Here is a 179232-nt window from a genome sequence, read left to right on the forward strand (position 1 = left end):
CAGAAAATGAATACCATTTTACGCAGCAGTGTGGCCGAAGCACAGATCAGTTCACTGGGGGCAGAGCTCGTCAGCTTCAAGAGAACCGACACAGGTCTGGAATATATGTGGAGCGGGGACGCTGCCTACTGGACAGGCCGTTCACCGGTGCTGTTCCCGATTATCGGCGCAGCCCGCGGGGGCGAGATTAGAGTGGAGGGGCAGACGTATAAGATCGGCAACCACGGCTTTGCCCGGCGCCGCGAATTCACGCTGGTCGACAGTGACGGGAGCCGCGCCGTCTTCCTGCTCACCTCTGATGAGAACACACTTGCCAGCTATCCTTATAAATTCAACCTGTTCCTTACCTATGTCCTCAGCGGCAGCCGGATTGAGATCAGCTACCGTGTGGAGAATGCCGACGAGGGGGATATCTTCTTCCAGATCGGCACCCACCCTGCCTTCAACTGTCCAATCGGCGGTGCAGGGGAGTTCAGTGACTATTATCTGGAGTTTGAGCAGCAGGAGAACCTGGAGCGCTTATTCCTTAACAAGACAGGCCAGCTCATCCGCGGCCAGGCTGATCCTCTTCTGCAGGGAGAGAACATCCTGCCGCTGAATCATGAGATGTTCACAGGTGACGCACTGGTCTTCCGCAATGTCGCCTCCCGGCAGATCGCACTGCGCAGCAAGCTGACTTCCCGCAGCGTGGTGGTCACTTCCGAAGGGCTTCCGGATCTCGGAGTCTGGCAGCCGCTGAACGCACCGTTCCTGTGCATCGAGCCTTGGCAGGGCGTAGCGGATTATGATGACTTTACCGGCTCCCTGAAGGATAAAGAAGGCGCGGTCCGCCTCGCTCCGGGAGAATATCATCTCAGCTCCCTCGCTATTGAGATTAACTAACATTGGTTCAATAAGTACACTATATAAGTACACTATAGTAGTATATACAACCTTTCTCTGCCAATAGTAAGCTTTACTTATCTTATAATCCCAACTTAATTTATATAAGCGGAAACGGCTGCGCCGTCCCTTAGGACGGGGTGTTTCAGCGAGAAATATAAGGATAAGTTATGTGTGAAACATATACATTCTTATATTTAAAATAAACGGGGGAGTTTAGATAAGGGAGTGGAATCCATGCAAGGATTGTCAGTGGCGATTTGTACGAGGAACCGGACACAAGACCTGACACGGTGCATTCATTCTATAGCTGCACAAGATATTGGCAGAGCGTACCCGGTTGAGGTCATTATTGTTGACGACGGCGAGACTCCAGTGCCGGTGCTTAGCGAATTTGAGCACTTACTGGCCGGATGCGGTTATCCAATGACCTATTACAGCAAGACAGACCGGGGGTTATGGCTGTCCCGGATCAAGGCGCTGGAGCTGTCCTCCATGGACAAGATTCTGTTCCTTGATGACGACGTCGAAATCCCCGGCCATTACCTGTCCACGTTAATTCAAACCTACGAAGATTATCCGAACTGTGCAGGAGTCGGCGGCATCGCCATCGGGATGAGCAACAGCTTTCTCGGGACGGTCCGCTGCCTGCTGTCCTTCCAGCAATCCCTGTCGAGCGGCAAGCTCTCCTTAAGCGGCCAGGCCGGATCTATGTACAACTGGCATAAGGCCCAGAAGATTTTCAAAACCGAATTCCAGCATGGTTGCAATATGTCCTTCAGAACGGCGGCCATCCGCAGCCTGAAGCCCGTTCCCTGGCTGACCAGCTACAGCGTCGGTGAAGATATTCTTATGTCCCGCATTGCGTTAAGCTCCGGCCCGCTATACATCAATCCCGCGCTGAAACTGCTGCATCACGAATCTCCGGCTTCCAGGGATAATCTCGAACATGTCGCCTATACCCGGGTACTTAATCATGTTCATCTGCTGAGGGACAAGCGTTCCGGACCGGTAGGCTACCTCGCGCTGGCCTGGACTACGCTCTATTTGATTCTCCGGGAGCAGCCCAAGAAGAATTTTGCCGCCATCAGAGGGTATAAGAAGGGGCTTAAAGAGATTTTTGGCCGGCAGACTGCACGGTAATCGTGAACCATCCGGTTATCTCCGGGAAAGGAGCAGGGTTATGAGCATTAGCATAGTGGTCCCCATGTACAACCTGGAACGTTACATCACTCCGTTGCTTGATTCTCTTCTGGGCCAGAGCGGGACCGATTTCGAAGTAATCCTGGTCGATGACGGCTCAAAGGACAACACCTACAAGACAGCTGAGGCCATACTGGCACGGAATCCCGGCCTGAGATCCCAGCTCATCCGCACGGATAATTCCGGCGTGAGCGCAGCCAGGAATACCGGGCTTGCCGCTGCCGGCGGTGATTATGTGCTGTTCCTCGACGGGGATGATTATGCCGCCAGCGGGCTGGTAGAGCATATTGAGCTTCATACGCGCAGCGGGGCTCCGGATATTATCTGCTGGGGCTACAGCCTGGTCCGGGAGGATCAGTCCACCATTGTCAGCTTTACTTCAGCTGCAGGCGACACTTCGGGGAGCGAGGCTTTGAAACGGGTGTTTGTGCAGCGGAGCCTCCGGATCTGGACTGGCAGCATCGCCTTCAGACGCAGCTTCCTGCTGGAGCATGGCCTCCGCTATACCGAACGCTGCGTGAACGGGGAGGACCAGGAATTCATCTACAAAGCCCTCGCGCGGGCCAAGCGGGTCGTCTCCCGCCCCGAGGTGCTGTCCTTCTATGTGCAGAGAGCGTCTTCCATCTCCGGCACCTATAATGTGAATAAATTCGATATGGTTGCCGCCTTCAAGCGGACCGAGGCCTATTTCCGGGCTCATCCGTTTGAAGGGACACCTGAGGTCTCCGAGCTGCTGCTCGGCCGGGAGCTGACGGAGAACTTCTTTTATAACCTTAAGACCTGCCTGAACGGCACTGCCGGAACACATATCAGCCGCCTGCTCCAGGACATCGAGGCCCGTTATCCCGGACTCCTGCAGGAGCTGCGGCCGGTGATGCGCGGGTACCAGGGCGGTGACCGCCAGCTCACCCTGCAGATCAAAGCCTTTTTATTCTCGCCGTCCGTGTACGGCTTCCTGATTGCCGTGGACCGCGGCTATATCCAGCTCAAGCAGAAGCTCAGAGCACTCCTGGGCAGAAAGGAAATCAAGCTATGACCAAGACCCTAATGATCGCTGCATATACGGAATTCAATCTGGGCGACGACTTGTTTATTAAAGTGTTATGTGAGAGATATCCGGATACCCGCTTCAGGCTGATTGCGCCGCAAGCTTACAAGCTTGTCTTCAAGGAGCAGCGGAATCTTAAGGTATACGCCTCGGACTCTGTACTGCTGCGGGGAATCAATTACCTGTTCCGCAAAACGAAACTGCATCCGAATTTCGTGCAGAAGCTGCTGACAGAGAGAAGTGACGGGACGGTGCATATCGGCGGGTCCATCTTCATGCAGGGCGAGGGCTGGGAAGAATATGTGGCCAATGCCGAGAACCTCCGTAATAAAAGCAAACCGTATTTCCTGATGGGCGCCAACTTCGGTCCTTATCAGGATGAGGCTTACTACCGGAAGTACAGGGAAATTTTCCGTGAATATGCCGATGTCTCCTTCAGGGAGCAATATTCCTATGATCTGTTCAAGGATCTGGGGAATGTGCGGCTTGCGCCGGATATTATTTTCCAGCTGAAGTATAGTGCCGCTCCGGTTCAGGCTGCTGAAGGCAAGATCCTGGCCATCTCGGTAATCAAGCCCTCAGCCAAGGCTCTGCACGGCTATGACAAGCTCTACTATGACAAAATGAAAGACATCGCCGTCCATTTCATCCGGCAGGGTTATGCCGTTCACTTCCTGTCCTTCTGCCAGCACGAAGGGGATCAGGAGGCGATCGGACAAATTCTGAACCTGATTCCGGCGGAGCTTCAGGCCCATACCCATGCCCACTTTTACAGTACAGATATCAACGCGATTCTTGCAGTGCTGGCCGGGGCAAGCTGCATTATCGCCTCCCGGTTCCATGCCATGATTCTCGGCTGGGTCTTCGGCAAACCGGTATTCCCGGTCGCGTACAGCAGCAAAATGGTCAATGTGATGCAGGATGCCCGTTTCGGCGGCGGATATACCGATTTCAAACATCTGGCTGAGCTGACGGCAGAGCAGGTGTATGCGGGCATGGCAGCCGGTACCCTGGATGTGATGCTGCAGGCCAATCAGGCGGAGAAGCATTTCGAGCAGCTCGATGCTTATCTGGAGCCGCAGCCGCTGCTGGAAGGGAGAAGAAGCTATGAAAGCTAAACGGAGTATGCTGAACCTGGGCTTCGGCCTTACCAGCCAGATCATTACCATCGTCCTCGGCTTCTTCATTCCCCGGCTGATTATGGTGAATTACGGCTCTGAGGCCAACGGCCTTATTGCCTCCATTGTGCAGATTATCAGTTATTTCGCCCTGCTGGAGGCCGGCGTAGGGGCAGCCTCGCTGCAGGCGCTATACAAACCGGTGGCGGGCAACAACCGCAGGGAGATCAACTCCATCCTGGCCGCCACCGCCAGCTACTACAAAAAAACCGGCATCTACTACTTCATCTCAGTCGTGCTGCTGGCGGTCATCTATCCGCTGGTCATTCACTCGGAGATTAGCAACATCAGTATTATGGCGATCATTCTCTTCTCCGGCCTCGGCGGAGCAATCAATTATTATTTCCAGGGCAAATTCCGGGTGCTCTTAATCGCTGAGGGCAAAAGCTATATCGAGACCTCGATCGTCACGGTGGCTAACATCCTGAACAATGTGGTACGGATTGTCCTGCTGCTGCAGGGGGTCAACATCATTGCTGTCCAGGCCTCATTCTTCGTGCTGACCCTGCTGCAGATCGTTGCCTTTTATATTTATGCGAAACGACATTATCAATGGATGGATCTCAGCCTGACCCCGGATTTCAAGGCCATCGGCCAAAAAAACTCGGTCATGGTGCATGAAATTTCCTATCTCGTCTTCCGTAACACGGATGTGCTGATCCTGACGATTTTTACGAATCTGAAAATTGTCAGCATCTATGTTATGTATAACATGATCTTTACGATCGTCGATAATATCGTCCAGACCGTTAACGGCAGTATCAAAGCAGCGCTCGGGCAGAGCTACCATGAGGGCAAGGAAGCCTTCGTTAAATTCTATGATGCCTATGAGGTCTATTTCATGGCGCTGATCTTCTCGATCCTGACCGTTGTCTACATTCTCATTCTGCCGTTCATGCGGCTGTACACTGCGGGGGTCAATGATGTCAACTATATCAACTTCTGGCTGCCGGTTCTGTTCGTAGTGATCAAGCTGCTGACCAATGCCCGTACTTCGTCAAATAATCTCATTACGATTGCCGGACATTTCCGCAATACCCAGTTCCGTTCCATTCTGGAATCTGCCATCAACCTCGGCGCTTCCATTGTATTCGTTATTTTCTTCGGCATCTATGGTGTGCTGATGGGGACTATCGTCGCCCTGCTCTACCGCTCCATTGATATTGTAGTGTATGCCAGCCGCGTGCTGCTGGAGCGCAGCCCCTGGGTTACCTTCCGCCGCTGGCTGACGAATGCTGCTGTCTTCGCAGCGATTGTATTTGTTACGACCAAGCTCGACTTGAGCATCACCTCCTATACAGGCGTGATCCTCTGGGGAGCACTGCTAGGCATAATTATTCTGCCTGTCTATTTCCTCATCGGCTCCCTGGCTGAACGGGAGGTCTTCCTCTACACCTGGAGCTATGTCAAAACCTTCCGGACCAAGCTTAAGCGTAAGGTGGCGGCGGGGCAGACGTTATGAGTCTCACCAAACTAAGCCCACGCTTCCGAAGCCAGTTTTGTTACGAAGTATGTTCAGGAAGCTCAGCTCACAAAACTAAGCCCATGCTTCCGAAGCCAGTTTTGTTACGAAGAAGAGTCAAGATGTTCAGCTCACAAAACTTTAAGGAGGACTGAATATGGATCACAGCAGAGATTTGCAAGAGGCGGGGCGGCAGCTGCTGCATCAGCTGAGTGATGATATTCATCATCCGCCTGCCGGGGGGCTGACCCGTGAAGAACTTATACGCAGGAGCAGGCAGATCAGCAGCACCACCGGTGCGGCCATCAAGGAGCAGCTGGATACGTTAACCGGAGTGCTCGATGCCTTTCTGGCAGGCAGGGCATCCGAAGATGCACTGCGGTTCTATACCAGTACGCAATATAAGATCAATGTGAATGAGCTTGCAGGGTTCATGCCTGGGCTGCGTGCGCTCAGCGGGGGAGCGGCCGCGGATGATTTTGCTGATGCCGGGAAAATCCTTTCAACCGCTGACCCTTCCCCCTGCCCGAAGATCAGCGTAATTATCACTACCTACAACCGTCAGGCCTTCCTCAAGCAGGCGGTGGACAGCATTTTGCAGCAGGATTACCCCCGTGTTGAAGTTACTGTAATCGACGACTGTTCCAGCGACGGTACAGAGGAGATGATGGCATCAGCCTTCGGCGGGGAGCCGCGTGTGATTTTCATGCGGAATAGGGTGAACAGCGGACCCGGCAATAACCGCCGTAAAGCGCTCGCTGCCCACGGGGACGGACAGTTCATCCTCTTCCTTGATGATGATGACTATCTCATTGACCGCAGCTATCTGTCCAAGGCAGTACTGGCTCACCAGACCCATCCGGGGCTGTCCTTTGTGGCGGCTAATGTGTTCCTGGAGTATTCCAGGTCGCAGAAGCTCACCCTCTCCAGTCTGGGGCTAAACCCCGTCACGGATAAACACGATTACTTCATGAACTTCGAGCAGCAGGGTTATCCCAAGCCCGCCTCGACCTTAACCGCACTGTTCAGCCGTGAGGCCCTGATGAGCATCGATATTCTAAATATGAAAATGGTCAACGATGCCTCCATCTACCTGCGCGCACTTTTGACCGGGGATGCCGGATTTATCGATACGCTTGCCGGTGTATACCGGATTCACGGAAATAATATCACCTTCAATCTCAGCCAGTCGTTCCTGATTGAGAACCTGGAAGAGAAGCGTAATATCCGTAATATGGCAACCCAGCGCTATGGCTACAGCAAGCCGGAAATGTCGGAATGGTTCAACCATAATGTATACGATACAATCTCTTATTACCTGATGAACTCTGCCCAGAGCCACACCGATTTCAAGTTCATGTACAGCTGGGCAAGCATGCACGCTCCTGAAGCGTACACAAGGCTGAAGCGTCAGTTCCGCACTAAGCTGATGAAAAAGCAGCTGCTCCGCGTATCCTTTGTGCGCGCATTGTTGAACCGGTAACGTCAGATTTCCCTCAGCCGGGCATCAAGCAGACGGAAGGTCTCCTCCAGCACAGGCCTGGAAACCCCGCTGTAGAGATCCCCGATACTCAGCTCATATGAGCACGAAGCTTCGCCGGTTTCTTTGAGCCGCCCCGTCAGCCCGATACCCGTCTCTTCATAAACCCGGATCAGCACCGGCGCAAGCTGCTCCCTGGAGAAGGCGAAATGTACATGGAACATATTGGAGACCGGCACCTCCGGCAGAGTAGATACCTTATGACAGCCGTTGAATAAGGCAGCAAGCTCCTTGGCCTGCTCATAATACCCGGCCATCCGGCCGATTCTCTGCCGGTAATAATATTTAGCCGGAAGAATATACGGATAGAGGCTGATCAGATCCCCGCCGTGGCGGCGTTTCCAGATCTTCGATTCCTCCGTGAATTGCCGGCTTCCAGCCAGAATGGCTCCCGCAATGCCGCCGATACCTTTATAGAAGGAGATATACACGCTGTCGAACAATTCACACACCTCTGCTGCTGTCTTACCGTAATAGGGCAGCACCTCGAACAATCTTGCTCCGTCAAGGTGGAGCATAATTCCCTGCTCACGGCAATAGGCCGAAATCGCCTCCAGCTCAGCATACTCCGGCAGCTGGCCGCCGATCTCCCGCTGCGGCAGCTCCAGCAGCAGGCAGGCGGTCCCCGCTCCCATCTGTTTCACATCTTCCAGCGTAATGAGCCGGTTAGGGTCCGCCAGCAGCAGCGGCTCAAGATGATGCAGCTCCTTAAGTCCGTCCTGCTCATGAATCTCCAGGTGGCAGAGCGGGTGATACGCCACCTGTCTGCTGCCCTTGCGGTCACACCAGATCCGCAGGGCAATCTGCTGCGCCATCGTCCCGCTGGGGAAGAATACGGCACTTTCCTTGCCGAGCACTGCGGCCATCTCGGCCTCGAACTCCCCGATGACCCGGCCCGCTCCATACATATCACTTGCCAGGCTGCCCTCCACTTCAGACAACGCTTCTGTGAGTACCGCTATGTCTCTGTTTCCGTGTCCTGCCAGCTTCACCGGCGCCTTATTAAAGGCTTCCAGTAAGACATTCTGTTCATTCATTCTGCTGATCTTCTCCCTTCCTTGTTGAATCTCGATTTAGACGAATATTTAAAATTATAGCATTTTCCACAGAAATATTTGATTTATCAAAAAGTTCACGTTATATCCCCTGAAGCAAGGTGAAATAAGTCGGGCGCTGTGCTACAATATTGGAATTGCAAAGGCAATTGCTTAGGGAGGTTTATAATTACACCATGCTTATTATTGGTATCGCCGGCGGGACCGGTTCCGGCAAAACAACAGTAGCCCGCTCCGTCATTGAGCGTCTTGGTTCAGACAAAGTAACGTTCATATCTCAGGATAACTACTATAAAGACCATTCTTACCTCAGCATGGCTGAACGCGGCGCAATCAACTACGATCATCCGCTGGCCTTTGACACGGAACTGCTGATAGAGCATCTGGATTGTCTGAAAGCCGGACAAGCCGCCTATGCTCCAGTGTATGATTTCACCGTTCACGCACGTTCAACCGATAGGACTGTTGAGCTTGCGCCGAACAATATTGTTATTCTTGAAGGACTTCACGTCTTGTCCGATGAGAAGCTGCGTGAGCAGCTTAACATCAAGGTATTCGTGGATACCGACCCGGATGTACGCATTCTCCGCCGGGTGCTGCGGGATATTGAGGAGCGCGGCCGGACGATCCGTTCCATCCACACCCAATACCTGACCACCGTCAAGCCGATGCATGAGGCCTTCATCGAGCCATCCAAGAAATACGCTGACCTGATCATTCCGGAAGGCGGACAGAATGAAGTCGGCATCCAGCTGCTGTCCGTATTGACCGAGAAATATTTGTCAGGTGACCAGCAGTGGGACTAAGCAGGGCATTCTGCTGATACCATAGTTGTACACATTCCCACCCCGAAACATATACATTTTTAGCTTTGAACAAAAGCCGCCCGGCTAGCCGGGCGGACAGGCTGCCGAGAACGTATCGGCAGCCTTCTTTATGTGCCTCCAAGGCGGACCAGTCGGGCCGTTTTCGCCCTATTTAGGGGCACTTGTGCCCCTCTTTCAGCCAGTCGGGGGCAGCCCGCTCTACTCACTTGGTCCTTAACGAAGACACTAACACTCACAAATATCATCATAAGTCATATTATATGACGCAAAATTTTAATTTTAGTGAAAAATGCTTGTGTTCAGCAGCTTTTTTATTCAATTTGTCATATTTCTTTACTGGTAGCGCTTTATAAATAAAATAATTGTTGATTATTCCTCTTTCATCTACTATGCTTAATGAAGAAATGCGATTATAAAGTTAAAGCGATTAAACTTTGTCTTTTATAATTGTACGTTTTTCAGCATTTTGTGACTTTTATTTGCATTAAAAGTTAAAGCGTTTATACTTTTAAAAAGGAAGGTGGACTGGTATTTCGTGATTAAGAGCGAGACCCGGCGGCAGACGTTCTACATGTATCTGTTTATTTCCCCTTGGCTAATCGGCTTCCTTATTTTCGCTCTCTACCCCATCCTGTCGTCGCTATACTACAGCTTCACCGATTATGACATTATCCATCCGCCGAGGTTCATCGGTCTGGCCAACTACAACGAGATGTTCCACAATGAGCTGTTCTGGCGGTCAGTCAAAGTCACCCTGAAATATACCTTCATCAGCGTGCCGGTGCAGCTGCTGCTCGGCCTCGGCTTCGCCCTGCTGCTGCATCAGGCCATTCCCTGGCGCGGATTCTTCCGGACGGCGATGTATTTCCCCAGTATGGTCTCCGGCGTGGCCATGTCACTGCTCTGGTACTGGATTTTCAACCCGCAGATCGGCCTCTTCAACTATATGCTTTCCTGGTTCGGCATTCCCGGTCCGGCCTGGCTGATGAGTCCCGACACCGCGCTGTACGCCCTGATCATCATGTCCTTCTGGACAGCGGGCTCCGGCATGATCCTCTTTCTGGCAGGCCTGCAAGGCGTCCCGGCCAGCCTGCTCGAGGCCGCGAAGCTTGACGGGGCAGGACGGCTGCGCATCTTCTGGAACATTACGCTGCCGATGATCTCCCCGGTGCTGCTGTTCCAGCTGATTATGGGGTTGATTGATTCCTTCCAGGTCTTCACCCAAGCCTTCGTCATGACCCAGGGCGGACCCAATTACTCCACCTGGTTCTACGTCTACAATCTGTACACAAGCGCCTTCAAGGAATACCGCGCCGGCTATTCTTCCGCACTAGCCTGGATCCTGCTGCTTGTGGTCATGCTGTTCACGGCGGTCATTATGAAGCTGTCTAACCGTTACGTTCACTATGAAGGAGGCAGCCGCCGATGAGTACCGTGAAGGCCACCAGCCCGCTCTCTCCAGCTTCCCGCCCGCACCGGAGAGTGAAGCCCGTCACCATAGCCAGCTTCATTGCACTGGTCATTACCACCTTCCTTATGCTGCTGCCGCTGTTCTTCATGGTCTCGACTTCGCTGAAATCTAAGCGGGAGATGCTGAAGTTCCCGCCGACCTTTCTGCCGGAGAGCTGGGCCTGGAGCAACTATACGGAGATTTTTGATACGCTGCAATTCGGCACGCTGTACAAGAACAGCCTGATTATCGCTGTACTCTCCGTATTCGGCACCCTGCTCTCTTCGGCATTCGTCGCTTACGGCTTCGCCCGGTACCGCGGGCGCGGCAACAGCTTCTGGTTCATCCTGCTGCTGAGCACCATGATGCTGCCTTATCCGGCAATCATGATTCCGCAGTTTGTACTGTTCTCCAAGATGCAGTGGATCGACACCTTCCTGCCGCTGATTGTACCCGCCTTCTTCGGCTCGGCGTATAACATCTTCCTGCTGCGGCAGTTCTTCTCCACGCTGCCCGAGGAGCTGTTCGATGCCGGAAGGATCGACGGCTGCGGCGAGCTGCGGATGTGGCGGACCATTGCGCTTCCGCTGTCCGCACCGGCGCTGGCGACGGTCGCAATCTTCGCTTTTATCTACAGCTGGAATGATCTGCTGACGCCGGTGCTCTACCTGAGCTCATCCGAGAAATTCACCCTGCCGGTCGGCATGGCCTCGCTCACTTCATCACGGTTCCGTATTCCGCCGTGGCATCTGCTGATGGTTGCCTCTGTGCTGGCTATGGTCCCGATTGTCACCCTGTTCGCCATTGCCCAGAAGCAGTTCGTGGAAGGCATTGTACTGACCGGCATCAAGTAACCAAGTACGTTCAAATTACAATACTTGAGATTATGGAGGGATTGAACAATGAACAAGAGTATGAAGAGCAAGCGGCCGGCAGTGGCGCTTATTACTGCACTGACCGTAATGGCAGCATTATCGGGCTGCAGCGGCGGCAAATCAGCGGGCAATGTGGCAGCGGGGAACAGCGGAGCAGGGGGCAACGGCGGCTCCGGGGAGCAGGTGACGATCTCCCACTATACGATTGATTCGGAGGACCGGGCTTTCATCGAGAAGCTGATACCTGATTTCGAGAAGCAGCATCCGGGCATCAAGGTTAAGGTGGAGAAAGCTCCGTATGAGCAGTTCGACAGCAAGCTGCAGACGCTGATTGCCGGCGGTAATTCTCCGGATGTCACGAGCCACTACGGTTACGGCGGTTTCGCCGAATATTATAACAAAGGCATGCTGCTTGATCTGACTGACCTGATTAAGGAAGACGGGTTCAAGGCGGAGGACTACCATATCCCCGGCAACCTGATGAATATCTATACCGTAAACGGCCATACCTACGGCATTCCGGTCAATATGTATGTCACACTGATGCTCTACAATAAGGATATGTTCGATGCCGCCGGTGTCGCCTATCCGCCAAGTGATTATGAGGATAAGAGCTGGACCTTCGACCAGATGGTGGAGGATGCCAAGAAACTGACCAACGTCTCGGACGATATTGCCAAAACCCAGTACGGCGTTGACTTTACCTGGGCTGAGCGTGATATGCGGCCGCTGTATTTCGGAGCTGAGCCCTACTCTGCGGATACCTGGACTAACGGCGGCGTGCCTTCGGAGACCTATTTCGATTCCCCCGAGGTTATTGCCGCTTACCAGAAGCTGTTCGACCTTGTATTCAAGGATAAGGTATCCCCGACCAGCGAGTGGAGTAAAAGCGTGGCCGGACAAAACGGCGATCCGTTCGTCGCAGGCAAAATCGGCATGTCCATCGGCGGTTCTTGGAACCTGGCCGGAGCCAATGACTTTCCGTTCAAAATCGGCGTAGCCGCAGTACCTTGGGGCGGTAATGAGCAGGTGCGCAGCACGCTGTTCGTCGATCCGCTGCTGATTCTGAAAGATTCGAAGCATCCGAAGGAAGCATTTGAGTGGATCAAATATTTGCTGACCACCGAGATTCAGGAGAAATCGATCGAGCTGAGCGGCGGGAATCCGCCGGTGAATACGGAAGCGGCTGAGGCCTATTACAAGCATTTTGACGGAATCGATCCGGCGGATGTGAAAAAGGTCTATGAGGGTGCGGTGAAATACGGCTATGAATCCTATAACCATCTGATCACCAACTACTCGCAGATTAACGATATGTTCATCAATGAGCTGCAGCCTGTGGAGACCGGGCATAAGACGCTTGAAGAGGTTATGCCGGTTATTCAGAAGAAGGTTACCGAGATTATCGCAAGATAAACAGATTAGACCATTATACGTTTAGCGCAACTCCGGCGCTCCCTGTATACTGAAGATAGTGAACGCAACGGAAAATCTGCAGCGAGGAGCGCCCCTAATGAAAGTGAGTATTTTGGATGTAGCCAAAAAATCCGGGTTATCCGTAGTTACCGTATCCCGGGTAATCAATAATGCCGGGTCTGTACGGGAGAACAACCGCCAGAAGGTGCTCGCCGCGATCAAAGAGCTCGATTACCGCCCGAATGCCGCCGCCCGCAGCCTGGCCAGCGGCAAGACCGGCATTATCGGCCTGATTGTAACCACCCTCCAGGATTCCTTCTTCGATGCAGTAGTCAAAGAACTGAATGAGATTCTGGCGCTGCACGGCTATTTCCTGGCCATCTCCATCTCCACAGGCATCGGTTCTGATGAGCATCATTACCTGATCCAGGAGGACCGGGTAGACGGATTGATTCTGCTCTCGCCGATGGAAGAGGATAATTATATTATGGAGCTCAAGCGCCGGGGCATTCCTTATGTGCTGATTGACAATCAGCAGCCCGAGAATGACAGCTACTCAATTACCGTTAACAACTTCAAGGGCGGGTATACCGCCGCCAGCCATCTGCTGGAGCTGGGGCACACCTCCATTGCCCATCTGAGCGGAAGCGAGATGTTCCGCAGTACCCGGGAGCGCCGGACAGGCTTCCTGCAGGCACTGCAGGAGCAAGGGATCACCCCGTTCCAAGTCGTGCCCGGCGATTTCGAGATCAATGCCGGCTATACCACTGCGAAGCGCTGGCTGCAGGAGGGCAAGCTGCCGACAGCTGTATTCGCCGGAGATGACAATATCGCTCTCGGGGTAATTAATGCCCTGATGGAAGCAGGGGTCCGGGTACCGGAAGAAGTAGCCGTAGTCGGTTACGACGACCACTACATCGCTTCCCAGCTCCGCCCGCATCTGACTACCTTAAGCCAGCCGGCGGACAAGATCGGGCTCGCCGCTGCCGATATGCTGCTGCGCAGGTTAAGCGGCGAGATGAAACGCGGTGCAGGCATCCGGATTGACCCGGAGCTGATTGTCCGCGAATCTACGAAGACATCTTAAACTAAGCGTATGCTTTCCAAGCAGTTTTGTTCAAGATGAGATTTCAATGAGGCTCTGCTCACCAAACTTTAGGAGTGACAAACATTGGCTTATTACTTAGGCATCGATGCGGGCGGCAGCAAGACCTACGCCCTGCTAAGCGATGAACACGGCCATATTCTCGGTAAAGGCCGGAGCGGCAACGGCAATCATCAGACTGGAGCAGAGCAGGCGGCCTTCAGCATCCGCGAAGCTGCATCTGCTGCACTGGCTGAATCCGGACTCCGGCTGGACCAGGTCCGGCATACCTATCTGGGTCTTGCCGGGGCTGACCGCAAGACCGATTATGACATCCTTCATCCGATGATACAGGGCATCGGGTTCACAAGGTATACGATCAACGGCGATACAATGATTGGCCTGCGGGCGGGAACGGACCGCCCTTACGGGGTTGCCCTGATCTGCGGCACCGGCACGAACGCCGCCGGGCGCAACCGTCAGGGCCGGCACTACCAGTGCGGCGGCTTTGATTATATGTACGGCGATTTCGGCGGCGGCGGTGCGCTGAATGTCGAGGTATTCCGTACCGTCATCCGCGCCTGGGACGGCCGGGAAGCAGCCACACTGCTTACTGCACCGCTGCTGGAGCTGCTCGGCTATGAACAGGTGGAGGACATGTACAATGACTTCCTTGACCACGGCAAGGGGGTCCCGCTGGATGCCGCCCGGCTGCTGTTCCCGGCAGCAGCGGAAGGCGATGCCGCCGCTCTCGCCATCCTGCACCGCCAGGGGATGGAGCTCGGCAAGTCAGCCTCAGCTGTAATCCACAGGCTGGATATGGAGCAGGAGGTATTTGACGTAGTTCTCGCCGGAAGCCTGCTGACCCGGGGAGACCAGGGCTGGATCACCAGCCCTATCAGGCAGGCTGTAATCGAAGCAGCACCAGGTGCTGCCATTGTTACTTTGTCCACCGAGCCTGTAGTCGGTGCACTCTGGTCCGCGCTTGAGAGTGACGGCATCACGATAAGCAATGACATTTATGGGCAGATGCGCACCTATCAGGAATTCGAACACATCCCGACCACCACAAGACAGGAGTGAGTTATCTTGACAGCTAAGCAAGGTCTCAAAATCGCTGTAATCGGCGGAGGTTCTTCCTATACACCGGAACTCGTGGAAGGTTTCATCCTGCATTACAAGGAGCTTCCGGTCCGCGAGCTGTGGCTTGCAGATATCGAGCCCGGCCTGCGCAAGCTGAATATCGTCGGCGCCCTGGCCAAACGGATGGTGGAGAAATCCGGCCTGCCTATCGAAGTGCATCTTACCACTGACCGCCGCGCAGCCATTGCCGGCGCGGACTTCGTCAGCACCCAGATCCGTGTCGGCATGCTGGATGCGCGCGCCCGGGACGAGTCGATTCCGGTGAAGTACGGCGTAATCGGCCAGGAGACAACCGGCCCCGGCGGCATGCTGAAGGCACTGCGCACCATCCCCGTCATCCTGGGCATCTGCCGGGATATCGAGGAGCTGGCTCCGGACGCCTGGCTGCTTAACTTCACCAACCCCGCGGGCATGGTTACTGAAGCAGTGCTGCGGTATTCCAAGGTGAAGAGCATCGGCCTCTGCAACGCCCCTATTGGACTAATCAAACAGGTATCGGCCAAATATAATGCCGCACCGGACCGGATCTATGCCGAGTTCGTCGGCCTTAACCATCTGCACTGGATCACCCGGATTGATGTGGAGGGTGAGGACAAGCTGGATGAGATGCTCGCGGACACCGCCGGCTACAGCGCAAAGAATGTTCCGGCCCGGGAATGGAACCCCGAATTCCTGCAATCCCTCCGTGCCCTGCCTTCTTATTATCTTAAGTATTTCTACATGACCGATGCGATGCTGGAAGAGCAGCTGGAGGCAGTCCGGAGGGGCGAGAACCGCGCGGAGGTGGTCAAGCGTGTGGAAGAAGAGCTGTTTGACATCTACGGCAACCTGGAGCTGAGTGAGAAGCCGAAGCAGCTCGAGCAGCGCGGAGGCGCCTTCTATTCCGAAGCTGCGGTTAACCTGATGCGCTCATTGTACAATGGCACAAATGACATCCAGACCGTCAATGTAGCGAACCGCGGCATTCTGGAGTTCCTGCCGGAGGATGCCAGCATCGAGGTCAACTGTGTGATCACCAGAACCGGCCCGCTGCCGCTGCCGCTGACCAAGATTCCGCCGATGGCCAAAGGGCTGATTCACGCGGTTAAAACCTATGAGCAGCTTGCCATTGATGCTGCTGTCACCGGGGACCGGAGCCTTGCGCTTCAGGCGCTTGCCCATCATCCGCTGGTTCCATCCGTTGAGGTGGCCATCGCCATGCTGGACGAGATGCTGGAGGCGAATAAGGAGTATCTGCCGGCCTTTTTCAGCTAGGAGGCGACCTCTGCTTCCTTAATTAAGCAACCAAACGCAAATTCATATCTTTCACTTATTTCTCTTTCCCTTAGGCACGTATGAAGACTGTCCGATCCGTAGAACACCGCTATGGATTAGTGCAGTCTTTCTGCGTTTAAATGTCACAAGTTATTCTGCCTTTTCCCCAAAACTTCAAGAATTCGATAACCATCAGATGGACGACCAGAATAAGGACCAACTGAATAAACTGTTGGAATTAATGTTATGCAGAAGTTAATAATGTTGAATACACCAACAGCAAAAACTAAATTTTCAAAGAATGAGCCTAACAAATACAACCTTTTTGGTTAAACATAAAGCAGCGAAGGCATGGCCCATTTCATGAAGAAACACAGATATAGGCACTACAATTATATAGAAAATAAGCATATTTAAAATAGATAGCACTAATCACCACATCTCCATTAAAACAAATTAAGTTGAACTCCACAGATCGTTACGCGAACCTTGTTCATTGAAAGCAGCAGTTGTATTGTATACACTAGATTCTTTGCTAAACGGCCGAATAATCTATTCTGTTGTATTTCGGAGTCAATTTCATAATTCAAAACCCTTGCTATATCTGGTTTTGTTGAGCATAGAAAAAGGAGTACCTCCCCACATTCTCGAATTTATAGGCGACGAAACCCACCCGAGAACGAAAAGAGGTAATCCCTATCTATTCAATTCGACAAGAAGAACTGTTTTCCTTTAAGGAATTGTTCCAGATGAACCCCGAAGATAAATACAACCATATTTTTGAGCACTTAGATCTCTCCAAGGTGCTGCACACCCTCCGGAAAAAGAGTAACCGTGGCCGACCCGAAAAACTGAATGTACCTGCGATGATCTATTCATTGCTCATCGCCAAAATGGAGAACATCGAGTTTATTTCTTCTCTGGTCTGGCGTCTTTTGCACAGTGAAGAGTTTCGGGCGCAGTGCCGATTTACCGGCTCCGACAATATCCCGAGTGAAGCCTCGTATTCCCGTTTGATTCATGCGCTAGAGCAAACCGGAATGCTCGAGAACCTGCAGGATTCGTTGGTCCTGTCTGCCCTAGAGGAAGGGTTTGTTAGCGGTACACATCTCGCCGTGGATTCCTCTATTGTGGAGGCTTGGGATTGCCAATTCAGCGAAGCTGCGGCGAAACGCCGCGCCGCTCGCCGTCCACCAAAGCCAAGTGAGGCTTCGGTGGCAGAGCCGCAGCTCCAGTTTGAACTCCCGGAGCCGAAGCCCACCGTAGTGAACGGGCCACCGAAGAAACCTGCCTACGCCAAGCGTGGACGTCCATCGCATGCAGAACGAGAATGCCGACGGGAGGAACAAGAAGCTTATGAACAAAGCCTCGGACCGTTTCAGAAAACCATTGAAGCAATGTTGCCTTACACCTATGACGAACTGTTGGCCGCGCTGCCCCGGCATGCCGCACGTTGTGACAAGAAAAATACGAAGGGGCGACTCACCAGTTATTACGGGTTCAAGGCAAATCTGCTGGTTGATACGGACAGTCAATATATTGTTAGTGGCTTATGGAGTTCAGCGAATCCCAATGACCAGCGTATGGCGGTTGTTCTCCTCAAAGGCCTGCTTCTGAAGTTCCCTTCGCTAAACGTAAAGCATATCTTGGGCGACAAAGGGTATGACAGTTCAGCCATTTACCAGTTGATTCATTCCTTAGGCGCTTTTCCTATTATTAAAATGATTCACCACAAAAAACCGCCCGAGGGGATGAACCAGGATTACACCCCTGTGTGCTCGCAGGGACACGCCTACCGTTACGACAGTTTCGATGCCAAATACGAAACGCTGCGTTACACCAGGCCGAACCAGTGTAAAGACTGTCCATTTTCCGAATCCGGCTGCCAAAAAGTGTTTAAGATCCGAATTCAAACCGATTTGCGAAAGCACGCTTACCCAGCAAGAGGGAGCGAGAGCTTTACGCAACTGTATAACAAACGAACGGCTGTAGAACGTGTTTTTGCCTACCTCAAAGAGTATTTTGGGATGAAACGCACACGTCACCGCGGCGTCCGGGCAAGTGTCGATTTCCAGCTCAGCACATTGGCCTACAATTTGAGTAAGTTTGCGCTAGACAAGTTGAACAAGCAGTTGAGTAACTCCCAGCAAGTGGCCTAACTTTTTTTAAAAAACAAACTCAGCTTTTGGCCCAGTCTTGCTATTCAGCAAACTGAATTATGAAATTGACTCTTTCGTACAATACTTTTCGGGGAAATGAGCTTAAAATGCCAAAACTCCAGAAAACGAGTGTACAAAATACAATAGATTCTATTTTCAGGCTGATTTTACTGTGATCTACTGTACAGAGTACAATAGAATGAATTTTGGTTACTCCCTCATTATTCTGAAGCTCAAGATCATAGGTCCAAATTTATCAAAACCTTCTATAATTCCGCTTACTTCCCTGATAAATCCTCTGTACAATATCTGAAACCAGCTCCTCCTGTCCTATTGTTTCTAAGGATAAACATGTGTGAATACAACGCCTTATTTTTAAAAAAAGAGACTGCCCCTCATCCGCAGCAGCCTGCTTCTGCGGATGGTCCAGTCTCTTGTGCGTTATATTAGCGAATGTTATAACGGTAGGTTTCGCCTTCAATTTTGACACTGGCATAGAGCGGCTTGCCGCCGGTCTCTACTTCATCAGGAACCTCAGCCAGGAAGACCAGCGTTCCGTTCTTAAGCGGCTCGATCTCCGAAATGCTCGTATAGGTAAAGTCCTCACCGCCGTTCTCTTCCAGTGCGGAGAAGGTGCTGTACTCGTATTTGTTGTCATACTTCACTTCGACATCTGCTATAGCGTCAGCATCTACAGCTTCACCGCCCAGATTCTTCACTTTCAAAGTAATGGCCAGATAGGTTGTCCCCGGTTCTTTAGCTTCATAGTATGTATAGAACGAGCCCGGATTGGACGGCATGATCTTCTTGCCGAAAGAGGTGCTGGTAATGGTGTACTCGCCAATGCCTTCGACTACAAGCGGCGTGCCTTTGACAATAGCCGGTTCTCCGTCCCCGGAAGCTGCGGCATTCCCGCTGCCCGCTTCACCTGCGAGCTTCACCCCGCCCGCTTCCTCTGCAGTCACAGGTACAGTTGCAGCCAATGTCCGCAGCCTCTCATTCTCCGCCTTCAGAAATGCATTCTCCTGCTGCAGCTTGCTGATCTCCGTCTTCAGCTTCTCAGTGTCTTCTCCAGGAGCAGCTGAATTCCCGGATGAACATCCGGCGATCATGACCGCCAGCAGAACAGCAGCGGCCAGCAGGCCACCAGTTTTCCTTTTCATAAAGCACCCCAGTAATTGTATTTTCGACTCTTCCATTATAAGACAGCGCCATAGCCGTGGATAGAAAAAATGTAATTTTATCCTAAGTTTTTGGTGTATTCTGCCACAAAATGTTTGATTATAGAAGATACAATAACGGGGTACAGCTTAGTTGAAAGCTACTGCAGCTGCGCTTTAATCTTCCCAATCAGCTCCTGATATTCGCCGTCCGTCAAATAAGTCTGGCCCGGGTTCATCTGGAAGGTGGAGCCAAAGTCCGCCTGCCCGTCATACTTCGGAACAATATGCATATGCAGATGATGCAGCTTGTCTCCGTAAGCCCCGTAGTTCAGCTTGTCAGGACCGAACACGGTATTCATCGCTGCCGCTACTTGCGCAACATCCTTCATGAATGCGGATAAATCGTCCGCACTAAGCTCGAACAATTCTTTTACGTGACCGCGGTAGACCACATTGCATCTTCCTTTATACGTCTGCTCTTTAAACAGAAAGACCGTCGAAACCCCCAATTCGCATATTTCCAGCATCAGGTTGTCCCGCCGCTCGTCCTCCATACAATACATGCACTCCTGATTCTTCTCCATACCAACACAATCCTTTCCTCTGTGGTTTACAGCACATTCGCTTGATACAAGCTTTATACTGCTCCATAAATCCGCCGCCAACTATTAAAACGGTTACACCCGGCCTGATAAAAAAATTTAGCACGCGCTGCTCACATCCTTACACGCGCCCCGCTCATTCCTGGTGCTGCTTGCGGTACTGCAGCGGGGCGCGGCCCGTAATTCCTTTGAACACCCTCCCGAAGTGCGCAATGCTGTCAAAGCCCGTCTGCGCCGCAATCCGGGTCATCGGCCAGTCTGTTTCCTGCAGCAGCACCTTAGTCTCCCGGACACGGACGTAATTCAGATACTCAATAATCGTAAAGCCCGTCGTTTGCTTAAATATCCGGCACAGATAAGTGGAACTAATGAAGAAATGCTCCGCGATCCCGCTGAGGCTCAGCTTCTCCCCGTAATGCATATCCAGATATTCAATAATTCCGTACACCCGGCGCTGCCCCTCGCTCTGCTCGGGAGCCAGGGCCGCAGGCTTCGCCTTACGCATCCGCTCCAACCGGATGAGCAGCTGCGTGAGCAGTGTCTGCAAATACGGCTTGCTCCACAGCCCCTCCTCCCGCTGCTCACGCAGCATCGCCTGGAGCAGGTCGGCAATCTCACCCTGCTCGTGAGCGGTGGGGCGGAGCAGGAAGCTCTCGCCCTGAAACAGATCAGCCCAGCCCAGTGCCAGCCCATCCGCCGCAGGCTTCAGAAAGAGATCATCGAAGCTCACGAGAATCCGCTCATGGCGCGAACGGTTTCGGCTGGAGGTGCGGTGCAGCTGATTTTTGTTAATGAAGACCAGATCCCCCGCCTGCAGCGCATAGATCCGGTTGCGGATATAATAGTGCCGCTCTCCCGAAAGCAAATAATAGATTTCATAGAAATCATGGAAATGGTCTGTATCCATATTGAAATTGCCGCTCCGCCGGAGCTGCTCGATCTGAAAGAATGGTTCCATCCTGCACGCCTCCAAGGATAAGATATGCATAGTTTTCTGCTCATTGGACTAAATTTCGTTCACTTCCTGCATTTCCTATACTATAAAATAGAATCAAATCCAAGTAAATGGAGTGATCCTCTTGTCCAAAAAGAAATACGCCCTCATCGGCACCGGCGGCCGGGCTGAATTTTTCTACGGCGCACTTGTTACCGATTACAACGAAACCTCCGAGCTGGTGGCCTTCTGCGACGTCAATCAGACACGGATGAATTTCGCCAATCATATGCTGGTCGAGAAATTCGGCTATCACGAGATTCCTACCTACAAAGCAGAAGAGTTCGACCGGATGATCACCGAAACGAAGCCTGACTTTGTACTCGTGACCACCATCGACCGCACCCACCACAAGTACATTATCCGTGCGATGGAGCTGGGCTGTGATGTCATTTCCGAGAAGCCGATGACGATCGACGAAGAGAAATGCCGGGAGATCTTCGATGCCATTGAACGTACCGGCAAAAACCTGCGTGTCACCTTCAATTACCGCTATGCCCCGCACAACACGAAGATCCGTGAAGTGATCATGGACGGCGTGCTCGGCGAGATCATCTCCGTTAATTTCGAATGGCTGCTGAACACCCAGCACGGGGCGGATTACTTCCGCAGATGGCACCGCGACAAGCGCAACAGCGGCGGTCTGCTGGTGCACAAGTCGACGCATCACTTCGACCTGATGAACTTCTGGCTCGCTTCCCAGCCGGATACCGTATTCGCGATGGGCGACCTGCGCTTCTACGGCAAGGAGAATGCCGAGAAACGCGGCATCACCGAATTCTACCAGCGTGCTTACGGCAGCAAGGCTGCCGAGAACGATCCCTTCGCGCTGCATCTCGACCGCAATGAGCATCTGAAGAGCATGTATCTGGATGCAGAGCATGAAGACGGCTACCAGCGTGACCAGAGTGTGTTCGGCGACAATATCAGCATCGAGGATACGATGAATGTAATGGTCAAATATAAGAATAAGGCCGTGATGAACTACTCCCTGAACGCTTATATGCCGTGGGAAGGCTTCATTATTGTCTTCAACGGTACCGAGGGCCGGATGGAGGTGCGTATTACAGAGCAGTCTTACGTCAATTCCGGCGGCAAAAAAGAGAACGAAGGCGCGCTGGAAGGCGTCAGCATTATGATCTATCCGCACTTTAAGGAGCCTTACCGCGTAGAGTTCGAGAGCGGCACCGGCGGCCACGGCGGCGGCGATCCGGTACTGCTCAGCGATATTTTCGATAAAAAGCAGGAGGACCGCTTCAACCGTGCCGCCTCACACAAGGATGGCGCCATGTCCATTATGACCGGCATCGCGGCCAACCGTTCCATCCGCACCGGCCTGCCGGTGAAGGTCGACGATATCTGGCAGGGCTAACCAGCCCCTGCAGTCCATACAGCATATTAAAGAACCCGCCTTCCGCATAAACGCCGGATGACGGGTTCTTTATTTATTTTAGATAGATAATTCTATTATAATTCCGTTATATTACCTTATGCTGCACCCATTTGTCCCCGAGGAACCGCCGGAAGAAGATAAATCCGCGCACACCCCATTCACAGTTCATTGCCAGCCATACCCCGATGATGCCCATATGCAGTACAATACCGAGGACATATCCGAGCACCACACGGAACAGCCACATCGACAGCATCGATACCATGGAGGTGTATTTGGAATCACCCGCCGCTCTAAGCGCCGAAGGGGTAATAAAGCTGATTGACCATAACGGGATCTGTGCCAGCGAGTTAATCAGAAAGACAATGAAGATATCCCGGAGAATCTCCTGCGGCGGATGGAACAGGGCAACCAAGGGATTATATATCGGGAAAATAAGCAGCGCCATCAGCACAAAGGAAGCCGAGGACAGCCACAGGAATGATTTGACGAATTTACGCGCATCTTTAATATTCCGGCTGCCCATGCATTGTCCGACTACCGTAATCAGGGTCAGAGACAGCGCATTCGCAGGAATCTGCATCACACCGGCCAGTGAGGAGGTGATCGCGTTGGTGGCAATAGCATAAGTCCCCAGGCTGACGATGAAGATTTGGGTCAGGATTTTCCCGCCGTTGAAAAACATCTGCTCCGCTGCAAATGGCAGGCCGATAGACATAATCCGCTTCAGCATCGTCCAGTTCAGCACCAGCAAATCACGCAATTTCACATGCAGGCTGCTGTCCATCCGGAACAGATATACCAGGGAACAGGCTGCTGCAAGATATCTGGATATATTAATTGCTATTGTCATGCCGAAGACACCCATGTGCAACCCGTTAATGAAGAGGAAATTCAGCAGCACATAAGAGAAATTCATAATCAATGACAGCATCAGCGATACCCTCGTCCGGCCGATCCCGCGCAGCGCACCACATACCGCCTCCATCACAGCAATCCCGAGATACGATAAGCTGCTGCCGATCAGATACGTCCGTGCATACCCCATAACCTCCGGTGAAGCCGCACCGAACAGCAGATGCAGCAGCGGACCATGAAACACGATTCCGAACAGCCCGATTACAAAGGCCATCAAGGAAACAGAGGACACTGCTCCCGCAGTCGCCTTGGACACCATAAGCTCATTGCCGCTGCCCTTATACTGGGCGACGACAACCGTTCCTCCTGTAGACACCGCGATGAACACACTGATCAGAAAGATATTCAGCGAATCTATCATATTCACCGCACTGATGGCGGCTACCCCGGAGGAGCTGATCATCGCGGTATTGACGAGATTCAGCCCGACCACAAAGGCCTGATCCACTAGCAGCGGGAGGAATAATGCTATCATCTGACGATAATCAATCGACTCTCCGGAAAAATGCTTTGCGAGAAAGCGCTGGCCGGGTTTCATAGTACTGCTGGGCTCCATTACAAATTCACTTCTCTTATGTTTGACTTTTAAGTTCACAAAACAAAAAAGGCTCTTCAGGGAGAAGAGCTTTCGCTGTGCACTGCATATAAAGATAAGTATGCGGTCGAGAGGACTCGAACCTCCACGGTATTGCTACCACACGGACCTGAACCGTGCGCGTCTGCCAATTCCGCCACGACCGCAAGATGATTCATTGCAACGCAAGAATTAATATATCATGATTTCACGCGAAGGGCAATAGTTTTTTTATTTTTTCTTGGGCAAGATATTTATCATAGGAAGATCGTATATACAGCTTTATATTGATGAAGTAACCTTATCATTTCCATCAAGAAGGGCGGACTGCCGTTTCGGTTAGATGGATACCCGGTCATTCAAGGGGTCATCTAACGCGGAGAGTTAGAATAAAATCATTAGTTTGTGCAAGCTGGCAAACCTGTCATAACGGCAGGTGATTTTGCGTTGCCGCTTTGCAGAAATGTGATTTTATTGTACTCTTCCGGCTGTCTTCTCTATCTTCCTACGGGGCCGCAGAGTATATCTGCGGTTTTTTGTGTTGCTCCGCTGCGGAAACGACAGGGTTACACATTCTATTAATGAGGTGATTCGAATGGCAAGACCCTATGTTAACCTGACAAGCAGGAACCGGATTGACGCGTTTCAGCATGAAATCAGCAGCAGGCTGGACAGCTTCGCGGCACTGGAAGGCGTCTGCGGCATTACGCTGAACGGCGGATTATCCCGGGGCTACGGGGATGATCTGTCCGAGATTGATCTTGTATTCTACCTGAATCCCTCCAGCTATCTGCTGTGGTCGGGCGGGCAATCCTCCCTCCCCCTCGGCATTACAAGGATTGGCGATTATCTGTATGACATCAAGGCAGTAAGTCTGGACGAGGAGGAGCAGAAGCACTGGGAAGGCGTGGCGCTCTGGGATTTATCTTATGCCGCAATTCTGCATGACCCGAGCGGAAGAATTGCCGCGCTGATTGATGCAAAGCTAGCCGCCCCGCCCCGGCGGCTTCAGGCTGAAGGGCCTTTATTCCAGTGCTGGTGGCATTTCCGGCTTGCCGGTGATATCTGGATTCACAGGGGGGATTACGTGCAGGGCCATGCCATGCTGAATCTGGCCGCAGCCCGGTTAATCGAAGCTCTATTCCTCGCTAACCGTGAGTATGTCCCGCATGAGAAATGGCTTATTCATCTCAGCAGAACCCTGGCCTGGACTCCGCCGGACTGGGAGGCCTGTCTTCTTGGGATCATGGATACAGGTGACTTCTCCCGGCAGAGCCTGATTACAAGACAAGCTGCTATTGAACGTATCTGGGAGGAGGTAGACGCCTACATCATCAGCATGGAACGCCCGGAGTATAACCTGAACGTGATGCATGTAACCTTCTATGATCTGCTGAAGCTGCTGGTGGAAGAAGAGAGGCCGCTCCCTGTCCATGAATGGACGAAGCGCATGAGCCTCTCCGTTCTGTCGGGTGAACCGTTCATCCGCTTCACTTCCGTACAGCAGGATTACATCATAACAGATAAAGAAAAGCTGCTTGGTCTTAATCCGGAGGATCTGTATTCCTGGCACGCGGCTATCGTGAAGCAGCTTTCAATTGAGATCAGGCAGCATAGAGCACTTTAACCGCTTCCGCTTCCGGCCTACGGAACAAAGCGCTCAACCTCCGGTTGATTTTTATTCTCCCGATTCATACTCCAGTAAATGGTTATTCACGGCATACGGATTATAATAGACTTACGACGTCGAAATCCATTATAGGAGTTGTACTTTATATGGTCAGTAGCGAAACAACCGGCAAACGGATCGCCACCCTCCGCAAAGCGAAAGGCTTGTCACAGGAGCAGTTAGCAGAAAAGCTTGAGGTCAGCGCCCAGGCGGTCTCCAAATGGGAGAACGGCAAATCGCTGCCGGAGACCGCCACACTTCCCCGGCTCTCCGCTGCCCTGGGCCACTCGATCGACAGCATTCTGCTGCCGCAGGAGCTTGTGGTACTGTCCGCAGTGTATACAGACGGCCAGTCAGAGCTGGATGTTACCCAATTCGTGAATCAGTTTGTTACAGGCAACCGGCTGAGCTTAAGCGTCGGAGATCAGACCTTCCCTCAACCTTTGACCAGCGACCGCATGAAGCTGCTGCTGGTCACCTATGAGACGCCTTCCGGGGTCTATTCGGCTTACGTGGAGAAGGATCAGCAGCTTACGCTGGATATTCATTCAGCCGGGTATACCGCAGAAGACAAGGCGCTGCGCATTCTCTATGCAACGTACGGCAATGAACGGGCGGGCCGCAGCGTTCTGAACAAGCTGAAGCATTATGAGCATTTTCAGTGGAAGTTTCTAACCGCCAGCCACGAGCTGTTCCCCAGCCTGATCGGCAATGACGGCAACGATTACCTGCTGCTCGTCTATCTGAATGCCGAAGGCATCCATGCGGTCAGCTGTGCAGAAGGGGAGCGGCTCCACTACAGCCCGGACCGCAGCCGATTGTACCAGCGTAATGCCGCCGACCAGCAGCACATCATAGAGGGGATCAGCCGTCTGGGGTTTGGCCGGGGCATGGACTGCTCCTGGGCAGGCGCTATGATGCTGGCACTCACGGCCAGCGGTATAGACACTACCTACAACAGGGTTATGGGGAATTCAGGCGCATGCTGGAGAGTAGCTTTCGAACCGGTGTGGGATTACAGCTCGGCTGATGCCCTGGTTGCCTATGACTACTCCGTACCGGCCTGCAGGGCTTACGGAATACACGCCAGCCGGGCGGAGCGGCTGGAACCGCAGCAGCGGGCAGCGGAGAAGCTGGAGATTCTGGAGGACCTCCGCGCAGGCAGGCTGCCTGTAGCCATTAATCTCAGGGTTGCTCCTGAATGGGGAGTAATCACAGGCTACCTGGAAGATGGCCGGACGCTGCTCTGCCGGAGCTATTTTGACGATGAGACCTTCAAGGAGCTTAAGGATGACCCGGAATTTCAAGCAGATATGGCAGTCTCCATGGGGTATCTGTTTGTAGACCATTGGCCTTATAAGCTCATCCGGCTTGGCGAACTGGCAGAAGCTCCGTCTGCGCTGGATAATCTCTACGCCTCCCTCCGGCTCAAGCTGGATTCGATGCGGACGGCAGACAGCGGCTCTTACAAGGTCGGCTACAGCGCCCTCGAGTCCTGGAGGGAAGGACTGCTCGATCACAAATGGTATGCAGCAGCAGACGATGCGGCCTATAGCCGCAGGCTTGAGGTCAACCGCTTTTGCATGATGGCGCTGGCGGATGCCCGGCGGTCTGCGGCTGCCTACCTGACAGAGTCCCTGCCCCTGCTGCAGGCTTCCCCCGGAGCAGGCGCTATAGCGGAGATGGCTGGGCTGTACGGGAAGATGGCTGCACTGCTGGAAGAGTTCTACGCTGGCTTGGCCATTGACGCAAGCGGTTCACCAAGGCAGAGCTGGACAGCCGCACACCGTGAGAAACAGGCGGAGCTGCTGACGCTGGTGGCCTCGCTGGAGGAATTGGGTGATACCCTGGCCCGGTCCGTGCTAGACTTGGGGCCCGGGCAGAATTGAACTGAAACGATCCAAGGAGAAGCGCCCCGCGCTTCTCCTTGTTTAGGCTCAAGCCTGAACTAATCTATTTTGCGTACTGGCCGCAGGACGGCATACCCGTAACCCTCGGGGAAGTGGCGCTGGTAATCCTGTTTCACTTCTTCATCCCAGGCATATCCCATAGCGGCCGGATCAAAGCTCCAGGCTACCTGCTCCACGGTGCTCATCACCTGCCCGTTGTCCTGCAAGTAGTTAAATGGCGGATGAAAAAAGACCAGGTACTCCGACTCCGGCACATCGCGGCATTCCATCCCTTCCGGAACCGATCCTTCATAATCTGCCGCAACAGGGATGCCGTACAGATAACCCTTGCGCCCATCCTGATAGAACCAGCCTGCCGTCTGACCCAGCTGTCCGGGAAGGGTATGGTGCGACATACTCTCCAGCGTTCCGGAGACTTCGTCACAGTCATGCCCGTTCTCCCAGAACTGGCCGTAGTTATCCGAATTAATGTCCCGGATGCCGATAAATTTATGCGCCGGTATATACTCCAGCTTGATCTCCGCTTCCTGCAAATGCACCTGTCTCATTGTATCCCGCTCCCTGATCAGATAGTGATAAGGAGAGAACACTTCAGCACGAATGGCCAGCGGAATGGGCCTGGGTGCTTTGCGGTAGGCATGCGGAGTCAGCTTGAAGGCTCTGTGAAAAGCCCGCGAGAACGCCTCCTGCGAGGAGAAGCCGTACTTCACGGCTATATCCAGAATCCGTGTATCGGTGTCCCTGAGCTCCAGAGCCGCCCGCCCGATTCTGCGCTGGCAGGTATAATCACGCAGCGTCATCCCGGTCAAAGCATGAAACTGCCTGGTGCAGTAATACGGCGAGTAGCCAAGCTGCTCCGACATCTTCAGCAGCGTAGGTGACGCCCCGGGATCAGCTTCAATCCAGTCAATCATAAGCTGAACCATCTCGTTCCATTCGTACATTGAAGTTTGCCCTCCTTTCAATAAGAATCATAGCAAAGAGCATTGCGGCATATTTGATCCGGCTTGCACTGACGCTACCGGTCCAGCTCCATCCCGCCGCTGATGATCACATGCTTCATTACACTGTCCCGGCGGAAACCGTTAGTGTCATAGAAGCGGATGGCCTCTGTATTGCCGCCGCTGACTACCAGCTCAAGCCTCGTATACCCCAGCGGCCGGTACTTAGCGGCCAGATCATGAATCAGCTGCCTGCCGAATCCCCGGCTTCTCGCTTCAGGGGCAAGGCAGATGTATTCCAAATGAAGAACGCCGGTCAGTGCATTTCTTCTGATAATCATATACCCGGTGAAAATGTTCTCCTGCAGCACAGCAAAAATCTCATATTCGCCAGTCCCGCTGCCGCCGAGCTCATCTTCAATATCCTCCGGAGTGAACACGGCTCCCGGAAATCCCTGGTTATGTAATTCGGTCAGCGGCTGCAGCCACTCTGTCCCGGAACCGTTCAGCGGTAAGACTTCAAGCTCAATACGTTCCTGGCAGTGAAGCTGCTCTGCCGTATCCGCAGAATAGTGATAATGGGTGTTTACTTTCTCCGTCCGGTAACGGGCAGCATATTCAAGAAGCAAAGTATTGTCAGCGCTAATGAATAAATGAAAATACCGGATATCTTCCGCTTCGGCCTTCCCGGCCAGATGCAGGAACATGGGCTCAAGATTAGCCTTCGGATGATCCGAATAATACGGGCCCCATACCTCTACATCCTGCTGACCTCCCCCTACCTCATATTGATCCAGGATCACCGCACCGGCAATCTGCTCTCCTTCATAGAGTACAAAGCTTGATTCTTCCAGCCCCTCACTCAGATCATGGATAATATCCTCCAGCGTACTGCCCGTATAACCGCATTTCTGTCCGCTTGTATTGCACGTATGAATAAATGCGGCCAGATGCTCTCTTGTCCCTGCTGTCATCCTTAACTCTCCTCTCTATCAGATGCTTAGCAACATCCATAATATTAATATTAAGATAGAATCCTGGAAACTTCATTCTAAGATTTGGGTGAGTCCAGTCCATATTCGCACAAGCCGCCTGGAATGTTCTGAGTAATATAGAGTAAAAAGAACTGTGAGGTGATTAACGAATGGCAAACAGAGCAAAGCTGCGCAAGCGGGCAGAGCAACTGAAGGGCCGGCCGGTATGCATCACTTTGCATGACGGGCGTTCTTATGTGGGCTGGATTACCAGCCTGGACAAGGAAGCTATTATCCTCTCCAGAGCCGGTTCGACACGGCGGAGATCCGCTGCAAAGGGACGAAAGGCAGAGGTTTCCGCATTCATGCCTTTACTCGGATCGTTTATGGGCGGAGCAGGCGGGGCTATGGGATTCGGCAGAATTATGGGCATGTTCGGAATGGTGCAGAAGGCCATGCCTGTCATGAAGATGGGTTACAATATGATCAAATCGATCCGGCCTTTCATGAGCGGGCTCAAAGGTCTGATGGGCTAGAAGAATGCTGCTCATACTGCTCTTTCAAAAAGAAAACGGCTATGCCGCCCTCCCGGGGCTGCATAGCCGTCTTTAATTGCATTTACACATGTTTGAACTCAATCCACTCAATCTGCAAGCCCGGTTTGACGAAGTCCAGCTTCATTTCATACAGGCCGGCTTCAAGCTCCACCTTCACCAGCTTCTGTCTGATCCATCTGCCTTCTGTTCCGTTCGTCTGAATGGTGGTTACCGGTTGTCCGTTCAGAATCATGTTGCACGCGCTTTGCGCCAGCTCAGGCTCAGGCGACATAATGCTGACGATGATCCGGTACTGCCCGGCCTGATCAGCCTGGATATACGTAGCGCCGGATAGGGCAGGCACAACCTGTGCATTCTGGCTCAGTACCTGCGCGTCCGCTGCTGCAAGCGACGGATCTGCCTTGAATGAGTCGACAGCCTCCACAATCTCATGCTTTCTGGAGAATACCGGTGCATTCATAATGAACCGGCAGATATTGATGGCAGAGCGTTGCAGCTCTCCTCTGGTCAGCGTACCGTTCTCCAGCGACTCCAGCGTATTGTCATCATAGGCGTTGACTTCTGCGCCGTAGTTACTGACTACCATGTACAGATCATTCTGAGCGCGGACCATCCAGTTTGTATTCTTGCGGTCCGCCGGGCCTCCCTCCACCGAATTGTTCATAATTGCCCACCAGTCAGTCATCACAATGCCTGTGAAGCCCCACTCGCCGCGCAGAAGTGTAGTATTCAGGTCATAGTTGGATGCTGCCCAGTGGCCGTTAACCGGGTTGTAGGAAGTCATGATCGAGTTCGCACCGCCTTGCTTCACGGCAATCTCGAAGCCCTTCAGATAGATCTCGCGAAGCGCCCGCTCAGAGACAACCGCGTCCACCTTGCTGCGGTGCTTCTCCTGATTATTGCAGGCGAAATGCTTCAATGTGGCATTAGAGCCGCCCTTCATAATTCCGCGTGTGCATGCGGCAGCGAAGATTCCGGAAACCAGCGGATCCTCGGAGAAATATTCGAAATTACGCCCGTTCAGCGGGCTGCGCCGGATATTCAGCCCCGGCCCGAGCAGCGTATCCACCTGGTTCCGCAACAGCTCCTGCCCCTCCATGACGTACAGCTCTTCAACCAGCTCTGCATTCCAGGTAGCGGCAAGCAGGGTTCCAATCGATACCTGGGTTGCCTTCTGTCCGCTGTCCATACGGATTCCGGAAGGGCCATCTGCTGTAGCTGCAACAGGAATACCGTAATTGAACAGGCTGTCGCTGACTCCCCCGAACGCGGAAGCTGTTCCCGGAGTAACCAGCGGACTGCTCATGCCTTCGCCTCTGACAATCGCCGCCAGATCCTGGTCACTGAGCTGGGCGATGAATGAGCTCATGCTGACCTTGCCCTCATGAACATCTCTCAGGGTATGCCCCAGATTGCCGGTCTGCACCAGCGTCTCCGGAAGATTGCGCGCGATCCGCTCAGCCAGGTCAACCTTGCGTGTCGGCACTGCTTCAGTGATCAGCTCATAAGAACCGTCTTCCTTCCGCACACCCGGCTTCATTCTCATGAAGCTTTCAGTCGGCGCCATCGCTTCCTCCAGCTGCTCTACAACAACCAGCTCGTCCAGCACATAACCCGCTTGTCCATCGACCTGTACTTCCGTCACCGCTTTAACACTTGTTCCTGCATAGAAGCGGTAAGTCCCGGCTTCCAGCACGTAGGCAGAGGGATGTCCGGTTACTCCGGCATCATCATAAGAAGCCAGCGCATGGAGCGGGAAGCTCACTGTAAGCTGCTGCGCTTCACCCGGCTGAAGCAGGCCTGTCTTCACGAATGCGGCAAGCGCCTTGGCCGGCTGGCCCAGCTGGCCTTGCGGCGCTTCATAATAGACCTGCACCACTTCTTTACCGGCGTAAGTGCTGCCTGTATTTGTTACGTTTACGTTTATTTGAATATGGGTTTCGCCCGCCTGGTTAACCAGCTTCGCTTCCTCTGCCTCCAGCTTGAACGTGGTGTAGGACAAGCCATAACCGAATTCATAATGAACCTTATCCGGACAGAAGGTCTCGAAATAACGGTAACCCACATAAATATCTTCTTCATACAGGTTCTTAAATTCATTCCCGTAGTTGCTTGTCGACGGATAATCCTGAATGGAATAGGCAATCGTATCGGTCAGCTTGCCGCTTGGTGTCACTTCTCCGGCCAGCACATCGGCAATCGCATTACCGCCCTCCATACCGCCATGCCAGGAATAGATTACAGCCGAGATGGGATTCACATAACCCGCATCGTCCAGCCAGCTCATATCTATAATGTTTGAGACGTTAAGCACTACAACAGTCTGCTCGAAATGTGCCGTCACCTGCTTCAGCATAGCCTTCTCGTCTTCTGTCAGCTGATAGCTTCCCGGTGCATCGGCATTATCCTGATCCTCACCGGCAGTACGCCCGATCACCACAACTGCCTTGGCTGACTGTCTTCTTGCACTTGCCACCAGTTCATCCGCAAGCGGCATTTCCTTCTGGTTCCATGGCTCCGCCGCCCATACTTTTCCTCCGTCATCAAACGGATTAAGGGTAATCCACTGCTCATATGCTGCTGCCAGCTCTTCATTGACGCTAATATTCTTTTTGCTGCGCAGACCGTCCAGCAGATTGGTTGTATATGCCACATGAACGCTGCCACCTGAGCCTGTGCCGCTGCGGTAGTAGTTCACTTGAATTCTGCCGAAAATGGCAACGCTCTCGCCGTTCCCCAGCGGAAGCACCTGGCCTTCATTTTTAAGCAATACCGCACCTTCTGCTGCAACTGTCCGGCTAAACTCTGCAAAACCCTCTAAAGGTACTCCAATATTCTGTGCACTCACTTGGTTTCCTCCTGTTTGTCATTTCCCATTGTATTTGCCGGTTCTATAAACAACATATCCGGTACCCGGTTCATGTTATCTTGAACCTGTAATTTAATCTGTACAGCATATCCTTCTAAGAATAAAAGCATTAGCCCTAATATACAAGTACCGCATCCTAAAATAACCACGCAGGCACTGCAAATAACAAAAAGACACCTGACCGGGTGTCTCCAATCGTCTTGACATATCCAGTTATTCTCCCGGCATACACCAGGGATTGTTATTTATTTGCGGCGCCGGCCCTTCATCATACGGTTGTACATTATAAGCGCAGCAATAACCATACCGAGCATGGCAACGCTGCTTGCTGACTCCTGCGACATCCCGAACATAAGACAAATGCTTGAGACCAGTGTTCTCGTAAGCAATGCAACCGCAATCAGCATAATTGGCCGCCAAATGTTATATCCTCGCATTCCAGTATTCACTCCTAATTCAATATTCTAAGAATCACTGGTTTCTATTATAGCATAAGAAGGAATGCGCATACATTTCAGGCGGCAATAAAAACCCGCAGAGCAGCAAACTATCTGCCGCCCTGCGGGTTGGATCCGTCCATTCCTGTAAAAGTGAGCTTATTTACTGTGTCTTACCGATGCTGCCATGATGTCCCCGTATGCCCAGTAGGAGGCCGGAACATCACTCCACACCGGCGCGGTGTTGTAGGCAGGACGGGCGATCAGCTTGTTGATCAGCGTTACTGCTTCAGCCCGTGTAATTGGCTGATTCGGTCGGAAGGTCCCGTCTGAATAGCCGCTCAGCACTCCCTGCGCTTCAGCGCTCTGAATCGCTTCCTGTGCCCAGTGGCCGTTCACGTCACTGAAAGCGGATGACCCGCTGCCGCTCTTGCTCCAGCCGTAGACGTTGGAGAGAAGCTGCGCCATCTCGGCGCGGGTAATGGCCTGCTGCGGCTGGAAGCGGTTATTTCCTGTACCCTCGAACCATCCCTGCTGCACTGCAGTAGCAATATCAGCACTTGCCCAGAACCCTGACGGAATATCGGAAAAGGCGGTGCTGCCGCCTGCAGGGTTGCTAGAAAGTGGCATGGTGCGGCTGAGAATAGCCGCCATTTCCGCACGGCTTACCCCTTTACCCGGCTGGAAGCTGCCATCAGGATAACCCTTCATATAAGGCTCATATTGACCGGACAACAAAGGTGTAACCTTGAAGCTGTACTCGACGATAGTCTGGCCGACATGGATATTGCCGCCGCGGATATAACTGTCAGTGCCGAAGGTAGCCTCTGCTGTATCCTTGCGGCTGTCGAAGGCGAGATACCCGTCTTTGTCACCCAGAATGTAGTAGTCCCCATCCGGATAGACCATCCATCCATACTGGCCGTCAGCATTGCTGCTCTGCGGATCATGATTCTTATTCGGGGCAAAATCCGGCAGTTCCGGCAGAGTTACCAGTGCTCCCGGCACCCGGCCCTTGGAGCGGTTGAGCTCGGTATCCGACCAGTGCAGGCTGACATTCACACCTTCCACCGGCTTGCCTGTAACGGAATCTGTAATCACACCATAAGGGTCGATCAATTCTGCATCAATAGAGATTGCACCATTTGCTCCTACGGTCAGTACAGCCTGCTGTCCTGCCAGCCGTTCACCGTTAGGTGCAATTACGTTAAGGGCCAGCCGGTAAGTGCCCTGCGGCACGTTCGGTGCGGTAAAGCTGCCATCTGCATTAATAGTGAACTCAGGCACGTTGACGGCTTGGCCGCTGCTGCTGTACAGCTTACCTGTCAGCTTCAGACCGGTACCGATTTGCTGTGTAATCGGGGCGTTTACTGTTCCGCCTTTGGACGTGTTGGTGATCAAAACTTTAACAGTACCCGGCATGGTTACCGTACCCGATGGAATTTCCGGAGCCGGCGTTGGTGCTGGTGTTGGCGCCGGTGTTGGTGTTGGTGTTGGTGTTGGTGTTGGCACCGGATTCTCCTCATTGTCCTCAGGAGTAACGAGCGTGGTAAAGGAAGAAGGCTCGCCGTATACAATCCCCTTAGGTGTAACCGCATAAGCACGTACATAATATACCGTGCCCGGCTTAAGAGCATTTAGGGCCACCGTGAACCGGCCATCCATCTGCGGAGCTTCAACATTGAAGGTCTCTCCGGATAAATCTGCTGTAGTGCCGTATACAATTCCTGTAACCGTAGATGTACCTGTTACTGTGCCCCCGACCGTTGCTGAGGTTGTCGTTATATGGGTTGCCGAAGCTGTCAGGACCGCAGCCGGTGCAAAGGAACGGAAGTTTAAAACCGTTACTTTGCCCTGCTGATTATCGTCCACAATGGCTACATGCGGCTGTCCCTTAATAATTTGCAGCTTCAGCTCCGAGGCCCCGCCTGCAGTGAACGAGGCTGTGCCGACTGTCTTCCAGCTGCCGGCCATGGATTTCTTAACGGTTACCTTGGAAGTATCCGAGCTGTCTGTGTAAGCAATATATGCATTGTTATTCGTGTCAAAAGCCAAATCCAGCAATTCTGCCGGGCTGCTGGTAATCGTGCTGGCTGCAGGTTCATAATTGAACCATTCACCGTACATGAACTCTTTCATCTGAATGCCTGCAGCATCCTGATATATAACAATGCTGCTGCCATACTTATTGGTTGCCTGGGAGAGCAATTCAACAGGCGTACCCGCTTGCTTGTATTGCCTCCATTCCTCCGCATATACATCCAGGTATGCCGTATTCAGCTCCCCGTTCTGCATATAGCTGATTGTATAAGCACTATAATAGCTAGGCGATAAAGATACGGATTGAACAGCCCCCTGGGAGAAGCCAGCCGGCCCCCATGTTTCCCAATTGTCTTTATAGTAGACTTTCAATGTCAAAGAGCCCGATTCTGCCTGATCTGCAAAAGCTATTGTCGGCCGCCCGTCCACGATATTAAACGAGAACAGGTCCGCCGAGGAAGCAACTGCATCCGTGACTCCTACTTCTGCCCATTCTGTTCCATTAAATACAGATACAATAATCCGGTTGGTACCGGCCTCCGTATAAGCGGCATAGAGTACGCCATCCTCATCTGTATTGAATTTCAGCGAGGTGTTGCCGGCAGCATTACCCGAGAAGCCGGGAGCGCCTACATATTCCCATGAAGTTCCGTTAAATTTCATTACTGAAATTGCATGATTATACTCCGCATCGGCAAACGCTACATAAGCAGCACCATCGGCGTCATAGGCGAAGGAAAGCCCCTTAGCCGCCCCGGTAAACCCGGCAGGTCCTACAAGCTGCCATGCATATTCAGTAATGGTTACCTGCGCTGTAGCCGTCAGCGGCTTGATGCCGTTACCGGGATCACCATTATTGTAGTACCCGCAGTCGCCGCCCCCGCCCATAATTCCGATGCCGCCCTGTCTTGCGAAGCTTTGATACAGGCAGCCCGGTGTGCCTGTGAACGTATAAGTTCCCGGCTCGCCAGTAAAGGCAGGTGTACCTTCATCCCAGGTAACCGGAACTTCCGTCTGCTTGCCGTTGTCGAAGGACATCTGGAGTCTGTTCTCCAGCAGGCCTTGTACTTCAGCCAGGCTGGTTCCTTCCGGTGCCGTGATGTTCTTGGCAGCTGGAACGACAGTAAGATTAGGATAGTCTACGAATACTTCCAGACGCGGTTCATCATAGTAATTCGGGCCGTAACCTACATCCTCAGGCAGCGTCCAGGTCCCCGGGAATGAGCGGTAGCCGCCTGATTCTTTAAACACCCAGCCGTCGATCCAGCTGTCCGTGTCATAATCACTCATATCCCAGGACACCGGAACCGTTCTGGTCGTATTGTCATCCAGTGTAATCTCAACTGTCTGAGGAAGCACCAGATCTTCTTTGTTTGTCATATTGGGAACATGGAGTTCCGGCTGCTTGATTTCAGCAATCGTTCTCTTTGCTTCCAGTGTTGTGAAGCTCTCAATGCTGCCGTATAGGGTTGAATCGTAGCTTTCTGAATCCGTAACCCGGACAGCAGCCTGATAATCGTATTGTGTAAGCGGGTCGAGACCGCTGATCTTACCGCCGAAATATCCTACTGCAGGGGAGTCAATTTCAGTCAGAGAGACTGACAGTGCATCAAACGGGCGTTCTGTCACACCATCTGCATGCTTCCAATAATAGATCTGATGATTGCTGGAGCTGTACACATTACTATTAATAATTATGTTCCCGTCCAGCCGGGCTGTTGAACCCGTAATATCAGATGCCAGCAGGGTTGTAACCGCGCCGATAGAGGCTGCACTGGCCTGACCTGCTCCAAGATTTAAACCGTAAGACAAGACTAGAAGGATTGTCATCGTAAGACTTAATGCCTTTTTACTAAGCTTCCTCATGCTGTACCAACCTCCAAGATAGTGGTGTTAGCTCACTTAAGACTAGAGACAATTAAAGCGCTTCACAAAATATCTGTTGAAGTCTTGTAATATCCTTCATGTGCAGTGAAACTACTATTGCCATCATGTGGCAACCTATTGCTAGTCTACTTTATTTCAATAAAGGATTCAATGAATATTTCACATAATTTTCATATATTTATACGCTTATTGATAAATAGATAATTGCATATTTGAAGAGAATATATAATTGCTTTAAACTGAGCCTTTCTTATAGATACAGCATAATTTCATTCTTTTGACAAGAACGTATGTTCGGTATATAATTTCATCATACTAAGGGGGATTATGACCGTGGATGTTATGGAGAAACTTGAGATTCTGACCGCCTCAGCCAAATATGATGTAGCCTGCACTTCAAGCGGCTCAGACCGTAAAGGCCAAGCCGGAAGCCTCGGCAATACAACCGCTATGGGCATCTGCCACAGCTTCGCCGCGGACGGACGCTGTATTTCGCTGCTGAAGGTGCTCATGACTAACGCCTGTGTATATGACTGTGCCTATTGCATCAACCGCAAGTCTAACCCTGCCCGCCGGGCGGCTTTTACCCCGGAAGAGATCGCTGACCTCACCATGCAGTTCTACCGCCGTAATTATATAGAAGGACTATTCCTCAGCTCCGGGATTATGCGCAATCCGGATTATACAACCGAGCAATTAATAGCAGCGCTGGAGCTGCTGCGGAATGTGTATCATTTCAACGGCTATATTCATGTAAAAGCGATTCCCGGTGCCGACGATGCCCTGCTGTCCAGACTGGGCCTGTTGGCTGACCGCATGAGCGTCAATATCGAGCTGCCTTCACAGGCCAGTCTGGGCGTGCTCGCTCCCGATAAGAGTAAGGTCTCCATTCTAAAGCCGATGGGGCTGATTAAGAACCGGATTACCGAGAACCGCTCGGATATCGTTAAATATAATCACGCCCCCCGCTTCGCCCCCGCCGGCCAGAGCACACAGATGATTGTGGGGGCTTCGCCGGATACGGATTATCAGATTCTCAATCTGACGGAGGGCTTGTACAAGAAATACAGCCTCAAGCGGGTATTCTTCTCCGCCTATACACCTGTAATTGAGGATTCACTGCTGCCTTCCCTCGATACCAAGCCGCCGCTGCTCCGGGAGCACCGGCTCTATCAGGCCGATTGGCTGCTGCGGTTCTACGGCTTTCAGGCCAGCGAGCTGTTAGATGAAGCGGTGCCTAACTTCAATCCCCTGCTCGACCCGAAATGCAGCTGGGCCATTAACCACCGGGAACAGTTCCCGGTAGAGATTAACCGCGCACCGTACGAAATGCTGCTGCGCGTGCCGGGGATCGGCGTGCGCAGCGCACAGCGGATCATTAAGGCCCGCCGGGCGGGGGCACTGGATTTCCATGCACTCAAGAAGCTCGGTGTCGTGCTCAAGCGCGCACAGTTCTTCATTATCTGCAAGGGCAAGCCCCTGGAAGGGCTGAGGGTCAGCGAGCATACCCTGCTTCGTTCACTGATGTCCGGCCAGCAGCTGGCCCCATTCCTGCCGCAGCAATATGAGCAGATGACTCTGTTCGACGACCAGTACTTAGCAGCTCTGCCCTCAGCACCCGCAACAACTGCCACAGCTGCAACCGGTGTTGCGGGAACAGGGGGCCTCTCCGGGTTTGAGCTCAAGGAAGGGGCGGAGGCCTGATGTTCAAGCCGTCGGCACTGGCCTATACCTATGACGGCAGCTTCGAGGGGCTGCTGTGCTGTGTGTTTGAGAGTTATTTATGGAAGGAGACTCCTTTAGCTGTCCATTCAGAGGGTGAAGGCCAGGGACTGCTGCTGGAGGCAAAGTGGATTGATACCGATCAAGACAAAGCGGACAGAGTCCTTAAGTCCATTCCGCTCCGCATCAGCCCTGAGGCAGAAGAGCTGGTACGTCTTGGATTCTGGAGCAATACTCCTGATAAGGAGATGCTGCTGCTTCATTTCCTGTATCTCGGTTTCACGCATGGCCCTAAGGTGATGAATATGCTGGCTGATGACACGGTACATGCGTTAACGAAGGCTGTTCAGCAGCTCCGGCGGGAAGGCCATCTGTATCTGGGGTTCGTCCGTTTCTCCGTATACGGGCCAGTTATGGCTGCAGTCATTGAGCCGCAGGGCTACGTGCTGCCGGTCATTCAGGACCATTTCTGCGACCGGTTCCAGGGGGAGAGCTTCATGATCTATGACCGTACTCATGGGATGGCACTGATTCATGAACCCGGACGGGAAGCCATTATTCCTCTAAGCGGCTGGACAGCACCCGCGCCGGACGAAGCGGAAGAAGCCTACCGCAGGCTCTGGACCGGCTTCTATCATGCAATCGGAATCAAGGAGCGCCGCAACGACCGGCTGCGTTCCTCAATGATGCCGAAGCGCTACTGGAAACATATGACGGAGATGAGCGGAGGAGGCCTGGCCGCGCTCCCGGCCTCCACCGCACAGCGGAAGCCTGCGCTGCAGCAGGAAGCTCCGGGCTTTATTCCTTCGCTGCCAGCCTCCCTGCCTGTAACAGGGAAGGATGAGATGTCACAGCACAAAGGGAGCACCCCATAGTCATATTAATGACATCCGGGGTGCTCCCTTTACACAAGCTTTTAAATATAAATTAGTTCAAAGCCTTCCATACCCAGTTCTCAACCTCTGGAAGATCAATACCCTCCTCACGGATGAACCGGTGATGCTTCTGCACGATGGCATCCATTTCATCGGCGATAGCCTGGTGCTTCCCGGCATCCGGCAAGCTCAGAACAGCCTCCTTCGCAAGGTCGAAGCGGTCCATCTGGTTCAGTACACGCATATCAAATGGTGTAGTGATATCGCCATTCTCACGGTAGCCGTGTACATGCAGGTTATGGTTGTGGCGGTCGAAGAACAGATCCTTGATCAGGCCTTCATAGCCGTGGAAGGCAAAGATAACCGGTTTGTCTTTTGTGAAAAATTGATCAAACTCTTCGTCAGACAAGCCGCGCGGATCGAGCTTCTGGCTTCTCAGCTTCAGCAGATCTACCACGTTGATGTAGCGGATTTTCAGCTCAGGCAGCTTCTCATGCAGGATCGAGATTGCTGCAAGGCTCTCCATCGTTGGTTCTGTACCCGAGGAAGCAATAACTACATCCGGCTCCCCGCCTTTATCGGTGCTTGCCCAGTCAATGATCTTAAGTCCTTTGTCTACCAGCTCCTGGGCTTCATCTGCCGAGAACCACTGCGGACGCGGGTGTTTGGACGATACAATCAGGTTGATCTTCTGACGGTCATTCAGAATAGTGTCGAAGACAGCCAGTAAGGAGTTGGCATCCGATGGCAGATACTCACGGATGAATTCCGGTTTCTTATCCGCCAGGTGACCGAGCAGACCCGGATCCTGGTGAGTATAACCGTTATGGTCCTGCTGGAACACGGTCGATGTAGCAATAACATTTAATGAAGGAATATCTGCACGCCAAGTCTGATCCGTAGCCTTGCGCAGCCATTTGAAGTGCTGGGTAATCATGGAATCCACAACACGCAGGAAAGCTTCATAGCTGGCAAAGAACCCATGGCGGCCGGTCAATACATAACCTTCCAGAATCCCTTCCGCCTGATGCTCGGACAGCTGGGAATCAATTACGCGGCCATAAGGAGCGAGGAATTCATCCTGCGGCTCCTGGATGGAGTCCATCCATTGACGTTTGGTCACTTCAAACACAGGTCCCAGACGGTTCGACATCGTTTCATCCGGTCCGAAGATGCGGAAGTTACGGTTCTCTTCGTTAAGGGTAACAACCTCTTTCAGGTATTTGCCGAGAACAGCCATATCCTGCGCAATTACTTGACCCGGTACGGAATTATCCAGCGCGTAGTTACGGAAGTTCGGCTTATGGAGATCCTTAATCAGGTTACCGGCGTTCGTTACAGGATTCATCCCCATACGTCTGTCACCTGTAGGCAGGATTTCAGCAAGGTCAGCGTTCAGCCGGCCATTCTCATCGAACAGCTCTTCAGGTCTGTAGCTGTTCAGCCACTCCAGCAGAGCTGGTGCGTGCTTCATGTTCTTCTGGTCTACCGGAATCGGCACCTGATGGGCACGGAAGGAGCCTTCATTCGGAACGCCGTCCCATGCCTTCGGACCGGTCCAGCCTTTAGGAGTACGGAAGACGAGCATCGGCCAGGCAGGACGTGTAGTATCATTATTGTCACGGGCATTCTTCTGGATCGCTGCAATTCTCTCAACAATTGTGTCCAGAACCTTCGCCATTTCCGGGTGCATCAGATCAGGGTTCTCACCTTCCACGAAGAACGCTTCCCAGCCGTTTCCTGCAAAATAAGCCGTCAGCTCTTCCCGCGACATCCGGGACAGAATGGTTGGGTTGCTGATTTTGAAGCCGTTCAGATGCAGAATCGGCAGCACCGCGCCATCTGTAATCGGGTTAATGAACCGGTTCGAGAACCAGGAAGCTGCCAGCGGGCCTGTTTCGGCTTCACCGTCACCTACAACAACTGCCGAGATCAGGTTCGGGTTATCCAGAACTGCTCCCACACTGTGCGACAGAGAGTAGCCCAGCTCGCCGCCTTCATGAATCGATCCCGGAGTTTCAGGAGCAGCATGGGAGGCTACACCGCCTGGGAAGGAGAACTGCTTGAATAATTTTTTGAGGCCGGGGATGTCTTGGGTGATTTCCGGATAGATTTCGGTATAGCTTCCGTCCAGGTAAGAGTTCGACACCATAACCTGACCGCCATGGCCCGGTCCTTCGATATAGAACATATCCAAGTCATATTTAGTAATTACGCGGTTGAGATGCGCATAGATAAAGTTCTGCCCTGGAATCGTGCCCCAGTGTCCGATCGGCTTCACTTTTACATCTGCATCCTTCAAAGGTTCTCTTAACAACGGGTTACCCTTCAAATACAGCTGACCCACGGAGATATAGTTGGTTGCACGCCAGTAAGCGTCAAGCTTTGCCAAATAAGTTTTAGAAGAATAATCCACCTGCGCGATTGATAATCCCATTTCTTCCACTCCTAATCTTTGTCTATGTTTTTTGAATGTATCATTTCTACAATTACATCATACATCTGCTTTTCAGAAATTCAATCATTTTAACAATTGATACGGTCCAATATTGTGAATTTTTGAACAAAGTATGAAATACAGCGGAAATGCATTGTCAAAACCCAATAAATTTGATAAACCTGTACATGTACGACAAAAAGACCGGAGCAGATCCCCCGGCTTTTCGTTATTCTGCTATTTATTTCGATGACCGGTTAATGAACCGATACGAAGGTATTGAACTTCATGTATTTGTAGTGGAACCGCATATGCGAGAATTCAAACGGCGTGCCGTTATCCAGGAAGAAGATCCCTTCCATAATGCCGACAGGCTCATTCTCCTGCAAATGCAGCAGCTCGTGATCACCGCTTTGCGAAGGCTCCGCAAATACAGACAAAAATGACTTGGTTACCGCCAGATTGCGCGACTCCTCCAGGTAATGAAAGATCGAGCCTTCGATAATCGCCGTGTCGAGATTCTGTACGATTTTAATTGGAATGTAACCGGTTTCAATCATGAAGGGTTCATCATCGAACAAACGCAGGCGGACGATCTTATACACAAAATCATGCGGCTGCAGGAATAAATCCCGCTGAAGCTCTTCCGTAGGCCGGATCACCTCGAACTCGAGCACCTTAATAGCAGGCTTCTTGCCGTGCATCTGAAAGTTGTCGGAGACCCCCAGATTAGAGCCTTCGTAACTGAAGATCGAATCATTTTTTATATACAGCGGATTGATAAATGTTCCGGAACCGCGCTTCTTGAACACAATTCCATGACTCTCCATCTTAGTCAGCGCCCGCTTAATGGTACTGCGGCTAACCTGATAGGCCTCACTGAGGCTGCGCTCATCCGGCAATCTCATGTCAGCAAACTTCCCCGCAAAGATTTTCATCTTAAGGTCATCAATGATTTGCTTGTATACGAACTGTGTCATGTGGTACTCCTTCGCCCAGAGAACAATAAACTTCAATCTTTAATATATCATAATAAAATGATTAAAAGAACCTTCAGCGCCGCGATCCTTGCGGGTTTGTAGGTTCTTTTGGAACTTCAAGACATTTCCCTCGCGGGAATATACATACTCTGTACCTCCTGCACGCCAGGCATAAATCCCAAATTATAATACACAGCTTCCGCATCATTACCTTCCATGACATACAATCTGAGCAGCGGATATTGGCCATGTAAAATCGTCAGTGCCCGCTGCAGCATACGCGTAGCCAGCCCTCTGCCCCGGTAGTCCGGAAGCACACCGATACTATACACTGCGGCTGCCTCATCCTGCAGACACAGCCGGCAGTTGGCAATCAGTTTGCCTGTCTCTTGATCGAACACCAGCGTAGAAGCCCGGGTCAAACTTTCATTTGAATAATTGGGATCTTCACCCGGGATAAAATCCTCTAATGCAGACTTTTTCCGCCTGACTGCTTCGAATCCGCCGCTAAAGCTGCCGAAATCACATTCCGCAATCTGTGCTTCTCTTACAAACCGTTTGCCTCCTGACTCATCCATCTGCACCCGTGGGCTCTCAATCCGCAGATCATCTTCCCAGTTCACGGTGAAAACTTCGGTCGGCCGCTGCATCCAGCGGCATCTGAACTCATCCGGCCAGAAGCCTGCCCGCGAGTATATGGATACCTGATCGGGAAGTACTTCATAGGTTCGGATCAGCTCCTTCCGGTCGGTCCAATGGATCAGCAGCTTCTTCAGCTGCTGCAATATCCCGAAGGAGTCGCTGAATGGAGGAATCGCAAATAGATGATAGATCACTCCCGGCGCCATCCGTACTCCGCCGATCTTACGCTCCCCGCTGTAAATCCAGAACGCATTCCTGCGCGGGTCTGCGAATCCGGCTTCCCTGAAAAATCCGGAATACGGCATATTATAATAAACCGAACAGTACACTCCCCATGTCTCCGGCTCCGCTCTGCGAATCGACCAATCCCCAGATAAACTGTAACTCATCGTATCTTCTGACCAATCGCTCAATAGCATTGTTCATTCCTCCTTCTGCATTTCACTTCCAAATCATCGGTCTCCTTAATCATAACAATGCGGTTTACCCGTTCATATATAACAAACAACTATAAAAAGTATTATATTGTTTGATTTTCACACTAAAAATTAGGGTTTCTAGGTGGGCTAGAGCTGTCTTATAATAGAATGGGGCGGGAATCTTTAGCCGTTTGTGAACGCGCGTTTATAACCCTGCCTATCATCCACTTTACAGGAGGAATGGTTATGCAGTACGGTCATTTTGACGAAAAGAACAAAGAGTACCTAATTATGAAACCGAATACACCCGCCCCCTGGGCCAACTACCTGGGCTCACCGGAATATGGTGCGATTATCTCAGGAAATGCCGGAGGCTACAGCTTTGTGAAGTCCGGGGCCAACGGACGGCATCTCCGCTACCACTTCAATTCCAACGACGAGCCGGGACGCTACATCTATGTGAGGGACTTAGAGAACGGAGATTACTGGTCCGGCTCCTGGCAGCCTGTAGGCAAAGATCTGGAGAAGTACCAATCGGTATGCCATCATGGAACCGGATACACGAACATTGTTGCGGACTACGATAACATTCATACAGAGTCTTTATATTATGTACCGCTGAACAAAACCTACGAGGTATGGCGGATGAAGGTCCGCAACGACGGTACTCAGCCGCGGAAGCTGGCGCTCTTCGGGTTTGCCGAATTGACCAACGATAATAACTATGAGCAGGATACCGTCAACCTTCAGTACACCCTGTTCATCTCGCGGACTTACTACAAGAATAATAAGATTCTTCAAGTCATCAATGAAAATATTACCGAAGAGCAAAGCTGGAGATTCTTCGGCGCGGCCGGCGCAGAGGTTGCCGGTTATGACGGTGACCGGGATACGTTCCTTGGTGACTACCGCAGCTACGGAAATCCGGCCTCAGTAGAGAACGGCCAGTGTTCGAATTCGCTGAACTATAATACTAACGCCTGCGGCGCCCTGCAGATCAATGTAGAGCTGCAGCCGGGTGAAGAGAAGGAAGTCGCCTTCCTATTGGGTCAATATGATGAACAGGGTGCATCCGAAATTCTTAAACACTACAAGGATCTGTCCGTTGTTGAACAGGAGCTCGCTGAATTGAAGGAGTTCTGGCACAGCAAGCTTAACCGCTTCCAGGTCCAGACCCCAAGCAACAATCTCAACAATATGATCAACACCTGGAATGCATATCAGTGCTTCATTACCTTCATCTGGTCCCGTGCCGCCTCCTTCCAGTACTCCGGTCTGCGCAACGGCCTCGGTTACCGGGATACAGTGCAGGATATTCAAGGCATTATCCACCTGGATCATGAGATGGCCCTTGAACGTCTGAGATTAATGATATCAGCACAGGTCTCTAATGGGGGCGGTCTGCCACTCGTGAAATTCGACCACAATCCGGGGCATGAAGGTACACCTGACGATCCTGAATATGTACGGGAAACCGGTCATCCGCATTACCGTGCCGATGACGCCCTTTGGCTGTTCCCGACGGTTATTAAATACTTAAATGAAAGCGGTAACTGGGATTTCACAGATGAAATGGTGCCATATTCCGATAAAGGTGAAGACACAGTATACGGCCATCTGCGCCAGGCTCTGCAGTTCAGCCTGGACCGCATGGGTGCACACGGTATGCCGGTCGGGCTGCATGCCGACTGGAACGACTGTCTGCGCCTTGGCGCCAAAGGCGAATCGCTGTTTGTCGCCTTCCAGCTGTACATGGGCTTCAAGGTATTTATGGAGATTGCCCGGAATAAGAACAAGCCAGCGGATGTAGAATGGGCACAGGGCCTGCTCGATGAGCTGGACGGCAATATTCAGAAGTATGCCTGGGAGAAGGATCAGTTCGTCCGCGGATTCACTGAAGACAACTACACGATCGGCTCCTGGGAGAACGATGAAGGCAAGATTTGGCTGAATCCGCAGAGCTGGGCTGTGTTAAGCGGCGCTGCCTCACCGGAGCAGGCGAAGCTCTCGATGGATAAGGTATACGAGAATCTGCGGACCGATTACGGCACGATGATTTTCTATCCGCCGTTCCGCAAATACGGATTGCCTGTAGCGCTTATGGCCCTGTTCAACGCCTCAACCAAGGAGAACGGCGGAATCTTCAGCCAGCCGCAGGGATGGCTCATTCTGGCCGAGACGATGATCGGCAACGGCGGACGCGCCTTCGAGTATTTCCTGAACTGCAGTCCGGCCAGCATGAACGACAAGGCTGAGGTCCGTAAGCTGGAGCCTTACGTGCACGGGCAGTTCGTTGAGTCTAAGGACAGCCCGTATCAGGGCCGGGCCCATGTGCACTGGCTCACCGGTACCGCCTCAACCGTGATGGTCTCCCTGGTAGAGGGCATCATGGGGGTTCAGCCGCAGAAGGATGGCCTCCGCCTGAATCCATGCGTTCCTTCGGACTGGACAGACTTCTCCATGGTGCGGGAATTCCGCGGGAAGAAGCTGAACATCCGGGTGGAGAACAAGAACGGTGTGGAGAAAGGCGTGTCCCGTATCGTTATTAACGGTGAAGAAATCCAGGGCGACCTGATTCCGGTGTCCGCAATGACGGAGGAGAACGAAGTGCTCGTCGTTATGGGCTAGGCTTGTAATATTAAATAGGGCGGACCCTGGCGGTCCGCCCTATTTATATGAAACTGCACGTGAAGCGGACTGAGAATCCGTTATTCTGCGAAAAATCCTCTTACTTGAGCTGAAACGGACTGATAATCCCTTATTCACTTGATTTAATCCTGAAATGAGGTAAAACGAGTCGATTAACGGCTTCTGAGCCCACTTATTCGGATAATCAGGCCGATCGGCTCAAATAACGGAATTACAGTCCTTATCAGCCTACTTCAATATCTTATTCAGCTCCTCCGCCTGCCTCCTGCTATTCACTCTGGCATAGAAATAGAAAGCGATCGTATGCAGCACAACCGATAACAGCAGCATCCCCGGCAGCCAGGACTTAATCTGATCGAACATCTCTACAGAGAAGAGCCATACCATCCCCATTCCGCCTGACAGGCTGAGGATTGAAGAAATGAGAATATTCCAGAGCGGTCTCAGCGTGAAATGGTTCCACAAGGCATTATACATAACCCCGAACATCCCCGCAGCAATCACTGCAATCCCGGCAAGCCGCCACAAGTACAGCATATCCACCGATTGCTCCCGGAAAAATACCGTTAACAGCAGCGTCACCCATAGTGAGGTTAAAGTGAATACCTGAAAGAATGATTGTTTGAGCTGATTAGCCATGATAATTCCTCCTAAAATTCTTGATATAGTGGCGGCTGACAAAATAAGCATCACCGTTCGTCAGCATTACTTGGATTCGTGCCTGATCTGTAGCCGAGAACTCTTTAATGTGCCTGGTGTTGATAATAGTCTGGTTATTGATCTTCATAAACTGGGGGGAGTCCAGAACGTCCAGGGCGAACTTCAGCCGCGTATGAAGCAGATACATCTCCCCGCTAATCAGACGGACGCTGCACATCCGGCCTTCCGGTTCTATCACCGCAATGGTGCTGGCCACAACCGGAAGCTCCCGGTTATTCCTGGCGTTAATCACCACAATCCGCTGCTCTGCCGTCTGAATACCCGCTTCAATATCTCCCCAGTTTGCCTGCTCTGCCGGGTGCGTAACGACCTTCGCGGTTCCCCGGTTCATTCCTGCGTTTGCTTCAAATATAACTTCCAAGCTGTATTTCCTCCTCTCAGGTCTCATCTTATTATCAAAAAAGAGCCGTGAACACTATTATGCGTTTTGTTGCATGAATCCGCCGGTTTGTTACACTTCTCCAATCCTGAAACTCCGCCCGTTCACTCACGTACATACAAATGGAAATAATTACACTACCAGGGGGAAATACAAAATGAAGAAAAAATTTGTTATCAGTATCATCATTACTCTTATAGCACTTACAGGATGCAGCCCGGATAAAAACACGGCAGAACCTGCAGCGGATCAGACCGCTGATTCAACAGAAGCACCAGGATCAGCAACTCCAGCTGAAGCACCTGCACTTGAATCTACACCAGCACCCACGAAGGCCCCTAAACCTACGCCTGCACCTAAAAAAATGTCGGGAACCGAAGCCGTGGCGCTTGAATATGTGCATACTTTTGTGAACGGGACGGATGATGAAGCGAAAACCGCCTTTATTACTGAACATGTCTACCCCGATGCCCAGATGTTATTTCAAGTCATACAATCTTTAGAAGTTCCCGACGATCAGAAACTTAACCACCCGCAGGTTATAGAATCCGCTCATTATTCCGATGAAGGCGGTATGCAAGTTGAAGCCGTGCTCATCCATGGAGAAAAAGGCGCTGATGCCAAAAGCGAATTCATTGTCCTGCTCACAGACCAAAAAATCATCTGGGCAGCCGCCTCATCGGATCAGGATACATTTGGTGAGGTAAGGAATGTTTTTAAGGAGCCTCTTCCGCAGCTATAATCATAAATCACACGAAAAATGCAGCACGACCTGTTGTGGAGGACGCGCTGCATTTTTAAGTTGTACCGCTCTTTTTGCATACACATTATTATTACAACCGCGGATCTATCTCCTTCTCCTTCGTCACCTCAAATAGCAGGTTCGCGGCGATCTGCTTATAAGCCTCGTTCTCAGCCGAAATCTCATCCAGCCTGATCTCCAGCATCTGCCGGCCCAGCCGGTGCTCAGCCAAGGACGTGCGCAGCTTGGGAGCAATATTCTTCTGCTTCAGCAGCTTGGCATATTTATGCGGGAACTTGTAGTCATACCCGTAGATGATCGACAGGTAGCCGGGATTGCGGACCTTCAGGTACGGAACCACACCTTGCTGCTCCTGCTCCGGTTTGATCACAATCCCTTCCATACCTTTTTCCACCGTTATTGCGGCAAAATACGCTTCTGCCCTGATGTAGGCATCCGGTTCATTCAAGTCGAGCACCAGAATCTCGTCGTCATTCAGGAAACGGTATTGCTCCGAGGTAATGCCCTCAGGGATCCGCTCCCCGCCGTTCTCCAGCACTTCCTTCAATATGGCAAAAGGTTTATACGCAAGCTCCCCATCACCCGCATACAGCTCCAGCTGCTGCTTGTATATATGGTAAGCCTCATCACGCTGATCAAGGTCTACATATGAGTCCCGAATCTCCCGCACATGCTTATAGGTCTGATATACATGCGCCCCGTAGTTTTTGTTAAGCGCTTCTTTGGTCAGGTGATGCTGGTCCTGCTCAAACCCGCTCTCCGCAAAATCCTGAAAGAGCTTGCCCAGCGACTCTTCAAACCCGTGTTGTCTCAGGAAATCCAGCTCGGTCTCCAGCGCCTTGCCGATCGGGCGGAACTGGCGTTCAATCAGCCCGTCGCCAAGCGCCTTCCAGGGCAGCAGCTCCCCGTCCAGCAGAAGCACAGCAATACCCTGCTCCGCCATATACGTTCCGAATTTATGCAGCAGAGCTTCATAGACAGGCGTCAGATCTACAGCTTTGACCTTGTAGCCGTTACGGCTGACTGCATAGCACTGCTCAAGCTCCCGGTAGAGATATATACTGCAGCGCGAACCCATATATTTGGGCTGCAGCACGACTTCTGACACACGGCGCTCGGCAAAATAATCCAGGCCCTTACGCAGCGACTCCAGCTCTCCTGCAGGCACATCTTTGTCCGCAGGCGACATCGTCCCGGAGATGAAGTTGACCTTGTTCCGCGAGGAATACTGCAGTCTGCGCATGGACTCATAATCCAGCTCCTGGAGGGATACCATCTGCTCTTCCCGGAACAGAACCGGCAATTCCTCCGTCAGCGCGGTGATCTGCGACTTATAGCTTTTATAGAACGGCTTAAATGACATGCGGACGGAAGTCAGCATATTCCCCTGCACGGCTCCCGTGTCGAGATGAAGCTTATTCTTGATCTGGAACGTCTGCTTCGCGGCAATATGCCCGAAGAGATGATAGGGATGATTGCTCACTGCCTCCTGCTTCAGGAAATCCAGCTGCTGCTCATACGCCGATTCCCGGTCCAGCCGGAAATTGCGCTGATGACGCAGCGAGTTCGTATCCAGCTTCCCGATATACTTATTGCAGCATGGCGCATGCGTTACATAGAAGGACGGACCCTGCACGCCAATATAGCGGTAAAAGGGCTTGGAACGCTCCACCAGCAGCGCAAATTTACCGGACAGCTCCTGGTCCTCTTGTAACACCTGGACCGAATCGAAATATGTTCTAAGCAGCTCCGGCTCCGTCCCTTGAATCTCACCCTTCAGGTGCTTATATACAAAGTTCTCATGGTTACCGAGTACGAACAGGAAATGTTCACGGTTCTCATACAGGAATTCTATGATCTCCCGGGTCTGCTTGCCCTTATCAATCCAGTCTCCCACAAGAATGATCTTGGTGTTACTGAGCTTGTCGGCGGCACTTAACCGGCCATCTTCAATTTTGTAGCCGTAGCTGCGCAACAATCCCTGAAGCTCTCCTGCACACTCGTGGACATCCCCAACTACAATGTATTCCTGATTCTGCGGAAGTACCGTTGCTGCATAAGCATCCCAATCCTGGATGATTACCCGGTAGTCAGGGTTAGGCAGAGCATCATCTCCGAGCAGGAAGTCTTTCGCGCGCACTTTATGAATTTTGCTGTAGCCTTCGCGGGACAGGACGGGCAGAACTTCTTTTCGCAGCCGGTTCAAGTGATTCGAGATTACCTTCTTCGAGCGCTCCGAGGCATAATAATCCTCACGTTTGCGGTAATCAAACAGGATCACCTCGAGGTTGTAGTTATTCTCCTGGGCAATCGCACGGACCTTACTGCGGTAATCCTCTGCCAGCCCAATCGTATCCACAATTACAAACTCCGCATTGACCGGGAAGGAGGTCACCAGCTTCAGCCGCTCGAACAGGAGCTGGAAGGTATGCGAGCTCGCCTCCAGCATCACCTGATCATATTTATCGTAGTCATGGCCCAAGATCTCCTGCCGGATACGGTCCGAGGACAGGTACTGTACGTTCATACGCAGTCCGCTTAAGTGTTCTTCCAGCTTCAGCTGAGGAATCAGAATCTCCTTGGCAAAAGTCGACTTCCCGCATTCCGTGGCTCCCACCAGCATGAATATCGTGTGTACACGGGTTTGAATATCCATATTCTATTCCTCCTTTCTGCGCACAATCGCACTCTGCGTCGTCCGGATCTCGTCAACCCGGTCACCGATCAGCGAATACTCTACCTCAACCGCTAGGCCTTGAACCGTATCCGCAAACCACTCACGGAATGCCTCATGGCCCATTTCCCACTTGTGATCCTCATGCCGGAACTCCTCCAGCTCGTAATAGCGGTTGAAATCGGCATTCGGTGTCGTCACAATCAGCTGCTCAAAATTCACCTGGCCAATGATTTGCCGCACAAGTTCAGCCGCTTCAGCCTCGCTCATATGCTCCACAACCTCCGTTAGAATCACATCGACCTGCTCGCCGTTATACGACTCCAGGAAATGATCCAGTAAGCCGTAGGTGACAATATTATCGATCTCCTTCGCCTTGGCTTTCCGGTTGACAGCTTCAAGCGATTCCTCGGCGATATCGATGGCATAATAGGCACTTTCAATCTTGGCGGCAAACGGTATGGCATAGAAACCCTCCCCGCAGCCAATATCCAGAATCGCTTTGTTGAACGGCAGCCTGCTTGAAATGAAGGTACGCCGCTGCATCGCCGTCCCGCCATACTTCAGCCCGATCGAGTACTGCTCCGTCTGTTCAATAGCTGCTTTATACCGCTTGAACCGGTCTCTGGAGGTCAGGAAATTACGGGCAAACAGACTCCGGATATAGAACGGGGCATCGATGACGTTCAGGCTGCGGATATATTTATCCAGCACCTTATCCGAGATATCGATATATTCATCACCGAATATAGATAAGAACAGGGACAGCACGCCCGCCATATGCAGGAGGTGATACAAGCTTTTCTGCGTGGTAATGGTCAGGGAGTAGCTCTTATGCGCCTGGTGCTGCAGGGAGAAGGTATACTCCTTCAGATGTTTATTGAAAAACTCCATATAATGCAGCCGTTCCACCTGAACCATGTTGATATAGAAGGTATGCTCATATCCCTCGATATCCCGCTCATCCTGTGCCTTGAAAGGGGTAGAGAAGAACTCATTGACCGCATTCAGCGGAAACAGCGGCGTGTTATACCGGGATACATTGAGATACTCGAAGCTCTCGCTGCTGCTCTGCTTGTAGGAGATTTCATTCTCTGCATCCTTGAAAAAAATATTATACGCCGCATCGTCCGAGTACCAGCCGTAAGCCATTCCCTGACGGACCGGGCGCAGCTGCATGCCGCTCTGCGGGTTTTTTTTGATTAAAAAGCTGAAGTTCGGATTGGTCGATTTCAGTTGTACAATAGCCATTTTGTTCTTCCTCCTGTCAGGTTTACTCTAGAACCGCATTCCCCATACTTCCTGCAGGGCTTCCCGGAACACAGCATCCAGCTGCTGGTCTCTTGAGTCTTCTTGAAGACTTAGGGCTGCGACCGCTGCGGCCTCCAGCGCTTCGATTTGCTTTTCCAAATATTCGTTGATGACATTCAGGCGAGGCTCATAGTCCAGCTCCTCACCGGATTTCTTCCGTGCCAACAATTGCTGCACTACCTGCCACAGCTCTTGGTCCTGCGGAATCAGCCGCTCTACCAGCACATCGAACTCCATCGGCGGCATCGCTTCGTAACGGTGAATCCATTCACAGGCCAGCACCGGGCGCAGCACGTAAAAGTATTTCTTGATCTTGACCTGCTCACCCTGCAGGTAATCGCGGTAATTGCCTTTCGCCATATTGAGATAATGGTACATACAGGATTTCGGCGAAAAGGTATACGGGGAGATCCCCCTGAGCTGCTCCGCCACGCTGAATTTCTCTGTATATTGGATCGGCGACTGCAGCCATTCCAGCAGCGGCGGATTGGACTTGCGGAAAAGACGCAGCGCCTTGCGTAAATCCCAGCCGTTAATGTCCAGCATATTGCTAATAGGCCGCTCTATGACATCGCGTTTATCGTAGATGGACAAATACCATTCCGGCTTGTGCAAATAGATGAATCTTACATCATAATCGCTGTCCTGCGAGGGGAACCCCCACGCCCGGCTGCCTGATTCACAGGCATACAGGATCGTTACTTGCTCTTCCTGTTCAATCTGCTCAAGTTGCTCGCGGATGAGCTTATTTATAGGGTTCATTGTCATTCCTCCAGCTCTGGCAGCTTCATTAGCGTTAAGCTTGCTTGGTATACCCATCTTCCCTCATATTCCCATTCACGAACAGGGCAAAAGTATGGCGGCGGCTAAAAAACCTTCCATTTTCTGTAGCTCTGGTGCTTAATAGAAGGAGAGTAAGATTACAATTCTACGCTTACTGGTTGGAGGGAATTACATGGCCCGTGAAAGCTTTGATAAAGAAATCCAGTTTCTGCGCACGCTGGCTCTGGCCGGCGGGGCGTACAGCCGACAACAATTTGCCGAGCGCCTCGGTATTTCTGTCCATACTTATGACAAGACGCTGCGCAATCTGAAGGGCATGGTTGCTGCCTTGCAGCAGGAATTGCCTGCAGAGCAGGGAAGCGAATTATCCGAGTGGCTCCGTTACGACTATTATGAAACCGCAGACCCGCTGCTCTTGTTCCTGTTCCGGGCGAAGTCGCTCAAGGAGACCGAGAGTATCCGGCTTACTATATTATTAACTGCACTCCAGACTGAAGAGCTTACAGCTAAGGCCCTGCAGGACATCTGCAGTGAGCAAATGCCGCCGGACAGCCCGCTGCCCGATGAGAAAACCGTGCGGGGTGATCTGAAATATCTGGAGGAGGTAGGCGTAATTCTCCGGGTCAACGAGGGACGGCCTTACCGCTACAGAGCTGCCAATGACCTGATTGACCAGTTACCGGATGATGAGCTGCTCGATCTGTACGACTATGTGGATGTTATCGCCAACACGCAGACTCCGTCTGTACAGGGGTATCTGCTGCGTGACACCCTGAAGAAGGTTCTGCGCAAGCGGGGCTACCGCCCGGAAACTACCGAGACCCACCGGTACAAATATAATTATCATTCACGTATCCTGGATGAAGCCCATCTCTATACGATATTCGGGGCGATTCAGCAGCGGAGGAAGATCCAATTCCTTTACCTTTCCCCCAAAAAAGGCCAGAATTACACCTCCAAAAACACTAACCCCCTCTTTGAGCGGGAATCGGCGGGTGTCAGCAAGACCGTGCTTCCGCTGCGTGTCGTCTACGATCATCAGTATGGACGCTGGTATTTAATCGGTCATGATTCGCGGATCGGCATTATGAAATTCCGGATGGAAGGCCTCACGCAGATTGAAGAAGGCCCCGTCGTAGGAGAAGAAGAATATGACCTCAAGCTCAGCAAGCTGAAAGATCAGCTTCAGAACAGCTGGGTCATCGACACCACGCCTGCAGTCAAGGTGGTCGCCAGATTCTATAACCCTAACCGGGCAGGTGTTAACTTCATCCGCGAGCGGGTAGAGGCACAGGGACAGTGGGGCGTGATTACTGAGGAGTCGGATACCTCATTCCTGTACGAGATTACAGTGAACGGAATTACGGAAATTAAACCTTGGCTGCGGAGCTTCGGTTCAAGCTGCGAGGTATTAGCCCCGCGTCACCTCCGCCAGCAATTCATTGCCGAATGGAAGGAGCTGCACGCCTACTATGAATCCCTTTGAGAAAATTTTTAACTTCCAGATCATTTCACGCCTCGATGAAGCCGGTTCCCTGGCACTGACTGCTCAGGAGCGTTCCTGGCTGAAGAGGATGCTGCTGCATCCGGCTGCAGGCGAAGCTTTTACACCCGGTACCTTAGGTACACTGAACTCTCTGCTGGAGGCGGAAGCAGCCACAGAGATACAGGATATTATTATCGAGAAGGCGGCGAACCGGGAGCGGCAGGTCTACCACCCGCACCTGCGCACCCTACGGCGGATGATAATGCAGGATCAGGCCATCCTCATCACGCATCAGATCAAGCACGGCGGAGAGAAGGCAGACCAGAACGGCTTCCCGCATAAGCTGGAGTACAACATGTATAAGCGGGAGTGGTATCTGCAGTGGTACTGCCTCCGGCAGCGCTCACTCATGTCGACCAAGCTCAGGAACATTATCTCTATTGAGGAAGGCAACCTGCCGGACCACCGGGTTCAAGATGTCAAAGCGCGAATCTCACGCCTGCTGGAAGGGCTGAAGGAACACGCCTGGATTCAAGTGATGCCCGTCTATAACCGGGAGCTGTCCCGGATTCTGACCGCCTTCTCCTGCTTCGATAAATCGGTGACCTTCGATGAAGCCTCCGGCATTTACCGCATTAAGGTTACCTACATGAGAGATGACAGCGAGTTCCTGTTATCCAGAATCCGCTTCCTCGGCCTGCGGGTGAAGATCGTGGAGGGCGGACAGCTGAAGCGGCGTATGCGGCAAACGGCTGAGATGGCGCTGGAGCGGTATGGGGAGAGTTGAGGAGTGGGCGCGTGCTGAACAATAAGCTGTGTAAATGTAAATGTTGTATGTTTTGCAACTTAAGTCCATAGATTAGCAGGTGTTGAGGAGATTGTTGTATTAAATACAACAATCTCCCTGAAAAATAACTTATACGAGGTGAAATCCTGCATTCTGTACAACAATCTCGGGTTTGGGCCGATTCCATGGGAGAAAAATTGTATTTTGTGCAGGATTTTATGAAAAGCACCTTATTACTGCTCTGCAAAGCGGATAGATCGCGGACTTGCCGTAGCAACAGGGGCAGGTTTATTGTATATTCTTATATGTGTTGAATTAAATGAACACTCCGGTTTAGCAGCATACTCACTTTTACCATTAGGCTTTTTGAATACAACTTTGCCCTTCTCATTAACTTTTATGAAATAATCCGTACAAAGCTCGTGAACTGCATTAAGCATCAGCTGCATAAAGGGTAACTTAATAATTTCGTTTAGGTGCTTTTTAATCCGAATATCAAAATTCCTGCTGTGAAACGGAAAAAGCTCCATACTATGTATAAACCGAATATCCGTGCATCCCAGATCATTTCTTAGTTCTCTGTACCTCTTCCTTCTCCAAGTATTACCCCCCCCCCCCACTACCTATCCTTCAGATAACATTGGCAAGCGGGAAAACCCTGAGAAATCACATTCGTGCGATCTCTTACACCGCATTCTTCAAGGTATTTATCAGCATGAAATTAATCGAAATTAGGTACGCATATAAGTACCTATTACAGAATTATTACACGGTACGCTTATGCGTATAGCCAAGAACAACATTCAGAATAAGTGAGGATTCCCAATGGGGAAGAGAGTAGTAGAAAAAATAGCTGAAGCTTTAAATATCAGGGATATACGGGAGATCATAATTTGGTTGATCATCAAAAGGATTGAATCTTTGCCAGAGCAAAAGACACCCCTAAAGGTGTCTCAGGCTGTCGAGAAAGTCTCGACAGCCTTCTTTATGTGACTTTGATTTCATACGACACCGCGTTAATGTTGTATAATATAGGTAACTATTTATAGAACGGATGGTGTCAGTATGCTTCGCTCCAATCGAGAAAAACAACAAGCTTATGAATTTGTTTCTATTGAAGATTTGGTTCCTCAAGACCACTTGCTTCGCAAGGTAGATAAATATATTGATTTTTCGTTTATCGATGAGAAGGTTAGACCCTTGTACTGCTCGGATAACGGACGCCCTGCGATTGATCCTGTCGTGTTATTTAAAATGCTTTTCATAGGGTATTTCTACGGCGTTCGTTCCGAACGTCAGCTAGAACGTGAAGTTCAAACGAATTTAGCTTACCGCTGGTTTCTTGGACTCGGATTAACCGACAAGGTTCCAGACCACTCCACCTTGAGTTGGAACCGGCGTACCCGATTTAAAGACACAAACATTTTTCAGGATATTTTCGACGAAATTGTTCTTCAGGCGATTTCGCACCGGATGGTGGGCGGACGAGTTCTTGTCTCGGACTCCACCCACGTCAAGGCCAATGCAAATAAACACCAATACACCAAACAACAGGTGCTGCAAAATACTAAGGATTATGTAGATGAACTCAATGCTGCGGTAGAGGCAGACCGGGAAAACCATGGAAAAAAGCCCTAAAACCTAGAGAGGAAGTGAACGAAGAAAAAGAAATTAAAGTGAGCAAGACCGATCCTGATAGCGGGTACATGATCCGCGATGGTAAACCGGAAGGCTTTTTTTATCTGGACCACCGGACTGTAGATATGAAATACAATCTCATTACGGATGTCCATGTTACGCCCGGAAATGTCCATGATTCCGTGCCGTATTTGTCGCGTCTAGACCGGCAGCAAGAACGTTTTGGATTTCAAGTGGAAGCCATTGCTCTAGATTCAGGATATTTAACAACACCGATTTGCCGCGGTCTGCAAAGCCGAAAGATTTTTGCCGTTATTGCTCACCGGAGATTCCATTCCAAGCAAGGACTATTCCCAAAATGGAAGTTTTCGTTTAACGCAGAGCAAGAGATGTATGTCTGTCCGGCTGGTCAAGAACTGAAGTACCGCACAACGGACCGCAAAGGATACCAGCAGTATGCATCTGATCCAGAGCAATGCAAAAGTTGCCCGTTTTTAAACCAGTGTACGCAGTCCAAAAACCACCGCAAAGTGGTAACTCGGCATGTCTGGGAGGACAGTAAGGATTGGGTCCGAGACAACCGGCTCAGCAAGTCGGGAAAGCAGTTGTACCGCAAACGAAAAGAAACGATTGAGCGAAGCTTCGCGGATGCTAAAGAGCTCCATGGGTTTCGCTATTGCCGGTTGCGCGGACTGCCAAATGTCAGGGAACAAGCACTGATGACGGCAGCCGTGCAGAACATGAAGAAGATGGCGATCCACCTGGATCGCCGGGAAAAACGGGGATAACCCCCTCGTCTTCCCATTGGCTGCTCGACTTTGAAATACAAAAGAAACCCAGGGTCTTTAAATGACCTGGGTTTCTCGACAATCTGAGACACCCCTAAAGGTGTCTTTTAATCTAACTGATCCAAGCGTGTTTCGAGCTCACTTATTTCAACTCCATATAATACAAATTAGCCGTACTATCCTTAGTGATCGTATGTGCACCTGCTGCAAGAGAGACCGTAGCAATGCCGTTCGTTATCGGATAGCTGGTGCCATCCACCTTGATTTTGGTCCCTTCGGAGTTGAACACTAGCGTTAGAGTTGAAGCTTTGGCTGCGGTAAACTGGATGCTGGTCGCACTCTCGATTTTGAGGCATTGGGTTAAGGTCAAGCCGTCATAGGCCACCGTTCCTTTGCTGGTGGAGAGATTCCCTGAAATAGTAAAGAAGCTGCTGGCCGTTCCGCTTGTTGTGAAATTATGAACCGTGGCCCCAGTGACCGGAGTGGCTGTCGGCACTGGAGTCGCTGTTGGAGTTACTGTAGCTGTTGGTCCGGGCGTGGCCGTCGCCACAGGTGTTGCAGACGGTGAGGCCGTTGGCGCCGGAGTAGGCGTCGGGCCTGCCGGGCTGGAATTGCCCCCTACAGATACTAACCCCGAAGTGTAGCTGCGGATTGCGGACATCAGCGCTGCGTTCAGCGCGTACGAGGCATCGTCCACCGAATTATTGAATGTCCAGGTGAAATCTCCGCCGGTCAGGCGGCCGGATTTTGCCTTAACGATCCCCTCAACCGTACTTACACTATCTATAGCTGAGGCGCTCACCCCAGTATCTACAGTAGTATCAAAGTTGTTATACGCCGTTCCGCCAACTAGAGCCTTGTATGATCCCGGAACGGATTCATTTCTCGACGAAGCAAGGTAGGCATCGAATGAAGCTGCATTAGCCGGAGCTGTTCCGCTGCCGGAGTTGGCATAGATCAGACTTGCCGCACCCGAAATGCTATTGTTGTAGGCTTTAATCACACCTCCGTTCTCGCCTGAGAACGTTCCCTCTCCTAGAGCATCGGTCCCCTGCAGGGAGCTCAGCATCGGATCTTTAGTATTTCTGAATACATTGGATTCTACAAAAGCTGAAGCGCCGGTGGTGACGCCGACCCCATATTTTGAAACTCCGTCGTAGAAGTTATTATAGACATGAACAGAAGCTACACGGATGCGCGGATGACGGGAATCCGAATGATCGAACCAGTTATGGTGGAAGGTCACGAAAAATTCCGCCGACTCACTCAGCCCGACCAGGGCCGCTTTTCCGGAATCCCAATAGTGATTATAAGAGATGGTGATATACGTTGAGCCTTTCTTGAGGTCAGTAGAGCCGTCGCCTTTGGCCTGGTCCGCATCACTTCCCGCAGAGCCGTAGAAAATATCATTATTATGCACCCAGACATTCGCATTGCCAGTATCCATTGAAATACCGTCGTCAGGGAATAACATCACGCCCAGATTCCGCACTTCCACATTGCCGGTATATCTGAGCAGCATCCCCCAGCCGTAGGCATACGCATCCTTGCCGATCCCCTCGATGGTAATATTCATTTCGGTATAATTATTTTTGCCTTTGACTTCAAGGTATCCGCTGCTGTTCAGCTGTCCGCTGAGGTCTGACGCTGTAACCTTTCCGATTATCCGGATGGCCAGTGGTGTAGTGTCATAACCTTTTTGCCGCAGTGTCAGAATCCCGCCAAGACCAACTCCCGTTTGCAGTGTCCCCGAGCTGTTGATTTTTACAGGGAGGGTTACCGTTTGGGCAGTCTGAGAGGTGATATATAGCACCTGTGCACCGCTCTTGAGCGTTCCGTTATCATTATAAGCGCCTGAGCCCGTACCGAATGGTGAATTAGCGGAAAAAGCAAACCCCGACCGGTCATAAGCCGTTACAGCCAGCGTACCTGAGACAGCACTTGCCGTTCCTCCTCCGGATAATACGGCTTCCACCTTCATAACATAGCTTCCGGCTGCCAGCCCTACGGCATCAGCTCTCCAATAAGAAGCATACTTGCGGATCAGTTCGTTGTTAATCTGCTCGTATTGGGTATCGGCTGCATTTGCTGTTTTAACATATACGTTATAGCCTGTTGCATTACTGACCGGGGACCATTCCACATAGGCTGCCTCATTCCAGCCCCCGCTGCCGGTGATTGTAAGACCTGCAGCATGTACAACCGGAGCCCCCCAGCCGCCGGCTATTAGAGCCAGGACAAGCGAGAACAACAAAACAATACTGGTTACCTTTGCAACTGTTTTTTTCATTTTTTAAATTTGCCTCCCGAATTTAGTTTGTTGCAGTTAAATCTGTAACCGTTTGCATAAAGCTCTTACGCTCTCCTCTCACCTCCTGATCCTTCCTCATGCACTACTTATCCGGACGTTCACCTGAATTTTCGAGCTCCCCCGGACACGCCGAGCATATCAGACAGAGGGGTATTCTTAAACAATCATTTACTCATATCCGGTCTTGTTATGCGGTATTATGAGTTAATGATTGTTTTGCAGCATAATGATACTCATTAAATTTTATATAATCCTTCAAAATGGAAAGTATAATAAGGAGGAGACTGGAAGTCATACCATAGGAGGAAATTATGGGCCGGTTAGTTCATTTTGAGATTCACGCAGATGACATGGAACGTGCTAAGAAATTTTATAGTGAAGTATTCGGGTGGAAGTTTGAGGATTGGACCGACTATGCCGGAATGCCTTATTTCGGGGCTACTACAGGGGATTCAAGCCAGCTCGGGATTAACGGCGCGTTGGTTAAACGCCAGGGTGCTGCTCCAGAGCCTGGACAAGCTGTTAACGGGTATGCCTGTACTATGGGCGTGGAGAATTACGACGCTACTGAAGCTTTAATTCTGCAAAGCGGCGGCAAGCCGGCACTGCCGAAGTATGCACTCCCCGGAATGGCCTGGCAAGGCTATTATATGGACACCGAAGGTAATATTTTTGGAATACACCAGCCGGATGAGCATGCGAAATAAGATAGATAGACGTAAGGCCCGGCCGCATGGCCGGGCCTTACTTTATGCTTTTCGCCGCCAGCAGCTAAAAGTCCATCCAGAAAAATTGCGAAACCGCCAAAACCAGCCCCAAGCCGTTGCCGACAATAAAAAACCACTTCTTGGCTTTACGGCTGGTCTGCTCATGCTCCACAAATAACGTCCACACCAGAATACCGTTTATGACAACCATAATAATTAGTGCCAGCCACCAATTAGGATTCATTGCGCTACCTCCTCTCCCGGCATATGAATCTTTATCACTGCATGGGCTGCAGTCATTGAATTCCGGTATCCAGCCCGGCTCGCAGTAACAATATTAGCTCCTTAGCAGAATCCATAGCTTGTTCCAAGGAATGAACTAACCGGTCAGCCACTGAAATCATATCTTCATGCTCTTCGGGTGTATCGAGTACTTGTCTGATATTGAGCTCAGGACCGCTCCTGCCCTCTGCCTGATGTATTAACCGGAGTATGGCACTTATTGAATAATGTGCCGTCCTTAAGGTGCGGATTATTTTCAGCCGCCTGATTGTATGATCCGAATAGGACCGGAAACCGCCGGCCTGCTTCTCGGCAGTGATTAATCCATTACGCTCCCAGTTCCGGACCGTTTCCGTGGAGAGCTCGAGAAGGCGCGCGGCCTCTTGGCGGGAATACGTTTGAGCAGATACAGCGACTGATCCATAGATCCACTGCTTAGACAGCTCAATCGCTTCTAATGCCCGGTTATACTCTTTCTCCAAATGGGACAGATAGGCTACTGCACATTCCAGTGCTTGAGCGAAATCGGCTTGGCCGCTGGCTTCAACAATGACTCTGGCTTTGGCCCGGATAGACCCTTGAACAATTTCACACCGGAAGGCCGTCCTGGCAACTTTCAGCTGGAATAAGTGAAGCTCAGAATATATGCGGTAGCCATTCTCACCTCTGGGAACAGCAGAGATGTATCTCCATTCTTCATATATACGTACGGTATTGGGATGTATCCCAACCCTTGCAGCAATTTCTTTCGTCCGGTACATCCCTCAGCCCTACTTCCATTTGAAAAATTTCACGGCCCCCGTCAAGCTGATTACAGTAACAATGCTTAACACTAGTAATGGCACGGTTATCCTGCCCGCTTCCCGGCCGGTGCTTGCCAGCTTGAGCAGATGAATTCCGTGAGCCAGCGGGAATATATTCATCATCCACCGAATCAGGCGCGGCATCACTTCATATGGAATGGTCGCCCCTGAGAACAGCAGCATCGTAAAGTACGCAATAGAACTCCACATGTTCGCTGCCTTCTGATCCGGTACGACACTGCCGATGAGAATACCGATACTATACATAGAGACAATAACCAAGGCATATGCGATTAGAAATAAGGGCCAGGAGCCGGCAATATGATAACCGAACAGTAAATAATATACGAGTGTTACGCCAATAAATGAAACGAGCGCAGAGGAAAGCTGAATTATACCTTGGGCGAATAAAATTTGCAGCGGGGATACCGGCGTTACTTGAAAACGTTTAAGTATACCACGGTGCCGGTAATCAGCGATAGTTAAGGGCAGGCCCATTACACCCGTTGCAAGCACACCAATCGTTATAACCGCTGCGTAGGATAGTTCGAAATTGGAGGAGCCCGCCGATGCATCTTTGCTAAGCAAGTAACCAAACAGAGCCGCTAAGATAACCGGAAAGCAGATGCCGAATATCAGAATATCTATTCCTTTCCATACCAGCTTACCTTCTACCTTCAGCAGTGCAATCATTGTACTCATCCTCAGTATTCCTCCTCACCGGCAAAATGTAAATAAGCATCTTCAAGTGTAGCCTTCCCGCTCACAGCAAGCGCTTCCTGAAGGTTTCCGTGAAAAACAGTCCGGCTCTCACGCAGGATCAGGATCTCATCACATAGTGCCTCAACTTCATCCATGTAATGGGATGTCAACACAATCGCCAATCCGTTCTCCTTCATGCTTACAAGCTGCTTCCACAGCATGCGGCGCGCCTTGGTATCCAGTCCTGTTGTCAGTTCATCTAAGAATACAAGCTTCGGATCAGGAATTAGAGCAAGGAGAACAGCCAGCCGCTGCCGTTCCCCGCCGGATAGTGATTTCACAAGCTGCTGCTGCTTATCCTCCAGCCCGAAGGTATGCAGTAAGGCATCTGTGTCTGCAGTTGTTCTGTAGAGCGACCGCCACTGTTCGCAGGCTTCAGCAACCGTTAATTTATCCTGAAAATTAGTTTCTTGAAACTGTACTCCCACTTCTTCAAATATTTCCTTACGCTGATTGATGGGCGACTTACCGGCGATGATAAGCTCATCGTAAGTACTTTTCTGAATACCAAGCACTGCGGCAATCGTTGAAGATTTCCCTGCCCCATTTGCGCCCAGCAGTCCTAATACCTGCCCGGCTCTAACTTCAAAGCTAATGTGATCGACAGCCTTCTTCTGACCGTATGTAACAGATAACCCTCTAACCTTCAGTACCATAGCCGAACCTCCCCTGAATATCGCTTAGGATGTAACTGTAACAGAGGAACCTTAGGGTGGTGTCTTATTGGAGGGTTTGCGCAATTGTGATGAAAAGGGAGGCACCGATGACCCCTGATCGATGCAGATTTATTGCAACAAAAAAAGCGATGAGGATTAAATCCTGCATCGCTTGTAGCCCTAATCAAATTCATAATATTCCGTTACTGGCCAGTCTATGGCATAGTGAGGGCTAGGTACTTACTCGCCTTTATACGCTCTGTGCAATTCGGCAAGATCAAATTTCTTCATCTTCAGAAAAGCCTGCGTAACACGGGCCATCTGCTCCGGTGTGCCCTTCTCCATCATCTCATCCAGCTCAGTTGGCACAATCTGCCAGGATACGCCAAACTTATCGGTCAGCCAGCCGCACTGCTCCGCTTCAGGAACTGCAGAGAGTTGCTCCCAGTAGTGGTCAATCTCCTCTTGAGAGTCGCATTTCACCATAAAGGAGATCGCTTCGTTGAAGCTGAATTTATGCTCATGTGCGCTATCCATGGCCGTAAACCACTGGCTTTCAATCATGAAATCAGCGAACATAATCGTTCCTTCCTGGTCCGGTGCCATCCCCCCGGGATAACGGGCAAGTGTTCCCTGCCGCGAATCCTTAAATACAGATAAGTAGAGCGACATTGCCTCTTCCGCCTTACCGCACCGATCCCCCACAAACAAAAATGACGGAATAATATTCGGCCGTTCCTCACCTTCCGGATTGGTAAGAATCAGCTGCCACGACACGCCATACTTATCCTGAATCCAGCCATACCGCTCGCTGAACGGATATTTATCCAGCGGCATTAAGGCTTGACCGCCTTCGGATAATTTATTCCAGACCTCATCGATCTTCTGCGCTGCATCCCTGTCGCGGGAAGGGTCAAAATTAACGAAGAACGATACGGACGGGTTCAGCTTGAAATACGGGCCTGCACTGATTGCCATAAACTTCTGGCCCCAAATCTCAAAAGACACCTGATCACAATCGCCTGACGGCGTATCATGCAGTGTAGTTACACTCGTAACCTTGGAGTCCGGAAATACTGTGGCGTAGAAATGAGCTGCCTCTACCGCCTCTTTGTCATACCATATATGCGGAACGATTCTCTGATTCGCGCTTGTCACCATTTTTTCCTCCTCAGCCTGCAACATTCACCTGAAAAGTAACACCGAACTTGTCCTTAACGATCCCGTATAAAGGGCTCCAATCCGTCTTCTGCAGCGGCATCACCACTTGACCGCCTTCTCCCAGAGCGGAGAAAATCTCCCGCGCGTCTGCCTCCTCAGTAGGATGAATAGCAATCTGAACCGTATCCCCATCCGCCTGATGCTCCGTCCCCGGAAAAGTATCAGAGAACATAAGATCAGCCTGACCTACCTTCAAATGCGCATGCATCACGAGGTCTTTCATCTCAGCTGTCAGCGGATGATCCGGATTCTCCGGCAAATCCCCGAACGTCATGATCCCGACGATGGTCCCGTGCAGCGCTTTTTCATAAAAATGCAGGGCCTCTCTTGTGTTGCCATTGAAAACAAAATACGGGTTCAAACCGATTGACATCATTCTTCATCCCCTCTGGAATAAGACTCACAATCAGCTTTATTATACACAAAAATTGAAGGAAATAAACCTATTTTTACGAACGTATGATCGTTTTTTTTGGAAATAGAAAGTTGAGAGATGGTACACTCAGTCAAGTTCTTCTTCATCCAGAGCTCCTAAATAATCACCATATAACTCCAGCATCTCATCTCCAAAGCCCCAGCCAATATCCTGACTGCTCTGCATCAATTCGTTGCATCGATCTATATACTTGTCTTCTAGTTGATTACCCACAATATACTTTAAAGCTTGATCATATATGCTTGAAATAGTATCATAGAATTTTTCATCTATGTCTCCATATGAAAGCGTAAAGTCAACTCCACATTCCACTGTAAAAATCATTAACTCTGCAATATGCTCTTTATTTGTTGCAATAACACCGAATAATAATGCTCTTGAATAATTGGATATTTCTCGACCAAATTCAAGATTTCAGCCTCAAGCTCTTCCTTCGTATGATTGTTTAAATGCTTTTTAATGGTTGAGTTTTTTAATTTTAGCATTAACTCGATCTCCTTAATCAGGCTAATTCCCCATGTTATTACTCTGCAGCTTACAAGGTATAATATAAATAAAACGCGAGGACCCATCAATGGACAATATGGAGGATAAATATAACGCGGCTCTGGCGCAAATTAAGGAACTTAAGCTGGAAGTCACCCGGTTGAGAAATCTACTGGGGCATTGGGATGATGACAATACAATAAGTACTAATGAACAAATAATTTCTAATTCCACCTCCCAGAAAAAAGAAAGCAAAGGGATAACCGTTCCAGAATCCATTGTCCACCAGTACTCCACCGTAGAGGATAAGCTCGCCCTATATAAAAGTTATTTTCGCGGCAGAGACGATGTTTATCCGATTCGCTGGAGCAACAAGCAAGACAAGTCCGGATATTCGCCCGCCTGCGCTAATGAGTGGACTTCCGTTTGCAAGAAACCCCGGGTAAAGTGTTCGGTTTGCAAACACCAGAGCTTTATGTCCCTTACAAACGAAGTGCTCTCAGCCCATTTAGATGCGCGGCAAGACCGTACGATTGGTATCTATCCAATGCTTCTGGATGAGACCTGCTGGTTTTTGGCCATGGATTTTGATAAACATGATTGGAAGCAAGATGTTACTGCCGTGATGGAGCTATGTAAAAGCCATAAAATCCCCGCGCTCTTAGAGCGCTCGCGTTCCGGCAATGGCGGACATATCTGGATTTTCTTCAGTCAAAATATTGAAGCGGCTACAGCCAGAAGATTTGGAATGACCCTGCTGAGTCTAACCATGATTAACAGATATCAGATCGGTATGGAATCCTATGACCGTCTGTTCCCCAGTCAGGATACGCTGCCCAAAGGCGGATTCGGCAATCTCATTGCCCTTCCTCTTCAAGGCGGCCCGCGTAAACTGGGAAACAGTGTCTTTGTTGATGAACGCTTTGAGCCCTATGCTGACCAATGGGAAATATTATCCGGGCTTAGCAAGATGGACGAAGACTTGGTGAAGCAATTTATATACAAGCACGGGAAGCATGGGCTTTTTAACAATGACGGTATTACAGCAGGATTAGACCACGACGCAGATGAATTAACCTTGTTACAAGAGAACCTGTCTCAGATCGAAGAGGTTCTAATGGAAACTTTGCCTACTGAGATACAAATTCTGCAATCGGATCGACTGTATATCCTTAAGTCTGGACTTCCCTCAAGTACAATTCATGCTCTGATCAAAATAGCTTCCTTCTCCAACCCTGATTTTTATAAGGCTCAAGCGATGCGACTCTCCACTTACGGCAAACCCCGGGTGATCTCATGTGCCGAGGATCTGGAGAACTATGTGGTTCTGCCAAGGGGGTGCTTGCAGGATGTGTTATCTTTTTTTGAGCATAATCAAGTCAAGGTATCGCTTAAGGATCAACGTTCATCTGGAACCTCAATAGAGGCTGAGTTCACCGGTACACTAACCACTCTTCAGGATACAGCCGCCAGAGCGATCCTTAACCGGGACATAGGCGTTCTCTCGGCGGCAACCGCATTTGGTAAAACTGTCGTAGCAGCCAGTATTATCGCTTCAAGAAAGACAAACACTCTTATCTTGGTGCACCGCCGGGAGCTTATGGAACAATGGCAGGAACGTTTGCAAGCCTTTCTCGAAGTCCCAAAGCAGGCAATAGGATTGTTCGGCGGCGGCAAAAACAAACGAACCGGCATCATCGACATTGCTGTCATTCAGAGCCTCAACTACAAAGGGAATGTTAAGCCCTTCGTAAGTGAATACGGCCAGGTCATTGTGGATGAATGCCATCACGTATCCGCCTACAGCTTCGAACAGGTTCTGCGGGAAGTCAAAGCAAGGTATGTATTTGGCTTAACTGCCACACCTAAACGGCAAGACGGGCAGGAAGCCATTGTACGGTTCCAGCTTGGACCTGTATTGTTGAAGGTGGATGCCAAAAGCCTAAGCAACTCCAGAGGATTTTCATTAAGGGTGGTTCCCCGTTATACTCACTTTCAGATCAAGCCTGGAGAACAAACCTCCGGAATTCAGGATATCTATCAGCAGCTTGTAGACAATGAGGAGCGTAACACACTTATTTTTGACGATTTGCTAACCTGCCTGGATGAAGGTCGCTCTCCACTGCTTCTGGTTGAACGAACGGCTCATGCCGAATATTTTGCAGAAAGGTTACATGCCTTTGCCAAAAATATAATTATGCTTAGAGGCGGAATGGGCAAAAAGCAACGAGAAGCTCTACGCACCCAAATGGCTTCTATTCCAGAAGATCAGGAACGTGTAGTTATTGCTACCGGCAAGCTGATCGGTGAGGGCTTCGATGATTCTAGACTGGACACCTTGTTTCTTGTCCATCCGATTTCTTGGACAGGTACTTTACAGCAATATGCAGGCCGCCTGCACCGAAGTCATGTGAATAAAGAAGAAGTGAAAATATATGATTATATTGACCTTCAGGTTCCTATGCTGATGGCGATGTTCAAGAAAAGAGTAAAGGGATATAGGAAGATGGGATATAAGGGGGCGGAGTTGTAATAAAGCGTATAAAAATAGGCTGGGCGTGTTGAACCCCTTTCCCTAAAGAGCCTTAAATCCTTGCTGGGAAAGGGATTCTGGAAGCTGATGGGAGTCAAACTGCTGTCCGAAGATAACGGCACATAAGCTTCTACGAGTCACCCTAGAAGCCCTCTGTAACCGGGTCCCCTTCGGGTCAGCCTGATTAGTTCTTCCGTTGACCCCAGGCGGAGACCAAGCGGTGTATCCCACTACTTGTTAGCCCCTATCCCTGTCACATGATCGGCTGAAAGAATAGGGATGTTAAAACCTTATAGACCGAATTTCATCCTCACTTAGACCAGTTGCTTTAGCGACAGCAGCATGATCCATTCCCATAGCCAACAAATTCTGGGCAACTTCTAATTTACCTTTTTTTATACCTGCCATTTCTGCACTTCCCAGCATAGAAGCCTCATCATGCAAATACTTCTGTCTGGCCTCATACAACCGTCTGGCTTCTGAATCCTGACTCAAATATTGCAAGGTGTCCATTGCCTTCTCCAATCCTGGCTCATTCATCTTCAGTACCTCCCATTGTGATATATCAGCACCTTTCAGAAACAGTAACCAATTGATGAGTCCGCCTTCAGACGGAACACTATGTTCATCCAGCTTCGGCAACTCCAAGAAATGAACCTCAATGTCGTCAATCAAGGATATTCCTGTCCGGTCTTCCCGCAGATGAAATACGTTATGGTACTGGTCATTCTTCAGAAATGAATAATTCAATATGTTGATCGTTACACATTTCTTCAACTCTGGATACTTCTCGCCTTCATTGAGCTGGCTGGCATACCGTTTACTCCAATAGAACAGCGTCCGTTTCTCTATATCGTACTTATTAAAAAGCTGCATCTCTATATCAATTAGCTTACCTTCAGAAGTCTTAGCGTAAACATCAAAAATGGACTGTTTGTCGAGCGGATCGTCTTTATCCGTATAGGGGTTCATCAGGATGATCTCGGTCAGTGGTGGCTCGCCAGCTTCGGTGAAAATACGGTTAAGGAACGCCAACAGCACATCCTTATTGTTCTCACTGCCAAATATCCGTTTGAATACAAAATCTACACGCGGGTCGAGTAATTCCATCGGCATCAGCTCCATTCATTAATATTTATTATAACATTTTTCATTTGAAATGGGCTTCGAGGGAGAATACCTAAAACGAAAAAAGACACCCATTAAGGTGTCTTCAGGCTGTCGAGAAAGTCTCGACAGCCTTCTTTATGTGACTTTGATTTCATACGACACCGCGTTAATGTTGTATAATATAGGTAACTATTTATAGAACGGATGGTGTCAGTATGCTTCGCTCCAATCGAGAAAAACAACAAGCTTATGAATTTGTTTCTATTGAAGATTTGGTTCCTCAAGACCACTTGCTTCGCAAGGTAGATAAATATATTGATTTTTCGTTTATCGATGAGAAGGTTAGACCCTTGTACTGCTCGGATAACGGACGCCCTGCGATTGATCCTGTCGTGTTATTTAAAATGCTTTTCATAGGGTATTTCTACGGCGTTCGTTCCGAACGTCAGCTAGAACGTGAAGTTCAAACGAATTTAGCTTACCGCTGGTTTCTTGGACTCGGATTAACCGACAAGGTTCCAGACCACTCCACCTTGAGTTGGAACCGGCGTACCCGATTTAAAGACACAAACATTTTTCAGGATATTTTCGACGAAATTGTTCTTCAGGCGATTTCGCACCGGATGGTGGGCGGACGAGTTCTTGTCTCGGACTCCACCCACGTCAAGGCCAATGCAAATAAACACCAATACACCAAACAACAGGTGCTGCAAAATACTAAGGATTATGTAGATGAACTCAATGCTGCGGTAGAGGCAGACCGGGAAAACCATGGAAAAAAGCCCTAAAACCTAGAGAGGAAGTGAACGAAGAAAAAGAAATTAAAGTGAGCAAGACCGATCCTGATAGCGGGTACATGATCCGCGATGGTAAACCGGAAGGCTTTTTTTATCTGGACCACCGGACTGTAGATATGAAATACAATCTCATTACGGATGTCCATGTTACGCCCGGAAATGTCCATGATTCCGTGCCGTATTTGTCGCGTCTAGACCGGCAGCAAGAACGTTTTGGATTTCAAGTGGAAGCCATTGCTCTAGATTCAGGATATTTAACAACACCGATTTGCCGCGGTCTGCAAAGCCGAAAGATTTTTGCCGTTATTGCTCACCGGAGATTCCATTCCAAGCAAGGACTATTCCCAAAATGGAAGTTTTCGTTTAACGCAGAGCAAGAGATGTATGTCTGTCCGGCTGGTCAAGAACTGAAGTACCGCACAACGGACCGCAAAGGATACCAGCAGTATGCATCTGATCCAGAGCAATGCAAAAGTTGCCCGTTTTTAAACCAGTGTACGCAGTCCAAAAACCACCGCAAAGTGGTAACTCGGCATGTCTGGGAGGACAGTAAGGATTGGGTCCGAGACAACCGGCTCAGCAAGTCGGGAAAGCAGTTGTACCGCAAACGAAAAGAAACGATTGAGCGAAGCTTCGCGGATGCTAAAGAGCTCCATGGGTTTCGCTATTGCCGGTTGCGCGGACTGCCAAATGTCAGGGAACAAGCACTGATGACGGCAGCCGTGCAGAACATGAAGAAGATGGCGATCCACCTGGATCGCCGGGAAAAACGGGGATAACCCCCTCGTCTTCCCATTGGCTGCTCGACTTTGAAATACAAAAGAAACCCAGGGTCTTTAAATGACCTGGGTTTCTCGACAATCTGAAGACACCCATTAAGGTGTCTTCTACTTTACTCCATATGGACCCGAGGGGAGTCGAACCCCTGTTTTATGATTTTTAATTGGTGTTACTTTTGATTAAAAAGAATCAGAAACCCTTATTCTATAAGGGTTTCCGGCTTTTTCAAATGTTAAGTCATGTTGCTTGGTATTGTCTAAATTTAGATCTGTTTCAGTCGTTTGGCTACACATGGGCTACAAAGAATCGAGGGGATTCTGGGGTGGAATACGGTAAAATTTATTTTGTGTTAGTGGACATTATGCATAACATATGCCGTATGCGGGAACCTACTCCGTTGCTATCTTCTCTGTTGTAATAGTCGAAAATCGCATAGAATCAATGTATCAATGTTCTTGTAGTCAGTTAAAGTAGTATTCTTTTAACTTATTGTACTCTATCACGAATTTTTGCGGCAGTTTACGGCAGATTTCCGGCTCTATTACAGCATATACTGTGCCAGCTTTTATCAACCGCTTCATTACGAAGCCGCCTCCCTAGCTAGCAATCACTTTACCTGCTCTTTCCACGATGAGCCATAAATGAATCTCAGCAAATATTATCGCTTTACTCCGGAAAGTCCAACCGGATTTCATTGTTACTGAATCGTTCGCCAGTTCTTTCTGTTGGATAGTAGTGAGGATAATTCCCTTCTGAATTATTTCCTGCCTCAATTACCTTGCGGCTTGTTCTGCTTTAGATCTTGTTCTAGCAAATAGATTTATTTCACCGCTTTTCGCACTTTTTAGATAAGTGGACCCAGCATTATCATTTGGAAAAGCTTCGGGATTCAAATAGACATCTCCTCTTCTTACCCAAGCAGCCCAAAAATTATATTTACTTTTTTTGTCACTAATATGGTCTGAAATCACATATGCTGTAATTGCACCAATAGCTATTGCTGCAGCTTGTTCTAATAAAAAGGCTAATAGGGCATCATTTCAACCCCGATACTTTCCCCCAAATTCTTGAGCCCTCAAAATCAAGGGGGTTAGTTTAGAACTTGATAGGATAATTATGTGGTGGCTCCATTGTCTTGCTTGCTCTTCCAGTTCAAAACGTTTCTCCACCTTCTGGTTTCCTCAATCCTTTGAACTCTTTCATTACGCCGACTTAATCTTTGATTATAAGCTTCTTGATCCGCGGGGCTCAAAGTCATTAGTTTTTGAATTGTCTCACTGATATTTTTATCGTACCCGCGACCATTATGCTCCTTCTCCTTGTAATAAGATCCCCATGCAACACCTTGATCCCAGGCACTTTGGAGTTCGTATGCTACTTTATCCGCAAGTTCTTCTGTCGGCAACTCCATTAAAGTTGTGTCGAATAAGCCATCAACTACAAGAACAACAAACTTGCTATCTCGAATTACGGATTTGTACAAGACTCCACCAACCTTTTGAATTGTCTTCAGGAATATGATCCACACTTCTCACGTATCTTAGTTGACCTCGAGCTCCAGTATTGATTTATCAGAGATCTGCCCATCACCTATCTCAATAACCGTCCATTCTCCGCTTGTGTTTTGGCAATATCCATCGTAAATAATCTTCTCACTACGCCTTTGCTAACTCCATAAACGTATCAAGCTTAGGAATCTCTTGCTTATAGACCGCATCATCCCAATACTCTGTACACTAAATCAAATTGTGATTTAGGAAAATAGCTGATGCTGATTCGATAAAGGCATACCGCTTTTCGGGTGCCTAGTGAGCTGCTCCAAATCCGCTTCACTGCCACAGATAAAAATCGCAATATATTTCTTCAATAAGTAGCTTACAAGCAGCTTACGTTCATAAGCATGGACGTCTCGGGCACATTCTGAATTTGACTTATTTAAGCACACTACCATACGCTCGGCCTTGAGATGAGTTTGCCGTCAGTTGAAGGGATTGTCTCCTTTTCAACAAAGCACTTCTGCCAGCCTTGGCACTATAAAAGACTTGTACTCCTCAGCCTGACACTTCATCTGTGGTTTGACATGCCAAACATGATAACTGTTCGAGTCGTCATTCTTATGCTTAGCCACCAAAACGGTTGTAACTTGCTGCACCTGCTGGAATACCGCCTTCTTTCGGCCGTTTAGCGTAGCGGACCCGCTTTCCAAAGACCAACATAACCAGATGCAGGAATAGGAGTTAGCTGCGGTAAGCAAGTTGATGTAGTCCGTTTCTAAGAATGGCTTCATATCAGAATTACTCTTTAACAGTCGGTATAGCTTCAATGCTACTTCCATGTTTCCGCATCTTACATTAAAGAGATTGGAAATCGTCACTCTCCCATTGAAGTTTGGGTGCGCTTGCGTAACGATAGCACAAATCTGTTCCATCGTCTGATCCAACTTGAGTTCTCCCGTTACGCTATCACCAGCTTTAACAAAGCTGTCCCACCTTCCCTCATTCTCCAATCGGGATGCACCGGGATTCATCATAATTAGAAGTACGGTTTTTTCTCTACCATCTTGAAAAATCAGCTGAGCGTCAGTCCGAAATATGTATCCGTCTCTTCGAACGAATGTCCCCATGGCTTTAACCAAATTAAGCCCCCCTGCAGCAGATTTGCCTATCCGATCATAGTTCTTAATTCCTGCTCCGCTAGTTCCTCTTCCTCATAATGGATGGAGTACACCTTTAGCTTCTTCCCCGGCTCGCCCTCCAAGTGCCATGATTCCAAGCATGTTCCACTCGAAACGATCCCCTCATGGTGAGGGTACAGGAGAAGAACCTCCTCAACAGCCTGATATCGAGTCAGATAAGCATACATCTGATAAAAATCCTCTCGTTTCACTCCATGTCTTGATCGCTGCGAGTGAATCATTTTCCACTTGGTGTCCAGAATAACCGACTTGCCTTGTCCGTTCACCACCAACAAGTCTGGTTCCAATTGAAAAACTCCTCTCGTGCTCCCCTCTCGAACGAGCAGCTTATGGCTTCTGTCCTTGATCGTAACTTGATCCCAGATGTTCCGGGCTAGATAAGCGATGTAAGCTTCGAACAGTTCGTTCATCTTAAACAGAATGGAGCTATTCTTACTTCCACCCGGCGAAGCGGTAGGGGTCGATTGGCGCAGCAAAAGCTTCGCTAACTGGAAACTTTCTTGATAGCGGCGATTAGTGCGATCGAACCATACGCGGTCCATTTGGTCTAGGGTTAATGGAGGTCCCGTCACATCGTCCATCAATAAAAGACAGTCGGTAGCCCGCTTCTTCGTTGGGAAGTATCGAGAGCGTGCGGTTATGAGCTGCAAGCCGGTTTTGAGAATCTGATTTAGAGGGTTAGACACCTGAAACTCATCATATGTACAACTGACACCCGGAAGCTTCATCGCATCCCTACGAAGCTGACGGCTTAGGTTGATTTTCCCCCTCACCAATTGCAGTTCTCCATCTTCATGCTGATATGAGCGATAGATGCCCTTGCGAAGTTCGCACGATATTTTCTCCGTAAAAAGGTATGCTATAATCTCGAACAGATTGAGTTTCTCGAGCTGAAGCCATCCGGCCTGACTCTCATGAATATCCAAGAACCCGGACCGCTGCAGCATCCTGAGCAGAACTCTTCTCGATTGTGCCGGGTCGTCTCCGGCCACCTTAGGCAAAATCTCAATGGAGCAACCCCGTAGCTGAATGAACCCCACGTAATTGATAAAAGTAACTTCATAACGTGAGAAGATGATTTCCGTTTCATCTAGACCGCTCGCACTAACATAATGAGCCAGTTCGTCCGCCTCCGCAGCCGTGAGGCTAACGCGAGTCAAGGAATCCGAGATAGGGATCGAGCCGAAGCACTCCGTAACCGTTAGATGCTTCATTCTTCGTCATCCTGTTCCACCGGATCAGCTGTCTGCTCATATATTCGTTTTAGAGCGGCTTCCGTTGGGTTCGATTGAACGATATACCGGGACTTTCGCGGCTCCATCAGGCCTCCCGCCCTCTTGGCAAACAATACACTTGCCCGCAACTCCTCGATATTAAGAAAATACGATCGATCCCCCAATTTACCAGCCCCTCCGAGAACCAGTTCAATCCGTTCCCAGTCATCATAGAAATATTCCTGAAGGAGCGGAATCACTTTCTCAAACATGACCTTTATATAAGCATCCGTAGAGGGCTTTTCCATTATAAAATACGAGTGCCCAATCACATGCTCCCGATCATAGAGAAACTCGATGCGCTTATTGATCGTTTCCAGGAGCTTTCGAACGTTGATTCCTTGCACATCGGTAGGAAGAATACCGTAATTCGGCAAAATCTCTTTAAACTCAAAACGTCTTCTGAGCGCTGTATCTAGTAAAGCGGTGGAACGGTCCGCGGTGTTCATAGTTCCTAGAATGTGAACATTCGAAGGGACTCGCAGTCGGTCCCCCGAGTATGGGAGCGTCACAGAGAGCTCATTTTTCTGCCCCATCCGCTTATCCGGTTCTATCAAAGTAATGAGTTCACCAAAAATCTTTGAAATGTTGCCGCGATTGATCTCGTCAATAACGAGAACATACTGCTGGTCCTGGCTGTTATTCGATTGGTTGCCCGAGATCAACTTTTTCAAGCTCTCCATGTTCAAGTCCTTGTTATAGAACATATAAACAGTTTGTTGCGAAAACACCTTCTCCCGCAGAATGCTGTCCACGGGGAGATGGACTTCATTGTCCTCATATAACCATTGGACGCTGCGGAATTGGTGGTAACCAATCGTAGTCTCCGCCGTAAACGTATAGTCTCCGGTGATCTTGCCGATTGCCCGTGCCTTCTTGTTCCCATGAGAGATAATCACAATATCACCGATCTGCATCCAATGCTTAAACCGTTCTACGAACTCTACACCGTAAGGATTTTCCTTCGGGAGTTGGGACTCATAGAGCTTGCGAATTTCCTGTTTATTCTTGCAGGAAGAGAAATCTACTTTTTCTCCCCAACCAAGGGCGATTTGGTTGTTCTCGATACAATAATCGTAAACATCGTCCTCCCCGGCAAGAGTGTTTCCGAGAGACATTTTGAAAAACCGAGTCTTCTCCGGGTCGAAATCATAAGTGGTCTTCTTCTGTTCCGCCGAAGCCGCACGTGCCGCGCTGCACAATTGCTTGAAGAGGCCATCTTGAACTTCATAGCTGTTTTTCTCCTGACTGAAACGAATGCCCTCTACAAATTCCTCATAACTGAACGACTGGTGGAACGTACAGAACTTGATCTGATTGCTGTCTACATATCGGCTAAAAAGGCTCACAGCCTCGCCGCGGCGAGTCGGATTACTGAGCAAATCTGAGTCCACGGTCGGATCGAGAAGGGACAAAGCCTCGTAAATCACATTGTAAGTCTTGCCCGTTCCTGGTGGGCCGTAGAGGATTTTATTAAACGATTGATTTTTGGCCATAGGGGCGACTCCTCCTGTATCCTTGATTAGTTGATCAGCGAAAAAGACTACATGATAAGCGTCCATCAAATCGCGAACGCTATCCGCGTTCGCTCGGGCATATTCCAGAACGAGATGAGCGATCTGATTATATAAAGCGTATCTCTCTACCACATCATTAGGCGCATTGAAGCCGAGTCGATCAGCGTAAGGCCCGAAATCGTTCGGCCGGTAGAAAACATACTCCTCTGGGCTATAAGAAGCCAGAAGCATGGCTAGTAGCTGAACGGGCGTCTCCGCTTTGCGTTTGTTCGGCGGAAAATGACTATTGTTCAAGAGATTATTGTACTCCTTGGCGAGGCGCCCCCGAACCGCCTCTGTGACGCCCTGATCGATCAATTCTTGCAAAAAATCTACACTCACTTGCGAAGTCGTATTCCGCAGAAATACGAGGAAGTCTTCCAACCAGACGGAACCTGCAAACAGTCTCAGCAGGTTTGATCTAACGAACTTGTAATTGCCTTGGCCTGAGAGTATAGAGATCAGTTCAGCTATGGCCACGTTGGGATTCGTATCTAGCTTTCTCAGAACGGGGCCCACTGCAGAGACAATCTCATCCTTGAACCGTCGCTCCACTGCCTGATAATTCTCTTCTTGGGTTTGCCTATATCGATTGAAGTTATTGAGGGTCTCCCGCATATACCGATATTCAATCGTTTTACCCGCATCCTTGCTCTGGAGAGCAAAGAGCTGTTTCAGAACTTTCTCGCTGTCCTTCTGCCATGCCTTACCATTTGGTCGGTCGTCCTTATAATGAACCATCGTGACGTCGGCAAAGTTGACGTTAGGGTGAGCTTGGAGAAGAAGGCGAACCCCCGTCATCTTAGACACATCCAGCCTCCCATTAACATCCGTAGAAGCGAGGACGGCAGTCTGTTCGAGCACCTTGACGTGATAATGGTTGCCTGTCAATTTGAAAGTCAATATGTAAAATTGCGTCTCCTTGTCGGAGACGTAATCCTTTCGCAGAATGCCAACTTCTGCTCTAGACATCATTTGTTCATTCATGGTGCGCATCCTCCCGATTTCCGACCTCGACGAGTAGCATTTGGAATTGTTCATTCTTTCCATTGCCTACGGTCAGATAGGCCTGCCAGTTAAGACGGTATTGCCCTTTCACCTGGATGACCTTTTCACGACCACTGGTGGTTCCAGCCGATGCGCCGTCCCAACTAAGCAAACCGTGTAGAAGACGCCTCTGATGGATGCGGAATGCTTCATCTATAGAGCCAGTGCGCGAGGACTTCATCCAATAGTTGTGGTCATTTGTTATCAGGAGGGCATAGCCTTTTGTTCCTGGCTTCTGAATGGCTACCCTTTCCAGTTTCTCGATATCACTCAAGAATTCATAACGTGAGATGTCTTGGGCAGCTTGATTCTTAAGATCAATTTCATTACCGTTGAAGATGGTTCGCAGCAAGGCGGTCTTATAACGAACCTCTATGGCCATAGCCTCGTGATCGTTATCCGCCCAGATATCGATCTTGGCTTGCCCTAGATCCAGGTTAAGTTGAACACGGTAGCCCTCGGCACGTAATCGCGCAGCGAGCTTGTCTCGTAAATCTAATTGTGAGCTGGGGATTGCACCGATGGACGAAACGATTAATGGGAATCCTGTTTGGGGCTCCGTCGCCACCGTTATCGTCTCTTGGGCAGCCTCAATCTTGCTAGTAATCCCAGTTTCCCGTATCGCTTGAACGGGCGACTGTTTGACCAAGCAGTTCCCAACAGCGACAAGCAGGCATCGGATACTCCCGGCTGAAGTGGAAACCAATTCACTATAAGGCTGCCAGTTCAGCCTATAAGCGCCTTCCAACACAATGGGCTCCTCCCTCCCTTTCATCGTTCCTTCCCCCGTCTCTTCGCTCCACGGCAGAGTTCCAGTGACAAGCCTTCCATCGTGTAAACGAAATGCCTGATCGGCAGTAACCTTATCCACCCTAGGCTCCTGATAGTAGGAAGTATCATTGGTCAGGAAAATCAACCACCCCTCATCAACCAAGCCCAGCTTCACCATCTGCTCCAGCCGCTGCAAATCCTTCAGAACGTCGTACCGCCCAATATCTTGGGCACCCTGATTCAACAGAGAGTAGGTCTCCCCATCGAACGTATAATCAATCGCTCTCATTTTGTACTTGAGTTCAATCGCCGTTCTACGTCCATCCCGCTCTACCCAAATATCCAGATACGTTCTCTTCTTCGGATCGATTTCCATTCGCCGTTCCAATCGAATCTTACAGTCATAATGCTCCCGAAGCTCCCAAGCCAGCGCAAATTGAAAATCCGCTTCATTATGAAAAATCGGTCTCTTCCCAGTTAAAGCATTCATTAAAGCTTGTATGTCCACTCTTAATCCCTCCGGTGTTTGCGATTTGATATAATTAAACCACATGTTTCTGACGATGGGATGTCATGGAATGTATGTCCCTGTGGAAGGATTATCTAATCTTGTTATTTCGACACATTTTACACACGTCCTTTTAGGAATAGAAAAAAACCACTCCAGCTTCAATGAATTGAGGAAGGAATGACTCACTAATCAAACGTTGGCTGGAAGGCAGAATATCGAGATGGATTGATTAATTGAAGCATTGCTGGGCTAGGCATATAAAGCGGGTGTACGTAAGCTATTTGGGGTAAAACCGGAGCCTAAAGAAGAGATGACTACGGCAGGCTGTTTAGGCTGTCTCACCTATCTACTAACGGCAATCCTATACCCGGTCGACATTCAACGGCTTAAGCCACGGTTGAATACGAGATCGTTTACGAGCATATTTACACTTGGCCGAATTATTTGCCCGGATTGACTATATGAGAGTCCCAAAAACACGAGGCAGTTGAACCATCAAGGGATCGTCATCTCCGAACGCACGGTCGGCCGGATCATGAGGAAACAGGGTTTTCGTTCGCGTACGGTCAAGAAGTACAAGGCGACCACCAACTCCAATCATACGCTGCCCATTCAAGACAACGTGTTAGACCGTGAGTTCCAAGCCACGAAGCACGGAGAGAAATGGGTAAGCGATATCACCTATATCTGGACCGTGGAAGGGTGGTTGTATCTGGTGAGTGTCATTGCATATCAAACGACAATGGAATGATGATTACGGCAATTATATTAGATACCTTCTTTTACGATTGATTCATGAGTCCCCACCTACAATTCATTATTGGTTGACGAGAATAGCATACTATAAATTACATTTTTTACATTAAATCATTGTGCGTAACTGCCTAGTAATGCAAAAACGGCCACCTAATGGTGGCCGTTAGCTAGATTGAGTATTCTTAATCATTTTGAGGGAGCATAATGACTTAGCCTCAACTAAGGTTAGTTACCCTCCAATCACAAACCTGATGGCCTCCGCAGCGATGATAGCTACCAGTAGGCCGAACATGAAGTTGCGAGTCAACACATTACGTCGGCGTTCCTCCTTCAGCGCCACCAGTAATTCCATGTGTTGCTCTTTAGCCACTGACAGCTGAACAGCCGCGCCTTCACGTATATCCGCCGCCGCCTCGCCCTGAGCAGCCATCTGCGCTTCTAACTGTTCAAAACGATCCATTAGCCTCCGATTCAGCTCATCCCACTGCTTAACCTGCTCCTGATTGAGATAGCTGAGATTATCCTGAATTGCAACAAAGTTATTTTGAAGTTGCACGAATACATCGATAACACCATGCAGGTCGACTAAAGATTGCTGATGTGATTCACGCAGCTCCTTTTTCATGTCGTCCAATGTTTGAAAGCTGTGTTGCGTAAACGCTTTGTGGAGTTCCTCCATCTTTAGGTCAATGTCTATTGGAACCTGCCGAATGGTCCCATTCATCGCCTCAATGCCCTTCTTGGACGTCTCATAGCTCAATTCCAGCCTGTCCACATGATCATTGAGCTTGTTCTTTAAATCCTCATAGAAAAGATCGTCGTTGATTTGCCGGAGATCCTCGATCGCCTTGCGATATTTTTCGTTCACTTTATCTGTCATGCGATTAACCTCCGCTTGTAGCTTGCTGTGTAATCTGTTGCTGCTCGTATCGTTCTAACCATTGCATATCCTGAAACATCAAGTTCCAGTATTGATGGTAAAGCCACTTCTCCGTAGCCGGCACGACTGGGGAGACCAGGTGCTCGTAATAGGTTCGGGATTGTGCCGTGAATGATTGCTGCAAATACAGATTGCGCTGCGCCACTCTACGCTTGTCTTGTTTCCAATCCAGATGGGACTTCACCATACTGTGCTCAATCCGCTCTGTTTCCAGTTCGAGTTCCATTTTCCTCTTATCTGCATGAGTTTTTTCCTTCGCAATTGTCCGGAGTTGCCGTTCCAGCCCCGCTTTATAAACCGCAAGCTTTGCTGCAAGATCCTTTTTCACTTTAGCTAGCGCCTCATATAGTCGGTCAAATTCCCTGTCGTTTGCTTCTTTCAATACCGTCTCGCATTGTGCAAGATCTTTTGAGAACGCAGATTCCGACCAGTATCGGTCAATAAACTTATCGATGCTTACGCTCGGCTTAACAAACGCAAAATTCACTTTCAAGCATGTTAGCTCATAGCTCTTGGCTGACCTCTCTAGCGTCTTCATGAGGTCTTTCAGCAAACGCTCGTAATCATTCGCAAGCTTGTCGACAGCAAGCATGAATTCGTTTTTCAATAAATTCGCTGAGCATTGCTTCCATGTACGTTCAGACCAGCCTGGAAACATATGTATGGATGGCTTCGTAAAGGTCAGCTGCTTCAAATACTGCAGATCGATTTCACAGTGTTCTAATGAATGTTCCAGCTTTGTCTCTTTAATCGCCAAAACTTTCTGGCTCGTCATATTTTCTTTCAGCATTTTAGCGTTTTGTGCCAATTCCTGCTTGTACATGATTGATGCCTCATGGCTTCGCTTCTCCACAAGCCCGTCGAGGTCCATCATCCGAATAATATGATGACGTGGTGAACAGGTGGCACTTAAATCTTGAATGAGCTGCGAGTAGATCGCGTCGACCAGTGGCTTGGATTTTCGGTAGAGTTCAGGGTCATTTCGCTCAATAGAGTCCCAGGAATCTCCGAACTCCAAAGGATAGACCTCTACCCTACAGCTTCTGTCGTCAGCGAGTAGTCGGGTCAGCTCATGGCGGTATTCCTGCTGTAGTTCTACCGGTGACGGGTAGGCGTCCTGGGTCAGTCGCCGTTTCACGGAAGAATCCGATATAGCTCTCGTCAGTACGATTCTGAACTTGCTGGGCTGCCACTGCCAATCCCTGACATGTTCCTGTTGGAGTTGAGTCAATTGCACGAGTTGACTGGATATCTCCATCAGGATGCATACATTGCAGTGTGGGAGATAATCCTTCAAGCAACGATCCACGTGCGCCTTCTCTCGCTCTTCTTTGCCGTCATCGCCAGGCAGATCCAGAATTTCAATCGTCTGCTCGCGCCTTGCAAGCTCAGTCTGGTCGAATAGAAACCTCGCAAGCTGAATCGTGATCGGTCGAGTCGGATAGGATTCCTCCGATTCAACAGTCTCTCGAAGCTCAGTCATCACCTCAGCAAGTTGAGGCAAGTCCGCACAGGAACGCACCTGCCCGCCCGGAAAATACACATGAAATATATCATCCTCGGATTGCCGGTAGTTTGTACTGGTCACCGTCGCTGAGTTCCCGACGGCACGGTTCCCACGCAACGCCTTCGAAAGAGCGACGAGATGCATATCGCGGATCCCGAGAATTTTCAGGATCAACGTCGTTTTCCCGACCTGAGTGGGACCGTAAACGCCGATCGTCACCCGTTGTTTATTATCCCCTCTCTCTTGTAGCCCAAGAAATCCGCTCTGGAATTCCTCTACGCCACTCATCGTCCAATCCCAGCGCTCCGCGTCAAGCTTACAAAGTAAGTCCAGCATGTCTCAAGACCAGTTGCTTCTGAATAATGGCGTTTAGCTTCTTGATGCGACGGGATGCATACTGAATCTTCTCGAGATAACCGTCCTGGTCATAAGCGCCGATACGCCGCTGATGGACCTCACGAAGCTTGTCTGCCATCGTTTCAAGTGTGTTCCGTAAGGAGTTGACGAACGCTTCCGCCTGCAGAGCCGGTAACAAATCAATGACGTTACGTCCAGCCTGCGAAAGCTCCAACTGGTAACGATTCGTCTCCTGTACCCCCTTTTGTATCGCATTCACTGCATAGACGGTCGCGAAGCCGGCACCCAGCATTGTAACCAGCCCGAGTGGCGATACCGTGATGCCGAGACCAGCCAGCGCTTTAGTCGCATTGTTGAGGATGTCGCTTTCTCCGTCAACCACGATATCCACTCCAAGGATAACAGGGATAATTTTCAGTACTAAGGGAGAAAGCTTTTTAAGCGTGTCAAGATGTCCAGAGAATGTCTCTACGTCCTTAATCGTCTTATCCATCGCTTTTATCTGATCCTGGCCGATCGGCACTCCCAAGCGCATCATTTCCTGTATGTCGCTTGCCTCGGCGAGCAACGGCTGAGCCACAAGCGACTGGCCTCCAAGCATGAAGCCGATGGTTACCAACGCCTTCAGGTCGTCACGGTCAAGTGGGTCTACGATCGTATCTCCATGTTTCGCGAGATCGAAGAAGCGATCAATCTTCGCCAGAGCGCTTCGGTTGAGCTTCGCATGTGCGGACGAAACGACTGACACTCCGGGGACTTCTCTCACCTTCCCTGCCGTTACTCCGGGTGAGCCAGGAGTGATCGGAACCGCCGGTATGATCGAAAGCGGCTGAATTACCGGAACTTCCAGTATGCCCGAGGACGCAACGCTTGGTTTCTCCGCCTGCCCGTTCGGTAGCCCTAGTAACTCTGCGTTTCTACTGGCGTACGCATCCACGCTACGAATGATTGTCTCATCCGGTTTCTCCACCGCTGACTGCAGCCAGGCATCTTCAATCGCACGCTGTAGCTTCTCCTGTTCTTCCAGAGCATTCGGCGTAAATCGGGAAGTGAACCTTTTCCAGAAACTGTGGTTATCCTTAATATAGGTGTTGAAAATCGAATGCGCCTTCTGTGTCCGCGCGGTGAGCTTGTCCTTAATCTCCCGCTCTAGAAGAGCTAAGTCCTTCTCATATATACTTTCGAAATAATATAGTAGCTGTGCTGTGCTCTCGAAACTGCCGTTGTTGCTGCTTGCGATATTTTGAATCTCTTCAGCTTTCAACAGTTGATCAAGATGACCCAACTGCTTCCGGACATTGTCTGTTAACTGTTCCAAAAGCCGAAGCTGCTTTAGCTCACTTTCACCGCTCACATAGCCGTATTTCTGCACTGCCTTCGTTAGACTGTGTAGCCATTCCTCCCCAAAACTCACGGGATCGCCGGCCACAACGATTCTGTCGCTCTCCTCGATTCCAATACCGAAGTCTTCGCCCATTTGGGCCTTCATCGCCTCGTTATGCTCGGGGTTGATATCTCCGTGGGATAGAACGTAAATCGGCTTTACGTCCCGATAAACGTCTTTCACTCGTCTGAACATCGTCTCGTTACTCTGCCGGGCGTAAGTATCCTTGCGAAACACAACGATACTGGAGGTAGATAAATAGAGCAGGTGTAGAAGCAACTGCTGGGAACTCTGGCTGTCGTCTTTTTCGAAGCCCGGCAGCAGGGCCAATGACTTGCTGGAATCGCGGAAGTAGCGATTAGGCACTTTAAGTTCCAGCCAGATATCGTCGGTCGACGGATTGGAAGCAATATTGCGAAACGCAGCGGATTCCAGTGGCGTTGGTTCCAGTAAATAGTCCTCACCGCGGATACTTCCCCGCCAGACCTGACCTTCCGGTTGGCTGATATCATACTCGGTAATCAATATTGGAAGTTGCTCACCGCGGCCCGGATTCTCGGGAAGATATTGATCGTCTAGTTCGTACAGTCGCTTCACGATCGTCGTCTTTCCTGCACCCTGCAACCCGGTAACCGCTACAACCTGCCGTTCCTGCGTCAACACGGCAAGAGCGAACTTGTTATGTATTTCTTTAAGTTGTTGAATAAGTACACTGCCTTCGTCCGACAGGAAGATATCGAGCCCAGATCCGACTATTTCGCCTATTAGCTGTCGAAGCCGGTTACGCATATCGTGAAAAGCAGAGGTCAAATGGACGGTTTCTGTCATAGCTTTATTCCTCCAGTAGGTATCACGCTGTTTTTGTCTAAAGTCATGAGACATAATACCTATACTACCTTATTTTCGGAGATAGTTGAATCAGTAATTAACCGTATGGAAATCGATTCCATGCAATATTCACCTATTTATGTCTGAAGAAACAAAGTATTAGAGTGGCTCTAAAAAAATAACAGTGATAGCAAAGGACGAGGAAATAAAGCCCTAGACTGTCGCTGTTTCATTAAACTATTGTTCTGGATAGCATAGGCATTCAATGTTCTCAGACTAAATCTTTGAGTTCGTTTATCGGCTTCATACAAGTACCACCTTCAGAGTGAATACGAGCAGAATTTCAAACAATATCATAGCTTTTTTACTCCCCACAGATGAAAATAAAGGAGCAATTAGGTCTAAATCCTCCACGAATGAAAGGTGATCAGAAAGATGGAGCTTTATCACATTAAGGGGACGGTGGTAAAGACCGGGGCCATAGTTAATGAAGTGATAGAGGCTCCTGGTCCAAGAACAGCCCTACGGGCCGTTTTACGAATACATGGAAGATTAAAACGGAGATACGATATTTACACAGAATCGTTTTTAGAGCCTAATGCCTATCCTGTATCGAAACCTTCTGCCGTCATTGAACCTGTGCTTTGTGACCACTGCGTTTGCCGAATTGGGAAAACCATCCGTAATGGAACAGTTACTCCCGATGAATATAGGTTATTTTCTCTTTACTTTGAGCGGATCATTCGTAGTGCACTGCGTATGTGTTGGACAGATGTTCGGGACGTTCCGCCATCAGATATGGAAACTGAAATGATTGAGCGAATTGCGTTCGAATTTTTACCGCGCTTTGATGCTCGGTGGAAATTACGTCCTTTTATCAGACGGAATATTATTAGCCGGCTGAATAAGAGATGGAATCGTAAAAAATACGTGAATGGGAATATAGCTAAGCCTAGAGTGCAGATAGAGCAGCAGTATGCTATGGCCACCCTCAGATCACCGGAAAAGATAGATCCGGAAGTGACCCGGAATGTCCTGATTAGCACTGCACTCCGATTGGAGGATGAGGGAAGGACGCTTACCCGCGCGCAAAAGAAAAGCTACTATCAGCTGATTGTTCATGTAGGTATGCATAAAGAGTGCTTAAAAAGCTCCGTACAAATTGAAACGCTCGAACACTGTTATGGCGATAATGCCACCACTGAAAGGGAGTATGGTGTAACGCGCGGCCGTAAACAGGCAACCGTCCACCGGAATAAACGCCGTGCAGAAGATAATGTCCTTAAATATATTCGTAAGAATTTGCGGTATAGTATAAAAACGTCTGTTTTTTGAGGACAAGCCGGGGGAATTAGTTTTATCAGGGATACCCTGATTATATTAAGATAATAGATTAATAAATGACTCATATAGTTTTATCAATTGTATTCTTCTAATTATAGAAGCGTAATCAAAGAGCTCTGCTGGAGTAGATCTGTGCCTATTTTCCATGGGGCTTTTTCTGTTTGCTCAACCTCACATATAATTTTAAGCGGCTCTGTGTGTAACCTTGTAATGGTTATCATACAGGGCCTTTTTTGTGTTTAATTGGCCTTTAATAGAAGGATATCTAATGAGCCCCATACGTAGTCTTTTGGCTACGTATGGGGCTTTTTTTGTTTTCTAAGTTCACCACTTTTAACGCAATTCTCCATACGGCAGTAACTTTACTGATTAGGCAAAGGCCCAAGTGACAGTCTTCATTGGCTGCTACTTGGGCCTTTTTTGTTCTCTCGTAAATTTCTAGCGAAGCGCAGGGATGTTCTCCTGCGCTTTTTTCATTTCATTTTAAAGGAGACGAGTATGATGAAAGAACAAGCAATACGTAAAGCGGAAGATGGGCTGAGTGCTTCAGTCGTAAATAGCATAGGGGAAGTAACCCTAACCATTGTAGGCAGATGGATGTCTAAACAGGAGTACGACTCTATGATTAAAACAGGAAAGGTGATAGAAAGTTATACCGGCACCACGCATGTTGCTCATCCTGCAGACGTTAATGCATTTAGAAAACAAGCAAAACCAGGTTCAATGTATATTGAGTTTTATGTTCCCCAATCTGCTTTAACACAAACAAATGTTGGCTGGGCGAAAGTGGTAGGACCAAGTACACTGGAAGGCAGGCTCGCGGCTAGAAAAGGTGGGCGGCTACCAGAAATGCCTTCTGCCACACGCATAAAAATAGTAGATGTGAAATAGGGAGATAATTATTTTATTAAGCTGTGATACCCCACCACCCGGAATGGACCCATCAGGGAAGATACTCTGACGGGTCCATTCCGAATCTTTAATTCCTTTGCAAATAGGGATACCCGGTGGCATGGATGGGCAAAAAGAATGAAAAGCAAAAGGTAGGTGCTCAGACCTGTTAGTAGGCCTAAGCTTTTTGCTGCTTTTTTCAATAGGAACAATAAAAGAGTTTAGCTCGAGTAGAGACCGGCCGTGCCAGGATTATGAGCATAATATCCGCCGCCTGCCCCCAGCGGTCTGTCAATGGGTGTATTGCCATCACTGTCGCGGAAATATCCCTTTACGACCGTGCCGTCTTCTTTGATATATCCCTGAACGAAGTGAGGCTTCACGAAATGTATATCTCCGAGATCCAGCACCATCGGTTTGAAGCTATATTGATGTACATGCTTCAAGGGGTCCGCACTATGAAAAGCATGATGATTCGATTCTAGGCCGGCGGGATGATGAATCTCAAGCCCATTCAACCCGTCATGATGCAGTTCCGCGGTACGAGACTTAGTTGTTCGGAACAACAAAAAAACAGGCCTCTAGAATAGCTTTAAGGCTCGTTTCGCATTCAGTGATCTATGAGACATATGACGAGTACCAGGACGACTCGAACACATTGGGTTGATGATGATTATCGCGATGACGGAACTTATGTTGAAGGATACGAGCGATGTAATCCTGACAGGGACATATTTTAACAATTTGAATCCTTAGCAACAACCCCGACCTTTCCCTTATTGATCGGGGAGAGGTTGGCGTTGTTGTTTGTATTATTAGGTTAGGTGATACAATTTGAAGCAGAAACTATACTACATTATTCGCCACTCAATACATTCTGATGTGCAACAATAAAAGCCTCAACTCCACTAAGGGAATCGGGGCTTCTCATTTTCTATTAATTCTTCATTATATGTAAGTAATCTTAATCATTTGCACTGTTCATATCCTCATCATATCCATACTCATTTAAACCATCGCCATCATAACCTTCTCTGTCATATCAGCTGTTCATGCTATGCGTGAAATAGAAGTTAAAAAAACAACCTTTTATAAGCTTGTTAGAGAGTATGAACGGCTAGATTGAACTAGGACGACTAAATTCTGAGTTACTGTCCAATCCCCCTTTTTATTGAAATATATATACAAAGGGACTTTATACGTTCCGTGGGATGTTTATTGAAAATCAATTGTATTTACAATTATCACATTTATCCTTTCTCTAATTCCCGCTCCATTTAATACAGTATTTTCAATTAATAATATGTTGAATTTCTTTTATCTCCAGTCATTTTAAATTAATAAATAATTTGGTCATATCCTGCATTCAACATGAAAAATCGAGGCTTAAATCGTTCGACGGTTCGCTTCATGAGTGTAGGTCCCTCATCGCCATCATTCACATGAGCAGGTGTAACGTTGAGGGCAATCGGAAGTTCACTCTTCGTATCGACGGACAGATGCAGCTTATACCCAAACCACTTGACTTTGTTGCCAAACGTATCGAGTTTAACTCCCCAGTTGGCATTGCCGGTGAGTTCGCTTTTTCGCTTGGGTTCTTTTTTCTCGTGGCTGCGCTGTCGATGGCGACATGAGTTCCGTCGATGATTTCAGCTTCTTGACACTGAGCGACAAGATCGTCAAACAACTGCTGAGCAAGGCCTTTGCGAGTCAACTCGGCAAAAACTCGACTTAACGTAGAAATCGAAGGGGCGGGGATGTCCAGCCGAAGTCCACACTGGTAACGGAAGTGAAGGTCAAACTCCAGTCTGCGCGTAAGGCCGGTGAACGTATCGATGTTCTCTAAGGGTGCCGCGAGTAATGCACGAAGAATACCTTGACGGCAGTGTCCGTCCGCTCCTCGGGGTGAAGGATTTCTCAATGGTCTCGCATACGGTCGTAAGTCCTGTGCGCTGAAAAAGATAGGCAATCGCTCTTTCGATTCCATTTTTTGAAGCTCCTCAAAGGAAAACAGACTTTCTTGGAGAATATACATAGGGGACTTCCTCCTCTTGAGTGTTTTGGTGTCGTTACCAAAAAACTTCTCCAAGTTAGGGTGAAGTCCTTTTTTATGCTTGAAAAACCGTTGTGTAACAAGGGCTTAGATTAATGCAAATGCTCGGTTACAAAATCGTCAGGTATTGAGAAATAAGTTTTAGACTGAAAAAGATAACATAATAACTATCCACTATTTACGAGAAAATAATTATTAGACTGAGGATTCTATATCTACATCAGTTGTACTTCTGAATTTAATAATCGTATCTCTTATCTTACTTATAGTAATATCCATGTCCTCATATAAATCTAAAATATGATTCTCTTCAAATCCATTTGGTGTTATTTTTCTATCAAAGTCATCTATTGCAATAGGAATACAAAATAATACACTTTGACTACTTGAATGCATTATCTCTCTTATTATTTTTAATTCATCATAAAAATAACCCTCAGTATTCATAATGGATTTTTCGGAGAAACAAACAATAACAAATTCCGATTTTTCAAGAGCATTCCTAATTTCTTGTTTCCATTTTTCACCAGGCAGTATCTCCTCTGTATCCATCCATACCTTTAACCCATGTTCATCAAGTTTTTTACGCAATTGAGATGTAATATCTTTATCAATTCTTGAATAGGAGATAAATACTTTCGCAGGATTTAATATATGTCTAAGTTCTTTACGCAATATTATCGACTCATTCAACAATTCTCTAACCAAAGTATCTTCCCATATGAAACTCTCCAGTGTAAATATGAGCACTTTCGTAGCATATTCATGAATATCCCATAACTCATTAAGAACTCTACAGGCACGATCGACATCAAATAACTCAAGGTTTTTTCCTTTTCTTAGGTAGTATATGAACCAACCCGCTTGCAAATTTGTTCTCCATGGTTTAATTAAAATAATTGATAGTATTTCGGATAATAATTCAATATCCTCATCTGATTGAGCATTCTCAACTAATTTTGCAAAATGAGTTCGTCTACGTTCTGGTTGTGAAAGTTGATGTAATTCCCAAAACCTCAACAACTCATCAAAATCAGCTGCTATGATACCTATTCCGCCGTGTGTGTTCTTTATTTTCTCTTTTAATTCTCCCCATCCTTGATCAATAAATTCATCATTTTCATCCCACACTAAGCCTTTTTCATACTCATGAATTTTAATGTCAATCACTCCGATTCCATTGAACAATTTCATTCTCAGCATTATAATCAAGTCCTGCAAATAGCATGTCTTCTTCAACTGATAGATTGATACAAAATATTGATTTTCCTAGATTGTTAAAATAATCTAATTCAAAATTAACCCAATCAGACTCAATAGAGTTCTTTGTTTTAACAAATACTAAGTTTCTTGATTGCTCTAACCTTTTTTGTAATACAACCTTTGTATATTCACTGACTAGCTCTCTTTTTAGGAAGTCATTATCACTTGTCCAGTCACAGTATACATTAAGAGAATGCTTATTAAAGGCTTTCATAATCTTCTTTATGATTGCGGAGTCTTTGTAACTATGTGAAATAAATACATCATATACTTTTTTGTTTTGCACATTGTTACTTTCAATTCTATTTAATAAATCGAGAGGAGTCATGTAAAACTGACTTCTCTCTGTCATATATTCTTTTTTCTTTCCTTTATAGTGTTTTCTTAATTTAGCGTAGCTTCCTGTCGATTGTAAGTGCTTAAACGCCATATTCCTAATTTGGTTATTCCGTTCACTATCATTAAGCTTGTAAAAAAACTCAATAACTTTTCTTGATTTATATTTCTGTAGTTCTTTAAATATCTCGAGCTTTCCGTCTATACTTATGCCTTTTTTGTGATAAGCAGCAATAAAGGCATCAATATAAAGTGGTTCAACGTTTTGAATAAGTTCATTAGCTTTAGCAATCTTTTTATTCCTACTTTGAATAGCGCTTTGCCTCTTGGCCTTATAATTATCGAGCCTTTGTTGATAACCATTCTTATCAAAGTTGGCCTTGTGCTTGGCAATCGCCCCCTTAGATATCATGTGTTTGACTTTAGGCAAATTGAGAAAATGTTCTCTCGGTGGATCAGGCTTATATCTGATCTTCTTACCGTTCTTTGATAAAAATGCATCTTTCTTTTTATATTGATGATAACGTTGATCTAATTCCATCCACTCTCTAGGATACAGATCTTGAAATAACTCCAACAGCGTTTCAGCGCTGTAGTTATAAGGTAATACATCAGATAACCGTCTCAATATTCGACTTATAGTCTTATTGATTCGCATTGTTTCACCAACGTACTTTCTTTGGGCTATACCAGGCATACTTGTGGTTCTCCTAATTACGAGTAATTTTAAACACTTTTTCGGATGTTATATTGATCTATATTTTCATTAATGTTATATGCTATTTGAAGATATCCATCGATATTATCAATAAAATCTGACCACTTAACAGAACGAATGTACGAAGACTCCCCTGTGTACACCTTGCTTCCTTCGTTGTGATTACTGCAATCACTATATGTTGGTGACTTAAGGTTAAACATGTTTTCTCTTAAGATTTTAAATAGAGTATTTGTCATCAGCGTCGTACATTTGCAATACGGACATGAGTTGTCTTGAATGAAATATTCATAACCATTATTTGGATCTGGCAAAACAACCGTCAATAAAGCATTAGCGCCACTCGTTCTACCATCTCTCGTTAGCTCTTTCAATGAATATGAAATTTCCCAGGGTATCCACTGATCTTCCTCATTAGTATAAATAGTCTTCATATTTTTAGAAATTAATATGATGGTGATACTACTATCAAAAATTTTTTTCTTCAATCCAGTCCAAATTGTTTCATCTTTAAATTCACTTAGGTCCTCACCATCAGCTTCGCCTTTGTTAATGTGATCATCTTCTTTTAACTTACTTTGTAGCTCATCTACGTAATTTCTTACTGTCGTAAAATAGTTGCCGTTTAAAGGATACACACTGCTGTCAGAATATTTATAAGAAACAAAGATTTTTCTCCCCATAATAAATCACTCCCAAAAGTAAGATATTTTATTAAAATCATCTACCGTTCTTCAGAGTATTAACAATTTTTATTACTCTCTTAATAATTTCATGATGATCATGGTGTGCATGTCCAATGAATTCAAAGTCAGCTTTGAGGGCTGGAAAGTCATTATAATATTTATTGTAATTTCTTATAATCTCTTCCCACAGAATTTTACTCATATAACCTGTAGCTCCAATTGGAATCACTTTAACTCCTTGAGCGACAGCAATATCAAATTCTTTTCTAACACCGTCTGCATCTGCTACATTGCCCTCTTCATCTTTATTTCCAAAAATAAAAATTGCACAACCAACATCTGATATAAAGTCTTGTCTATACTGATTCCATAAATGTGGCAATTCTAAACCATTGGTTGCAAACTGGGGAAATGGCCTTAATATTAAATAATCACTAATTTTTCGTTTATTTGTAGAATAGACATAATCTAATGATCCGTTAATAACAGCACTTCCAACTCCCAGCCCGAATCCAGAAGCAATTTTGAATCCAGCCTTTACAATCTCATGACTCAATGTATGAATAAACAACCGAGCATTCTTCTCATCATTCGTAAATTGTTTATACTCAATAGCACTTCCTGAGATTAATATCTTCGATCTACTATATCGCTGATAAATAGTCTTTAAAATATCGGTAATATCTGAATATTTTTCAACTAACACAGGTTTAATATGATACCTTTCCAAATCCGCACACTTTAGTTCCTGTTTAATCGAATCATACCTAAACTTCTCATCGGCCTCATCTTTTGGGAGATAATTATAATCATCTCTGTTAACCCTTTTAAAGAAGCAAAAATGGTTTCTTCCATCGTGACCCATTAAGACTCTAATTCGACTTAAAATATACTCTAAATCAGGATCTTCAAAGCTATAACCTATAAATAAAAAAGTCTTTGAAATCAAATCTCCCTTAAGCCCAATTGAAAACAGCTGATTATTCTCATGAAACATTTCGTATTCATCTTTTATCAATACAGTTTCATTTGCTCTTTCAATATCTCCATGCATTTTGTAAACAATTGCATCTCTTTTAGGCTTTAGGAGGGCAAGATCCGTTTGTTTTATTTTTACATCGGGGTTTTTTCCAGCTTCACTTAATGACTTTTCAATAAGTCTATCGTAGTTTGTTGTCCAATAAGTATCTATAGGAAGCTGTGCTAATATAATATGGTTGTCATTTATTTTCGCATCCGCAGAAAAATTGTCGATAACTAACTGTGAGAGTCTCTGTCGGCCATTTTTATTAAAAAAATACTGAGCTAGAGAAATTAAATCAGTTTCCTTTTCAATGTCAAGACCGAGTTCCTCTGCAGCTTCTCTAAGAAGTTCCTTCCAATTAACGAACCCTGAGGCTGCTGATAATCCCGCTCCAGCAAAAACTGCAGCATTATCTTCATGAAGAGCCTTGAGGTATTCTTTTATTAGTACTTCTTTATCAGTACCCATCGTATAACTCCTCCTATTAAAAAGGCGCAGCTAAAAAAGAAATTCTTTTAGCTACACCTGATGTCTGTTTGTCTGTTAATATCTAAATTCTTCTGTCTCTGCATGAGCCATCAATTCTGCTTGCTGAATGATGAGGTCTATAGCCATCTTCTCAAGATCCGGCGGGTAACCGTACTTCTTAAGTAATCGTTTAACGGTAATCCGCATCTGGGCCCGGACATTCTCCCGAAGCGTCCAATCCACCTTGATGTTGCTTTTAATAGCTTGGGTTAATTCATGAGCTATTTGCTTGAGAACGAGATCACCCATCAGTTCTTTGGCTGTTTCATTTGAGGACAAGGCATCGTAGAAGGCTACTTCCTCTTTAATGAGTCCAAGATCTTCACCTCGCTTTACGGCAGCGTTCATCTCTTTGGCCATCTGGATCAACTCTTCAATGACCTGCGTTGTCTCGATTGTACGGTTGTTGTATTTACGAACAGCTTCCTCCAGCATCTCGGAAAACTTCTTCGACTGAATAATGCTGACTCTTGAAACAGCCTTCACCTTACCCTGAAGCAGCCTTCTCAACAACTCTACCGCAAGGTTTTTTTGTTTCATCCCGCGTACATTCTCCAGGAATTCATTCGACAATATCGAGATGTCCGGCTTTTGCAATCCGACTGCTTCCATAATATCAATGACTTCGTCGGACATTATCGACTTTGAGATAAGTTGATTTAATTCAGCGTCTAACTCATTCGTCGTCTTCTTCTTGTTTTCCGTCGTGATAATTTTGACAATCCCTGATTTGACAGCCTTAAAGAAACTAATCTCCAAGTTCACTTGCTCTGCAACTTCTGTAGTAGCACATAGAGCATATGCTTTTGCCAACTCCGTCGTCCAATTCACAAAACTACGTTTTCCTTGATCCCCAAGTCCCAGTACATAGTCCACAGCTTCAACGATGGCCTTCATCCGCTCAGAGGCTTTCTCTGAAGCGAATCTAGTAAAGTCATGTCCGTGCAAAAGTTCTCGAATAAGTTGGATTCTCTCAAGCATGAAGTCAACCGCCTGATCTGTATCGATCCCCGCAGTCTTGCGATCATTTTCCGTGTATCGTTGGAGTGCTGATTTCAACATATCCGCAATGCCAATATAGTCCACGATTAGTCCGCCTGGTTTGTCTCGGAACACCCTATTTACACGGGCAATCGCCTGCATTAGGTTGTGTCCCTTCATGGGTTTGTCAATGTACATGGTGTTCATACTAGGGACGTCGAATCCCGTTAACCACATGTCGCGGACAATTACGATTTCAAGAGGATCTTTCAAATCTTTCATTCGTTTTGCCAATTGTTCTCTACGGCGCTTCGTTCCAATATAAGTTTGCCATTCTGCTGGATCACTGGAGGTTCCTGTCATAACGATTTTGATTTTACCCTCGTTGTCGTCATCACTGTGCCAATCCGGTCGAAGCGCGATAATTTCTTTATACAAATCAATAGCAATACGGCGCGACATAACAACGATCATCGCTTTACCATACATGGCACCTTGACGTTGCTCGTAGTGATTGACCATGTCCTTGGCTACTTGTTTGATCCGTTTCTCCGAGCCAGCCAACGCTTCCAACCGCGCCCACTTAGACTTCAGCTTTTCTTGCTGCGTATATTCTTGATACTCCGTAATTTCTTCATACTCATTATCAATGATGGGCTGTTCTGTATCAGATAACTCCAACCGGGCAATTCGGCTTTCATAGTAGATCTTGACGGTTGTTCCATCTTCCACTGCTCGCGTCATGTCATAGATATCGATATAATCACCAAAGACAGCAGGGGTATTCTTATCGGTCAACTCAACAGGTGTACCTGTATAGCCAATATAGGAGGCGTTTGGCAATGCATCGCGCATGTATTTGGCATATCCGTACTTAATGTTTGTCTCATCTTCACCAGTAACCATCTCGGCCTGAAATCCATATTGACTACGATGAGCTTCATCTGCGATGACGATCACATTGCGGCGATTGGTGAGTGCAGGGTACTTTGAGTCGCCCTCTTCAGGTGAAAACTTGTGTACCGTTGTGAAAATAATCCCACCTGACTCCACCGATAACAACTCTTGTAAATGTGTGCGGTTTTCTGCATGTTGAGGGGTTTGACGCAGCAAATCTTTCGACTTGCTGAACGTAGCGAACAGTTGATCGTCCAGATCATTTCGGTCTGTTACGACAACAATCGTCGGATTGTCCATTGTCAGTACTAGCTTTCCGGCGTAAAAGACCATGGATAGGCTTTTACCGGAGCCTTGAGTGTGCCAGATGACACCGATTTTTCGATCCCCTTCTTCCATTGTTGCTCTCTCCGTACACGCTATCGCCTTGTTAGTAGCATGGTATTGGTGGTAACCGGCTAATATTTTGAAGAGATGTTCCCCATCCGTCTGAAACAAGACAAAATGCTTGATAATATCAAGCAGCCTGCTTTTCTCGAACATACCTTTGATCAACACTTCAAGTTGAGGGAGAGAGGAAGAGGCAACATCTTCCCCATCAATCGTCCGCCACATCATGAACCGTTCCTCATCTGCCGTCAAGCTTCCTACACGAGCATTAACACCATCGCTGATGACCAAAAATGAATTATATGTAAAAAGAGATGAGATCGCCTTTTTGTATGTCTGTACCTGGTTGTATGCATCACTAATTCCCACCTCTTCATTGGAGGCGCTCTTCAGCTCCAAGACTGCAATCGGAAGGCCATTCACAAAGACCACCACATCCGGCCGCTTATCCTTTTGATTCTCGATTACTGTGAATTGATTAACGACCAGAAAGTCGTTATTATCTACTCGGTCAGGATGAGTATCGAATAACCAAACCTTCTCTGTTGGATAGTCAACGTTAGTCGCCCGATACTGTACGTCAATACCATCGGTAATCATTTTCTGGAAAGCTTTATTGTTGATTATCAGGCTTGGACTGCGAGGCACTTCAATAATACGAATAGCTTCCTCAATTGCTTCCCTTGGCAGTCGCTTGTTGATTCGAATAAGAGCCTCGCGAAGACGGTCTTTCAGAATAACATCCTGATAGAGCAGCCTTTCCGGGTATTCACCTTCCGGCGATACTTCTGGACCATATGCTTTGTTATAATTCAACTCTTCGAACCACTCTAGTGCAGCTTGTTCCAAGTCGCTCTCGGTGTAGGATGTGGTGTAAAGGGCCATATGATGCGCCTCCCTTGATTAGTTAGTGGGCACTGTATTTCTCACTATCTTCTGCAACCATTGGCAGATCGACAGACTGAGTGTACTCTTGCTCCACAGGCACTCGAATTTCACCAGACATAAGTTTGGGGAGAAGGGTATCGCGGATCTGAGATAACGTTGCAGATTCTTCTCCGATATGCTGAATATTAGTGTGAATTTTGCTAAAAAGTGACGCATACTGATTGATAATATTAATCTCTGGAATTATAATGCGATGTACATTAAACAAACTATTTAAATCCAGATTTTTAATCCCAGTCGTTCCATTCTCATATTGAAACAATAGATCATCTTTATACATACAATTAAGATAGCTATATAAAAACTCTTGGAATCTTGGCTGTGATTTTATAACCCGACAAAAATTTGTGCAAATTAAAGGATGATCAAATTTATCGATAACTTCATTAGTGATGAATGCAGTTCTGCCTGTTGACTGTGTTGGACTCCCACCTGAAACTTCAACGATTATGTCACCAGCAACTAAGGATTTCTTTTCAGCATTTTTTAGCAAAATAAACCGTTGCGGAACTTTACCAGTAGATCCTTTTGCGATTTCAGGAATATCTGCTCCGCGGACACAAGATACTTCTTTAATAAAGTTGCCTACCGGACTATCTTTCCCCCAATCTCCACCTGAAGTTTCTAAGATTATTTCTTGGAAGTTCCCGACCTTCCAGCCCTTAGGAATCAACCCCAATTCACTTTTCTCAAACGCACCACCGCTGGACTTATACGGTTCTCCGTTTTCGTTCGGAAACTCAAAGTCTACAAACCACCGTTTGAAAAGGGCCTGGGCCATTTCTTCAAGGTTTTTGTTGATGGCGTTGTTGAGTTCAATTTTTTTGTCTAGAGAGCAAAGAGTTTTGCTAATTCTATTTTGCTCTCCTAAATCCGGAACCAGAAGTTCAAACTCTTCGATCATCCCCTTTGTTAGGGCTGCTCGAGTCCCCCCCGTTTGGGCAAGTGAAAGCATGAAATTCTGCATTAGCTCATTTGTTAAAAATGACTTCAAAAAAAAGGGATCCAGTTTTGATTTGTCTACTCGTATAATTGCGACATGTTGATTTACTCTTGCAGGTAATATTTCATTAGGGACAATACAGCAACGACAAACAGAGTCCCCAGTGATATTTAAAAGAACATCGTCCTGTTGAACATCAACATTATTCAGTTTCTTTGCTTGTTCATCATCAATATAAGCAAGACCATTATACAAGAAAGTATGGTTATAAATATTTTGACTTCGAATCAAGCTAATACCGGAAGTTTTATAATTTTCTTTCCCACCAGATGGAGTTGCACCACTTCCGATTTTAATGCACAGGTCCTTTAACTTTTTTTTCTCCCAACTTGTTTCAGAAATCAAACCCAATCCCCCCAAACTGCTTGCGAATTTCATCTTCCAAGTGTTTGGACTTGGAGAATTGCTCTGCTAATTCTGTCGTCAGCCGAACCATTTTATCCTCAAATGGCTCGCTATCTTCCTCGATATCTTCGATTCCCACATACCGACCAGGTGTTAAAATATATTCGTGTTCTTGGACTTCTGCAAGCTTCGTGGCTTTGCAGAAACCTTTAACATCCTCGTATTCTCCCGCATCAGCCTGACCACGCCAAGCATGATAAGTATCAGCAATTTTCTTGATATCCTCGGTATTTAACTCTTTATGAGTTCTATCCGACATCTGTCCCATTTTACGAGCATCGACAAACAAGATTTCGCCGCGGCGGTCGCGTAGCCCCTTAGGAGCTTTGTTCTTGGCCATAAACCACAAACAAACCGGAATTTGCGTCGAATAAAACAACTGCCCTGGCAAAGTGACGATACAATCGACCAAATCCTCATTAACTAGCTTACTACGAATCTCTAATTCAGCAGTAGTACTCGTGGACATCGAACCATTGGCGAGTACAAAACCAGCTACACCACTCGGAGCAAGTTTGTTCACCATGTGCTGAATCCAAGCATAGTTTGCATTCCCAGCAGGCGGAGTTCCATAGGCCCAGCGAGCATCGTCAGTCAGTCTAGCCCCGCCCCAGTCACTGATATTAAACGGAGGATTCGCTAATATGTAATCCGCCTTTAAGTTTTTATGCAAGTCATTATGAAACGTATCTGCATGATGCTCACCCAGGTTGCTATCGAGTCCGCGAATCGCTAAGTTCATCTTGCACAATTTCCAAGTCGTCGGATTTGACTCCTGGCCATATACTGCAATATCCCCAAGCTTACCCTGGTGTTCCTCTACAAACTTCTCACTTTGAACGAACATCCCACCAGAACCACAGCACGGATCATAAACACGGCCTTTGAAAGGTTCGATCATTGCTACCAGAAGCTGAACAACACTATTTGGGGTGTAGAACTCGCCACCGTTCTTGCCTTCTGCGCTGGCGAACTTGCTGAGGAAATATTCATATACCCGGCCGAGTACGTCTATAGAACGACTTGCTTCATCACCGACTTTGAATGAGAACAAGTCAATAACTTCTCCAAGCCGCGTTTTATCGAGTGCCGGTCTTGCATAATCCTTTGGCAACACACCTTTGAGTGAGGGATTTTCTTTTTCGATATCGATCATAGCTTGGTCGATGATTTGCCCAATTTCCGGTTTCTTGGCGCTACTCTTAATATTATTCCAGCGCGCATTCTTTGGTACCCAGAAGATATTTGCCGCTATGTATTCATCCCGATCTTCTGGATCTGCATAGGGTTCATTTTTAAGTGCCTCGAATTTCTCTTCAAATGCATCGGATACATATTTCAGGAACAGCAAGCCAAGCGCGACATGCTTGTATTCTGCGGAATCCATACTCCCGCGCAGCTTATCCGCCATGCTCCATAATTTTTCTTCAAATCCTATATTAGCTGTTGCCATGTTTTCTTGGTCCTCCTCAGTATAATTCACCGTAAAGTTGATTTTTCACTTGCTCCCAACGGGTTGTTGCCTCTTGGACAATTGTTTTATATCGCTGTTTCTCTTGAGTGTATCGATTAATCCGATCTATCTGTTTCTCCTTTGTGAGAAGAGGGATTTCGATTTCGGCCACATCTGCAGGATTCAAATTCATGACGGTTGTCCCGCGTTGAAGTCCTTTAATCAGCGTAGATCCCACGGGACTCTCTAGAAATATCTTTGCATACTGACTCAGTATGGTTGATTTAAACCGAATAACGATAATATTCGCAGAAGCGATGATGGTCCCTTCAGACTCCGGGAATACTGCCAGTTTGTTTACTGTTCCCCGGCAGGTCATCACGAGATCACCCGAGAGGATTTCGTAACGTCTAACCTTCCTCTCTTCCTCGTCAATCGTTTCCAGTTCATCAAGAATCACTTCGCCGTCATCTAAATTGGAGATGTTAAGTACTCTAATGGTTCCTGATTTTAAATTTTGCTTTAAAATAGACTTCCCCCGGAAGATCTCTGCGACATCCCGAAGTTTCACCTTAGGAACAGTAGCTTGCTGGAACACGTGTAACAATTCGTGATCTTCTTCCAGCAGCATGTCGATTCGCCAATTCTCCAGCTGTAGAAACTGCTCGACATGAATGGTGATTTCCCGCTCACTAACTAGCGCCATCTTTTGGAGTTGTAATCGTCCTAGAAGTACTTCTTTTGTTGGCTTGTTTCCAAATTCGACTTGATAGGTCTTCATGGAAGTAAAGGGACGAAACAACCCATCTGGAAGCAAATTAATATTACAGACAGGGATTAATTCATTCGTTTGCTTGCGCCAAGTTGCGATGCTCCCCGATTGAAACATCATCCGTGCGGGGAAAGTTACACTAATTCTTCCACCGTCTTGTAAGAGCGGAATAAGATGATTAACTGCCACGCCCTCCGAATCCCGAATCGTCACTTCGTCATCTTCGTCCATTTTCATTCCGAAATTCGGAATGGCTAATATGGCTTCGAATTTTTCAGTTAGCGGCAACGGATGATATATAGATCCTTGAATGACATTGACATTAGGATAAGGTTCAAAGTATACCTTCAGAAGTTTTGCGAAAATATAGTTTTCTGTCAGCAGCGTTAACCTGAACGGCTGCTTGAAACTCTGTGTGTCCACTAACCCTCGAATATATTTCTCTGTCTCCGTAATGAGAAGGGATTGGTAATGATGATGATCACACATAGTTACAAACCTATCCATGATACCAGAATGGACGATGATTCCTCCCGTAACACGATCTTGCTGTAAGGTCTGCAGGGCATATTCCAACAAGTCGATATCCTTTCCAGCTTGATAAAGTTTGTTGAATAAATCCTGATCTCCTGGGAAATGTCCCAATTCTCTCGCGCCTACATGTTCCTTCATCCATCGAAACAATACTTCCGATTCTAGAAGCGTTTGATTAGCTACTTTCTGTTGTTCTAACGCCTTTCTAGTCTGAGTAACTCTTACAGCTTCCCGAAGCAATTGATCCCGGGAGCTAATATCATGAAGTAAACAAATATTCCAGAACGATTCGATCAATTTATCACCCTCTAGCCCTAGGAACTTACACCTAAATAATACCATGCAAACATTTAGTATTGCAATACTAAATGTTTGCATGGTATTATTTGTTTCTCTTGGTTATCCTTTTCGTGAAAGTTGGTACTCAGTGCGTGGGATTAATGTTTACCAAGATCAAGGTTTTTATCAAATCGATTAGAGGCTTATCTTATCAAGCTCCTGTATCCCAACCTAAGTCACGTATTTCGCCTTTCGCATTCTCATGAACTTAATAAATCCGAATCAATTACTAATACCAAAGCTTTACTGAGCTTATGTTTTAGAGAATGTAGGACGCATAAATCCAAGCTTGCTCTATTGTAATAGAAGCGGACTATGAAGCGATCAGGATTTGCACTAGAGAGCGCCGGGAATAGGGAAGACATTTTACCGTATACAAAATTCCTATGCGGGAGAAGACAGTACTGCAAGCTGCAAAGAGACACGCGATTCCAATCTTACAACACTAGAAGGAAAGGGAATGATGAGATGGTAGTTCAATTGGAGCAGAGAGATGTGTTAGTGTTACCCCAGACCATTGATATCAATGTTTTGCAATATGCTGTTGTAAAGAAATTCGAAACCCATGATGTGCTGTATATTTATGATGATGTAGGGACGGGTAAAACGATCCAGGCAGGCTTGATCATCTCTTCCTTACTACAAAAGAAATATCAGCAGACGCTGAACATCCTTATCATTACTTCCAATAATGTTGTTGGCCAATTCTATAGTGAGCTATCAGAAAAGTTTAATCTCGAACCTACTATAGATGTAGAGGCTGCTCCTGCCACGGGCAGTCAACTAATCAAAATTATTAATAATCATAACTCAAATATAGCCAAGCAAATAGAGCTCCAAAATAAAAGAAAAGGGTTTAAATGGGATTTAATAATAGTGGATGAAGCGCACTTGTTTATTAATGGTGATGCGAAAAGAACAGCGGTTTTAGCGAAGCTTAAAGCAAAAAAGGTAGTATTTATGACTGCGACTCCTGTAAGAAATGATTTCAATAACATTAAGATTTATCCCCGCCTGGCTGCCAGCATCCTTAACCTTCCTCCAGACTCAACGGATGCTTATCGCTTAGAAGGAAAGTATAACGAATCCACCTTTTCCATTGAAAATGACAGTCATCTGCCGCAAATACTTGCCTTGGATATTGATTCTCCGGTATCGAGAAATTTCAAAGAGGTCATGGATATAACCAGTGCGAAGAAGGAAACTCATCCGCTTCTTGAGCCTAAGAAAAGAAAGGTGGATATCTGGAGATATAGAGATAAACGATCAAAAATGGAAGATTTAAAAGCATTATTAATAAATATTTTAAGAGACGAGAATGAACCTGAGAGCAGATTTGTGATTTTTTGCAGATATAAGGAAAGTGTAAAGGATGTGGAACAAGCATTCGCTGGAACGGAGCTTAAATCCGTTGTATTAACGGGAGACACCGATATTTCATACCGGAAGCGGCAGTTTAACAATCTTAATAAAACCCTCCAAGAAAACACAGCAGCCAGCGCAGCCGATAAGCTCCCGGAGGTAGTAATTATAACCTCTGGCATAGGAGAAGTAGGGTTGAATTTGCCGGGCTATAATTATGCAGTTAATTATGATATACCGGTCTCTTCCGCGATTGTGGAGCAGCGGTTTGGCAGAATTGACCGTTACACCAATCACTTCGATGAAATCCACAATGTATTCCTGTTGCCTGATGAGAATATAAGCGATACCAATGCGCTCAACTTCATTGCCTGTATGGGGAATTATAAATATGATGTAACGCCTGCCATTCCGGCTATGAATGTTATTCTAACAGATGAGGTTCTGAGGGAATTAGCAGAGCGAAGACAGCTGCAGCAGGATTGTCTTCAAGATGCTATGAAATGTCTGGATACACGGGAACCGAACTTTATGAATGAATTAACCAAGATGTACAGACTATTTATCGACTATAACCGCCGGCTTACAGACATTTATCAGTATTTTATAGAAGAAGAAATCGGAAAATATAATTTCTTTAATACAGACTCGAATGATCAATATCTGACTGATCTAATCTACGAATCCTTTTGTAGAATGGATAGTGAGCTAACACTTGAGCAGTTTTATTCTATAATCCATAGACTTCTTAATGAAACAATGAGAAAGAACAAAGACCGAGATTTCAATATCCCTGAGTCAGGCAAGGTCTTCTATAAGACGGTTGATCTGGAATTACATAATAATAACCTTAAGTATCGGACCCTGGACTATCACAGATTTGCTGATATCGAGGCTTGCTCCCCTGTTGAAATTGCTGGACATATCATGAATAGCCAGATATATCTTAAGTTGGAGCAAGAGTGTAAGCAGGTAAGGATTACCCAAAAGAATCTGGATAGTTTTATGTGTGAGTTGAATCTATGGTGTGAAAAGATGTTTGAATCTGGTCTACCACTTCTGGCTTCATCATTGCGGAACAACAAATGGAGGGCACTCGTAGAAAAAATGCTGGACAAATATAACCTGGAATTTGAGGTTGAATATGTGGTGGCAAGAATTTTTAATCATATTCCCTACGGAAGACTGGTCAAGAAATTCACGGAACATGTGAATAGGATGCTTTGTCTTAGTAGGCAAGATGGGGAGTTGGCGTGGAATTGCATTAGAGGGCTATATATTTATGATGAAAATAATCCGTCCTATTTCTATGTTGGAGGCATCAAAGTTGAATTCTTCAGCGAGAAAGAGTTAAGTCCCTATCGGGAAAGATGGATTCCTCGCTTATTTTATATGACCTATACTAGAAAAAATAATAAGTATTCGGTAGAGGCCTCACCATGGTTGAAACTGCTACATCTGGTATGCCGAGAGTGGGATTTGGATTTTAATCCAGGATATTCATCGTTAAATAAATTGTTAACCAACAATAATTATGACCCAAGAACCTTTTCGCAGTTTAGCCTACTATTTTTCATTCGAGAAAACGGAGAGTTTTACTGCTCGCATCCATTTAACTCTGGAATCAAGACGTATCTTAAGTCCCTTAATTACAACTTAGTTGAATCTAACGATGTAACCGATTTATCCTCACCAATCTATCGCATTATTAAAAGTTCGCTAAATATATCATAACTTTGTCCAAAAGGAGCACCCCTTATGATCCAACTCGATCTCATCTCCGATATTCATCTGGACTTTTGGCTTAGCGTAAGGGGCCGGATCAAGAAGATAATCTGCAGGAAATTGACCTATTGATGGAAAGACTGCTCCCTCAGGAGATTTCGCATGTGCTTGTAATTGCCGGGGATCTGGGACATCGCAATAAACAAAATAATGATATGCTGCACTTTTATGGAGAGGTCAACCCAAGAACATGACCTACCTTTAAAAAGGCAAACGCTATATTATTTCCTTTAACTTCTTAAGAAAATATGGACTAAACACATTCTTATCTATGGCGTCTTCGAACAACGTCAATAGTTCATCTTCGCTAAGATCTAGGGGTCTTGGAATCATTCGATCGTTGCCATTCTCCGTTTTTTTGTAATATGCAAATCTGATTTCATCATTACCAGATGATTTGACCCTGATTGTTTCAAGCGCGGAGATGGCATCACCATTATCTACTCTTCCTTGTCCCAAAAGATCGCAATACTTCGTGCTTTTAAGAATTTCTTTATTTCCCATGTAAGGATAACCCCCAATAAGGTTTACTTCATCTTTAATAGCGGAGTTTACAATTACTAAAGATATTATACAAGATAATAGGGGTTAGATACGAGAATATGTGTCGATTCTTAAAACCAACCGATATCGGTAACCAAGTGCTATTCAAAGCGCCCTTAGCGTACCCTAATTTCTTTTATAAACATAAATCTCGAAGTCCTAAACCGTTAAACCACTAATGGTGTTCTCCTTTCCCATAAGGATGTCTCCAATCATTTTAGTTTAGACGCTGAGCCTTAGTATATTCACTTTCAACTTCATCAAGTGCAAGAATAAGAGCATGGTATCGTCGTTGTGCATACATCCTTCGTATCTCTAAATCCTGGGGCCTATCTTTATAGTACAGACTCTTAGTAGCAGTCTCTTCAAATACCTCATCTAAATGCTTTTTTATGTCCGCTTCTTGGATCTCTAAAACAGTCTGAATAAATCGAATGGTTTCACCTGATAGATGTATCTCATATCTGGTACCAACTAGCCCTTGTTCAGCATCTCCCCTTTTTGTTGACAACGGAGTAAGTAATGGCCCTCTAGGAGTGATATTCGCTGCGCCCATCCAATCCCTTAGAACATCTTCATGGCAGAAAACTCGGTTCCCTACTTTGATATGTGGAACCTGAACCATTCTTACCATCTCATAAATCTTCCCCGTAGATACACCCAGTATCTCCGACACTTCCTTCACAGTTAGTGTTACCTTCTTCATATTCATACAAATCCATCCTTTCGAAAGAATCTTTCATCCCTCATTTGCTGAGCGGAATTCTCTACTTTTTATATACATTTCAATACCTATAACAAAAGCTCTCTACAATAAGAGAGCTTCAGCATCATCAACACTATTGCTACCGCATATCAACCACTTTAAAAAACCAAATCATTCACTATATTTTTTAACACCATCTGGACTTGTGAAAATTAGACTAATCATATCTCTGTGCTTATCTCCATTCGCGATTGAAAATTTTGTACTTAGGCGACCACCCTCATCTCTTGTATTGTATGTCAATCCAACAACTTTATATTTTCGGTTTTGACCAAATGGATATTTGTAAGTGCATGAGGAAAAGAAGTCATTATTGAGTACTTTAATCTGGTCCATGGAGATGATGTGCTGCAGATCCACCACTTCAAACAGACAATACTCAGGGGATTTAGCTGAGATATACCTTTCGTTATCATGGAGAAACGGGGTATCCACTTCCAGAATGAATTGCTCACCTTCTTCGTTCTCAATAACCATTGTATCGACGGTGCTGATTATTCTTTCCATTCTCTTTTATAGCCTCCCTTTACTTTAGTACAATTCTTCCCTGATTTTCTGATGCTCCAAGGCAAACATCTCAGAGCTAGGATCGAAATAACGGTTTGAATGTTGGAACACAAACTTGTTCGTGATGGACGATAGATATCCGGCATCCCAAGTCGTATCTTGAATAATCCATTTTCCGTCAGCATACGTTTCTATCCAGGTGTGCAGAGAATCCACGACCGAAGTGTCAATCGCATTCGTTTCCCTAATTCCCTTTACGGTGCCTGTATAAATTCGCGTGGGAATTCCTATGGCTCGATTAAAAGCTGCCGTCAAATGCGCGTAACCATTACACAGCGCTTTTTTATTTGCCAAGGCTTCCATTGCAGTTTTAAGCTGGATATCGCCTGAAAAATATGCATCCGCATCATAAGCGATATTTTGGGTAACCCAATCATGAATGGCTTTGGTTTTATCGTAGTCATTCGCTTTCCCTTCCACTATACTCCTCGCCAGCCCAATTACTTCTGGATCATCACTATTCACGTAAGATGATGCAATTAAGTCAGGGGATCGTTGATCTGAATTCATCACGGTGAAACCCGCATAACCATGGGCCAATAATTGCTCCCGGTTTCCAAAATCGACGTCAGTACTACCCGACCCTTTAGGTTTAATACTAACTACATATTTACCTGGTCCATTGTGAAGATAAATCTTCGTATTCAGTCGGCCATTTAGAGTATCAACACTTTGGTAATAGAGTCTCTCACCATTTTGATTGACGGTAATTTCAAAATTAGAATCGGTATTAAATTGTGCGGTCAAGGATATCACACTTGCATTAGTCAACGTTTGAATCTGAGTAAAAGGAGCAGGCTCAAGATCACTCCGACCACTACTGCCTGGCACGGGGCAATTTGGACTTGGATAGGACGGTTTGTCACTTAAAGATTCGAGTTGCTTCTTCATTTTCTTGATGAACGTAATGGCCTCCGCACGAGTGAGTAAGTCGTCTTTGCCATAACCATCAATGGTTGGTGATGTCTTACCCCTGGACATCCCCTCATTAAGTAAGAATTGTATGGACTGATCCTCGGAGCAGTTAAAACCTTGCGCAGCAGCAGTTAGCGAGGCAACCTCTCCTCTAGTCATTGGACGCTCCTGTGAGGTGTAGTAACCCCATCTATGCAATGCATATGATCTTGTTTTGGAGTCCCATGGCTGATCTTTATCTGTAATGAAACTACTCGGATCCTCGTAAGCCTTGATCAGTATTGACACAAACTCCTTAAAAGTGATCGTCTCATTCGGCCGAAAGCTCCCGTCTGGATAACCGCTTATGATGCCTTGTGCAACACCCCAAGCGATTTCTTCATGCGCCCAATGCTTGTCTGATACATCTCTAAACGAAGGAGCACCATAGGCAACAGTTGCCAACAGCACCCAAATGAGTACTAGTAGGGGAAGGGAACGGAACATCTTCATGAAAGACTTCCTCTCTGAGGTGCTATGAAATGCACAGATTGATCGGTATGCATATTCAGCGCATAAAATTTTGCTTCCACATAGTCAATCCATAAGCATGTTCCAGAGTTCACATGATGAAGAACCTGCTGCTGCTCGGCTAGAATTGACGTGTTAGTCTGATGACTGTAATTTTCAACATCTTTAGTATCGAAGAGTATATGATGATGGATTGGCAGCACGCAGAGCGGATTAGGCTCATCAATTGTGAGTACAACAGTGAAATCGAAGTTCTTCCAGTCCGCCCTCCTGAGAAGATGCTGTAGTGCTCGCTCGAACCATCCGCCATAATTGCCATCTATTATGAGTTCGTTAGGAATATCGATATGGAAAATAAAATGATGTGCCGATTCCAGCGCCGAGAACAAAGCAGGAATGTTGTACATCTCCCAAATCGTTTCAAAAAGCAGGAGAGCCTTCTCCTGAAGAGTCAACCCGGTTGGAATTTTACGAACGAATCCCTCTTTGGTTCTTAACCACGGTTTTTCACCGAAGCTTAGCATATATTCATTTAGAAAATCCCGGTGCGGACTTAATTCGAACTGATCTGCGTAACCCTTAAGCGGGCTTGCTGAATTCCGGTTATAGGAAGCGCCGTTTGGAAACAACGCATCCACCGAATGACCATGTACCCTGCCAAGCATCTCCATATAGGTCCTAGCGAAGAATGAGCGTCCTTGCAGGGTGGCCTCGCCGAAATCTCGCATCTCGCCGTCCAGATCAAACTCCCGATCCGGGATAAGCTCAATGTCCCTTAGTGCTCCGCCGAGGCAGTATTCTTTTCCTGAGTCCATCTCATGGTCGAAGTGAATGCGATACACTGAAACGGGATCATGAATAAACTGCTCCCGGCATAACGCATCAATTGTCTTCAACCGATCCTTTTTTTGACCCCCAATAAACAGTACACGGTTGTTAGACTGGCTGCGATCTGAGGATTTCAAGGACCAACTCCACACAAAATCAGCCTTCTCTGTATCATAGAAGTTTTCTGCAATCTTAACTGGGCCAATATGCCGGAAATACTTATCTCCATGATCAGGTCCCGAGATAAAATCCTTCTGTATCAGTTCAGGTTTCAAATACTCCTCTGCACTAGCCGTTTCTGCAATACTTCTGTGCACCTCCTTGCCGGTATATAGAGCGGGTTTTTGAGGATAGGAACATGGCCTTGCGTAAAGCAACAGTCTCCTTGATGAGAAAGTAGGAGGACAAAAAAGCACCCTTGATTAACATCAGGACCAACCCAAATACAAGAACCATAAAGAATATGACAGGTCCGGAATCAGCATTGCGACTGCGGTTTGCGAAATAGTCCCAGAAAGAGAATAGCAACCAACCTGCAGTAGCACTACCGATTAGAATGGCCGGTTTGAAAATGCTGTACCTGAGAGACAGAATAACAACCACCCAGACCCAACCCCAAGCATTGTCTTTATTAATGATCCAAGTCACAAGCCAAATAAGAATTACTGCCCATCCGAACCACACCGATAACTTAAGCTTCTTAATAGCTTTGGTCTCGCTAGATGTATTCATCAAACTCAATAAGCCCTCCATATACTAATAAATAGAATTTTTAAAAGTTATAAATAGAAATTATCCCTTATATGTATTTTTTTCAATATATAAACTTTTAAGGGTGTTCATACTATCATTCCTTATCTCTAATGTTTGGGTTGAGGTGATAATATGATCGATTCATCTAAACATGATGATGATGTATATAGTTTTATCCGTCTTATTGGGGAGCGCATAAAGAGCATACGTCGATCCAGGGGACTAACCCAAGAGGAACTTGCCGAGAGGGCTGGTATTAAATCCTCATATGTGACGGGTATTGAAACCGGAAAGAGAAACTCGTCATTGAAAACAATTTCTAAATTACTAACCGCTCTAGAAGTAGAGCCGTGGGAGTTGTTTAACTTTAGTGAAATTGAAAGTGAGGAACTACACGAGAAGAGAACGAACGTAGAGTTAATAAAGGCGCTATTATTATCGAGAGAACTACATGAGATTAAGCTCATTCAGAAGGTTACACGACAAGTGTTTGATACCATTGATCATTCTAACGGGAAGTAAAATATATATTGCGGCAGTTATTGAGTGGATTCTACTCAATAACTGCGGCTAATAGCCTCATTCACTGCTGGCAATGTTTCTCTAATAGACATTTTGCCCCCTAAATTACTCGTTAAGTAACCCATATTATTTCGTAATAGCCAAACAAATCAAGCACTTTAGTATTGCGGCATTAACTGCGGCTAATTGCCGCAGTTAATGCCGCAATACTCTTCCAAGTTCAAAGTACGAAAAAGGTTCTTGACAATATCACCTTATGCTCTTAGTATATGACTCATAAACTATCTAATTCATTCTTCATCCCTTGACATGAGTCTTATGGGAATCTAATTCTAATAACCTTTGAACGTGTTAATATGTTTTTAATGAGCTCTGATGCTACTAACTATTTATAATTGGCTTTAAGCCCTAATGGATGATTTCAATTTCCATTAGGGCTTTTTTGCGTTCAAACCTTCCGAGGTAGGAATGCCAATTACAGTCTAAATATTCAAGGCTGAGGGATCTTCTTAATGATTCTTTGGTCTTTTTATATATATGTTACCTAGAAGGCAAAATATCAATTTCCGATTTTATCGGACGATCCAACATCAGACCAAGGATCACCCCGGACGCTTGCGACCGGAGTTGGTTGAAACAAGTGATCCCGAATAGTATGGATACGCCCGTCCGCCATTCTGACTCAAGGGCTAGCAGGCAACCACAATACTTTTTCATGTTGCCGGGAGGCGAGCCCATAACGGCTCACTTATGTCTCTGATACTACTCAATTCAAAAAAATAACAGCGAGCTTTAATAAGAGATGTACTTGAACTTGGTTTTTGTTAAACCCGCTCCAAGTAAGCTCTCCGGCCGCTGATTATATAGCTCCTAGTTAAAGATAGCCGAAAGATATCAGCAATGCCATTGGAATAAGTCTGACTATTTTAACTTCTTAGAGGAGGTCTAGTACATGTTTGAAACAAGAATGATTTGTGATTTAACCGTACACCCGAGTCATGATAAGGTGATTTCGGAATGCACACCTCTCGCTATGCAATCTCTTGAGTTGAGTGTCCGTGAGGAAGGAATCTTATGCCCACTAATTATCAATCAGCATAATCAAATTATTGACGGTACTACAAGATGGTTGATAGCCCAGAAGTTGGGTATTCATGAGGTGCAGGTTTATATAATCGATTCCGATTCCAATTGTAACTCTGAAGAATTCCTGCTATTTACGCTAAACAGATCTAGAAGGGATAATGAACACGATCTTATTAAGCAAGCTAAAATCGTTAAAAGGCTTTATGAGATTTACGATATCAAAAGAGGTAGGAAATTGGGACACGGTGACTCAAAAGATGCAAAATATGTAGCAGATCTTCTTAAATATAGTCAAAGGAAGATAACTAGGCTATTAAGACTTCTTCAGCTAATTCCTTCTATTCAAGATTTAGTTTCTCAAGACAAAATTGGAATTAGCATTGGAAACGAGATTGTATCTAAACTTAATGAGGAGCAGCAACATGCTTTTTACAATGTTATTACCAGATTAGATATTAGAAATATGGGAAGACAAGAAATTTATACCTTGCTGGAACAATTTAAGAATGACCTATTACAACCTATTGGTGCGACTTCAGAGGAGGACTTGGAGATCACAACGTTTGATGAAGTTATCAGAGCTTCTTCCGGCGAGCATTTCCCGTTAGTTATGAAAAATCTTTCTGAAGTTCCAGTCGAAAATATTATCAAAGACATTGTAAAAATCTATCATAACACCACCTTTTGCTACGAAGAAAAGCGTTATCCGATAAGTAAACAAAATCATATGAAACTAATTGCAAGCGTTGAAACTTTATTGGGCTATCTCATGGATAAGGTGGGATCCGTAAATTGAATATGATTTCAGGTCCATCACCTTTGGAAGCACAAACCAAAAAACTCTTTAGGCATATCCGTACGGGTAGTTACAAAACCAGGGCTCAATATATGGGCAAATGTCTTAATTTTGCACGATTCTGTCATAACACTTATAAAGTCAGTAACATCCGAAACATTAACACTGATCATCTAGCAGCCTATATTGTGACCCGACAAAAAGATAATATTGCTGGAACAACAATCTGCGATGATCTTTCGGCTATTCGCTTTCTGATGGATCATGTTTCTAATCCACGCAATCAGATTTCAACCAATGCTGAAATCGAAGAACAGTATGATCTACTGTTGGGTAATGAACCTTTAAATCCGGGTAATCGCGCGTGGGCAATCAATGAATATGAGACATTCATCCATAGTTGTGAAAATATTAATGCTCATAATCCCATTGATGTATCTGTTCTTTGTATTAGCATGGGGTTACGTATTACCGAGGCAGTTGCCTCGACCAGATCGCAAGCAGAATATGCACTTCGCACTAGAGAGTATCAAGTCAAACATGAGGCATGTTAATTCCTTTCTTTACATCTTTTTAAAAATTGGAGGACTCATAATGGAACCAACTCTCTTGACTATAGATTAAGCGAGAAGTATTTTAAGGGTGGGGCGTAACGTAATGTATCAACTTATTAAGCAAGGACTACCCCACGCAAAAGTAGGTAAGCAAATTCGTATACCCAGAGAGGCACTATATAAATGGATTGAATCCAAAATGTTTGTCTCTTGATAAAAAGCGTTCCTGTAAATACAGGGGCGCTTTTTATATCAGGACTTACTTGCCTACACCCGCTTCAATTGTTCCGCGAAATTAATTTGTTGTTATCTTAATGTCTATGATATGCACGCAACAACCATTCTTAATTTACATTTTCTCGGTATATCCGCACATCTGACTTAACTTAGAAACGCATTGAATGAACTGGTTGCGAGTGCAGAAGGCAGTTGAAGTACACTAGAGGAGAAACTACTCGCCTAGAAGAATGTATAGTCGGCTATTATCCGGATTTTCGTTTTGGTTAAAAACTGCCTTTAGAATAGCAACTTTTCCGAAGTTGATCTAAAGCTACTAGATCCACACTATCTAAACAAAAATCTTGTTGAAGTCGCTCGACTTGTTCCTGGAATGGTATGACTAACTTCCCATATGAGGAAACTTCCAGGCTCAGAAAGCGGTATTCTTTACTTAGTGGATTTTGATGAATTAAATAATCAATTGTTTCAAGAGACTCTTTATATCTCCCTAACCTTTGAAGAGCAAGAGCTCTTGAATCCAAGAGTGTGTTCTGACTCGAAACAATAAACAAGTCCCCATCTGCAATGATACTGTAAAAAGTCCGCGATTTTTGAGTATCTGTATATTCCAATGCATCTCCAATGAGTAAAGACGCCCGGCAATAGTTACGATTATTAATCAGTATAAGTATTTCTAATTTATCTTTCCTCGATAGTCTAGTATTACTTACTATCCGTGGAACGTACTTTCTAAGTATCGCTTCCAAAGGACTACAATACTTGTCTTGGCTGTAGGAAGAATACACCGCAAATTTACCGTTTAAATGTAAATAACTTAAACAGATGAAACAAAATATAATTTTTTGATATGTCGTCAGGGTTTCAATTTGTTGGAGCACGAATAAGTTGATGTTGCTTCTGACTTGTCTCCTGTTTAGTATCCGTTCCCCATTGTTCCTAAGGTCTAGTTGAACTAATGCATGCAAAGCATTGGATCTCAGCTCAAACCCCCTCGAATTTGCCTCGCGTTTTAACAAATCAATGACTTTTACTTCATTCATGTCTGAGAGTTTAGACAGCATATCCAGAATGACCTTCTTACTGTTATCATCAGCATAAAGTTCATATTCTCTTAGCAGAATCTTTACTAATACTGGGGAGGAACCTATATTATTAAAAGTGATTATGCGGTGAAGAATATTAAGGTATTTAATGTTACATCTATTTTCAGAAAACTGGATATCGATAAATTTGTGAGCCAATCTGTACCGATGTTCTTCTCTGTATTCCATATTTCCTTCATGAACTATATTTCTAGTAACGCTATCCTCCAACTCAGGTGAAAAGGTGAATGCATCATTGAAATATTCAATCCCTTCCTCTATCTCCACACCAGCTAGTAATTTGCCCCAGTAAGCGTTCATTGTCGGTTCGTCATAATCTGGAAAATCGAATTCAGTCGGAGGCACTGACTGTCTGTCGTAAGCTGTAGAGGGTTGGTGGGAAAAACCCAAAACCCTTCTAAGGGGAGTATTCGGAAGTTGTGAAATGCTTAATCGGTTATCAGACTTGCAAATTTTTTCGAACAACTGACACATGTGCTCATATAAGCCTATAATTTCATTAGTTGATAAACCATCTAATCTATTATATAAGTCAGCCAGAGGGAGGGGTCCATCGATATGCGCACAAATAATATTTCGAACATGACGGATTTGATCGATCCGCTGCAACATTCTTGTCTTTAACTTAGCTTCTTCAAAGAGATCTATAGCTTTTTGGATTCCATATTTGCTTACGATAGTATCCATACCATCCATTTCTTGAACTGCTCCTGCTTGTATGGGTCGGGTAAATAATATATCCGAAAAATTGATTACATCGACGACTACGAGAGTCTTGACGGCACTTATTAACTCTCTCTGTGTTAGTACTTTTAATAACGCAGATTCATAATCTAAAATAATTCTAAGTGAATTAATCATGGCAGGCTTAGTCTGAAGATCACCCAGATGTATCATCCCCCCCGTATTAAATCGGGTTAATGCCAGAATATCATTTCCTAACCTAGGCGAATTCTCCAGATCGTGCTTTACGGAAACCCCCTGGATCAACGCGGCCTCGTGAGGGTCAAGAGTAATTGATGTTTGATGGAACGGGTCTAACTGTGCCGCGATTTCGTCAGCATGCTGAATAAAAAAAAGCAAACTATCTTCTTGAATTTGTCCCCAATCCTCTATCCGCTCAAAAAAATCTGCATCTTTAAAGTGCCCTGCGAACTCGTGGCGCAGATTTGACATGTATTCTACATAAAGCTGGAATAATGCATTTAATTCCCCTTTTACCTTCTTGTATTCGAGTGGAGAACGAACTCCCTTCAGATCATTGTTAAAACCACGTGCGAATGTAATAAAATCAGGTATTCGCATTAAAATAAGGCGTGCAATAGCACGCTTAAAAAAACTTCCGATTTTTAGTTGGAGAATAGCTTCGGCAATTTTCATACTTTGTAAGGCATAGCGCATCTTATCTCTTTTCATTTCGCTACTTCCTGACTCCTTTTTTTGTTTCAGTATTTAAGCAGGGTTATGCTTTTCAACTGACTCTTCCCAAAAATCTTGCTTGAGATCCCAGATTCTGCTTGACGAAATCTTCTTGTGATTTATTCTCACGCTTCTTCTGCCGGTGGAAGAAAATTGTTTTGTAAAAAACAAAAACCCGAATCCGAAGACTCGAGCTTTTGTAGGTTCATTACAAACCTTAATTTTTACCTTACGATAGTCGCTCATTACGAGCTTGAATGACATCATATTACCTTCAAATCCTCTGTACGTCAACTCAAATTAGCAGTTGATACAATATCCTCGATCTATAAAACTAATCCCAGAGTTAATCCTTATCTCTCCCAAGTGCTGTACTCATCACATTGATTGTTTTCTCATGCGTTTTATCAAACCGGTGAGTATAGATCTTGTTTGTTGTAGCCAAATCAGAATGCCCTAACGCTTCCGAGATTGCCTTTAAGTCAACACCCGCTTCATAGAGAATACTTGCAAAAGTATGACGCAAATCATGAAGTCTAATTTTAGGCAATGCATTACGCTCTAAGAATAAGCCAAATTGCTCGGTCAGCGTATTCACACGATACGGCTTTCCATTGTCCTGGATATAAACATAGCCACTATCAATGTACTCATCTCCCAGCATCTACTTGAACTCTTCTTGGCGCTCTCTGGCCTTGTTAAGGACCTCAAACAGTTCATCCGTCATATAAGCACACGCTTGCTCTGTTCCGTCTTAGGGGCTTTTACGATCTCCTTACTGCCTGCGCTAGTACGAACCTCTGCTATCTGAATGCTTCTATCCTTGAAGTTAATGTACTTCCATTGAAGACCTACAATCTCTTCACGTCTAAGTCCCAAATAACCGGCCAGATATACGGGTAATTCAAGCTTGGTGTCTTTTACTCTGTCTAACAGAATATTTAATTGATCCCGGGTATAAGACTGGCCTACAAACCGTTCTTTCTTAGGAAGAGTTACAGCGTCCGATACGTTACGATGCACAAATTGCTGCTTCAGGCCGTAATCCAACGCTTTACGAATACAGGCATGATGTTTATGTACAGTATTTGGAGAAAGTAGCTTGTCATCCATTAGATATTTATAAGATTGTTGGATGTGTGCAGGTTGCAGCTTTTGTAACTCGAAGTTACCCAAAAAGGGGATAATATGCTTATAGATAATATTTCTGTAACCATAAATGGTTGTCTCTTCGCAGTTATACTTTACGTAGTTCTCTATCCAATGCTCAAGAAATTCGGAGAAGGTCATTTTTGTCGTCTGGACCAATAAATTACGTTGCTGATTATATTCAAATTCATTCAATAACTTCCTAGCATCGGCCTCAGAGGAAGCGGACGTATATTTCCTAATTCGTTTGCCTTTACTATCTGTACCAAAATCAAATGTAACCCGAAATTTGGTTCCAACCGTGGTGATGCTCCCTACCATGCTATCATCTCCTAATTCACTTTGCCGTAGGGGATTCCTCTACCTACGGTTAGGATAGCATGCTGTAAGATATTTTGTTAATAGATAGACCTGTAGCCAAATGGACTACAGCTACCCTCAAAAATCATGCAGTTAAAAGAGTGTTGGCTACAATTTGGCTACAAATCAGACCTGTATAAGTAAAAAACCCGCTCTGGGAGCGGGTTTTAGGATGGAGCCGAGGGGAGTCGAACCCCTGTCCGAAGATAACGGCACATAAGTTTCTACGAGTGTAGTCACGGATTTGATGTCACCCTAGAAGCCCCTATTGATAAACATTAAGCATCATTTCTTCTCAATGCATCTATCTTCTATGCGGCATCTACTTCCTACGCATAACTAATCTTAAATATTCTAAATCGTACTCAAATGTCTTATGAAGCTCCGACAAGTCATATTGATTAAGATATGAGATTATGCTCTCTAACGTTGCAATTCGCATCATATAGGAAAGATCCCCATAGTATCAATATCAGCTAAGACCCTTCGCTGCTTTTCCAACTCCACCATCCTTTCAATAACTTCCTTAAAGCCTCTTAATGATTTTTCATTTCTAAATTCGATTGGCCTTTCAATATCAACATACATTAACTCCTCTTTATATTCTTGAAGGGTTTTATATCGCATTTGCTCAGCTAAATCTGCTCTCCTTTGATCTGGGCCAAGACGAACTTAGTTCTCCAGGCAACGAATGTTTCTTTGGGTACTCCGAGTTCAGTTGAGCCGTCCCACTGATCCATGTGATGCTCTACAATAAGTTCATGCATAATATCCTTGAGTGACTTACCATATTTCTTTTCTATTTCTTCTTGGTATTCTTTATTTGTCTTCATGCACACTCACCCGTTAATGAGATTTCGTAATTCATTCAATGCTGACTTCGTGAAGTTAGCAACAAATGCTTCGACATCAGCTACTTCTTCTTTATTAAACTCCAATGTTTGTACTGCAACGACTGCTTTTCCATTTTGAATATCAGCTAGCTCAGTACTACCTTTCTTAATCCTATGATAATTGGTTCCACCATCTTCATAGAGCAGTACTCGATGAACAAAGTCGCCTGGATAGTATGTAATACATTGATAGTACATCATTCGAATGTTGTCTTCTGTAATTGCACTTTCTAACGCTTTAATTGTCGCTGAAGTATAAAATCCCATCGAAGTTCTCCCTTAATCCATTCTCGATATTTAATTCAATCAGAACTCCTCTACACTCACAGTACCACTGCTAATGAGCGCCAACTCCAGCTTTTCTCTATCCTTAGTAGATAAAACAATCTTCATTCTATTGCTTTGTCCTGGATAACCCAAGATACCCTCAAACTGATTTCTCACTTCCTTATTCTTGAAAATATAGATATAATCATATCCCTCAAGAAACGGGAACGAATCTGATAGCTCTACAGGAAGCCTCTCCCACTGGTAAGATGCCGCTCTAAACCCTCTTGTAGGTTTAGGCGCGATGACTGGAATAAGCCAATCCCTTCCAACTTTTCTTGCTGTCCGTAGTTTGCCCCTACGAATCCATTGACGCACCGTAATATCAGATACATCATTAAGCTTAGCAAATTGATCTACTGTAAAGTAATCACATTTGACACTTAGCAGGGTAAACTCCTCTGTGGATGTAGAGGACTCTAGCTCCCCGCCTTCATCAAGGTTAAATTCCTCACAATAATAAAGTCTTAGATCTATACCATCATTGGTCAGAGCGTAGTCGTAATACCACCAGTCATCTGTTAATATTGGGAGACTACAATTTTCAAGTGCTTGTTGAAACCTTATACATAAGTTATGCATTTGTTTATATAACTCTGATTTCAAATCTTCGGGGTCTGGTGCATATTGTTCCATGTACTTTTGGAAATCTCTTTGAACGTCCGCTTTGTTATGACAATACCATTTCTTAAACAATTCTAAGCTTCCTCTCATACACTCACCTCAAATTTGTATTTATGCAATACACTTTCACGCTTATTAATAATGTATCGCATCAATACAATCTATTCAAGAGATACATCTCTTAATAACACCTTCATAGATAAATAAAATGTATTATATTGTTAGCCGAAGAGCATCTTCAACATGAATATCTACATACTTATTTCTTTTCTTCCCTTCCAGAGCTGCCCAAACAAAACGGACTTCGTTCCCTTCCTCATCTACGCTCCACAGAGCATACGGGTCCTCAACAATTGCTCTAAGCCCAATTTTATCAGAGTAATCATGCAAAACGTTATCCGAAGCATGCTTATGACCAATAGTTATCAAATCGCCCTTCTTCAGTTCACCATTTGTTTCATAGAGTAATTTATGTAGCCCTTCTAATAAGTTAACGATCTCTTTCCTGTCTACAGAGCCGAAGTAAACCAAATCATTATTCGAAACATTTAATTTTATAGACATAATATTATTATCATCTGTGGTTGCAATCGATACTATGTCATTATTATGCAAGGAAATACGTGCATCCATTATTATTCATCCCTTCTACTTCCATCGCCTTCATCTTACTTTAGCGATGGATGAAAAGTAATCCCTAAGTAGAGCTTGATGCTCCTGTAAAAAGGTAGTACAGAAAGGATTCTTCTCTTCAAACGATGTTCCCTTCATAACTGCTACAGAAAAGCAATCTGCAAAAACTTCGGCTAACATTTCGTCTGAGCACGGCTTAAACGCTCCTCTTACGGCTTCCTTAAATGAGCTCGGTACAATTGTTAAGCCCTTCGTCATATGCACTTGAACTACATGTCCTAACTCATGCATGAAAATATATTCTGGGTTGGAGCTGCTATCAAGATCATTCTTATAAATGACCACTAAATGAATATGCGGGAAGTATGCTGCGTTCATGCTTCTGTTCCCATACGGAACAAAATAGAAGCGAATAGGCACACCGTTAGTATTACGAGCAATAAATCGTCTTACCCCAAAACACTCGATTATTTGAAGTAAGTTTTGAGCAGCTGTCATTTTCAACATTGCTCGTTAGATTCATGGAGTTCATCTAAATCTTGTAGTAAGTTTTTCAATAACTCAGTCTGCTTCTCATAATCAAAAACCGTTACATAAAAAAATAGAAATTCTGCAACAAAACAAGATAATCCCCTTTTAGGCCCTACCATCATAAATGGAGTAGCTACACTGACCTTTAATTCAATCAGGAATTGTTGAAATATACTATGATACGAGCTGTTACTCTGCTTACTCTCTGATCGATTAATAAGAAGTGAAATGAGTTCCCTCTGGGAGTATAGTGTACCCTGCATTAACAGCTCATAAATCTGGTTATCCATCAAGACACCCCTGCTTATTTTTGATAATAACTTAACTTTTCTGTGCTTGCTTTCTAGCCCATTCCATCCCTGGAATCGCTGCTTCAAGGACAGCCGCTACCCAAAGCAGTTCGCAAGTGTCCAATATGAGTCGAGCTAGAGGTAATTTAGTAAACTGGCGCTGCCGCACAACTATCGCTTCCATTAAGTTTTTTTTATCAAGTTCACCTAACTCTGGTATCTTCGATAAGAACTTAGCAGCCAGTATACCATTAATCCTCTCAAGCTCCTCGTTTGCCTCTTCCAACGTTAAACGATATTGTTCCCAGTCGATATCTAGGCCTGAAATATAGAGTTGATCTGCCTCGCGCTTCGCTACCCATTGTTCTCCGTGTTCATTTTCAAAGTACCAGTAACTATGTTCCTGTTCTCCCAGTGCCCACGTTGGGGCGTTATCACGTTGTAATCTGAGCTTTACATTTGTTGTTTTCATTTGTGCTCTCCTCTATTATAAAATCATTATTCCGTACTACGCAGTTTCTGTATCTTCGAACAAAAGTTCCTGATAGGGCTCATTCAGCACCTTTTGGACAATGGTCGAGTCAGTATATCCTTTATACCGATCATCTAGTTGCTCCTTGAGCCGCATTAACCGCTGATTAGCTGTACTTACCAGTTGTCCAAAAGTAGTCGCCTCAATGCGACCCCGCTCAGGATTATCACCAACTTTACGGATTCGGGTTATTTTGGAATCAATTTCATGACCTACAACAAATGCGTTAATGAATGGTGTACCACTTAGATGACCCGAATTAAGAAGGTCCTCTACATAATGTCCCGCCTGATCCATCTCATTGCGCCCTATAGCAAAGCCGCCTCGTTTCAATTCAATAATTAGTATTCGCTTCATCTTCAACAGAGGGCTGTCATCATCGAACTCTTCTGAACAAATAGCAGATAGCGTTGCATTTTCCACAATAATGATGTCAGGACGATTACGCGCATTGTAAAATGCATCCTTGCTTACTTTCCTTTGAAACAACTTACTCATGGCCGACGTGAGCGACACATTGGACGTATAATGCGGAGAATCGAACTCTGGCCCAAATAACCATCGGGCTTGAAGAACCAGTGGATGTAATGTCTTCAGTTCATCTGTCGTGGGATCTTCTGAAAATCTGCCTAGAGCTTCAATTACAAGCAAACGCTTATCAATTTCATCGAGAACAACCAGGGCATCTTTAACACTCCAATCATCTAAAAGCCGATTCAACCCTTCAACATCTTCTTCAGATAACATAGATAGCTTGTGAATCAAGTTAGCTCCACTTCTCGATTTTTCAAGCTGAATAACAGCTTGTACCGCTGCTGACAAATGCTCTTGATTGATCGTCGGCTGTTCTTCTGTCAATTGCTCGACAAAATGGGACACCTCGACCCTTCCAAGAGCATGTAATTGAGATAGTTCCGTTCGATGCTGGTACAGTACAGCGTGCTGCGTCTCTTGAATCCTGTCCTTCATTGAGTTCTTATAAATAGTCTCAATATTTGATGCCACAATTCGATAGACCTCATCAATTAGCGGCCATTTCTTGAATGCCGACCAATCAGGCATAACTGCATCAAACAAATCATTCGTTTTGACAACAATGGTATGTCGTTTTGCGAAACTCGTTCTGCCGTCGATAGAATAATCACCCAGTGTCCAACTTGGTTCACCAACCAGTCTATTGCCAACCCAAAAAGCTACTCCGTGCTGACGGGCAGTCTTCGCCGTTTTGGATGAATCGATGATCACAAGTTCGAGAGTTACATTATCGTTAACAATAATTTGTCTTGAATCAATTAGTCCTCCATGCTGCATTAGCTCAATTGAGGCACCATTCACGGTCACTTGAAATCTTGGGTCTTGCATAAATCTCGCCGAAAGTAGATCACGAACCACTTTCGGATTAGGCAAATTCCGTTCCACTTTCGCCCTCAAAGTCGTGCCGTGGCCCACTGTTTGGATACGCTCCTCACGCAAAAGAGTAAACGGCTGCTGTCCACTCGTAACCGCAACAACAAACCTTGAGCCTACTCCACTTTCATGAACAGTTTCAACAATATACTCATTTGAAAAACACAGCATACCATGTCTGCCGATACCATTCCTGCCAAATGCCCGACGATAGCCACTACCATTTTCTTCAGGGAACTTTACAATATCGCCTTGATGTTTCAGGCGATTGTAGCCAAGTGTCATCCATCGCAACTTGAAATCTTCTGGTTTAAGGCCTGCTCCATTATCTATCACTACAATTTCGTCGGAATATTCGTTTGGGATTGTAATACTAACCTGAGAAGCACCAGCATCCCATGCATTCGCCACCAGCTCTGTCAGTGCAATATCTGGTGAATTCGCAAGTGCTCCGAGGGTACGTAATAAATAATCCTCTTCAAAAAGCGATCCATGTAGATAGTCCACGTCAACACCACCTCGCTCAAAATGTTAGTATATCCAAAAATACTTCAAAAGCCCTTATGAAAAACAACAATTCCTTTTTCGTTACATTTCGACTAAATACGTTTATTTCCTGCATATGGATAAAAAGAAAAGCGCCGTAAGGCGCTCAGATTGTCGAGAAACCCAGGTCATTTAAAGACCCTGGGTTTCTTTTGTATTTCAAAGTCGAGCAGCCAATGGGAAGACGAGGGGGTTATCCCCGTTTTTCCCGGCGATCCAGGTGGATCGCCATCTTCTTCATGTTCTGCACGGCTGCCGTCATCAGTGCTTGTTCCCTGACATTTGGCAGTCCGCGCAACCGGCAATAGCGAAACCCATGGAGCTCTTTAGCATCCGCGAAGCTTCGCTCAATCGTTTCTTTTCGTTTGCGGTACAACTGCTTTCCCGACTTGCTGAGCCGGTTGTCTCGGACCCAATCCTTACTGTCCTCCCAGACATGCCGAGTTACCACTTTGCGGTGGTTTTTGGACTGCGTACACTGGTTTAAAAACGGGCAACTTTTGCATTGCTCTGGATCAGATGCATACTGCTGGTATCCTTTGCGGTCCGTTGTGCGGTACTTCAGTTCTTGACCAGCCGGACAGACATACATCTCTTGCTCTGCGTTAAACGAAAACTTCCATTTTGGGAATAGTCCTTGCTTGGAATGGAATCTCCGGTGAGCAATAACGGCAAAAATCTTTCGGCTTTGCAGACCGCGGCAAATCGGTGTTGTTAAATATCCTGAATCTAGAGCAATGGCTTCCACTTGAAATCCAAAACGTTCTTGCTGCCGGTCTAGACGCGACAAATACGGCACGGAATCATGGACATTTCCGGGCGTAACATGGACATCCGTAATGAGATTGTATTTCATATCTACAGTCCGGTGGTCCAGATAAAAAAAGCCTTCCGGTTTACCATCGCGGATCATGTACCCGCTATCAGGATCGGTCTTGCTCACTTTAATTTCTTTTTCTTCGTTCACTTCCTCTCTAGGTTTTAGGGCTTTTTTCCATGGTTTTCCCGGTCTGCCTCTACCGCAGCATTGAGTTCATCTACATAATCCTTAGTATTTTGCAGCACCTGTTGTTTGGTGTATTGGTGTTTATTTGCATTGGCCTTGACGTGGGTGGAGTCCGAGACAAGAACTCGTCCGCCCACCATCCGGTGCGAAATCGCCTGAAGAACAATTTCGTCGAAAATATCCTGAAAAATGTTTGTGTCTTTAAATCGGGTACGCCGGTTCCAACTCAAGGTGGAGTGGTCTGGAACCTTGTCGGTTAATCCGAGTCCAAGAAACCAGCGGTAAGCTAAATTCGTTTGAACTTCACGTTCTAGCTGACGTTCGGAACGAACGCCGTAGAAATACCCTATGAAAAGCATTTTAAATAACACGACAGGATCAATCGCAGGGCGTCCGTTATCCGAGCAGTACAAGGGTCTAACCTTCTCATCGATAAACGAAAAATCAATATATTTATCTACCTTGCGAAGCAAGTGGTCTTGAGGAACCAAATCTTCAATAGAAACAAATTCATAAGCTTGTTGTTTTTCTCGATTGGAGCGAAGCATACTGACACCATCCGTTCTATAAATAGTTACCTATATTATACAACATTAACGCGGTGTCGTATGAAATCAAAGTCACATAAAGAAGGCTGTCGAGACTTTCTCGACAGCCTGAGCGCCGTAAGGCGCTATTGTTGTCTTTTCATGGTTTCTGTATTGAAGTCCGATTCATTGGTCATTGTCTCTTTCCATTATCGCTTAGGTTCAAAGTAAACTGAGTCGCTCCAGCTTCCAACTCCACTTGAAGTTTGTAATAGCAAAAGGGAGCATCCGCTCATTGGACACTCCCTCATTCTTTATTTTCTCAATGCATTGATCTCCTGTTCTGTTAATCCAGTAGCTTTTATAATCGTTGTTATGTCTAGATTTAAGTCAAGCATATTCCTCGCGACTTCCTTTATACCTGCCAATTTAGCACTTCCCAGCATGGAGGCCTCATCATGCAAATACTTCTGTCTAGCCTCATACAACCGTCTGGCCTCTGAATCCTGACTCAAATATTGCAAGGTATCCATGGCCTTCTCCAATCCTGGCTCATTCATCTTCAGCACCTCCCATTGTGATGTATCCGCACCTTTCAGGAACAACAGCCAATTGATCAACCCGCCTTCAGACGGAACGCTATGTTCATCCAGCTTCGGCAACTCCAAGAAATGAACCTCGATGTCATCAATCAAGGATATCCCTGTTCGGTCTTCCCGCAGATGAAATACGTTATGATATTGCTCATTCTTCAAGAATCCATAGTTTAAAATGTTAATCGTTACGCATTTCTTCAACTCTGGATACTTGTCCCCTTCACTCAGTTGACTCGCATACCGTTTGCTCCAATAAAAAAGCGTTCTTTTCTCTATGTCGTACTTATTAAATAACTGCATCTCTATATCAATTAGTTTACCTTCAGAGGTCTTGGCGTAAACATCAAAAATGGATTGTTTGTCGAGCGGATCGTCTTTATCCGTATAAGGATTCATCAGGATGATCTCGGTCAGCGGCGGCTCGCCAGCTTCTGTGAAAATACAGTTAAGGAACGCCAGCAGCACATCCTTATTGTTCTCGCTGCCAAATATCCGTTTGAACACAAAATCAACACGTGGGTCCAGTAAATCCATCGGCATCAGCTCCATTCGTTAATATTTATTATATCATTTTTCATTTGGAATAGGCTTTGAAGGAAAATACCTAACACGAAAAAAGACACCAATTAAGGTGTCTTCACTGATACTCCATATGGAGCCGAGGGGAGTCGAACCCCTGTCCGAAGATAACGGCACATAAGCTTCTACGAGTGTAGTTACAGTTTTGATGTCACCCTAGAAGCCCCCCGTAACCGGGTCCTCTTCGGGTCAGCCTGATTATCTTCTTCTGCTGACCCCAGGCGGAGACCAGACAGCGTATCCCACTACTTGTTAGCCCCTATCCCTGTCACATGGGCGATGCAGGGTAGAAGCACGCACACAGTTTCTTAGGCTGCGAAAGCGTAGTTGTTTTGTTGTTTGCCGTTTAATAGGCTTTAGCGTTGATGAAGCGGACGCGTCCCCACTACTCGCTACTCATGCTCGAACTATCCCCGTCGAATCCAAGAACGGCCCCTCATTAGAAAGGGCGCTTCGGATTAACGGATCAATTGAGCATAAATGCTGGCTGATCCCGTTCTCAGCAATCTTCAATTAAGAAGGCTGATCTGAAGCAATAAGATTTACTTACACAGTATATCACATTTATCAATACTTTAAAACGTGGGTTACAGGAATTGCAGGTCGAATCTGGAACACTCCAGGTTACAGATGGATTACGGCTACCTGGCGACCTTTTGCTTCTCGCGCAGTACACGCTGGATATCACGCTGAGCATCACGTTTCGCGGCAGAATCGCGTTTGTCATATTCCTTCTTCCCTTTACCAAGGCCGATCAGAAGCTTGGCGTAGCCATTACGCACGTACACCTTCAACGGTACAATCGTGAAGCCATCGCGCTTAGAGGAGCCGAGCAGCTTGTTGATCTGTTCCTTGTGCATAAGCAGCTTGCGCGTACGTGTCGGATCGCTAGGATTGGCGCGGTTCCCCTGTTCGAATGGGCTGATATGCATATTGTGGATATGAATCTCGCCGTTGCGGATGGTGGCAAACGCATCTCCGATATTTGCGCGGCCGTTACGCAGCGATTTGATCTCTGTTCCAGTCAGAACCAGGCCTGCCTCATACGTATCCTCAATAAAATAATCATGGGAAGCCTTTTTGTTCTGGGCGAGCACTTTCCCGTCTGCTTTTTTACCCATGAGAGTCACTCCTTGAACCCGATTAGCGGCAGTCCGGTATGGACGCCAGATCTATATTGTATCAAATGGCCGGCTGGAAACGCAAGGAAGGCCGGTCTGTTCTGTAGCGTTCATTTTGACATATGTATGTCAGTAAGTTCGTGAAATGTGCCAAAAAAGCAACAAATCTGCCCCTATATAAGCTGAATTTATGATACGAGCTCCAAATCCTGCACCAAATACAATATTGGGCTCATCAAATCAGGCTTAATCAGAATTTGTTGTATAAAAGGTAGCAATCCCTCCTAATTGAACGGCTACATGGAAGAATTCATGTATTTCATACAACATTCTTTACAAGCTGGCCCATATTCATGATTCCAAGTTGTACTGCGTACAACATTAGGTCTCACCTGCAGTAAGCAGGCTCAGTACTCCTACATTTCGAATGCTTGTTCAGTAATAGTCTTAATTGCATCCTACATAGCCTCAATCATCTTTACTAGAATGTTCACTGTCTCTGCATAATATCCCTCTTAAAAAAGAGCACTGCCCCTTATAAGGAGCAGTACTCTTATCCATTCCGCTTAAGCCTGCGGTTTCTTCTTGCGTTTCCTGCGGCTGCCCCCTTCGGGGCTGCCGCTCTTGTCACTGCCGGCATCTGCGGATGCCGGGTTCGTGTTCTTCACGTTCCCCGGGGTCACGGAAGTGCCAATGAACACGCCGCCTTTGTTCTTCTTCTTGCGGCGGCCCTTACCCCCGGGCGCTGCGCTGCGGCCTTCGCCGCCGAAGCTGCCGCCCAGGTCCTCGCGGCTGCGCAGCCGCGTGTTCCCGTCCACGCCGCGCAGCTCACCGCTGCTCTGCCCGCCACTGCCGCCGCTTGGCGCGCCGTAGCCGCCCTTGCCGGAGCCGAACCCGAAGGCAATGCCGCGTCCCGCGCCACTGCCTCCGGCGTCTCCGCCGCGGCCTCTGCCGCGCTCACCGCCTGCAGCGGAAGCAGCAGCTAATGCACGCTGCGCTGCTGCCTCCGGCCCGCGTCCGCGCTTGCGGCCCCCTGCTGCGCCCCCGCCTTCACCCGGCGCTACACCCGCGCCGCCGAATCCGTCCGCATTGCCATTACCTGCGTAGCCCTCGCCTTTACCCCAAGCGCCGGCTCCGCTATTGCCTTCGCCCTTGCCCCGGCTGCCGGATTCGCCCCCGGTATTGCCGCCTAGGCTCCAAGCACCGGCCCCGCTATCCTTCTTGCTTTTGCCGGCTGCGCCGAAGATACTTCCTTTCGCTTTACCGCCACTTTTAGCTTTACCTGCGGCGCTGCCGTTCTTGCCATTACCCGCACCGGCTGCGCTGCCGGGTTTGCCTTTCCCGCGGCCTTTACCGCCAGCTTTGCCTGCCAGTGGCTTGTTGAACCCACCGGCTCCCGGACGGCCGCCTTTGCCGCCGCGGCCACCGTAGCTCCGGTGTTCACCCGCTGCGCGGGGCTTCATGTCAACCAGTTCAAAGTCGATCGTATGGTCATCCATGTTGACTTTAGCCACACGGATCTTCACTTCATCACCGATACGGAATACCTTGGAGGTCCGCCCGCCAATCAGCGCCATATGCGCTTCATCGAAGTGATAGTAATCGTCTGTCAGCGCGCTGAGACGAATCAGTCCTTCAACCGTGTTGTCCAGTTCAATGAACATCCCGAAGCTGGTAACACTGCTGACCATGGCGTCGAATTCTTCGCCGACCTTGTCCTGCATGTACTCGGCTTTCTTCAGCTGCTCTGTATCCCGTTCAGCCTCTACAGCTACACGCTCACGCTCCGAGGACTGCTGGGCGATATCCGGCATCCGTCCCGCCAGATATTCATGCCGTTTCTCGGTCAGTGCTCCGCCATTCTCCAGGACTTCACGCATTACACGGTGAATAACGAGGTCAGGGTAGCGGCGGATCGGCGAAGTGAAGTGGGAGTAGAATTCTGCTGCCAGTCCGAAGTGTCCTGTGCTCTCAGCATCATATTTCGCCTGCTTCATCGACCGCAGCATCATTGTGCTGATGACGGTCTGCTCCTTGGTGCCTTGAATCTGCTCCAGCAGATCCTGCAGCGCACGCGGATGTACAGAGTTGCCTCGTCCCTTGACATGGTAGCCGAAGTTAGAAGCAAAAGCCATGAAATTCTGCAGCTTCTCCGGGTCCGGATCCTCATGAATCCGGTACAGGAACGGCACCTTCAGCCAGTGGAAATGCTCAGCCACCGTCTCATTGGCCGCAAGCATGAACTCTTCAATAATCTGCTCGGCCACGGAACGTTCCCGCTTCACAATATCGATCGCTTTACCGGCTTCATCCACAATGATTTTGCTCTCTTCGAAATCGAAATCAACCGCACCGCGCCGCATCCGCGCACCGCGCAGCTTCATGGCAAGCTCCTTCATCAGACGGAAATCACCGATCAGCGGGGCGTAACGCTCCAGCAGCTCAGGATCTTCATCCTCGACGATTTTACGGACATCGGAATAGGTCATGCGCTCCTTGGTCCGGATTACGCTCGTGAAGACATCATGCTTCACAACCTTCATATGCTCATCAAATTCCATTTCGCAGGACATGGTCAGCCGGTCCACCTTAGGATTCAAGCTGCATATACCGTTTGACAGCCGGTGCGGCAGCATAGGAATTACCCGGTCCACCAGATAGACACTACAGCCGCGGTCATAAGCTTCCTTATCCAGCTCAGAGCCTTCACGCACATAATAACCAACATCGGCAATATGCACGCCCAGCTTGTAGTGCCCGTTCTCCAGACGTTCCACGTTAACCGCATCATCGAGGTCTTTGGCATCTGCGCCGTCAATGGTTACTATATTTAATCCGCGTAAATCGCGGCGCCCCTGCTGAATAATCTCCTCATCGGTAATCGAATCGGGCGCCTGCTCCGCTTCCTTCATCACTTCAGCCGGGAAAGCCTCAGGCAGCTGATGTTTGCGGATAACCGATAGAATATCTACCCCCGGATCATCCTTATGGCCGAGAATCTCAATGATCTCTCCTTCAGCCGCTGCACGGCCTTCCGGATAACTTACGATGCGGACGACAACCTTTTCCCCATCAACAGCTCCTTTAAAACTCTGTTTGGGGATGAAAATATCACGGTTAATCCGCTTATCATCCGGCAGCACAAAGCCATACGTCTCCAGGCTCTGGAATACGCCCACCGTCTGAGACACGCCTCTGATCAGAATCCGCTCCACTTCGCCTTCCATCCGTCCGCCGGACTGGCTTCTTGAGGTAATCCGGATCAGTACGATATCTCCGTTCATTGCCCCCTTCAAATCATTTGCGTGAATGTATACATCGGGATGATCGCGGTCATCGGGAATTAAGAAGGCAAAGCCTTTCGCATGAGCCTGCAGCCGCCCGCGCAGCAGATCCATCCGCTCCGGTACGCCGTAACGGTTATTCCGGGTCAGAATAATCCGGCCGTCCTTTTCCAGGTCAATCAGCAAGCGTTCAAAGGCTACAAAAGCCTCTCTATCCTCAATTGCGAAATGGCTCACCAGTTCATCATAAGTTAATGGTTTATAAGCAGTCTCCCGCATAAAATCAAGCAGGTTATCCTGTGTTATCATGTTCGTCACCTCGGCCCTCCGCAGCATTCACATGCCGCTGGCATATATGTATGTCTTGTCCTAACGTATAACCAATAATTCAAGTAAATTTTACCTTTATATACTTCATACCCTAGTATACACGAAATCAATCCGGGCCATCCCTGTTATGATGTTCGGTATATTAAATCTGCACAAAAAAAGCCTCCGCCTATTCCATTCAGAACAGTGCGAAGGCTTCCTGTAGGCAAACTAGTCAATAACGATAGCCACTACGATCGACATGATAAAGAATCCGGCAGCAAGTCCAACTGTTACACGCTGCAGCACGAGTTCCATACCGCGTGCCTTTGTTTTACCGAAGAGATGCTCAGCACCGCCGGAGATGGCACCGGAAAGACCAGCACTTTTCCCTTTTTGCAGAAGAACGACCGCAATCAGACCCACGGCAAAAATCAGAAGCACCACTTTCAAAAAGATATCCATTCACTTCCACCTCCTACGTCCAAGCATCACTATCTATGCTAAATTTGACCTCACGATTTCATAAACAGCATTTTTATTTTATCATAGCCGTAGATTGAATACAACCTTACAAATCGCTATGAAGGCATATCCTGCTGAATTTATCAGGTTTGTCTTCTATAGGATGCAAGAACGAGTAATAGTAAACCTGAGATCAGGATTACGGGCACTGCAAAGAAAGCATATCCTATTCCCTCCCAGCCGCCAATTACCAGCAAGCTGCAAATTAGCAGAACAACGCCGCCGATAAACCCGGCGAATCCGGGATAATAGATAAAGCGGTTCCGCCTGCTGCTGCTTCGTGACAGTATCCAGCTGAGGATGATAAGTAATATTCCAACCCCTATCCCGGCAATAATGGCATTCATCTTGTCACTCCTTCCAGATTCTACAAGTATAGAATACCTGCTGGATGCAAAAGATGCAAAGCCTAGGGACCCGTGAGGCTTATCTTGCGTATGAGCTTCTTCTTTAGTCCATAACAAAAAGCCTGCCGGAGTCCGGCAGGCTTTTTGCAAATATTAGCTCAAAAGCAATTATCTTTTGAGGTTGTAGAAGGATTTCAGGCCGTTGTATTGAGCCAACTCGCCCAGTTCGTCTTCGATGCGAAGCAACTGGTTGTATTTAGCAACACGGTCTGTACGGGAAGGAGCACCCGTTTTGATCTGGCCAGCGTTAGTCGCAACAGCGATGTCAGCGATTGTGCTGTCTTCGGATTCACCGGAACGGTGGGAGATAACTGCTGTGTAGCCAGCACGTTTTGCCATTTCGATAGCATCGAAAGTTTCAGTCAGTGTACCAATCTGGTTAACCTTAACCAGGATGGAGTTACCGATGCCTTTTTCGATACCTGTTGCAAGGCGCTCAGTGTTAGTTACGAACAGGTCGTCACCAACGAGTTGAACTTTATCGCCCAATTTTTCTGTGAGCAATTTCCAGCCATCCCAGTCATCTTCGGACATACCATCTTCGATAGTGATGATTGGATATTTCTCAACCCAAGAAGCAAGCAGGTCCACATATTCAGCGGAAGTGTAAGATTTACCTTCGCCGGCAAGTGTGTATTTGCCATCTTTGTAGAACTCAGTAGAAGCAACGTCCATACCAAGGAATACGTCAACACCTGGTTTGTAACCGGCTTTTTCGATCGCTTCGATGATGGTAGTGATTGCTTCTTCGTTCGAACCAAGGTTCGGTGCGAAGCCGCCTTCGTCACCTACAGCAGTGTTCAGGCCTTTGGATTGAAGTACGGATTTCAGGTTGTGGAAGATTTCAGCACCTGTACGAAGAGCTTCTTTGAAGCTAGGAGCTCCAACCGGAAGAACCATGAACTCTTGAACGTCGATGTTGTTGTCTGCGTGCTCACCACCATTGATGATGTTCATCATTGGTACTGGAAGAGTCTTGGAGTTGAATCCGCCCAGGTATACGTACAAAGGAATATCCAGAGCTGTTGCAGCAGCGCGGGCTACGGCCATGGATACAGCCAGGATTGCGTTAGCACCCAGTTTACCTTTATTGTGAGTTCCGTCCAAAGTGATCATCAGCTTGTCGATGCCCACTTGGTCAAGAGCGTCCATACCGATTACTTCTGGAGCGATAATTTCATTTACGTTCTCAACAGCTTTCAGAACGCCTTTACCCATGTAACGGGATTTGTCGCCGTCACGAAGCTCTACAGCTTCATGAGCGCCAGTGGAAGCGCCGGAAGGAACGATAGCGCGGCCTTTAGCACCAGATTCAAGATAAACATCAACCTCTACAGTAGGGTTACCGCGGGAGTCAAGGACTTCGCGTGCATACACATCAGAAATAATAGTCATGTAAGTTTAATCTCCTTTTAACTTTGTTTTGGTATAGCCGTATAGCTTCTTCTTGCTTATTTGCGGCTGGCAATCATGGATTGTCCGGTCATTTCCGCAGGCTGCGGAAGTCCCATCAAATCGAGAATGGTCGGAGCCACGTCTGCGAGAATACCCGATTCACGCAGCACAACATCTTCAGTCGTAACGATGAAAGGAACAGGGTTAGTGGTATGAGCTGTGAACGGGCGCCCGTTCTCATCAAATACCATATCCGCATTACCGTGGTCGGCAATGATGATCGCAACGCCGCCTTTGGCAACCACTGCATCGACAACTTTACCTACGCATTCGTCCGTTACTTCAACCGCCTTGATGGTAGGCTCCAGCATGCCGGAGTGTCCAACCATATCAGGGTTAGCAAAGTTCAGGATAATGGCATCCTGTCTGTCCGCTTCGATCTCCGCTACGCAGGCCGCCGCCACTTCGTATGCGCTCATCTCAGGCTTAAGATCATAGGTTGCCACTTTCGGCGAGTTAATCAGGATACGTGTTTCGCCAGGAAGCTCTTCATCGCGTCCGCCGCTGAAGAAGAAGGTTACGTGCGGATACTTCTCAGTCTCCGCGATACGCAGCTGCTTCTTGTTCTGCTGAACCAGTACTTCACCGAGGGTGTTGTCCAGGTTCTTCGGAGAATAGGCCACGTAGCCTTGAACCGTCTCGCTGAAGGTTGTCAGGCATACGAAGTGCAGGTTCTCAGGGAACTTAGGACCACGGTCGAAGCCGCGGAAATCGGAGTTCGTGAATACCTGCGACAGCTGGATGGCACGGTCAGGACGGAAGTTAAGGAAAATGACAGAATCGCCGCTCTCCACTGTCGCAACCGGGTTGTTCTGGCTGTCTACAATTACACTCGGCTCCACAAATTCATCATACACAGAGTTCTGGTAAGATCCGGTGATGGCCTGAAGTGCATCGGTGTATTTAGGGCCTTCGCCATACACCATTGCACGATAAGCCTTCTCTACACGTTCCCAGCGTTTGTCACGGTCCATCGCGAAATAACGTCCGGATACTGTAGCAATCGTACCTACACCCACCTCTTCAATCTTGCCAACCAGATCCTGAATGAACTTCTGTCCACTGTCAGGCGCTACATCACGGCCGTCCATGAAGGCATGAATATACACTTCATGCAAATCTTCTTTTTTGGCCAGATCAAGCATCGCGAACAGGTGGTTGATGTGACTGTGCACGCCACCGTCGGATACAAGGGCATAGAGATGAAGCTTTTTGCCGGCTGTCTTGGCGCTTCTCACCGCAGCAACCAGCGTTTCGTTCTCGAAGAATTCACCATCACGGATCGACTTATCGATGCGGGTCAGATCCTGGTATACGATCCGGCCTGCGCCGATATTAAGGTGTCCTACTTCAGAGTTACCCATTTGCCCTTCCGGCAGACCTACAGCTTCTCCGCAAGCGGTAAGCGTAGTGTTCGGATATTGCTTCAGGTAACGGTCGTAGTTCGGTTTATTGGCTTGGGCAACTGCGTTGCCTTCATCCGTATTACGCAAGCCGAATCCATCCATGATGATTAGAGCTACAGGTCTTGGTGCTGACATGCTTACTTCGCCCCCTCAACGAGTGAAACGAAGGAAGCAGGCTGCAGGCTGGCACCGCCGACTAGAGCGCCGTCGATGTCGCTTTGACTCATATACTCCGTTACATTCTCAGGCTTCACGCTGCCGCCGTATTGGATACGCACAACTTCAGCAGTTGCTTCATCGTACAGGCCTTTAACAAGGGTACGGATGTAAGCAATAACTTCGTTAGCATCCTGGGAAGTGGAGGATTTGCCTGTGCCAATGGCCCAGATAGGCTCATAAGCAATTACAACTTGTGCTGCCTGTTCAGCGCTAAGGCCGGCAAATGCCGCTTCAGTCTGAACCTTGCAGACGTCCTTAGTCTGGTCAGCTTCGCGCTCTTCAAGCTTTTCGCCTACGCAGACAATTGGAGTAATGCCATGACGGAATGCCGCATGCATTTTTTTGTTTACAATTTCATCCGTTTCACCGAAATAAGCACGGCGTTCGGAGTGGCCGATGATAACATAATCTACACCGAGATCCTTCAGCATTACACCGCTGATCTCACCTGTGTAGGCACCGTTATCTTCAAAGTGCAGGTTCTGTGCGCCAATCTTGATGCTGGTGCCCTGTACCGCCGCAACCAGTGCAGGAAGATTAGTGAATGGTGCGCAGATAACAGTCTCTACGCCTTCAACCTCTGCCTGTCCTTTGATTTCAGCGATGAAGCCTTCGGCTTCCGGAACGGTTTTGAACATTTTCCAGTTGCCTGCAATGATAGGTGTTCTGCTCATAGTAATGAATTGCCTCCCTCTTCGGTATTACTTGTCGTTCAGTGCTTCTACGCCTGGAAGTGCCTTACCTTCCATGAACTCGAGTGATGCGCCGCCGCCAGTGGAGATATGATCCATTTGGTCTGCGAGGTGGAATTTCTCAGCAGCTGCAGCAGAATCACCACCGCCAATGACAGTGTAGCCTTCAGTAGTTGCACAAGCCTGAGCTACGGCAATTGTACCTTCAGCAAAGATGTCAATTTCAAATACGCCCATAGGTCCGTTCCAAACAACCAGCTTGGAGTTTTTGATGATATCGGCATAGATTTCACGAGTCTTAGGACCGATGTCCAGACCTTCCCAGCCAGCAGGAATTTCAGTTACATCTACAATTTTGGTGTTGGCATCTGCACCGAATTTATCAGCAACAACTACGTCAACCGGAAGCACAAAGTTTTTGCCCAGTGCTTTGGCTTTTTCGATAAATCCAAGTGCCGCATCGATCTTGTCGTTATCTACCAGGGAATTTCCGATTTCGAAGCCTTGCGCTTTGGTGAAGGTGTAGGAAAGGCCGCCGCCAATCAGTACGTTGTCAGCCAGAGTCAGCAGGTTGTCGATTACGTCAATTTTGTCTTTAACCTTGGAACCGCCGATGATGGCAGTGAAAGGACGCTCAGGGTTCGAGAGAGCCTTGCCCAGTACGGACAATTCCTTCTCCATCAGAAGCCCGGATACTGCAGGCAGGAAGTGAGCGATACCTTCTGTCGATGCATGTGCACGGTGAGCTGCGCCGAATGCGTCATTGACGAACAGGTCAGCCAGTTCAGCGAACTGTTTTGCCAGTTCAGGATCATTCTTCTCTTCACCTTTGTAGAAACGTACATTCTCAAGCACAAGCACATCACCGTTGTTCAGTTCAGCGATTTGCGCTTTCACTGCTTCACCAACAGCTTCATCAGCTTTCGCTACCGGTTTGCCGAGCAGCTCGGACAGACGCTCAGCAGCGGAAGTGAGACGCATGGAATCGACGAATTCACCTTTAGGACGGCCCATGTGGCTGGCCAGAATGACCTTTGCACCGTTCTCGATCAGGTATTTAATTGTAGGAAGAGTTTCGCGGATACGGGTATCATCGGTGATTTTACCGTCTTCCACTGGCACGTTGAAATCTACGCGTACAAATACGCGCTTGCCTGTTACTTCTACATCACGGACGCTTTTTTTGTTCATGATTAACATTTCCTCCACACCCAAAATTGGTTCATTCACGAATCCATTTGATCAAGTAGAAACAGCTGTGCCGTCCTCCTAGGGACGGTACCGTTTCAGCGAGAAATAGAAGGATACTTTATAGCGACAAGGCTATAAAGTCTTATATTTTTAGAAAGAGCGGAAACAGGCTTTCATTGTTTCCGCTCTATGGTAATGCTTATATTAAATCCGGTATTACTTAGCCAGCTTTGCGAAGTGCTCCAAAGTGCGAACGAGCTGTGCAGTGTAAGACATTTCATTGTCGTACCAAGCAACAGTTTTAACCAGTTGTTTGTCGCCAACAGTCAGGACTTTGGTTTGAGTTGCATCGTACAGGGAACCGAAAGTCATACCCTTGATGTCGGAAGATACGATTTCATCTTCAGTGTAGCCGTAAGTTTCCGGATCGGAAGCTTCTTTCATGGCTGCGTTGATTTCTTCAACAGTAACATTCTTATCCAGAACAGTTACCAGCTCAGTCAGGGAACCAGTAGCAACAGGCACGCGTTGTGCTGCTCCGTCAAGTTTACCTTTCAGTTCTGGAATTACCAGGCCAATTGCTTTAGCAGCACCTGTAGTGTTAGGGATGATGTTCTCAGCAGCAGCGCGGGCGCGTCTGAAGTCGCCTTTAGCGTGTGGAGCATCAAGAGTGTTCTGGTCGCCAGTGTAAGCGTGGATTGTAGTCATCAGGCCTTCTACGATACCGAACTTGTCGTTCAGAACTTTTGCCATTGGAGCCAGGCAGTTAGTTGTGCAAGAAGCGCCGGAGATTACAGTTTCGGAACCATCAAGGATGTCATGGTTAACGTTGTAAACAACAGTCTTCATGTCGCCGGTAGCTGGAGCGGAAATAACCACTTTCTTAGCTCCGCCTTTCAGGTGCTTCTCAGCTGCTTCTTTAGTTGTGAAGAAACCTGTGCACTCCAGAACGATGTCTACGCCAAGCTCGCCCCAAGGAAGTTCTTCAGGGTTGCGGTTAGCCAGAACCTTAACTTCTTTACCGTTTACTTTGAAGAATCCGTCATGAACTTCAACGTCTCCCTGGAATTTACCTTGAGTTGTATCATATTTAAGCAAATGAGCAAGCATCTTAGCGTCAGTCAAGTCGTTGATTGCTACCACTTCGATACCTTCTACATTTTGAATACGGCGGAATGCAAGGCGTCCAATACGTCCAAAACCGTTAATACCAACTTTTACACTCATTGAATAGTTCCTCCTAGATTTCGTTTTATTTATTCAAGACAGGCCGTGAGGCTCGTCAAGACAACAATGTTAAGTATAATGCAAAATACCTTCGCGTGCTCCCCATTAATTGGGAACTATAGCACTTGCTGCAACTGTTTGTCGATTTCTTTGCCGATTTCGACCGCAGCCGCTTCATCCGTCACCAGAATATCCTCTTGCCCGAACCGCAGCATCGCATGAATAGCCTTAGCCTTGCGTTTGCCTCCGGCAATACCGATAACAACCTCTGTCCGGAGAATGTCTTCCAGGCGAAGTCCCATGGTCAGCATGGTATGAACCACTTCGCCGTTCTCATTGAAGTAATAGCCGAACGATTCGGCTACGGCCCCTTCGCCCTGAATCTCGGAGATAGTCTCCTCATCCAGCCTGCGGCGGTGGGTCATTTCAATGGCATCGCCAATTCCATGCACAATAATACGTGATCTGCGGATAATCTGCACAATCTCTCCGATATTGGAGTCCAGTGCAAGCGACTGATAAGCATCCCCGCTAAGCAGATCCGGCACATGCAGCAGGCGGTAGTTAGCGCCAAGCCGCTTGGCCATGGTTGATGCAATGGTGTTGGCCTGTATCTCCATGCTCTCTCCCAGTCCCCCGCGCGCCGGAACGACCCAGGCGTTCTTATAGGAAAGGGATAACGGAGGGGTCAGCTGGTCGGCCATTTCTGCCAGGGTTGATCCTCCCGTAACGGCAATCGTATCATCGCCGTGCATGAAGCTGAGCAGTGCCTTGGAGCCGGCCCGCCCCAGTTCACGTTTGGTGAACAGCGATGTCTCACAGTCGCCAGGTACCACTACTACTTTGGTGAGACCGTACGTTGAACGAATTTTCTCTTCCAGATCATCCAGGCCGAAGAGGCTCTTGGCGATCGGCTCCAGCAGGTCAAGCAGTCTGCGACCGGCATCGCTAATGCGCATACCGACGCTCTCGATCTCAATGAGCCCTTGCGATTTCAGAAGATCCGTCTCGGCGCGCAGCACCCGCTCGGTCATATCAAGCGACGCGGCCAGCGTTCTGCGCCCAATAATATCGGACAGCATGATCTGATGTAGAATCGTATACCGTCTCTTAAGGGTTTCCATGAGATCAGGCAGAAGCTGCTTTTGGATTTCCAATAGATTACGCATACTTTCACTCCTGCAACTTCGTCTTTCTCTTTCCCCTTGTTCGTGGTCTTAAAATGTCCCGGGTTAACTTTTTAAGTCCCACCCATATTCTACCCAAAACTGACGCGGAGTGCAAGTGTTCCGAGAGTATAATTCTCAGGCCGGTTTATTCTTATACATCCGTCGGTCCTTGAGAGGGCCGTCCGGACCAAAACTGCGCCGGAAAACACTCTTAGGCCTGCTTGTCCGGCTGCAGGCTTTCCTGAAATATTAGCTTTCAAAACTATTTTTGATCAGCTTAGCTTAAGGCATTGCTTTTATCTGATAAGTATATTATAATAATTTCTGTTGCGCCCGTGGTCCAATGGATATGACGTAGGCCTCCGAAGCCTGAGATCCAAGTTCGATTCTTGGCGGGCGCGCCATCATTTACAACTTAACCAAATAAATATATTTGACCCGCAAATTGGTAATTTACTTTGCGGGTCTTTTCATGCTGCAGAAATTTTTGACCGCACAGAACTTAATGCAGGATGGCCGCGTTCAAGCACAACAGTTCCCATCCTGCATCACCTTACGTTATTAATAATCTTCGCCGAATTAATTAAGGTTTATATGTCAGATACGTCCCCTTGTTTCCCACAACAATGTATTGCTGCCCGTCCCAGATAATTCCCGTCAAGTACTCTGATGTCCCCGACTTCATCTTGGTCCAGGTCTTGCCGTCGGCAGAGCGCAGGATTAACCCGCCGGCCCCCACTGCCATGAACTCTCCGTTGCCGTAAATTACGGAACTGAGCCGGTCTTCCTTCTTCGAATTATGATCAACCCAGATGAAATAATACTTCTCATAGGCTGTATAAGCCGGAAATGCTGCCTTAATCCACTTGCCGTTCTCCAGGTAGTAGAGCAGCGTTCCTTCTTTCTCCGAATATTGATACTTAACGGTGCGGTTATTGCCCGAAACGGTAACCGGTTCATTGTCTATGCTCTGCTTCTTAGCCGGAGAGACATCGATCCAATTTTCTTTGTTTGTGTCATAGTTATAAACTTTGCCAAAGCGTGTACGTCCGGTAAACTTCTGGCCGTCCCATTTGACATCAACCCCGTTGTCGAGTTCATAGAAAACACTGCCTTTGGAAGTACCTTCGCTGCTTATTCTGGTGAAGGTATAGGTGTTCGCCAACACCCTCCAATGCCAGTCCTCCTGGCTCAGCAGAAATGCGAAATCGCCTGCAGGATTAGTATCAGCACTGTCCACATTAAACGTTCTGTCGAAGGCATACGGGCTATCCCACTGGACTCTGTCTGTTGATGTCAGAAATCTGCCATTGGAACCGTACAAGTAATAGCTGCCAGACTGATAGCCGATTCCGTAAATATCGAACCCAAACGAGGATTTCGCTTCCTGAACCGTGTGCTTCGTGAAGCTTACCAGGTCCGGGGAGGTGTAGATGCCTCCGAACGAGGTAACGGCTATGTATTGTCTGCCATCCCAGATGGTCTTGTAGAAATTGATCCGGTCCGGATTAATTTGTGAGATAGTATTCAGGCCAGGGTCTCCTTTGTCCACTTCCTCTGATAGGCCCGTATTCTCGAAGATATTAACACTCGTCCAGCTTACCCCATCGGCCGAACTGGCCAGATAACCGCCATTCAGGTTCATCACATAACGGCCATTCATATAGTCGACCGTATCAGGCGCAGAGGATTGCGTCCAGTCCAGCAGCTTCTTGTTCGCGGCGTTGAACAGCTTGCTGCCCCAGCTGTCTGCAACAGCTGCGCCAGGCTGCGGACGTGCCGAATCATAGATGACTTTGGCCGCAACATAACCTTTGGAGCCGTAAGTTAAATCTTCTGCCTTATAATCGTTAACGGTCCAGTTTACCAGATTTTTGCTGGAGAGCACATTTCTTTCCGTCAATATAAAATAGGCACCGTTAATGTATTTAATTCTGGCAGCTTGATACTGGTACTGCGCCGCTTGCACAGTCTTCCAGGATTTTCCGTCCTTTGAACTGGAGACATACACATAACCGGTTCTGGATGAATTCTCGCGCTTAGCTTCACAACCCTTTGACGGCTCCGAAGGAAAGCAGAACGCATCCATCTGCGTTAACACGACAAACTGCTTACCGTCCCAGATTACACTAGTATTAGTGACACTCCGCTGTTTCGAGAAATCACCTGTCTCTGCTTCCTTCATTGTGGGCACCTGGCTTTTGGTCAAAACGATAGCCTGTCTGCTCCATTTCAGGCCATCTGCCGAAGTCAGCAGGACGTTCTGCTCCCCTACCGCAGTAAAGACACCATTGCCGTACGCTACAGAGAGCAGATTAGTACTGATGCCTGTCTGTACGACATGCCAATTCTCCCCGTCCTCCGATCTCACAATGGCTCCAGCACCGCCGGCTGCAACATAAATTCCTTTGCCGTTGGTAACGTCATACAGATCACTGCCAAAGAACACTGAGGACTTTGCAAATGAATACACGGGCTGAGCCGCAGCAAATACCCCTCCGGCCGGAAGCAGCAGCAGGCAGAGCATAATCAATAGCGGATTTATTATTTTTTTGGACAACTGTGTCTCCTCCTTAAGATTAAAAAAATATTTCAATGTATAATTTTAGTATAGTAGTTAACTATTTAGTGGGAAGTGACTTATTTACACTTTCAAAATTATTCCGGAAATATGACTAAATACCCGGATAGGGAGAAGAAGATTTCCGCAAAAGCCACCGGGCCGGAAATCTTTTTAGAAAGCGGGTTTGACTTTCTTTGACTTTTTGTTTGAATTTGTTTATCATGTGGTTATTACGGTAACAGTAAGAAATGAATAACATTCGAAGCACCAATTTCAAGGAGGTTTTCCACGTGAGTTATATTCCTATGGTAGTAGAACAGAGCAACCGCGGTGAGCGCGCTTATGACATCTATTCCCGCCTGCTGAAGGACCGCATCATTTTCCTTGGAACGGAGGTTAATGACGTGGTAGCCAACTCCATCATCGCCCAAATGCTCTTCCTGGCTGCCGAGGACCCGGATAAGGATATTCACCTGTATGTGAACAGCCCCGGCGGTTCCATTACAGCGGGTATGGCTATATTTGATACAATGCAGTACATTAAGCCGGATGTATCCACCATCTGCGTAGGGATGGCTGCTTCCATGGGAGCATTCCTGCTGAATGCCGGCGCCAAGGGCAAACGCTTTGCTTTGCCGAACAGCGAAATCATGATTCACCAGCCGCTGGGCGGCGCACAGGGCCAGGCTTCCGATATCGAGATCCGCGCCCGCCGCATCATCAAGCTGCGTGAGAAGCTGAACCGCATTCTGTCTGAACGTACCGGCCAGCCGCTGGAGAAGATCGAGAAGGATACTGACCGCGATTACTTCATGAGCGCTGCTGATGCTGCTGAGTATGGTATCGTTGATAAAGTTATTGAGAAGACTTTGCCGACAGGCGTATAATCGTCCACACTAAAAAGGCTGCCAGAACCCGTAAGGGTTCCGGCAGCCTTTTTAGTGTGCTTAAGCAAGTGCGGCGTGCATCAGCCATCCCGGGACACAAAGCCCTCCCATCAGCCCAGGCGCCCATATCCCAGGTTATCCAGCTTCCCGGCGATGACGCGGTAGCCTCTGCCGTTAGGATGAATGTGGTCAATGAACAGCAAACCGCGTTCATTGCCGGCAAATTCATTGTAAATGGAAGCAAATCCGCATACCCTGCTGCTGTATCCTGCAGTATATCTGTTAAACTGCCTCACCCAATCCGTAGCTTCATCTATTTGCGGATAGGGGTTATATAAACCGACAATCCGGATGAGATAAGGCCCCGGCATTCCGGCCTTCAGCTGTGACAGCGTACTCATGATATCGCTGATATTCCGTTTGCAGTTGCGCAGCGCCTTCTGCAGCAGCGGCGGCAGATCACCAGGGCGCGTACCGGCAGCTTTGGCCGCTTTGATTAGGTCATTACCACCAATCGAGATCGTAATCAGATCGGCATCCTGAATGGCCCGCCGGAAGTTGTAATCCGTCTTCAGCCGCTGCTCCAGCCCCTCGGTAGTCAAACCGTTAACGCCCAGATTGGTCAGATGGACCGGGGCACGCAGTCTGGCCTCCGCCATCCTGCGGTAGACCGGCACGAAGCCGTTACCGGGCAGCGCTCCGAACCCCGTCGTCAAAGAATCGCCGATTGCTGTATACTGATAGCTCATCTGTATCCACCCCCGTTCATTAAGCCAGCTTCTTTCTTTAGCTTATGAAGCGGCGGTGCAGCCGGGAACGGCGAGATGTCCATAATAATAAGAGGCAGGCTGAGTAGTGATCAGCCTGCCTCTTACATGATTCTTATTTCAGCCCTGCGAACGGACTGCTTCCATCAGGCAGCAGCTCCTTGAAGCTGAAGCTAAACTCAGGGAAGCCTGTAGCATATGCTGTATAATCGTACACCTGGAAGAAGAGCACGGCCTTGCCGTCTTTCAGGTAGAAGTACTTCTCTGTATTCAGCCCCGTAAAGCCTCCCAGATACCCTCCATTTGCTTTGAGCTCGGTGGTCAGTCGGGCATTAAGCTGTTTCTTGTAATTCGGATTGGCGCCGAACAGATCACCCAGCAGCAGGCGTTTGCCGTCTTTAAGCGAGAAGGTAAACGCGTTGCGGAGAGTCAGGCCATGGGCACCTCCGGTGTATCCGTACTGGTTCGTAATCAGACTCAGCACGCCGTCCTGATTATAAGTAACCACATAACCGCCTTCGAATTCATAAGGACGGTCGTCTTCCCATTTATTCTTCACCTGCTCTTCAGCCTCAGCCGCATACTTAAGAATAGTCTGCTTGATGGTATCGTTGATCGCCTTCTCGGCTTCTGCGCTCTTCAGACCGCTGACTTGCGGGTAATCCAGCTTAATCGGCGCATCCTTATAGTCCTTGGTGTAGCTCTCTGTCGTTATAGTTACAGCGTTCTGTGTGCGCTTCATAACATTCAGCCGTCCTGTTGCAGCACTCCAGTCCCCTTTATAGCCCAAATAGTCACTCAGCAGATCAAACGGAACATAGAGACGGTTATTGAGATTTTTCACTCCATATTCACCAATGTAATAATTGTTCACTCTGACCGCAGTATCACCATATTCCGTGTTCGTCAGCGTCAATTTCGTTGAACCTTTACCGGCCGTATAAGTTTTCTCGTCTTTATCATAAGAGAGCGGCAGTCCCAGCCCGTCACGCAGGAACGTTACCGGAACCCACACCTGACCTTCCCGGAATAGACCTGTCTGCGTTGTAATTTTACCGTTTACCTTAAGTACTACTGCAGATGAGGCAGCTTTGATCTGCGGGGTGGCAGCAGCGGCCCCGGCATATCCGGCCGGAAATACATTTCCACTCAGCAGCATTCCTGCTGCAATAACTCCTGCTCCCCATTTACGGGTAAATTTCTTGGTATTCTTCTTCATTGTCCTTATTCCCCTTCCGCTGGTGCGATGATGAACTTGATGTGTACTCTCAGCTTCACTCCTCCTATTATAGGGAAACCAGGAGCGGTGAATGTTACAATGCACTTTACAGTTTCTTAAGGTTTGACCGCACTTTCATCAGACCATATGACATTTACTTAAACAAGTTGAGAACTTTAGAATAAATAAAGACGCCTGCCCCGGCTGTAACCAGCAGAGCAAGCGCCTCTTCAGGATCACTTTATTTCAGTTCATACGTTACGCTCAGCTGAGTGCTGACTTTGACTTCTCCCGGTTCAACGGAGCTTGATCCGGCCATGTCCGCTGTAGCATTAAGCATTTTTGCACCTTCAGCATACGCTACCGGATAATTTCCGGTGTCATTCTGAATTACAGTTACCACCAGGCCAAGTCCGCGCTTAGCTGCTTTAGCAATGGCTGCCGCTTTTACATCCGCATTCTGCATAGCCTTCTCGATAACCTGTGCTTCAAAAGCGGACGGGTCCTCAATGGCAAACTGTGCGTTGCCGATATTGTTCGCTCCTGCAGCCGATGCAGCATCAAGCAGCTGTCCGACCTTAGTCAGGTCACGGTAGGCAACCTGCAGGGTATGCTGGGCGTTGTAGCCTTTCACCTGCTGGCCATCCTTCTCGCTGTATACATAATTCGGCTGCACGTAGAACTGGGTGCTCTGAATATCCTTGTCTGCGATTCCCCAAGTCGTCTTCAGCAGTGCAGTCAGCTTCGTAATCTTCGCTGCAGTCCCCTTCTGCGCCTCTTGCGCCGTATCGGCAGTAGTATTCACCCCGATGGAGAGATAGACGATATCCGGCTTGATGGAGAGCTCACCTTTACCAATTACACTCACAATATTCTTCTGTGACTCGTCGGCGGCGTAAGCCTTTTCAGGACCTTTAAACACTCCGCTCAGCCCCATTCCTCCAATAATCAAGCTTCCTGCCAGCAGTATTGCTCCAAGTGATTTACCCCATTGTTTCATTGCTTGCCATCCCCTTTCAATTCTCTTAAGTGTTGGTATCCTCTAGACGGGCCAGCTTAGTAAATGTTGCATAATTCTATGTAAGATAATTAATATTTTATTTCAGCTTAACAAGGATAATCATCTGCCGTTCTCTATCCAGAACCGCCGGATAACATTTCCGTCTGCCTCAGTGTATTCCTCATCCTCCAGACCGCCATTCCAATACCCTTAGAATGGTATGAAAAAAAGCCCCTGAGGGCTTTCGATCAATGTACGATGACATATGGTGCTTAGTTAAGAGCATGCAGAACTTATTGGTTCTCAAGCTCTTCCTTGCTTACAAGACTTGTCAAAGCGGTTACAGCTTGTTCCGCATCCGCGCCGTCAGCGCTGATATAAATCTCCGTACCGGAACTGATCGCAAGGCTCATAATGCCCATGATGCTCTTGGCGTTAACTTTTTTATCGTCTTTTTCCACGAAAATCTCCGACGAAAACTTATTAGCTTCCTGCACAAACAATGCTGCCGGCCGAGCATGGAGCCCCGTCTTCAACCGGACAACTACCGGGTGCTTTGTCATGAAACCCTTACCCCCTATTTGAGATCTGCCCAAAAATTTCACATTAATTTTATAATATTATATCATTATAACGCCTACCGCACTAGAAAAAAAATAATCAGCCGCCCCGCACTTTGTCTGCCAGCTCATCAATTTTACGCAACCGGTGGTTTACGCCTGATTTACTGACAGTCCCGCCCAGCATATCCCCGACTTCCTTCAGGTTGATATCGGGATGGGCCAGTCTGATTTCCGCAACCTCACGGAGTTTGTCCGGCAGGCTCTCCAGTCCCACCTCGCGCTGCAGCAGCTTGATGTTCTCAATCTGCCGGACCGCAGCACCGATCGTCTTGTTCAGGTTGGCGGTTTCGCAGTTGACGATCCGGTTGACGGAGTTGCGCATATCACGCATAATCCGCACATCCTCGAATTTGAACAGCGCCTGGTGGGCTCCGATCAAGCTGAGAAACTCAATAATCTTCTCGCCTTCCTTGATGTATAGGATGAAGCCTTTTTTGCGTTCTATGCAGCGGGCATTCAGGTGAAATTCACCAGCCAGCGCAACAAGCGCCTTGCAGTGCTCCTCGTACATCGAAGCGATCTCCAGGTGATAAGAGGAACCCTCCGGATTATTGACTGAACCGCCAGCCATGAAGGCCCCGCGCAGATAAGCGCGTTTGCAGCAGTTCTTCCCGACAATTTCTTCATCAATCCCGTCGGTAAAGATGAAGCCTTCCGAAACAATCCGCAGATCCTTCAGAATCTCCTGGACCTGGTTAGGGATTCTTACGATATAGACATTATTCTTCTTCAAACGCATTTTTTTACGCACGAGCAGCTCGATATGGACCTGGTAATATTTCTTAAGCAAAGAATATACCCGCCTTGCAATCGCGGCGTTCTCCGTCGAAATGTCGAGGACCACCTTTTTGCTTGAAAGCTGCACCGAACCGTTCATGCGGATCAGCGCCGACATTTCGGCTTTCTCACAGCAGGGCTGGCTCTCCACCATCGTCAGCTCTTTCTTGGTAAGGGCCGCAAAAGACAAGGGGCTCACCTCTTTCAAATTCTGTTAATCCAATCCTGTACAAGCTGGTAAATATGATGACTTAGTTTATCTGTATCATGCCTCAAATAGGTTTTGAATAATACCAGCTTGTCGGCAATCACCTTATACCCGTTGCCGTCAATGGCATCACGGTCAAGCTGTACCGGACGCGCACCCTTCTCGGCATATTTCAGCTGAACCTGCTCCGGGATTTCTCCATCGTTTACAATCACATAATCGAACAGATGCAGCCCGATATGGTCATATACCGCCTGAAGATGATCACTGACTGTATAATTATCGGTCTCCCCGGGCTGGGTCATTACATTACATACAAAGATCTTAATGGCATTCGAAGCCACAACCGCCTCCGCCAGCTTCGGCACCAGCAGATTCGGCAGGATACTGGTATAGAGGCTGCCCGGACCTAGCAGGATGGCATCGGCATGCTTTATGGCCTCCAGCGCCTCCGGCAGCGGTTCTACATCGGCAGGCTCCAGGAACACGCGTTTGATGACTTTGCCGGCTTCGGGAATTTTGGATTCCCCGGTTACCAGTGTGCCATCCGCCATCTCCGCATGCAGCACAACAGCTTCGCCTGCAGCGGGCAGGACCCGGCCGCGGACGGCAAAGAGCCGGCTCAGCTCTCTGACAGCGGTAACGAAGTCTCCGGAAATGTCTGTCAGCGCTGCCAAAATGAGATTGCCGAGACTATGCCCGGCAAGGCCCTCTCCGGTACTGAAGCGGTACTTCATAATCTGCGCCATCAGCGGCTCGACATCGGCCATAGCTGTCAGCACGTTGCGGATATCGCCTGGAGGCGGCATCTGCAGCTCACTGCGCAGAATTCCGGAGCTGCCTCCGTCATCGGCGACAGTTACAATTGCCGTAATATCAAGCGGCTTCTCTTTCAATCCCCGAAGCATAACAGACAGCCCGGTGCCGCCGCCCATAACGACGATCTTCGGACGCTGTCCTTTTTCTTCAGCCACTACTCATCCCTTCTCTCGTCAATGCCGGTCACGTTCGGAATCCCGATGGCTGACTGCTACCGATTCCGTCTCGCTCACCCCAAGCATTTTGCCCAGATACTCAGCAATGGCCACAGAGCGGTGTTTGCCGCCGGTACAGCCAATGCCGATAATGATCTGGGACTTGCCTTCTTTACGGTACTGCGGAATAAGAAATTGAAGCATGTCTAGCAGCTTGGTCAGGAACGTCTGCGTCTCAGGCCATTTCATCACATAGTCGTACACATCGTTGTCTTGGCCTGTCTTAGGCCGCAGCTGATCCACATAATGCGGATTAGGCAGGAAGCGGACATCGAACACCAGGTCAGCATCAATCGGAATCCCATACTTGAATCCGAATGAGGTGATGTTCACAGAGAGGGTGCTTTTTCCCAGATGGGAAAAGCGGGTTACGATCTTTTCTTTCAGCTGCGCCGGTTTCATACTGCTGGTATCCAGGCACAGGGTAGCCGAGTTCTTCAGCTCCTCCAGCATCTGGCGCTCCATCCGGATTCCGTCAAGCGGCATGCCCTGAGGGGCAAGCGGATGATGCCGGCGGCTCTCCTTGTAGCGCTGCACCAGCACTGAATCGGTGGCATCGAGGAAAAGAATCTCACAGCGGGTGGCGGACTCGTCCTTGATGTAGGTCAGCGATTCCGACAGCGCGGTGAAGAATTCACGTCCGCGCAGATCAATGACGAGCGCCACCTTGGCGATTTTACCTTTGGACTGCTCAATCAGTTCAGCGAACTTCGGGATAAGCACAGGCGGAAGATTATCGACGCAGAAGAACCCGAGATCCTCCAGGCTCTGCACGGCAATGGTCTTGCCTGCACCCGACATGCCGGTAATGATAATCAGGGTGGCATGGCCGGGCGATGACTGCTCAACTTCGGTCATTACAGCATCCCTCCCTAAGATTAGTATATGAATAAATCCTGCTTCTTAAGAACGAAGCAACAGGCCTGCTGCACCAATAATACCGGCATCATTACCAAGCTCTGCAGGAACAATGGTTACTCCTGTCTGCAGCGGTGCTGGTGTCAGCTTAGCGAATACGCGGCGGACTTCATCAAACAGAATATCGCCGGCTTTGGAGACGCCTCCACCTACAATAAACACTTCAGGGTTCAGTACTGCAGCTACGGAAGCCATGGATTTGCCGAGATAGAAGGCCGCACGGTTCACAATGCGCAGCGCCACTTCATCTCCTGCCTTAGCCGCATCAAATACTTCCTTGGCAGCAATCTTCTCAACTGTAGACAGGGAGGTACGGTCACCGCGGGCTACTGCATCGTTTGCCATGCGGATAATGCCTGTCGCAGAGGAAACGGTTTCCAAACAGCCCATGTTCCCGCAGCCGCACTGGATCGCTTCCAGATCGGGCACTACCGAGATATGGCCAAGCTCTCCGGCCAGGCCGGCGAAGCCTTGGTACACCTTGCCGTTAATAATAATTCCGCCGCCTACACCGGTTCCCAGCGTATAGCAGACACAGTTCTCAATTCCGCGTCCCGCACCGCTCCAAGCCTCGCCCAGCGCAGCCACATTGGCGTCATTGTCTATTTTGACAGGCTTGTTCAAACGACCTTCCAGAATGGAACGGATCGGCACATCTCTAAATCCTATGTTAGGCGCAAGGATGATGATACCTTCACGAATATTCGTAAACCCGGCAAGTCCCGCTCCCACACCGGCAAGCTGTTCCCAGGAGTACGGAGAGTCTTCCACAATCTGACGCACATACTTCTCGATATTATCGATGACAGCATCGACGCCGTCTGCGGTCCCTGTTGGACCTTCGTAAGTGTGCAGCAGGCTTCCCTCGGCATTGCAGATTCCAACCTTAATCGTGGTTCCACCTAAATCCACGCCAACGTAGATATGTTCAGACATGTTACAAGCCACCTTTTTCTATGCTAAAATAGTTAATCCTACGTACCCACTATAATAGAAGGCTTCCCCGCGGTCAAGGAAAGGCGATACACCCGGGTTAATCATTTCCGGATGATCTGTTTCGCTGTTAACAAAAAGACTCTCTTACCCGGCAGGCAAGAAAGTCTGATTGAAATCCGCTGGAGTCCGGCGCTTGCCGGCCCAGTATATATGCCGCTATTCCGACAAAATACGCTTCTGGCCCTCGAGTGCACGGATCGGAGCGATATTCTGGGTGAATTCAAGTGTACCCATATAACGGCCGTTCTCATCACGTACGGCAAAGTAGCGGATATAGATAAATTTGTCTTTGATGTTAATCCAGAAATCCTCGGCATCCTTAACGCCGGCCTTGAAATCCTCGAGCAGCTTCTCCACCACATGCACGCTTTGCGGCGGATGGCAGTTCTGTACAGTGCGGCCGATGACAGCCTTGGTCCGGGCGAAGATCCGTTCCTTCCCGTGTGAGAAATAACGGACTACATCATTCTCATCAATAAAGGTCAGGTCAACCGGCAGGTGGTTCATCAAGGTCTCCAGCTGATGAAGCGACAGCAGCCCGGTCTCGAAGCGGATGAAGCCCTGCGGCGAAGCACCTTCATCTTCAGCCTTAATATCGGCACCTTCCGGTTCAGCGGCACGCGCTGGCACCCATTCCCGTTCCGGAGCTGCCAGGCAGAAGCCGATCTCCTCGCTTTCGCGGGCGATTTTGACCCATTCATCTTCAGTCAGCTTATCCAGCGCCATCGGCAGCAGAATATTCTCTTCCTTAAAGATCATCTCGTTAACTTCCTTAATAATCTCGCTGAGCGAAGCTGCAATATGTTCAGCATCCCCGTTATAGTCACTAAGCGCCTTCTTCGCTTCCTTGATCATATTGCGGATACCGTCATCCACGCCCCACATTACTTTGGTAGGACCGTAGATGCCGTAACGCTCCAGATAAGGGAACAGCAGGTTCTCCTTGCGGCTGTAATGCTTGTCGAGATCCAGCAGCAGACTCAGATCCTCCAGCAGCTTGAAGATGATTTCCTCGCTCTGGGTTTTCTTGAATTTATCTGCGTGCAGCTCCAGTCGGAAGTTAACCAGCCGCTCAATTTCGCGGTTCTCCAGCTTGAAGGTATGCACAGGATGGCCCGGCTGCTCTTCCGGCTGTGCCGAACGGTGAATCTGCTCAATAGAGCCTTTGAAGATCGCTGTGTGCACAGAGCATAGACGCTGCACTTCCTCGACCGGAATCCCCTCTTCAGTCATTAGGGAGTGCTCCATGGCTGAAATCTCCGCTACGGTTACATCACCGACCGCTTCAGCAAAACGCGCCTTAACCTCCTCTACACTTTTCCCAGCATGCAGCTCCTTAATGATCTCCTTCAGCATCGCCTGGCGGCGTGTCTGCTCAGGAACATCTACTTCACGGTTGTTGATTAATTCACTCATGTTAATCTCTCCTCTATTCTATAATCTTGAAACCCTGCTGCTCAAAGGCCAGCCGTACGGTTTCGAGCTCTATTTTCTTCAGCTTCATACCCTTGGATAACGTCATGAACCTGCCTGCCGTCTGCAGCATTCCCGGCTTCGCAATATCGCGGAACCCGAGCTCAACCATAATCTCAATGACTTCCGGATGCCTGCCTACCAGATCAAATATAGTCTCATCAAGCCTTAGCAATTTGTCCATTAATCGTGTACACCTCACAAATGAGAATTCTTCTCAGCAACAGCTTAGCATAGGGTGCAAGCACGAATTGTGATTGGAATCACTAACTTCAAAAAGATTACGGATATTTACAGCAAAAAGCTGCCCTTATACGCCTGCTCTGCATAAGGACAGCTATGTATGTTATAAAGGGGATGTGCCGAGGGCTTCCGCTATAAACAGCGTGCATATATAATTCCTTTGCAGCACACCGCCATTTGAGCTGATTAGTGCATGCAACCTGGAGCCCAGCTCCTGCTGCTTCACTTCCGGAAGCCCGATGAATCCGTTGCTGGTCCGGAGAAAATTAATGAAGCTCTCCGCATTATCGCGGCTGCTCCAGGGATAGCAGTAAATCTCCGGCGCTTTGAATACTCCGCTGTCGCCAAGCTCTGCCGCAGTCATCTCTACCCGCCGCTCTATTTCGTCTATGGTATTAAACCAGAAGACCTCATATTCTGCGCAGACTGCAGCGATTTCCTGCTCAAGCCCGCTGTCCCCCTGCTGATAAAAGTTCCAGAAAAGCGCCAGCTTGCCGCCCGCTTTCAGCAAATGCCCGCATTTATTATAACCTTCCGGCTGCGGCACCCAATGAAAGGCCTGAGCGGAAAAAATCAGATCGAAATCACACTCCGGACCGTCCCAGTGCTCAAATCTCACAACATCAAACCGTACCCGCTTCTCCTTGTGCTTCTGCCTTCCCAGCTCAGCGAGCTGCGGCCCCGGCTCAATGCAGAGCAGCCTGTATCCGCGGTCCAGGAACAGCTCGGAGGCCTTCCCGCTCCCTGCACCGATCTCCAGGATGTCCGACCCGGCAGTCAGCGTGGCAGCTTCTATAATCTGGTCAATCAATGCGGCAGGATAGCTGGGGCGGTACAAATCATATATTGCAGCTGCTTCATTGAACCGTTCACTTTCCTTATGCCAGTCCTTGTTCTCCACCGGATCCACTCCTTATAGCTTGGATACAGATGTGTACGCCGCTTCATGTGCAAAGTTTCACACAAGAAACAAAAATAACCGCCAGTCCCTAATCGGACTGACGGCTGATTAACCCCATTCACGTTTATCCGCCTGCTCTAAGACAGACAGGAATTATTTATCCAGCGACTCGCTCCAGTCATGCACCATGGTGCCCTCCAGGAACTTCTCGGCATCCATTGCCGCCATACAGCCGGTTCCCGCAGCCGAAATCGCCTGGCGGTAACGGGTATCCTGCACATCGCCACAAGCGAATACGCCGGGAATATTCGTCTCCGTGGTTCCCGGATTAACGACGATATAGCCGTTGGCATCGGTGGTAATTTGTCCGCCTAAGAAGGCTGTGTTCGGCGTGTGGCCGATCGCCACAAATACACCATCCGCTTCCACCAGCTCCTGAAGTCCTGTCTCGTTATTGAGCACGGTAAGACCCTTGACTCCCGTATCCCCTATTGTAACCTCAACAGGTGTACGGTTAAGCGCCCAGGATACCTTGCTGTTGTCACGCGCACGGTCCTGCATGATCTTCGAAGCCCGCAGCTCCGGACGGCGGTGGACCAGCGTAACGCTGGAAGCGAAGCGGGTCAGGAAGCTGGCTTCCTCCATCGCGGAATCACCGCCACCGACCACAACAATCTTCTTGTTCCGGAAGAAGAAGCCGTCACAGGTTGCACACGTGCTGACCCCGCGGCCCACATTCTCCTGCTCTCCGGGAATGCCCAGGTACCGGGCAGAGGCGCCGGTTGAGATGATGACCGACTCGGCCTCTAATACGCCCAGACCATCTACAGTCACTTTGAACGGACGCCGGGAGAAATCAACGGATTCCACCCAGCCGTTCTTGAACTCGGCGCCGAAGCGTTCCGCCTGCTTCCGCATGTTATCCATCAGATCAGGGCCCATAATGCCTTCAGGGAAGCCTGGAAAGTTCTCTACTTCTGTCGTCGTTGTCAGCTGTCCTCCCGGCTGCAAGCCTTCAATGACCAGCGGGCTGAGATTGGCACGCGCCAAATAAATCGCGGCAGTCAGCCCGGCCGGGCCGGTTCCGATTACAATCGTTTTGTACATTACATTGGCCTCCTCACAAGCAGATTCAGTTCCTCTAAATATTGTTGGTGGACGGCGACAGGCTGCCCGTTCCCGGCAGCATATCCTGGATGTCACATTCGCTGTCAATCCGCCGGGCATACCGGCTTACCATAGAGACAGAGACCCCGTAACGCTGTGCAGCCTCACGGAACGTAACCGGGTGCCCGTGCAGCTTCGCCGTAAGATAGTCCAGGGCTGCACACCAGCCTCCGTCATTGCGGAATAACGGCACATCGGGATATAGCCTGGCGATGAACTGCTTCCAGATGTACTCTGCATCCTGCTTCATGGCAGCCTCCCCTCTGCGGTCCATCATGGCTGCCGTATGGTCGATAATCCGCTGCCAGTCCTCACGCCATTCGGGCGGACCCTTGAATCCGGCAGCCGCCGGCTCCTGCTCTCCACCGGGGCCGGCCGGTTCATCCAGGCCATCCCCGATCAGCCGCTGCAGGCTCAGCAGTGCTGCTTCCTGCAGCCGGTCCTCCTGCAGCGGCTCCTGCTCCAGAATACCGCGCAGGACTCCGGATATCTCCTCATCCTCAATCCAGCGGAGCGCCTCGGTCACCTGCAGCTTCGTGGAGGCATCCCCGTAACGCAGCGCCCAGAAGAAGGAGGCCCGCAGAAGCGGGTTGCTCCGCACCTCTTCAGTGAACCGGGCCGGGTTGCCCTTCCACTGCTTAAGCTGCTCCTGAAAGGGCAGCTGATAGTTGTAGCTGACTGCCGGCATCGCTTTGTCCTCACTGCGTGCCTGCTGGAGCTGGGAGAGGAAGAAGGCCGGGACTGCAGAAGCCGGATCCAGCTTAGCCGCCTGCCGCCAGCAGCGGAGCGCCTCAGTGTAGAGCCCGCTATTGCTGGCTGCTGCTGCACAGTAATGATACAGCCCGGCATCACCGGCCACCTCCTCATCCTTCAGCAGACGCCGGAAGTGGCTGTAAGCCGCGGTGTGTCTGCCCAGGATGCCCATCGTAGTCGCCATTTTGAACACATGCTCCTGATGGAAGGGCACAGTCGCCTCCAGCATCCCCAGCAAATGTTCAAGCTGCACTTTGTCTCCTGCATACTGCAGGAAAATCGCCATATTGCAGAGCGCATGCAGATTGCCGGGGTCCTGTCTCAGCACTTCGTCCAGACAATCCTTTGCTTTGGCAAACCGGCCCATATAGAAGTAGGCAAGCGCCAGATTGTTGTGCGCAGCGAGAAAGTCCGGGGTGTTCGCAATAATCTCCTCCAGCAGCTGAACCGCCTGCGGAAACTTGCCTTCCTCAAGCATGCTGCGGGCCCGGTCATGCTCGACCACGCCTTCACGGCTGCGGATCCGCACAAGCGGGGCAGGACGGTTCAGCTCATACTGCAGCAGCTCCATCAGTTCTTCAGACTCTGCCATGAACTCGCCGCTCGCGTCCTCCTCCAGATAAGTAATCAGCGAACGCTCCGCCTCTTCAAAGCTTTCCATATTGGCGAAGTTATTAGCCATGTAGAAATGGCATTCCGTCATTGCCGGATCAATCTTCTCCAGGACATGGGTCAGAATCTCGTTGGATGCGGTGTAATTCCCCATCTCAGATAATATACCCGCCATATTACAATGATTCACCGGATTGTCCGGTTCATATTCAACAGCTTTGCGAAAATTCTTTAATGCCTTATCATATTGAAAGCGGTCCAGCGACCGTACGGCTCTTTCAAAGAAAAAATTGGCATCCAGAGTTACCGGAATTACATTATTGTCCTCCGCGGCATTCTCTGAAGTTCTCTCAATCATGGAAGCAAGGCACCTCCCTTTATAAGCTTCCTGGCCTCACGAAAAATAGGAGAGCAGCGTCAAAAATAAACCTGTACTCCCTGCTTTAAGTGTTCTTATCATTTCCATTTATGGTTTCTGCTATCTTCTTCACACAGTATACCACATGTGGAAGGCAGATTCTCAAGTCTAAGGGGAGAGTAATAAGCAGGTAAAAGCTTGAAGGATGCCGTCATTAGCGATAAGCAAAAAGAAACGCAGGGATTAAATCCCCGCGTCTCTGAATAAATTGTCTATGGAACCGCCTTCGATAATAATGCGTGTGGCTTCTGCCAGCATCGGCGCTACCGAAAGCACCGTGAACCTGCTGGAATGATCATCCGGCAGTGCAATGGAATCGGTGATAATAATTTCATCAATATTAGGATGATCCATACGCTGAAGCGCATCCCCGGAGAACAGCCCGTGCGTGGCACAGATGATGCTGTTCCTGGCCCCCCGCTCCTTCAGCCCTTCCACTACATTGACAATGGTAGTCCCCGTATCAATGAGGTCCTCGATAATGATCGGCGTCTTGCCCTCCACATCTCCGATGACATGGGTGATGACCGATTCATTATGGGCCGGACGTTTCTTAATCATGATGGCAAACGGCGAATCCAGCCGGCTGGCCAGCTTCTCGGCCATGGAGGCGCGTCCTGCATCCGGTGAGACAACAACCAGATCGGACAAGCCCTTCACCTTCAAGTAACCGCTGATTAGATCAAGTGCTGTCAGGTGATCGACCGGGATATTGAAGAACCCCTGGATGGCGGCGGCATGCAGATCAATGGTAATCACGCGGGTTGCACCGGCAGTAGTCAGCACATCTGCGACCATCTTGGCCGAGATCGGCTCACGCGGTGCAGATTTACGTTCCTGCCGGGCATAGCCGTAATAGGGAACAATGATATTCACGGTTCTTGCCGATGCGCGTTTGGCTGCATCAATCATAACCAGCAATTCTACAAACAGTTCGTTAATCGGATGAGCCAGGGATTGCACCAAAAAAACGTCGCAGTTCCGGATACTCTCTTCATAATGCACATAAATCTCGCCGCTCTTGAAACGTGTCAGCTTAATCTGGCCCAGCGGTGCACCAAGACGCGCCGCAACATCAGCGGCCAGCTTCGGATTCGACGAACCGGAAAAAATACGTAATTGATGATGCATGGCACCCTCCTGGGATTATAATTTACACTTCATACGGGACGGATGTACGGCGGCGTCCTGCAAATACAGACAGCTCACGGAAGCCTGTACGCCAGAGCATTTCCCGCGCCTCCTGCAGGCCGTCTCCCAGCTTCAGCGGATCATGGGCATCCGAGCCTACCGTAAGCGGAATCCCCAGCCGGAATGCCTGCTGAAGCACATGCTCTGCCGGAAACATCTCGGCACACGGTTTCGTAAGCCCGGAAGCATTCAGTTCCATCGCGATTCCGCTGCGGGCAATCACCTTAAGCGTATCAAGCTCCAGCGCCCGCGCGGCAGCCTGGTCTTCCGGTGCCTGCGGCCCGTAGCCGAACCGTTTAATCACGTCCATATGTCCTATAATATCATATAATCCCGATAACGCCGACTTCTGAACAGCATCATAATAACGGCGGTATACGGCCATTACATCCTGCCCTTCCCAGCCGTGGGTCTGCCGGTGATCCGTAATATCCCATTCCCCGAGAAAATGCACGGACCCGATCAGGTAGTCCCATGGATATGGCGATAAAAGCTCACGGATCTGTTCCTCATACCCTTCGATATAATCCGCTTCCAGCCCTACCCGCAGCTCAATCTGCCCGCGGTAGCGCTCCTTCAGATTAAGGCATTCCTCTACATAACGCGGAAGCTCCGCGAGCGGCATGGCCATCTCCGGGTAGTAATTGTCCGGGTCCACATGAATCAGCGGCAGATGATCCGACAACCCCAGCTGCTCCAGTCCAAGCGCAATACCGCGCTGTACATACTCTTCAAGCTTTCCTACGGCATGGCCGCAGCGCTCATGATGGGTATGGTAATCGATACGCATGCCCGGAATCCCCCTAATCGCGGCGCGGCCGTTCGTGGCGGGCGCTCAGCTCTTCCAGAATCTCATCCAGCGGCAGCTTGCGTTCCTGCAGCAGCACAAGCAGGTGATAGATCAGATCGCTGACCTCAAGGCGCAGCTCGGCATTATCTTTGTTTTTGGCAGCGATGATCGTTTCGGACGCTTCTTCACCGACCTTCTTCAGAATCTTGTCTACACCCTTATCGAACAGATAAGTTGTATACGCTCCCTCCGGACGGTTCACTTCACGCTCAGCAATGACGCGCTCCAGCTCAGCCAGCACGGCAAAGCGGCCGTCCTCTCCTGCCGGGGAGAGAACAGCCGCTGCCGGAGCTTCCAGAGGAATCTCGCGGTAGAAGCAGCTGTTCTCTCCGGTATGGCAGGCCGGGCCTTCCGGCACTACCTTCACCAGAAGCGTGTCGCTGTCACAATCATAATGAATGGAGGAGATGGCCTGGGTGTTGCCCGAGGTTCCGCCTTTATGCCACAATTCACTTCTTGAACGGCTCCAGAACCAGGTCTGGCCGCTTGCAAGGGAGCGCTGCAGCGACTCCTGATTCATATAAGCGAACATTAACACCTCAAGGGTCCGTGCATCCTGCACTACAGCCGGCAGCAGTCCGGATTCATTCCAGCGGATGCCCGCTACAGCCTCTTGCTGAAGCTGCTTCGTATTGTTCTGTTCCTCGCTCATCGGATCTCTACCCCTCTTTGCTTCAGATCAGCCTTCAGATCATGAATAGCAATCTCTTTATAATGAAAAATCGTTGCCGCAAGTCCGGCATCAGCTTTGCCTTCCGTAAATACATCATAGAAATGGTCAATCCGCCCGGCACCGCCGGAAGCAATTACCGGAATGCTCAGGGAATCGCAGACTGCCGCCGTCAGCTTCAGATCGAAGCCGTCCTTCGTGCCGTCCGCATCCATGCTTGTAAGCAGAATTTCACCGGCTCCCAGCCGCTCGGCTTCCTTGGCCCAGGCCAGCGCCCGGATGCCGGCAGGCTTACGCCCGCCGTGCGTATAGACCTCCCACTCGCCCCAAGCCTCGTTATATTTGGCATCCATCGCCACTACGATACACTGGGAGCCGAAGCGGCGGGCCCCTTCGAGAATCAGCTGCGGGTTATTGACCGCCGCAGTATTGATGCCGATTTTGTCCGCACCGGCGCGCAGAATCCGCTTCATATCCTCAGGGGTCGAGATGCCTCCGCCCACCGTGAACGGAATGGCAATCTCGCCGGCGGTCTGCCGCACCACCTCAATCATCGTCGCCCGGCCTTCTACCGAAGCAGAAATATCAAGGAATACCAGCTCATCCGCACCTTCACGGTCGTACAGCGCCGCCAGCTCCACCGGATCTCCGGCATCACGCAGATTGACGAAGTTAACACCTTTTACTACCCGTCCGTCCTTAACATCCAGGCAGGGGATAATCCGTTTGGCCAGCATTTAGAGACCTCCCCGTGACCCGGAAGGCTGGCCCAGCGCCTGAAGCGCCGACGTCAGATCAATATTCCCGGTATACAGCGCCTTGCCGACAATCGCCCCGCCGATTCCGCTGCCGCTATGTACGTTCAGGCGCAGCAGATCATCCAGGCTGGTCACGCCGCCGGAGGCAATTACCGTTTTGCCGCTTGCTGCCGCCATAGACAGAATTCCCTCTACGTTCGGCCCCTGCATCATGCCGTCACGGGAGATATCCGTGTAGATGAAGGTTTCTGCGCCTTTCGCCGCCAGCTCCCTGGCCAGATCCTCAGCACGCACCTCGGAGGTATTCAGCCAGCCGTGTGTCGCAACGTAGCCGCCCCGCGCATCAATGCCGATTGCTACTTTATCACCATATCTGGCAAGCACCGCTTCTGTAAAAGCATGATCATTAATCGCTGCCGTCCCGATAATAACCCGGCTGACGCCAAGGCCCAGCAGCTTCTCCACATCAGCCAGAGTGCGGAGACCGCCGCCGACCTGAACGGGAACGTTGGCATTCTTCGCTATAGCTCCGATAATGCTGTCGTTGACAGGATGACCAGCCTTCGCCCCGTCCAGATCCACAAGATGGATAAACTGCCCGCCCTGCTCTTCCCATGACTTGGCTACAGTCACCGGACTATCGTTGTAGATCGTTTCCTGGCTGTAATCCCCCTGCTGCAGCCGGACGCATTTGCCGTCCCGGATATCAATTGCCGGGTATACGATAAAAGAAGACATGAAGCACTCCCCGCTTTCGTTGCAGTTATTTTATTCGTACTGTATGAGGCTCGTATTGATCTATGATTATAAACTGCCTGTTAGTTAATTAAGCCTGTTCTCTTCGCAGCCGCAGGAAATTACCCAGCAGCCTGATGCCAAGCTCCCCGCTCTTCTCGGGATGGAACTGCATCCCGTACACATGATTCCGGCCCACCACCGCCGTTACCGGATGCCCGTAATCCGTAACGGCAAGCAAATCGCTGTCCGAGCCGGTCAGCACATGATAGGAATGGACGAAGTAGACATGGCCTTCCGTCAGGCCGCTCAGCAGCGGACTCTCAGGCTGGAGGAAGCTAAGCTTGTTCCAGCCCATATGCGGCACCTTGAAGCCATCGCGCGGCGCGAAACGTACTACAGAGCCAGGCAGAATATCCAGCCCGGTATGCTTGCCATGCTCTTCGCTGCCGCTGAAGAGCAGCTGCATCCCGAGGCAGATGCCGAGCAGCGGCTGCCCGGCAGCGGCTGCCGCCTGAACTACCACATCCATTCCGCTCGCCCGCAAATGCTCCATTGCATCGCCGAAGGCACCGACCCCGGGCAGGATTACGCTATCCGCCCCCAGAATCTCCTTGGGGTCCGCCGTCACAAGGCTTGTATACCCCAGGCGTTCTACCGCCTTGCTGACACTGTGCAGATTGCCCATGCCGTAATCGACGATTGCTACAGTCATGCTACAGCACTCCCTTCGTCGAAGGCACGCCCTTCACGCGGGGATCTACTTGCGTTGCTTCATCCAGTGCCCGGCCCAGCGCCTTGAAGACGGCCTCAATCATGTGATGGGTATTGGAGCCGTAATGCACGATAACATGCAGTGTAATTCTCGCCTCCAGCGCGAATTTCCAGAGGAACTCGTGAACCAGCTCCGTCGAGAAGCTGCCCACCTGCTGGGAAGGATAGCTTGCCCGGTATTCGAAATGCGGACGGTTGCTGATATCAATCACGACCTGGGCCAGCGCCTCATCCATCGGAACGAAGACACTTGCGTAACGCTTGATGCCTTTTTTGTCGCCCAGCGCCTCACGCAGTGCCTGTCCGAGACAGATGCCGATATCCTCCACCGTGTGGTGGTCGTCAATATCGATATCGCCCCGTGCCTGGACGGAGAGGTCGAACTGCCCGTGCTTCGTGAACAAGTCCAGCATATGATTCAGGAAAGGCACATCTGTCTCAAGCTCCGATACCCCGCTGCCGTCCACCGCAAAGTTCAAGGTAATATCTGTTTCGTTCGTTGTACGGCTGAGTCCGGCCCTGCGCAGGACCTGTTCGTTATTATTGTTCTCCATTTCCGTCTCCACCTTTCGCTTCATTCTCCAGCCGGATTTCAATCGCACGGGCATGGCCTTCCAGCCCCTCGCGCCGGGCGAGCTCTATAATAGCTGCCCCGTCCCGCAGCAGCGCTTCCTTACTATAATAAATCAGGCTTGATTTCTTAATGAAATCATCCACATCCACCGGCGAGGAGAACCGCGCCGTGCCGTTGGTCGGTATAATATGATTCGGTCCGGCGAAGTAATCGCCGACCGGCTCTGAGCTGTAAGGACCCAGGAAGATGGCCCCGGCGTTCTCGATTGCGCCAGTCAGTCCCATCGGGTCCTTCACTACAATCTCCAGATGCTCCGGCGCCAGCCGGTTGACTACGGAGATGCCCTCCTCAAGCGAGTCCACGACGATAATCGCGCCGTAGTTCTCCACCGAGGCCCGCGCGATTGTCTCGCGCGGCAACGCCTGCAGCTGCCGCTCCACCTCGGCAGCCACCGCCTCCGCGAGACGCTGCGACGGCGTCACGAGGATCGCCGAGGCCATCTCGTCGTGCTCGGCCTGCGAGAGCAGGTCGGCCGCGACGTAGGCGGCCTCGGCGGTATCGTCGGCGAGCACGACGATTTCGCTCGGTCCGGCAATGCTGTCGATATCGACAGCGCCGTAGACCTCGCGTTTGGCCAGGGCCACGTAGATGTTCCCCGGCCCGCAGATCTTATCGACCGGCACGATGGACTCCGTGCCGAACGCCAGGGCGGCGATCGCCTGCGCGCCGCCGATGCGGTAGATCTCGTGTACGCCCGCTTCAGCGGCGGCCACGAGAATATAGGGATCTATGCCGCCGGAGCCGCCTGTCGAAGGCGGGGTCACCATCACGATCTCCGGCACGCCGGCGATCTGTGCCGGAATGACGTTCATCAGCACCGAGGACGGATAGGCCGCCTTGCCGCCGGGAACATAGACGCCCACGCGCTTCAGCGGGCGGATAATCTGTCCGAGGATCGTGCCGTCCGGCTGCAGATCCATCCAGGAATTACGTTTCTGCCGCGCATGGAACGCGCGGATATTAACGGCTGCCGCGCGGATTGCAGTCACGAAGGACTCCTCTACCCGGCCATAGGCGGCCTCAAGCTCCTCCGGTGTGACCCGCAGCTGCCCGGGCGTCAGCACAGCGCCGTCAAAGCGCTCCGTATAGCGGAGCAGCGCTGCGTCGCCCTCCTGTTTGATATCCTTCACGATAGCCCGGACGGCCTCATTCTGCTCAGGCGTGCCGTATTCCACTTCACGCTGCAGCTTGAACTCCTTGCTGGACTGAATCTTCACCGCTGCTTCCCCCTTGAATCCGTATTTTCACAGCTATTTCAACTGCAGGCCCGGCTTAGCAATGACTCCCTGCAGACGGTCGCACAGCTGCTGAATTTCCTCATTCTTCATCCGGTAACTTACCCGGTTAGCCACCAGCCGGCTTGTGATTTCGAAGATGCTAGTCATCTCAACCAGCCCGTTATCCTTCAGCGTCTGGCCGGTCTCCACCATATCAACGATCCGGTCAGCCAGGCCGATCAGCGGAGCAAGCTCGATGGAGCCGTTCAGCTTTACTACCTCGACCTGCTGGCCTTGCTCGCGGAAATAGCGCGAAGCCACATTCGGATATTTGGTTGCTACCCGCTGCTGAATGCCCGGCTGCCAGCCCGGAAGTCCGATAATCGACATCCGGCAGCGGGCGATACCCAGATCCAGCAGCTCATACACATCGCGGTTCTCTTCGAGCAATACGTCTTTGCCGACAATCCCGATATCCGCCACCCCGTACTCTACATAAGTAGGCACATCGACCGGCTTAGCCAGAATGAACTCCATCCCCGCTTCCGGCAGGGAAATCACGAGCTTCCGTGATTCTTCCCCGTCCGGGGGAATTGCCAGCCCCGCCTGGCGGAACAGCTCTGCCGCTTTATTGTAAATCCGGCCTTTCGGCATGGCTACCTTAAGAATCTGTGCCATCATTATCAGCCTCCGTTTCCATTTCCGCTTCTATAGCCACACTATATCGTTGAGCAAATTCATCATACCGCGCTGCTCATCCATGCTCGCTGACGAACGATACGAATGTATAGATCTCTCCATACCGCTCACCTGCTGCTTCTATCGTATCGGCATCCAGCCGTTTCACCGTCTTCAGATCGTCCGGACCCGCAGCCAGCCGTGTTACTACGGCATGGCCTTCATTCCGCAGCCGTGCGGCCTCTTCCAGGCCCTCCTGGCGCCGCAAAGCATCGTATTGCACCAGTACGGGCAACTCTTCCTCTTCAGGCTCACCCGGTACACCGTCCAGAATCCGGTTTGTCTTCAGTGAGAAGCCTGTGGCTGGAATCGGCCGTCCAAACTGCTGAAGCAGATTGTTATAGCGCCCGCCGCTGCATACCGGGAAGCCCAGATCTGCTGCATACCCCTCAAAGGTCATGCCGGTATAATAGGAGAAGTCCCCGATCATGGTCAGATCGATCAGCACATGCCGGGAAACGCCATAAGCAGCCAGCACTTCCCATACCTTGCACAGATGTTCAATGGAGGTGCGGGCCAGCGGATGGCTGCTCAGCTCCAGCGCCTGGCCGCAGATTTCCTTGCCGCCGCGCAGCCGCAGCAGCCCGTCCAGCTCCTGCTTCTGGGCTTCCGGCAGCTCGAGGCGCTGCAGTGCCTCACGGAAGGCAACATAATCGCGGCCCAGCAGATGGCTCTTCAATTCCTCCTGGGCGTCCGGGAGGCCTGAAACGGCTTCCTGGAACAATCCGTCAAGAAAACCGACATGCCCGAGCGCAATTTTGAAAGACTTCACACCTGCCGCCTGCAGCGAAGCAATGGCCAGCGCAACCACTTCGGCATCGGCCTCCGGTGAATCATCACCGACCAGCTCAACACCGGTCTGGAAGAATTCAGCCTCCCGGCCGGCCTCCTCTTCAATTGCCCGGAAGACATTCGCATGATAAGACAGGCGGAGCGGCAACGGTTCATCTTTGAGTAAGGAGGCGACCACACGGGCTACTGGCGCTGTCATTTCCGAGCGCAGTACTAGTGCCTGGCCGCGGTTGTTAAGTAATTTGTACAGCTTCTGGTCTGATGTGGAGCTGGCCACACCGACCGTATCGTAATACTCAAGCGTAGGAGTAATCATTTGGCTGTAGCCCCAGCGGCTCATGCAGTGCAGCACATCATTCTCAATCTTGCGCAGCTTCGTTACCGCACGCGGCAGATAATCGCGCACACCGGCGGGCTTTTCGAATCCTTTGGGTTTACTCATATTCATGGGTCACCTCGTCAGTTGACATATAATAGTTCTAGCATTCACTATTGTACTGGAAATTTATAATTGCTTTACTATGGTAAAGTGGTAGCAAATTAAAGCGTCCTTGATATGGTATCATGGACTGCTCTTTTCCGTCAATTGAACCCTTTGTATAAGAATAAATATACCTCTCCCCTTGTCCGCCGTACAGTGCATGCTTACAAACATGGAGCTTCGGCAGTATTAGAATATTTCCGGCCTATGCATTGCAAGTATTACTTTACAAATGAGGAATGACCGGAGTAGAATACAGACAAAGTTGTATACAAGTATACAGGTAAATTGATAAAAACTGCTGAGGAGTGAAGAACAATGAAGCTGGGCCTGATCGGACTGGGCAAAATGGGCTATAACCTGGCACTGAATCTGCTGAACCATAAGCATGAGCTTGTAGTCAGCGACATTAATCCGCAAGTGGGCGAGCAATTAGCAGGGTATGGCGCTGCTCCGGCTGCCTCTTTGGAGGAATTGGTCGCTATGCTTGCGCCTCCCCGGGTGATTTGGGTAATGGTGCCTGCCGGTGAGGTTGTGGAAGGGGTAATTACTACCCTTGCCGGACTGCTGGAGCCGGGTGACATTCTGATTGACGGCGGCAACTCTCACTACCGTGAATCCGCCGCCCGGGCGGAGCTGCTGCTGCAGCGCGGGATATACTTCTTCGATTCCGGCACCTCCGGCGGAACCGAAGGTGCTGCACACGGGGCATGCTTCATGGTTGGCGGTGATGCGGCCGTATTCCGCACCATTGAACCGTTATTCCGCGATCTGGCTGTAGATCAGGGCTATCTGTATGCAGGGGAAAGCGGAAGCGGGCATTTCCTGAAGATGATTCATAACGGCATCGAATACGGCATGATGCAATCCATTGCTGAGGGCTTCGAGCTGCTTGAGCGCAGCAGCTTCAGCTTCAACTATGAGGATGTCGCCCGGCTGTGGTCCAGCGGCTCCGTCATCCGCGGCTGGCTGATGGAGCTGGCTCAGCAGGCTTTTGCCAAAGACCCTAAACTCTCCGGCATCCGCGGTGTGATGCAGAGCTCAGGTGAGGGCAAATGGACGGTGCAGACCGCCCTCGAGCTGGAGGCCAGCACTCCGGTTATAGCCCTGTCACTCCTGATGCGCTACCGCTCTCTGCAGGAGGATACGTTCCACGGGAAGGTGGTCGCTGCCCTGCGGAATGAATTTGGCGGCCACGCCGTCCTGCCGGGTAACGGAGCGTTTAGCTGCTGCTAAAGCGTTGGTGACGTGAGGACATTGTATGTTAAAATCGACTAGAGAGTCTGATTCTGGCCTATACAATAATCACATAGAGGAGTCGTTTCACATGCAATATCCCGTCACCTGGCTGAAAGGGGCTTCGCTTGGAGAATCTATCGCCTGTGAACTCAGGCTGCAAATTATAAATGAGCAGATCAAACCGGGCGAGGTGCTCTCCGAGAACCGGATTGCTGCAGATTTCAATACCAGCCGCTCCCCTGTCCGCGAAGCGTTCAAGGCTTTATCGGGCGAGGGATTAATCCGTCTGGAACGGATGGGAGCCGTGGTGGTGGGCCTGAGTCTCCAGGATGTGAAAGAGCTGTATGATGTGCGGTATCTTATCGAGAGCTTTGCCCTGCAAAGGCTCGCCGCAGCCAGCCAGGACGGGCTGATTCTGCGGCTTGAGCAGCTGATTGACCAGATGAAGCTGGCGGTTAAATATAATAATTCCGTTGAGTTTGCACAGCAGGACTTTGCTTTTCACGAGACGATTGTCACTGAAGCAAGCCATACCCGGATTCTGCACTTGTGGAACAGCATCCGTCATATTGTTATGACCGTCATTCTGATTACCACTGAACAGGTCTTCTCCCTGGGGGAAGAGCGGATGAACTGGGTGGCTGAGAAGCACCGCACACTGGTGGAAGCTCTGCGCTCCGGCAACCCGGATACGCTACACAGGGTAGTTCAGGACTATTTCGAAGATTCCGGAAAGACCTTGACCCGCAGCCTGTCTTAATAACTGATTAACTGAGAACGTTCTGTCTGCTTATCCTAGGCTGATTTGTAGCTCTGCGGCTGCCGGATGACAGAGGAATTCGCGGAAAGAAGGTCTGAACCGTTGAGTACATCCTCATCCTATATGATCGGTGTAGATATCGGCACCACCAGCACCAAGGCTGTCCTCTTTGAGGAGAACGGCCGTATCGTTACCCAGAGCAGCCAGGGTTACCCGCTGCACCAGCCTTCCTCTTCTGTCGCTGAGCAGGACCCGGAACAGATCCTGCAGGCCGTAATGGATACCCTGGCTACAGTCATGCAAGCCAGTCAGCTGCCGCCGGAACAGATTCTGCTTGTCTCCTTCAGCTCGGCTATGCATAGCGTTATTGCGGCAGATGCTTCAGGCAAGCCGCTGACCGCCTGTATCACCTGGGCCGACAACCGGAGCAGCAGCTACGCCCGGAAGCTGAAGGACGAGCTGAACGGACATGAGTTGTATAGACGGACCGGAACACCGGTTCACCCTATGTCCCCTATTACCAAGCTGATGTGGCTCTGCAGCGAGCAGCCGGAGCTGTTCCGGCAGACCCGTAAGTTCATCTCGATCAAAGAATACATCTTCTTCAAGCTGTTTGGTGAATATGTAATCGACTATTCCATCGCTTCATCTACAGGAATGTTTAATCTGGAACAGCTGGACTGGGATGCTGAGGCGCTGGAGATTGCCGGCATTACCGCGGAGCATCTCTCCACACCCGTGCCTACCACACATATCATGAAGGAGCTGCTGCCCGAAATGGCGGAGGCGCTTGGACTGCTGCCTTCCACGCCCTTCATCGTCGGAGCCAGTGATGGTGTCCTCTCTAACCTCGGGGTTGGTGCGATCAAGCCGGGAGTTATCGCTGCTACAATTGGAACCAGCGGGGCCATCCGCACTGTCGTTGACCGCCCGCTGACCGATCCCAAAGGGCGGACCTTCTGTTATGCGCTTACCGCCAGGCACTGGGTCATTGGCGGGCCCGTGAATAACGGCGGCATGCTGTTCCGCTGGGTACGGGATGAGTTTGCTGCCTCTGAGGTTGAGACTGCCAAACGCCTTGGGATAGATCCCTATGAGGTACTGACACGGATCGCCGGGCAGGTACCCCCGGGCAGTAACGGCCTGCTCTTTCATCCCTACCTGACGGGAGAACGGGCGCCCCTGTGGAATCCCGATGCCCGCGGCTCCTTCTTCGGGCTGAGCATGAATCATCATAAGGAGCATATGATCCGCGCAGTGCTGGAGGGGGTAATCTTCAATATGTACACCGTTCTGCTTGCCATGGAGGAGATCATCGGGCGTCCGGGCACCATCCTGGCTACCGGCGGGTTCGCCCGCTCTGCACTCTGGAGACAGATGATGGCCGATATTTTTGACCAGGAGGTAATCATTCCCGAGAGCTTTGAAAGCTCGTGCCTTGGAGCAGCTGTACTGGGATTATATGCCATAGGCCGCGTCGATTCACTGGATGCTGTATACCCGATGATCGGCTCTACCCACCGGCACGAACCTGTGCCCGAACATGCCAAAGTCTATAAACAGCTCCTGCCCATCTATATATCCGTATACCGCAGCCTGGAAAGCCAATATGAGGCGATTGCCGAGTTCCAGCGCGGTCAGGCCGGGGAATGACGCAGCAGCAGCATATCAAGTATATCCCCGGTTAAACCAAAAGCGCCGTCCGGCCCGCATCTGCGGCCAGTCGGCGCTTTGTTTATAAAAAGTTGCTTAGCTTATGCAGCTACACCGCTTTGCCCGGTGCTGATTTCACCTGCTGCGGAGCCGAGCCGAATACAATCCAGGCCGGCTTCACGTAACGGAAGGCGAACGACACTACCATCCATGAGCCTAACATCGCTACCAGCCAGCCGCCGGCAATCGCCGCGGTGTAAGCAAGCGAGCCGCCATGAAACGGCAGTTTCCGGTAGAAGAAGAGCAGGGCGGGATGCAGCAGATAGATCCCGAAGGAGCAGGCTCCGGCTGAGAGCAGCAGCCGGGTCAGCAGGCTGCGTCCTGCCCCGTATAGCAGAAATGACAGCTGCAGCAGCACCAGACAGGAGAGCAGCGCATGTAGATTGGAGAAGCCCTCGTACCACAAGCTGTTAATGACTGTTTTCTTCGTATAATTGTTAAACCACAGCTCGACATGAACAGCACCTGCTGCTATCCACATCACCCATAGCACCACCCAGCCAGCCCCTTTACCGGACCGCCAGCCTTCACGTGAAGGGATCAGCCACTTTTTGAGCGGGCTGTAATATACGGCAACGGCCGCACCCAGCAGGAAATAAGAGAAATACGTAATGGCCAGGCTGCCCTTGGACAGCTGCCAGTACCCGTGATTCGTCATATATTTGTTGAGCAGCACGAATCCCCATTGCAGGGCAAGGCCGATGAGCGGAGCCCAGGCGGCCATACGTCTGACCTTCTGCAGACACCAGAGTATCAGCGGAAACAGCACGTAGAACTGGATGATAATAATAATATAGTAGAGATGCGTATACGCTGTGCCAGTCCAGAGGTACTTGCCGAATTTGGCAGCCAGCTCCTGCACCGGCAGGCCCCAGGTATGCCCGGCTGTCATTTTCAGCATAAAGTACAGCACTGAAAAGACAAGATAAGGCACAATAATATAGATCAGCCTGCGGCTATAGAACTTTGCAAGCGTCTTCCCGCCAAGCGGACGGTCAATATAGTTGTAGAACAGCACAAATCCGCTCAGGAATACAAACGAAGGCACTGCGAACTGGCTGAACTTATTAATGAACAGAAACGGATGAAACATGGATGTACCTAGCGTTTCCGCCAGTGTCCGTGAAGTGGCATGGATCGCAATTACCGCAATAATCGCAATCGCCCGGAAGATATCAAGCTGGGGTATTCTTTCTTTTTGAGCCATTGTCTTTCCTCCTGCTGTTAACCTGTTATGTTATGATTTGCTGATTTCTTTCCCTGCAGACATCCTTCCGCTGCCGCCTGCCACAGACCCGTTCACAAGTGAACGCGGTACATTACCGAGGGCAACCCATGAAATACGGATACGGCGGAAAGCGAATTGCACAATGATCCAGCTGCCGGCCAGCGCCGCAAACAAACCGCCATAAACGTATAATACATACACAAGTGAGTCTGTAGGGATGCTCTGGCCGAATCTGCGGTAGACGGCAAGGAGCAGCGGATGAATCAGGTATACCGCGAACGAGAGCTCACCCAGCCGGGTTAACCAAGCAGTAATTGCCGCTGGTGCCTTGCGGTAGATTACAAAGGTGGTGTAGAGCAGCATTAAAGCTGATAGCATCGTATGTATATTCCATAACAGCTCGTACCAGAGCGAGTCGGTCCAGATCCCGTAATGGCGCGCTCTGTACCACAGCTGTACATGTATAAAGGCGGCTGCCAGCCACATGACCGTAAGCAGTACTGTCCGTACTTTATATCTGACTTCCAGTTCACGCCAGGGCCTCATCAGCCACAGCTTCATCTGCTCAAATCGGATAGCCATGTACGCCCCGAGCATATAGTAAGCCAGGTAGGAGATGGACAAGCTTCCCTTCTCCACAATATGCAGCTGATATTTGTTCCAGAAGATGAACCCCCACTGCAGCGCCAGACCGAGCGGGAACGCCCAGCGTACCCAGAACTGTGAGCTTTGCAGCAGCTTCAGCAGCAGCGGGAACAGCAGGTAGAACTGGATGCTGATAAATACGAAATATAAATGGGCATACGCCGAACCTGTGAACAATGCCGCAAGGAAACTTGTAATACTCTTCGCCGGATGCTGTGTCAGTATTCCGTTTACGTACAGGGTCAGCCCGTAATAAGCGGCCGATGCCAGCAGATACGGCAGGAGAATGAACTTAAGCCTCCTCCGGTAAAAGCTCCCGATCAGGCTGCGGTTGACCGGACGTCCATAATAATTATAGAACAATACAAAGCTGCTAAGAAAAATAAATGACGGTGTACCGAATTTGAAGAAAATGTTGATCCAGTTCAGCCAGTAATAATAAGGCGACTGAAGTGCCAGCTCCCCGGCGGCAAATGATGATGAGTGAACATGTAATACGCCAAGGATGGCTAAAGCACGGAAAATATCAAGCTGGGGCAGTCGTTCCTGTTTGGCAGCATTCACTATAAGACTCCTCTTCTCTGCTAATGATCGCTGATGACCGGCGCCTAGCGGAAGTAATAGCTATCAGGAAGTCTGCCCCTGCTGATTGTTCATTCTGATAAGTGCTGTGCGCCTATCCGCGGTAAGATCCGCTTCTGCACTACAAGTATATCTTGAGTATATACCCGCCGAACACTTAAAGGTTGCTGAAGATTAGTATTTTTAAGGAAAAGCTGTTTCTGCTTGTTGAATTATGCAAATTACGCAAGAAACCCTGCAGCTCCTGCGCAACTACACGCAATATGAAACTGCAGGGTTAATAACCTGGCTTATACTCTATTCTTCTGCGAAGCGCTCTTCAGCAAGGCCTGCAGGATGCTCTGTGGAAGCAGGACGCAGCTCGCGCAGCGGATTGCCCCCGACGAACGTGCCGGCGGCCACATTTTTATGCACAACAGAACCCGCCGCAACGACGGCCCCATCCCCGATGGTGACACCAGGCAGAATTGTGGTATTTGCTCCAATCAGCACATTTTCGCCAATGACGACCTCACCGAGACGATACTCTTTAATGAGATATTCATGGGCAAGAATCGTTGTGTTATAGCCTATTACCGAGTTCTCTCCAACTGTAATCATTTCCGGAAAAAACACATCGACCATCGCCATCAGTCCAAACGCTGTATGCTTGCCTACCTTCATACCGAGTACCCGGCGGTAGATCCAGTTCTTGAGCGGCAGAATCGGACAATACCGGGCAATCTGGATAAAGATAAAATTGCGCACACCCTTCCATGGACTGACTGTGCGGTAAATATACCAGAGTGAATTATGCCCCTCTACCGGATAGCGGGTTATCTTTCTCACGGCTATCGCTCCTGCTCCACAATCGTATAGAGGTCCCTCATATCGTGGATGATATAATCCGGTTCGTACTTGCGCAGAGTATCCTCACCCTTAAGCGACCAGGCTACTGCTGCTGCCCTTACACCCGCAGCCTTGGCAGATAGAATATCCACCGCACTGTCGCCCACCATCAAGGTTTTACCGGGATCTACGCCAAGATTAGCCACTGCCGTAAGCACAGGCTCCGGATGAGGCTTCGGATGAGTGATCTCATTTACCGTTACAATCGTATCCATGTATTTCAGCAGATCGAACATTTCCAGTGCTTTGAGTGTCGTAGGGCGTATCTTCGTAGTTACAATGCCAAGCTTGATCCCGCGGCTTAACAAGCCTTCCATCGTCTCATTCACATGCGGGAATGAATCAATCAGCTCATCATGATGCGCATAATTGTATGAACGGTAGGACTGCTCCAGCGCAGCTGTATCCACCTGGCCGGAAAAAGCAGTTATCTGCTGCTGCAGCGTAGTACCCATATGAGGAATAATCTCCTCCCGGGTCAGGGCGGGCAGATTATTCTCCTCCAGTGCATGCATAAACGAGCGGATAATCAGCTCATTGGTATTCACAATCGTGCCGTCCAGATCAAACAATACGCATTCTATCATTAGCCCAATTACTCCTTATTTTCCTTATCTTCCGCTGGCTCTGCCGGCTGAACCGGCGGGGTAACCTTCTGCGGTGTATTGACAGCACTCTCAGGCACTACAGCATCCGCTGCTGACGCCTTCGTGCTGACAATAGGATCTGAATAATGCGGCTTAGGCTGCCCAGTCACACGCCGTACGATAATCAGTACGATTGCAGCAACAATAATCAGCAGCGCCAGCAGCTGCGAGATCCGCACGTTGCCGTAAGCCGGGTCGAAATAACCCTGTTCGAATCCAAGCCATTTCATTGGGCTCCAGAGTCCGTTAATGAACGATGCCAGACCGCTGCTGCCGTTAAATCCGAGACTGTCCGTACGCAAAGCTTCAATAAAGAAGCGGCCGATGGAGTACCAGATGAAATAAGACATGAAGATTTCCCCGGCACGTACAAACTTCTGGCGGCGCAGCACCATAAGCAGCAGAATGCCAAGCAGACTCCAAAGTGATTCATACAGGAAGGTCGGATGGTGGAAGGCATCGCCTATGTACATTTGATTGACAATAAAATCCGGCAGATGCAGCTTATCACGCAGGAAGGATTCCTCCGCAACACCGCCATAAGCTTCCTGGTTAATAAAGTTGCCCCAGCGTCCGATCATTTGTCCGGCAAGCAGGCCCGGTGCACAAATATCGACGATCCGCCAGAACGGATAACCTTTGTAGCGGAAATAGATAATCCCGCAGATAATCGCTCCGATCAGTGCGCCATAGATGGCAATACCGCCATTCCAGACTTTGAATACATCCAACAGATTGTTCTTATAGTCGTCCCACTTGAACGCTACGAAATAAATCCGTGCACCAACAATCGCCGAGGGTACCCCCAGCAGCAGCAGATCCATGAAGAACTCCTGCGGAATATTGAAGCGTTTGCCCTCCTGTATGGCCAGGAAAAGTCCAGCCAGTGCACCAAGGCCAAGAATCAGACCATACCAGTGAACCGGCAGCGATCCAATTTTAAAGACAATCGGATTAATCGCTAAAGTTAAAAACATGCTCTCACACTCCTAGTCCAGATCATCCATGTCTTCAGAGATGGTGGCTGTTAGTTTGTTAGTAAATTGCAGGGCTGCATTGAAGCCCATTTGCTTCAACCGGTAGTTCATTGCGGCAACCTCAATAATTACAGCAAGGTTACGGCCCGGACGAACGGGGATCGTTACGAGCGGCACATCAGTATCAATAATCCGGGTGGTTTCTTCATCCAGCCCAAGCCGGTCATACTGCTTGTCTTGCTGCCAGGCTTCCATTCTTACTACCAGAGTGATCCGCTTATGATTTCGGATTGCGCCTGCACCGAAGAGCGTCATTACGTTAATAATCCCTACGCCGCGAATCTCCAGCAGGTGACGGATCAGCTCAGGAGCTGTACCATGCAGCTGATTATCAGATGTCTGGCGGATTTCTACAGCATCATCGGCAATCAGGCGGTGACCGCGTTTAACCAGTTCAAGCGCTGTTTCGCTCTTACCTATACCGCTGCTGCCGGTAATCAGCATCCCTACACCATACACGTCACACAGAACACCGTGAATTGTTGCTGTGGGTGCGAGCTTACCTTCCAGGAAGCTTGTCAATCTGCTCGAGAAAATCGTGGTTGCCATCGAGCTGCGCAGCACCGGAAGTCCCTTCTCGTTACTGATATCAATCAGCTCCTGAGGCACATCAAGCGCACGCGTAATCACGATACAAGGCGTGTTATCGTTACAAATTCCGCGAATCCGGCTCTTACGTTCTTCTTCCGGAAGCATGGAGAAGAAAGCCAGCTCTGTTTTGCCCAGCAGCTGAACACGTTCTTCCGGATAATATTCGAAATAACCGGCCATTTCCAGTCCAGGACGATTAAGATCATCCACTGTAATCGGTCTTTTCAGACCCTCTTGCCCGGAAACTACCTCTAATTGAAAATGCTGCACTAACTCCGATACTTTTACCTTCTTAGCCATGTATGTCCGTCCTTTCGTCACCTGCGGTATACCGCATCCCCGCATTCTGGTTCACAACTTTTCCCATTCCAGCTACAGGTAATTCTCCTGCTATCTTAATTGATAACGCCTATGAATGCAATCTTAATGCCTGATCCTTCCTCGGGCCGGATATGTAGGGTAAGACGAGGGATTACTCCCTCGGACTCCCCGTCAAACCGTGCATGCGGATTTCCCGCACACGGCTTTCCTTCGTCAGTTCCCCATCTTCAGGAGTGAGTTTCCTTCATCCGTCGCCGGATTGCCTATTTCACTCCTGAATTAGGAACGTGTGGTGAGTAAGCTTGTTAGAAATACCATTCCCGCTGAATCCAGTACCTTGTTTGGAATCAGCCGGTTTGACACCGTAGATTTCTTTTGGCGCATAAAGGCTCGCACCCTCATTCGCGTCCATTCATCCAGACGTTGAAACTTTTTCTTCACATTCCCTATACCAAAATAATTTCCAAATCCTCGGATGATTTCGTTTAGTGTCTTGAGCATTTCGTTCAGATTGTTCCCTTGCTGCCTACGCGTTGCGTTTCGGATTTTATCCTTATATTTCTTCACTTTCGCGTCCGGCAAGGTCACATACTCTTTCCGATAGTCGAATCCCAGAAAACGAAATCCTTCTTCGAAATCTACTACTTTTGTTTTCTCCGGATGCATCCGCAGCCCTAGGTCCTCTTCCAGGATCTTCTTTGCTGTCAAGTACGCTTCTTTTGCCTGTTCCTTGCTCTTGCATAGGATCACGGCATCGTCCGCGTACCTGACTACAGCGAATCCCTGCTCCTTCATTTCCCAGTCAAACGTATTCAGATAGATGTTCGCCAAGAGCGGCGAGATCACTCCGCCCTGAGGAGACCCGATTTCTGTTTCATGGAACTGATCATCTTCCATGATTCCCGCCGTTAGCCATCCGCGGATGAGCGTCAGCACTTTTCCGTCGGTGATTCTCCCTCGCACCTTCTCCATGAGTCCTTCGTGTGGAATTTCATCGAAGAAAGATACAATATCCAGGTCTACCACATGTTCATATCCGTTTCGTTTGGCTCTCCGAATGGCCCGTATGGCTTGATGCGCCGAGTATCCTGCCCGAAAACCAAAGCTATAATAGTAAAAATCCTCTTCGAAGATAGGCTCAATGATTTGACGGACGGCTTGCTGACAGATTCGATCCCTGACCGTGGGAATGCCTAGCGGTCTTAATTTCCCATTTTCCTTCTCGATATAACGTCTGCGCACCGGATTGGGTACGTAACGACCCTGCTGCAATAACCTCTGGAGTTCCCTTAGGTTTATGTGCAGATTCTTTTCGTACATTTCAATGCTTACGCCGTCCACACCGCCGCTTCCTTGATTCTTCTTCACCGATAGCCACGCTTCGTGCAGATTGTTCATTTGGTATACCTTATCGATTAAGGAGTAGTAACGTCTTTTCGGTTTCATTGGTGTTTCACCACCTTTATCGTTACTCACCAAGCTGGTCTTGTTTTCGCTACAGAGCATCGATTCCTTGCTCGTTCCATCCCGGCAACTGCGTGTTAGAAAAAAAAAACCTTCAATCGCTCCTGCTGCCTTTGGATGTACTCAGGTCGTCAGTTTGCCTCATCCCCAAGCGTTCTTTCGCTCTCGGCGGGACGTACCCTCTCGGTCAAACCCTCGCTGGTTTAAGACGTTTACGATCTCCACTCACGAACACTCACGAGCTTTGACGAAGCACGTTCCCTTCGCCTCTGTCTCTCCTCTTTTGGAGTGAGAGCAGGGTATGCGACACCACTTTTTTTCCTCTGGCTACTTGCCGCTAAAAAAAAAAAAAATTGGGCACATACTCATCCGGGTTTTCTCCTCCAGTCTGTTACCAGCTTTCATTGGCCCGAATTTACTCACTACTACGGAACGATCCGCCATCTCGCAGCCCTTCGGCTTGGCTTTCCCTCTCGGTTATACCGCCCCTACCTTATCCGCGTTTGCGCCAAGGAGACTACGAGACTTCCCTCAGTTATCTGCACCTTCTGTTCCATCCATCCTGACCCTAAACACGTCGATGAGTCCTACAGGTCATGTCCCTTTGGTTGTTTTCCTGTAAGATATACGATTTTGTATAGGTTTCCCCGTTTTCTTGGCGGGTCACCCAGCATCGCCGCCACTCTGGTTCACTGCATTCCGGGCTGGACTTTGCCTGCAGGCCCTTCGGATTCTTCCTCACGGAAGACACCCTGCCAATCCCGCACGTGAGTGCCGGATTTCTACTTCGGCTACAGCACTTTAAAGGGTAAAGTTACCGGGTGGATTTGAACCACCTAGATGATGCGACTGTGAGGCGCACAAGAAAAAGCCGCCCTTTCAGGCGGCTTCCTTCAATATGAACTATATTCAAGCTGTACTTTGACTTAGCCCAGCAGAACGTTAAGTTCGGATTCTTTATCAAAGATGTGGATTTTGTTCATGTCGATTGCCAATTTAGGCTTGCTGCCTTCACGGGTAGTGGAACGTCCATCTACACGGGCAATTACAGTGTTGGAACCAAGGCCGCTCAAGTAGAGGAGCATTTCATGACCAAGGTTTTCAGTAACATCAACCATCGAAGTGAAGATTGTGTTAGGGGAAGCTTCCAGGAATACTGGCTCTTCATGGATATCTTCTGGACGAACGCCCATGATTACATCTTTACCGATGAAACCTTTGTTACGCAGGATTGTAGCTTTGCCGCCTGGAACTTCAACATCAAGATTCTCAGCACGGAAGCGAACAGAACCGTTAACTTCGGAAAGAGTACCATTGATAAAGTTCATTGTAGGGGATCCGATAAATCCGGCTACGAACAGGTTCTTAGGCTCATTGTACAGCTCTTCAGGAGAAGCAGCCTGCTGGATGATACCATCGTACATAACTACGATACGGTCACCCATCGTCATAGCTTCTGTCTGGTCATGCGTTACATAGATACAAGTGGTTTCAAGGCGTTTAACCAGCTTAGTGATTTCCGCACGCATTTGACCACGAAGTTTCGCATCCAAGTTGGAAAGAGGCTCATCCATCAGGAAGACTTGCGGATCACGCACGATAGCGCGGCCCAAAGCGACACGTTGACGTTGACCACCGGACAATGCCTTAGGTTTGCGTTCCAGCAAATGCTCGATATCGAGGATTTTGGCTGCTTCGCGTACTTTCTTGTCGATTTCTTCTTTCTTCACTTTGCGCAGTTTCAAACCGAAAGCCATGTTCTGGTACACGCTCATGTGCGGGTACAGGGCGTAGGATTGGAATACCATCGCGATATCGCGGTCTTTAGGAGCCACGTCATTTACTACACGGTCACCAATATACATCTTACCTTCGGAGATTTCTTCCAGACCTGCGATCATACGCAGTGTTGTGGATTTACCGCAACCGGAAGGACCAACCAGTACGAGGAATTCCTTATCTTTAATATCAAGATTGATATCGATTACTGTTGCTTTATCAGAACCCGGGTATTTTTTGAAAATATGCTCTAAACGTACGCCTGCCATTGTATTTCCCCCTCGAGTTAATTAATTGGATTAGAAAATAAATCGCTTTCTTGTACACTTATCTTACCCCAGACACGGGCCGATGGCTATTTGCAAGGTTCACAAAAATCCTATTTTCTTTTCGTCACTTTATACAATAACATGGCTAACTTCACAATAGCGGCATCGCCGAAGCTGCGTACATCTGCCCCGGTTTCCTGTTTGATCTTATCCAGCCTGTACAGCAGCGTGTTCCGGTGGATGTACAGCTTCTTAGCCGTCTCACTGACATTACAGTCCATCTCAAAAAAGGTTTCCAGCGTCAGCAGCATTTCCTTATCCGCCAGCACTGACGTGTAATCGCCGATCTGTCCCAGCAGCTGTCTGCGGCGGTCGTCAGGAATACTGTTCACCAGCCGCTCCATGTGAAGCTCCCACGGCAGATGAATATAATCCCCCACCTGAAAAATCCGTCCGAGCACAATCGTCTCCCGCAGCAGAGTAGCGGCACCGGTCAAGCCTTTAACCGGAATAATCGCTGGTGCCACCGCGAGATGGAATACACCTACCCACTCACTGGCAATCAGCTCATGCAGCCCCATTGAGGTCTGAGACAGCAGGTCCTCTGCACTCTCTTCCTCATCTTCCTTATCATCCCCGCCGGTGAGCAGTTCCTTCCGGGCTAAAATAATCCATTCCTTTTCCTGCAGCGGAATAAGCAGCACTTCATTCTCGAAGTAACTGCGCAGCAGCTTCATTAAGGATCGGTAAGTCATCTGCGGATTATGGACATTCTCACTGACCAGCATAAAAGGAATCATATCCCCAAACAGCCGGCCCTTCAGCGTAATCTCATCAGGAATCTCAGTATCATCCTTCTCTTGTTCGAGCTGTGCATTCAACCAGCTGCTTAACTGGCGTGCCTCCACCTCGCCCTCTTCCTTAATGCCTGTGGCTTTAAGGGCTATTGCAAAATTTCGTCCGGCATAATTAGCCAGCTGGAGCTCCAGCGGAGACAGCCCTTCTGTCTCCACCCATACTGCGGTTATTCTGGCATCATTCTCATACAGGGGAATCCACAGATAACCCTCATGGAATACAGGCTGATCTTGGTCCTTATCAGAACCCGCACCAAAGAGAGAAGCTGAATGCTGCCTCCCAAGCTGCTTGATTCCGGTTTTCTTTCCCGTGAGCTGCTCCAGTTTTTGACGCAAAGCCTCACTATCCATCGTCACCATTCTCCACCACTTTTGCTCTTTTCGCCTATTTTATCATATTTTGCTACAACATGCGGAATCGCTCTTCTGGACATTAACGAACATACAAAAAAGCCATCACATTTAAGTGATGACTTCTTAATTGGGATGAGCCATGAAGGACTCGAACCTTCGACACCCTGATTAAAAGTCAGGTGCTCTACCAACTGAGCTAATGGCTCAAAAAGCAATGGAGGCTGATGGATTCGAACCACCGAACACGTACGTGAGCAGATTTACAGTCTGATGCGTTTGGCCACTTCGCTAAGCCTCCATATGGTGGCGCGGGAGGGAATCGAACCCCCGACACAAGGATTTTCAGTCCTTTGCTCTACCGACTGAGCTACCGAGCCTTAAAACAAGCCTTAAAACAAAAAAATGGCGGAACCGACGGGATTCGAACCCGCGATCTCCTGCGTGACAGGCAGGCATGTTAGGCCAACTACACCACGGTTCCACAATTTGTTGTAAAAATGGTGCCGGCGAGAGGACTTGAACCCCCAACCTACTGATTACAAGTCAGTTGCTCTACCAGTTGAGCTACACCGGCACGGTGTAAGGTGGATCTAAAATTTGAAAATGGTGGAGGCTGAGGGGTTCGAACCCCCGACCCTCTGCTTGTAAGGCAGATGCTCTCCCAGCTGAGCTAAGCCTCCGGGTATGTATGGTAGCGGCAGAGGGGATCGAACCCCCGACCTCACGGGTATGAACCGTACGCTCTAGCCAGCTGAGCTACGCCGCCACACTACAAAGTATTGGATTTATAATGGCGGAGAGAGAGGGATTCGAACCCTCGCACCGCTTACGCAGTCTAACCCCTTAGCAGAGGGTCCCCTTATAGCCACTTGGGTATCTCTCCAAATTAATGGTAGCCATGTAAATCCGTACAGGAAATTAATTCCTGAAAACTGAATCCGAAACGAATCTGCGAATTAATTCTTTGGATAAGCCCTCGACCGATTAGTATTGGTCAGCTCCATGCATTGCTGCACTTCCACCTCCAACCTATCTACCTCGTCGTCTTCAAGGGGTCTTACGTATTGGGAAAT

149 protein-coding genes, 10 tRNA genes, 1 rRNA gene, 1 other RNA gene and 1 pseudogene (1 of these 162 only partly in view) are annotated in these 179232 nt (G+C 48.5%); 41 read left to right on the plus strand and 121 right to left on the minus strand.

Going from position 1 to position 179232, the window contains the following annotated elements; genetic code table 11:
* The first annotated feature begins 6 nt into the window (after positions 1 to 6).
* From LOS79_RS23630 to LOS79_RS23655, 6 genes are all read left to right on the plus strand, one after another.
* Positions 7 to 882, plus strand: coding sequence for an aldose 1-epimerase family protein (locus LOS79_RS23630; protein ID WP_315412797.1), 876 nt, complete (start codon positions 7 to 9; stop codon positions 880 to 882).
* Between the two features lie 237 nt (positions 883 to 1119).
* Complete coding sequence (locus LOS79_RS23635; protein WP_315412799.1) at positions 1120 to 2025, plus strand: glycosyltransferase family A protein; 906 nt, start codon at positions 1120 to 1122, stop codon at positions 2023 to 2025.
* Between the two features lie 40 nt (positions 2026 to 2065).
* The gene (locus LOS79_RS23640; protein WP_315412801.1) at positions 2066 to 3121 is read left to right on the plus strand and encodes a glycosyltransferase family 2 protein; all 1056 of its coding nucleotides are present in this window, start codon (positions 2066 to 2068) and stop codon (positions 3119 to 3121) included.
* A complete protein-coding gene (locus tag LOS79_RS23645) occupies positions 3118 to 4251 on the plus strand; it encodes a polysaccharide pyruvyl transferase family protein (protein WP_315412803.1) in 1134 nt (377 codons plus the stop codon). The genes LOS79_RS23640 and LOS79_RS23645 overlap by 4 nt, the downstream gene beginning before the upstream one ends.
* Entirely contained in the window at positions 4241 to 5773 is a 1533-nt protein-coding gene (locus tag LOS79_RS23650; RefSeq protein ID WP_315412805.1) for a lipopolysaccharide biosynthesis protein, read from the plus strand. Before LOS79_RS23645 ends, LOS79_RS23650 begins: the two co-directional genes overlap by 11 nt.
* A 157-nt stretch (positions 5774 to 5930) precedes the next feature.
* Positions 5931 to 7256 carry a glycosyltransferase family 2 protein gene (locus LOS79_RS23655; RefSeq protein ID WP_315412807.1) on the plus strand — a complete coding sequence of 442 codons (1326 nt, stop codon included), beginning with the start codon at positions 5931 to 5933 and terminating at the stop codon, positions 7254 to 7256.
* A gap of 2 nt (positions 7257 to 7258) precedes the next feature.
* Here LOS79_RS23655 and LOS79_RS23660 read toward each other — a convergent pair whose 3' ends face one another.
* Positions 7259 to 8350, minus strand: coding sequence for a threonine aldolase family protein (locus tag LOS79_RS23660; RefSeq protein WP_315412809.1), 1092 nt, complete (start codon positions 8348 to 8350; stop codon positions 7259 to 7261).
* Positions 8351 to 8544: 194 nt separating this feature from the next.
* Here LOS79_RS23660 and udk point away from each other — a divergent pair, with 194 nt between their 5' ends.
* The 8 genes from udk to LOS79_RS23700 all read left to right on the plus strand — a co-directional run bounded on the left by udk (position 8545) and on the right by LOS79_RS23700 (position 18576).
* Entirely contained in the window at positions 8545 to 9174 is a 630-nt protein-coding gene (udk, locus tag LOS79_RS23665) for a uridine kinase (RefSeq protein ID WP_315412810.1), read from the plus strand.
* Between the two features lie 592 nt (positions 9175 to 9766).
* Positions 9767 to 10624 carry a carbohydrate ABC transporter permease gene (locus LOS79_RS23670; RefSeq protein WP_397386809.1) on the plus strand — a complete coding sequence of 286 codons (858 nt, stop codon included), beginning with the start codon at positions 9767 to 9769 and terminating at the stop codon, positions 10622 to 10624.
* Positions 10621 to 11499 carry a carbohydrate ABC transporter permease gene (locus LOS79_RS23675; protein WP_315412814.1) on the plus strand — a complete coding sequence of 293 codons (879 nt, stop codon included), beginning with the start codon at positions 10621 to 10623 and terminating at the stop codon, positions 11497 to 11499. The genes LOS79_RS23670 and LOS79_RS23675 overlap by 4 nt, the downstream gene beginning before the upstream one ends.
* A 48-nt stretch (positions 11500 to 11547) precedes the next feature.
* Positions 11548 to 12936: an ABC transporter substrate-binding protein gene (locus LOS79_RS23680; RefSeq protein WP_315412816.1), complete on the plus strand. Its 1389-nt coding sequence runs from the start codon at positions 11548 to 11550 to the stop codon at positions 12934 to 12936.
* Positions 12937 to 13033: 97 nt separating this feature from the next.
* Entirely contained in the window at positions 13034 to 14023 is a 990-nt protein-coding gene (locus LOS79_RS23685; RefSeq protein WP_315412817.1) for a LacI family DNA-binding transcriptional regulator, read from the plus strand.
* Positions 14024 to 14107: 84 nt separating this feature from the next.
* A complete protein-coding gene (locus LOS79_RS23690) occupies positions 14108 to 15103 on the plus strand; it encodes an N-acetylglucosamine kinase (protein ID WP_315412818.1) in 996 nt (331 codons plus the stop codon).
* Between the two features lie 6 nt (positions 15104 to 15109).
* Positions 15110 to 16417 (plus strand): 6-phospho-beta-glucosidase, encoded by a 1308-nt coding sequence (locus LOS79_RS23695; RefSeq protein ID WP_315412820.1) that lies wholly within the window; start codon positions 15110 to 15112, stop codon positions 16415 to 16417.
* Between the two features lie 749 nt (positions 16418 to 17166).
* Positions 17167 to 18576 carry a transposase gene (locus tag LOS79_RS23700; protein WP_315411930.1) on the plus strand — a complete coding sequence of 470 codons (1410 nt, stop codon included), beginning with the start codon at positions 17167 to 17169 and terminating at the stop codon, positions 18574 to 18576.
* Positions 18577 to 19022: 446 nt separating this feature from the next.
* Here the strand turns inward: LOS79_RS23700 and LOS79_RS23705 are convergent, their stop codons facing one another.
* The 3 genes from LOS79_RS23705 to LOS79_RS23715 all read right to left on the minus strand — a co-directional run bounded on the left by LOS79_RS23705 (position 19023) and on the right by LOS79_RS23715 (position 21299).
* Positions 19023 to 19739 (minus strand): coiled-coil domain-containing protein, encoded by a 717-nt coding sequence (locus LOS79_RS23705; RefSeq protein ID WP_315412822.1) that lies wholly within the window; start codon positions 19737 to 19739, stop codon positions 19023 to 19025.
* A 158-nt stretch (positions 19740 to 19897) separates the two neighbouring features.
* Positions 19898 to 20323 (minus strand): HIT family protein, encoded by a 426-nt coding sequence (locus tag LOS79_RS23710; protein ID WP_315412823.1) that lies wholly within the window; start codon positions 20321 to 20323, stop codon positions 19898 to 19900.
* 154 nt (positions 20324 to 20477) lie between these two features.
* A complete protein-coding gene (locus LOS79_RS23715) occupies positions 20478 to 21299 on the minus strand; it encodes an AraC family transcriptional regulator (RefSeq protein ID WP_315412824.1) in 822 nt (273 codons plus the stop codon).
* A 121-nt stretch (positions 21300 to 21420) separates the two neighbouring features.
* On the opposite strand from LOS79_RS23715, the gene LOS79_RS23720 reads away from it, so the two are divergent.
* Positions 21421 to 22707 carry a Gfo/Idh/MocA family protein gene (locus LOS79_RS23720; protein WP_315412826.1) on the plus strand — a complete coding sequence of 429 codons (1287 nt, stop codon included), beginning with the start codon at positions 21421 to 21423 and terminating at the stop codon, positions 22705 to 22707.
* Between the two features lie 106 nt (positions 22708 to 22813).
* Here the strand turns inward: LOS79_RS23720 and LOS79_RS23725 are convergent, their stop codons facing one another.
* Together LOS79_RS23725 and LOS79_RS23730 are read right to left on the minus strand one after the other, a co-directional pair.
* The gene (locus tag LOS79_RS23725) at positions 22814 to 24202 is read right to left on the minus strand and encodes an MATE family efflux transporter (protein WP_315412828.1); all 1389 of its coding nucleotides are present in this window, start codon (positions 24200 to 24202) and stop codon (positions 22814 to 22816) included.
* A gap of 101 nt (positions 24203 to 24303) precedes the next feature.
* Positions 24304 to 24387, minus strand: a tRNA-Leu gene (locus LOS79_RS23730).
* Positions 24388 to 24815: 428 nt separating this feature from the next.
* On the opposite strand from LOS79_RS23730, the gene LOS79_RS23735 reads away from it, so the two are divergent.
* On the plus strand, positions 24816 to 25847 hold the full coding sequence (locus tag LOS79_RS23735) for a DUF4037 domain-containing protein (protein ID WP_315412829.1): 1032 nt from the start codon (positions 24816 to 24818) through the stop codon (positions 25845 to 25847).
* Between the two features lie 149 nt (positions 25848 to 25996).
* The gene (locus LOS79_RS23740; protein ID WP_315412831.1) at positions 25997 to 27778 is read left to right on the plus strand and encodes a helix-turn-helix domain-containing protein; all 1782 of its coding nucleotides are present in this window, start codon (positions 25997 to 25999) and stop codon (positions 27776 to 27778) included.
* 59 nt (positions 27779 to 27837) lie between these two features.
* Here the strand turns inward: LOS79_RS23740 and LOS79_RS23745 are convergent, their stop codons facing one another.
* Together LOS79_RS23745 and LOS79_RS23750 are read right to left on the minus strand one after the other, a co-directional pair.
* Positions 27838 to 28743, minus strand: a complete 906-nt coding sequence (locus LOS79_RS23745; protein WP_315412833.1) for a helix-turn-helix domain-containing protein — start codon at positions 28741 to 28743, stop codon at positions 27838 to 27840.
* 74 nt (positions 28744 to 28817) lie between these two features.
* Complete coding sequence (locus LOS79_RS23750; protein WP_315412834.1) at positions 28818 to 29714, minus strand: GNAT family N-acetyltransferase; 897 nt, start codon at positions 29712 to 29714, stop codon at positions 28818 to 28820.
* 170 nt (positions 29715 to 29884) lie between these two features.
* On the opposite strand from LOS79_RS23750, the gene LOS79_RS23755 reads away from it, so the two are divergent.
* Positions 29885 to 30250: an LSm family protein gene (locus LOS79_RS23755; RefSeq protein ID WP_315412835.1), complete on the plus strand. Its 366-nt coding sequence runs from the start codon at positions 29885 to 29887 to the stop codon at positions 30248 to 30250.
* Positions 30251 to 30332: 82 nt separating this feature from the next.
* Here the strand turns inward: LOS79_RS23755 and LOS79_RS23760 are convergent, their stop codons facing one another.
* The 3 genes from LOS79_RS23760 to LOS79_RS23770 form a co-directional block, all read right to left on the minus strand.
* Complete coding sequence (locus LOS79_RS23760; RefSeq protein WP_315412837.1) at positions 30333 to 33119, minus strand: glycoside hydrolase family 3 C-terminal domain-containing protein; 2787 nt, start codon at positions 33117 to 33119, stop codon at positions 30333 to 30335.
* A 266-nt stretch (positions 33120 to 33385) separates the two neighbouring features.
* Positions 33386 to 33577, minus strand: a complete 192-nt coding sequence (locus LOS79_RS23765) for a hypothetical protein (RefSeq protein ID WP_315412838.1) — start codon at positions 33575 to 33577, stop codon at positions 33386 to 33388.
* A gap of 159 nt (positions 33578 to 33736) precedes the next feature.
* On the minus strand, positions 33737 to 37447 hold the full coding sequence (locus LOS79_RS23770) for an S-layer homology domain-containing protein (protein ID WP_315412839.1): 3711 nt from the start codon (positions 37445 to 37447) through the stop codon (positions 33737 to 33739).
* 399 nt (positions 37448 to 37846) lie between these two features.
* On the opposite strand from LOS79_RS23770, the gene LOS79_RS23775 reads away from it, so the two are divergent.
* Together LOS79_RS23775 and LOS79_RS23780 are read left to right on the plus strand one after the other, a co-directional pair.
* On the plus strand, positions 37847 to 39208 hold the full coding sequence (locus LOS79_RS23775) for a putative DNA modification/repair radical SAM protein (protein ID WP_315412841.1): 1362 nt from the start codon (positions 37847 to 37849) through the stop codon (positions 39206 to 39208).
* On the plus strand, positions 39208 to 40101 hold the full coding sequence (locus LOS79_RS23780) for a TIGR03915 family putative DNA repair protein (RefSeq protein WP_315412842.1): 894 nt from the start codon (positions 39208 to 39210) through the stop codon (positions 40099 to 40101). Before LOS79_RS23775 ends, LOS79_RS23780 begins: the two co-directional genes overlap by 1 nt.
* Before the next feature lie 52 nt (positions 40102 to 40153).
* Here the strand turns inward: LOS79_RS23780 and LOS79_RS23785 are convergent, their stop codons facing one another.
* The 3 genes from LOS79_RS23785 to LOS79_RS23795 all read right to left on the minus strand — a co-directional run bounded on the left by LOS79_RS23785 (position 40154) and on the right by LOS79_RS23795 (position 44579).
* Positions 40154 to 42538 (minus strand): phosphoketolase family protein, encoded by a 2385-nt coding sequence (locus tag LOS79_RS23785; RefSeq protein WP_315412843.1) that lies wholly within the window; start codon positions 42536 to 42538, stop codon positions 40154 to 40156.
* 257 nt (positions 42539 to 42795) lie between these two features.
* Entirely contained in the window at positions 42796 to 43518 is a 723-nt protein-coding gene (locus LOS79_RS23790) for a GntR family transcriptional regulator (protein WP_315412845.1), read from the minus strand.
* A 116-nt stretch (positions 43519 to 43634) separates the two neighbouring features.
* The gene (locus LOS79_RS23795; RefSeq protein ID WP_315412847.1) at positions 43635 to 44579 is read right to left on the minus strand and encodes a GNAT family N-acetyltransferase; all 945 of its coding nucleotides are present in this window, start codon (positions 44577 to 44579) and stop codon (positions 43635 to 43637) included.
* A gap of 291 nt (positions 44580 to 44870) precedes the next feature.
* Here LOS79_RS23795 and LOS79_RS23800 point away from each other — a divergent pair, with 291 nt between their 5' ends.
* Complete coding sequence (locus LOS79_RS23800; protein ID WP_315412849.1) at positions 44871 to 47207, plus strand: glycoside hydrolase family 94 protein; 2337 nt, start codon at positions 44871 to 44873, stop codon at positions 47205 to 47207.
* A gap of 249 nt (positions 47208 to 47456) precedes the next feature.
* On the opposite strand, the gene LOS79_RS23805 is transcribed toward LOS79_RS23800, so the two are convergent.
* Both LOS79_RS23805 and LOS79_RS23810 read right to left on the minus strand, forming a co-directional pair.
* Positions 47457 to 47867, minus strand: a complete 411-nt coding sequence (locus LOS79_RS23805) for a hypothetical protein (protein WP_315412850.1) — start codon at positions 47865 to 47867, stop codon at positions 47457 to 47459.
* Entirely contained in the window at positions 47860 to 48309 is a 450-nt protein-coding gene (locus tag LOS79_RS23810) for a LytTR family DNA-binding domain-containing protein (RefSeq protein WP_315412851.1), read from the minus strand. Before LOS79_RS23810 ends, LOS79_RS23805 begins: the two co-directional genes overlap by 8 nt.
* 175 nt (positions 48310 to 48484) lie before the next feature.
* Here LOS79_RS23810 and LOS79_RS23815 point away from each other — a divergent pair, with 175 nt between their 5' ends.
* Positions 48485 to 49069 carry a hypothetical protein gene (locus tag LOS79_RS23815; RefSeq protein ID WP_315412853.1) on the plus strand — a complete coding sequence of 195 codons (585 nt, stop codon included), beginning with the start codon at positions 48485 to 48487 and terminating at the stop codon, positions 49067 to 49069.
* A gap of 91 nt (positions 49070 to 49160) precedes the next feature.
* Here the strand turns inward: LOS79_RS23815 and LOS79_RS23820 are convergent, their stop codons facing one another.
* From LOS79_RS23820 to LOS79_RS23830, 3 genes are read right to left on the minus strand one after another with little or no spacing between them, the layout of a single operon-like run.
* A complete protein-coding gene (locus LOS79_RS23820; protein WP_315412854.1) occupies positions 49161 to 51746 on the minus strand; it encodes a metallophosphoesterase in 2586 nt (861 codons plus the stop codon).
* A gap of 3 nt (positions 51747 to 51749) precedes the next feature.
* Entirely contained in the window at positions 51750 to 53015 is a 1266-nt protein-coding gene (locus LOS79_RS23825) for a class I SAM-dependent methyltransferase (RefSeq protein ID WP_315412855.1), read from the minus strand.
* 27 nt (positions 53016 to 53042) lie between these two features.
* Positions 53043 to 53837: a nucleotidyltransferase domain-containing protein gene (locus LOS79_RS23830; RefSeq protein ID WP_315412857.1), complete on the minus strand. Its 795-nt coding sequence runs from the start codon at positions 53835 to 53837 to the stop codon at positions 53043 to 53045.
* Between the two features lie 193 nt (positions 53838 to 54030).
* Here LOS79_RS23830 and LOS79_RS23835 point away from each other — a divergent pair, with 193 nt between their 5' ends.
* Both LOS79_RS23835 and LOS79_RS23840 read left to right on the plus strand, forming a co-directional pair.
* On the plus strand, positions 54031 to 55344 hold the full coding sequence (locus tag LOS79_RS23835) for a helix-turn-helix transcriptional regulator (protein ID WP_315412859.1): 1314 nt from the start codon (positions 54031 to 54033) through the stop codon (positions 55342 to 55344).
* Positions 55331 to 56131 carry a WYL domain-containing protein gene (locus tag LOS79_RS23840; RefSeq protein ID WP_315412860.1) on the plus strand — a complete coding sequence of 267 codons (801 nt, stop codon included), beginning with the start codon at positions 55331 to 55333 and terminating at the stop codon, positions 56129 to 56131. Before LOS79_RS23835 ends, LOS79_RS23840 begins: the two co-directional genes overlap by 14 nt.
* 233 nt (positions 56132 to 56364) lie before the next feature.
* On the opposite strand, the gene LOS79_RS23845 is transcribed toward LOS79_RS23840, so the two are convergent.
* Positions 56365 to 56580 carry a hypothetical protein gene (locus tag LOS79_RS23845; RefSeq protein ID WP_315412862.1) on the minus strand — a complete coding sequence of 72 codons (216 nt, stop codon included), beginning with the start codon at positions 56578 to 56580 and terminating at the stop codon, positions 56365 to 56367.
* Positions 56581 to 57196: 616 nt separating this feature from the next.
* Between LOS79_RS23845 and LOS79_RS23850 the strand changes: the two genes are divergently transcribed.
* Positions 57197 to 58557, plus strand: a protein-coding gene (locus tag LOS79_RS23850; protein WP_315412864.1) for an IS1182 family transposase whose coding sequence is annotated in 2 segments (ribosomal slippage) — positions 57197 to 57767 and positions 57767 to 58557 — 1362 coding nt in all. Because the reading frame shifts where the segments join, the coding sequence is not laid out codon by codon here.
* A 142-nt stretch (positions 58558 to 58699) separates the two neighbouring features.
* Here the strand turns inward: LOS79_RS23850 and LOS79_RS23855 are convergent.
* Positions 58700 to 60847, minus strand: a complete 2148-nt coding sequence (locus tag LOS79_RS23855; RefSeq protein WP_315412866.1) for a pectate lyase family protein — start codon at positions 60845 to 60847, stop codon at positions 58700 to 58702.
* A gap of 332 nt (positions 60848 to 61179) precedes the next feature.
* On the opposite strand from LOS79_RS23855, the gene LOS79_RS23860 reads away from it, so the two are divergent.
* Complete coding sequence (locus tag LOS79_RS23860; protein ID WP_315412867.1) at positions 61180 to 61575, plus strand: VOC family protein; 396 nt, start codon at positions 61180 to 61182, stop codon at positions 61573 to 61575.
* Between the two features lie 64 nt (positions 61576 to 61639).
* On the opposite strand, the gene LOS79_RS23865 is transcribed toward LOS79_RS23860, so the two are convergent.
* The 7 genes from LOS79_RS23865 to LOS79_RS23895 form a co-directional block, all read right to left on the minus strand.
* Entirely contained in the window at positions 61640 to 61819 is a 180-nt protein-coding gene (locus LOS79_RS23865) for a hypothetical protein (RefSeq protein WP_315412869.1), read from the minus strand.
* Positions 61820 to 61871: 52 nt separating this feature from the next.
* Complete coding sequence (locus LOS79_RS23870) at positions 61872 to 62618, minus strand: MerR family transcriptional regulator (RefSeq protein ID WP_315412870.1); 747 nt, start codon at positions 62616 to 62618, stop codon at positions 61872 to 61874.
* Between the two features lie 9 nt (positions 62619 to 62627).
* Positions 62628 to 63362 (minus strand): ABC transporter permease, encoded by a 735-nt coding sequence (locus LOS79_RS23875; protein ID WP_315412871.1) that lies wholly within the window; start codon positions 63360 to 63362, stop codon positions 62628 to 62630.
* A 2-nt stretch (positions 63363 to 63364) separates the two neighbouring features.
* Positions 63365 to 64078 carry an ABC transporter ATP-binding protein gene (locus LOS79_RS23880; protein ID WP_315412872.1) on the minus strand — a complete coding sequence of 238 codons (714 nt, stop codon included), beginning with the start codon at positions 64076 to 64078 and terminating at the stop codon, positions 63365 to 63367.
* A gap of 240 nt (positions 64079 to 64318) precedes the next feature.
* Complete coding sequence (locus tag LOS79_RS23885) at positions 64319 to 65239, minus strand: VOC family protein (RefSeq protein ID WP_315412873.1); 921 nt, start codon at positions 65237 to 65239, stop codon at positions 64319 to 64321.
* 10 nt (positions 65240 to 65249) lie between these two features.
* Positions 65250 to 65672 carry a VOC family protein gene (locus LOS79_RS23890; RefSeq protein WP_315422421.1) on the minus strand — a complete coding sequence of 141 codons (423 nt, stop codon included), beginning with the start codon at positions 65670 to 65672 and terminating at the stop codon, positions 65250 to 65252.
* A 129-nt stretch (positions 65673 to 65801) separates the two neighbouring features.
* A complete protein-coding gene (locus tag LOS79_RS23895) occupies positions 65802 to 66059 on the minus strand; it encodes a hypothetical protein (RefSeq protein WP_315412874.1) in 258 nt (85 codons plus the stop codon).
* Positions 66060 to 66309: 250 nt separating this feature from the next.
* On the opposite strand from LOS79_RS23895, the gene LOS79_RS23900 reads away from it, so the two are divergent.
* On the plus strand, positions 66310 to 68754 hold the full coding sequence (locus tag LOS79_RS23900; RefSeq protein ID WP_315412875.1) for a TOTE conflict system archaeo-eukaryotic primase domain-containing protein: 2445 nt from the start codon (positions 66310 to 66312) through the stop codon (positions 68752 to 68754).
* 282 nt (positions 68755 to 69036) lie between these two features.
* On the opposite strand, the gene LOS79_RS23905 is transcribed toward LOS79_RS23900, so the two are convergent.
* Positions 69037 to 69864 (minus strand): Rpn family recombination-promoting nuclease/putative transposase, encoded by an 828-nt coding sequence (locus LOS79_RS23905; RefSeq protein WP_315412876.1) that lies wholly within the window; start codon positions 69862 to 69864, stop codon positions 69037 to 69039.
* Between the two features lie 215 nt (positions 69865 to 70079).
* Here LOS79_RS23905 and LOS79_RS23910 point away from each other — a divergent pair.
* A protein-coding gene (locus LOS79_RS23910) for an IS1182 family transposase (RefSeq protein ID WP_315412864.1) occupies positions 70080 to 71440 on the plus strand; the annotation gives its coding sequence in 2 pieces (ribosomal slippage) (positions 70080 to 70650 and positions 70650 to 71440; 1362 coding nt in all).
* 774 nt (positions 71441 to 72214) lie between these two features.
* Here LOS79_RS23910 and LOS79_RS23915 read toward each other — a convergent pair.
* The 6 genes from LOS79_RS23915 to LOS79_RS23940 form a co-directional block, all read right to left on the minus strand.
* The gene (locus LOS79_RS23915; RefSeq protein WP_315412877.1) at positions 72215 to 72412 is read right to left on the minus strand and encodes a hypothetical protein; all 198 of its coding nucleotides are present in this window, start codon (positions 72410 to 72412) and stop codon (positions 72215 to 72217) included.
* Between the two features lie 143 nt (positions 72413 to 72555).
* Entirely contained in the window at positions 72556 to 72924 is a 369-nt protein-coding gene (locus LOS79_RS23920; protein ID WP_315412880.1) for a hypothetical protein, read from the minus strand.
* Between the two features lie 519 nt (positions 72925 to 73443).
* The gene (locus tag LOS79_RS23925) at positions 73444 to 74076 is read right to left on the minus strand and encodes a hypothetical protein (protein WP_315412882.1); all 633 of its coding nucleotides are present in this window, start codon (positions 74074 to 74076) and stop codon (positions 73444 to 73446) included.
* A 26-nt stretch (positions 74077 to 74102) separates the two neighbouring features.
* Positions 74103 to 75350: an McrC family protein gene (locus LOS79_RS23930; RefSeq protein WP_315412884.1), complete on the minus strand. Its 1248-nt coding sequence runs from the start codon at positions 75348 to 75350 to the stop codon at positions 74103 to 74105.
* Positions 75347 to 77953 carry an AAA family ATPase gene (locus LOS79_RS23935; protein WP_315412886.1) on the minus strand — a complete coding sequence of 869 codons (2607 nt, stop codon included), beginning with the start codon at positions 77951 to 77953 and terminating at the stop codon, positions 75347 to 75349. Before LOS79_RS23935 ends, LOS79_RS23930 begins: the two co-directional genes overlap by 4 nt.
* Positions 77946 to 79292 carry a hypothetical protein gene (locus tag LOS79_RS23940; RefSeq protein ID WP_315412888.1) on the minus strand — a complete coding sequence of 449 codons (1347 nt, stop codon included), beginning with the start codon at positions 79290 to 79292 and terminating at the stop codon, positions 77946 to 77948. The genes LOS79_RS23935 and LOS79_RS23940 overlap by 8 nt, the downstream gene beginning before the upstream one ends.
* 475 nt (positions 79293 to 79767) lie before the next feature.
* Between LOS79_RS23940 and LOS79_RS23945 the strand changes: the two are divergent.
* Positions 79768 to 80046, plus strand: a pseudogene (locus LOS79_RS23945) (IS3 family transposase); the annotation flags it as partial.
* Between the two features lie 234 nt (positions 80047 to 80280).
* On the opposite strand, the gene LOS79_RS23950 reads toward LOS79_RS23945, so the two are convergent.
* Genes LOS79_RS23950 through LOS79_RS23960 form a run of 3 tightly spaced genes read right to left on the minus strand, consistent with a single transcriptional unit; the run spans position 80281 to position 85067 of the window.
* Entirely contained in the window at positions 80281 to 80931 is a 651-nt protein-coding gene (locus LOS79_RS23950) for a hypothetical protein (RefSeq protein WP_315412890.1), read from the minus strand.
* A gap of 4 nt (positions 80932 to 80935) precedes the next feature.
* Positions 80936 to 82834 carry a hypothetical protein gene (locus tag LOS79_RS23955; RefSeq protein WP_315412892.1) on the minus strand — a complete coding sequence of 633 codons (1899 nt, stop codon included), beginning with the start codon at positions 82832 to 82834 and terminating at the stop codon, positions 80936 to 80938.
* Positions 82815 to 85067 (minus strand): hypothetical protein, encoded by a 2253-nt coding sequence (locus tag LOS79_RS23960; protein ID WP_315412894.1) that lies wholly within the window; start codon positions 85065 to 85067, stop codon positions 82815 to 82817. Before LOS79_RS23960 ends, LOS79_RS23955 begins: the two co-directional genes overlap by 20 nt.
* 435 nt (positions 85068 to 85502) lie before the next feature.
* Here LOS79_RS23960 and LOS79_RS23965 point away from each other — a divergent pair, with 435 nt between their 5' ends.
* Positions 85503 to 86402 (plus strand): hypothetical protein, encoded by a 900-nt coding sequence (locus LOS79_RS23965; protein ID WP_315412896.1) that lies wholly within the window; start codon positions 85503 to 85505, stop codon positions 86400 to 86402.
* 507 nt (positions 86403 to 86909) lie between these two features.
* A complete protein-coding gene (locus LOS79_RS23970; RefSeq protein ID WP_315412898.1) occupies positions 86910 to 87302 on the plus strand; it encodes a TreTu family toxin in 393 nt (130 codons plus the stop codon).
* Positions 87303 to 87523: 221 nt separating this feature from the next.
* Here LOS79_RS23970 and LOS79_RS23975 read toward each other — a convergent pair whose 3' ends face one another.
* The 11 genes from LOS79_RS23975 to LOS79_RS24020 all read right to left on the minus strand — a co-directional run bounded on the left by LOS79_RS23975 (position 87524) and on the right by LOS79_RS24020 (position 101431).
* Positions 87524 to 87748 carry a hypothetical protein gene (locus tag LOS79_RS23975; RefSeq protein ID WP_315412900.1) on the minus strand — a complete coding sequence of 75 codons (225 nt, stop codon included), beginning with the start codon at positions 87746 to 87748 and terminating at the stop codon, positions 87524 to 87526.
* An 891-nt stretch (positions 87749 to 88639) separates the two neighbouring features.
* Positions 88640 to 88807: a transposase gene (locus tag LOS79_RS33115; protein WP_397386810.1), complete on the minus strand. Its 168-nt coding sequence runs from the start codon at positions 88805 to 88807 to the stop codon at positions 88640 to 88642.
* The gene (locus LOS79_RS23980) at positions 88741 to 89337 is read right to left on the minus strand and encodes a transposase (protein WP_397386685.1); all 597 of its coding nucleotides are present in this window, start codon (positions 89335 to 89337) and stop codon (positions 88741 to 88743) included. The genes LOS79_RS33115 and LOS79_RS23980 overlap by 67 nt, the downstream gene beginning before the upstream one ends.
* A gap of 213 nt (positions 89338 to 89550) precedes the next feature.
* Positions 89551 to 90525: a toll/interleukin-1 receptor domain-containing protein gene (locus tag LOS79_RS23985; RefSeq protein ID WP_315412902.1), complete on the minus strand. Its 975-nt coding sequence runs from the start codon at positions 90523 to 90525 to the stop codon at positions 89551 to 89553.
* A complete protein-coding gene (locus LOS79_RS23990; protein ID WP_315412904.1) occupies positions 90518 to 91651 on the minus strand; it encodes a toll/interleukin-1 receptor domain-containing protein in 1134 nt (377 codons plus the stop codon). The genes LOS79_RS23985 and LOS79_RS23990 overlap by 8 nt, the downstream gene beginning before the upstream one ends.
* Positions 91652 to 91680: 29 nt before the next feature.
* Complete coding sequence (locus LOS79_RS23995) at positions 91681 to 92355, minus strand: TIR domain-containing protein (protein WP_315412905.1); 675 nt, start codon at positions 92353 to 92355, stop codon at positions 91681 to 91683.
* A 37-nt stretch (positions 92356 to 92392) separates the two neighbouring features.
* Positions 92393 to 93850: an SIR2 family protein gene (locus tag LOS79_RS24000; protein ID WP_315412907.1), complete on the minus strand. Its 1458-nt coding sequence runs from the start codon at positions 93848 to 93850 to the stop codon at positions 92393 to 92395.
* 75 nt (positions 93851 to 93925) lie between these two features.
* Entirely contained in the window at positions 93926 to 97063 is a 3138-nt protein-coding gene (locus LOS79_RS24005; protein ID WP_315412909.1) for a type I restriction endonuclease subunit R, read from the minus strand.
* 22 nt (positions 97064 to 97085) lie between these two features.
* Positions 97086 to 98474, minus strand: a complete 1389-nt coding sequence (locus tag LOS79_RS24010) for a restriction endonuclease subunit S (RefSeq protein ID WP_315412911.1) — start codon at positions 98472 to 98474, stop codon at positions 97086 to 97088.
* Positions 98464 to 99987 carry a class I SAM-dependent DNA methyltransferase gene (locus tag LOS79_RS24015; protein WP_315412912.1) on the minus strand — a complete coding sequence of 508 codons (1524 nt, stop codon included), beginning with the start codon at positions 99985 to 99987 and terminating at the stop codon, positions 98464 to 98466. Before LOS79_RS24015 ends, LOS79_RS24010 begins: the two co-directional genes overlap by 11 nt.
* Before the next feature lie 16 nt (positions 99988 to 100003).
* Entirely contained in the window at positions 100004 to 101431 is a 1428-nt protein-coding gene (locus LOS79_RS24020; RefSeq protein WP_315412913.1) for a restriction endonuclease subunit S, read from the minus strand.
* A 681-nt stretch (positions 101432 to 102112) separates the two neighbouring features.
* On the opposite strand from LOS79_RS24020, the gene LOS79_RS24025 reads away from it, so the two are divergent.
* Positions 102113 to 104728 (plus strand): helicase-related protein, encoded by a 2616-nt coding sequence (locus LOS79_RS24025; protein ID WP_315412915.1) that lies wholly within the window; start codon positions 102113 to 102115, stop codon positions 104726 to 104728.
* 267 nt (positions 104729 to 104995) lie between these two features.
* Here LOS79_RS24025 and LOS79_RS24030 read toward each other — a convergent pair whose 3' ends face one another.
* From LOS79_RS24030 to LOS79_RS24055, 6 genes are all read right to left on the minus strand, one after another.
* Positions 104996 to 105283 (minus strand): hypothetical protein, encoded by a 288-nt coding sequence (locus LOS79_RS24030; protein ID WP_315412917.1) that lies wholly within the window; start codon positions 105281 to 105283, stop codon positions 104996 to 104998.
* 256 nt (positions 105284 to 105539) lie between these two features.
* Positions 105540 to 106034 carry a helix-turn-helix domain-containing protein gene (locus tag LOS79_RS24035; RefSeq protein ID WP_315412919.1) on the minus strand — a complete coding sequence of 165 codons (495 nt, stop codon included), beginning with the start codon at positions 106032 to 106034 and terminating at the stop codon, positions 105540 to 105542.
* 165 nt (positions 106035 to 106199) lie between these two features.
* Positions 106200 to 106595 (minus strand): hypothetical protein, encoded by a 396-nt coding sequence (locus LOS79_RS24040; RefSeq protein WP_315412921.1) that lies wholly within the window; start codon positions 106593 to 106595, stop codon positions 106200 to 106202.
* Positions 106596 to 106619: 24 nt separating this feature from the next.
* Positions 106620 to 108062: a transglutaminase domain-containing protein gene (locus LOS79_RS24045; protein WP_315412923.1), complete on the minus strand. Its 1443-nt coding sequence runs from the start codon at positions 108060 to 108062 to the stop codon at positions 106620 to 106622.
* Positions 108059 to 109183 carry a hypothetical protein gene (locus tag LOS79_RS24050; RefSeq protein WP_315412925.1) on the minus strand — a complete coding sequence of 375 codons (1125 nt, stop codon included), beginning with the start codon at positions 109181 to 109183 and terminating at the stop codon, positions 108059 to 108061. The genes LOS79_RS24045 and LOS79_RS24050 overlap by 4 nt, the downstream gene beginning before the upstream one ends.
* Positions 109184 to 109196: 13 nt before the next feature.
* Positions 109197 to 109649: a hypothetical protein gene (locus LOS79_RS24055; RefSeq protein WP_315412927.1), complete on the minus strand. Its 453-nt coding sequence runs from the start codon at positions 109647 to 109649 to the stop codon at positions 109197 to 109199.
* A 144-nt stretch (positions 109650 to 109793) separates the two neighbouring features.
* Here LOS79_RS24055 and LOS79_RS24060 point away from each other — a divergent pair, with 144 nt between their 5' ends.
* The 4 genes from LOS79_RS24060 (at position 109794) to LOS79_RS33120 (ending at position 112833) form a co-directional block, all read left to right on the plus strand.
* A complete protein-coding gene (locus tag LOS79_RS24060) occupies positions 109794 to 110183 on the plus strand; it encodes a helix-turn-helix domain-containing protein (protein ID WP_315412929.1) in 390 nt (129 codons plus the stop codon).
* A gap of 952 nt (positions 110184 to 111135) precedes the next feature.
* Positions 111136 to 112065 carry a ParB/RepB/Spo0J family partition protein gene (locus LOS79_RS24065; protein ID WP_315412932.1) on the plus strand — a complete coding sequence of 310 codons (930 nt, stop codon included), beginning with the start codon at positions 111136 to 111138 and terminating at the stop codon, positions 112063 to 112065.
* A gap of 2 nt (positions 112066 to 112067) precedes the next feature.
* On the plus strand, positions 112068 to 112619 hold the full coding sequence (locus LOS79_RS24070; protein WP_315422423.1) for a phage integrase N-terminal domain-containing protein: 552 nt from the start codon (positions 112068 to 112070) through the stop codon (positions 112617 to 112619).
* 88 nt (positions 112620 to 112707) lie between these two features.
* Positions 112708 to 112833: a helix-turn-helix domain-containing protein gene (locus tag LOS79_RS33120; RefSeq protein WP_397386686.1), complete on the plus strand. Its 126-nt coding sequence runs from the start codon at positions 112708 to 112710 to the stop codon at positions 112831 to 112833.
* Positions 112834 to 113122: 289 nt separating this feature from the next.
* Here LOS79_RS33120 and LOS79_RS24075 read toward each other — a convergent pair whose 3' ends face one another.
* The 24 genes from LOS79_RS24075 to LOS79_RS24190 all read right to left on the minus strand — a co-directional run bounded on the left by LOS79_RS24075 (position 113123) and on the right by LOS79_RS24190 (position 138386).
* Positions 113123 to 115378 (minus strand): hypothetical protein, encoded by a 2256-nt coding sequence (locus LOS79_RS24075; protein ID WP_315412934.1) that lies wholly within the window; start codon positions 115376 to 115378, stop codon positions 113123 to 113125.
* A gap of 349 nt (positions 115379 to 115727) precedes the next feature.
* Positions 115728 to 116045: a tyrosine-type recombinase/integrase gene (locus tag LOS79_RS24080; protein ID WP_315412936.1), complete on the minus strand. Its 318-nt coding sequence runs from the start codon at positions 116043 to 116045 to the stop codon at positions 115728 to 115730.
* A gap of 59 nt (positions 116046 to 116104) precedes the next feature.
* Positions 116105 to 116851: a site-specific integrase gene (gene xerC / locus LOS79_RS24085; protein ID WP_315412938.1), complete on the minus strand. Its 747-nt coding sequence runs from the start codon at positions 116849 to 116851 to the stop codon at positions 116105 to 116107.
* A 480-nt stretch (positions 116852 to 117331) separates the two neighbouring features.
* Positions 117332 to 117517 carry a hypothetical protein gene (locus tag LOS79_RS24090; RefSeq protein WP_315412940.1) on the minus strand — a complete coding sequence of 62 codons (186 nt, stop codon included), beginning with the start codon at positions 117515 to 117517 and terminating at the stop codon, positions 117332 to 117334.
* Between the two features lie 8 nt (positions 117518 to 117525).
* A complete protein-coding gene (locus tag LOS79_RS24095; RefSeq protein ID WP_315412942.1) occupies positions 117526 to 117723 on the minus strand; it encodes a hypothetical protein in 198 nt (65 codons plus the stop codon).
* Positions 117724 to 117729: 6 nt separating this feature from the next.
* A complete protein-coding gene (locus LOS79_RS24100) occupies positions 117730 to 118050 on the minus strand; it encodes a hypothetical protein (RefSeq protein WP_315412944.1) in 321 nt (106 codons plus the stop codon).
* A gap of 39 nt (positions 118051 to 118089) precedes the next feature.
* A complete protein-coding gene (locus LOS79_RS24105) occupies positions 118090 to 118806 on the minus strand; it encodes a helix-turn-helix domain-containing protein (protein ID WP_315412946.1) in 717 nt (238 codons plus the stop codon).
* Between the two features lie 141 nt (positions 118807 to 118947).
* A complete protein-coding gene (locus LOS79_RS24110) occupies positions 118948 to 119367 on the minus strand; it encodes a hypothetical protein (protein WP_315412947.1) in 420 nt (139 codons plus the stop codon).
* Between the two features lie 30 nt (positions 119368 to 119397).
* The gene (locus tag LOS79_RS24115; protein ID WP_315412949.1) at positions 119398 to 119874 is read right to left on the minus strand and encodes a M48 family metalloprotease; all 477 of its coding nucleotides are present in this window, start codon (positions 119872 to 119874) and stop codon (positions 119398 to 119400) included.
* Between the two features lie 345 nt (positions 119875 to 120219).
* Entirely contained in the window at positions 120220 to 120660 is a 441-nt protein-coding gene (locus tag LOS79_RS24120) for a hypothetical protein (protein ID WP_315412950.1), read from the minus strand.
* Positions 120661 to 120696: 36 nt separating this feature from the next.
* A complete protein-coding gene (locus tag LOS79_RS24125) occupies positions 120697 to 122634 on the minus strand; it encodes an ATP-binding protein (RefSeq protein ID WP_315412951.1) in 1938 nt (645 codons plus the stop codon).
* Positions 122635 to 122866: 232 nt separating this feature from the next.
* A protein-coding gene (locus LOS79_RS24130; RefSeq protein ID WP_315412864.1) for an IS1182 family transposase occupies positions 122867 to 124227 on the minus strand; the annotation gives its coding sequence in 2 pieces (ribosomal slippage) (positions 122867 to 123657 and positions 123657 to 124227; 1362 coding nt in all).
* Between the two features lie 293 nt (positions 124228 to 124520).
* Positions 124521 to 125351, minus strand: a complete 831-nt coding sequence (locus LOS79_RS24135) for an Rpn family recombination-promoting nuclease/putative transposase (protein ID WP_315412952.1) — start codon at positions 125349 to 125351, stop codon at positions 124521 to 124523.
* A gap of 101 nt (positions 125352 to 125452) precedes the next feature.
* Positions 125453 to 125817, minus strand: a transfer-messenger RNA (tmRNA) gene (gene ssrA / locus LOS79_RS24140).
* 205 nt (positions 125818 to 126022) lie between these two features.
* Entirely contained in the window at positions 126023 to 126502 is a 480-nt protein-coding gene (gene smpB / locus LOS79_RS24145) for an SsrA-binding protein SmpB (protein WP_315412954.1), read from the minus strand.
* Positions 126503 to 127068: 566 nt separating this feature from the next.
* Entirely contained in the window at positions 127069 to 130095 is a 3027-nt protein-coding gene (gene rnr, locus LOS79_RS24150) for a ribonuclease R (RefSeq protein WP_315422425.1), read from the minus strand.
* 231 nt (positions 130096 to 130326) lie between these two features.
* Entirely contained in the window at positions 130327 to 130560 is a 234-nt protein-coding gene (gene secG, locus LOS79_RS24155) for a preprotein translocase subunit SecG (RefSeq protein ID WP_042132758.1), read from the minus strand.
* Between the two features lie 143 nt (positions 130561 to 130703).
* The gene (locus tag LOS79_RS24160) at positions 130704 to 130967 is read right to left on the minus strand and encodes a YesK family protein (protein WP_315412959.1); all 264 of its coding nucleotides are present in this window, start codon (positions 130965 to 130967) and stop codon (positions 130704 to 130706) included.
* A gap of 168 nt (positions 130968 to 131135) precedes the next feature.
* The gene (eno, locus tag LOS79_RS24165; RefSeq protein WP_315412961.1) at positions 131136 to 132422 is read right to left on the minus strand and encodes a phosphopyruvate hydratase; all 1287 of its coding nucleotides are present in this window, start codon (positions 132420 to 132422) and stop codon (positions 131136 to 131138) included.
* Between the two features lie 56 nt (positions 132423 to 132478).
* Positions 132479 to 134023: a 2,3-bisphosphoglycerate-independent phosphoglycerate mutase gene (gpmI, locus tag LOS79_RS24170; protein WP_315412962.1), complete on the minus strand. Its 1545-nt coding sequence runs from the start codon at positions 134021 to 134023 to the stop codon at positions 132479 to 132481.
* 2 nt (positions 134024 to 134025) lie between these two features.
* Positions 134026 to 134781 (minus strand): triose-phosphate isomerase, encoded by a 756-nt coding sequence (gene tpiA, locus LOS79_RS24175; protein ID WP_315412963.1) that lies wholly within the window; start codon positions 134779 to 134781, stop codon positions 134026 to 134028.
* 27 nt (positions 134782 to 134808) lie between these two features.
* Entirely contained in the window at positions 134809 to 135990 is a 1182-nt protein-coding gene (locus LOS79_RS24180; protein ID WP_315412964.1) for a phosphoglycerate kinase, read from the minus strand.
* Between the two features lie 216 nt (positions 135991 to 136206).
* A complete protein-coding gene (gap, locus tag LOS79_RS24185; RefSeq protein WP_315412965.1) occupies positions 136207 to 137217 on the minus strand; it encodes a type I glyceraldehyde-3-phosphate dehydrogenase in 1011 nt (336 codons plus the stop codon).
* A 116-nt stretch (positions 137218 to 137333) separates the two neighbouring features.
* On the minus strand, positions 137334 to 138386 hold the full coding sequence (locus tag LOS79_RS24190; protein ID WP_315412966.1) for a sugar-binding transcriptional regulator: 1053 nt from the start codon (positions 138384 to 138386) through the stop codon (positions 137334 to 137336).
* Between the two features lie 329 nt (positions 138387 to 138715).
* Here LOS79_RS24190 and LOS79_RS24195 point away from each other — a divergent pair.
* A tRNA-Arg gene (locus LOS79_RS24195) sits at positions 138716 to 138790 on the plus strand.
* A 179-nt stretch (positions 138791 to 138969) separates the two neighbouring features.
* Here LOS79_RS24195 and LOS79_RS24200 read toward each other — a convergent pair.
* Complete coding sequence (locus tag LOS79_RS24200; RefSeq protein ID WP_315412967.1) at positions 138970 to 140946, minus strand: beta propeller repeat protein; 1977 nt, start codon at positions 140944 to 140946, stop codon at positions 138970 to 138972.
* Positions 140947 to 141239: 293 nt separating this feature from the next.
* Here LOS79_RS24200 and clpP point away from each other — a divergent pair, with 293 nt between their 5' ends.
* Complete coding sequence (gene clpP, locus LOS79_RS24205; RefSeq protein WP_036690083.1) at positions 141240 to 141836, plus strand: ATP-dependent Clp endopeptidase proteolytic subunit ClpP; 597 nt, start codon at positions 141240 to 141242, stop codon at positions 141834 to 141836.
* 110 nt (positions 141837 to 141946) lie between these two features.
* Here clpP and LOS79_RS24210 read toward each other — a convergent pair whose 3' ends face one another.
* The 23 genes from LOS79_RS24210 to LOS79_RS24320 all read right to left on the minus strand — a co-directional run bounded on the left by LOS79_RS24210 (position 141947) and on the right by LOS79_RS24320 (position 163746).
* Complete coding sequence (locus LOS79_RS24210; RefSeq protein WP_315412968.1) at positions 141947 to 142585, minus strand: GDSL-type esterase/lipase family protein; 639 nt, start codon at positions 142583 to 142585, stop codon at positions 141947 to 141949.
* Between the two features lie 133 nt (positions 142586 to 142718).
* Complete coding sequence (locus LOS79_RS24215; RefSeq protein WP_315412969.1) at positions 142719 to 143822, minus strand: PdaC/SigV domain-containing protein; 1104 nt, start codon at positions 143820 to 143822, stop codon at positions 142719 to 142721.
* A gap of 241 nt (positions 143823 to 144063) precedes the next feature.
* Positions 144064 to 144822: an SIMPL domain-containing protein gene (locus LOS79_RS24220; RefSeq protein ID WP_315412970.1), complete on the minus strand. Its 759-nt coding sequence runs from the start codon at positions 144820 to 144822 to the stop codon at positions 144064 to 144066.
* A gap of 293 nt (positions 144823 to 145115) precedes the next feature.
* Positions 145116 to 145385 carry an HPr family phosphocarrier protein gene (locus tag LOS79_RS24225; RefSeq protein WP_036651317.1) on the minus strand — a complete coding sequence of 90 codons (270 nt, stop codon included), beginning with the start codon at positions 145383 to 145385 and terminating at the stop codon, positions 145116 to 145118.
* Positions 145386 to 145482: 97 nt separating this feature from the next.
* A complete protein-coding gene (whiA, locus tag LOS79_RS24230; RefSeq protein WP_315412975.1) occupies positions 145483 to 146412 on the minus strand; it encodes a DNA-binding protein WhiA in 930 nt (309 codons plus the stop codon).
* Positions 146413 to 146426: 14 nt separating this feature from the next.
* Positions 146427 to 147365, minus strand: coding sequence for a gluconeogenesis factor YvcK family protein (yvcK, locus tag LOS79_RS24235; protein WP_397386811.1), 939 nt, complete (start codon positions 147363 to 147365; stop codon positions 146427 to 146429).
* A 57-nt stretch (positions 147366 to 147422) separates the two neighbouring features.
* Entirely contained in the window at positions 147423 to 148322 is a 900-nt protein-coding gene (rapZ, locus tag LOS79_RS24240) for an RNase adapter RapZ (RefSeq protein WP_315412978.1), read from the minus strand.
* A 45-nt stretch (positions 148323 to 148367) separates the two neighbouring features.
* Positions 148368 to 149318, minus strand: a complete 951-nt coding sequence (locus tag LOS79_RS24245; protein WP_315412980.1) for an ROK family glucokinase — start codon at positions 149316 to 149318, stop codon at positions 148368 to 148370.
* A 216-nt stretch (positions 149319 to 149534) separates the two neighbouring features.
* Positions 149535 to 150794 (minus strand): DUF438 domain-containing protein, encoded by a 1260-nt coding sequence (locus tag LOS79_RS24250; protein ID WP_315412981.1) that lies wholly within the window; start codon positions 150792 to 150794, stop codon positions 149535 to 149537.
* Between the two features lie 13 nt (positions 150795 to 150807).
* A complete protein-coding gene (locus tag LOS79_RS24255; RefSeq protein ID WP_315412983.1) occupies positions 150808 to 151035 on the minus strand; it encodes a DUF1858 domain-containing protein in 228 nt (75 codons plus the stop codon).
* A 162-nt stretch (positions 151036 to 151197) separates the two neighbouring features.
* On the minus strand, positions 151198 to 151995 hold the full coding sequence (locus tag LOS79_RS24260; protein WP_315412985.1) for a class I SAM-dependent methyltransferase: 798 nt from the start codon (positions 151993 to 151995) through the stop codon (positions 151198 to 151200).
* Positions 151996 to 152148: 153 nt separating this feature from the next.
* Entirely contained in the window at positions 152149 to 153102 is a 954-nt protein-coding gene (gene trxB, locus LOS79_RS24265; protein ID WP_315412987.1) for a thioredoxin-disulfide reductase, read from the minus strand.
* 34 nt (positions 153103 to 153136) lie between these two features.
* Positions 153137 to 154885, minus strand: a complete 1749-nt coding sequence (locus LOS79_RS24270) for a tetratricopeptide repeat protein (protein ID WP_315412989.1) — start codon at positions 154883 to 154885, stop codon at positions 153137 to 153139.
* Between the two features lie 243 nt (positions 154886 to 155128).
* A complete protein-coding gene (locus LOS79_RS24275; RefSeq protein WP_315412991.1) occupies positions 155129 to 156076 on the minus strand; it encodes a ribose-phosphate diphosphokinase in 948 nt (315 codons plus the stop codon).
* Positions 156077 to 156098: 22 nt separating this feature from the next.
* Positions 156099 to 156926: a histidinol-phosphatase HisJ gene (hisJ, locus tag LOS79_RS24280; RefSeq protein ID WP_315412993.1), complete on the minus strand. Its 828-nt coding sequence runs from the start codon at positions 156924 to 156926 to the stop codon at positions 156099 to 156101.
* Between the two features lie 13 nt (positions 156927 to 156939).
* Entirely contained in the window at positions 156940 to 157638 is a 699-nt protein-coding gene (hisIE, locus tag LOS79_RS24285) for a bifunctional phosphoribosyl-AMP cyclohydrolase/phosphoribosyl-ATP diphosphatase HisIE (RefSeq protein ID WP_315412995.1), read from the minus strand.
* On the minus strand, positions 157635 to 158393 hold the full coding sequence (gene hisF, locus LOS79_RS24290) for an imidazole glycerol phosphate synthase subunit HisF (RefSeq protein ID WP_315412997.1): 759 nt from the start codon (positions 158391 to 158393) through the stop codon (positions 157635 to 157637). Before hisF ends, hisIE begins: the two co-directional genes overlap by 4 nt.
* Positions 158394 to 159152, minus strand: coding sequence for a 1-(5-phosphoribosyl)-5-[(5-phosphoribosylamino)methylideneamino]imidazole-4-carboxamide isomerase (gene hisA, locus LOS79_RS24295; protein WP_315412999.1), 759 nt, complete (start codon positions 159150 to 159152; stop codon positions 158394 to 158396).
* An 88-nt stretch (positions 159153 to 159240) separates the two neighbouring features.
* Positions 159241 to 159864 carry an imidazole glycerol phosphate synthase subunit HisH gene (gene hisH, locus LOS79_RS24300; RefSeq protein ID WP_315413001.1) on the minus strand — a complete coding sequence of 208 codons (624 nt, stop codon included), beginning with the start codon at positions 159862 to 159864 and terminating at the stop codon, positions 159241 to 159243.
* 1 nt (position 159865) lies between these two features.
* Complete coding sequence (hisB, locus tag LOS79_RS24305) at positions 159866 to 160477, minus strand: imidazoleglycerol-phosphate dehydratase HisB (protein ID WP_315413003.1); 612 nt, start codon at positions 160475 to 160477, stop codon at positions 159866 to 159868.
* Entirely contained in the window at positions 160464 to 161774 is a 1311-nt protein-coding gene (gene hisD / locus LOS79_RS24310; protein WP_315413005.1) for a histidinol dehydrogenase, read from the minus strand. Before hisD ends, hisB begins: the two co-directional genes overlap by 14 nt.
* A 33-nt stretch (positions 161775 to 161807) precedes the next feature.
* On the minus strand, positions 161808 to 162452 hold the full coding sequence (gene hisG, locus LOS79_RS24315) for an ATP phosphoribosyltransferase (protein WP_315422427.1): 645 nt from the start codon (positions 162450 to 162452) through the stop codon (positions 161808 to 161810).
* A 76-nt stretch (positions 162453 to 162528) separates the two neighbouring features.
* Entirely contained in the window at positions 162529 to 163746 is a 1218-nt protein-coding gene (locus LOS79_RS24320; RefSeq protein WP_315413007.1) for an ATP phosphoribosyltransferase regulatory subunit, read from the minus strand.
* 357 nt (positions 163747 to 164103) lie between these two features.
* Here LOS79_RS24320 and gnd point away from each other — a divergent pair, with 357 nt between their 5' ends.
* The 3 genes from gnd (at position 164104) to gntK (ending at position 167437) form a co-directional block, all read left to right on the plus strand.
* The gene (gnd, locus tag LOS79_RS24325) at positions 164104 to 165021 is read left to right on the plus strand and encodes a phosphogluconate dehydrogenase (NAD(+)-dependent, decarboxylating) (protein ID WP_315413008.1); all 918 of its coding nucleotides are present in this window, start codon (positions 164104 to 164106) and stop codon (positions 165019 to 165021) included.
* A gap of 91 nt (positions 165022 to 165112) precedes the next feature.
* A complete protein-coding gene (locus tag LOS79_RS24330; RefSeq protein ID WP_315413010.1) occupies positions 165113 to 165784 on the plus strand; it encodes a GntR family transcriptional regulator in 672 nt (223 codons plus the stop codon).
* Between the two features lie 123 nt (positions 165785 to 165907).
* Positions 165908 to 167437, plus strand: a complete 1530-nt coding sequence (gene gntK / locus LOS79_RS24335) for a gluconokinase (protein ID WP_315422429.1) — start codon at positions 165908 to 165910, stop codon at positions 167435 to 167437.
* 109 nt (positions 167438 to 167546) lie between these two features.
* Here the strand turns inward: gntK and LOS79_RS24340 are convergent, their stop codons facing one another.
* The 18 genes from LOS79_RS24340 to LOS79_RS24425 form a co-directional block, all read right to left on the minus strand.
* The gene (locus LOS79_RS24340) at positions 167547 to 168704 is read right to left on the minus strand and encodes an acyltransferase (RefSeq protein ID WP_315413011.1); all 1158 of its coding nucleotides are present in this window, start codon (positions 168702 to 168704) and stop codon (positions 167547 to 167549) included.
* Between the two features lie 30 nt (positions 168705 to 168734).
* Entirely contained in the window at positions 168735 to 169934 is a 1200-nt protein-coding gene (locus LOS79_RS24345) for an acyltransferase (RefSeq protein WP_315413012.1), read from the minus strand.
* A gap of 315 nt (positions 169935 to 170249) precedes the next feature.
* Positions 170250 to 170780: an acyltransferase gene (locus LOS79_RS24350; RefSeq protein ID WP_315413014.1), complete on the minus strand. Its 531-nt coding sequence runs from the start codon at positions 170778 to 170780 to the stop codon at positions 170250 to 170252.
* 2 nt (positions 170781 to 170782) lie between these two features.
* Entirely contained in the window at positions 170783 to 171427 is a 645-nt protein-coding gene (gene ppaX, locus LOS79_RS24355; protein WP_315413016.1) for a pyrophosphatase PpaX, read from the minus strand.
* A gap of 8 nt (positions 171428 to 171435) precedes the next feature.
* On the minus strand, positions 171436 to 172464 hold the full coding sequence (lgt, locus tag LOS79_RS24360; protein ID WP_315413018.1) for a prolipoprotein diacylglyceryl transferase: 1029 nt from the start codon (positions 172462 to 172464) through the stop codon (positions 171436 to 171438).
* 12 nt (positions 172465 to 172476) lie between these two features.
* Positions 172477 to 173415: an HPr(Ser) kinase/phosphatase gene (gene hprK, locus LOS79_RS24365; RefSeq protein ID WP_315413020.1), complete on the minus strand. Its 939-nt coding sequence runs from the start codon at positions 173413 to 173415 to the stop codon at positions 172477 to 172479.
* A gap of 300 nt (positions 173416 to 173715) precedes the next feature.
* Entirely contained in the window at positions 173716 to 174882 is a 1167-nt protein-coding gene (gene ltrA, locus LOS79_RS24370; RefSeq protein ID WP_315413022.1) for a group II intron reverse transcriptase/maturase, read from the minus strand.
* Positions 174883 to 175826: 944 nt separating this feature from the next.
* Entirely contained in the window at positions 175827 to 176948 is a 1122-nt protein-coding gene (locus LOS79_RS24375) for an ABC transporter ATP-binding protein (protein ID WP_315413024.1), read from the minus strand.
* Positions 176949 to 177058: 110 nt separating this feature from the next.
* Positions 177059 to 178141: a PucR family transcriptional regulator gene (locus LOS79_RS24380; protein WP_315413026.1), complete on the minus strand. Its 1083-nt coding sequence runs from the start codon at positions 178139 to 178141 to the stop codon at positions 177059 to 177061.
* Between the two features lie 151 nt (positions 178142 to 178292).
* Positions 178293 to 178365, minus strand: a tRNA-Lys gene (locus LOS79_RS24385).
* A 9-nt stretch (positions 178366 to 178374) separates the two neighbouring features.
* Positions 178375 to 178457 (minus strand) — tRNA-Tyr (locus LOS79_RS24390).
* Positions 178458 to 178460: 3 nt separating this feature from the next.
* Positions 178461 to 178536: transfer RNA gene (locus LOS79_RS24395), tRNA-Phe, on the minus strand.
* Between the two features lie 26 nt (positions 178537 to 178562).
* Positions 178563 to 178640 (minus strand) — tRNA-Asp (locus LOS79_RS24400).
* Between the two features lie 17 nt (positions 178641 to 178657).
* Positions 178658 to 178733 (minus strand) — tRNA-Thr (locus LOS79_RS24405).
* A gap of 30 nt (positions 178734 to 178763) precedes the next feature.
* A tRNA-Val gene (locus tag LOS79_RS24410) sits at positions 178764 to 178839 on the minus strand.
* 9 nt (positions 178840 to 178848) lie between these two features.
* Positions 178849 to 178925: transfer RNA gene (locus LOS79_RS24415), tRNA-Met, on the minus strand.
* 25 nt (positions 178926 to 178950) lie between these two features.
* A tRNA-Ser gene (locus tag LOS79_RS24420) sits at positions 178951 to 179042 on the minus strand.
* Between the two features lie 81 nt (positions 179043 to 179123).
* Positions 179124 to 179232 (minus strand): 23S ribosomal RNA (locus LOS79_RS24425); it runs 2817 nt beyond the window's last position.

Origin of the sequence: Paenibacillus sp. MMS20-IR301 (assembly GCF_032302195.1) — a bacterium.
Taxonomy (GTDB): Bacteria; Bacillota; Bacilli; order Paenibacillales; family Paenibacillaceae; genus Paenibacillus_AQ.

Excerpts from the sequence above, each read along its gene's own strand:
- LOS79_RS23630 (WP_315412797.1), top strand. The coding sequence starts at position 7 with ATGAATACCATTTTACGCAGCAGTGTGGCCGAAGCACAGATCAGTTCA.
- LOS79_RS23635 (WP_315412799.1), top strand. The coding sequence starts at position 1,120 with ATGCAAGGATTGTCAGTGGCGATTTGTACGAGGAACCGGACACAAGAC.
- LOS79_RS23640 (WP_315412801.1), top strand. The coding sequence starts at position 2,066 with ATGAGCATTAGCATAGTGGTCCCCATGTACAACCTGGAACGTTACATC.
- LOS79_RS23645 (WP_315412803.1), top strand. The coding sequence starts at position 3,118 with ATGACCAAGACCCTAATGATCGCTGCATATACGGAATTCAATCTGGGC.
- LOS79_RS23650 (WP_315412805.1), top strand. The coding sequence starts at position 4,241 with ATGAAAGCTAAACGGAGTATGCTGAACCTGGGCTTCGGCCTTACCAGC.
- LOS79_RS23655 (WP_315412807.1), top strand. The coding sequence starts at position 5,931 with ATGGATCACAGCAGAGATTTGCAAGAGGCGGGGCGGCAGCTGCTGCAT.
- LOS79_RS23660 (WP_315412809.1), bottom strand. The coding sequence starts at position 8,350 with ATGAATGAACAGAATGTCTTACTGGAAGCCTTTAATAAGGCGCCGGTG.
- udk (WP_315412810.1), top strand. The coding sequence starts at position 8,545 with ATGCTTATTATTGGTATCGCCGGCGGGACCGGTTCCGGCAAAACAACA.
- LOS79_RS23670 (WP_397386809.1), top strand. The coding sequence starts at position 9,767 with ATGTATCTGTTTATTTCCCCTTGGCTAATCGGCTTCCTTATTTTCGCT.
- LOS79_RS23675 (WP_315412814.1), top strand. The coding sequence starts at position 10,621 with ATGAGTACCGTGAAGGCCACCAGCCCGCTCTCTCCAGCTTCCCGCCCG.
- LOS79_RS23680 (WP_315412816.1), top strand. The coding sequence starts at position 11,548 with ATGAACAAGAGTATGAAGAGCAAGCGGCCGGCAGTGGCGCTTATTACT.
- LOS79_RS23685 (WP_315412817.1), top strand. The coding sequence starts at position 13,034 with ATGAAAGTGAGTATTTTGGATGTAGCCAAAAAATCCGGGTTATCCGTA.
- LOS79_RS23700 (WP_315411930.1), top strand. The coding sequence starts at position 17,167 with ATGAACCCCGAAGATAAATACAACCATATTTTTGAGCACTTAGATCTC.
- LOS79_RS23705 (WP_315412822.1), bottom strand. The coding sequence starts at position 19,739 with ATGAAAAGGAAAACTGGTGGCCTGCTGGCCGCTGCTGTTCTGCTGGCG.
- LOS79_RS23710 (WP_315412823.1), bottom strand. The coding sequence starts at position 20,323 with ATGGAGAAGAATCAGGAGTGCATGTATTGTATGGAGGACGAGCGGCGG.
- LOS79_RS23715 (WP_315412824.1), bottom strand. The coding sequence starts at position 21,299 with ATGGAACCATTCTTTCAGATCGAGCAGCTCCGGCGGAGCGGCAATTTC.
- LOS79_RS23725 (WP_315412828.1), bottom strand. The coding sequence starts at position 24,202 with ATGGAGCCCAGCAGTACTATGAAACCCGGCCAGCGCTTTCTCGCAAAG.
- LOS79_RS23735 (WP_315412829.1), top strand. The coding sequence starts at position 24,816 with ATGGCAAGACCCTATGTTAACCTGACAAGCAGGAACCGGATTGACGCG.
- LOS79_RS23740 (WP_315412831.1), top strand. The coding sequence starts at position 25,997 with ATGGTCAGTAGCGAAACAACCGGCAAACGGATCGCCACCCTCCGCAAA.
- LOS79_RS23745 (WP_315412833.1), bottom strand. The coding sequence starts at position 28,743 with ATGTACGAATGGAACGAGATGGTTCAGCTTATGATTGACTGGATTGAA.
- LOS79_RS23750 (WP_315412834.1), bottom strand. The coding sequence starts at position 29,714 with ATGACAGCAGGGACAAGAGAGCATCTGGCCGCATTTATTCATACGTGC.
- LOS79_RS23755 (WP_315412835.1), top strand. The coding sequence starts at position 29,885 with ATGGCAAACAGAGCAAAGCTGCGCAAGCGGGCAGAGCAACTGAAGGGC.
- LOS79_RS23765 (WP_315412838.1), bottom strand. The coding sequence starts at position 33,577 with ATGCGAGGATATAACATTTGGCGGCCAATTATGCTGATTGCGGTTGCA.
- LOS79_RS23770 (WP_315412839.1), bottom strand. The coding sequence starts at position 37,447 with ATGACAATCCTTCTAGTCTTGTCTTACGGTTTAAATCTTGGAGCAGGT.
- LOS79_RS23775 (WP_315412841.1), top strand. The coding sequence starts at position 37,847 with ATGGAGAAACTTGAGATTCTGACCGCCTCAGCCAAATATGATGTAGCC.
- LOS79_RS23780 (WP_315412842.1), top strand. The coding sequence starts at position 39,208 with ATGTTCAAGCCGTCGGCACTGGCCTATACCTATGACGGCAGCTTCGAG.
- LOS79_RS23785 (WP_315412843.1), bottom strand. The coding sequence starts at position 42,538 with ATGGGATTATCAATCGCGCAGGTGGATTATTCTTCTAAAACTTATTTG.
- LOS79_RS23790 (WP_315412845.1), bottom strand. The coding sequence starts at position 43,518 with ATGACACAGTTCGTATACAAGCAAATCATTGATGACCTTAAGATGAAA.
- LOS79_RS23795 (WP_315412847.1), bottom strand. The coding sequence starts at position 44,579 with ATGCTATTGAGCGATTGGTCAGAAGATACGATGAGTTACAGTTTATCT.
- LOS79_RS23800 (WP_315412849.1), top strand. The coding sequence starts at position 44,871 with ATGAAACCGAATACACCCGCCCCCTGGGCCAACTACCTGGGCTCACCG.
- LOS79_RS23805 (WP_315412850.1), bottom strand. The coding sequence starts at position 47,867 with ATGGCTAATCAGCTCAAACAATCATTCTTTCAGGTATTCACTTTAACC.
- LOS79_RS23815 (WP_315412853.1), top strand. The coding sequence starts at position 48,485 with ATGAAGAAAAAATTTGTTATCAGTATCATCATTACTCTTATAGCACTT.
- LOS79_RS23820 (WP_315412854.1), bottom strand. The coding sequence starts at position 51,746 with ATGGATATTCAAACCCGTGTACACACGATATTCATGCTGGTGGGAGCC.
- LOS79_RS23825 (WP_315412855.1), bottom strand. The coding sequence starts at position 53,015 with ATGGCTATTGTACAACTGAAATCGACCAATCCGAACTTCAGCTTTTTA.
- LOS79_RS23830 (WP_315412857.1), bottom strand. The coding sequence starts at position 53,837 with ATGAACCCTATAAATAAGCTCATCCGCGAGCAACTTGAGCAGATTGAA.
- LOS79_RS23835 (WP_315412859.1), top strand. The coding sequence starts at position 54,031 with ATGGCCCGTGAAAGCTTTGATAAAGAAATCCAGTTTCTGCGCACGCTG.
- LOS79_RS23840 (WP_315412860.1), top strand. The coding sequence starts at position 55,331 with ATGAATCCCTTTGAGAAAATTTTTAACTTCCAGATCATTTCACGCCTC.
- LOS79_RS23845 (WP_315412862.1), bottom strand. The coding sequence starts at position 56,580 with ATGCAGCTGATGCTTAATGCAGTTCACGAGCTTTGTACGGATTATTTC.
- LOS79_RS23855 (WP_315412866.1), bottom strand. The coding sequence starts at position 60,847 with ATGAAAAAAACAGTTGCAAAGGTAACCAGTATTGTTTTGTTGTTCTCG.
- LOS79_RS23860 (WP_315412867.1), top strand. The coding sequence starts at position 61,180 with ATGGGCCGGTTAGTTCATTTTGAGATTCACGCAGATGACATGGAACGT.
- LOS79_RS23865 (WP_315412869.1), bottom strand. The coding sequence starts at position 61,819 with ATGAATCCTAATTGGTGGCTGGCACTAATTATTATGGTTGTCATAAAC.
- LOS79_RS23870 (WP_315412870.1), bottom strand. The coding sequence starts at position 62,618 with ATGTACCGGACGAAAGAAATTGCTGCAAGGGTTGGGATACATCCCAAT.
- LOS79_RS23875 (WP_315412871.1), bottom strand. The coding sequence starts at position 63,362 with ATGAGTACAATGATTGCACTGCTGAAGGTAGAAGGTAAGCTGGTATGG.
- LOS79_RS23880 (WP_315412872.1), bottom strand. The coding sequence starts at position 64,078 with ATGGTACTGAAGGTTAGAGGGTTATCTGTTACATACGGTCAGAAGAAG.
- LOS79_RS23885 (WP_315412873.1), bottom strand. The coding sequence starts at position 65,239 with ATGGTGACAAGCGCGAATCAGAGAATCGTTCCGCATATATGGTATGAC.
- LOS79_RS23890 (WP_315422421.1), bottom strand. The coding sequence starts at position 65,672 with ATGTCAATCGGTTTGAACCCGTATTTTGTTTTCAATGGCAACACAAGA.
- LOS79_RS23895 (WP_315412874.1), bottom strand. The coding sequence starts at position 66,059 with ATGATTTTTACAGTGGAATGTGGAGTTGACTTTACGCTTTCATATGGA.
- LOS79_RS23900 (WP_315412875.1), top strand. The coding sequence starts at position 66,310 with ATGGACAATATGGAGGATAAATATAACGCGGCTCTGGCGCAAATTAAG.
- LOS79_RS23905 (WP_315412876.1), bottom strand. The coding sequence starts at position 69,864 with ATGGAATTACTCGACCCGCGTGTAGATTTTGTATTCAAACGGATATTT.
- LOS79_RS23930 (WP_315412884.1), bottom strand. The coding sequence starts at position 75,350 with ATGAAGCATCTAACGGTTACGGAGTGCTTCGGCTCGATCCCTATCTCG.
- LOS79_RS23935 (WP_315412886.1), bottom strand. The coding sequence starts at position 77,953 with ATGAATGAACAAATGATGTCTAGAGCAGAAGTTGGCATTCTGCGAAAG.
- LOS79_RS23950 (WP_315412890.1), bottom strand. The coding sequence starts at position 80,931 with ATGACAGATAAAGTGAACGAAAAATATCGCAAGGCGATCGAGGATCTC.
- LOS79_RS23955 (WP_315412892.1), bottom strand. The coding sequence starts at position 82,834 with ATGCTGGACTTACTTTGTAAGCTTGACGCGGAGCGCTGGGATTGGACG.
- LOS79_RS23960 (WP_315412894.1), bottom strand. The coding sequence starts at position 85,067 with ATGACAGAAACCGTCCATTTGACCTCTGCTTTTCACGATATGCGTAAC.
- LOS79_RS23965 (WP_315412896.1), top strand. The coding sequence starts at position 85,503 with ATGGAGCTTTATCACATTAAGGGGACGGTGGTAAAGACCGGGGCCATA.
- LOS79_RS23970 (WP_315412898.1), top strand. The coding sequence starts at position 86,910 with ATGATGAAAGAACAAGCAATACGTAAAGCGGAAGATGGGCTGAGTGCT.
- LOS79_RS23980 (WP_397386685.1), bottom strand. The coding sequence starts at position 89,337 with ATGTATATTCTCCAAGAAAGTCTGTTTTCCTTTGAGGAGCTTCAAAAA.
- LOS79_RS23990 (WP_315412904.1), bottom strand. The coding sequence starts at position 91,651 with ATGCCTGGTATAGCCCAAAGAAAGTACGTTGGTGAAACAATGCGAATC.
- LOS79_RS23995 (WP_315412905.1), bottom strand. The coding sequence starts at position 92,355 with ATGGGGAGAAAAATCTTTGTTTCTTATAAATATTCTGACAGCAGTGTG.
- LOS79_RS24000 (WP_315412907.1), bottom strand. The coding sequence starts at position 93,850 with ATGGGTACTGATAAAGAAGTACTAATAAAAGAATACCTCAAGGCTCTT.
- LOS79_RS24005 (WP_315412909.1), bottom strand. The coding sequence starts at position 97,063 with ATGGCCCTTTACACCACATCCTACACCGAGAGCGACTTGGAACAAGCT.
- LOS79_RS24015 (WP_315412912.1), bottom strand. The coding sequence starts at position 99,987 with ATGGCAACAGCTAATATAGGATTTGAAGAAAAATTATGGAGCATGGCG.
- LOS79_RS24020 (WP_315412913.1), bottom strand. The coding sequence starts at position 101,431 with ATGAAGGAACATGTAGGCGCGAGAGAATTGGGACATTTCCCAGGAGAT.
- LOS79_RS24030 (WP_315412917.1), bottom strand. The coding sequence starts at position 105,283 with ATGGGAAATAAAGAAATTCTTAAAAGCACGAAGTATTGCGATCTTTTG.
- LOS79_RS24035 (WP_315412919.1), bottom strand. The coding sequence starts at position 106,034 with ATGAATATGAAGAAGGTAACACTAACTGTGAAGGAAGTGTCGGAGATA.
- LOS79_RS24040 (WP_315412921.1), bottom strand. The coding sequence starts at position 106,595 with ATGGAAAGAATAATCAGCACCGTCGATACAATGGTTATTGAGAACGAA.
- LOS79_RS24045 (WP_315412923.1), bottom strand. The coding sequence starts at position 108,062 with ATGAAGATGTTCCGTTCCCTTCCCCTACTAGTACTCATTTGGGTGCTG.
- LOS79_RS24060 (WP_315412929.1), top strand. The coding sequence starts at position 109,794 with ATGATCGATTCATCTAAACATGATGATGATGTATATAGTTTTATCCGT.
- LOS79_RS24065 (WP_315412932.1), top strand. The coding sequence starts at position 111,136 with ATGTTTGAAACAAGAATGATTTGTGATTTAACCGTACACCCGAGTCAT.
- LOS79_RS24070 (WP_315422423.1), top strand. The coding sequence starts at position 112,068 with ATGATTTCAGGTCCATCACCTTTGGAAGCACAAACCAAAAAACTCTTT.
- LOS79_RS24075 (WP_315412934.1), bottom strand. The coding sequence starts at position 115,378 with ATGAAAAGAGATAAGATGCGCTATGCCTTACAAAGTATGAAAATTGCC.
- LOS79_RS24080 (WP_315412936.1), bottom strand. The coding sequence starts at position 116,045 with ATGCTGGGAGATGAGTACATTGATAGTGGCTATGTTTATATCCAGGAC.
- xerC (WP_315412938.1), bottom strand. The coding sequence starts at position 116,851 with ATGGTAGGGAGCATCACCACGGTTGGAACCAAATTTCGGGTTACATTT.
- LOS79_RS24090 (WP_315412940.1), bottom strand. The coding sequence starts at position 117,517 with ATGCGATATAAAACCCTTCAAGAATATAAAGAGGAGTTAATGTATGTT.
- LOS79_RS24095 (WP_315412942.1), bottom strand. The coding sequence starts at position 117,723 with ATGAAGACAAATAAAGAATACCAAGAAGAAATAGAAAAGAAATATGGT.
- LOS79_RS24100 (WP_315412944.1), bottom strand. The coding sequence starts at position 118,050 with ATGGGATTTTATACTTCAGCGACAATTAAAGCGTTAGAAAGTGCAATT.
- LOS79_RS24110 (WP_315412947.1), bottom strand. The coding sequence starts at position 119,367 with ATGGATGCACGTATTTCCTTGCATAATAATGACATAGTATCGATTGCA.
- LOS79_RS24115 (WP_315412949.1), bottom strand. The coding sequence starts at position 119,874 with ATGTTGAAAATGACAGCTGCTCAAAACTTACTTCAAATAATCGAGTGT.
- LOS79_RS24120 (WP_315412950.1), bottom strand. The coding sequence starts at position 120,660 with ATGAAAACAACAAATGTAAAGCTCAGATTACAACGTGATAACGCCCCA.
- LOS79_RS24135 (WP_315412952.1), bottom strand. The coding sequence starts at position 125,351 with ATGGAGCTGATGCCGATGGATTTACTGGACCCACGTGTTGATTTTGTG.
- smpB (WP_315412954.1), bottom strand. The coding sequence starts at position 126,502 with ATGGGTAAAAAAGCAGACGGGAAAGTGCTCGCCCAGAACAAAAAGGCT.
- rnr (WP_315422425.1), bottom strand. The coding sequence starts at position 130,095 with ATGATAACACAGGATAACCTGCTTGATTTTATGCGGGAGACTGCTTAT.
- secG (WP_042132758.1), bottom strand. The coding sequence starts at position 130,560 with ATGGATATCTTTTTGAAAGTGGTGCTTCTGATTTTTGCCGTGGGTCTG.
- LOS79_RS24160 (WP_315412959.1), bottom strand. The coding sequence starts at position 130,967 with ATGAATGCCATTATTGCCGGGATAGGGGTTGGAATATTACTTATCATC.
- eno (WP_315412961.1), bottom strand. The coding sequence starts at position 132,422 with ATGACTATTATTTCTGATGTGTATGCACGCGAAGTCCTTGACTCCCGC.
- gpmI (WP_315412962.1), bottom strand. The coding sequence starts at position 134,023 with ATGTCAGCACCAAGACCTGTAGCTCTAATCATCATGGATGGATTCGGC.
- tpiA (WP_315412963.1), bottom strand. The coding sequence starts at position 134,781 with ATGAGCAGAACACCTATCATTGCAGGCAACTGGAAAATGTTCAAAACC.
- LOS79_RS24180 (WP_315412964.1), bottom strand. The coding sequence starts at position 135,990 with ATGAACAAAAAAAGCGTCCGTGATGTAGAAGTAACAGGCAAGCGCGTA.
- gap (WP_315412965.1), bottom strand. The coding sequence starts at position 137,217 with ATGAGTGTAAAAGTTGGTATTAACGGTTTTGGACGTATTGGACGCCTT.
- LOS79_RS24190 (WP_315412966.1), bottom strand. The coding sequence starts at position 138,386 with ATGCGTAATCTATTGGAAATCCAAAAGCAGCTTCTGCCTGATCTCATG.
- LOS79_RS24210 (WP_315412968.1), bottom strand. The coding sequence starts at position 142,585 with ATGAGCTATCAGTATACAGCAATCGGCGATTCTTTGACGACGGGGTTC.
- LOS79_RS24215 (WP_315412969.1), bottom strand. The coding sequence starts at position 143,822 with ATGAAGAAGAATACCAAGAAATTTACCCGTAAATGGGGAGCAGGAGTT.
- LOS79_RS24220 (WP_315412970.1), bottom strand. The coding sequence starts at position 144,822 with ATGAAACAATGGGGTAAATCACTTGGAGCAATACTGCTGGCAGGAAGC.
- LOS79_RS24225 (WP_036651317.1), bottom strand. The coding sequence starts at position 145,385 with ATGACAAAGCACCCGGTAGTTGTCCGGTTGAAGACGGGGCTCCATGCT.
- yvcK (WP_397386811.1), bottom strand. The coding sequence starts at position 147,365 with ATGGGCGGCGGCACCGGGCTGTCTGTTATGCTTCGGGGATTGAAAGAG.
- rapZ (WP_315412978.1), bottom strand. The coding sequence starts at position 148,322 with ATGACCGAAGTTGAGCAGTCATCGCCCGGCCATGCCACCCTGATTATC.
- LOS79_RS24245 (WP_315412980.1), bottom strand. The coding sequence starts at position 149,318 with ATGTCTGAACATATCTACGTTGGCGTGGATTTAGGTGGAACCACGATT.
- LOS79_RS24250 (WP_315412981.1), bottom strand. The coding sequence starts at position 150,794 with ATGAGTGAATTAATCAACAACCGTGAAGTAGATGTTCCTGAGCAGACA.
- LOS79_RS24255 (WP_315412983.1), bottom strand. The coding sequence starts at position 151,035 with ATGGACAAATTGCTAAGGCTTGATGAGACTATATTTGATCTGGTAGGC.
- trxB (WP_315412987.1), bottom strand. The coding sequence starts at position 153,102 with ATGTACAAAACGATTGTAATCGGAACCGGCCCGGCCGGGCTGACTGCC.
- LOS79_RS24270 (WP_315412989.1), bottom strand. The coding sequence starts at position 154,885 with ATGATTGAGAGAACTTCAGAGAATGCCGCGGAGGACAATAATGTAATT.
- LOS79_RS24275 (WP_315412991.1), bottom strand. The coding sequence starts at position 156,076 with ATGCATCATCAATTACGTATTTTTTCCGGTTCGTCGAATCCGAAGCTG.
- hisJ (WP_315412993.1), bottom strand. The coding sequence starts at position 156,926 with ATGCGTATCGATTACCATACCCATCATGAGCGCTGCGGCCATGCCGTA.
- hisIE (WP_315412995.1), bottom strand. The coding sequence starts at position 157,638 with ATGAGCGAGGAACAGAACAATACGAAGCAGCTTCAGCAAGAGGCTGTA.
- hisF (WP_315412997.1), bottom strand. The coding sequence starts at position 158,393 with ATGCTGGCCAAACGGATTATCCCCTGCCTGGATGTTAAGGACGGACGG.
- hisA (WP_315412999.1), bottom strand. The coding sequence starts at position 159,152 with ATGTCTTCTTTTATCGTATACCCGGCAATTGATATCCGGGACGGCAAA.
- hisH (WP_315413001.1), bottom strand. The coding sequence starts at position 159,864 with ATGACTGTAGCAATCGTCGATTACGGCATGGGCAATCTGCACAGTGTC.
- hisB (WP_315413003.1), bottom strand. The coding sequence starts at position 160,477 with ATGGAGAACAATAATAACGAACAGGTCCTGCGCAGGGCCGGACTCAGC.
- hisG (WP_315422427.1), bottom strand. The coding sequence starts at position 162,452 with ATGGCACAGATTCTTAAGGTAGCCATGCCGAAAGGCCGGATTTACAAT.
- LOS79_RS24320 (WP_315413007.1), bottom strand. The coding sequence starts at position 163,746 with ATGAGTAAACCCAAAGGATTCGAAAAGCCCGCCGGTGTGCGCGATTAT.
- gnd (WP_315413008.1), top strand. The coding sequence starts at position 164,104 with ATGAAGCTGGGCCTGATCGGACTGGGCAAAATGGGCTATAACCTGGCA.
- LOS79_RS24330 (WP_315413010.1), top strand. The coding sequence starts at position 165,113 with ATGCAATATCCCGTCACCTGGCTGAAAGGGGCTTCGCTTGGAGAATCT.
- gntK (WP_315422429.1), top strand. The coding sequence starts at position 165,908 with ATGATCGGTGTAGATATCGGCACCACCAGCACCAAGGCTGTCCTCTTT.
- LOS79_RS24340 (WP_315413011.1), bottom strand. The coding sequence starts at position 168,704 with ATGGCTCAAAAAGAAAGAATACCCCAGCTTGATATCTTCCGGGCGATT.
- ppaX (WP_315413016.1), bottom strand. The coding sequence starts at position 171,427 with ATGATAGAATGCGTATTGTTTGATCTGGACGGCACGATTGTGAATACC.
- lgt (WP_315413018.1), bottom strand. The coding sequence starts at position 172,464 with ATGTTTTTAACTTTAGCGATTAATCCGATTGTCTTTAAAATTGGATCG.
- hprK (WP_315413020.1), bottom strand. The coding sequence starts at position 173,415 with ATGGCTAAGAAGGTAAAAGTATCGGAGTTAGTGCAGCATTTTCAATTA.
- ltrA (WP_315413022.1), bottom strand. The coding sequence starts at position 174,882 with ATGAAACCGAAAAGACGTTACTACTCCTTAATCGATAAGGTATACCAA.
- LOS79_RS24375 (WP_315413024.1), bottom strand. The coding sequence starts at position 176,948 with ATGGCAGGCGTACGTTTAGAGCATATTTTCAAAAAATACCCGGGTTCT.